The organism is Wenzhouxiangella sp. XN24, assembly GCF_011064545.1.
Taxonomy (GTDB): domain Bacteria; phylum Pseudomonadota; class Gammaproteobacteria; order Steroidobacterales; family XN24; genus XN24.
Window position 1 is genome coordinate 1 of sequence record NZ_JAAMFG010000030.1, and the last position, 222,290, is coordinate 222,290.

224 protein-coding genes, 7 tRNA genes, 3 rRNA genes, 2 pseudogenes and 2 riboswitches (1 of these 238 running past the window's edge) are annotated in these 222,290 nt (G+C 66.0%); of the genes and pseudogenes, 92 read left to right on the plus strand and 144 right to left on the minus strand.

The features are described 5' to 3' along the window. The 10 genes from tuf to G6032_RS06130 form a co-directional block, all read right to left on the minus strand. Complete coding sequence (gene tuf / locus G6032_RS06085; RefSeq protein ID WP_165281250.1) at positions 1-1,191, minus strand: elongation factor Tu; 1,191 nt, start codon at positions 1,189-1,191, stop codon at positions 1-3. Between the two features lie 88 nt (positions 1,192-1,279). Next, a tRNA-Thr gene (locus tag G6032_RS06090) sits at positions 1,280-1,355 on the minus strand. A 48-nt stretch (positions 1,356-1,403) separates the two neighbouring features. After that, positions 1,404-1,477: transfer RNA gene (locus G6032_RS06095), tRNA-Gly, on the minus strand. Between the two features lie 73 nt (positions 1,478-1,550). Continuing rightward, a tRNA-Tyr gene (locus G6032_RS06100) sits at positions 1,551-1,635 on the minus strand. Between the two features lie 155 nt (positions 1,636-1,790). After that, positions 1,791-2,069, minus strand: a complete 279-nt coding sequence (locus tag G6032_RS06105) for a hypothetical protein (protein ID WP_165281263.1) — start codon at positions 2,067-2,069, stop codon at positions 1,791-1,793. 47 nt (positions 2,070-2,116) lie between these two features. Continuing rightward, positions 2,117-2,192: transfer RNA gene (locus G6032_RS06110), tRNA-Thr, on the minus strand. 120 nt (positions 2,193-2,312) lie between these two features. Then, positions 2,313-2,597: a hypothetical protein gene (locus tag G6032_RS06115; RefSeq protein ID WP_165281264.1), complete on the minus strand. Its 285-nt coding sequence runs from the start codon at positions 2,595-2,597 to the stop codon at positions 2,313-2,315. A gap of 116 nt (positions 2,598-2,713) precedes the next feature. Beyond that, positions 2,714-3,475 (minus strand): type III pantothenate kinase, encoded by a 762-nt coding sequence (locus G6032_RS06120; protein WP_165281265.1) that lies wholly within the window; start codon positions 3,473-3,475, stop codon positions 2,714-2,716. Continuing rightward, on the minus strand, positions 3,472-4,458 hold the full coding sequence (locus tag G6032_RS06125; protein WP_165281266.1) for a biotin--[acetyl-CoA-carboxylase] ligase: 987 nt from the start codon (positions 4,456-4,458) through the stop codon (positions 3,472-3,474). Before G6032_RS06125 ends, G6032_RS06120 begins: the two co-directional genes overlap by 4 nt. After that, a complete protein-coding gene (locus tag G6032_RS06130) occupies positions 4,455-5,102 on the minus strand; it encodes a glycerol-3-phosphate acyltransferase (protein WP_165281267.1) in 648 nt (215 codons plus the stop codon). Before G6032_RS06130 ends, G6032_RS06125 begins: the two co-directional genes overlap by 4 nt. 118 nt (positions 5,103-5,220) lie before the next feature. On the opposite strand from G6032_RS06130, the gene G6032_RS06135 reads away from it, so the two are divergent. After that, positions 5,221-6,114 (plus strand): YegS/Rv2252/BmrU family lipid kinase, encoded by an 894-nt coding sequence (locus G6032_RS06135; RefSeq protein ID WP_165281268.1) that lies wholly within the window; start codon positions 5,221-5,223, stop codon positions 6,112-6,114. Between the two features lie 19 nt (positions 6,115-6,133). Here G6032_RS06135 and G6032_RS06140 read toward each other — a convergent pair whose 3' ends face one another. The 5 genes from G6032_RS06140 to G6032_RS06160 all read right to left on the minus strand — a co-directional run bounded on the left by G6032_RS06140 (position 6,134) and on the right by G6032_RS06160 (position 11,205). Beyond that, positions 6,134-7,006 (minus strand): DMT family transporter, encoded by an 873-nt coding sequence (locus tag G6032_RS06140; RefSeq protein WP_165281269.1) that lies wholly within the window; start codon positions 7,004-7,006, stop codon positions 6,134-6,136. Next, positions 7,006-7,899 carry an alpha/beta hydrolase fold domain-containing protein gene (locus G6032_RS06145; RefSeq protein ID WP_165281270.1) on the minus strand — a complete coding sequence of 298 codons (894 nt, stop codon included), beginning with the start codon at positions 7,897-7,899 and terminating at the stop codon, positions 7,006-7,008. The genes G6032_RS06140 and G6032_RS06145 overlap by 1 nt, the downstream gene beginning before the upstream one ends. Before the next feature lie 3 nt (positions 7,900-7,902). After that, complete coding sequence (locus G6032_RS06150) at positions 7,903-9,276, minus strand: NAD(P)-binding domain-containing protein (RefSeq protein ID WP_206211847.1); 1,374 nt, start codon at positions 9,274-9,276, stop codon at positions 7,903-7,905. A 68-nt stretch (positions 9,277-9,344) separates the two neighbouring features. Then, complete coding sequence (locus G6032_RS06155; protein ID WP_165281272.1) at positions 9,345-10,175, minus strand: arginine deiminase-related protein; 831 nt, start codon at positions 10,173-10,175, stop codon at positions 9,345-9,347. An 82-nt stretch (positions 10,176-10,257) separates the two neighbouring features. After that, entirely contained in the window at positions 10,258-11,205 is a 948-nt protein-coding gene (locus G6032_RS06160) for an arginine deiminase-related protein (RefSeq protein ID WP_165281273.1), read from the minus strand. A gap of 63 nt (positions 11,206-11,268) precedes the next feature. Here G6032_RS06160 and G6032_RS06165 point away from each other — a divergent pair, with 63 nt between their 5' ends. Then, the gene (locus G6032_RS06165; protein WP_165281274.1) at positions 11,269-11,943 is read left to right on the plus strand and encodes a glutathione S-transferase; all 675 of its coding nucleotides are present in this window, start codon (positions 11,269-11,271) and stop codon (positions 11,941-11,943) included. Between the two features lie 55 nt (positions 11,944-11,998). Here the strand turns inward: G6032_RS06165 and G6032_RS06170 are convergent, their stop codons facing one another. From G6032_RS06170 to G6032_RS06180, 3 genes are all read right to left on the minus strand, one after another. After that, positions 11,999-13,459: a DUF4397 domain-containing protein gene (locus G6032_RS06170; RefSeq protein WP_165281275.1), complete on the minus strand. Its 1,461-nt coding sequence runs from the start codon at positions 13,457-13,459 to the stop codon at positions 11,999-12,001. Between the two features lie 84 nt (positions 13,460-13,543). Next, positions 13,544-14,455, minus strand: a complete 912-nt coding sequence (locus G6032_RS06175; RefSeq protein ID WP_165281276.1) for an anti-sigma factor — start codon at positions 14,453-14,455, stop codon at positions 13,544-13,546. Beyond that, positions 14,455-15,012, minus strand: a complete 558-nt coding sequence (locus G6032_RS06180; protein WP_165281277.1) for a sigma-70 family RNA polymerase sigma factor — start codon at positions 15,010-15,012, stop codon at positions 14,455-14,457. The genes G6032_RS06175 and G6032_RS06180 overlap by 1 nt, the downstream gene beginning before the upstream one ends. Positions 15,013-15,152: 140 nt before the next feature. Between G6032_RS06180 and dacB the strand changes: the two genes are divergently transcribed. The 3 genes from dacB to G6032_RS06195 are packed head-to-tail and all read left to right on the plus strand — an operon-like array spanning position 15,153 to position 17,758. Then, positions 15,153-16,586, plus strand: a complete 1,434-nt coding sequence (gene dacB, locus G6032_RS06185; RefSeq protein ID WP_165281278.1) for a D-alanyl-D-alanine carboxypeptidase/D-alanyl-D-alanine-endopeptidase — start codon at positions 15,153-15,155, stop codon at positions 16,584-16,586. Positions 16,587-16,610: 24 nt separating this feature from the next. Beyond that, complete coding sequence (locus G6032_RS06190; RefSeq protein ID WP_165281279.1) at positions 16,611-17,171, plus strand: hypothetical protein; 561 nt, start codon at positions 16,611-16,613, stop codon at positions 17,169-17,171. After that, positions 17,168-17,758, plus strand: coding sequence for a hypothetical protein (locus tag G6032_RS06195; RefSeq protein ID WP_165281280.1), 591 nt, complete (start codon positions 17,168-17,170; stop codon positions 17,756-17,758). Before G6032_RS06190 ends, G6032_RS06195 begins: the two co-directional genes overlap by 4 nt. A gap of 68 nt (positions 17,759-17,826) precedes the next feature. Here G6032_RS06195 and rrf read toward each other — a convergent pair. The 5 genes from rrf to G6032_RS06220 form a co-directional block, all read right to left on the minus strand. Then, positions 17,827-17,943 (minus strand): 5S ribosomal RNA (gene rrf / locus G6032_RS06200). Positions 17,944-18,077: 134 nt separating this feature from the next. Continuing rightward, positions 18,078-20,982, minus strand: a 23S ribosomal RNA gene (locus tag G6032_RS06205). A gap of 231 nt (positions 20,983-21,213) precedes the next feature. Beyond that, positions 21,214-21,289, minus strand: a tRNA-Ala gene (locus G6032_RS06210). A gap of 37 nt (positions 21,290-21,326) precedes the next feature. Continuing rightward, positions 21,327-21,403 (minus strand) — tRNA-Ile (locus tag G6032_RS06215). A gap of 113 nt (positions 21,404-21,516) precedes the next feature. Further along, positions 21,517-23,054: ribosomal RNA gene (locus G6032_RS06220) — 16S ribosomal RNA — on the minus strand. The 16S, 23S and 5S rRNA genes sit together here with 2 tRNA genes alongside, the layout of an rRNA operon. A gap of 403 nt (positions 23,055-23,457) precedes the next feature. On the opposite strand from G6032_RS06220, the gene G6032_RS06225 reads away from it, so the two are divergent. After that, complete coding sequence (locus G6032_RS06225) at positions 23,458-24,135, plus strand: cytochrome b/b6 domain-containing protein (protein ID WP_165281281.1); 678 nt, start codon at positions 23,458-23,460, stop codon at positions 24,133-24,135. A gap of 31 nt (positions 24,136-24,166) precedes the next feature. On the opposite strand, the gene G6032_RS06230 is transcribed toward G6032_RS06225, so the two are convergent. After that, on the minus strand, positions 24,167-24,628 hold the full coding sequence (locus tag G6032_RS06230; protein WP_165281282.1) for a cytochrome c: 462 nt from the start codon (positions 24,626-24,628) through the stop codon (positions 24,167-24,169). A gap of 61 nt (positions 24,629-24,689) precedes the next feature. Beyond that, on the minus strand, positions 24,690-25,895 hold the full coding sequence (gene tyrS / locus G6032_RS06235) for a tyrosine--tRNA ligase (protein WP_165281283.1): 1,206 nt from the start codon (positions 25,893-25,895) through the stop codon (positions 24,690-24,692). Positions 25,896-26,009: 114 nt separating this feature from the next. Between tyrS and G6032_RS06240 the strand changes: the two genes are divergently transcribed. Genes G6032_RS06240 through ppk1 form a run of 3 tightly spaced genes read left to right on the plus strand, consistent with a single transcriptional unit; the run spans position 26,010 to position 30,755 of the window. Next, positions 26,010-27,500, plus strand: coding sequence for a peptidoglycan DD-metalloendopeptidase family protein (locus G6032_RS06240; protein ID WP_165281284.1), 1,491 nt, complete (start codon positions 26,010-26,012; stop codon positions 27,498-27,500). A 22-nt stretch (positions 27,501-27,522) separates the two neighbouring features. After that, a complete protein-coding gene (locus tag G6032_RS06245; RefSeq protein ID WP_346763768.1) occupies positions 27,523-28,680 on the plus strand; it encodes an anhydro-N-acetylmuramic acid kinase in 1,158 nt (385 codons plus the stop codon). A gap of 2 nt (positions 28,681-28,682) precedes the next feature. Then, the gene (ppk1, locus tag G6032_RS06250; RefSeq protein WP_165281478.1) at positions 28,683-30,755 is read left to right on the plus strand and encodes a polyphosphate kinase 1; all 2,073 of its coding nucleotides are present in this window, start codon (positions 28,683-28,685) and stop codon (positions 30,753-30,755) included. Positions 30,756-30,758: 3 nt separating this feature from the next. Here the strand turns inward: ppk1 and ppx are convergent, their stop codons facing one another. The 5 genes from ppx to G6032_RS06275 are packed head-to-tail and all read right to left on the minus strand — an operon-like array spanning position 30,759 to position 34,417. Then, a complete protein-coding gene (gene ppx / locus G6032_RS06255) occupies positions 30,759-32,258 on the minus strand; it encodes an exopolyphosphatase (protein WP_165281285.1) in 1,500 nt (499 codons plus the stop codon). Positions 32,259-32,294: 36 nt separating this feature from the next. Continuing rightward, complete coding sequence (gene erpA / locus G6032_RS06260) at positions 32,295-32,645, minus strand: iron-sulfur cluster insertion protein ErpA (protein ID WP_240902039.1); 351 nt, start codon at positions 32,643-32,645, stop codon at positions 32,295-32,297. 48 nt (positions 32,646-32,693) lie between these two features. Further along, a complete protein-coding gene (locus G6032_RS06265; RefSeq protein ID WP_165281287.1) occupies positions 32,694-33,140 on the minus strand; it encodes a polymer-forming cytoskeletal protein in 447 nt (148 codons plus the stop codon). Between the two features lie 14 nt (positions 33,141-33,154). After that, positions 33,155-33,865: a DUF6776 family protein gene (locus tag G6032_RS06270; protein ID WP_165281288.1), complete on the minus strand. Its 711-nt coding sequence runs from the start codon at positions 33,863-33,865 to the stop codon at positions 33,155-33,157. A 21-nt stretch (positions 33,866-33,886) separates the two neighbouring features. Beyond that, entirely contained in the window at positions 33,887-34,417 is a 531-nt protein-coding gene (locus G6032_RS06275; protein ID WP_165281289.1) for an RNA pyrophosphohydrolase, read from the minus strand. Between the two features lie 208 nt (positions 34,418-34,625). Here G6032_RS06275 and G6032_RS06280 point away from each other — a divergent pair, with 208 nt between their 5' ends. Beyond that, a complete protein-coding gene (locus G6032_RS06280; RefSeq protein WP_165281479.1) occupies positions 34,626-35,585 on the plus strand; it encodes an iron ABC transporter permease in 960 nt (319 codons plus the stop codon). On the opposite strand, the gene G6032_RS06285 is transcribed toward G6032_RS06280, so the two are convergent. From G6032_RS06285 to G6032_RS06295, 3 genes are read right to left on the minus strand one after another with little or no spacing between them, the layout of a single operon-like run. Continuing rightward, positions 35,582-36,619: an ABC transporter ATP-binding protein gene (locus tag G6032_RS06285; RefSeq protein WP_165281290.1), complete on the minus strand. Its 1,038-nt coding sequence runs from the start codon at positions 36,617-36,619 to the stop codon at positions 35,582-35,584. The two genes, G6032_RS06280 and G6032_RS06285, sit on opposite strands and share 4 nt — an antisense overlap. Positions 36,620-36,629: 10 nt before the next feature. Further along, on the minus strand, positions 36,630-37,721 hold the full coding sequence (locus G6032_RS06290) for a sensor domain-containing diguanylate cyclase (protein ID WP_165281291.1): 1,092 nt from the start codon (positions 37,719-37,721) through the stop codon (positions 36,630-36,632). A 15-nt stretch (positions 37,722-37,736) separates the two neighbouring features. Next, positions 37,737-39,176 carry a coniferyl aldehyde dehydrogenase gene (locus tag G6032_RS06295; RefSeq protein WP_165281292.1) on the minus strand — a complete coding sequence of 480 codons (1,440 nt, stop codon included), beginning with the start codon at positions 39,174-39,176 and terminating at the stop codon, positions 37,737-37,739. A gap of 121 nt (positions 39,177-39,297) precedes the next feature. On the opposite strand from G6032_RS06295, the gene G6032_RS06300 reads away from it, so the two are divergent. Together G6032_RS06300 and G6032_RS06305 are read left to right on the plus strand one after the other, a co-directional pair. Then, positions 39,298-40,353, plus strand: a complete 1,056-nt coding sequence (locus G6032_RS06300; RefSeq protein WP_165281293.1) for an MBL fold metallo-hydrolase — start codon at positions 39,298-39,300, stop codon at positions 40,351-40,353. Next, positions 40,344-41,141, plus strand: coding sequence for an ABC transporter ATP-binding protein (locus tag G6032_RS06305; protein WP_165281294.1), 798 nt, complete (start codon positions 40,344-40,346; stop codon positions 41,139-41,141). The genes G6032_RS06300 and G6032_RS06305 overlap by 10 nt, the downstream gene beginning before the upstream one ends. Here the strand turns inward: G6032_RS06305 and G6032_RS06310 are convergent. Further along, positions 41,138-41,911, minus strand: a complete 774-nt coding sequence (locus tag G6032_RS06310) for an inositol monophosphatase family protein (protein WP_165281295.1) — start codon at positions 41,909-41,911, stop codon at positions 41,138-41,140. The two genes, G6032_RS06305 and G6032_RS06310, sit on opposite strands and share 4 nt — an antisense overlap. A gap of 33 nt (positions 41,912-41,944) precedes the next feature. Beyond that, positions 41,945-42,202, plus strand: a riboswitch (cobalamin riboswitch). A gap of 107 nt (positions 42,203-42,309) precedes the next feature. Between G6032_RS06310 and G6032_RS15810 the strand changes: the two genes are divergently transcribed. Together G6032_RS15810 and G6032_RS06320 are read left to right on the plus strand one after the other, a co-directional pair. Continuing rightward, on the plus strand, positions 42,310-44,154 hold the full coding sequence (locus G6032_RS15810; RefSeq protein WP_165281296.1) for a TonB-dependent receptor: 1,845 nt from the start codon (positions 42,310-42,312) through the stop codon (positions 44,152-44,154). 17 nt (positions 44,155-44,171) lie between these two features. Then, positions 44,172-44,729, plus strand: coding sequence for a cob(I)yrinic acid a,c-diamide adenosyltransferase (locus G6032_RS06320; protein WP_165281297.1), 558 nt, complete (start codon positions 44,172-44,174; stop codon positions 44,727-44,729). A gap of 12 nt (positions 44,730-44,741) precedes the next feature. Here the strand turns inward: G6032_RS06320 and G6032_RS06325 are convergent, their stop codons facing one another. Genes G6032_RS06325 through ampD form a run of 3 tightly spaced genes read right to left on the minus strand, consistent with a single transcriptional unit; the run spans position 44,742 to position 47,184 of the window. Further along, positions 44,742-45,683, minus strand: a complete 942-nt coding sequence (locus tag G6032_RS06325; RefSeq protein WP_165281298.1) for a cobalamin-binding protein — start codon at positions 45,681-45,683, stop codon at positions 44,742-44,744. A 20-nt stretch (positions 45,684-45,703) separates the two neighbouring features. Next, positions 45,704-46,576: a regulatory signaling modulator protein AmpE gene (gene ampE, locus G6032_RS06330; RefSeq protein WP_165281299.1), complete on the minus strand. Its 873-nt coding sequence runs from the start codon at positions 46,574-46,576 to the stop codon at positions 45,704-45,706. After that, positions 46,573-47,184 carry a 1,6-anhydro-N-acetylmuramyl-L-alanine amidase AmpD gene (gene ampD / locus G6032_RS06335; RefSeq protein WP_165281300.1) on the minus strand — a complete coding sequence of 204 codons (612 nt, stop codon included), beginning with the start codon at positions 47,182-47,184 and terminating at the stop codon, positions 46,573-46,575. The genes ampE and ampD overlap by 4 nt, the downstream gene beginning before the upstream one ends. Before the next feature lie 66 nt (positions 47,185-47,250). Between ampD and argE the strand changes: the two genes are divergently transcribed. The 3 genes from argE to G6032_RS06350 are packed head-to-tail and all read left to right on the plus strand — an operon-like array spanning position 47,251 to position 50,546. After that, positions 47,251-48,411, plus strand: coding sequence for an acetylornithine deacetylase (gene argE / locus G6032_RS06340; protein WP_165281301.1), 1,161 nt, complete (start codon positions 47,251-47,253; stop codon positions 48,409-48,411). Positions 48,412-48,435: 24 nt separating this feature from the next. Next, positions 48,436-49,812: an adenosylmethionine--8-amino-7-oxononanoate transaminase gene (locus tag G6032_RS06345; protein WP_240902040.1), complete on the plus strand. Its 1,377-nt coding sequence runs from the start codon at positions 48,436-48,438 to the stop codon at positions 49,810-49,812. Next, a complete protein-coding gene (locus tag G6032_RS06350) occupies positions 49,812-50,546 on the plus strand; it encodes a 16S rRNA (uracil(1498)-N(3))-methyltransferase (RefSeq protein ID WP_165281302.1) in 735 nt (244 codons plus the stop codon). The genes G6032_RS06345 and G6032_RS06350 overlap by 1 nt, the downstream gene beginning before the upstream one ends. A 9-nt stretch (positions 50,547-50,555) precedes the next feature. Here the strand turns inward: G6032_RS06350 and G6032_RS06355 are convergent, their stop codons facing one another. Then, a complete protein-coding gene (locus G6032_RS06355; protein ID WP_165281303.1) occupies positions 50,556-51,131 on the minus strand; it encodes a YSC84-related protein in 576 nt (191 codons plus the stop codon). Between the two features lie 61 nt (positions 51,132-51,192). Continuing rightward, entirely contained in the window at positions 51,193-51,822 is a 630-nt protein-coding gene (locus G6032_RS06360; RefSeq protein WP_165281304.1) for an outer membrane beta-barrel protein, read from the minus strand. Between the two features lie 39 nt (positions 51,823-51,861). Here G6032_RS06360 and G6032_RS06365 point away from each other — a divergent pair, with 39 nt between their 5' ends. Next, positions 51,862-52,482, plus strand: coding sequence for a DNA-3-methyladenine glycosylase (locus tag G6032_RS06365; RefSeq protein ID WP_165281305.1), 621 nt, complete (start codon positions 51,862-51,864; stop codon positions 52,480-52,482). Positions 52,483-52,523: 41 nt separating this feature from the next. Here the strand turns inward: G6032_RS06365 and G6032_RS06370 are convergent, their stop codons facing one another. The 4 genes from G6032_RS06370 to G6032_RS06385 all read right to left on the minus strand — a co-directional run bounded on the left by G6032_RS06370 (position 52,524) and on the right by G6032_RS06385 (position 57,268). Continuing rightward, on the minus strand, positions 52,524-52,895 hold the full coding sequence (locus tag G6032_RS06370) for a hypothetical protein (RefSeq protein ID WP_165281306.1): 372 nt from the start codon (positions 52,893-52,895) through the stop codon (positions 52,524-52,526). A gap of 19 nt (positions 52,896-52,914) precedes the next feature. Then, complete coding sequence (locus tag G6032_RS06375) at positions 52,915-54,279, minus strand: FAD/NAD(P)-binding oxidoreductase (RefSeq protein ID WP_165281307.1); 1,365 nt, start codon at positions 54,277-54,279, stop codon at positions 52,915-52,917. A gap of 211 nt (positions 54,280-54,490) precedes the next feature. Next, positions 54,491-55,747, minus strand: a complete 1,257-nt coding sequence (locus G6032_RS06380) for an MgtC/SapB family protein (RefSeq protein ID WP_165281308.1) — start codon at positions 55,745-55,747, stop codon at positions 54,491-54,493. Between the two features lie 45 nt (positions 55,748-55,792). Continuing rightward, complete coding sequence (locus G6032_RS06385; RefSeq protein WP_165281309.1) at positions 55,793-57,268, minus strand: protein adenylyltransferase SelO; 1,476 nt, start codon at positions 57,266-57,268, stop codon at positions 55,793-55,795. Between the two features lie 256 nt (positions 57,269-57,524). Between G6032_RS06385 and G6032_RS06390 the strand changes: the two genes are divergently transcribed. From G6032_RS06390 to G6032_RS06400, 3 genes are read left to right on the plus strand one after another with little or no spacing between them, the layout of a single operon-like run. Beyond that, the gene (locus G6032_RS06390) at positions 57,525-58,691 is read left to right on the plus strand and encodes an ADP-ribosylglycohydrolase family protein (RefSeq protein WP_165281310.1); all 1,167 of its coding nucleotides are present in this window, start codon (positions 57,525-57,527) and stop codon (positions 58,689-58,691) included. Between the two features lie 51 nt (positions 58,692-58,742). Then, positions 58,743-59,054 (plus strand): hypothetical protein, encoded by a 312-nt coding sequence (locus tag G6032_RS06395; protein WP_165281311.1) that lies wholly within the window; start codon positions 58,743-58,745, stop codon positions 59,052-59,054. An 18-nt stretch (positions 59,055-59,072) separates the two neighbouring features. Beyond that, positions 59,073-59,552, plus strand: coding sequence for a DUF456 domain-containing protein (locus tag G6032_RS06400; RefSeq protein WP_165281312.1), 480 nt, complete (start codon positions 59,073-59,075; stop codon positions 59,550-59,552). Between the two features lie 11 nt (positions 59,553-59,563). Here the strand turns inward: G6032_RS06400 and G6032_RS06405 are convergent, their stop codons facing one another. From G6032_RS06405 to G6032_RS06445, 9 genes are all read right to left on the minus strand, one after another. Continuing rightward, positions 59,564-59,776, minus strand: a complete 213-nt coding sequence (locus G6032_RS06405; RefSeq protein WP_165281313.1) for an EF-hand domain-containing protein — start codon at positions 59,774-59,776, stop codon at positions 59,564-59,566. Further along, positions 59,773-60,243 carry an NYN domain-containing protein gene (locus G6032_RS06410; protein WP_165281314.1) on the minus strand — a complete coding sequence of 157 codons (471 nt, stop codon included), beginning with the start codon at positions 60,241-60,243 and terminating at the stop codon, positions 59,773-59,775. The genes G6032_RS06405 and G6032_RS06410 overlap by 4 nt, the downstream gene beginning before the upstream one ends. Beyond that, positions 60,240-60,584, minus strand: a complete 345-nt coding sequence (locus G6032_RS06415; RefSeq protein ID WP_165281315.1) for a helix-turn-helix domain-containing protein — start codon at positions 60,582-60,584, stop codon at positions 60,240-60,242. Before G6032_RS06415 ends, G6032_RS06410 begins: the two co-directional genes overlap by 4 nt. Next, the gene (locus tag G6032_RS06420) at positions 60,577-61,698 is read right to left on the minus strand and encodes a hypothetical protein (RefSeq protein ID WP_165281316.1); all 1,122 of its coding nucleotides are present in this window, start codon (positions 61,696-61,698) and stop codon (positions 60,577-60,579) included. Before G6032_RS06420 ends, G6032_RS06415 begins: the two co-directional genes overlap by 8 nt. Before the next feature lie 97 nt (positions 61,699-61,795). Continuing rightward, positions 61,796-62,290, minus strand: coding sequence for a TspO/MBR family protein (locus tag G6032_RS06425; protein WP_165281317.1), 495 nt, complete (start codon positions 62,288-62,290; stop codon positions 61,796-61,798). 45 nt (positions 62,291-62,335) lie between these two features. After that, on the minus strand, positions 62,336-62,833 hold the full coding sequence (locus G6032_RS06430) for a type II toxin-antitoxin system YhaV family toxin (RefSeq protein ID WP_165281318.1): 498 nt from the start codon (positions 62,831-62,833) through the stop codon (positions 62,336-62,338). Beyond that, positions 62,830-63,159: a type II toxin-antitoxin system PrlF family antitoxin gene (locus tag G6032_RS06435; RefSeq protein ID WP_165281319.1), complete on the minus strand. Its 330-nt coding sequence runs from the start codon at positions 63,157-63,159 to the stop codon at positions 62,830-62,832. Before G6032_RS06435 ends, G6032_RS06430 begins: the two co-directional genes overlap by 4 nt. A 146-nt stretch (positions 63,160-63,305) precedes the next feature. Further along, entirely contained in the window at positions 63,306-63,530 is a 225-nt protein-coding gene (locus G6032_RS06440; protein ID WP_346763769.1) for a DUF2788 domain-containing protein, read from the minus strand. Beyond that, positions 63,527-64,333 (minus strand): DUF2189 domain-containing protein, encoded by an 807-nt coding sequence (locus G6032_RS06445; RefSeq protein WP_165281320.1) that lies wholly within the window; start codon positions 64,331-64,333, stop codon positions 63,527-63,529. The genes G6032_RS06440 and G6032_RS06445 overlap by 4 nt, the downstream gene beginning before the upstream one ends. Positions 64,334-64,412: 79 nt before the next feature. Here G6032_RS06445 and G6032_RS06450 point away from each other — a divergent pair, with 79 nt between their 5' ends. Together G6032_RS06450 and G6032_RS06455 are read left to right on the plus strand one after the other, a co-directional pair. Next, positions 64,413-64,679: a hypothetical protein gene (locus G6032_RS06450; RefSeq protein ID WP_206211848.1), complete on the plus strand. Its 267-nt coding sequence runs from the start codon at positions 64,413-64,415 to the stop codon at positions 64,677-64,679. After that, positions 64,676-65,077 carry a type II toxin-antitoxin system VapC family toxin gene (locus tag G6032_RS06455; protein WP_165281321.1) on the plus strand — a complete coding sequence of 134 codons (402 nt, stop codon included), beginning with the start codon at positions 64,676-64,678 and terminating at the stop codon, positions 65,075-65,077. The genes G6032_RS06450 and G6032_RS06455 overlap by 4 nt, the downstream gene beginning before the upstream one ends. A gap of 11 nt (positions 65,078-65,088) precedes the next feature. On the opposite strand, the gene G6032_RS06460 is transcribed toward G6032_RS06455, so the two are convergent. After that, on the minus strand, positions 65,089-65,286 hold the full coding sequence (locus tag G6032_RS06460) for a hypothetical protein (protein ID WP_165281322.1): 198 nt from the start codon (positions 65,284-65,286) through the stop codon (positions 65,089-65,091). A gap of 188 nt (positions 65,287-65,474) precedes the next feature. On the opposite strand from G6032_RS06460, the gene G6032_RS15815 reads away from it, so the two are divergent. After that, positions 65,475-65,606, plus strand: a complete 132-nt coding sequence (locus G6032_RS15815; RefSeq protein ID WP_276610895.1) for a hypothetical protein — start codon at positions 65,475-65,477, stop codon at positions 65,604-65,606. A 21-nt stretch (positions 65,607-65,627) separates the two neighbouring features. Here the strand turns inward: G6032_RS15815 and G6032_RS06465 are convergent, their stop codons facing one another. Then, positions 65,628-66,290, minus strand: coding sequence for a HEPN domain-containing protein (locus tag G6032_RS06465; protein ID WP_165281323.1), 663 nt, complete (start codon positions 66,288-66,290; stop codon positions 65,628-65,630). A gap of 193 nt (positions 66,291-66,483) precedes the next feature. Here G6032_RS06465 and G6032_RS06470 point away from each other — a divergent pair, with 193 nt between their 5' ends. Beyond that, complete coding sequence (locus G6032_RS06470) at positions 66,484-66,966, plus strand: DUF2267 domain-containing protein (protein ID WP_165281324.1); 483 nt, start codon at positions 66,484-66,486, stop codon at positions 66,964-66,966. A 60-nt stretch (positions 66,967-67,026) separates the two neighbouring features. Here G6032_RS06470 and G6032_RS06475 read toward each other — a convergent pair whose 3' ends face one another. The 14 genes from G6032_RS06475 to G6032_RS06540 form a co-directional block, all read right to left on the minus strand. Continuing rightward, entirely contained in the window at positions 67,027-67,422 is a 396-nt protein-coding gene (locus tag G6032_RS06475; protein WP_206211849.1) for a cytochrome c3 family protein, read from the minus strand. 12 nt (positions 67,423-67,434) lie between these two features. Beyond that, positions 67,435-68,964, minus strand: coding sequence for a flavocytochrome c (locus G6032_RS06480; RefSeq protein WP_165281325.1), 1,530 nt, complete (start codon positions 68,962-68,964; stop codon positions 67,435-67,437). Between the two features lie 279 nt (positions 68,965-69,243). Further along, entirely contained in the window at positions 69,244-69,543 is a 300-nt protein-coding gene (locus tag G6032_RS06485; RefSeq protein ID WP_165281326.1) for a DUF2442 domain-containing protein, read from the minus strand. A gap of 512 nt (positions 69,544-70,055) precedes the next feature. Beyond that, positions 70,056-70,388 carry a hypothetical protein gene (locus G6032_RS06490; RefSeq protein WP_165281327.1) on the minus strand — a complete coding sequence of 111 codons (333 nt, stop codon included), beginning with the start codon at positions 70,386-70,388 and terminating at the stop codon, positions 70,056-70,058. 33 nt (positions 70,389-70,421) lie between these two features. Beyond that, positions 70,422-70,640 (minus strand): DUF2283 domain-containing protein, encoded by a 219-nt coding sequence (locus G6032_RS06495; protein ID WP_165281328.1) that lies wholly within the window; start codon positions 70,638-70,640, stop codon positions 70,422-70,424. A gap of 332 nt (positions 70,641-70,972) precedes the next feature. Next, on the minus strand, positions 70,973-72,187 hold the full coding sequence (locus tag G6032_RS06500) for an alpha-hydroxy acid oxidase (protein ID WP_206211850.1): 1,215 nt from the start codon (positions 72,185-72,187) through the stop codon (positions 70,973-70,975). 175 nt (positions 72,188-72,362) lie between these two features. Continuing rightward, a complete protein-coding gene (locus tag G6032_RS06505) occupies positions 72,363-72,662 on the minus strand; it encodes a DUF2442 domain-containing protein (RefSeq protein ID WP_165281329.1) in 300 nt (99 codons plus the stop codon). Then, complete coding sequence (locus G6032_RS06510; protein WP_165281330.1) at positions 72,637-72,879, minus strand: DUF4160 domain-containing protein; 243 nt, start codon at positions 72,877-72,879, stop codon at positions 72,637-72,639. Before G6032_RS06510 ends, G6032_RS06505 begins: the two co-directional genes overlap by 26 nt. A gap of 162 nt (positions 72,880-73,041) precedes the next feature. After that, positions 73,042-73,536, minus strand: a complete 495-nt coding sequence (locus tag G6032_RS06515) for an SRPBCC family protein (RefSeq protein ID WP_165281331.1) — start codon at positions 73,534-73,536, stop codon at positions 73,042-73,044. Positions 73,537-73,557: 21 nt separating this feature from the next. Further along, complete coding sequence (locus G6032_RS06520; RefSeq protein WP_346763770.1) at positions 73,558-73,845, minus strand: helix-turn-helix transcriptional regulator; 288 nt, start codon at positions 73,843-73,845, stop codon at positions 73,558-73,560. Positions 73,846-74,060: 215 nt separating this feature from the next. Beyond that, on the minus strand, positions 74,061-74,300 hold the full coding sequence (locus G6032_RS06525; RefSeq protein WP_165281333.1) for a hypothetical protein: 240 nt from the start codon (positions 74,298-74,300) through the stop codon (positions 74,061-74,063). 35 nt (positions 74,301-74,335) lie between these two features. After that, positions 74,336-74,956: a hypothetical protein gene (locus G6032_RS06530; RefSeq protein ID WP_165281334.1), complete on the minus strand. Its 621-nt coding sequence runs from the start codon at positions 74,954-74,956 to the stop codon at positions 74,336-74,338. Positions 74,957-75,010: 54 nt separating this feature from the next. Beyond that, a riboswitch (SAM-I-IV-variant riboswitch) is annotated at positions 75,011-75,116 on the minus strand. A gap of 96 nt (positions 75,117-75,212) precedes the next feature. Then, on the minus strand, positions 75,213-76,556 hold the full coding sequence (locus G6032_RS06535) for a VWA domain-containing protein (RefSeq protein WP_165281335.1): 1,344 nt from the start codon (positions 76,554-76,556) through the stop codon (positions 75,213-75,215). Next, complete coding sequence (locus tag G6032_RS06540) at positions 76,553-77,290, minus strand: MerR family transcriptional regulator (RefSeq protein ID WP_165281336.1); 738 nt, start codon at positions 77,288-77,290, stop codon at positions 76,553-76,555. The genes G6032_RS06535 and G6032_RS06540 overlap by 4 nt, the downstream gene beginning before the upstream one ends. A gap of 331 nt (positions 77,291-77,621) precedes the next feature. Here G6032_RS06540 and G6032_RS06545 point away from each other — a divergent pair, with 331 nt between their 5' ends. From G6032_RS06545 to dbpB (G6032_RS06560), 4 genes are all read left to right on the plus strand, one after another. Then, a complete protein-coding gene (locus G6032_RS06545) occupies positions 77,622-78,245 on the plus strand; it encodes a hypothetical protein (RefSeq protein ID WP_165281337.1) in 624 nt (207 codons plus the stop codon). 2,091 nt (positions 78,246-80,336) lie between these two features. Then, positions 80,337-81,464 carry a DGQHR domain-containing protein DpdB gene (gene dbpB / locus G6032_RS06550; protein WP_165281338.1) on the plus strand — a complete coding sequence of 376 codons (1,128 nt, stop codon included), beginning with the start codon at positions 80,337-80,339 and terminating at the stop codon, positions 81,462-81,464. Next, a complete protein-coding gene (dpdA, locus tag G6032_RS15670) occupies positions 81,461-82,747 on the plus strand; it encodes a tRNA-guanine transglycosylase DpdA (protein WP_165281339.1) in 1,287 nt (428 codons plus the stop codon). Before dbpB (G6032_RS06550) ends, dpdA begins: the two co-directional genes overlap by 4 nt. Continuing rightward, positions 82,748-83,818 (plus strand): DGQHR domain-containing protein DpdB, encoded by a 1,071-nt coding sequence (dbpB, locus tag G6032_RS06560; RefSeq protein ID WP_165281340.1) that lies wholly within the window; start codon positions 82,748-82,750, stop codon positions 83,816-83,818. A gap of 128 nt (positions 83,819-83,946) precedes the next feature. Here the strand turns inward: dbpB (G6032_RS06560) and dbpB (G6032_RS06565) are convergent, their stop codons facing one another. The 12 genes and pseudogenes from dbpB (G6032_RS06565) to G6032_RS06610 all read right to left on the minus strand — a co-directional run bounded on the left by dbpB (G6032_RS06565) (position 83,947) and on the right by G6032_RS06610 (position 96,190). Further along, the gene (dbpB, locus tag G6032_RS06565; protein ID WP_276610897.1) at positions 83,947-85,065 is read right to left on the minus strand and encodes a DGQHR domain-containing protein DpdB; all 1,119 of its coding nucleotides are present in this window, start codon (positions 85,063-85,065) and stop codon (positions 83,947-83,949) included. Between the two features lie 4 nt (positions 85,066-85,069). Continuing rightward, positions 85,070-86,227: a hypothetical protein gene (locus tag G6032_RS06570; RefSeq protein ID WP_165281342.1), complete on the minus strand. Its 1,158-nt coding sequence runs from the start codon at positions 86,225-86,227 to the stop codon at positions 85,070-85,072. Between the two features lie 129 nt (positions 86,228-86,356). Beyond that, positions 86,357-87,760, minus strand: a complete 1,404-nt coding sequence (locus tag G6032_RS06575; protein WP_165281343.1) for an ATP-binding protein — start codon at positions 87,758-87,760, stop codon at positions 86,357-86,359. Positions 87,761-87,764: 4 nt separating this feature from the next. Next, entirely contained in the window at positions 87,765-88,916 is a 1,152-nt protein-coding gene (locus G6032_RS06580) for a hypothetical protein (RefSeq protein WP_165281344.1), read from the minus strand. Positions 88,917-88,929: 13 nt separating this feature from the next. Beyond that, positions 88,930-90,177, minus strand: a complete 1,248-nt coding sequence (locus G6032_RS06585) for an RNA-binding domain-containing protein (protein WP_165281345.1) — start codon at positions 90,175-90,177, stop codon at positions 88,930-88,932. A 360-nt stretch (positions 90,178-90,537) separates the two neighbouring features. Beyond that, on the minus strand, positions 90,538-91,188 hold the full coding sequence (queE, locus tag G6032_RS06590; RefSeq protein ID WP_165281346.1) for a 7-carboxy-7-deazaguanine synthase: 651 nt from the start codon (positions 91,186-91,188) through the stop codon (positions 90,538-90,540). Then, positions 91,188-91,571 carry a 6-carboxytetrahydropterin synthase gene (locus G6032_RS15910; protein WP_346763776.1) on the minus strand — a complete coding sequence of 128 codons (384 nt, stop codon included), beginning with the start codon at positions 91,569-91,571 and terminating at the stop codon, positions 91,188-91,190. Before G6032_RS15910 ends, queE begins: the two co-directional genes overlap by 1 nt. Before the next feature lie 9 nt (positions 91,572-91,580). Further along, positions 91,581-91,925: pseudogene (locus G6032_RS15915) on the minus strand (6-carboxytetrahydropterin synthase); the annotation flags it as partial. Between the two features lie 90 nt (positions 91,926-92,015). Beyond that, positions 92,016-92,294: pseudogene (locus G6032_RS15920) on the minus strand (6-carboxytetrahydropterin synthase); the annotation flags it as partial. Beyond that, complete coding sequence (gene queC / locus G6032_RS06600; RefSeq protein WP_165281348.1) at positions 92,291-92,965, minus strand: 7-cyano-7-deazaguanine synthase QueC; 675 nt, start codon at positions 92,963-92,965, stop codon at positions 92,291-92,293. The gene queC and the pseudogene G6032_RS15920, both read right to left, overlap by 4 nt. Positions 92,966-93,118: 153 nt before the next feature. After that, positions 93,119-95,119: an ATP-binding protein gene (locus G6032_RS06605; RefSeq protein ID WP_165281349.1), complete on the minus strand. Its 2,001-nt coding sequence runs from the start codon at positions 95,117-95,119 to the stop codon at positions 93,119-93,121. A 522-nt stretch (positions 95,120-95,641) separates the two neighbouring features. Next, a complete protein-coding gene (locus tag G6032_RS06610) occupies positions 95,642-96,190 on the minus strand; it encodes an HD domain-containing protein (RefSeq protein ID WP_165281350.1) in 549 nt (182 codons plus the stop codon). A gap of 226 nt (positions 96,191-96,416) precedes the next feature. On the opposite strand from G6032_RS06610, the gene G6032_RS06615 reads away from it, so the two are divergent. Beyond that, complete coding sequence (locus G6032_RS06615) at positions 96,417-96,737, plus strand: helix-turn-helix transcriptional regulator (protein ID WP_165281351.1); 321 nt, start codon at positions 96,417-96,419, stop codon at positions 96,735-96,737. On the opposite strand, the gene G6032_RS15925 is transcribed toward G6032_RS06615, so the two are convergent. Next, on the minus strand, positions 96,734-97,273 hold the full coding sequence (locus G6032_RS15925) for a HigA family addiction module antitoxin (protein WP_346763771.1): 540 nt from the start codon (positions 97,271-97,273) through the stop codon (positions 96,734-96,736). The genes G6032_RS06615 and G6032_RS15925 overlap by 4 nt on opposite strands. On the opposite strand from G6032_RS15925, the gene G6032_RS06625 reads away from it, so the two are divergent. Together G6032_RS06625 and G6032_RS06630 are read left to right on the plus strand one after the other, a co-directional pair. Continuing rightward, positions 97,190-97,570, plus strand: coding sequence for a transcriptional regulator (locus G6032_RS06625; protein ID WP_165281352.1), 381 nt, complete (start codon positions 97,190-97,192; stop codon positions 97,568-97,570). The two genes, G6032_RS15925 and G6032_RS06625, sit on opposite strands and share 84 nt — an antisense overlap. Before the next feature lies 1 nt (position 97,571). Then, positions 97,572-98,045 (plus strand): YciI family protein, encoded by a 474-nt coding sequence (locus G6032_RS06630; protein ID WP_165281353.1) that lies wholly within the window; start codon positions 97,572-97,574, stop codon positions 98,043-98,045. Here the strand turns inward: G6032_RS06630 and G6032_RS06635 are convergent. From G6032_RS06635 to G6032_RS06645, 3 genes are all read right to left on the minus strand, one after another. Then, complete coding sequence (locus tag G6032_RS06635; RefSeq protein WP_165281354.1) at positions 98,042-98,272, minus strand: DUF2442 domain-containing protein; 231 nt, start codon at positions 98,270-98,272, stop codon at positions 98,042-98,044. The two genes, G6032_RS06630 and G6032_RS06635, sit on opposite strands and share 4 nt — an antisense overlap. Before the next feature lie 115 nt (positions 98,273-98,387). Then, positions 98,388-98,621, minus strand: coding sequence for an addiction module protein (locus tag G6032_RS06640; RefSeq protein ID WP_240902041.1), 234 nt, complete (start codon positions 98,619-98,621; stop codon positions 98,388-98,390). 192 nt (positions 98,622-98,813) lie between these two features. Next, positions 98,814-99,389, minus strand: coding sequence for a DUF6557 family protein (locus G6032_RS06645; RefSeq protein ID WP_165281356.1), 576 nt, complete (start codon positions 99,387-99,389; stop codon positions 98,814-98,816). A gap of 132 nt (positions 99,390-99,521) precedes the next feature. On the opposite strand from G6032_RS06645, the gene G6032_RS06650 reads away from it, so the two are divergent. From G6032_RS06650 to G6032_RS06665, 4 genes are all read left to right on the plus strand, one after another. Then, positions 99,522-99,767 (plus strand): Arc family DNA-binding protein, encoded by a 246-nt coding sequence (locus tag G6032_RS06650; protein ID WP_165281357.1) that lies wholly within the window; start codon positions 99,522-99,524, stop codon positions 99,765-99,767. Further along, positions 99,764-100,153, plus strand: a complete 390-nt coding sequence (locus tag G6032_RS06655; protein WP_165281358.1) for a type II toxin-antitoxin system VapC family toxin — start codon at positions 99,764-99,766, stop codon at positions 100,151-100,153. Before G6032_RS06650 ends, G6032_RS06655 begins: the two co-directional genes overlap by 4 nt. 113 nt (positions 100,154-100,266) lie before the next feature. After that, complete coding sequence (locus tag G6032_RS06660; protein ID WP_165281359.1) at positions 100,267-101,649, plus strand: HNH endonuclease signature motif containing protein; 1,383 nt, start codon at positions 100,267-100,269, stop codon at positions 101,647-101,649. Positions 101,650-101,690: 41 nt separating this feature from the next. Further along, a complete protein-coding gene (locus G6032_RS06665) occupies positions 101,691-101,927 on the plus strand; it encodes a type II toxin-antitoxin system prevent-host-death family antitoxin (protein ID WP_240902042.1) in 237 nt (78 codons plus the stop codon). A 104-nt stretch (positions 101,928-102,031) separates the two neighbouring features. Here the strand turns inward: G6032_RS06665 and G6032_RS06670 are convergent, their stop codons facing one another. Further along, positions 102,032-103,492 (minus strand): DUF2867 domain-containing protein, encoded by a 1,461-nt coding sequence (locus G6032_RS06670; RefSeq protein ID WP_165281360.1) that lies wholly within the window; start codon positions 103,490-103,492, stop codon positions 102,032-102,034. Positions 103,493-103,498: 6 nt separating this feature from the next. Then, positions 103,499-103,972 carry a DUF427 domain-containing protein gene (locus G6032_RS06675; protein WP_165281361.1) on the minus strand — a complete coding sequence of 158 codons (474 nt, stop codon included), beginning with the start codon at positions 103,970-103,972 and terminating at the stop codon, positions 103,499-103,501. Positions 103,973-104,116: 144 nt separating this feature from the next. Between G6032_RS06675 and G6032_RS06680 the strand changes: the two genes are divergently transcribed. The 9 genes from G6032_RS06680 to G6032_RS06720 all read left to right on the plus strand — a co-directional run bounded on the left by G6032_RS06680 (position 104,117) and on the right by G6032_RS06720 (position 114,026). Then, a complete protein-coding gene (locus tag G6032_RS06680) occupies positions 104,117-104,629 on the plus strand; it encodes a sigma-70 family RNA polymerase sigma factor (RefSeq protein ID WP_346763772.1) in 513 nt (170 codons plus the stop codon). Next, entirely contained in the window at positions 104,608-105,576 is a 969-nt protein-coding gene (locus G6032_RS06685) for a FecR domain-containing protein (RefSeq protein WP_165281363.1), read from the plus strand. The genes G6032_RS06680 and G6032_RS06685 overlap by 22 nt, the downstream gene beginning before the upstream one ends. A gap of 79 nt (positions 105,577-105,655) precedes the next feature. Then, positions 105,656-108,085, plus strand: coding sequence for a TonB-dependent receptor (locus G6032_RS06690; protein WP_165281364.1), 2,430 nt, complete (start codon positions 105,656-105,658; stop codon positions 108,083-108,085). 67 nt (positions 108,086-108,152) lie between these two features. Continuing rightward, positions 108,153-109,466 (plus strand): PepSY-associated TM helix domain-containing protein, encoded by a 1,314-nt coding sequence (locus G6032_RS06695; RefSeq protein ID WP_165281365.1) that lies wholly within the window; start codon positions 108,153-108,155, stop codon positions 109,464-109,466. Continuing rightward, the gene (locus G6032_RS06700; protein WP_165281366.1) at positions 109,463-111,592 is read left to right on the plus strand and encodes a carbohydrate binding family 9 domain-containing protein; all 2,130 of its coding nucleotides are present in this window, start codon (positions 109,463-109,465) and stop codon (positions 111,590-111,592) included. The genes G6032_RS06695 and G6032_RS06700 overlap by 4 nt, the downstream gene beginning before the upstream one ends. 185 nt (positions 111,593-111,777) lie before the next feature. Beyond that, a complete protein-coding gene (locus G6032_RS06705; RefSeq protein ID WP_240902067.1) occupies positions 111,778-112,437 on the plus strand; it encodes a MotA/TolQ/ExbB proton channel family protein in 660 nt (219 codons plus the stop codon). After that, positions 112,406-112,861 carry a biopolymer transporter ExbD gene (locus G6032_RS06710; protein WP_165281368.1) on the plus strand — a complete coding sequence of 152 codons (456 nt, stop codon included), beginning with the start codon at positions 112,406-112,408 and terminating at the stop codon, positions 112,859-112,861. Before G6032_RS06705 ends, G6032_RS06710 begins: the two co-directional genes overlap by 32 nt. Further along, entirely contained in the window at positions 112,861-113,268 is a 408-nt protein-coding gene (locus G6032_RS06715; RefSeq protein WP_165281369.1) for a biopolymer transporter ExbD, read from the plus strand. The genes G6032_RS06710 and G6032_RS06715 overlap by 1 nt, the downstream gene beginning before the upstream one ends. Next, positions 113,268-114,026 carry an energy transducer TonB gene (locus tag G6032_RS06720; RefSeq protein ID WP_165281370.1) on the plus strand — a complete coding sequence of 253 codons (759 nt, stop codon included), beginning with the start codon at positions 113,268-113,270 and terminating at the stop codon, positions 114,024-114,026. The genes G6032_RS06715 and G6032_RS06720 overlap by 1 nt, the downstream gene beginning before the upstream one ends. Before the next feature lie 29 nt (positions 114,027-114,055). Here G6032_RS06720 and G6032_RS06725 read toward each other — a convergent pair whose 3' ends face one another. From G6032_RS06725 to G6032_RS06735, 3 genes are read right to left on the minus strand one after another with little or no spacing between them, the layout of a single operon-like run. Then, positions 114,056-115,189, minus strand: coding sequence for an NAD(P)/FAD-dependent oxidoreductase (locus G6032_RS06725; RefSeq protein WP_165281371.1), 1,134 nt, complete (start codon positions 115,187-115,189; stop codon positions 114,056-114,058). Continuing rightward, positions 115,182-116,492 carry a cyclopropane-fatty-acyl-phospholipid synthase family protein gene (locus G6032_RS06730; protein ID WP_165281372.1) on the minus strand — a complete coding sequence of 437 codons (1,311 nt, stop codon included), beginning with the start codon at positions 116,490-116,492 and terminating at the stop codon, positions 115,182-115,184. Before G6032_RS06730 ends, G6032_RS06725 begins: the two co-directional genes overlap by 8 nt. Before the next feature lie 16 nt (positions 116,493-116,508). Further along, positions 116,509-117,906 (minus strand): MBL fold metallo-hydrolase, encoded by a 1,398-nt coding sequence (locus G6032_RS06735; protein ID WP_165281373.1) that lies wholly within the window; start codon positions 117,904-117,906, stop codon positions 116,509-116,511. A gap of 88 nt (positions 117,907-117,994) precedes the next feature. Between G6032_RS06735 and G6032_RS06740 the strand changes: the two genes are divergently transcribed. Continuing rightward, positions 117,995-118,897: a complex I NDUFA9 subunit family protein gene (locus tag G6032_RS06740; RefSeq protein WP_165281374.1), complete on the plus strand. Its 903-nt coding sequence runs from the start codon at positions 117,995-117,997 to the stop codon at positions 118,895-118,897. A 26-nt stretch (positions 118,898-118,923) separates the two neighbouring features. On the opposite strand, the gene G6032_RS06745 is transcribed toward G6032_RS06740, so the two are convergent. From G6032_RS06745 to pilG, 6 genes are read right to left on the minus strand one after another with little or no spacing between them, the layout of a single operon-like run. Further along, positions 118,924-119,400 carry a chemotaxis protein CheW gene (locus G6032_RS06745; RefSeq protein WP_165281375.1) on the minus strand — a complete coding sequence of 159 codons (477 nt, stop codon included), beginning with the start codon at positions 119,398-119,400 and terminating at the stop codon, positions 118,924-118,926. Next, the gene (locus G6032_RS06750) at positions 119,393-125,170 is read right to left on the minus strand and encodes an Hpt domain-containing protein (protein WP_165281376.1); all 5,778 of its coding nucleotides are present in this window, start codon (positions 125,168-125,170) and stop codon (positions 119,393-119,395) included. Before G6032_RS06750 ends, G6032_RS06745 begins: the two co-directional genes overlap by 8 nt. Further along, positions 125,167-126,417, minus strand: coding sequence for a methyl-accepting chemotaxis protein (locus G6032_RS06755; protein ID WP_346763773.1), 1,251 nt, complete (start codon positions 126,415-126,417; stop codon positions 125,167-125,169). The genes G6032_RS06750 and G6032_RS06755 overlap by 4 nt, the downstream gene beginning before the upstream one ends. A gap of 37 nt (positions 126,418-126,454) precedes the next feature. Further along, positions 126,455-127,018: a chemotaxis protein CheW gene (locus G6032_RS06760; RefSeq protein ID WP_165281378.1), complete on the minus strand. Its 564-nt coding sequence runs from the start codon at positions 127,016-127,018 to the stop codon at positions 126,455-126,457. Further along, the gene (locus tag G6032_RS06765) at positions 127,011-127,382 is read right to left on the minus strand and encodes a response regulator (protein ID WP_165281379.1); all 372 of its coding nucleotides are present in this window, start codon (positions 127,380-127,382) and stop codon (positions 127,011-127,013) included. The genes G6032_RS06760 and G6032_RS06765 overlap by 8 nt, the downstream gene beginning before the upstream one ends. A 29-nt stretch (positions 127,383-127,411) precedes the next feature. After that, positions 127,412-127,810: a twitching motility response regulator PilG gene (gene pilG / locus G6032_RS06770; RefSeq protein ID WP_165281380.1), complete on the minus strand. Its 399-nt coding sequence runs from the start codon at positions 127,808-127,810 to the stop codon at positions 127,412-127,414. Positions 127,811-128,022: 212 nt separating this feature from the next. On the opposite strand from pilG, the gene gshB reads away from it, so the two are divergent. From gshB to G6032_RS06825, 11 genes are all read left to right on the plus strand, one after another. Continuing rightward, positions 128,023-128,988 carry a glutathione synthase gene (gene gshB / locus G6032_RS06775; RefSeq protein ID WP_165281381.1) on the plus strand — a complete coding sequence of 322 codons (966 nt, stop codon included), beginning with the start codon at positions 128,023-128,025 and terminating at the stop codon, positions 128,986-128,988. Continuing rightward, positions 128,985-130,046, plus strand: coding sequence for an FAD:protein FMN transferase (locus G6032_RS06780; protein WP_165281382.1), 1,062 nt, complete (start codon positions 128,985-128,987; stop codon positions 130,044-130,046). Before gshB ends, G6032_RS06780 begins: the two co-directional genes overlap by 4 nt. Further along, positions 130,043-130,411, plus strand: coding sequence for a NusG domain II-containing protein (locus tag G6032_RS06785; protein WP_165281383.1), 369 nt, complete (start codon positions 130,043-130,045; stop codon positions 130,409-130,411). Before G6032_RS06780 ends, G6032_RS06785 begins: the two co-directional genes overlap by 4 nt. Next, on the plus strand, positions 130,395-130,928 hold the full coding sequence (locus G6032_RS06790) for a Gx transporter family protein (protein ID WP_165281384.1): 534 nt from the start codon (positions 130,395-130,397) through the stop codon (positions 130,926-130,928). Before G6032_RS06785 ends, G6032_RS06790 begins: the two co-directional genes overlap by 17 nt. After that, a complete protein-coding gene (locus G6032_RS06795; protein WP_165281385.1) occupies positions 130,925-131,785 on the plus strand; it encodes an energy transducer TonB in 861 nt (286 codons plus the stop codon). Before G6032_RS06790 ends, G6032_RS06795 begins: the two co-directional genes overlap by 4 nt. A gap of 43 nt (positions 131,786-131,828) precedes the next feature. Continuing rightward, a complete protein-coding gene (locus G6032_RS06800) occupies positions 131,829-132,395 on the plus strand; it encodes a YqgE/AlgH family protein (protein WP_165281386.1) in 567 nt (188 codons plus the stop codon). A 2-nt stretch (positions 132,396-132,397) separates the two neighbouring features. Further along, positions 132,398-132,832 carry a Holliday junction resolvase RuvX gene (gene ruvX / locus G6032_RS06805; RefSeq protein WP_165281387.1) on the plus strand — a complete coding sequence of 145 codons (435 nt, stop codon included), beginning with the start codon at positions 132,398-132,400 and terminating at the stop codon, positions 132,830-132,832. Between the two features lie 7 nt (positions 132,833-132,839). After that, positions 132,840-133,793, plus strand: a complete 954-nt coding sequence (locus tag G6032_RS06810) for an aspartate carbamoyltransferase catalytic subunit (protein WP_165281388.1) — start codon at positions 132,840-132,842, stop codon at positions 133,791-133,793. Further along, positions 133,786-134,700, plus strand: coding sequence for a dihydroorotate dehydrogenase electron transfer subunit (locus tag G6032_RS06815; protein WP_165281389.1), 915 nt, complete (start codon positions 133,786-133,788; stop codon positions 134,698-134,700). Before G6032_RS06810 ends, G6032_RS06815 begins: the two co-directional genes overlap by 8 nt. Continuing rightward, positions 134,700-135,356: a DUF6498-containing protein gene (locus tag G6032_RS06820; RefSeq protein ID WP_165281390.1), complete on the plus strand. Its 657-nt coding sequence runs from the start codon at positions 134,700-134,702 to the stop codon at positions 135,354-135,356. The genes G6032_RS06815 and G6032_RS06820 overlap by 1 nt, the downstream gene beginning before the upstream one ends. 97 nt (positions 135,357-135,453) lie before the next feature. Next, positions 135,454-136,173, plus strand: a complete 720-nt coding sequence (locus tag G6032_RS06825; protein WP_165281391.1) for a hypothetical protein — start codon at positions 135,454-135,456, stop codon at positions 136,171-136,173. A gap of 10 nt (positions 136,174-136,183) precedes the next feature. Here G6032_RS06825 and G6032_RS06830 read toward each other — a convergent pair whose 3' ends face one another. From G6032_RS06830 to G6032_RS06850, 5 genes are read right to left on the minus strand one after another with little or no spacing between them, the layout of a single operon-like run. Continuing rightward, complete coding sequence (locus tag G6032_RS06830; RefSeq protein ID WP_165281392.1) at positions 136,184-136,786, minus strand: response regulator transcription factor; 603 nt, start codon at positions 136,784-136,786, stop codon at positions 136,184-136,186. Further along, positions 136,783-137,955 (minus strand): histidine kinase, encoded by a 1,173-nt coding sequence (locus G6032_RS06835; RefSeq protein WP_165281393.1) that lies wholly within the window; start codon positions 137,953-137,955, stop codon positions 136,783-136,785. Before G6032_RS06835 ends, G6032_RS06830 begins: the two co-directional genes overlap by 4 nt. Next, positions 137,901-139,184, minus strand: coding sequence for an amidohydrolase family protein (locus G6032_RS06840; RefSeq protein WP_165281394.1), 1,284 nt, complete (start codon positions 139,182-139,184; stop codon positions 137,901-137,903). The genes G6032_RS06835 and G6032_RS06840 overlap by 55 nt, the downstream gene beginning before the upstream one ends. A gap of 19 nt (positions 139,185-139,203) precedes the next feature. After that, positions 139,204-139,938, minus strand: a complete 735-nt coding sequence (locus G6032_RS06845) for an ABC transporter permease (protein WP_165281395.1) — start codon at positions 139,936-139,938, stop codon at positions 139,204-139,206. Next, positions 139,938-140,645 (minus strand): ABC transporter ATP-binding protein, encoded by a 708-nt coding sequence (locus G6032_RS06850; protein WP_165281396.1) that lies wholly within the window; start codon positions 140,643-140,645, stop codon positions 139,938-139,940. Before G6032_RS06850 ends, G6032_RS06845 begins: the two co-directional genes overlap by 1 nt. 141 nt (positions 140,646-140,786) lie before the next feature. On the opposite strand from G6032_RS06850, the gene G6032_RS06855 reads away from it, so the two are divergent. Continuing rightward, positions 140,787-141,155, plus strand: a complete 369-nt coding sequence (locus G6032_RS06855) for a DUF423 domain-containing protein (RefSeq protein ID WP_165281397.1) — start codon at positions 140,787-140,789, stop codon at positions 141,153-141,155. Positions 141,156-141,177: 22 nt separating this feature from the next. Here the strand turns inward: G6032_RS06855 and G6032_RS06860 are convergent, their stop codons facing one another. The 3 genes from G6032_RS06860 to G6032_RS06870 are packed head-to-tail and all read right to left on the minus strand — an operon-like array spanning position 141,178 to position 144,513. Further along, positions 141,178-142,278, minus strand: coding sequence for a PilT/PilU family type 4a pilus ATPase (locus G6032_RS06860; protein ID WP_165281398.1), 1,101 nt, complete (start codon positions 142,276-142,278; stop codon positions 141,178-141,180). Continuing rightward, complete coding sequence (locus tag G6032_RS06865) at positions 142,262-143,431, minus strand: PilT/PilU family type 4a pilus ATPase (protein ID WP_165281399.1); 1,170 nt, start codon at positions 143,429-143,431, stop codon at positions 142,262-142,264. Before G6032_RS06865 ends, G6032_RS06860 begins: the two co-directional genes overlap by 17 nt. Before the next feature lie 41 nt (positions 143,432-143,472). Beyond that, entirely contained in the window at positions 143,473-144,513 is a 1,041-nt protein-coding gene (locus G6032_RS06870) for a type IV pilus twitching motility protein PilT (protein ID WP_165281400.1), read from the minus strand. 89 nt (positions 144,514-144,602) lie between these two features. Between G6032_RS06870 and G6032_RS06875 the strand changes: the two genes are divergently transcribed. From G6032_RS06875 to G6032_RS06895, 5 genes are all read left to right on the plus strand, one after another. Further along, positions 144,603-145,304 (plus strand): YggS family pyridoxal phosphate-dependent enzyme, encoded by a 702-nt coding sequence (locus tag G6032_RS06875; protein WP_165281401.1) that lies wholly within the window; start codon positions 144,603-144,605, stop codon positions 145,302-145,304. Between the two features lie 31 nt (positions 145,305-145,335). Continuing rightward, positions 145,336-146,163 carry a pyrroline-5-carboxylate reductase gene (gene proC, locus G6032_RS06880; RefSeq protein ID WP_165281402.1) on the plus strand — a complete coding sequence of 276 codons (828 nt, stop codon included), beginning with the start codon at positions 145,336-145,338 and terminating at the stop codon, positions 146,161-146,163. A 63-nt stretch (positions 146,164-146,226) separates the two neighbouring features. Then, positions 146,227-146,775: a YggT family protein gene (locus tag G6032_RS06885; RefSeq protein WP_165281403.1), complete on the plus strand. Its 549-nt coding sequence runs from the start codon at positions 146,227-146,229 to the stop codon at positions 146,773-146,775. 136 nt (positions 146,776-146,911) lie between these two features. Beyond that, positions 146,912-147,412: a DUF4426 domain-containing protein gene (locus G6032_RS06890; protein ID WP_165281404.1), complete on the plus strand. Its 501-nt coding sequence runs from the start codon at positions 146,912-146,914 to the stop codon at positions 147,410-147,412. Positions 147,413-147,538: 126 nt separating this feature from the next. Further along, positions 147,539-147,877 (plus strand): HU family DNA-binding protein, encoded by a 339-nt coding sequence (locus G6032_RS06895; protein WP_165281405.1) that lies wholly within the window; start codon positions 147,539-147,541, stop codon positions 147,875-147,877. 33 nt (positions 147,878-147,910) lie between these two features. Here the strand turns inward: G6032_RS06895 and G6032_RS06900 are convergent, their stop codons facing one another. Further along, a complete protein-coding gene (locus tag G6032_RS06900) occupies positions 147,911-148,375 on the minus strand; it encodes a TerB family tellurite resistance protein (RefSeq protein ID WP_165281406.1) in 465 nt (154 codons plus the stop codon). After that, positions 148,372-149,043, minus strand: a complete 672-nt coding sequence (locus tag G6032_RS06905; RefSeq protein ID WP_206211853.1) for an alpha/beta fold hydrolase — start codon at positions 149,041-149,043, stop codon at positions 148,372-148,374. Before G6032_RS06905 ends, G6032_RS06900 begins: the two co-directional genes overlap by 4 nt. A gap of 35 nt (positions 149,044-149,078) precedes the next feature. Here G6032_RS06905 and rocD point away from each other — a divergent pair, with 35 nt between their 5' ends. Further along, positions 149,079-150,305, plus strand: a complete 1,227-nt coding sequence (gene rocD / locus G6032_RS06910) for an ornithine--oxo-acid transaminase (RefSeq protein WP_165281407.1) — start codon at positions 149,079-149,081, stop codon at positions 150,303-150,305. Positions 150,306-150,339: 34 nt separating this feature from the next. Continuing rightward, positions 150,340-150,972 (plus strand): YbhB/YbcL family Raf kinase inhibitor-like protein, encoded by a 633-nt coding sequence (locus G6032_RS06915; protein WP_165281408.1) that lies wholly within the window; start codon positions 150,340-150,342, stop codon positions 150,970-150,972. Here G6032_RS06915 and G6032_RS06920 read toward each other — a convergent pair. From G6032_RS06920 to G6032_RS06960, 10 genes are all read right to left on the minus strand, one after another. Then, positions 150,969-151,439, minus strand: coding sequence for a TonB family protein (locus G6032_RS06920; protein WP_165281409.1), 471 nt, complete (start codon positions 151,437-151,439; stop codon positions 150,969-150,971). The two genes, G6032_RS06915 and G6032_RS06920, sit on opposite strands and share 4 nt — an antisense overlap. Before the next feature lie 43 nt (positions 151,440-151,482). Continuing rightward, positions 151,483-151,920: an FKBP-type peptidyl-prolyl cis-trans isomerase gene (locus G6032_RS06925; RefSeq protein WP_240902043.1), complete on the minus strand. Its 438-nt coding sequence runs from the start codon at positions 151,918-151,920 to the stop codon at positions 151,483-151,485. Positions 151,921-152,004: 84 nt separating this feature from the next. Beyond that, positions 152,005-152,280: a hypothetical protein gene (locus G6032_RS06930; RefSeq protein WP_165281410.1), complete on the minus strand. Its 276-nt coding sequence runs from the start codon at positions 152,278-152,280 to the stop codon at positions 152,005-152,007. Next, the gene (locus G6032_RS06935) at positions 152,277-152,453 is read right to left on the minus strand and encodes a hypothetical protein (protein WP_165281411.1); all 177 of its coding nucleotides are present in this window, start codon (positions 152,451-152,453) and stop codon (positions 152,277-152,279) included. The genes G6032_RS06930 and G6032_RS06935 overlap by 4 nt, the downstream gene beginning before the upstream one ends. Positions 152,454-152,544: 91 nt before the next feature. Next, the gene (locus tag G6032_RS06940) at positions 152,545-153,366 is read right to left on the minus strand and encodes a DUF6544 family protein (protein ID WP_165281412.1); all 822 of its coding nucleotides are present in this window, start codon (positions 153,364-153,366) and stop codon (positions 152,545-152,547) included. Between the two features lie 48 nt (positions 153,367-153,414). Next, the gene (locus G6032_RS06945) at positions 153,415-153,603 is read right to left on the minus strand and encodes a hypothetical protein (protein WP_165281413.1); all 189 of its coding nucleotides are present in this window, start codon (positions 153,601-153,603) and stop codon (positions 153,415-153,417) included. A 411-nt stretch (positions 153,604-154,014) separates the two neighbouring features. Further along, positions 154,015-155,382: a nucleotide 5'-monophosphate nucleosidase PpnN gene (ppnN, locus tag G6032_RS06950; RefSeq protein ID WP_346763774.1), complete on the minus strand. Its 1,368-nt coding sequence runs from the start codon at positions 155,380-155,382 to the stop codon at positions 154,015-154,017. After that, positions 155,379-155,936, minus strand: coding sequence for a L,D-transpeptidase family protein (locus G6032_RS15470; protein ID WP_240902045.1), 558 nt, complete (start codon positions 155,934-155,936; stop codon positions 155,379-155,381). Before G6032_RS15470 ends, ppnN begins: the two co-directional genes overlap by 4 nt. A gap of 57 nt (positions 155,937-155,993) precedes the next feature. Beyond that, a complete protein-coding gene (locus G6032_RS06955; RefSeq protein ID WP_165281415.1) occupies positions 155,994-157,472 on the minus strand; it encodes a Zn-dependent hydrolase in 1,479 nt (492 codons plus the stop codon). A gap of 13 nt (positions 157,473-157,485) precedes the next feature. After that, positions 157,486-157,989 (minus strand): hypothetical protein, encoded by a 504-nt coding sequence (locus G6032_RS06960; RefSeq protein WP_165281416.1) that lies wholly within the window; start codon positions 157,987-157,989, stop codon positions 157,486-157,488. A 182-nt stretch (positions 157,990-158,171) separates the two neighbouring features. On the opposite strand from G6032_RS06960, the gene G6032_RS06965 reads away from it, so the two are divergent. Beyond that, complete coding sequence (locus tag G6032_RS06965; protein ID WP_165281417.1) at positions 158,172-161,702, plus strand: adenylate/guanylate cyclase domain-containing protein; 3,531 nt, start codon at positions 158,172-158,174, stop codon at positions 161,700-161,702. 23 nt (positions 161,703-161,725) lie between these two features. Here G6032_RS06965 and G6032_RS06970 read toward each other — a convergent pair whose 3' ends face one another. After that, entirely contained in the window at positions 161,726-162,427 is a 702-nt protein-coding gene (locus tag G6032_RS06970) for an NrdJb (protein WP_165281418.1), read from the minus strand. Positions 162,428-162,440: 13 nt separating this feature from the next. After that, positions 162,441-164,597 carry an adenosylcobalamin-dependent ribonucleoside-diphosphate reductase gene (locus G6032_RS06975; protein WP_165281419.1) on the minus strand — a complete coding sequence of 719 codons (2,157 nt, stop codon included), beginning with the start codon at positions 164,595-164,597 and terminating at the stop codon, positions 162,441-162,443. 437 nt (positions 164,598-165,034) lie between these two features. Here G6032_RS06975 and G6032_RS06980 point away from each other — a divergent pair, with 437 nt between their 5' ends. Together G6032_RS06980 and G6032_RS06985 are read left to right on the plus strand one after the other, a co-directional pair. After that, positions 165,035-165,475, plus strand: coding sequence for an Hsp20/alpha crystallin family protein (locus tag G6032_RS06980; protein ID WP_165281420.1), 441 nt, complete (start codon positions 165,035-165,037; stop codon positions 165,473-165,475). A gap of 140 nt (positions 165,476-165,615) precedes the next feature. Continuing rightward, the gene (locus G6032_RS06985) at positions 165,616-166,989 is read left to right on the plus strand and encodes a DegQ family serine endoprotease (RefSeq protein WP_165281421.1); all 1,374 of its coding nucleotides are present in this window, start codon (positions 165,616-165,618) and stop codon (positions 166,987-166,989) included. Positions 166,990-167,036: 47 nt separating this feature from the next. On the opposite strand, the gene G6032_RS06990 is transcribed toward G6032_RS06985, so the two are convergent. Beyond that, complete coding sequence (locus G6032_RS06990) at positions 167,037-167,852, minus strand: sulfite exporter TauE/SafE family protein (RefSeq protein ID WP_165281422.1); 816 nt, start codon at positions 167,850-167,852, stop codon at positions 167,037-167,039. Between the two features lie 91 nt (positions 167,853-167,943). Here G6032_RS06990 and G6032_RS06995 point away from each other — a divergent pair, with 91 nt between their 5' ends. The 3 genes from G6032_RS06995 to G6032_RS07005 all read left to right on the plus strand — a co-directional run bounded on the left by G6032_RS06995 (position 167,944) and on the right by G6032_RS07005 (position 173,017). Further along, positions 167,944-169,899, plus strand: coding sequence for a transglycosylase SLT domain-containing protein (locus G6032_RS06995; protein WP_165281423.1), 1,956 nt, complete (start codon positions 167,944-167,946; stop codon positions 169,897-169,899). A gap of 188 nt (positions 169,900-170,087) precedes the next feature. After that, on the plus strand, positions 170,088-170,663 hold the full coding sequence (locus G6032_RS07000) for an ECF-type sigma factor (protein ID WP_165281424.1): 576 nt from the start codon (positions 170,088-170,090) through the stop codon (positions 170,661-170,663). Continuing rightward, positions 170,660-173,017 carry a serine/threonine-protein kinase gene (locus G6032_RS07005; protein ID WP_165281425.1) on the plus strand — a complete coding sequence of 786 codons (2,358 nt, stop codon included), beginning with the start codon at positions 170,660-170,662 and terminating at the stop codon, positions 173,015-173,017. Before G6032_RS07000 ends, G6032_RS07005 begins: the two co-directional genes overlap by 4 nt. A 66-nt stretch (positions 173,018-173,083) precedes the next feature. Here the strand turns inward: G6032_RS07005 and G6032_RS07010 are convergent, their stop codons facing one another. Beyond that, positions 173,084-174,163, minus strand: coding sequence for an aminopeptidase (locus G6032_RS07010; RefSeq protein WP_165281426.1), 1,080 nt, complete (start codon positions 174,161-174,163; stop codon positions 173,084-173,086). 54 nt (positions 174,164-174,217) lie between these two features. On the opposite strand from G6032_RS07010, the gene G6032_RS07015 reads away from it, so the two are divergent. Then, the gene (locus G6032_RS07015) at positions 174,218-175,462 is read left to right on the plus strand and encodes a multifunctional CCA addition/repair protein (RefSeq protein ID WP_165281427.1); all 1,245 of its coding nucleotides are present in this window, start codon (positions 174,218-174,220) and stop codon (positions 175,460-175,462) included. A gap of 47 nt (positions 175,463-175,509) precedes the next feature. Here G6032_RS07015 and G6032_RS07020 read toward each other — a convergent pair whose 3' ends face one another. Continuing rightward, complete coding sequence (locus tag G6032_RS07020) at positions 175,510-176,307, minus strand: undecaprenyl-diphosphate phosphatase (protein WP_165281428.1); 798 nt, start codon at positions 176,305-176,307, stop codon at positions 175,510-175,512. A gap of 13 nt (positions 176,308-176,320) precedes the next feature. Then, positions 176,321-177,478: an SAM-dependent methyltransferase gene (locus G6032_RS07025; RefSeq protein WP_240902047.1), complete on the minus strand. Its 1,158-nt coding sequence runs from the start codon at positions 177,476-177,478 to the stop codon at positions 176,321-176,323. Between the two features lie 42 nt (positions 177,479-177,520). Between G6032_RS07025 and G6032_RS07030 the strand changes: the two genes are divergently transcribed. Beyond that, positions 177,521-178,285 (plus strand): pteridine reductase, encoded by a 765-nt coding sequence (locus tag G6032_RS07030; protein ID WP_165281430.1) that lies wholly within the window; start codon positions 177,521-177,523, stop codon positions 178,283-178,285. A 2-nt stretch (positions 178,286-178,287) separates the two neighbouring features. On the opposite strand, the gene G6032_RS07035 is transcribed toward G6032_RS07030, so the two are convergent. Genes G6032_RS07035 through tsaD form a run of 4 tightly spaced genes read right to left on the minus strand, consistent with a single transcriptional unit; the run spans position 178,288 to position 181,511 of the window. Continuing rightward, entirely contained in the window at positions 178,288-179,595 is a 1,308-nt protein-coding gene (locus tag G6032_RS07035; protein WP_165281431.1) for a S41 family peptidase, read from the minus strand. Next, positions 179,592-180,098, minus strand: coding sequence for a 2-amino-4-hydroxy-6-hydroxymethyldihydropteridine diphosphokinase (gene folK / locus G6032_RS07040; protein ID WP_165281432.1), 507 nt, complete (start codon positions 180,096-180,098; stop codon positions 179,592-179,594). The genes G6032_RS07035 and folK overlap by 4 nt, the downstream gene beginning before the upstream one ends. After that, complete coding sequence (gene folB / locus G6032_RS07045; RefSeq protein WP_165281433.1) at positions 180,091-180,456, minus strand: dihydroneopterin aldolase; 366 nt, start codon at positions 180,454-180,456, stop codon at positions 180,091-180,093. Before folB ends, folK begins: the two co-directional genes overlap by 8 nt. An 8-nt stretch (positions 180,457-180,464) precedes the next feature. After that, positions 180,465-181,511 carry a tRNA (adenosine(37)-N6)-threonylcarbamoyltransferase complex transferase subunit TsaD gene (tsaD, locus tag G6032_RS07050; RefSeq protein ID WP_165281434.1) on the minus strand — a complete coding sequence of 349 codons (1,047 nt, stop codon included), beginning with the start codon at positions 181,509-181,511 and terminating at the stop codon, positions 180,465-180,467. Positions 181,512-181,625: 114 nt separating this feature from the next. Between tsaD and rpsU the strand changes: the two genes are divergently transcribed. The 5 genes from rpsU (at position 181,626) to G6032_RS07075 (ending at position 189,115) form a co-directional block, all read left to right on the plus strand. Beyond that, on the plus strand, positions 181,626-181,841 hold the full coding sequence (gene rpsU / locus G6032_RS07055; RefSeq protein WP_165281435.1) for a 30S ribosomal protein S21: 216 nt from the start codon (positions 181,626-181,628) through the stop codon (positions 181,839-181,841). Between the two features lie 33 nt (positions 181,842-181,874). Then, the gene (locus G6032_RS07060) at positions 181,875-182,321 is read left to right on the plus strand and encodes a GatB/YqeY domain-containing protein (RefSeq protein ID WP_165281436.1); all 447 of its coding nucleotides are present in this window, start codon (positions 181,875-181,877) and stop codon (positions 182,319-182,321) included. Between the two features lie 38 nt (positions 182,322-182,359). After that, on the plus strand, positions 182,360-184,117 hold the full coding sequence (dnaG, locus tag G6032_RS07065; protein ID WP_206211854.1) for a DNA primase: 1,758 nt from the start codon (positions 182,360-182,362) through the stop codon (positions 184,115-184,117). A gap of 77 nt (positions 184,118-184,194) precedes the next feature. Beyond that, positions 184,195-186,060, plus strand: coding sequence for an RNA polymerase sigma factor RpoD (rpoD, locus tag G6032_RS07070; RefSeq protein ID WP_346763775.1), 1,866 nt, complete (start codon positions 184,195-184,197; stop codon positions 186,058-186,060). 31 nt (positions 186,061-186,091) lie between these two features. Next, complete coding sequence (locus G6032_RS07075) at positions 186,092-189,115, plus strand: DUF748 domain-containing protein (protein WP_165281437.1); 3,024 nt, start codon at positions 186,092-186,094, stop codon at positions 189,113-189,115. 65 nt (positions 189,116-189,180) lie between these two features. Here G6032_RS07075 and G6032_RS07080 read toward each other — a convergent pair whose 3' ends face one another. From G6032_RS07080 to G6032_RS07090, 3 genes are all read right to left on the minus strand, one after another. Continuing rightward, a complete protein-coding gene (locus G6032_RS07080; protein ID WP_165281438.1) occupies positions 189,181-190,899 on the minus strand; it encodes an NAD-dependent malic enzyme in 1,719 nt (572 codons plus the stop codon). Between the two features lie 111 nt (positions 190,900-191,010). Continuing rightward, positions 191,011-192,009 carry a PA2778 family cysteine peptidase gene (locus G6032_RS07085; protein ID WP_165281439.1) on the minus strand — a complete coding sequence of 333 codons (999 nt, stop codon included), beginning with the start codon at positions 192,007-192,009 and terminating at the stop codon, positions 191,011-191,013. A 19-nt stretch (positions 192,010-192,028) separates the two neighbouring features. Further along, positions 192,029-192,412 carry a PA2779 family protein gene (locus G6032_RS07090; RefSeq protein WP_165281440.1) on the minus strand — a complete coding sequence of 128 codons (384 nt, stop codon included), beginning with the start codon at positions 192,410-192,412 and terminating at the stop codon, positions 192,029-192,031. A gap of 183 nt (positions 192,413-192,595) precedes the next feature. Between G6032_RS07090 and G6032_RS07095 the strand changes: the two genes are divergently transcribed. Then, positions 192,596-192,802: a dodecin family protein gene (locus tag G6032_RS07095; protein ID WP_165281441.1), complete on the plus strand. Its 207-nt coding sequence runs from the start codon at positions 192,596-192,598 to the stop codon at positions 192,800-192,802. 70 nt (positions 192,803-192,872) lie between these two features. On the opposite strand, the gene G6032_RS07100 is transcribed toward G6032_RS07095, so the two are convergent. The 3 genes from G6032_RS07100 to G6032_RS07110 all read right to left on the minus strand — a co-directional run bounded on the left by G6032_RS07100 (position 192,873) and on the right by G6032_RS07110 (position 195,993). Further along, positions 192,873-194,237 carry an NAD-dependent succinate-semialdehyde dehydrogenase gene (locus G6032_RS07100; protein ID WP_165281442.1) on the minus strand — a complete coding sequence of 455 codons (1,365 nt, stop codon included), beginning with the start codon at positions 194,235-194,237 and terminating at the stop codon, positions 192,873-192,875. Between the two features lie 98 nt (positions 194,238-194,335). Beyond that, positions 194,336-195,367 (minus strand): DUF2860 family protein, encoded by a 1,032-nt coding sequence (locus G6032_RS07105; protein WP_165281443.1) that lies wholly within the window; start codon positions 195,365-195,367, stop codon positions 194,336-194,338. A gap of 125 nt (positions 195,368-195,492) precedes the next feature. After that, positions 195,493-195,993, minus strand: a complete 501-nt coding sequence (locus G6032_RS07110) for a helix-turn-helix domain-containing protein (RefSeq protein WP_206211855.1) — start codon at positions 195,991-195,993, stop codon at positions 195,493-195,495. Positions 195,994-196,068: 75 nt separating this feature from the next. On the opposite strand from G6032_RS07110, the gene G6032_RS07115 reads away from it, so the two are divergent. The 3 genes from G6032_RS07115 to G6032_RS07125 are packed head-to-tail and all read left to right on the plus strand — an operon-like array spanning position 196,069 to position 201,350. Next, complete coding sequence (locus G6032_RS07115) at positions 196,069-197,130, plus strand: efflux RND transporter periplasmic adaptor subunit (RefSeq protein ID WP_206211856.1); 1,062 nt, start codon at positions 196,069-196,071, stop codon at positions 197,128-197,130. Between the two features lie 16 nt (positions 197,131-197,146). After that, a complete protein-coding gene (locus G6032_RS07120) occupies positions 197,147-200,191 on the plus strand; it encodes an efflux RND transporter permease subunit (protein ID WP_165281445.1) in 3,045 nt (1,014 codons plus the stop codon). Beyond that, a complete protein-coding gene (locus tag G6032_RS07125; RefSeq protein WP_165281446.1) occupies positions 200,172-201,350 on the plus strand; it encodes a patatin-like phospholipase family protein in 1,179 nt (392 codons plus the stop codon). Before G6032_RS07120 ends, G6032_RS07125 begins: the two co-directional genes overlap by 20 nt. A 13-nt stretch (positions 201,351-201,363) precedes the next feature. On the opposite strand, the gene G6032_RS07130 is transcribed toward G6032_RS07125, so the two are convergent. The 4 genes from G6032_RS07130 to G6032_RS07145 all read right to left on the minus strand — a co-directional run bounded on the left by G6032_RS07130 (position 201,364) and on the right by G6032_RS07145 (position 203,020). Continuing rightward, a complete protein-coding gene (locus G6032_RS07130) occupies positions 201,364-201,789 on the minus strand; it encodes a type II toxin-antitoxin system VapC family toxin (RefSeq protein WP_206211857.1) in 426 nt (141 codons plus the stop codon). Then, positions 201,777-202,043, minus strand: coding sequence for a type II toxin-antitoxin system Phd/YefM family antitoxin (locus tag G6032_RS07135; RefSeq protein WP_165281447.1), 267 nt, complete (start codon positions 202,041-202,043; stop codon positions 201,777-201,779). The genes G6032_RS07130 and G6032_RS07135 overlap by 13 nt, the downstream gene beginning before the upstream one ends. Positions 202,044-202,211: 168 nt before the next feature. Beyond that, entirely contained in the window at positions 202,212-202,781 is a 570-nt protein-coding gene (locus G6032_RS07140) for a nucleotidyl transferase AbiEii/AbiGii toxin family protein (protein ID WP_165281448.1), read from the minus strand. Then, positions 202,778-203,020 carry a hypothetical protein gene (locus G6032_RS07145; protein WP_165281449.1) on the minus strand — a complete coding sequence of 81 codons (243 nt, stop codon included), beginning with the start codon at positions 203,018-203,020 and terminating at the stop codon, positions 202,778-202,780. The genes G6032_RS07140 and G6032_RS07145 overlap by 4 nt, the downstream gene beginning before the upstream one ends. 210 nt (positions 203,021-203,230) lie before the next feature. Here G6032_RS07145 and G6032_RS07150 point away from each other — a divergent pair. After that, positions 203,231-203,306, plus strand: a tRNA-Ile gene (locus tag G6032_RS07150). A gap of 362 nt (positions 203,307-203,668) precedes the next feature. Continuing rightward, a complete protein-coding gene (locus G6032_RS07155; RefSeq protein WP_165281450.1) occupies positions 203,669-204,949 on the plus strand; it encodes an ATP-binding protein in 1,281 nt (426 codons plus the stop codon). A 715-nt stretch (positions 204,950-205,664) separates the two neighbouring features. Here G6032_RS07155 and G6032_RS07160 read toward each other — a convergent pair. The 7 genes from G6032_RS07160 to G6032_RS07190 all read right to left on the minus strand — a co-directional run bounded on the left by G6032_RS07160 (position 205,665) and on the right by G6032_RS07190 (position 216,772). Further along, a complete protein-coding gene (locus G6032_RS07160) occupies positions 205,665-208,067 on the minus strand; it encodes a DEAD/DEAH box helicase family protein (protein ID WP_165281451.1) in 2,403 nt (800 codons plus the stop codon). After that, positions 208,064-209,320: a restriction endonuclease subunit S gene (locus G6032_RS07165; RefSeq protein ID WP_165281452.1), complete on the minus strand. Its 1,257-nt coding sequence runs from the start codon at positions 209,318-209,320 to the stop codon at positions 208,064-208,066. The genes G6032_RS07160 and G6032_RS07165 overlap by 4 nt, the downstream gene beginning before the upstream one ends. Beyond that, positions 209,317-210,792, minus strand: a complete 1,476-nt coding sequence (locus G6032_RS07170) for an N-6 DNA methylase (protein ID WP_165281453.1) — start codon at positions 210,790-210,792, stop codon at positions 209,317-209,319. The genes G6032_RS07165 and G6032_RS07170 overlap by 4 nt, the downstream gene beginning before the upstream one ends. A 39-nt stretch (positions 210,793-210,831) precedes the next feature. After that, positions 210,832-212,667 carry an N-6 DNA methylase gene (locus G6032_RS07175; RefSeq protein WP_165281454.1) on the minus strand — a complete coding sequence of 612 codons (1,836 nt, stop codon included), beginning with the start codon at positions 212,665-212,667 and terminating at the stop codon, positions 210,832-210,834. Continuing rightward, on the minus strand, positions 212,660-212,923 hold the full coding sequence (locus G6032_RS07180; RefSeq protein ID WP_165281455.1) for a hypothetical protein: 264 nt from the start codon (positions 212,921-212,923) through the stop codon (positions 212,660-212,662). The genes G6032_RS07175 and G6032_RS07180 overlap by 8 nt, the downstream gene beginning before the upstream one ends. 1,436 nt (positions 212,924-214,359) lie before the next feature. Further along, entirely contained in the window at positions 214,360-216,132 is a 1,773-nt protein-coding gene (locus G6032_RS07185; RefSeq protein WP_165281456.1) for an NYN domain-containing protein, read from the minus strand. Between the two features lie 196 nt (positions 216,133-216,328). After that, positions 216,329-216,772 carry a hypothetical protein gene (locus G6032_RS07190; protein WP_165281457.1) on the minus strand — a complete coding sequence of 148 codons (444 nt, stop codon included), beginning with the start codon at positions 216,770-216,772 and terminating at the stop codon, positions 216,329-216,331. A gap of 200 nt (positions 216,773-216,972) precedes the next feature. Between G6032_RS07190 and G6032_RS07195 the strand changes: the two genes are divergently transcribed. The 6 genes from G6032_RS07195 to G6032_RS07220 all read left to right on the plus strand — a co-directional run bounded on the left by G6032_RS07195 (position 216,973) and on the right by G6032_RS07220 (position 219,439). Then, positions 216,973-217,317, plus strand: coding sequence for a hypothetical protein (locus tag G6032_RS07195; RefSeq protein WP_165281458.1), 345 nt, complete (start codon positions 216,973-216,975; stop codon positions 217,315-217,317). A 120-nt stretch (positions 217,318-217,437) separates the two neighbouring features. After that, positions 217,438-217,794: a hypothetical protein gene (locus G6032_RS07200; protein WP_165281459.1), complete on the plus strand. Its 357-nt coding sequence runs from the start codon at positions 217,438-217,440 to the stop codon at positions 217,792-217,794. A 9-nt stretch (positions 217,795-217,803) separates the two neighbouring features. Continuing rightward, the gene (locus tag G6032_RS15475) at positions 217,804-218,370 is read left to right on the plus strand and encodes a hypothetical protein (RefSeq protein WP_206211875.1); all 567 of its coding nucleotides are present in this window, start codon (positions 217,804-217,806) and stop codon (positions 218,368-218,370) included. Between the two features lie 144 nt (positions 218,371-218,514). Next, entirely contained in the window at positions 218,515-218,682 is a 168-nt protein-coding gene (locus G6032_RS07210; protein WP_165281460.1) for a hypothetical protein, read from the plus strand. Positions 218,683-218,694: 12 nt separating this feature from the next. Further along, positions 218,695-218,850: a hypothetical protein gene (locus G6032_RS07215; protein WP_165281461.1), complete on the plus strand. Its 156-nt coding sequence runs from the start codon at positions 218,695-218,697 to the stop codon at positions 218,848-218,850. A 175-nt stretch (positions 218,851-219,025) separates the two neighbouring features. After that, complete coding sequence (locus G6032_RS07220; RefSeq protein WP_165281462.1) at positions 219,026-219,439, plus strand: antirestriction protein; 414 nt, start codon at positions 219,026-219,028, stop codon at positions 219,437-219,439. Positions 219,440-219,626: 187 nt separating this feature from the next. On the opposite strand, the gene G6032_RS07225 is transcribed toward G6032_RS07220, so the two are convergent. Next, positions 219,627-220,274, minus strand: coding sequence for a helix-turn-helix domain-containing protein (locus G6032_RS07225; protein WP_165281463.1), 648 nt, complete (start codon positions 220,272-220,274; stop codon positions 219,627-219,629). 37 nt (positions 220,275-220,311) lie between these two features. Between G6032_RS07225 and G6032_RS07230 the strand changes: the two genes are divergently transcribed. Both G6032_RS07230 and G6032_RS07235 read left to right on the plus strand, forming a co-directional pair. Then, entirely contained in the window at positions 220,312-221,238 is a 927-nt protein-coding gene (locus G6032_RS07230; protein ID WP_165281464.1) for a hypothetical protein, read from the plus strand. A gap of 11 nt (positions 221,239-221,249) precedes the next feature. After that, positions 221,250-221,645, plus strand: a complete 396-nt coding sequence (locus tag G6032_RS07235) for a hypothetical protein (protein ID WP_165281465.1) — start codon at positions 221,250-221,252, stop codon at positions 221,643-221,645. Positions 221,646-221,735: 90 nt separating this feature from the next. On the opposite strand, the gene G6032_RS15480 is transcribed toward G6032_RS07235, so the two are convergent. Then, on the minus strand, positions 221,736-222,290 hold the 3' portion of the coding sequence (locus G6032_RS15480; RefSeq protein WP_206211858.1) for a hypothetical protein. The gene runs 240 nt beyond the window's last position; the window shows 555 of its 795 coding nt (coding positions 241-795); its start codon lies beyond the right edge, outside the window; its stop codon occupies positions 221,736-221,738.

Consider the following 222,290-nt stretch of genomic DNA (forward strand, 5'->3'; position numbering starts at 1 on the left):
TTATTCGTAAATCTTTGCGACCACGCCGGCGCCGACGGTGCGACCGCCTTCGCGGATGGCGAAGCGCAGGCCCTCTTCCATCGCGATCGGCGCAATCAGCTCCACCACCATCTGCACGTTGTCGCCCGGCATCACCATCTCCACACCCTCAGGCAACTCGCACATCCCCGTCACGTCCGTCGTGCGGAAATAAAACTGCGGCCGGTAGCCCTTGAAAAACGGCGTATGACGACCACCCTCGTCCTTCGCCAGGATGTACACCTCGGCCTGGAACTTCGTGTGCGGCGTGATCGAACCCGTCTTCGCCAGCACCTGGCCACGCTCTACGTCGTCACGCTTCGTACCGCGCAGCAGCACGCCCACGTTGTCCCCCGCCTGGCCCTGGTCCAGCAGCTTGCGGAACATCTCGACGCCCGTCACCGTCGTCTTCGTGGTATCACGGATGCCCACGATCGACACCTCGTCGCCCACCTTCACGATGCCGCGCTCGATACGTCCCGTCACCACCGTGCCACGTCCCGAAATCGAGAACACGTCCTCGATCGGCATCAGGAACGCACCATCAATCGCACGCTCCGGCTCCGGAATGTAACTGTCCATCGCGTCCACCAGCTTCAACACCGACGGCACGCCAATCTCGCTGTCATCACCCTCGAACGCCTTCAGCGCCGAACCCGTGATGATCGGCGTGTCGTCCCCGGGGAACTCGTAGGTGCTCAGCAAATCCCGAACCTCGAGCTCCACCAGCTCCAGAAGCTCGGCATCGTCCACCATGTCCGCCTTGTTCAGGTACACCACGATATAAGGCACACCCACCTGCCGCGCCAGCAGAATGTGCTCCCGCGTCTGCGGCATCGGACCATCCGCCGCCGACACCACCAGGATCGCACCGTCCATCTGCGCCGCACCCGTGATCATGTTCTTGATGTAGTCCGCATGACCCGGACAGTCCACGTGCGCGTAATGCCGGTTCTCCGACTGGTACTCCACGTGCGCCGTCGCAATCGTGATGCCGCGCGCCTTCTCCTCCGGCGCCTTGTCAATCTGGTCGTAGGCACTCACCTCACCACCAAACTTCTCCGCCATCACCTTCGTCAACGCCGCCGTCAAGGTCGTCTTGCCATGGTCAACATGGCCAATCGTCCCCACATTCACATGCGGCTTCGTACGCTCGAATTTCGACTTGGACATCGGTGCTCGACTCCGGACTAATCTGTTTGTTTGCCATGCCGGCGCCGTCTTTGAGACGGGTCGCCCGCTTCGTTCAATGCCTGCAACTTGGAGCCCACAACCGGATTTGAACCGGTGACCTCTTCCTTACCAAGGAAGTGCTCTACCGACTGAGCTATGTGGGCCTCGATCCTGTTGTCTACCGCCTGCTCCCCGGCAACGGCTCCCCTGTCTGGAGCGGGCGATGGGAATCGAACCCACATCATCAGCTTGGAAGGCTGAGGTTCTACCGTTGAACTACGCCCGCGCGTGCTCTTGCCTCCACCTTTCTGCCAGCTCGTCCCTGCCCAGTTCCTCACCAGAGTGGGCTGCAAGGCCCGTGGTGGAGGGGGGAGGATTCGAACCTCCGAAGGCTGAGCCAGCAGATTTACAGTCTGCCCCCGTTGACCGCTTGGGTACCCCTCCCCAAAAGCGCAAGCCGCGTATTATTAAACGCGGGCCCTGGGGTGTCAACAGACACAGGCGGGAATTGCGGCGGTCGCGGGACAACCGCCGCCGTGGCATGAGCTGCCGGAAACGGCGGCCGGGCGCTCACAGGCCGCCCGGCCGCGGGAATCGCCTTACTCGGCGCCCTCTTGAGCGAACCAGGCGGCGACATCCGGGACATCCTCTTCGGCCAGCACGCCGGAAATGTCCTCGGGGTGGGACGCCGGATCGCTGAGAATCGCGCGGATGGCCGCCTCGATCTCCGCGGCGCTCAGCCCGGAGAAATCGTCGGGCATGTGGCAGTCGAGACAGGCATCGGCCTTGGCCTCTCCGGCGGCCGGGTCGGCGGCAAGGGCGGCGCCGCTGGCTGCCGCGAGCGACAGGGAAAGCAGGGCGAGGGAGATTTTATTCATTTTATAGTTCCTCTGGGATGGGCGGACGGGCTGGGAGTATAACGAAATGGAGCCGGCGACAGGAGTCGAACCTGCGACCTGCTGATTACAAATCAGCCGCTCTGCCAACTGAGCTACACCGGCACCGGCCTGCATTCTAGGACCCGGCCACGCCCGCAGCAACGCGGCAACGGGCCCCGGACAAAAAAAAGCCGCCCCCGACGAATCGGGGGCGGCCCGGGTTTCCGCTCTGCGGACGGGGGCCTACTCGCCGCCCGCCGCCGCGTAGAAATAAGCAGCCAGGTCAGGAATGTCCTCGGCCGTCATGTCCTCGAGGCCCGGGGGATGCGGGAGCTCGCCCGACAGCGAGTCTTCCAGGGCCTTGGTGATCTCATCCTTGGACATGCCCTCGAAATCCTCGCCCGCATGGCAATCCATGCAATAGAGCGCTTCAGCCTTGGCTTCACCGGCGGCGGCATCACCCGCGAGCGCGGCGCCACTGAAGGCGAACAAGGGCATGGCCAGCATTGCGATTGTGAGCTTTCTCATATACATGGTCCTCCCGACCTTGACGATGACACGGATAGGCGCAGTATATCCCAGGAGCCTGCCTTGGGTATTCGTAGAGCCCACGACGGCTCCAACAGCCCGCGTTCAGCCCTCGTTCAGGAAAGCCTCGCCGTCGCGGCCCGTGCCAGTCCCTGCAATACCAGGTCAGGGACATGCCGCGCATCCGCCACCGCCTCGACCAGTGCAGCCGCGTCCCCGCCGGTCAGCAGCAGGCGCGCAGTCCGGCCGCAATGCCTCTCGAGCCGATCGCGTGCGCCGCGCACGGCGCCGACGGCGGCGAGTCGCGCCCCTGACTCCATGGCCGGGCCGGTATCGGCCGGAAACTCGCCGGCGCCGGCCACGCCGGAGGCCCGACGCAGCTTGCCGAGGTCGCCGGTGCGCGCTTCCAGCGCCGCCACCATCATCGAAAGGCCCGGCAGGATCCATCCGCCGAGGTGCCGCCCGCCGGGCGCCAGCGCATCGAGCGTGAGCGCCGAGCCGGCATCCACCACGAGGCAGGCCTCGTCGCTCAGCACCCGCGCCCCGAGCAATGCGGCCCAGCGATCCGCACCGAGATGCGACGGATCACGGTAACCGCAGGACACGCCCCCGAACTCGCGCTCGGCCCGCAGGAACGCCAGGCTCCCGCCGCCGGATTCCCGCAGCGCATCGGCCAGCGATTTTCCCGCAGCGGCCCCGGCGACGTTGGCGCACAGGGCGGGCCGGCCCTCGAGATCCGTCCCGTCGAGCAACCCGGCGAGCGCCTCGCGCATGCCCCGGTCCCGGTGCGACGCCTCGCCGAGCACGCGCACGCCGCCGCCGGGCAGCGGCCAGCCGGCTTTCAGCCGTGTATTGCCCAGGTCCAGCAGCAACATCATCCCGCGGCCCTCAGCGTGACTTCACCCGCGGTGATCCGCTGCCGCGAGCCGTCGGCCGTTTCGAGCAGCAGCGCCCCCGAGCGGTCGATCCCGCGGGCGATACCGCGCCGCTGGCTGCTCCCCGCGCTGACGCACACCGGGCGGCCATGCATCGCGTCGCGCGTCGCCCAATCGGCAAGCACCGCGTCGCTGAGCGCTGCCGGCGCCCGCACGATGCATGTCGTGAGCGCCTCGATGAGCGCCGCCGCGATCCTGTTGCGCCCGAGGCCCGGCGCCACGGCGGCGAGGTCGGCCGGCGGGAGGCCGCCCGCCGACACGATCGCCGCACGGGCCGCGGTCCCGAGCCGCAGGTTCAGTCCGAGTCCCACCGCCAGCGTTGCGGGACCCTGGGCTTCGCCGCGCAACTCGATCAGCACGCCGCCGAGCTTGGCGTCATCGAGCAACAGGTCGTTGGGCCACTTGAGCCGCACGCCGGCCACCCCGAGCGCCTCGAGAGCCGTCGCACACGCGACGCCGACCGCGGCCGGCAGCGCCGCGAAATCGGCCGGGGCCGCCGCCATGCGTCCCCCCACCGACAAGCAGATGCCCGAGGCCGGCGGCGCCAGCCAGCGTCGCCCGCGGCGCCCCCGGCCCGCCGACTGGTATTCCGCGAGGCAGGCGGCCAGCGTCCCGAGCGGCAGCCCGCCCGCCAGCACCCGGGCGTTGGTGGAATCGATCTCCGCCACCACCTCGAGAAGGCCGAGCTGGTCGCAGGCCGCTGGCTGCAGGGCAGCGCGAATCGCTGCCGGGTCCAGCAATTCCAGCGGCGCCGGCAGGCAATAGCCGCGGCCGCGGCGGGCCTCCACCGGCACGCCCAGCGCGACCAGCCGGCGCACGGCTTTCCAGACCGCGGCGCGACTCACGCCCAGCGCGCGGCCGAGCGCCTCGCCGGACACGGGATGGCCGGGCGCCAGGGCCTGCAACAGGGCCGGATTGAAATTCACCGCTGCGGTCCGGAGGGCCGCCTGCGGCCCGCGAACATGCGGCTCTCGGTGCCGGCGCGCATGCGCGCGATGTTGCCGCGGTGTGTCCAGGCGACGAAGCCGGCCATGAACAGGGCGAACCAGAACAGTGGACGACCCGCCTGGCCGGCCAGCGCGAGCCAGACCGGCGCCAGCGCCGTCGCGCAGATGGTGGCGAGTCCGACATAGCCGCGCAGCAGGAATACCGGCACCCAGCTCAACACCACCGCCAGGAGCAGCCAGGGCTCGATCGCGCCATAGGCGCCCAGCAGCGTGGCCATGCCCTTGCCGCCCCGCAGGCCGAAATACAGCGGCCAAACGTGCCCGAGCACCGCTCCCGCAGCGATGCCGGCGGCGATGGTCTCCCGCGATACGTCCGGATCGACGCCGATCCCGGGCAGCGCCGCGTCACTCAGCCAGAGGATCGGCGCCACCACCTTGGCGATGTCGATGATCATGACCCCCAGCGCAAAGCCCTTGCCCTGGGTGCGCAGCGCATTGGTGCCGCCGGCATTGCCGCTGCCGAGCTGACGGATGTCCGTGCCACGGATCCGTCCGAGCACCAGGCTGCCCACGAGAGAGCCCGCGAGATATCCGATGAGCAGCTTGGCGCAGAATTCGAGCATGAATGACCGTGGGGAGCCAGAGGCGGGATTCTAGCCCGGATCAGCGGCGCTGGCGCGGGGCCAGGCCCGGGTGCGCTGGGGTATGCTGCCCGCGGTCTACCGGGGAGTGCGGGCCGCCATGCGCGAAGCCGTCGTCGTATTCGTCAATCCCGCTGCAGGCGGAGGCCGCGGGCGCCGCCACGGCGCGCGGGCGGTCGCGTTGCTCGAGGCCGGCGGACTGCGGGTCGAGACCGTCATCAGCGCAGGGCCGGGACAGCTCGAGGAGCTGGCGTTCCGCGAAGCCGAACGGGGGCGCGAGCGGATCATCGCGATCGGCGGGGACGGCACGCTGTCCGAAGTGGCCCGCGGCGTACTGGCCGTGCCCGGCGCTCCGACCATCCTGGGCGTGGTCCCGCTGGGCACCGGCAACGACTTCATCAAGTCCGCGGGGCTGCCCCGCGCCTGGCGCGCGGCGTGCATGCGACTCGCGGCCGGTTGCACGCCGCGCGCCATCGATGCCGGCCAGGTCAACGGTCACTGGTTCGTCAACGGCGTCGGCTTCGGCTTCGACGCCGCGATCACCCGGGCCATGCTGCGGCGGCGATGGTTGCCCGGTCCGCTGGCCTACGGCGCCGGGCTCCTCGACGCCCTGCGCAACGGCGTCGCAGCGCCTGCATGCTCGCTGCGCTGGGACGGCGGCGAGGACCGGCGGCCGATGACGCTGGTCGCTGCCTGCAACGGCCAGTATGTCGGGGGCCTGTTCCGGCTCGCGCCCCGGGGCATGCTGGACGACGGCCAGCTGGACCTCGTCTGGGCGGACGCGCTCAGCGCGATGCAGGTGCTGCGGCACGCGCCGAGCGTGGTGCGCGGCACGCACGAACACCTGTCCGTCGCGCACTTCGCCCGCAGCCGTCGACTCGAGATCGACAGCGCCTTCGGCATGCCGGCCCAGGCTGACGGCGAGCTGCTCGGCGAGGACGTCTCGCATCTCTCGATCGAGCTGGCGGCAGGCGCATTGCGGCTGTGGACCTGAGACTCGACGCCCGGACCGCTCAGCGCCGCGGACGCGAACCGAGACCGATCGCCGCGATCGCCAGCGTGGCGCCCGCGATCTCCCTTGGTCCGAAAGCGCGGGAGAAGATCAGCACGTCCCAGAGGAACGCCAGGATCGGCTGCAGCAACAGGATCAGGCCGACGCGCGATGCAGGCACGTGCGGCAGGCTGCCGGAAATCAGCAGCCAGCCCACGACCTGCGCCACGAGGGCGTAGGCCGCCAGCAATCCCGCCGACCTGGCGTCAGGAATGGACACCGGCTCACCACCGAGCCCCGCGCCCGCGAACAGGAATGCCGCCGAGACCAGTGAAACGATCATCAGGTCGGACACGATCGACCCGGCCGGGCTCGCGGCACGGGCACGCCGTAACGCCAGGATGTAAGCCGCGTAGAACACGGCGGTCAGCAGGCCGAACACGATCCCCCAGCGGTAGTCGGCATCGAGGCTCTGCCATTCGAAGCCGACGATCAGGCCGAGGCCGAGGACGGCCATCGGGATCGCCACCATGAGCTCCCAGCGGGCCTTCTCACCGAAGAACACTATGCCGACGACGGCCAGCAGGAACACCTGGAAATTGCCGAGCAGGGTCGCGAGGCCGGGGCCCACGTACCAGATGCTTCGATGCCACACGGCGAGGTCGGCGGAGAACAGCACGCCGGCGGCGAGCAGGGCCAGGAGCGCCGCGCCGGAGCGGCGCTCGACCGGCGTGCGACGCAGGATCACCCAGGCGGCCAGCATCAGTCCGCCGAACAAGGTGCGGTAGAACGCGCTCTCGGTCGGACTGACCGGGGTGAGGCGGACGAACACGGGCGCAAAGCTGATCAGTGCTGCGCCACAGAGCAGCCGCAGCGTCGGACTGGCAGGGATCATCAGGCGTGATCCGGCTGCAGCCCGAGCATGGCGACGGCGGCGTGCAGGGTGGCGTCGGCTTCGGGCAGCACCCCGCCGAACAGCGGCCAGGCATGCCAGAGTCCGCTCGATTCCTCTATGCGCAGCCTGACGCCGGCCTCGCGCAACGCGGCGGCGAGGCGGCGCGCATCTTCAGCCAGCGCCTCGTCGCGATCGAAGGCGAGATACACGGGCGGCAGTCCCGCGAGCGACGCGTCCAGCAGGTCGAAGCGCGGATCGCTGGCCGGGATGTCGCCCCGCCACGCGGCGATGCCCTGCTGCACGAATCCGGGCGGCAAGAGCATATCGGCGGCCAGCGCTCGCTCGGCGCGCGCCAGCTCGACCAGGGGCGAAAAAAGCGCGAGGCCCGCCGGCCGCGGCAGCCCGGCGGCTGCGGCATAGCGCGCCACGGCAAGCGCCAGCCAGCCGCCCGCGGAATCACCCGCCAGTGCGATCGGCCGCGCGCCGTCCAGCGTCAGCGCCCGCCAGGTGGACTGCAAGTCCTCGAGCGCGGCCGGGAAAGGGTGTTCCGGCGCCAGCCGATAATGCGCGGCGAGCACAGGGCGGCCCGTCAGCTGGGCGCAGCGGGCCACGATCGCCCGATGGCTGGCGGGGGAACCCAGCACGAAGCCACCGCCGTGGACATAGAGCATCGCGCCGCGCGGATCGTCCGGCTGGACATCACCCGGCAGCAGCCATTCCCCGCCCGGGTTTTCTTCGGCGGCGGGCTGGATGCGGACGCCGCGCGGCAGGGGGAGCACCGCGGCAGCCCGCTCGATGCGCCAGCGCCGGTGCACCAGCGGCCGCCTCGGCACCAGCCCCGGACGCACCACGGTGCGGGCCAGCATGCGTGCGAAGGCGCGACGCATCGCCATGAGCTAGTGCGCCGCCGGCGAGGCGCCCGGAGAAAAGGGGCCTTCCGTTTTGCGCTCGCGCGCGAGGCGCGCGCCGCGGCGCGTGAGCTTGCGCAGGCGATACAGGTAATCTTCGAAATCCACCTGCATGGTATGGCGGGCCGAACGATCCCGGTAACGGCGAAACAGCGCCTCGCGCTCGCGCGTCATCTCGCGCGTCATCGTCGCGGCATCCGGCAGGGCGACGCGGCCGAGCAGGTGGTCGCCGATGAAGCGGCCCTGTGCTTCCGCGATCGGCATGATGGCGCCAAGCGGCTGCAACAGCCCGACGAAGAACAGGTTGTCGATGCCCGGCTTGACCATGCGCTCCCACAACGGCAGGTCGTTGCCGGGTGCGGCAATGAACGACGGCGCGAAAAACGGCAGGCTGAGCTTGTAGCCGGTGCACCAGACGATGATGTCGATCGCCTCGCTGCGGCCGTCGCTGAACTCCACCCGCTTGCCCTGCAGGCGGCGGATACCCGGGCGCGGCAGGATGTCGCCGCTGCCGAGGCGCATGTAGATCTCCTGGCTGATGGTCGGATGCGCCTCCAGCATGCGGTGGTCGGGGCGCGGCAGGCCGAAACGCCAGGGCGTACCCGCATTGAGGGTGACGACGATCCGGGTCAGGAGGCTGCCGAGCCGCCACGGGACCCAGTGCGGCAGCATGCCGAGGCGCGACATGGGGATGCCGAACAGGTACTTGGGCAGGATCCATACCCCTCGGCGCGCCGACAGGTACAGCCGTTCGGCGATTCCCGGGCGCGACAACTCGCAGGCGATGTCCATCGCGCTGTTGCCCATGCCCACCACCAGGACGCGCTTGCCATGGAAATCGACCGGGTCCGTCGGGTTCAGGTAGCTGTGCGAGTGCAACTGCTCGCCATCGAATTCCCCGGGATAAGGGGGCTCCGGCCAGCGCGGGTCCCAGTGGTGGCCATTGGCCACGACCAGGACGTCGAACAGCTCGGTCGCGCCGGAGTCGAGCGAGATTTCCCACCGGCCGTCATCGCGGCGATGTGCCCGCTTCACCTCCGTGTCGAAGCGGATATGCTCGCGCAGGCCGAAGTGCTCCACGTAATCGTCGAAGTAGCGCTTGATGACCCGATGGCCGGGATAGTCCGGGGTATCGGCGGGCATGGGGTAGTCCCGGTATTCCATCAGCTTCGCGTCGGTGTTGATGTGCAGCGACTCGTAGGCGGCCGACATGCCGTTGCGATTGCGGAAACACCAGTTGCCGCCGATATCGTCGCTCTTCTCGTAGCAGACCTGCGAGATGCCGCGGTCCCGCAATGCCTTGACGACTGCGATGCCGCTGGAGCCGGCGCCGATGACGCAGACGCGGGGCCCTTGTGCCATGCCTTCCCTCCGGGTGGACGCAGCGTCCATTCTAGCCGGGCCGGCGTCTTTCCGGGGAACGGGCTTCTTCAGGCCGGGCGCTGCGGCTCCGTCAGCTTGAGCGTCAGGCACTTCGCCGACCCGCCCGCCTTGAGGAATTCGGACAGCCCCAGTTGCGTCACCCTGAAGCCTCGCGACTCGAGGACGCCGACGAGTTCGCCGCCCGTGCGGTTCATGAAGATGCAATCGCCCACGTTCACGGCGTTGCAGGCGAAATGCCCGGCATTCTCGACGCTGACCGGAATGCGCTTGTGGCGCGGCACGCGCCGCTCGATCTCCTTGCGGGACTCGGCGGCGAAGGCCGGCGGATGGTAGAGGAGATAGCCGCCGTCCAGGGGACAGAGACAGGTGTCTATGTGATAGAAACGCGGATCGACGAGCCGGATCGAGACCAGCTCGAGGTCGAACCAGCGGCGCAGGTAGTCGTGCGCCTCGAGTTCGGTGCGAAAACCGTAGCCCGTCCAGAGCCACGGGCCACCACGATCGATCAACGCGTCGCCGGCGCCCTCGAAGGCGATGTTCTGCGGCAGGACACGCACTTCGAAGCCCTCGGCCTCGAACCAGGCGCGCAGGAAAGGCTCCTCCGGCCGCCGCTCGTGCGGCATGAAATGCGACGGCACGGCGAGATTCTGGTACACCAGCCCAGCATTCGCGGTGAACACCAGGTCGGGCAGGCCCGGACGGGGGTCGAGCAGCCTGACCTCGGCGCAGGTGGAGATGGCCTCCCGCAGCGCTTCCCACTGCTCGCGGGCCAGCGCCAGGTCGAGCGAGCCGGAGTGCCCGTCCATCCAGGGATTGATGACGTAATCCACCTCGAAATGGTCGGGCGGGCACATCAGTATGCGAGTGTCATGGGTCATGGGAAGTGCTCGGCGCAGCAGGCTCGGGCCGCGATTCTACTGCATATTATGTGCAAGGGGCCCTGCGGCGGTCCGCCCGGCCTCAAACTCGTCGCGGGAGATGGACCGCCGCGAGCATGCAACGGACGCTGCCGCCGCCGCCGTCCTCGATCGCGGCCACCGGGGCGGCGACCAGGCGACAGCGCGCGGCCAGGGTCGCGCGCTGGCCTGCATCGAGCGCATCGAGGGCGCGTGACGACAAGGCCAGGAGGCGCTCGCCATCGACACTCGCCAGCTCCAGCATGTTGCCGGCGAAGCTGCACATCTGCTCGAAACGAATCGGCACGACCTCGTGGCCGGTGTCTTCCAGGCGTTGCCTGACTGCCGCGCGCTGCCCTGCATCGCTGATAGCCTCCTCGCAGACCACGGCAAAATCCTGGCCGATGCACATCAGCACGTTGGTGTGGTAAATCGGCAAGCCTTCCTTGTCCAAAGCAGCGAAGGCCAGCGGTTCGTAATCCAGTTGCTGTGCGGCCTCCGCCAGCACCGCGGGGTCGGTGCGCGCGGAAAGACAGGCGTAGGCGACGCGATGAACCCGGTCCAGGACCATGCTGCCGGTGCTTTCGAGAAAGCGGTCGTCGGCCTCGTGACCCGACAGGTCCAGCACCCGCGCCACGTGAAAGCCGTGCTCCCGGCTGAGCATCTCGAGAATGTCCCGGCGCCGCTCGCCGCGGCGGCTGGGCGCCATCATCGGGTAGAGCACGGCCGTGCCGTCGGCGTGGAAGCTCACCCAGTTGTTGGGAAACACGGAATCCGGGGTGGGCGGCTGCGCCGTGTCGGACACGACGATGACGTTGACGCCGGCGGTACGCAGCGTATCCACGAGGCCGTCGAATTCCACGGCTGCCGCGGCCTGCTCGGCTTGGGGATCCGCCGCGGCGGGCGGGCGCTGGAAAGCGTTCGAATCCACCGTTTCGGGATTGCCGTGAAAAGCCACGGGGCGCACCAGCAGCACGGTGTCGGTCGCCTGGCGATCGCCTGGGTAACTCATGGGGCCATTCTATCCTCGGCCGGGAGCGGATAGCATCGGGCCTCTTTTCCTGCGGAGACGCCGATGATCATCGTCCACCACCTCGAAAACTCGCGATCGCAACGCATCCTGTGGCTGCTCGAGGAGCTCGGCGTCCAGTATCGCGTGAAGCGATACGCGCGCGATCCGGAGACGAAACTCGCGCCGGCGACATTGCGCAAGGTCCACCCCCTCGGCAAATCGCCCGTCATTACCGACGGCGACGTCACGGTGGCCGAATCCGGCGCGATCATCGAATACCTGGTCGATATGCACGGCCCGGACAGCGGCTTGCGGCCCTCGCACGGCACGGAAGAAGGACGGCAATATACTTACTGGCTGCATTATGCCGAGGGCTCGGCGATGCCGCCGCTGTTGCTCAGCCTCATTTTCCGCAAGATGCCCGATGCGCCCATGCCCTTCTTCGTTCGCCCGGTCGTGCGTGGCATCGCCGACAAGGTCCAGCAGAGCTTCGTGAAGCCGCAGCTCGCCCTGCATCTCGATTTCATGGAGGCGGAACTGGGGCAACGGACCTGGTTCACCGGCGAAGCGTTCACGGCCGCCGACATCCAGATGAGCTTCCCGCTCGAGGCGGCGGCGGCCGGTGGCCTGCTCGGCGCGGAACGGCCGAAGCTGCAGGACTTCGTCGAGCGCATCGCGGAACGCCCCGCTTACCAGCGCGCGCTCAAGAAGGGCGGCCCCTACACGCTGGGATTCTGAACAAGAACGGCGCCCGTGCCGGAACACGGGCGCCGTCATGCCGTAATGGCTCGCTTCAGGACGTCGGGTCCGTCAGCGCCACGTGATCGATCACGACCAGGCCGGGCGACGTCTCGCCGTCATCCGGGTCACTGGCGATCGCACTGATGACGTCGCCACCGTCGAAAGTCGCGCCCGCGAGCGAAATCGCCGGCGCAGTCTCGCCCGTCAGCGTCACGAAGACGTCGTAATCACCCGGCGACAGCGCCACGAAACCGGTCGAGGCACCGAACTCCACGCCGCTGAATGCAGGACTCACATCAGGCGAAGTGATGTCGGTCCCGGCCGGTACGACGTAGATGTCAACCGCCGGCGTTGCGGCCGAACCGTGTACGATGCGCACGCGTGCCTCGGTCGCGATCGGCCGCAACGAGTCGTCCAGCGCCAGCAACTCGAGCGAACCCGCGCCCAGCGAACCCGCCACGATGCCGGTCACGTCCGTACCCGCGGCAAGATCCACCGGGGTGTCGAAGGTCACGGCCGAAGTCCCTGCGCAGCCCGTCTGCTCGTCGAACACCTCGAGCCCCACCACGTAGCTGCCGGGGGGCACCTCGCCGAGATAACCGAAGCCGCGGAACGGCACGCCCGCGAACAGTTCGACGCGCTCCGTGTCCGCCGTGCCGGAATCGTCCGCGACGACGCACACCGTCGGCGCATCAGCCGCGTTGTGCACGGCCGTCAGGCCGGCCGGCGCGGCGTCCCCGCCGTCACGCAGTTCGGCAACGGTGCCGTCGGCAAACACCGCCAGCAGGGAGACCGGTGCACTCCCGGGTCCCACGTTGTCGACCGCGACGATGCTCAAGTCCGCCCCGTCGGGTAGCGTCACCGCCCCGGAATCGAAAACCACGGTGTCGCTACCCGGCGGTGTAACGCGGATCCGGTAGTCGGCCGCGGCCACGGTGCCCAGGTCGAGCACCTCGCCGAACGCGAACGTGGCGGGCGTCAGTCCAGCCAGCTCGGTGTCGGGCGCGGTGACATAAACGTCCACCTCGAGTACCGACGGCGCGCCGTGCAGCACCTGGATGCGGACCCCGTTGATCGTTTCCTCGACGGGACGCGGGAGTACGAACAGCTGGAGCGGATTGCCGTCCCCGGAGGCCAGCAACTCCGCCGTGCTGCCCGCGGCGATCACCGCGTAGGCGGTATCGGCCTCCAGTGCCAGCCCGGGCGCTGCGAGCACCTCGACTTCGCTGCCGTCCGGGAGGATCGCGTTGACGGCCGCATCGATCGTCCCCGCTTCGAGCTCGAGGAATGGCGAGGCCACGGCAAAAGGAACGCCGGCGAGTCCATCCGGGACTGCGCCGTTGACCGTGACATTCACTGCCGGGGCATCCGCCGAAGCATGCACTACCTGCAACTGGGCGGTCGATGCTGCGGGTGGCGGCTCGATGATGGTCCCGTTGTCGTTGCTGCCGCCGCAAGCCGCGAGCGTAAGCACCATCGCAGCCAGCAGGCCGCGGCCAAAAAGTCGATTCATGATGGCTCCTCCTCAGGAATCCGGCAAAACCCGGGGTCGGCCTTTAATTCGGCCGGGGAGGAGAAAGCAGATTCATCGAGAAGGTCAGGCGCCCGGCTGGGCCACGAGCGCGATGCGTTCACGCGAGGAAACGACCACCCCGCCGGCCTGTTCCACGGTGATGGCGAACAACACCGCCTCGCCCACCGGCAGTTTCGCGCGGATGGGTACGAGTGTTTCGCCGTCGGGCGCGACATCGAATACGCCCCCGTCCACCGGAAAGCGCTCATCACGCTCGGCATCGAAGATCCACAACTGGTACTGCCAGGCGGAGGGGTCGTTCGGCTGCAAGCCGCTGAAGCGCATCACCCCCGCCTGTTCGGCAGGGTTCCAGATCACCCGGCCGCCAGCGTCCGCGGCCGCCGGATCGTCCGTCGCGGACCAGGGCAACGCCAGCGTTTCCGGCCGGTTTTCGAGCTGCGCCAGCAGTTCCGCCGGGGTCGGCTCGACCAGTTCGGCGAGCACCTGCTCGCGCAGGTCGAGATCCTGTTCGAGACGGGTCACGGAGACTTCCAGGGCGGCCTGGCGCGCGGCGAGCGCCGCCCGATCGTCCGCCAGCTGCTCCACCTGCAGCCAGCCCACGACGGCCACCACGAGCGCCGCGGCCGCGGCCACCCAGCCACCCCAGGCGGTGCTGCGTGGACTGCGGGCAGGCATCGCCACGACGGTTCCCGGCGCAGGCAGGTCAGGTGTCCGGTCGGCCGTTGCGGTGCGTTCGGCAAACCACGCGGCGGCGTCGGCTTCGATTCGATCGCGCACCCCCGCGGGCATCGGCTCGACGGCCACGCCGACCAGCGCCAGCGCCGCGGCCGTGCGCTCGAAGGCTTCGGTATCGATTTCCGGATGAGCTGCCGCGTGCTCGGCAAACTCGGCTTCGTCCGCCGGCGGCAGGCCCTCCACGGCGCGGATCGCCATGAGTTCGAACAGGCGGTGGTCTTCCGGCAGCTGGGCAGCCATCAACTGTGCTCCCCGGCATCCGCCAGATCAGCCACCTGCATCAATTCCCGCACGCGAATCAGCCCCCGGCGCATCTGTGTCTTGACCGTCCCCAGCGGCATGCCCGTCATGTCCGCGATCTCGCTATGGCTGAGGCCCTGGAGCAGGCCCAGCTCGAGTACGCGCTGCTGTGCCGGCTTGAGGGTGGCGACAGCCTTCGCGGCCAGGGCCGCCTCGGCAAATGTCTCCCCCTCGTCCTGCGTGTTCGACGCCAGTTCGAATCCGGGTGCATCGATGTCGTCCATGCGCGGCTCGCGGCCCTGGCGCCGGATGCGATCGATGAGGCGGCGCCGCGCGATCATGGCGACAAACAGGGTCTCTGAGCCCTTGGACTCGTCGTAGCGGGAAGCGCTCTTCCAGATATCGAGGAAGATTTCCTGGGTCGCGTCCTCGGCATCCGTCGGGTTGTAACAGGAACGGCGCGCAAGCGACCAGACGAGACCACCGAACTGGTCCATCACTTCCTTGATGGCGTTGCCGTCGCCATTGGCTACTCTCTTCAAGAGAGGTTCCGCCATCGAGAGATTCCTTTCCGCAGTTAGGTCGCTGGATGGGTCACGGATGGGGGCTGACCCGGTTTCCGGAGGCTCCGGTTTATAGCAAATTCCCCGAATGCCGCCAATTGTAACCGTTTGCCAATCCGGAGATACTCGGTCACATGTCTCGCAGAGCATTCTTTTACCTCGGTTTCGCGCTCATTCTCTCCAGTCTCCTGCCGCCCGCGAGTGCCGCGCCCCGCGCAGAATCCCTGCCCTCGCCTGTCCTGGCCGCCCTGAAAAACCACAATCTCGATGGATCAGGCCTCAGCATTTTCGTCCAGGCGGTGGATGCGGATGCACCGCTGCTGGCATTCAATGAGAACGTCCCCCGGAATCCCGCATCGATCATCAAGCTCTTGACGACCTATGCTGCGCTGGACCGGCTGGGCCCCGCTTACCGGTGGGAAACCACCGTGTTCGTCACCGGCCCGGTGCGCGATGGTCGGCTGGACGGCGACCTGGTGCTGCGCGGCGGCGGCGATCCGGGACTGAGCACCGAGCGGTTCTGGACCTTGCTGCGCGAGATCCGCGCGCGCGGGATCGTCGAGATCGCCGGCGACCTCGTGATCGACGACACGTTGTTCGGCGTCAATGGTGAATCGCCCGGGGACTTCGACAGCCAGCCCTACCGGGCGTACAACGTCCTGCCCAACGCCATGCTGGTGAACAGCAATGCGGTGGAGTTCCGCGTCATGCGGAACACCGCGGGCGTGAAGGTATATGTCGATCCGCCGCTGGCCGGCTTCCGGGTCGAGAACCGGATCGGCACCCGCCATGGCGCCTGCTCAGGGTTCCAGCGCGGCGTGGCCTTCGACCTCCCGGCGGGGCCGCCGGGCCATCACGCGATCCTGTCCGGCAAGTTCCCGAGCGGCTGCACGGAGTACAGCCTGTGGCGCTCGGTCCTGGACGCGCCGGATTTCGTCAACGCGCTGTTTCGTGCGCTGTGGGCGCAGCTCGGCGGCGAGATCGAGGGCGGGTTGCGCCTTGCGCCCGTCCCGGAGGATGCCCAGGAACTGTTCGTGCATCACTCGCTGCCGCTCGCGGACCAGGTGCGGCAGATCAACAAGTGGAGCAACAACCCGATGACGCGGCACCTGTTCCTGACCCTGGGACTCGAGCACGCCGGTGCCCCAGCTACCGCGGAGAAAGGTCGGGCCGCGATCGAGGCGTGGGTCGCGGCTCGCGGCCTCCCACTGGCGGGGCTGTTCCTGGACAACGGCTCCGGCCTGTCGCGCCAGACGCGCGTGACCGCGGCCGGTTTCGGCGCCATGCTGCTGGATGCGTGGCAGCATCCCCAGATGGCCGACCTGATGTCCTCCATGCCGATCGCCGCGCTCGATGGCACGATGCGGCGCCGCTACCACGGGGAAATGTCCGGCCGTGCCTACCTCAAGAGCGGACGCCTCGACGAGGCCGCCTCGATCGCCGGGGTCGTGCAGAGCCGCAGCGGCCGACGGCATGTCGTCGTGGCGATCATGAATGGCCCCAACGCCCATCGCGGCACGGGGCAGACAGTGCTTGATGCGGTCGCCGAGTGGGTCTTCGACCGCTGACGCGGCCCGCAGGAGAGAAGGGACATGATGCCCGACGGTTCTTATTCGGTGGATACCCTGCTGGAGTTCCACAAACACGCCGGTGTAACGGGTTTGATCAATCCGGCCGTGGCACGCGCCCGTCGCAAAGCGGTCGAACAGTTAGCCGATGAGATGAGCCCGGCGGAGCGCGCCGACGTGCGCAAGCTCGATGTCGACACGCTCGCGTCGCGATTCCACAAGCTCGACGGTGCGAGCATTCGCAACGAGGCCTTGTCCCTGTATGCGGAAAGGGTAAGGATGGCGCAGGCCGATTTCCTGGCCTGGTCCGAGCACCCAGCTACGTTCCGGAGCGTCGGCGGAGAGGATAGCCGCGCCTTGCCACGAGGCTCGCTCACGGCCGAGCGCGAAGTGGCCGAACGTGTCACGCTGGAATCCACGGATAACCCGGGCAACATCATTCCAATCGCGCTGCGTACGGATGCAACGGTCTACATTGCCAACCTGCCGCTGGACCTGACCCCGCGGGAGGCCGAGCGCATCGCCCGCGTGGTACGGGCGTTCGCCAGCGACGATGGCGAAATCCCGCCCGACGCAGCGTCATGAGCCGCCTGTTCATCATCGTCCTGATGGTGGTCTTTGGACTCTCCGGCGTGGGCCTGTGGCTGTATTTCGTGCACGGCAGCGGCGGCGGTCAGTTCCGCGAAGAACTGGTTCCGGAGCTGGTCGTGTTGTGTCTCGAGGCGTTCGTGCTGGTCGGCCTGCTCGGCTTGATCCAGCGCCACCTCGAGCACCGGCGCCGACGGCAGATGTGGTTGAGCCTGCGAGGGTCTTTTCGCGATTTGCTATCGCTGCTCGACATCGCCTTTCTCGAGCCCAACACCGAGCCGACTTCCTCGAAGCAGCTGGAGCGCGATCCGCAGGTGATTGAACGGATGCTCAGCGAACTCGAGGACAAGCACCCGGATCTCGACAGCCTGGTCGCGCTCAAGCGCGAAGGCGAGGAGTCGCTTTCGATGACGCGCGACCTGGTTGCGGTGGCCGCCCAGCTTTCAGCCACTCACATGAACTGGTGGATCGCCATCGTCGACAGCATCCGGCGCCTGGCCGAGGCCCGCGAGCGGCGAGCCATGGAAAAGGCCATCCATGAAATGCTGATCAATATCAGGGAATTCGACCGGCTGGAACTCTAAGATCCCCCTGAACACGGACAAGAAAAAACCCCCGGCCTCTTTCGAGACCGGGGGTTCCTTATTTAAATGCCTGGCAGTGACCTACTCTCACACAGGGAGAACCCTGCACTACCATCGGCGCTGAGCGTTTTCACTTCCGAGTTCGGAAAGGGATCGGGTGGTTCCCGCTCGCTATGGCCGCCAGGCAAACTGGCTCACGTATCGCGCCCCGCCCGTAAGCGGAGCGCCGCGAAATCGAAAAGTTTTGACGTCGTCGCGTCGACCAAGGTGACGCAATCTATAAAAAGAGACCAGCACACCCTGAATGCTTGGGTGTTATATGGTCAAGCCTCACGGGCAATTAGTATCGGTTAGCTCAACACATTGCTGCGCTTACACACCCGACCTATCAACCTCGTAGTCTACGAGGGCCCTTCAGGGGGATCGAGTCCCCAGGGAAAACTTATCTCAGGGTGGGCTTCCCGCTTAGATGCCTTCAGCGGTTATCCCTTCCGTACATAGCTACCGGGCAATGCCACTGGCGTGACAACCCGAACACCAGAGGTACGTCCACTCCGGTCCTCTCGTACTAGGAGCAGCTCCCTTCAATTTTCCAACGCCCACGGCAGATAGGGACCGAACTGTCTCACGACGTTCTGAACCCAGCTCGCGTACCACTTTAAATGGCGAACAGCCATACCCTTGGGACCTGCTACAGCCCCAGGATGTGATGAGCCGACATCGAGGTGCCAAACTCCCCCGTCGATGTGGACTCTTGGGAGGAATCAGCCTGTTATCCCCGGAGTACCTTTTATTCGTTGAGCGATGGCCCTTCCATACAGAACCACCGGATCACTAGGACCTGCTTTCGCACCTGCTCGACGTGTCTGTCTCGCAGTCAAGCACCCTTATGCCCTTGCACGCAATGCGCGATGTCCGACCGCGCTGAGGGTACCTTTGTGCTCCTCCGTTACTCTTTAGGAGGAGACCGCCCCAGTCAAACTACCCACCATACACTGTGCCCGATCCGGATAACGGACCTAGGTTAGAACTCCGAGCAGGCCAGGCTGGTATTTCAAGGTTGGCTCCACCAGGACTAGCGTCCCAGCTTCAAAGCCTCCCAGCTATCCTACACAAGCATGCTCAAAATTCAGTGCAAAGCTGTAGTAAAGGTTCACGGGGTCTTTCCGTCTAGCCGCGGGAACGCTGCATCTTCACAGCGAATTCAATTTCACTGAGTCTCGGGTGGAGACAGTGTGGCCATCGTTACGCCATTCGTGCAGGTCGGAACTTACCCGACAAGGAATTTCGCTACCTTAGGACCGTTATAGTTACGGCCGCCGTTTACCGGGGCTTCGATCAAGAGCTTCGGTTTCCCTAACCCCATCAATTAACCTTCCGGCACCGGGCAGGCGTCACACCCTATACTTCCACTTTCGTGTTTGCAGAGTGCTGTGTTTTTGATAAACAGTCGCAGCCACCTGGTCACTGCGACCCCCACCAGCTCAGAGAGCAAGTCTCATCACCAGCAGGGGCGTACCTTCTCCCGAAGTTACGGTACCAATTTGCCTAGTTCCTTCACCCGAGTTCTCTCAAGCGCCTTAGGATTCTCTCCTCACCCACCTGTGTCGGTTTACGGTACGGTCAACTACTGCCTGAAGCTTAGAGGCTTTTCCTGGAAGCTTGGCATCAATCACTTCGCTCCACATGGGAACTCGTCATCACGCCTCAGGATAATGTGCAACCGGATTTTCCTAGCCACACTCCCTACACGCTTGAACCGGGACAACCAACGCCCGGATGACCTAGCCTACTCCGTCCCCCCATCGCAGCAATAGCTGGTGCAGGAATATTAACCTGCTTCCCATCGACTACGGCTTTCGCCCTCGCCTTAGGGGCCGACTCACCCTGCGCCGATTAACGTTGCGCAGGAATCCTTGGGTTTTCGGCGTGCGGGTTTTTCACCCGCATTATCGTTACTCATGTCAGCATTCGCACTTCTGATACCTCCAGCATGCCTCACGACACACCTTCACAGGCTTACAGAACGCTCCCCTACCATGCCCAGATAAATCTGAGCATCCGCAGCTTCGGTATACAACTTAGCCCCGTTGAATCTTCCGCGCAGGCCGACTAGACCAGTGAGCTATTACGCTTTCTTTAAAGGATGGCTGCTTCTAAGCCAACCTCCTGGCTGTCTGTGCCTTCCCACATCGTTTCCCACTTAGTTGTAATTTGGGGACCTTAGCTGGCGGTCTGGGTTGTTTCCCTCTTCACGACGGACGTTAGCACCCGCCGTGTGTCTCCCGTGATTGCACTTCCTGGTATTCGGAGTTTGCATCGGTTTGGTAAGCCGGGATGGCCCCCTAGCCGAAACAGTGCTCTACCCCCAGGAGTGATACACGAGGCACTACCTCAATAGTTTTCGGGGAGAACCAGCTATCTCCGGGCTTGATTAGCCTTTCACTCCGATCCACAGCTCATCCCCTAATTTTTCAACATTAGTGGGTTCGGGCCTCCAGCAAGTATTACCTTGCCTTCACCCTGGCCATGGATAGATCGCCCGGTTTCGGGTCTAATCCCAGCGACTGAATCGCCCATTTAGGACTCGGTTTCCCTACGCCTCCCCTATTCGGTTAAGCTCGCCACTGAAATTAACTCGCTGACCCATTATACAAAAGGTACGCAGTCACCCGGCCGTAGCCAGGCTCCCACTGCTTGTACGCACGCGGTTTCAGGTTCTATTTCACTCCCCTCTCCGGGGTTCTTTTCGCCTTTCCCTCACGGTACTGGTTCACTATCGGTCGGTAGGTAGTATTTAGCCTTGGAGGATGGTCCCCCCATATTCAACCAGGATGTCACGTGTCCCGGCCTACTCATCGTGCCTAACTGACGAAAGCATTTCGCATACAGGGCTATCACCTTCTATGGCCGGCCTTTCCATGCCGTTTTGCTATGCAGTCGCCCGATACGGGCACAGGGCTGTTCCCCGTTCGCTCGTCGCTACTAAGAGAATCTCGGTTGATTTCTTTTCCTCCAGGTACTTAGATATTTCAGTTCCCTGGGTTCGCTTCCACTGTCCTATGTATTCAGACAGGGATACTGCCGAAGCAGTGGGTTTCCCCATTCGGACATCTCCGGATCGAAGCTTGTTTGCCAGCTCCCCGAAGCTTTTCGCAGGCTACAACGTCCTTCATCGCCTCCTACCGCCTAGGCATCCACCACGTGCGCTTATTCGCTTGACCATATAACCCCAAACATTCGGGATCTATGGCGCTGGTATCTCTCTCTACGAATGCGACACCTTGGATTGCGTGTCCGCCGTTGGAACAACGGACACTAATCGCTAGACGTCAAAACTTTCCGAATTGTTAAAGAGCGGACCGACGGGCGGACCCGACGGCGAACGGAACCACTGCTATACATGACCCGCATGCATACTCGTGGTTCCGCTCGTGCACTGGACTGGCGGGGCTTGGTGGAGCCAGCCGGGATCGAACCGGCGACCTCCTGCTTGCAAAGCAGGCGCTCTCCCAGCTGAGCTATGGCCCCTACATAAAGGATGCCTGCTCCACGCACACCACAACCGTGGTGGGTCTGGGAAGATTTGAACTTCCGACCTCACCCTTATCAGGGGTGCGCTCTGACCAACTGAGCTACAGACCCGATGTCGGTTGCGTGTCGCCGGCGCCAGACCTCGAGCCTGGTGATCAAGCCCGAGGACCAAGTAACTTGTGTTGGGAGCTCGCGCCGCGACTGCGGACGCGTTTCTTTCTCTTAAAGGAGGTGATCCAGCCGCACGTTCCCGTACGGCTACCTTGTTACGACTTCACCCCAGTCATTAGCCACACCGTGGTAAGCGCTCTCCCGAAGGTTAAGCTACCTACTTCTGGTGCAACCAACTCCCATGGTGTGACGGGCGGTGTGTACAAGACCCGGGAACGTATTCACCGCGACAATGCTGATTCGCGATTACTAGCGATTCCGACTTCACGGAGTCGAGTTGCAGACTCCGATCCGGACTACGACCGGCTTTCTGGGATTGGCTCCCCCTTGCGGGTTGGCAACCCTCTGTACCGACCATTGTAGCACGTGTGTAGCCCTGGCCATAAGGGCCATGATGACTTGACGTCATCCCCACCTTCCTCCAGTTTGTCACTGGCGGTCTCCGTAGAGTTCCCGACTTTACTCGCTGGCAACTACGGACAAGGGTTGCGCTCGTTGCGGGACTTAACCCAACATCTCACGACACGAGCTGACGACAGCCATGCAGCACCTGTCTCCAGGTTCCCGAAGGCACCCCCTCATTTCTGAAGGGTTCCTGGGATGTCAAGGCCAGGTAAGGTTCTTCGCGTTGCATCGAATTAAACCACATGCTCCACCGCTTGTGCGGGTCCCCGTCAATTCCTTTGAGTTTCAACCTTGCGGCCGTACTCCCCAGGCGGAGAACTTAACGCGTTAGCTGCGACACTGAACGCCCGATGCGTCCAACATCTAGTTCTCATCGTTTACAGCGTGGACTACCAGGGTATCTAATCCTGTTTGCTCCCCACGCTTTCGTACCTCAGTGTCAGTAATGGGCCAGGAAGCCGCCTTCGCCACTGGTGTTCCTTCCGATATCTACGCATTTCACCGCTACACCGGAAATTCCGCTTCCCTCTCCCTTACTCTAGCCATGCAGTTTCGGATGCAGTTCCCAGGTTAAGCCCAGGGCTTTCACATCCGACTTACAAAGCCACCTACGTACGCTTTACGCCCAGTAATTCCGATTAACGCTCGCACCCTCCGTATTACCGCGGCTGCTGGCACGGAGTTAGCCGGTGCTTCTTCTTCAGGTGACGTCAGGACACGGGGGTATTAACCCCATGCTGTTCTTCCCTGCTGAAAGTGCTTTACAACCCGCAGGCCTTCTTCACACACGCGGCATTGCTGGATCAGGCTTTCGCCCATTGTCCAATATTCCCCACTGCTGCCTCCCGTAGGAGTCCGGACCGTGTCTCAGTTCCGGTGTGGCTGATCGTCCTCTCAGACCAGCTACGGATCGTCGCCTTGGTAGGCCATTACCCTACCAACTAGCTAATCCGACTTGGGCTCATCCAATAGCGCAAGGTCCGAAGATCCCCTGCTTTCTCCCGTAGGACGTATGCGGTATTAGCCCGGGTTTCCCCGGGTTATCCCCCACTACTAGGCAGATTCCCAAGCATTACTCACCCGTCCGCCACTCGTCAGCACCCCGAAGGGCCTGTTACCGTTCGACTTGCATGTGTTAGGCATGCCGCCAGCGTTCAATCTGAGCCAGGATCAAACTCTTCAGTTCAAAGTTATGAGCTGAAAATGCCGATCCACCATTCACTCAATCGGTTAACTGACTGATTTGGTGCTCGACCAATGTCTGCGACTGCAGGCATCGACACGAGCTCCCACACAAATTACTTGGTCCAAATTTTTAAAGAGCGGGCCAGGGCAACTAGGCCGAGGCAGACCGACAAGTATACCGGAGGACACAGGGCTGTCAACAATCTGAAGCATTAATTTTGCTTCCATGTGACCCCCCGAGTCCTCGCTCAACTCGTCGGTGGGGCGCGCATTATATGCGACATCACGGCGTCGTCAACCCCGTGGGGAAAATAGTTTTTCGCCGTGCGCGGGAGTTTCGCTGCCGGATGTGACGAGGGGGATTATAGTGGCGTCACGGACGCCGCGAGACGGGAGGATCTGGCATGGAGGGGAAGCTGGTATGGGACCTGCCGGTAAGGCTTTTTCACTGGTTGATCGTGCTCCTGGTGGGCGCGTCCTGGCTCACCGCCGAGTTCGAATGGATGACCCTGCATTTCTATTCCGGCTACGCGCTCGCGACGCTGCTGCTGTTCCGGCTTGCGTGGGGCCTGGCGGGTCCGCGTTACGCGCGCTTCGGCAGCTTCGTAGCCGGCCCGCGGCGGGTCTGGAGTTACCTGCGCGACTGGCTGCGCGGCGAGGCCCGCGAACCGGCCGGGCATACCCCGCCCGGCGGCTGGATGATCCTGCTGTTGCTGGGCCTCCTCGCCGTCCAGGTGGGCAGCGGCCTGCTGAACAGCCATGACGGGCTCGATGCGGGGCCGTGGTACTGGGCTGCCCCCGCGGACCTGCGGGAACTTGCCCACGAGGTGCACGAAACCGGCTTCGACCTGCTGCTGGTTTTCGCTGCGCTGCACGTCATCGCCGTGCTGCTGTACCTCTGGCGCCCCGGCGTCAACCTGGTCGCAGCGATGTTCTCGGGGCGCAAGCAGACCGGGGAACCCGCCATCGCCGGCTCGCGCCTCCCGCTGGCTGCGCTGCTGCTGGCCGTCGCGGCAGGCGCCGTCTGGCTGCTGGTGAGCATGGCGCCGGCACCGAGCCTGGCCGACCTGGGGATCTACTAGGCCTGCCGGGCCCGGCCCGCGCCGGCCGGTGCTAGTCGTCGAGCCGGAAATCGTCGTGGCAGGCGCGGCAGTCCTCGATGAGGGCGCCGACGGCCGCGCGGGCCGCCTCCCTGTCGTCTCCCTGCGCCACCTCGGCGAGCCGCTCCGCGCTGCGCTGCGCATTCGCCGCCAGCGTCTCGAAACGCGCGTAGTCCTCCCAGATCACGGGCAGCGACTCGGTGTCCAGCTCATGGGCACGGGTATCCGCGCGAAACGCGTCCGGAATCATGCTCGTCATCCACGCCAACCGCTGGGCGTTGCGCGCGAACAAGGCCTCGTCCCAGGGGATGCGGTCCTGCGCCATCGCGCCCAGCGGGGCGATATTCCAGCCGACGACCTTGAGGACGGCCTGGCGCGTCTCGTTGACCTTTTCCGCCTGCTCGGCGTCGAGCGCCAGGGCGGGACCCGCCAACAACATCGCGGCGACCGCGACGATCGATCTGGTGAAGTGCATGAGTGATCTCCTGCTGAATGACTGAAGCGATGAATTCCTGTCGACTCCGGCATCGCGCCGCTCAGGCGCGGCGCAATTCCACGGCCACGATGCGCCGTTTCCCCACGGCCAGCACGTGACGCTCCCCGGCGCGCAACACGTGGCGCGTATCCTCGACGCGCTCCCCGTCCACGCGCACCGCCCGCTGGCGGATCTCGCGGAACGCTTCCGAGTTGCTCGCTGTCAGGCCTGCGGCCGTCAATGCCGCCGCGAGCCCGATCTCCTCGTCCCCGATGACCAGCGTCCGGCTTTCCATCTCTTCGGGCATCGCGCCCGCGCGGATGCGCTGGTCGAAATCGCGGCGTCCCGCTGCCGCTCCGGCCTCGCCGTGGAAGCGGGCGGTGACCTCCCTGGCCAGCTCGAACTTTACCTCCATCGGGTTGCGCCCCTCCGCCACCGCCGCCCGCAGCCCCTCGATCTCGCCGAGGGGACGGAACGACAGCAATTCGAAATAGCGCCACATCAGTTCGTCGGAAATGGACATCAGCTTGCCGAACATGCTCGCGGGAGGCTCGTCGATACCGACATAGTTGTCGAGCGACTTCGACATCTTCTGTATGCCGTCGAGCCCCTCCAGCAAGGGCACGGTCATCACGACCTGCGGCGGCTGGCCCCATGCCTGCTGCAGCTGCCGGCCCACCAGGAGATTGAATTTCTGGTCGGTGCCGCCGAGCTCTACGTCCGCCTGCAGCGCGACCGAGTCGTAGCCCTGCACGAGCGGATACAGGAATTCGTGGATGGCGATGGCCCGGCCCTCCGCGTAGCGCCGGCTGAAATCGTCGCGCTCGAGCATGCGCGCGACCGTGTGGCGGGCGGCCAGCTGCACGAGGTCCGCGGCGCTCATCTCGCCCATCCAGCGCGAATTGAACTCCACCCGGGTCTGGTCCGGGTCGAGGATCTTGTAGATCTGGGCCTCGTAGGTGGCGGCGTTCGCCGTGATCTCCTCAGGCGTCAGCGGCGGCCGCGTGGCGTTTTTTCCCGTGGGGTCCCCGATCATCCCGGTGAAATCGCCGATGAGGAAAATCACGTCGTGGCCGAACACCTGGAACTGGCGCATCTTGTTGATGAGCACCGTGTGGCCGAGATGCAGGTCGGGGGCGGTCGGATCGAAGCCCGCCTTGATGCGCAGCGGGCGCGCGGCGGCCAGTCGTTCCTCGAGTTCCCGGTCGACGAGAACCTCTTCGGTGCCGCGCCGCAGTTCAGCGAGCTGGTCCTTCGCAGGCTTCATGAACACTCCGTGGTGAATCGCTGTTTTTAAAGTGAGAAATGGCGCATTGACCGGGACGGCCGGGGCCGCTAGGGTAACCGAAATTTTGCAGCTTGCGCCGCGATGGGTCGAGTAGTGAGCGGAGTCCGACACGATTACAAGCCCAAAGCCAGCGTCGCGGCCATGCCGCGTCGTCGGCTGTCCCGCGGCCTGGCGTTCGCCCGCGCGTGGCTGGAGCGTCTGCGGCCCGCCGGCCCGCTGTCGCGTCGTCACGTCGCGGCGGTCGTCAGCCTCGTCGTCTGTGCCGGCCTGGCGGGCCTGTGGCTGGACGAGCCTGCCATCGGCAAGACCGAGAACCCCGCGAGCGAGCGCGAGTCGAGCCGCGTCACCGCGCTGCCGTTGCCGCTGCCCGCGCGGAGCGATGTCCTGGCCCCCGGCCCTGGGCGCGACGTGGTGCTCCCGGCCCCGGCCGGCGACGCCGAGGCGCTGCCCGAGCCCGAGCCCGACCCGCCCGTCGTCCCGGATCCTGTCCAGCGGGTGTCGCTGGAAGTGAAATCCGGCGACAGCCTCGACCGCCTGTTCCGCCGCCACGAGCTCTCGGTCGGGGATCTCCATCGCCTCCTCGCGCTGGAAGAGGTCGCGCCGCACCTGAAGCGCATCCAGCCCGGCGACACCATCGAGGTGGCCCACGACGGCCCGGCGATCCTGTCGCTCACCCGCCGCATCACCGAGGACCGCAGCCTCCTGGTCGAGGCCGGCGAGGCCGGCTTCGTGGCCAGTTTCCTCGAGCATCCCGTCGAGATCCGCCGGGCCCGCGCCACCGGGCGCATCACGAGCTCGTTCTACGCCGCGGGTCTCGCCGCGGGGCTGTCCGACGGCACGATCATGCGGCTGGCGGGGATCTACGCCTGGGACATCGATTTCGCGCTGGATATCCGCGGCGAGGACTGGTTCGCCGTCGTCTACGAGGAGATCTGGCAGGACGGCGAGAAGCTGCGCGACGGCGAAATCGTCGCCGCCGAGTTCAACAACCGGGGGCGTTCCTACCGCGCGGTGCGCTTTCCCGACGAGGACGGCCGCGCCAGTTACTACACGCCGGAAGGCGACAACATGCGCAAGGCCTTCCTCCGCGCGCCGGTCGATTTCACCCGCGTCAGCTCCAACTTCAACCCGAACCGCCTCCATCCCATCCTCAAGACGCGCCGCCCCCACCAGGGCGTGGACTACGCTGCGCGCATCGGGACGCCGATCATGGCCGCGGGCGACGGGCGCGTGCTCTCCGCCGGCACCAAGGGCGGGTACGGGCGGACCGTGGTGTTGCAGCACGGCGACAACGTCACGACGCTCTATGCGCACATGTCGAGGATCGCGGTCCGCGGCGGCCAGCGGGTCAAGCAGGGCGACATCATCGGCTATGTCGGCATGACCGGGCTCGCCACCGCCCCGCACCTGCACTACGAATACCGTGTCAACGGCGTGCACAAGAACCCGCGCACCGTGGACCTGCCCAAGGCCGAGCCGGTGCCGGCTGCGCGTCGCGAAGCTTTCGCGGCCGCCACCAGGCCGCTGGTCGCCGAACTCGAGGTGCTCGGCCCCCGGCGCCTGGCCGCCGCCGACACGCCCTAGTGCCCTGCCCGGAAACGCGGCCGTGACGCCCGGCCTCTACATCGGCCTCATTTCCGGCACCTCGATGGATGCCGTCAACGCCGTTCTTGCCGAGATTTCCGCGGCGGGTTTCCGCGTGCTGGCCGCGCGCAGCGTGGCGTTCCCGGCGCCGCTGCTCGCGCGGGTGCGCCGGCTCTCGATCCCGGGCATCTCGCCGGCTTCCGCCGACGCCATCGACGCCATCGACGCCATCGATGAACTCGGTGAACTCGACCACCTCGTCGGCGAGCTGTTCGCCGGCGCGGCGATCGGCCTGCTCGCCGCCCGGGGCGTCTCGCCACAGGACGTCACGGCCATCGGCAGCCACGGGCAGACCGTGCGCCACCGGCCGCGCACGGCACGACCCTTCACCCTGCAGATCGGCGACCCGAACATCATCGCCGCACGCACCGGCATCACGGTGGTCGCCGACTTTCGCAGGCGCGACGTGGCGCTCGGCGGGGAGGGTGCGCCGCTGGTCCCCGCCTTTCATGCCGCGACCTTCAGCGATCCGGCCGAACGCCGCGCGGTGCTCAACCTCGGTGGCATCGCCAACCTGACACTGCTCGAGCCGGATCGCCCGGTCACCGGCTTCGACACCGGGCCCGCGAACGGCCTGATGGACGCCTGGACGCGCCGCCACCGGGACCAGCCCTTCGATGCCGGCGGCGCCTGGGCCGCCTCCGGCGAGGTCGTCCCGGCGCTGCTGGCTGCGCTGCTCGAACACCCCTTTCTCCGGCTTCCGCCGCCGAAGAGCACGGGACCGGAGGACTTCACGCCGGCGTGGCTCGATGCGCAGGTCGCCGCCGCCGGCCGGCCCGCGCCGGCCGACGTGCAGGCGACGCTGTGCGAATACACGGCGGCGACCGTCGCCGATGCGCTCGGCGCCGGACCGCCCGCGCGGCTGATCGTCTGCGGCGGCGGGGTCCACAACGATCACCTGGTGGCACGCCTCGCCGCGCGCCTTCCAGGCACGCGCATCGAAAGCAGTGCGGCGCACGGCGTGGATCCGGAACAGGTCGAGGCCGCGGCGTTCGCCTGGCTGGCCGCCCGCACGCTCGCGGGGCTGCCGGGCAACCTGCCGAGTGTCACGGGCGCCCGCCAGGCCGCGGTGCTGGGTGCGATCTGGCCCGGTGAAGCGACCGGCCGGACCGCCGGGTGACCATGCAAGACGCTGCCACGGACCTGCAGCGACCCGAGCTGTACATCAACCGGGAACTCGCGGCGCTCGAGTTCAATCGGCGTGTGCTCGAGCTCGCGAGCGACCCGGGCGTGCCGCCGCTGGAGCGGCTGCGCTTCCTGTGTTTGTCGTGCACCAGCCTCGACAAGTTCTTCGAGATTCGCGTCGGCGGGCTGAAAAGCCGGCTGGAGCGCGGCACGTCGTACCTGCGCCGCGACGGCCTGAGCCCCACGGAGACGCTCGCCGCAGTGTCGCAGGCGGCCCACGAGATCGTCGCGGAACAATACCGCGTGTTCAACGAGTCGCTCGCGCCCGCGCTCGCCGCAAGCAATGTCCGCTTCCTGGCGAGAAGCGAGTGGAACCGCGCCCAGAGCCGCTGGGCGCGCCGCTATTTTCGCGAGGAAGTGCTGCCGGTGCTCACGCCCATCGGCCTCGACCCGGCGCATCCCTTTCCGCGCATCCTCAACAAGTCGCTCAACTTCATCGTCGAGCTGGTCGGCCTGGATTCCTTCGGCCGCGAGGCACCCCTTGCAGTGGTGCAGGCGCCGCGCTCGTTGCCGCGCCTGATCCGCATCCCGCCGAGTGTCGCCGGCACGGGGCGCGACGACTTCGTGTTCCTTTCGTCGATCATCCATGCCTTCGTCGACCACCTGTTCCCCGGACTCGACGTGGCCGGTTGCTACCAGTTCCGCGTGACGCGCAACAGCGACCTGCTGGTGGACGACGAGGATGCCGAGGACCTGCTGCGCGCGGTGGAAGGCGAACTCGCCCTGCGTCGCTACGGCGACGAGGTCCGCCTCGAGGTGGCGCAGGGCTGCCCTGCCCACCTGCCACGTTTCCTGCTGAACCGTTTCGGTCTCGGGCCGGAGGATCTCTACGAGGTGAACGGCCCGGTCAACCTGAACCGCCTGTCGCAGGTGATCGCCCTGGTCGATCGGCCGGACCTGAAGTACCCGGAATTCACGCCCGGCCAGCCACGCGAGATCGCGCGTGCCGGCGGGGTCGTCGCGGCCATGCGACGCGGCGAAATGCTGTTGCATCACCCCTACCAGGGGTTCGCCCCCGTGCTCGGCCTGTTGCGCGAAGCGGCCGCCGACCCCCAGGTGCTGGCCATCAAGCAGACGCTCTACCGCACCGGTCCGGATTCACCGGTCGTGGATGCCCTGGTGGACGCCGCACGCGCAGGCAAGGAAGTCACGGTGGTGGTCGAGTTGATGGCGCGCTTCGACGAAGCCGAGAACATCGCGCTGGCCACCCGTCTGCAGGCGGCCGGCGCCCACGTCGTCTACGGCGTGGTCGGCTACAAGACGCACGCCAAGATGCTCATGGTGGTGCGGCGTGAAAAGAACCGCCTCCGGCGCTACGTGCATCTCGGCACCGGCAACTACCATCCGGAAACGGCTCGCAGCTACGCCGACTACGGCTTGTTGACCTGCAACAGCCGCATCGGGCGCGACGTGCACCGGGCCATGATGTTGCTGACGAGCCCCGGCGCGCGGCCCACGACCCGGGCGCTTACCGTCGCGCCGTTCGGCCTGCACGAGCGCATCCTCGAGCTGATCCGTCGCGAGGCCGCGCATGCGGCCGCCGGGCGACCGGCCCGGATCGTCGCCAAGCTCAATGCCCTCGTCGAACCGGAGGTGATCGAGGCGTTGTATGCCGCCTCCGGCGCCGGCGTGTCCATCGACCTGGTCGTGCGCGGCACCTGCTGCCTGCGACCCGGCGTGCCGGGCATCTCGGACAATATCCGCGTGCGCTCGATCATCGGGCGTTTCCTGGAACACGCGCGCGTGTTCTCGTTCGCCAACGACGGCGCCGAGGAGATCTACCTGTCCAGTGCAGACTGGATGGAGCGCAATTTCTTCAGCCGCATCGAAGCCTGCTTCCCCGTGACCCGCAAGGCGCTCCGGCGCCGCCTGGCGGCGGACCTGGCGCTCGACCTCAGCGACAACCAGCAGGCCTGGGAAATGGGCGCCCATGGTCGCTGGGAACGCGTGAAGGAACCCGGCCGGCCCGCCGTCTGCGCGCAGGCGATCCGCCTGGCGACGCTGTGCTGAGCTTCAGCTGAAACCCAGCTTCAGGTCGAGAGCGGCCAGGTAATGGGCCTCCTGCTCGAGGTCCGCACGGGTCAGGGGATGCGCATCCAGCCAGCCTTCCGGAAACCGCAGGCGCAGCTTGCGCTTGCCCGTTTCGATCTTCATCGGCGGCGGCAGCGCCGTGCTGCGGCTGCGATGCAGCAGGACGGCCAGCCGCAGGATCGCGAGCAGGTAACGAATGCGCTTCGACCACGGCTCCTGCACCACCTCGAGCAGTTCGTCGCGAATCTTCCTGCGGTGCCCGCCGACCAGCACGGCGAGGCGCCGCTGCTGGTCGAAGGAAAATCCGGCCAGGTCGGCGTTGCGGAGCAGGTATGCCGCATGCAGCTGGTGCTGGGCGTGGGCGATATCGAGGCCGACTTCGTGCAGGCGCGCCGCCCAGGACAGCAGCTCGGCGCACTCCTCGTCCTCGAGGGACCAGCCGGGGGCCAGTTCGCCGAGCAAGGCCAGCGCGGTCGCCTCGACCCGCTCGGCCTGGGCGAGTTCGACATGGAAGCGCAGCTGGAAGCTGCGCACGCTGCGGTCGCGTGCGTCCTCGTCAGTCAGCCGCCCGACCAGGTCCCACAGCAGGCCTTCGCGTAACGCGCCGTCGGCGGGAATCATCCGGTCGATCTCGAGCGCGTCGAACACTTCGCTGAGGACCGCCAGGCCGCCCGGATAGACCGGCGCGCGCTGCGCACTGAGCGAGGGCAGGTCGTGGCTGGCCATGTCCCCCGTTGCGAGGAGCCGGTCGCGCAGCAGCGCCAGCCCCTCGGGCGTGATTTCTCCCTCGGTGACGCCGAGCATGCGTAACTGGCGGCCCGTGGCGCGGATCGTGCCGGAGGTGCCGACCGCCTGCTGCCAGCCGGCCTCCCTGAACGGCCGGCGCACCGGTTGCAGCTCGCGCCGCGCGAACAGGCGCGCGTCGCGGAAACCGGCCTCGGTCACCACGCCGCCGGGGAAAAAGGCCTCGCTGCTGCTCACGCAGCCCATGTACAGGCTCTCGAGGCGTTCGGCCTCGTCACCCCGGCCGATGATCAGCTCGGTGCTGCCGCCGCCGATATCGACTACGAGCCGGGGACCCGGATGGGACGGCAGGCTGCGCGCCGCACCGAGATAGACCAGGCGCGCTTCCTCCACGCCGGAAATCACTTCGATCGGATGCCCGAGGGCGGCCTGGGCCCGCAGCAGGAAGGCGTTGCGACGCCGAGCCCGGCGCAGGGTGTTGGTCCCGACGGCGCGAACCTGCCCTGCCTCGAGCGCGGCGAGCCGCTCGCGAAAGCGTCCGAGGCACGCCAGCGCCAGCTCGGCGGCTTCCGGCGAAATGCGGCCGTGCGCGTCGAGTCCTGCGCCGAGCCGCACCATTTCCCGGATGCGATCCACGATCGTGAGCTGCCCGTCGACGCGGCGCGCCACGACCATGTGAAAACTGTTGGAACCGAGATCGACGGCGGCAATGACGTCCGGCTGGTCCTCCGCCGTCATTGCTTACCGGACCTCAGGGTAGCCGCGTGAAGCCGTTCAGACCCCGAAGGACGACCCGCACCCGCAGGTGGTGGATGCATTCGGATTGCGGATCACGAACTGCGCGCCGTTCAGGTCCTCGCGATAATCGATCTCCGCGCCCTGCAGGTACTGGATGCTCATCGGATCGACGAGCAGCGTCACGCCGCAGTTGTCGATGCGCGTATCGCCGTCGTCCTCGCTTTCATCGAAAGTGAAGCCGTACTGGAAGCCGGAACAGCCGCCGCCCTGGATGAAGACGCGCAGCTTCAGGTTGGGATTGCTCTCTTCCTTGATGAGTTCGCCGACCTTCGTCGCCGCGGCGTCCGTGAACAGCAGCGGCTGGCCCGGGGCCGTCGTGTCAGTCATGTTCGTTGCCATCGGTTTGCTCACCACAAGTCAATCAGGATCGCCATTCTACCGCAGGTCGGCGACCTCGTCGCCCTCCCGGTCGGCCGAGTCGGCCGGCGTCTCCCCTGGCTCGGGTGCCGGGAGCGCCTGCTGGCCGAGCGGCTGGTGGATCATGCGGCCGTTGACCCGGGCGCCTGCGTCCATCTGCAGCACGGTGTAGCTGACGTTTCCGTCCACCTGTGCAGTCGCGCCCAGCTCGACCCGCTCCCGCGCCGTGACGTCCCCGCGCACCGTGCCGTTCAGCACCAGTTCGTCCACGTGGACCGAGCCCTCGATGACGCCTTCCGCGCCGATGGTCAGCGACGACCCCGCCCCCGCTTCACCGTGCACGTCTCCGACGATTCGTCCGCCCAGGTGCAGCCCCCCGCGGAAGGAGAGATCCCCCGTCACGGTCGTGCCGCTGCCGATGAGGGTGGCGATGGCGGGATTGTCGCGTTTCTTCTTGCTGAACATGATATTCGTCCACCTCAACCTTTGGGCTGCCAGGGAAAACTTGCGGCTTCGACCCGCGCATTGCGCTGGCCGTGGCGCAGCTCGATCTCGGCCGATTCCGGCTCGAAGCCATCCGGCAAGACAATGTCGAGGTCCACGTCCTGGAAGTACAGGAATTCGAAGTCCTCGGGTGCGGCCGCCAGCGCCTCGAGGGGCAGGCTGGTGTCCGCGCCGTCCAGTTTACCGCGCAGGCTGAGGCGCACCTCGCCTACGGCCCGCCCGGAGCGCTGCGGCGACTGTACCAGCAGCAGCTTCAGGCGGTAGCCCTGCGCCACGCCGTCCACGGGCGTGACCTCGAACGACTGCACCCGCAGGCCGGTACGACCCTCGGAAGGCAGCACGATGCGCCGATAGAACTCGAGTTCCTCGTTGAGCTCCGCCACGCGCGCCGCGCTCTCGGTCAATGCGTCCTTGAGTCGCAGTTGCGCCTCCTGGTCCACCTCGAGACTCGTGCGAATGCGCGCCAGCTCGTCTTTCAGCTGCTGGTTCTCGCCGCGGAGTTCGCGCAGGTCGGCCTTGAGCACCTGGCGCCGCTCGTCCGCCCGGAACACGGAGTGCCCGCCGGCCCGCTGGCCGAGCTCGAACAGGCCGAAGGCCAGCAACAGCGCGAGGAGGACCCCGATCGCCACGCGGATCCGGTACCGGCGCGGGTCATGTTGCCTGACGACAAGGCGGTGCGCGTCCAAGGGATCTCCCGGGCCGTGAGGTTATTCGGCCACGCGGCCGGCGGCGGCGGACGGGCGCGGCGGCGGCCCGTCCGGAAACACCAGCCTGCCGAGTTCCCGCAGGGCGCGCAGGTAGACCCGCCGCTTGAAATAGATGACGTCATCGACCGGCCGCCACCAGTCCACCCAGCACCACCGGTCGAACTCGGGACGGGCACAGCAATCGAAACGCACCCGGTCCTCATCGGCCTCCAGCCGCAGCAGGAACCAGCGCTGTTTCTGGCCGATGCACAGCGGTTCCCTGTGCCGCCTTACGTAACGCGACGGCAGGCGGTAACGCAGCCAGCCGCGCGTCGTGCCGAGGACGCGCACATCTTTTCGGGTCAGGCCGATCTCTTCCTCGAGTTCGCGGAACATCGCGTCGCGGGGACTCTCGCCCGGCAGGATTCCGCCCTGCGGAAACTGCCAGCCGGGTCGCCCGGCACGCCCTGCCCAGAATACGTGGCCCGCTTCATTCGTCAGGATGATGCCGACGTTGGCCCGGAAGCCGTGTTCGTCAATGCAATCGGTCATCGGCTGCCGCGTCAATGCTTGTTGACCCGGATTCTTCCACATGGGGGCGCGGAAACCAAGCGCGCCGCGACGGGGCCGGCACCGCGTGCTAGCCTTTTCCGGACCCGCCGCCCGTCGAGCCGAATCCCCCGTGAACCCCCGCCCTGCCGTCTCCACGCAGAAGCCCGCGCGCCCGCGGCCGGCGTGGCTGTCCGGGCACGCGCTGGCCATGCTCGGTGGCCTTGCGGTACTCGCCGGCGGCGCCCTGTTGCTGGCGCTGGCAGCCGGGAGTGTCGCGCTGCCGCCCGGAGAGCTGTGGCGCGGCCTGGCCGACCCGGAAGCCGGGGTGGCCGGGACGCTGGTGCGCGAGCTGCGCCTGCCGCGCGCGCTCAGCGCCTTCGCCATCGGCGGACTGTTGGCGCTCGCCGGCGCCCTGATGCAGATCCTTTTGCGCAATCCCCTGGCCGATCCCTACGTGCTCGGGGTCTCGGGCGGCGCAGCGACCTTCGCGCTGCTGGTGCTCGCTGCGGGGCTGGGCGGCGCCTGGGTGCATGGCGGCGCGTTCGCGGGGGCACTCACCGCGACCCTGCTGGTCTTCGCGCTCGCGCATGGGAGCGGCGCCTGGACGCCGCTGCGCCTGCTGTTGACCGGCGTGGTCGTGGCCGCAGGATTCGGCGCCGCCATCAGCCTGATCCTCGCCCTCGGGCCGGACTCCAGCCTGCGCGGCATGCTGTTCTGGATGATGGGCGACCTGTCCTTCGCGCGCGATCCGGGCCCCCTGCTGGCGCTGCTCGCCGTCGCCACTGTCGCCGGCATCCTGACCGGGCGCCACCTCAACGTGCTGGCGCGCGGCGAGGCACGGGCCGAAACGCTCGGCGTCGCCGTGCGGCCCTTGCGCATCGGCATCTACATCGCCGGCTCGCTGCTCACCGCCATCGCCGTGGCCACGGCCGGCAGCATCGGCTTCGTCGGCCTTGTCGTGCCGCACCTCGTGCGCCGCCTGGTCGGCCCGGACCATCGCCTGCTGGTGCCGGCCGCGGTGCTGGGCGGCGGCACCCTCCTGCTGCTCGCCGACACGGCGGCGCGCACCATCGCGGCGCCGCGGCAGCTGCCCGTGGGCGCCCTCACGGCCGCGATCGGCGTGCCGCTGTTCCTCGTGCTGATGCGTCGCCAGCGCAGCGTCGGCTAGCGCGGGAACACGACGACGTGGTCGGCCTCCAGCCGGATGCCGATGCGCGCGCCGATGCAATGATCGTGATGGCTCGGCACCAGCGCGAACACGCGGCGCCCGCTCGGCAGTCCCAGCGAATAGAGGATCGCGGCGCCACGGAAGGCCTTGCGCAGCACCGTCGCCGTCAGCGTGCTCGCATCGTCGTGCACGATGTCGTCCGGGCGCAGCAGCACGTCCACCTCCCGGTCGGCGCCGACCTCCAGCGGCTCGGTCGGCGCGAGGCGCCCGAGCTCGATCTGGACCGTGCCGTCCGCGTTGGTCTCGCCCGGCAGGAAACATCCTTCGCCGACGAACTCGGCGACGAAGCGACTGGCGGGGCGGTGATAGAGGTTGTACGCGGTATCCCATTGCTCCAGGTGGCCCGCGCGCATCACGCCGATCTCGTCAGCCACCGCGAAGGCTTCTCCCTGGTCGTGCGTCACCAGCAATGCCGTGATGCCCAGCTGCTTGAGGATGTCGCGCACTTCCGAACCGAGGCGCACGCGCAGCCCGGTGTCGAGGCTGGAGAACGGTTCGTCCATCAACAGCAGCCCGGGGCGTGGCGCCAAGGCGCGGGCTAGGGCGACGCGTTGCTGCTGGCCGCCGGACAACTCGTCGGGAAACAGCTGGTCGCTGCCCGCGAGGCCGACCACCTCCAGCACCTCGGCGACCCGGCGGGACCGTTCCGTCGCATTCAGCTGGCGCAGGCCGAAGCCGACGTTGGCGGCGACGTCGAGGTGCGGAAACAAGGCGTATTGCTGGAACACCATGCCGAGGCCGCGCTTCTCCGGCGGCACGACGAAGCCGGGCTCCGAGAGCACCTGGCCGTTGACCGAGATGCGGCCCGCCCGCACGCCCTCGAAGCCGGCGATGCAACGCAACGCCGTCGTCTTGCCGCAGCCGCTCGGGCCGAGCAGGCAGCCGATGGTGCCGGCGGCGAGCCGGAAGGACAGCTTCGACAACACCCGGTTTTCACCATAGGCCTGCTCGACGCCTTCGACGGTCAACCACATCCCGGGGGCCTCAGTCCGTCGCGCCGGACACGCGGTTGCGACCCGCGGCCTTGGCGCGGTAGAGCTGTACGTCCGCCTCGGCGATCAACCGGTCGCCGCGCGACTTGAGATCGTTGTCCGCCCGGCTCGGCACCGCGCAGGCGACCCCTGCGGAAATCGTCAGCTGCAGTCCATGCCCGCCTGGCAGGACGAGCTCGCTGTCCTCGATCGCGCCGCGGATGCGTTCCGCGACCTGCAGTGCTTCCTCGATGGCGGCGCCGGGCAGCAGCACGGCGAACTCCTCGCCGCCGTAGCGGACGGGAATGTCGCTGTCGCGGCACTCCTCGCGGATGACGTGTGCGATCTGCGCCAGCACCTTGTCGCCGGCCGGGTGCCCCCAGCGATCGTTGATCGGCTTGAAATGATCCACGTCGAGCATCACGCAGGACACCGGCCTGCGCTCGCGACGCGCCCGGGCCAGCTCATCGACGAGGCGGTGCTGCAGGTAACGCCGGTTGTACAGGCCGGTGAGCACGTCGGTGATGCCGCTGCGCACCAGGCGGCTGCGATTCACCACGTTCTCCAGGCACACGGCCGCGATGTCGGCCAGGTGGCGCATGAAATCCACCGCATGACTGCGCATGAAGCGCTCCGGATCCCTGCTGCCGAAATTCAGGCAGCCGATCAGCTCGCCGTTGCGCCGCAGCGGCAGCAGGGCGCAGCTGCCGAGATCCGGATGCCCGGGAAACACCAGCGAGTGGTCGGCGGCCGTCCACGGCCCGAGCCAGGGCTGCCAGAGGTTGTTGTACTGCGGCGCCAGGCTCTCCAGCGCCTCGACGAACACGATGTTCGGCATGGGTTCCGCATAGGGGTCTTCGGCCTGGAGGAGCTGGCGCACTTCATGGCGCAGGTCGCGGATGACCACCGTGACGACGTCGAGCTCGTAGGCCTCGGCCAGGCCCCTGCTCATCGCGGTGAACAGCTCGCCCAGCGACGCGGCCTGCAGCAGGCTCATGTAGCGCTCGTGCGAGCGGCGGAAGATATCCTCGTTGCGCCGCGCCTGCCGGGTCAGCTCGGCGAGTTCCCTGCGCAGGCGCTCATTTTCAGCACGTTGCTCTTCCATCCGCAGCGCCGCGGTTCAGCGCAGGTAGAGGCGATACAGCAAGCGCTGCAGCCAGCCACCGTAGGGCGCGTACAACACCCGGCCGGTGTTCAGGCGCGGCCGCTGGAACACGGCTTTCTTGTGCGAGAAGGTGAGAAATCCCTCGTAGCCGTGGTAGTGCCCCATGCCCGACTCGCCGACCCCGCCGAACGGCAGGTCCTCGGCGATGAACTGGCTGACCGCATCGTTGATGCAGACCCCCCCGGCATGGGTCTGGGCGAGCACCCGGGCGCGCCGCTCTTCGTTCATGTCGAACAGGTTCAGCGCCAGCGGCCGCGGCCGCGCGTTGATGAAGTCGATCGCCTCCTGCAGGTGGTCGTAGGCCACGATCGGCAGCACCGGGCCAAAGACCTCTTCCTTCATGACGCGCATGGCGGACGTCGCGTTCTTCACCAGGTAGAGCGGCAGCTTGCGGCTGCCCGGCTCGGGGGAGAGCCCGCCCGGATTGAGCTCGATGACCTCGCCACCCTGCGCGCGCGCGTCCTCGAGATAGCCCTTGATGCGGCGGTAATGCCGCTCGTTCACCACGGCGCTGTAGTCGCTGCTGCGCGCCATGCCCGGATACATTTTCTCCAGCACGGCGCCGAACGCGGTCACGAACTCGTCCACGCGGCCCGCCGGGCACAGCAGGTAGTCGGGCGCCACGCAGGTCTGGCCCGCGTTCAGCGCCTTGCCGAAGGCGATACGTTCCGCCGCCAGCTCCATCGGCACGTCGTCCGAGATCAGCGTGGGCGACTTGCCGCCGAGTTCCAGCGTCACGGGCGTCAGGTTGGCCGCCGCCTCGCGCATCACCAGGCGGCCGATGTCGGAGCCGCCGGTGAACAGCAGGTGGTCAAAGGGCAGCCGCGTGAACTCGCGCGCCGTCTCGGACTCGCCGAGCACCACCGCGACCTGGCGTTCCTCGAAGGCTTCCGACAGCACGTGGCGCATCAGCTCCGCCGTGCGCGGCGTGGTCTCGGACATCTTCACCATCACCCGATTGCCGGCCGCGAGGGCGAACACCAGCGGGCCCGCCGACAGGGCGATCGAGTAGTTCCACGGCGAGACGATCCCTACCACGCCCAGCGGCTGGAAATACACCATCGCCCGGGTGGTCGCCATCAGCAGGCTGGTGCCGCGGCGCTGCGGCTTCATCCAGCGCCGCAGGCGGCGCAGGCAGTAGTTGATGTGGTGCACGACGACGAGGATCTCGGCCATCGTCTCCGGCCCGGCGCGCCCGCCGAAATCGGCGGAGACCGCGGCGACGAAGCGCTCGCGGTTGGCGATCAGGGCGCGCTTGAGGCGCTTGAGGTCCGCGCGGCGTCGCGCGAGATCCGGCATCGGCGCCGCCATGAACGCGGCGCGCTGCGCGTCGAACAGCCGGCGCATCCGCGCGACCTGCTGCTGCTCGGCGATGTCCATCGGTTGTGCGGCCATCAGTTTGGCCCTCCATTCCAATCTATCCCTGAAATGTACCTGTTGCGGTGCATCGTTGCCATGTCGGTGGCCCGGTTTCGCCGCCGCGGCGCGGCCGATCCGCGTTATTCTTGCGCCCCAGATGGCCACCCGGAACAAAACGCTACGCGCCCGCCTGGGAGGATTGCTGCTCGCCGCGCTCGCGCCGGCTGCGCTCAGCAGTTGTGCGGGGCCGGTGCCGACCCACGACGGCCCGCCGAGCGACCACTTCGACGGTGAGCGTTTTTTCAACGATCCACCGATGGACAAGGACTTTTTCGACTTCCTGCGCTGGCGTTTCAGCCGCGACCCGGGCACCTGGAACACCGACCTGGCGCCGCCGGAGGCGCCCCCGCCGCCGCCCCGCGTGGAGGGCGAGACGCTGCGCGTGACGTTCGTCAATCATGCCACCGTGCTGATCCAGGCGCGCGGCCTGAACCTGTTGACCGACCCGATCTGGTCCGACCGCGCCAGCCCTTTTGCGCGCATCGGTCCGCGGCGCCACCTGGCCCCGGGCGTGGCCTTCGAGGATTTGCCGCGCATCGACGCGGTGCTCATCAGCCACAACCATTTCGACCACATGGACCTGCAGACGTTGCGCCGCCTCGCAGAGCGTGACGACCCGCTGTTCCTCGTGCCGCTGGCGAACTGCGCCTACTTCGGCGACATCCCGACGCGCAAGTGCGTGGAACTGGACTGGTGGGACAGCACGGACGCCCTGGCGGGGCTGCGCATCCACGCGGTGCCGGCCGTGCACTGGTCGCGCCGGGGGCTGTTCGACACCAACCGCGCACTCTGGTCGGGCTGGGTGATCGACGGCCCGCAGCGCATCTATTTCGCCGGCGACACCGGCTGGGGCGAACACTTCGCGGAGATCCGCGCCCGCCTCGGCGCCCCGGACCTGGCCCTGCTGCCGATCGGCGCTTACCTGCCGCGCTGGTTCATGGCTGCCCAGCACATCGATCCGGCCGAGGCGATCCTCGCCACCGACGTGCTCGGCGCGACGACGGGAATGGCGATCCACCATGGCTGCTTCGAACTGGCCGACGACGGGCAATGGGAAGCGCAACGGACCCTGGAAACGCTCCTCGAAGCGCGCCCGGACGGCGCCGCGCTGTTCTGGAGCCCGGCGCACGGCGAGGCGCGGCAATGGGACTGAGCGCGCCCGTGCCCGGCGGCGCCACCCCGCTGCTCGAAACCCGCGGCCTCACCGTGTCCGCGGGCGGGCGATGCCTCGTCGCCGACCTGGACCTCGAGCTCTGGCCGGGGGAGGCGCTCGCCGTGCTGGGGCCGAACGGCGTGGGCAAGACGCTCACGCTGCAGACGCTCGCGGGGTTGCGCGCGCCCGCCGCCGGCGAGGTGCGCGTGGACGGGCAGCTCCTCGCGGCCTGGCCGCGGCGCACGCTCGCCCGGCGGCTCGGCCTGTTGCCCCAGGGCACGGAAGACCCCTTTCCCGCGACCGTGATGGAGGAGGCGCTGATCGGCCGCCACCCCCATCTCGGCTTCTGGCAATGGGAAAGCCCGGAGGACCAGGAGATCGCCCGCCGGGCGCTGGCGGAGGTCGATCTCGCCGGACTCGAGGCGCGCTCGCTGGATACCTTGTCGGGGGGTGAACGGCGGCGTCTCGCGGTGGCCACGCTGCTGGTGCAGGACCCGGGGGTGTGGCTGGTCGACGAGCCCACCAATCACCTCGATCCGCAGCACCGGCTGGCCGTCATGCGGCTGCTCGCGGCGCGCGCCGCCCAGGCCCGCGCGGTGGTCGTGACCCTGCATGACGTGAACCTCGCGGCGGGCTGGTGCTCGCGCTGCCTGCTGCTGTTCGGCGACGGCAGCTGGCAGCTCGGCCCGGCGTCGGAGGTGCTGTCGGAGACGGCCGTCTCCAAGCTGTACCACATGGACATCCGCCGCGTGGAGTTCGAGGGACGCGCGCTGTTCCTGCCGCTCTAGCCCGGCACCCGCATGAGCTCGGCGACCGCCGCGTAGATGCGTGGATTGCCGGCCAGCACGCTCGTGGTCTCGAGCGTCACGGGACCGCCGTCGAGGTCGGTGAACACGCCGCCGGCCTCCGTGACGATCAGCGACAGTGCGGCGATGTCGAGAATGTTCACGTCGGACTCGAGCACCGCGTCGATCCGTCCCGCAGCGAGCAGGTGGTAGTGATAAAAATCGCCGTAGCCGCGGATGCGCGCCACGCGTTGCACGACCTGCGCCCAGTCCGCCCAGCGCGGTCCGCCGGCGAGCGTGCGCAGGTTCCCCGAGGAGACGGCGGCATCCTCCAGGGCGTGCACCTGGCTGATGCGGCAGGCGTGCCCATCGAGCACCGCGCCCTGCCCCCGTTCGGCCCACGCGATCTGCTCGAAGGCCGGCGCGCTGGACACGCCCACGACGATCTCCCCCCGGTGCATCAGGGCGATCTGCGTCGAGAAGAAGGGGTAGCCCCGCACGAAACTGCGCGTGCCGTCGATCGGATCGACCAGCCAGAGGTACTCCGCATCCAGCGCGTGGCTGCCGGTCTCCTCGCCGTAGAAGCCATGGTCCGGAAAGGCCGTGCTGATCGCGCGGCGGATCACTTCCTCGGATTCCACGTCGGCCCGCGTCACGGGGGTCGCGTCGGCCTTGATGCTGACTTCGACGCCGTCGCGATAGTAATGGCGGATGACCTCCGCGGCCGCGTGCGCCGCTTCGAGAGCCACCTGCAGGTATCGCGAGCGTTCCATTGCCGCGCAATTTGACACTCCCGGGCCGCAGAGACAACATGCACGTCGTCAGGTGAGCCCGGCGCGCGAGCGCAGGGCTGGAAATGCCGCAAGGCGTTTCCCGGGAAGCCGGTGACCTGCGGAACTCATCCGCGACAGTCCGGCGCTGCCCCCGCAACGGTAAGCGAGTCAAGCGTCATCCCCCGTCCGCCCGGACGGGAGCCACTGCGCCACGAGGCGTGGGAAGGCGATGCCGCCGGGACCTGGTCCCGCTCGCGAGCCCGGAGACCGGCCTGGCGACGTTCCGGGTGCTCGGCGGGAGCATGCGCCGGCCGCTTGGCCCTGCGTTCCCTCCCCGGCGAGTCCCGGCTTTGCCGCCTGTTTGGCGCGTGCGGGCGTGCACGCGCGAGGGACTGTCGATGAAAACCATCCTGCCGGCCGCGACGGCGTTCGCCCTGGCACTTTCCGCCCCGCTTGTCGGGACCCCTGCCGTCGCCGCCGAAACGGCGCTGCTCGACGACGTGTTCGTCACTGCCACCCGCCGCCCGATCGACGCGGACCTCGCGCTGCCGCCGGTCGTCGTGATCGATCGCGCCGCACTGGAGCGCAGCGGCGCGCTGGATATCGCGGAGGTGTTGCGCTACCACGCAGGGATCGAGATCGCGCGCAATGGCGGGCCCGGCCAGGTGACCTCGGTGTTCATCCGGGGTGCCAACAGCAACCACACGCTGGTGCTGATCGACGGCGTCAAGGTCAACCCCGGCACGGCCGGCGGCGCGGCGCTGCAGAACATTCCCCCGGAGCTGGTGGAGCGCATCGAGATCGTCAAGGGCCCGCGCTCCTCGCTGTACGGCTCCGAGGCCATCGGGGGGGTGATCAACATCATCACCCGCCGCGCGGCGTCGGGCGCCACCCTCGGCGCGCGCGTCGAGGCGGGGCGCTACGATACCCGCGGCCTCGCCGGGCAGGCGGCGTGGCAGGGTGAGCGCATCGGCGCGGGGCTGTCCGTCGCCTCGCTGCGGACCGACGGCTTCCCGACCTACCGTGACGCCGACGAGGACCGGGGCTTCGAGAACGATGCGGCGAACTTCTGGCTGCGCGGCGACTTCGGCCGCTTCGACGCCGAGGCGAGCCACTGGGAGGCCAGCGGCAATGTCGAGTACGCCGATTTCTTCCGCGCCCCGCAGGACCAGGATTTCACCAACCGGCTGAGCCGCCTGCGTCTCGCCTGGGATGGCGGCGCCTGGCGCTCGGCGCTGACCGTGTCGCGCTTCCTCGACGTGATCGAACAGGGCCCCCTGGCGTTCGACCCGGACGATTTCGTCGAGACGGAACGCGACCTCTACGACTGGCAGAACGAGCTTGATTTCATCACCGGGCTGGAGCTGACCGCCGGCCTGACCGTCAGCCGGGAGCGCACCTCCGGGCAGAGCTTCGGCAGCCCGCTGGAATCCGTGACCGGCCGGGGCAACGCGGATCGCGATGAGGATGCCGTGTATCTGCAGGCCGGCATCGACCTCGGCCGGCATCGCGTGATCGCGGCGGGCCGGCGCACCGACCACGAGGTGTTCGGCACGGTGAACACCTGGAACCTCGAATGGGGCGTGCCGCTCGGCGCCGACTGGTCGATGGCCGCCGGACTCGGCCGCGGCTTCCGCGCCCCCAGCACCAGCGACCTGTATGCCTTCGGCGGCAACCCGGATCTCGACCCGGAGCTCTCGCGCAGCATCGACCTGGCGGTGAGATACCGCATCCATCCCGGCCACGCGCTGGAACTCGGGGTCTTCCGCACGGAGATCGACGACCTCATCGAGTTCTCGGATCCCGACGGCTTCGCGGGCCCGCTGCCGGGACGCAACGAGAACATCGGCGATGCCCGCATCGAGGGCGTGGAGCTGAGCTGGCGGGCCGAAATCGGCGCCTGGCGGGCCACGGCTACGCTGCTGGCGCAACGCCCCGAGGACGCCAGCAGCGGCGAGCGTCTCCTGCGGCGCGCGGAACGCACCGCCTCCGCCCAGGTGCTCCGGAGCATCGGCGCGCACGAATTCGGCATCCAGTTGCTCGCGTCCGGCGAACGCATCGACTTCGGCGATGTGCGCCTGGCCGGCTACGTGCTGGCCAACCTCACCGCCCGCCTGCAACTGGCGGACCATTGGACACTGCAGGCGCGCATCGACAATCTCCTCGACCAGGACTACGAACTGGTGGAGGGTTACAACACGGCGGGCCGCGGCCTCTATGCCGGCCTCGCCTTCAGCTACTGACGCCTCGGGGAACGACGATGGGAAACAGACTCAGCCGCATCTACACGCGCACCGGCGACGACGGCACGACCGGCCTCGGCGACGGCACGCGCATCCCCAAGGACGACATGCGGGTGGAGGCCTTCGGTACGGTGGACGAAGCCAACAGCGCGGTGGGGCTCATACTCGCCGCCCCCGGGCTGCCCGAGGACATCGCCGCCTGCCTGACGCGGGTCCAGCACGACCTGTTCGATCTCGGCGGCGAACTGTGCATCCCGGGTTATGCCGCGATCACCGCCGGCTACGTGGCGCGCCTGGAGCGGGAACTCGACGCATACAACGAGGCGCTGCCGCCGCTGAAGGATTTCATCCTGCCGGGCGGCGGGCCGGGTGCCGCTGCCTGCCACCTGGCGCGCACCATCACGCGGCGCGCGGAGCGTCGCGTCTGGACGCTCGGCGCGCGCGACCCGGTCAACCCGGAGGCAAGCCGCTACCTGAATCGTCTCTCTGACCTGCTGTTCGTCCTGTCGCGCGTCATCGCGCGCCACGAGCAGGGTTCGGAAGTCTTGTGGCAGAAGGGCCTCAACCGGGACTGAACCAAGACTGAGTCAGTCGCGCGGCGGCGCGGACCCGATCCCGGGTAACTCGGCCCGAGCGGTGTCGAGCGCGGCGCAGACCTGGCGGATCCCGCCGAGAATACGCGGCGAGGCACGCACGACCAGGTCGCCGTCCACGGCGTGGAGCTGGCCCTCGGCGACCGCCTCGATGGTCGGCCAGCGCCGCCACTGTTCCAGTTCGCTGCGTTGCGCGGCGCCGGCCAGGATCACTTCCGGGTCCCGCGCGATCACCGCCTCGATGCCCACGGCCGGCGCCAGTGCGCCGAGGTCCTCGAACACGTTGCGCCCGCCGCACAGCGCGATGACCTCGCTGATCAGCTGCCGCCCGCCGACCGTGTACAGCGGCCGCCAGGACACCTGGTAGAACACCCGCACTTCCCGCTTGCCGGCCTGGGCGGCGCGCAATGCCGCCAGTTCGTCCCGGTAGCGGGCCGCGGCCGCGGCCGCCGGTTCCGGGGTGCCCGCGAGACGCCCGATCGTTTCGAGATGGAGGGCGATGTCGTCGAGCCGCTCGGGCGCGAGCGCCACCACGCGGTAGCCGCGGTCCTCGAGCTGCTCCAGCAGATGGTCGGGATTGCCGCCCCGCCAGGCCAGCAGCAGGTCGGGGTCGAGGACGGCCAGCGACTCGAGGTCCACCCGGAAAGCGTCGCCGACCCGGGGGAGCCGCTTTGCCGCCGGCGGATAGTCGCTCCACTCGACCGTGCCGGCGAGCCGGGCGCCCGCGCCGGCGGCGTAGACGAGTTCCGCGAGATGCGGCGCGAGGGTGACGATGCGTTGGGCCGGCGCCGCATCGGTCGGCGCAGACGCATTGGCATCGTTGTTCGCGGCGGTGTTCGCGGCCAGCGCTCCTGCCGCCCTCGCGCCCACGGCCGTCGCGCTCGCCAGGCCCAGCGCAGCGATGCAGGCCAGCGCCACGTTGATGCGCGGCTTCACGGGAGCGCGCCCGGAACGGCTCACGCCGTCCAGCCGACCAGCGTCAGCACGGCGATGATCGTGACCCAGATATACAGCGTGCGCCGCAGCAGGTCGTAGGCGGCCTGCACCGAGGCGATCGAGCTGCCTTCCGGGCAACGCCGCCGGATCGCCCCGACGCCGGCCGCCGAGACGATGTTCTCGCTGGCGCGGAAGAAGCTCGCGGAGGTCCGCTGGTAATAGGCGCGCCAGTCTTCGAATGCATCGTCGAAACTGCCCGCCACCGCGTAGGACAGCGCGAGCACGCGCGCCGGGATCCAGGCCACCAGGCCGAACAGCATCTCGACCTGCTCGGTGGAGCGCCCGCCCTCGCCGGTGGCACGCATGTAGCGGCGGAACAGGTCGGTGACGCGGTAGGTCCACGCGCCTGCAGGACCCAGCAGCATGAACCAGAAAATGACGCCGAACACGCGGTGATTCGCCTGCACGAAGATCGCGCTTTCCAGCGTCCAGCGGGTCGGCACCGAATGGGCCTGGCCGTCGGTTTCGCGGATCGCGAGCCCGATGGCCTCCGCACTGGCCTCGTCGCCGCGCTCGCGGGCTTCGAGCCAGTCCTTGAGCTGCGCCAGCAGGTCCTGGGGCCCGAGGCTGAAAAACAGCACGGCCGCGGCGAACGCAAGATAAGCCAGGCCGGCCAGCGCGTCGCCGAAGGTCCAGGCGATCCAGGCCACGGGCACCGCCGGCAGCAGCATCACGACCAGCGCGATCACCGTGCCCGCCGCGCCCGGGGCGCCGCGGATCCAGCCCGCGCCGCGCCTGAACCAGTCGTCCAGCCAGTGCAGTTCGCGCAGGTGCAGGAGGCGCGAGAGGCCGCGTTCCAGCACCAGGCCGATGATGAGTGCGATGAGGTTCATGCGTCTCTCCCGGGCGCCCGAGTATAGCTGCGCGACTCGATCCAGCGCGCCAGCCGCGCGAAATCGAAGGCCGGGCCCGGATCGGTCTTGCGCCCGGGGGCGATCTCGCTGTGCGCGGCGAGTCGCTGCGGCGACAGCCCGGGATAGGCGCGACACAGCGCGCGGATCGCGACCGCGAGGCGCCGGTACTGCGCGGTGGTGTAGGGCTCGTCGTCGCTGCCCTCGAGTTCGATGCCGACGGAGAAATCGTTGCAGCGCGGCCGATCGCGCCACGCGGACGGGCCCGCATGCCAGGCGCGCCGGTGGAAGGGCACGAACTGCACCAGCTCGCCGTCGCGCCGCACCAGCAAGTGCGCCGACACTTTCAGTCCCTCGAGTCCGGCGAAATAAGGATGCGCGGCCGGATCGAGGCGGTTGGTGAACAGCCGCTCGATCCACGGCCCGCCGTATTCGCCCGGGGGGAGGCTGATGCCGTGCACCACCACCAATTCAGGTCGCATGCCCTCCGGGCGGGCGTCCTGGTTGGGGGAAGGCACATGCCGCGCCGCGGCCAGCAGCCCGCTGGCCGGGTCGATGCGGAAACTCGGTCTCTTTCGGCGCGCCGCCATGGCCGACAGTCTGCCCTGCCGCGCGCCGGCTTGCACCCGTCGCGGCGCACAAGGATCATGCGATGCATGGCGCACGCCCTCCCCCCGCTGGAAGACATGATCCGCACGCTGGTGGCGACGCCTTCGGTCAGCAGCCTGCAACCGGCCCTCGACCAGGGCAACGGCACGGTCTGCGAACGGCTCGCCGACTGGCTGGAACCGCTCGGTTTCAGCATCGACATCAAGCCGGTGCCCGGCCAGCCGGGCAAGGTCAACCTGGTCGCGCGCAGCGGCGGCGGCGAGGATGGCCTGGTGCTCGCCGGGCACACCGACACCGTACCCTTCGACGCTGCGCTGTGGCGCCACGATCCCTTCGGCGGCGAGTGCCGCGACGGCCGCCTGTACGGCCTCGGCAGCGCGGACATGAAATCCTTCCTGGCGGTCGTGGCGCACGCCGCGGCCCGCGTGGACCTCGGCAAGCTGGCGCGCCCGCTGGTGATCCTCGGCACGGCCGACGAGGAAAGCGGCATGGGCGGCGCCCGGGCGCTGGTGGACGAAGGCGCGCGGCTCGGCGCACGGGTGCTGGTCGGCGAGCCCACCAGCCTGCGACCCATCGACCGGCACAAGGGCGTGCTGATGGAGCGGATCAGGATCGACGGGCGCAGCGGCCACGCCAGCGATCCCGCGGCGGGACGCAACGCGATCGAGGGCATGATCGCGGCCATCGCGGCGCTGCAGGACTTTCGCGCGCGGCTCGCCGCCGAATTGCCGGATCTCGGCTTCCCCGTGCCGGGACCGACGCTCAACCTCGGCGCCATCCGCGGCGGGGACAACCCGAATCGGATCTGCGGCCATTGCGAGCTCGACGTGGACCTGCGCCTGGTGCCGGGCATGACCACCGCGAGCGCGCGCGAGGGGCTGCGCGCCGCGGTCCGCGCAGCGCTCGCGGGCGGCGGCTTCGAGGTCGGGTTCACGGCGCTGTTCGAGGGCGTGGACCCGCTGGCGCCGGGCGCGGCACGCGAACTGGCGACGGCCTGCGAGCACGCCGCGGGGCATGCCTGCGGGGCCGTGAATTTCGGCACCGAGGGTCCCCTGTTCCAGCAGCTCGACATGGAAGTCGTGATCTGCGGTCCCGGCGAGATCGCCGTCGCACACCAGCCGGACGAATCGGTGGATCTCGCCGAGGTGGCCCGCGCGGTGGACATGGTGGAAGGGCTCGTGCAGCGCTTCTGCGGGGCCGGGCGTTGAGCCGGCGCGGGATGGACTGACGTGATGGACCTGTCGATGAACGAACGTAATCCCAACGCGGAGATGGTGGCGCGCGATCTGGACTGCGTGTGGCATCCCTGCACCCAGATGAAGGACCACGAGTGGCTGCCGATGGTGCCCATCCGCCGGGGGGCGGGCGCGTGGCTGGAGGACTTCAACGGCCGGCGCTATCTCGATGCGATCAGCTCGTGGTGGGTGAACCTGTTCGGTCACGCCAACCCGGTGATCGGCAACGCGGTGCGCCGCCAGCTCGAGACGCTCGAGCACGTCATGCTGGCCGGCTTCACCCACGAACCGGTGGTGGAGTTGTCCGAGCGCCTCGTGGCCGCGACGCCCGCCGGGCTGGATCGCGTGTTCTACGCGGACAACGGCTCCTCGGCGGTCGAGGTGGCGCTGAAGATGAGCTTTCACTACTGGCTGAACCAGGGCGAGCCGGGGCGGCAACGCTTCGTCGCGCTGGAGAACAGCTACCACGGCGAGACGCTCGGCGCGCTCGCGGTGGGCGACGTGGGGCTTTACAAGGACACCTATCGCCCGCTGTTGATGGAGTGCCTGCTGGCGCCCTCCCCCGACGCCTACCTGCGGGAGGCCGGGGAATCGCCGGCGGATTTCGCGCGCCGTCGTGCCGCGGAGCTCGAGGCGCTGCTGGAGCGGCACGCCGGCGAGGTGTGCGCGGTGATCGTCGAGCCGCTGGTGCAATGCGCGGGGCACATGCGCATGTACGACCCGGCCTACCTCGTCGAGCTGCGCGCGATCTGCGACCGCCACCGGGTGCACCTGATCGCGGACGAGATCGCGGTGGGCTTCGGCCGCACCGGCACCATGTTCGCCTGCGAGCAGGCCGGCATCTCGCCGGACTTCATGTGCCTGTCCAAGGGGCTGACCGGCGGGTTCCTGCCGCTCTCCGCGGTGCTCACCTCCGAGGACGTGTACGCGGCCTTCTACGACGACTACACGACGCTGCGCGCCTTCCTGCACTCGCACAGCTACACGGGCAACCCGCTGGCCTGCGCGGCGGCGCTCGCCACGCTGGACCTGTTCGCCGCGAGTGACGTGCTGGAGAAGAATCGGGCGCGCGCCGCGGCCCTGCGCGCGGGCGTCGCGGCGCTCGAGGATCACCCGCACGTGGCGGAGATCCGCCAGGCCGGGATGATCCTTGCCATGGAGATGGTGCGGGATGCCCGGACGCGCGAGCCCTATCCGTGGCAGGAGCGGCGCGGCCTGAAGGTCTACCAGCATGCGCTGGAGAAAGGCGTGTTGCTGCGCCCCCTGGCGCACGTGGTCTATTTCATGCCGCCCTATGTCATCGACGAGGAAGAGATCGCGCTGCTGACGCGGACGGCGATCGAGGGCATCGACGTCGCGACGCGGGAGGCGTGATGTCGCGCACGCCCCGCGTCTTCGTGCATGCCCCGCTGGCGAACGGACAGCAGCTGCGGCTCGAGGGCGAGGCTGCCGCCCACCTGGGGCGCGTGTTGCGCGTGCGGGTCGGGGCCCCCGTCACGTTGTTCGACGGCAGCGGCGTGGAGTTCGAAAGCGAGGTGCTGGCCGCGACCCGGCGCACGGTGGAGCTGGCCGTCGGCGCGCGGCGCGAGGTGAATCGCGAATCGGCGCTGGCGCTGGTGCTGATGCAGGGCATCTGCCGACACGAGCGCATGGACTGGGTGGTGCGCAAGGCGACGGAGTTGGGCGTGACCGCGATCCGTCCCGTGATCACGGAACGTTCCGTCGTGAAACTCGATCCTGGGCGTATTCCGGCGCGCATCGAACACTGGCGCGCGATCGCCATCAGCGCCTGCGAGCAGAGCGGGCGCAACGTGCTCCCGGACATCCTTCCCCCGCTGCCGGTGCTCGGTGCGCTGGGAGCGCATGCGGATGCGACCGGTGTGCTGCTAGACCCGGAGGCCCGCGGGGGGCCGGACTCGCTGGCGGCCCCGGCGGGCACGCTCTGCCTGCTGGTCGGTCCGGAAGGCGGGCTGGACGCGCAGGAGCGGGCTGCGGCGTTGGCCGCCGGCTACACCGGGGTGCGCCTCGGGCCGCGCATCCTGCGCACGGAAACCGCGGCGCTCACCGGCGTGACGCTGCTGCAGGCGCGCTTCGGCGACCTCGGCTGAGCGGCGTTACTACTCGCCGACCGGCTCGTAGGAGAAGTTCTGGCCCGAGACCGAGGCTTCGTACATCAGTCCGCCCTTGGCGATGATGAAGGTCGCCATCCCGCGGTAGTACTCGCCGGCGGTGGTCGCGTCATTCTTGCCGCCGCTGGCGGTCGCGCCCGCGCCGGTGCTGCCCGCGCCCGCCGATGCGGAGGCGGTGATGACCACGGCCCCGGCCTGCGCGCCGAACTCGAAGTTCCCCGAGGTGAATTCCTCGAGCGCGCGCTGGTCCTTGAAGAAGATGATCTGGCTGTAGGCCTGGCCGCCGAGCTGGAAACCGATGCTGAGCTGCGTCATCGTGCTGTTGCCGATGTGCTCGCCCTGCGCGTAGACGCGGCCGCTGCCGCGCGCCCCGCCGATGCCGATGCCCGCCTTGGCGATGGTCGGGAACACCGCATAGCCGTAGCTGTTGCCGAAAAAGCTGGCGCTCTCGCCGGCGTTCTTGAACAGCTCGATGGTCTCCGGGTACTTGTCGTCGGCCAGCGCCGGAGCGGCTGCGAGAAGAAGCAGGACGCCGGCGAGCAGGCCGCGTGTCGATGTGTTCATGGGGCGAGGCTCCTGGGGTTTTCGGCAGTTTAACCTGCCGCGTCGAAGGCTGCGTGATGCGCTAGAAACGTACGGCGATCCCGGCGTTCGCCTCGGCCTGGAACATGGTGGTGCCGGTCGCGTTCAGCAGGCAGGCGCCCTGGCCGTCGATGCTGCTGCAGAAATAGCGGGTGTCCGCATCGACGAAAGTCAGGTAGCCGCGCACGCCCAGCGTCACGGCGATGCGTTCGCTGAGCGGCACGCGCAGGCCGGTGCCGAGACTGGCGGAGAAGTCGCTCTCGGCGCTGAAGCCGTCCGCGCTGAAGCGCGTCAACCCGACCGTGAGTGACAGCCAGGTGCTGAACGCGGGCTGCGGATCGAAAAGCAGCGTGCCGCCGAGCTGGTAGTACTCGGTGGTGACCTGGAGTGATCCGACCACCGGCGTGTTCCGGTCGATGCCGGTCTCCTGCCGGGAATAGAGCAGTTCGTAGTACGCCTCGGGGTCGCGATAGAGCGCGAGGCCGATGCCCCAGCCGCCGCCGTCCTCGAGTTCCGCGCTCTCCGGCACGCCCGCCGGTGCGTCGTCGATGTCGAACTCGCCGCCGACCCGGTAGGCCCCGAAGGCCGTGGCCTCGAATTGGGGTGCGGTCGCTTGCGCGGCGGTGGCGGTTAGCGAGGCGCAGAGAAACAGGAGACGGACGAGCGAAGCCATGGGGAAACCTTTTGCCCGGGACCGGTTTAGCATAACGCCGTGACCCGGCTGAGCCACAAGTTCTGCCAGCGCGACCCCGTCGCCCTCGCCCGCGCCTTGCTCGGGCAGGTGCTGGTGCGCGTGGATGCGGACGGGGCGCGCCTCGCGGGGCGGATCGTCGAGACCGAGGCGTACCTGGGCGTGGCGGATCGCGCCGCACACAGTTACGGCGGGCGGCGCACGGCGCGCAATGAGGCGATGTGGGGGCCGGCGGGTCATGCCTACGTGTACTTCGTCTATGGCATGCATTACTGCATGAATATCGTGGCCGAGGGACCGGGGCAGCCGAGCGCCGTGCTGCTGCGGGCGCTCGAGCCGCTCGAGGGGCTGGAGCAGATGCGGCGGCGGCGGGCCGCTGGGCGGGCGGTGGTATTGCCGGACACGGCGCTATGCTCGGGGCCCGCGAAGCTCGCCCAGGCGCTCGGGGTCGATCGTGCGCTCGATGGTGCGGACTTGGTTGACGGGGAAACGCTGTTTCTCGAGCGCGGCAGCCGGGTTCCCCCGACGCGTATCGTGGTGGCGCCGCGAATCGGTGTGGACTACGCGGGGGACTGGGCCGAGCGGCCGCTGCGCTTCTACGTGGCCGGCAACCCGCACGTTAGCCGCCATTTTTCCGGGTGATTTTCGCGATCTAAGGCCTTTTTTGGGGCCTTTCTCGGCGGTTATTCGATGGGAATCATGGGCTTCCTGCGGTCCGACCCCAGCGCGAGCTGCAAAAGGGGCCAGGCGAGCAGTGCAGCGGCGATGCCCACGCCGATCGACGCGCCGAAGAGGGCCAGCCAGTCGAGTGCGCCGCTGAGCGAGCCATGGCTCGCGCCGGTGAGCAACGGCAGGGCCAGCAGGGAAAACACGAAAGCAGCCACGCCGACCACGAGCGCGGCACGACGCGAAGCTGCGAATTGCATGTGCTCGCGACGCCGGATCACGAGCGCCAGCAAGGCCGCATCCACGACCAGCAGCAGGACCAGCAGCGGCAGCACGGGCCGAAACACCTCGAGCAACACGGCGAGGATGCCCATTATCGAAAAAGCCATAACCTGTTCCCCCCCGGCTTCAGACGCGGCCGCGCAGCATGGCGTTGTAAGCGCCGTGCAGCATCCGGTCTTTCATGACCCATGGCGCCCAGTGCTCCCGCAGCGGATCGATGAAGGGAAACGACGGGACCATCTTCAACTCGTAATCGAATTCGACGAGGATCGCCTTGCCCTTCTCCGTGATCAGCGGACACGAGGTATAGCCGTCGTAGCGTGCGTCTTCCTCACGCCCCTGGATGACCTGGGCGAGATTGTGCGCCACGACCGGGACCTGGGCCTTGACGCTGGCGGCGGTCTTGCCGATCGGCGTTCCGACACAGTCGCCTGCGCCGAACACGTTCGGGTAGCGAGGGTGGCGCATCGTGTGACGGTCCACCTCGAGCCAACGGCCATCGTCGGCGAAAGGCCCTGACTGCCAGGCGAGCGAGCTGTGGAAAAGAGGATCGGGTGCGCGCATCGGTGGCACGACATGGATGAAATCGTAGTCGAGTCGCACGTCGCCCTCGGGCGTGGCGAATGTCGCTCGACGTGCTTCCGGCTCGATGCCTGTCAGGCGGTGGTGCCAGTTCAGCGCGACATCGCGCTCTGGAAAATGCCGCTTCAGGAATTCGTTGATGTCCGGCTGCGAAAACAGCCCGGCGCTGGGCGAGTTGTAGATCATCTGTACGGCATCGCGCCGCCCGCTGCGCCGCAGGAGATCTTCTGTGAGCATCGTGACCTTGAGCGGCGCGCCGGCGCACTTGATGCCGCCCGGGCCGCGCGTGAACAGGCCGACCCCGCCATCGTTCACCAGTGACTCGATCATCGACCAGGTGCGGGTAGCGTGTTCCGGGTTGTCGTAGACGCACCCGATGCCCTCCCGGCCGATCAGCTCGGTGGACATGCCCTCGATGGCGGCGAAATCGAGCTGCAGGCCGGTGGCGATCAGCAAGTAATCGTAGGCGATTCGCTCGCCCGCATCCGTGACCACCGCGTTGGCATCGGGGTCATACTCGATGACTTGCGCCTTCACCCAGTTCACGCCCCGCGGCATGTAGTCGCTGTTGCGGTCGATGACCTTGGGGCTGTTCCAGATACCCGTTGCCACGAGCGTCAGCCCCGGCTGGTATACATGGCGCTCGCGCGGATCGATGATCGTGAGGCGGGCGCCCTCGAGGCTGCGCGACAGGCGATTCGCGAGTGCCAGGCCGGCCGCCCCGGCGCCGACGATGACGACATGTGCCGACGTTCGCACTGCCGCGGCTTCTCCGCCGAGTAACAGGCCCGAACCGAGCAAGCCGGCGCCGGTGATGCCCATGCCGGCATTGCGCAGGAACTGTCGGCGGGAGTGATCCGGCTCCGGGGAGGCGGCCCAAGGGAATCGATGCGTTGCGTGCTTCTTCATCACGGATCCTCGAACATCGGAGCTTCGGGTATAGATTCCTTCTAATCGACTCAGGCTACATTAGCGCTGATGCATTTAAAAGCCGTCAGGGACCTGCCGCATCTCCTTAGCGAGCGATTTTCCCGCTTTTTTCGCGTTCTAAGGCGCTTTCCGGGGCGTTTTTCAGCGTTTATTCGTTAAGGAACAACCCCTTGGCGCGGTCCGACCCGCGTCAGGCGGTCAGCGCCCAGGCGGCCAGGCCGGCGGGCAGCACCGCCGCGGTGGCGAGGCCGACGCGGAGGCCGAGGGCACGGCCCCCGATGCCGAGCGCCAGGAACACCTTGACGAGCGTGTTGACGAAGGCGGCGATCAACACGCCCAGCGTGCCCGCCGCCACGCTCAATGTGTCGGCGGTCATCGAGGCGATGGACAGCGTGATCGCGTCCACGTCGGCCAGCCCGGAGACCGCGGCCAGCAGGTAGATCCCGGCGTCGCCGAACTGCTCGGACAGCGCCCGCGACAGCAGCATGATGATGGCCAGCAACACCGCGAAGACGAGCGCGGGACGCAGCTCGAAGGGGTTGGGAATCTCGATGCCGTCGCCGGTCTTCCCCTGTCGGTCACGATGCCAGAACACGTAAGCCGCCCCGTAATTCACGACCGTCACGACGAGGATCGGCCACAGCAGGCCGAACGCCAGCTCGCGATTGAAAATGCCCGTGACGATGAGGATGCGCGGAAACACGGTCGCCCCGGCCACCAGGATCCCCGCCGCCAGCAGGTCCTGTGAGCTCGCCTTGTTGCGCGCGAGGCGGGAGAAGTTGACCGTCAAAGCCGTCGAAGAGGCCAGCCCGGCGAAAGCAGCCGTCGCCATGATCCCCTTGCGTTCGCCGAACAGCTTCATCGCGAAATAGCCGGTGTACGAGATAGCCGCGATCAACACCACCATCCACCAGATGCGATACGGGTTGAGCGCCTCCCACGGTCCATAGCCCTGGTCCGGCAACAACGGCAGCACCACGACCGAAATCAGCAGCAGCTTGAGCGTGGCGAACAGCTCCTTCTCCTGCATGCGCTCTACCCGGCGATGCAGCATCGGCTTGATCCCGAGCAGCGCCGCCGTCACCACGGCCCCGGCCAGCGCCAGGGCCGTCAGGTCGAGCACCGCCATGGCGCCGAACGAGAAGGTCAGCAACGCGGCGATCACGCCGGTGATACCGACATCAGGCACGGCACGCTGGCTCAAGACATGCGCTGCGATCATCACCGCGGCCAACGCAGCAAAGCTCGTCGCAAGCAGTACGTGCTGCGGGGGCTCGGACAACAAGCCCGCCACGCCGCCGAGCAGGCCGAGCAGGGCGAAGGTGCGAATGCCCGCGACCCGCTGGCCTTCTTCCCGGTCGCGGTCATGCCAGCCGCGCTCCAGGCCGACCAGCAAGCCCAGCGCGAGCGCCGCGCCGAGCCGGTAAAAAAGCTCGAAGCCGTCCATGATAAAAGTATGGCACAGCCCCGCGCGCCAGCCGGGACGCCGGGATCAGGTGCCGCAGAAGGTCCGGTAAGGCGTATCCGAAGGCGGCGGCGCGGCCGCGAGGTCGGCGGCGTCAGGCTGCGCGTCGAAGGGCCGCCCCAGCACCGTCAACAGTCGCTCGAAGGGCGCGAAATCCGACCGCTCGAGCGCGGCGGCCAGCGCGCCCTCGACCAGGTGGTTGCGCGGAATGAACAGCGGATTGACCGCCCGCATCGCGGTCGCCCGCCCCCGCCCCGAGCGCGGCTCCCCGTCGAGGCGCGCCCGCCACTGCTCCAGCCAGTCCGCATAACCCGGCGTGTCTCCCAACAACCGGTGCAACTCGCCCTCCGTGGCCGCCGCCGGCTCTTCCACCGCATCGCACAGCGCACGAAAAGACAGCGTGTAATCCGCCGCGGCCGCCTGCAGCAGGTCGAGAAACCCCTGCACGAGCGCCGCATCCTCCGCCCGCCCCGTCCCGAGCCCCAGCTTCGCGCGCATCCCCGCCAGCCAATGGTGCTCGAAACGCCCCGCGAAGCCGGACACGACCTCGGTGAGCCGCGCGACCGCGGCCTCGGGATCGGCGTCGACGAGCGGCAACAGCGTCTCCGCGAAACGCGCCAGGTTCCACGCCGCGATCGGCGGCTGGTTCATGTACGCATAGCGACCACGCCGATCGATCGAACTGAACACCGTGCCCGGCGCATAGGCGTCCATGAACGCGCAGGGCCCGTAGTCGATCGTCTCGCCCGCGACGGACATGTTGTCCGTGTTCATGACGCCGTGAATGAAGCCGACCTCGAGCCAGCGCGCGACGAGCCGGGCCTGCGCATCGACCACCGCCTCGACCAGCGCCACGCTCGGCGCCTCGGCCCGCGCCGCCGCCGGGTAATGCCGCGCGATGACGTGATCCGCGAGACGTTGCAACGCCTCGGTGTCGCGCCGCGCAGCGAAATACTGGAAGGTGCCCACGCGCACATGGCTCGCCGCCACGCGGGTCAGCACCGCGCCGGGCAACGCCGTGTCGCGCATCACCGGTTCCCCCGTCAGGACCGCCGCCAGCGCGCGGGTGGTGGGAATGCCCAGCGCATGCATCGCTTCGCTGAGCAGGTATTCGCGCAACACCGGCCCGAGCGCCGCGCGCCCGTCCCCGCCACGCGAGAACGGCGTGATGCCGGCGCCCTTCAACTGGATGTCGCGCCGCCGGCCGGCACGATCGACGACTTCTCCCAGCAGCAGCGCGCGGCCGTCGCCCAGCTGGGGCACGAAGCTGCCGAACTGGTGCCCGGCATACGCCATCGCGAGGGGCGTCGCGCCCGCAGGCATGGCGTTGCCCGAGAACATGGTCGCCAGCGCATCGGCCGACCAGTCATCGGGATCCACCCCCAGCTCGCGGGCAAGATCCAGGTTGAACGCGATGAGCTCGGGCCGGGCGACAGGGGTCGGTTCCAGTCGCGCATAGCAACGGTCCGGGAGGTCGAGATAGGTCGTGTCGAAATTGAACATGGTGGGGACATGATACCGGCCCCGAGCGACCCTGGCTGGCCGTCTGCAGGGGACGATACTGCGGTGCGTACCGATTGCGGGGCGGCACACCATGGTCCCTAATATGGTTGATCTGGACCATATAGCGCGAAGACATAAAATTTTTGCTCTTCCATGACCTGCCCGGCGGGGGCTCACGCCATGAGCCAGGCAGCAGCGAGACTGGTGCACGCCACGATTCGCGACGACGCCGGCACGAGGTTGAAAAACGAAGCGCATGACCATCTACAGAGACCGATTTCGCGGCTGCCTGCTGGGCGGCGCGACGGGAGATGCGCTGGGCGCGCCTGTCGAGAACATGAGCCGCGCCGGGATCCTCGAGCGCTTCGGCCCGAGTGGCATCACCCGCTACGCCGAAGCCCATGGCGGTCGCGGGCGGATCACGGCTGCCACGCAGATGTCGCTGTTCACTGCCGAGGGCCTGTTGCGCGCCTGGGTCCGCGGCTGCCTCGAGGGCCATGCCAGCGTACCGGAGGTCACCCTGCGGGCGTACCTTCGCTGGCTCCATACCCAGCGCGAGACAACCGCGAGACATTCGGCCGGGGCCGCGCAGCTCCCAGCCGGAGATGGCTGGCTGATCCAGCAGGCCGCGCTGCACAGCCGGCGCAGTCCGGGCAGCACCTGTCTCGCCGCGCTCGAGGAAATGAGACCCGGCATGCTCGATGACTCGCCCGATGAACACGGACCCCGCGGCACGCATGGGCTGCCCCCGGACCTCACCGCCCCCAATAACAGCAAGGGCCCCTGCGCCCTCGTCCGCAACGCCCCGATCGGCCTGTTCATGTGGTTGCCGCGCGTCCGGCAGACCCCGCAACATGCGTTCCAGCTCGGCGTCGATCTCGCCGCGCTGACCCACGGCCATCCGACGGGCCAGCTCGCCGCCGGCGCACTCGCGGCGCTCGTGCTTCTGCTTGCCGACGGGCGGCCCCCCGGCGAGGCACTGGCCGAAACGCGTCGGCTGGTGGAACGCTACCCGCGCCACACCGAAACCCTCCACGCCATCGAACAGGCCGAGATCCTCGCGGGCAGCGAACTGCCTCATGCGCGCGCGCTGGAGGAACTGGGCGGCGGGCAGGCGGCCGAAGAGGTGCTGGCCATCGCGATCTATTGCGTGCTGGCCGGCAAGTCGTTCGCCGAGGTCATCCTGCTGGCGGTGAACCACGACGGCAATTCACAGGCCACGGGCGCGGTCGCGGGCAATCTCGCCGGCGCCCGTTACGGCATGGCCGCGATTCCCGCGGACTGGCTGGCCCCGCTGGAATTGCGCGCAGTTATCTGCGAGATCGCCGACGATATCTACAATTACCGCACATGGGATCTCGGCGCCGACGCCCGAAAGCCCGAACTGGCCGCCATGGTGGTGAGCAAATACCCGGGACGGTGAGTGTCATTTGGCGTAGCATGACCGGTGTCGCCACCGCGCCGGGGATTCCAGATGAAAGCCTTCCTGATCGACGCCTACGAACAGACCATCGCCAGCATCGAATTCGACGGCTCGCTGGCCGGGGTGCGTGCCGCCATCGGCTACGACACCATCGAGTCGGACGAGATCAACGACCACGACCGGCTGTTCTTCGACGAAGAATGCTTCATTCGCAAACAGCCGCAGCCGGGGCGCTTCAAGCTCGGCAGCCTGCCGCCCGTCGCGGGCCGGGGCCTGGTGATCGGCGGCGGGCCGGATGAAGCCGGGCTGGCCGAACCGAGCCTGTCGCTGGACGAGCTGCGCACCCAGGTGCAATTCAGCTAGCAGCCGGCGGCGACGCCCGTGACCGCACTGCTCCTGGTCCTCGCCGGGCTCCTGGTCATCGCCGGCCTGGTGGGGATGGTGTCGCCGGCCCTCCCGGGCCCGTTGCTCCTGTTCGCCGGCCTGTGGATGGCGGCCTGGGCGGAAGGTTTCGCCCACGTGGGCGCCGGCACAGTGATCGCCCTCGGCGTCATGGCGGCGCTCGCGATGATCCTGGATTCGGTCGCCGGGGCTTTCGGCGCGCGCCGTTACGGCGCCTCGGGCCGCGCCATGCTCGGCGCCGCGCTCGGCGGCATCGTGGGCATCTTCTTCGGCCTGCCGGGACTCTTGCTCGGCCCCTTCATCGGCGCGCTGCTCGGCGAGCTGTCGCTGCGGCGCGACCTGCCGACGGCGAGTCGCGCCGGCTGGGGCGCCACGGTCGGAATGCTGCTCGGGATCGCCGCCAAGATGGCGCTGGGGATCGCGATGCTCGGCCTGTTCGTGATGATGCGACTGTTCTAGCGGGCGCAACGTCAGCGTTTCATCCACCACGTGGCGAACTCGTTGAACTCGATGGCGCCGTCATCGTCCGAATCGATGAAGTCGAAACCGACCTCCATCTCGTCATCCGGCATGTCGCCACCGAGCGCCTCCATGAGCCGCTTGAACTCGAGGCGGTCGATGCGCCCGTTGCCGTCGTCATCGAAGTACGCGAAAGTTTCCTGCAGCTCGTCCATGTCGCTCATGGCGGAATGCCCTCCTCGGTTGCGGCCGCGGCCGACAACCACGGCAAGACGTCTTCCGGCGCGATGATCGTGACGCCGCGCCGCTCGGCCAGGCGCGCCAGCTTCAGGTCGCTCGTCACCAGCCCCAGCGGATCCAAGATCCCGGCCCGCGACTCGCGCTTGATGTCGTCGAGAATCGCCTGGTCCGCGCGACCCTCCCCGACGCCGCCGGAGTAGATCACTTCCAACGTGTCCGAGCGACGCTCGGTACTCGCCTCGCTCCCGTCGAAGTATAGCCGCACCGCTGCGCCGGGCCGATCGAAGGCGGCCGACAGGCGCGTGGCGAGGGCCTCGCGCGCCTCCGAGCGCGGCCGGCCGTCCACCCAGTGCTCGACGAACACCCCCCGCAGCGCGTACAGCACGTTGTGGCCGTCCACGATCAAGAAGAAGCGCTCCGCTTGAAGGAATGCCTTCGACCGCGCGCTCACGCCAGCGGTCCACCGCGTGGTTGCCCCTTGTAACCCACGGCTTCGGTGCAGCACTCGCGCAACATGAACGCAACCGTGGCCTGCATCACCGCGTGATTGCACAGGCAGTACAGGGTGGCGCCGCTGCGTTCCTGGTAGACGAGCCCCACTTCGATGAGGCGCTTGAGATGAAAGGACAGCGTCGAGGCGGGCACGTCGAGCGCCGCCTGCAGCTCCCCCACGGTGCGGCCGTCGGGACCGGCCCGCACGAGCCGGCGGAAAATCGCCAGGCGGGTGGGCTGTCCGAGCGCCTCGAGGCGTCGCGCGATCAGCGCGTGGTACTGCGCGTCATCATCAGGCACTGCAGCTCACTCCCTGCGAACCCGGCGCGAGCCAGATGATCGGGGCGAAGCCCTCTCCCGGCTGGCGCATCCCGGAGACCTGCCCGCGGTAACGTCTCGCGGCGGCATACCAGGGGGTGAAACCGTGCGTCCACACGCGAATGTCGGCCTTGAAGCGCGTCGTCGCCTCCCCCTGCCCGGCCATGCGCGTGATGGGCGGCACATAGGATTGCGCGATGAAGCCCGCGTCGACCAGGGAATCGAAGCGCCGGCGGCTGATCTTTGCGCCCAGCACGACGCCGCGCGACGCAAAACCGTTGAAGGGCTTGAACACCAGCGACTTGCGCTCCCGCCACAGCTCGGGCGCCGCCCCCGCCGTCACCTCGACCGTGGGCAGGACAGCCTCCAGCCCCGGCCGTGAATTGCAACGCTCCGCCGCGAGGCGCAGCAACAGGCGCTTGTCGGCATAGGCCCGGTAGACGTCGGGGTTGGGCGCCACCACTGCCAGGCCCGCCTGCCAGGCTTCGCGCAGTGTCGTGGAACAGGGATCCGCCAGGAGGAAGTCCGTGGCGCGGTTATAGACGAAATCGATCGGGCCCTGGCCGTCCACCAGGCGCGCGCCTTCGATGCGCAGCGACTGGATATCGCTCACCCGCGCGTCGATCCCCATGGCGCGCAGCGCGTCGACCGCGCCTTGCATGTCCCGGTACAAGGGCTGCAACTCGGGCGCCTCGTCCACCACCGCGACGCTCGACAGCATCCGGCCCGGGCGCAGCGCCGCCCACGTCGCCAGCATCATACTGGCCGGCGGCGCCACCTCGCGCCGCTCGATCGAGCCGCAAAGCCGCGTGACCACGCCGCGCGCGTCCTCGAGAATCGCCTGTTGCAGGAAGGCGCCGCCGGCGTTGGTGTTGATCTCGATCAGCCGGGGACCGTCGGCGGCGAGATGGTAATCGAAGCTGTTGAACAGTCCCGCGGCGTGGACCTCGGGCGTGGCGCCGCTGAACTCCGCCAGCACCCGGCCGATGGACAGCGTCGTCTCCACCAGCCGATCGAGTTGCGCCCGCTCGAGAAACAGCGCCGTGCCTGATGTCAGCGGCAGGTCCGGCGACACGTCGAGTTCATGTAGCAGCATCGCGGACCCCTGATGGTGGCTGGCGATGGAGAGTTTCTATATTTCTGGAAATATAGTCAAGGCCGAGTTGCGGCCGGGGGTCGACCCGTCCGTCCCGCTAACCCAGCAGCCCCGGATTCTCCCGCCACAACCAGAAGTTCAGCACAGCGGCAAAGCTCACCCACGCAAGGTAGGGCACCAGCAGCAACCCGGCGATCCGGCTGAAGCGCCAGAACGCGACGATCGTCGCGAGGATCAGCGCCCACAGCACGAGCACCTCGGCGAAAGCCCAGCCGCCGAGATTCCAGGCGAAGAACAGCCAGCTCCACAGCGCATTGACCGCCAGGTGCACGACGAACAGCACGAGCGTCCCGCGCGTCGCCTCCAGCGGCGCCGCGCGCCAGACCAGCCACGCAGCCACACCCATCATCGTGAACAGCGTGGTCCAGACCGGGCCGAACACCCACGCCGGCGGACCCCAGGTCGGCTGGACCAGCTGGCCATAGAACTCCGGCGCGTTGACCGAGGCGATGGCGCCGATCGCGGCCGTGATGTACGCAAGGACGAGCCAGAAGACGAGGCCGAGGGCCTGGGTGATGGGGGTGCGAGACATGTTCGGATTCACCTGAAAATTTCAGTCATGAGATTTCTGTCCAGTCTATCGCGGCGCGAGGCGTCGCATCCTGTGGGCTTGCGCCTTCGCTTGAAGAAGTAGCTGGTCCCAGTTATCTGGCGGGTTCCCGCCCTGCAGCATCTTGCGGAACACCCGGTATGCGTCGTCGGCGCTACCGCATGCGCGTCGTGTGCCTTCGTCGTTGACCCATGCATAGACGATCACCCTGGCCTTGGCCTGGTAACGAAAGAATAGGCGATATTGCTGGTAGAACTTCGCGCGGAACCAGTGCTTGTGCTCGGCGCCCAGCGCCTGGCCCTGACGGTATTCGGACCGCGAGGGATCCTGGGGAATGATCTCGAACGCCAGACGGGCAATCGCCGCAAGTCGTTTGGCGGCGTTCCTCCGGGTATAGCCTGTCGGATCCCTATGCCTAAGATCGTCTACTTCGCGCGCGAGAGACTCCAGCTGGTCAAGAAACAGCGGATGCGCGAAAAGCGCCCAGCCGTTGACGGCCACGCCGGCCGCACGCGGCTTGCTCACTCATTCTCTTCCTGCAGTTCTGCATCGAGATCTATTTCAACGCCGCCCACCAGTGCCTCGATACGCGCGACCAGGCCTGCATCCACCACCCCGACACGGTCGGGATTTTCAGCCATGTCGTGCGCCAGGAAATCGAGGAACTTCCCCAGCACCGGATCGTCTTCATCAGCCTGCGATGCCCGACTTAGAACCACCTCGCCGCCCGATCGGACCGTGTAGTGAATCTTGTCGCGCTTTCCGAGCTTCAATGCGCGGCGAACGAGTTCCGGCACCGTCGTCTGGTAACGGTCTGTCAGCGTGGACTCTGCTTCGAATTGGGTTGCCATGATCGGCTCCGGACAAGCTGGATGACAGGAAGAAAAGGTAATGCAATTGCATTGCCTCGTCAACGATGCATCCTGTCTTTATATACTGGAACCTTGGGCAGGCGGAGACCAGATATCCGGCCAATTAACCCGGGAAAGCACCCCTATCAAATATCCAGCAACCACTGGATCAACAGCTTCACCGCGAAGCCCAGCATGCCGAGCGCCAGCACCAGGAACAGCACGAAGGTGCCGAACAGCCCGGCCTTCGACTGGTAGGCGATCTGGCCGATGATGAACAGCATGTAGAGCATGAACGCGGTCAGCCCGAAGGTCAGGCCGAACCAGGAGATCTGCTGCTCCGTGAAGCCGAACAACTCGGCCGCGTTCACGGCGCACCCCGCACCCGCTCCGGCAGCGCGCCCGCATCCACCGCGTCCGTATAGGCATGCCAGCTGGCGTGCCCCAACAACGGCACCACCACCAGGCTCCCGACCAGCGCCACCGCCAGCCCGGCCACCGACAGCCCGGCCAGCATCCCGGCCCACAGCGCCATGACCGCCGGGTTCCTGATCACCACCAGCCAGCTCGCCGTCACCGCCTCCAGCACCGTGACCTGGCGATCCAGCAGCAACGGCAAGGTGATCACGCTCGACGCGAACACCGGCGCGGCCAGCACCCCGCCGAGCATCATCCACAGCTCGAACAGGTAATGCTCCCGCGAGGCGACGACATGCCGCAGGAAGTCCACCGGGCTGTTGATCGGCTCGGGCGACAGCGCCGTGATCAGCGCCGCGGAGGTCATCACCCAGCCGGTGCCCGCCAGCGCCAGCAGGCAACCGAAGATCACCAGCCGCCAGTCGTGCCGCGGCCGCCCGCGCCAGCTCATCCAGGCGTCGTACACGGTACGAAAGCCGCCCGGCCGCCCCGCCTCGAGCTCGCGGCTGATGGCATAAAGACCGACCGCGATCACCGGCGCCACCAGCAGGAAGCCGCTGAACGCCCCGGCCAGCAACCAGAAATCATTGCCCGCGACGAGCAGCACGAGCAGCGCGAACGACACCACCGCCGCGCCATGCGCGAGGCCGACCGGCCAGGTGCACAGGAAGTCGGCCCAGCCGGCCCGCAGCCAGCGCACGGGATGCCCCAGGGTCAGGCGGCGGACGCCGAGCGCTTGTTGGAACTGTGGGTTCATCGGTGTCCTTGAGCCTGCTTTATGCAGCGATCCGCCTATTTTGTACCACTTGCTGTAGTCACTGGTGCCCGCTATGGTAATGACTATCCCTCATGACTATGGCGACACCATGCGCGAGAAACGTGTTTCGAAGTCCGAGTTCAAGGCGAAGGCCCTGGAGTATTTCCGCGCTGTAGAAGCGTCGGGAGACGCCGTGATCGTCACCGACAATGGCCAACCGAAGATCGAGATACGGCGCTACCGGGCGGATGAGCGCTCACCGCTGGAGCGCCTCCGCGGCAGCATCCTGGAGTTCGAGGACCCGACCCGGCCGGTGGCGGCGGACGAGTGGTCGGCGGCGAAATGATCGTCCTGGATACTCACGTCCTGCTCTGGTGGCTCAACGGAGATTCCTCGCTCTCATCCCGCGCGCGAAACGCTATCCGTCGTGAGCAAACAGGTGAACACGGCTCAATCCTGGTGTCCGCCATTTCCGCGTGGGAAATCGCCATGCTGGTGCAGAAGGAGCGACTGGCGCTGACGATGGACGTGGCGGACTGGCTGGATGTCGCCGCTGCAACCGAAGGACTTCGATTCGTGCCGCTGGACAGCGACTTGCTGCTGCAATCGACACGGTTACCTGGCGCGTTCCACAGCGATCCGGCCGATCGCATGATCGTCGCCCTGGCGCGACATCTCAATGTGGCGCTGGTGACGTCAGACCAGCAGATCCGCAGCTACAAGCACGTGCGCACGATCTGGTAACGACAGGACGGTCACTTTTTCCTGCGATCCATGAGTAAAAAAATGACGGCCGCCAGCAGGACGCCCAGCAGCACCGCGCCCCAGAAACCGTAGCCGCCGAACCAGCCCGTGTGCCGGCCGCCCTCCATCATGTGTTCCGTCTGCGCCCACACGACGCTGCCGGCCAGCAGGCACCAGGCGCCCACGACCATGGAAATCAATGTCTTCATAGGTACGCCCCGTTGTGTATTTCGGCATCCTCGTACCTGAAAGGTAGACGACCGACACCGCGTCCGCACGCGCCCGCAAGGCCGGTCGGGCCGCTAACGAGGTCGGTTCGCTGGCGCACGTTCGCTGGCAGACAGACGCAACGCTTCGGCGCGCCCAGACTGCGGCTATGGATTATTTCTCACCACGCATGCACCGTTGGGCTGTCGCCCGGCGAACCCCCGGGACGTCCACTGACGCACTGTCCCGGGCCCGCAACAGCGGGATGGCCTTGCTCGCGGGCGTACTGGCGGTCGTCTTCGCCAACCTCGTGTGCGGCTGACGCCGAGCCCGGCGCGCCCGGCTACTCCACCACCGGATAACAAGCCTCCCCCCAGACCCCCTGCGCGTTCTCCATCATCAGGTGGATCACGATCGGCACCACGTCGCCGAGGATGTTGGCGCCGTCGCGGATCTGGTCGCGGTTGATGCTGCTGTCCCACGTCGCCCCGCCGTGCAGCACCTGGTTGCGCAGCACGTAGAGCCGCTCGAAAGTCGCGGCGAACAGCTTCTTCGTGCGCCCCTCGCCCAGTGCCCGGCGCGCGGACGCCCGGCTGCGATCGAAGCGCCGCTGCCACTCCGCCTCGCCGAGGTAACCGTTCACATGATCCCAGTACGGCTGGTAGACGAAGCGGTTGTCGATCAGCAGCCGGATGGACGACGGATAGCGCTTCCACACCAGTTCATAGAGCAGGTTCTCCCGGTCCGCATCGATCAGCCGATCGAGAAACTTCAACAACAGCCGCGTCTCGGAAAAGTCGCGCCGCTGCGGGAACTCCTGCGCGTAAGCCGCGTTGAACGCGATCCACAAGAAGATGAACCGCGCGTCATGATCGTCCGACTCCTGCTCGGCCCGGTGCAGCCAGCTCAGCGCGCGATGCACGCGCAGGCCGAGGGACTCGGGGAAAGTGTGGCGGATGGCGCGTTGGCGGGTTTTGAGGGTGGTGTGGTCGAGTGCGTGGTTCAAGTCACCGTCCTTGTCCGAGGGATGCCATCCATGGCCCAGGCTCGCGGCCCGTCACGTCCCGGTGACGGGGCCAGTATCCGGGGGGCCGGGCTCATGGGGCGAGCCTGCCGGCCAGGTCACCGAGGCCTTTTGCCTGGCCGTGCCGGAGCCAGTATTTTACGGTCGAAACGCGTGGAGAGTAGAGGAACCCAAGATGCCCGTGCCGGCAGAGTACTACCATGCCTCGAAACAGTTCGAGGAATTCATGCTGGACGCCCGCGACGCGGCGGACCTGCAGACCACGCACATGGCCTGGAACATGGTGGTCGGCGTATTACAGGCGTTTCGGCGTCGCCTGGCGGTCCGCGATGCGCTCAAGTTCGCCGGACTACTCCCGCCTGGCATCCGGGCCCTGTTCGTCGCCGACTGGGATGCCGACGCACCGGCGCTTCCCTTTACCGATGAGGAATCCCTGCTGGCCGAGGTCCGGAGCGTTCGCGCCGCGCACAACTTCTCCCCCGCCAACGCCCGTGAAGCGGTGGCGATCGCCCTGCGGCACAACGTGGATACCGAGGCCCTGGATCGCTTCCTGCAAAGCATCAGTGAAGACGCTTACACCTTCTGGTTCGTGGAACCGGAGGTGATGCGCCGACTGCGCCGTGACCGCGACTTGTCGGTTGAGTCTCGGGCGGACTGAACATGGCGGATGGCGCTGGTGAAGGTGGGTGGGCGCCCGCCGGCGCCCACCCTGTCCGGGTCACTCCTTGAAGTTCGGATACTCGAAGGAGTGGCAGTCGGCACACATATGTTGCCTGGCCTGGTGTTCCCCATGACACTCCATGCACGGAACATCCCGGCCGTAATGCAGGTTGTCATGCGGGTTCTGGCCCTCTTCGCCGGCCGGTCGCGCGGTCGCCTCGACCAGGCTGTCCAGGTCGTGGCATGACTGGCACGCGTCATCCGCAGGGAGGCTGGTGGCGCGATTGGTCTCGTGACAGACGTCGCAAGACTCTCCGTCATAGAAGCTCGCGTGGTAGCTGCGCCCCTTGATCTTGTCGAATTGTTCGAGGGTGGAATCAGCAAGGCCGGCGCCGGCGACGAATGCGACCGTTACGGAAAGAAATACGAGTTTGCCAAGTTTTTTCATCATCATTGTCCCCGCCTCCTAAGCGCTCATCATGGTTTCAGCTGCAGTCATGCCCATGACCATGCAGTCGGGTATCGAGCAACTTCCCAAGCGGCTTTGACCATGCGTGCCGCCGGAGACCTCGCCGGCAGCGAAGAGCCCCGGGATGGGTTTCCAGGTGGAGGAATCAAGGACCCTGGCCTGTACGTCGATCTGAGCGCCACCGTGGCAATAATGAACCTTGGGCCAGTTGCGGACCGTAACGAACGGCGCCTCGATGAATTTGCCTTTCGCCTTCTCCATCGACTTGCCGAACTGCTCGTCCACACCGTTCTTGACGTAGGTGTTGTACTGGTCGACCTGCTTCTTGAGTTCCGCAAACGGTATGCCGTGGTGTTCGGCCAGTTCTTCGAGCGTGTCGAACTTCCAGCCCACGCCGTACTTCAGCACTTTCTTCACCGACGGGTGTGCCTTGGCATGCTCGTAGCTGGTGATGGTCACCGGCGGCATCGGATTGCCTTCGTCGTCGCGCCGGGCGAGTTGCGCATCGGCCCGCGTCTTGCGGTCCGCGATTTCATCCATGAAACGGCGGCCCGTCTTCACGTCGACCGAGATTGAGTGCGGGAAATTGAAGATCGAATAGTTGGAGACATAGCCGAACCCGCCCTCGTCGGGGGAGGCCCAGGGGCCTGTCTGGATGAACGCCATGTGGACCGGGACGGCCCCCACCCTGAACATCTCCAGCAAGGCCTCGCCGGTGGCGCCCGGGATATTGGTCGAGGGCACCTCCGCCGTCAGCGTCGGGTCCTGCGCCGAGCGCAAGCCGACATTGCTCGCGAAACCGCCCGCGGCGATCAACACGCCGCGCTGCGACCGCACCCTGACTGGCTTGCCCTTCCTGCCGCGGCCGAAATAGTAGCCCTCGTTGATCACCGCGCCGACGACAGCGCCCTTTTCATCAACGACGAATTTCTCGAACTTGGCGCGGTTGACGATCTTGACGCCGAGCCGCCGGCATTCCTTGATCAGCGGCTGGGTAATGCCGCCGCCGGAGGTCACCGTCGTCTGGTAGGTCCGCGGCACGGAATGTCCGCCGAGCTGCTGCAGGTACGGGAAGTATTCGGCGCCGGCATCGATGGTCAGCTGCAGCGCCTCGTTGGCCCGCGACGCAATGTGTTTCAGCAGGGCCTCGTCGGCGACGCCACGGCCGGCTTTCATCTGGTCGCCGGCCATGATGTCAGCGGAATCCGTCACGCCTTCTTTCTTCTGCAATGGCGTTCCCGGGGCCGCGAACAGGCCGCCATTGATGGCCGAGTTGCCGCCAAGCACCGGCATTTTTTCGTAGATGACGACGTCCTTTGCGCCGAGTTTCTTGGCCTGGATCGCGGCCGCCAGGCCGGCGAAACCAGAACCGATGATGACGATTTCGTGTTCGCGATCCCACTTGCTCTCCGGTTCGCTGCCCGAAGCCGCCAGCACCGGACCCGCGAACGCCGCGGACACGCCAGCAGCCCCCATGCCCAGCAAAAAAGCACGGCGGTCTTTCTGGTTTAAATCCTTATCTTTCATCATCAGCCTCCTGTGTTCTGTTCTGCGCAGCGGATTCCCCATAAGCATTTCGCCCGCCCGACCGCGCCCCTCGTTACCCCGCGGAGTGACAGGAGGGAAACGCCGGCGACGGACGTGCTTTCGTGACGCACGCCACCAAAACATAGGAGTGGGTATGGGGGGCGTATGTAGGTAATTGCCCCGGGCCCGGCACAAGGCCCGTCACGTCCGGGTGACGGGGGACGTATCCGCGGGTGGCGGGCTCAGGGGACGAGCCTGTTGGGTGTGACTTCTTGCAGGTCAGCCGCCGCGACCCGCGAGCCAACGACGCAGGGACGCCTGGGACTCATTAGACGGCAGGCCGCGCAGCAGCGAAAGGACGCTGATGTCCTCGTCGACGGCGGGCCAGTGGATGCCGGCACCGTCCCCGATTAGCTCCCAAACCTGCCGCTCTTCCCTCGTCGCGTGCTCCAGCCTTGGATACCAGGACAACGGAACAGAAATACTCCGGCCGTCAGTGAATTGCACCATCAGCTCGTCATCGGAGCTGCTGACTGATACGGCGCGCGGCATTTCAACCTGCTCTGCTGAAGAACTCATCCCAGGCCTCCAGAAGCTGTGGACGATTTGCGTCGATGATACTCCCGATGCGTCGCAGCGCCGAAGGTGAGTTATCACCGGAAAACGCGTAACGCCCCTACCGCACCTCGACATGCCGGCGGCTGATATCCGCGATCGAGCACGTCGACGAGAATCGTCGCCGGCAGGTCGAGGGCTGCAGAGATCAGGCCGCGGGCCATCAGGCGCTGAAACTCAAGCCCGTCGAAGTCCTCGAGGGGTCGCAAGTCGACCCACGTGCGAAGCGCGAGGCCTTGCCCGGGAATCCCTAGGAAATACCCCGGATAAGGGGCTCCATGGAAGCAGGGAGGGTCTTCGCGCCGGCCATATGCACGACTGGTGAGCAAGCGGGCGACGCAGTCACCGGAGGAATCCACTGCCAACCCCAGAAACTACTTGGGCTTGAGCAGGCTGGTTTCGCAGTCGAGGTAGAACTGCTCATGCCGGAAAACTCGTCCGGGGGCCACGGCGCAGTCTCGGCAGGCAAGCCTGGCTCAGTGACGCTGCGCGTCCGCCGCAGCGATGCTCTCAAACTCCGCGGCGGACGCAAGAATCTCTTCCCGGTCGGGTTGCTCGTCGGGGATGGCGAGCGAATACGGGATTCGCGCATTCTTGCCGCGACCGTTGTCCCAGATCTTCGACCACGGGCCCAGCTCATCGTGAGTGAAACTGACCAGCGGCCTGGTCAGCTCACCCTCGAACCGGGTCGCCAGCTCCGACAACAGGCGCAACTCCCGCTTCGTAAACGGACCCTCGTCGAACTCAACCTTCGGTACGCCCTTCTCTCGGACGTGGATCAGTTTTGTTCGGTTGGCCGATTTGAGCATCGTTTGGCACCGAAGCAACCGTGCGACACCATATCAGGCGACCGCAGTTTCCACCTTCCCGGGCAAACGGCTCAATACAAGCCTGCCCAGGTCGACTTTCGCCGAAGCATTGTCGATATCGATCCCAACCAGCTGCCCGTCTGAATCATAATCGAGCACCACGCCCTCGGAGATCTCACGACTCTCAGCGCTCGGCCGATCTGACAGGTCGATGTACAGTGAATCCGTCTCGGCGTGGTAGCTCAGCTTCATGGCCGGACCCCCCGGTCGGGGAAAGCGTTGTGGATAGTCACTCTATCCTCGAGGGTGACCACTCTCAAGTACCTGTTGCCAAGCTCAGGTATTGGCGCCCAGAAGCGAAACCTGTTCTGGCCCTGACGTTCCCAGCGAACCGGATTCTCGATCACACGGATGCACCAGCTCTTCTCAATATAGGGCCGCTTACGCAGCACTTCTCGCTCGAAGTAGCTTGTGAACATGTAAACGGCCACTACTCCAGCGTGCAGCGGCCATGCTCCAAGCTCCAGCGTCAGAATCCGAGGCGTTTAACCGGAAATGCGACCGCCTGAGCGGCGCTGACGCCCCTACCGCACCCCGACATGCCGGCGGCTGATGTCCTCGATCGAGACCGCGCCCACCTGCCCCATCACCATCGCCAGCTCCGCCTTCAGCATCTCCAGGACTTTCTCGACGCCCGCTTGGCCGAACGCCGCCAGGCCCCAGATATACGGCCGGCCGATACACACCGCATCCGCGCCCAGCGCCAGGGCCTTGAAGATGTCGGTGCCGCGGCGGAACCCGCTGTCGATCATGACCGGGACGCGGCCGTTCACGGTCTCCACGACCTCGGGCAGGCTCTCGAGCGCGCCCCAGCCGCTGGCCTCGGCGCGCCCGCCGTGGTTGGAGACGTAGACCGCGTCGGCCCCCGCCTCCACCGCGCTGGCCGCATCCTCGCGCGTGACGATGCCCTTCACCACGATCTTCATCGAGGTGGCCCCGCGAATCCGGTCGAGGTAGTCCCAGGTCATGTCGGCCATGGCGAAATTGGCGTACGTCGCTCGCGATCCCTGGTACATCGGGTTCATGCGCAGGAAGTCCTCGACGCTGCCCGTGCCGTGGCACGTCGTGCAGTCGCGATCGTCGGTGCGCACATGCTGGCCCAGCAACACCCGGTTGCTGCCGGAGTTGAGGTCCACGGTCAGCACCACCACCCGCGCCCCGGCTCGCTCGGCCCGTTCCAGCATCATCTGCGCCGTCGACCACTGGTTGGTCGGGTAGAACTGGAACCAGACCGGCTCGCCGCGCGCGGCCATCACGTCCTCGATCGGCGTGGTCGCCACGTTCGACAGGAGCTGCAGGTGGCCCTGCGCCCTGGCGGCCCGCGCCGTGGCGAGCTCCGCATCCGGATGAAAAGCGCCCTGGCTGCCGACCGGGGCCAGCACAATCGGTGACTGGAGCGACTCACCGAGCAGCGTGGTCTCGAGGCTGATCCTGCTGGTGTCCACCATGCGGCTCGGCCGGAGGTAAACCTGCTCGAAAGCGCGGCGGTTGGCTGTCAGGGTCTCGTTGCCGTCCGTGCCGGTGGCGAGGTAACCGTAGTGGGCCGGCGGCAGCGTGTGCTTCGCCACCGCGTGGAAATCGAACACATCCAGCGCATCGGCCGGCGACCCGATGAGGTAGTCGGGCAGCTCGATGGCGTCCAACGACTCCTCGGCCAGCAGCCGCCCTGCCGCTGTGCAGTACAGCAGGGGACTGGCCGCGAGAAATTTCAGCAACTGCCGGCGGGCTGGGTTGTCCAAGCTAGTGTCCTCGAGTCGGCGTGCTGCCGAGCCTCGGGAGAACCTAGCACCTGTCCCCGGCTGGCGGTAGTCTCCGATGATCGAAGGCGCGCAAGCGGGCGGCGGAGTGAGTTTGTCTCGGACAGACTCGCCACTGGCCCCACCAGGCTACGAAGCAGCGACTCGACGCGTCCGCTCAACGCTCACGTCCCGCCAGCCACCGGCGTAACGACGCCTGGGACTCGTTCGAAGGCAAGCCACGCAGCAGCGAATCGACGCTGATATCCTCATCGACCGCCGGCCAATGGATGCCGGTGCCGTGTGCGATCAGCTCCCAGTCCCGCCGCTCTTCACTCGTCGCGTGCTCCAGGCGTGGATACCACGACAGCGGAACAGAAATCGTCCGGCCGTCACTGAACTGGACGGTCAGCTCGTCATCGGAACTGGTTACTGACACGGCGCGCGGCGTTTCAACCTGCTCTGCTGAAGAATTCATCCCAGGCCTCCAGAAGCTGTGGACGATTTGCGTCGATGATACTCCCGATGCGCCGCAGCTCCGAGGGCCGGTAGCCGACGCTTCGCCCCAGCCGCAGCGGGTCAAGCCAGAACTTCGCCTCCGCCTGGCCGCGCTGCACGTGCACATGCGGCGGCTCCTCTCCATCGCTGGAATAGAAGAAAAACCGGTACGGGCCAGATCGGAGAACGGTTGGCATCCCTGCGTCCACACGGCATGAACGAAGGAGCGTCCGTCAGTTCAACAGGAATTCGAACCCCCAGTTTCGACACGAAGAGGATGCTTTCGAAAGCACCTCGGTCCGCCACCGGAAAATGCGTCACTTCCCTGGCAAAAGCGCGTTTCCGCGGAAACGCCGAGATCAAAGCAGTAGCTTGCGAATGGTCCGACCACGAAACACGAAGATCCGGTTCAGCTGACGACGCACCAGCGGCAACGCCAGCCCCGACACGGGATGCAGCGGCAGCCGGTAATCCACCCGGTCCGTCATGCGCGTGCTGTCCTCGACCGCCTCGAAGGTGTGGCGATGAATCCACGTGTGATACGGACCGCGCAGCTGCTCATCGACGAAGCACAGCGGCGGCTCCCACACGCTGATGCGCGACCGCCAGCCGAACGGAACGCCGAACAGCCCCAGGCGGTAATCGACCAGCGTATCCAGGCCGATCGCCACCGGCCCCGGCGTGAGCACGCGAAACGCCAACTCCGGCGGCGTGATGCGTTCCAGGTTCTGCACGTCGCAGAAGAACGGAAACACCTCCTCGACCGGCAGCGGAAAGTGCGTGACGGTCTCGAGGGCATGGCGACCGTTGCCGAGTTGGTGATGGTGGACGATGGGGGTGGGAGTGTTGGGCATCCTGTTACAGGACCTCGTCCTTCATTCTTCAGGCACAAGCCTCACTTCCAGCTTGCAGCCCACGGCATGCGCATAACGCTTGAGGGTGCTCAGGGACGGCGCGTGCTTGCCGGCCGCTTCGAGGCGGGAAATCGCACTCTTTGTGGTGCCCATGAGTTCTGCCACGGCGTCCTGGGTAAGGCCAGCACGCGCTCGAGCCCTGAGCAGCTGGTCTGCGACCTGGTATTCGATCTCCAGGTTCTCGTAGTCCTCGGAGAACCCTTTCCGCTTCCGCGCGCGCTCGATGAACGCCTTGTGATCGTGCTTCACGGGGTGGTACTTCACTCAGGCAACCCTCGATCGTGGCCAGGACCTTCGGATGGTAGTACTCGATCTCGAAGATCACGGTGGATATTAGCAATCTTGCTAACTTGCGGCAATCAATGGAAGCATGGCGCCGACGACCGGTGTCACGCATAAGAGCGGCATGGCTACTGACAATGCTTGCAGCTACAGATGAAGCTGAACAGGTCGCGATTCTCGCGCTAGTGCGACGATTCTCGCGCTGGCGGGGCTTCCATGGCCCGCCAGATGAACTTGGCACGCTCGATTCTGAAATGAAGCTTCAGCGCCGTTGAGAAGTAGTACATGAACGGATTCTCGACAATCCGCTGTGCCTCGGACTCCGTGATCGGGACGACGACACCCTTCGCCAGATAGAAAATCTCAACGTTCGTCCTGATGACCAGGGCTCGATAGTCGTCCTCGGGCCCGGCATCGTACACGCCCCTGGCCAACGTTTAAGACCGCGTCCAGGAATTCACTCCCCCTCCTCCTCCAACACCGGAAACGCCTCCACCACCCTCACCCGGCACAGCGCATCCAGCTCCGGATAAAAGTCCGACTCCGCCACGAAGAAGCCGAGCATGCTCTCGGTGTCGCCCTCGAAGTTCATGTCGAGAACCTCGTGGAACGGCCAGGCGCTCGTGAAGAAGTCATACAAATCGCCGAGCGTGAGCGGTCGGGTCGACTCGCAGGTCGTCTTGCCCTGGAGCGTATCGCCGCCGTACTCGTCCACCACCCGGTAGTGGATCTGCGGGCCGGCCATGCGGGCGTAGACGGCGGTCACGTCGCCCGTGGTCGAGTGGATGAAGATGCGCGCGATCTCGACCTCCCCGGAATCGGAGCCCGGGAGATAGTTGCCGCCCATCAGGAGCGGGTGCACGCCGCCGAGCGCCCGGCACTCCTCCTCGGGCACGCCGTGTTCCCGCAACAGCTGCGCCACCTCGTCATGCTCGTTGGACGCCAGCAGCTCGCGCAGGCGCGCCTTCACCACCGCGCCCTTCACCCGCGACAGGACATAGTCCTCCAGTGACTGCGGACGGAAGTAGCCGGCGGGACGGTAGTCGAGATCAATTGCCGGGAAGGTACGAGTAGTCATGGGTCCAGCCTCCAATGCGTTGTCGTTGCAAAGGAAACTGACGCGCGTTGTGGAATGGACCCGGTTCGTTGCCTGGGTCGGCCACATCCCCCTTTCGGGGCAGCCACCTTGCCCGGGTCGGGCAGGTTGGCGGAGCGTCAGCTCACTCTTGATGCGTGATCGAATTTAAATCTGCCTGCGGCGCTAAGCAAGCTGCAGGCTTGGAACCAGTGTGCCGCCCCGGTGGCTCAGGAGATGAGCCACCGGGGCATCACGTTTACCGCGGGTCCCGCCGCCGCGGCTCGGCCTTGCCCTGCGCACGCTTGCGGCGCAGGTAGTCGGGCGCATCCATGTCGCCCGGATCCCGACACTCGTTCACCGGCGCCAGCCGGCTGCTCACGCGGCGCGCGCTGTACATCGCCTCCTTGGCAAACATCATCTCGTCGCGCTGGCGGGCGAGCTCCTCGAGCTCCCCGACGACGCCCTGCAGCCACGGATTGTCGGCCGCCAACTGTCGCGCTTGCGCGAGGGCCAGGTTCACCGCGTTCCAGTCGTGCCGGCGTGCCGCCTCCCGCGCGGTCTGCTGCATGCCCGCCACCGTCAACTCGTCGACGCGCCGGCGCACCAGCGGATCCTCGGCCACCGCGGCATAAGCCGCCGCCGGCATCACGGGCAGCGCCAGCGATTCTCGACTCGTCTCGTGCTCGACCCCGTCGAGGTCACGCCAGGCCGCGCGCACCTTCACCAGGTCGCGCACCTCGCCCGCCGTCGCGGTACCCGTCTCGACGATGAGCTGCAGCACGGCCCAGGCCTCGCCCTCGTACGCCACGTCCGGCAGGCGCCAGCCGCCGCGCGCGCCGCGCCGGTAGCCGTTGAGCACCTTGGCCGAAACGCCCGCCGCGGTCTCCACCAGCAACTCCACCTCGCGGGCGCACAGCGCGCCCATCAGCGCCAGCTCCTCCTGGAACGGGTCGGCCAGGTCGTCCGCGCTCTGGCCGTAGTAGGCATTGCCGCGGCCGGCATCGGCCATCGCGGTCATGAGCTCCTCGTTGAAGTGATGCCCGAGGCCGTAGGTCGAGGTGGTCACGCCGGCGTCCGCGAGTTGCGCCACCTGCTCGGTGATCCTGCCGACATCGGTGATGCCCTTGTTGGCCCGGCCGTCCGACAGGAGGATCACGCGCGACAGGATGCCCGTGCCGGTGTGCGGCGCGAGGGTCTCGGCGCCGGCCAGCCAGCCGCCGTGCAGGTTGGTGCAGCCGCCTGAGCCGATCGAGTCGATCGCACGTCGCAGCGTGTCGCGCTCGTCCATGCCCAGCAGCTCGGTCAGGCGCTCGACCGAGTCGTCGTAGATCACGATGGCGGCCTTGTCCCCCGGGTTCAGTCCGTCCACCACCATGCGCGCACAGCGCTTGGCCTCGGCGAGCGGCTTGCCCGACATGCTGCCGGAGCGATCCACTACCAGCGCCACGTGCACCGGGCCGCGTGCGGGGCGGTCCTTCTCGGGCTGGGGCGGCGCCTGCACGCGGACCAGCACGTCCACCGTGCTGCGATGATCGGCCAGCACCGCAGCGCGCGCCGGCGTCATCACCAGATTCAGTTCGTTCTTCAGTTCCCTGTTCATTTCCGTTCTCCTCGGGTCATCCTTGCCTCGCGCAGCGCCTCAGCGAGCGCCTTCCCAAGCGCCTCCGCGTCCGCCGGCCCCAGCCGGCGCAGCTCGCGCGCGTCCACGTAAACCGTCGCCCACGGCGTCAGCCGCAGTTGCACCATCTCCTCCCGCTCCACGACCCCGGACTCGTTGCCGAGCTCCCGCAGGGTCTCCTCCAGGCCCATACGCCGCGCCGCGAGGCCGGCCGCCCGGGCCAGCGAGTCAGAGCGCGGCGGCTCACGATCCGAGATGGACCGCTTGCTCATGTGCATCGGTGGTTCCACCGGCGGCGCACTCCGGCGTCGCGAGACCTTGTCCGGAGCGGCCTGCGACGCCCTGATCCGGGCGATCGCCCGCTCGGCCTCGGTCGGCGACTCCGGCTCGCCCTCCTGCAATGCGGGGATGGGCAGGTCGTATGTCTGCATCAGTTCCCCGATCTTCGCCAGCGGCCAGCCGTCCTTGAGGAGCTTCCTGGCGATCACGAACTCGGCCGCCTGCCGCGCCCCGTAAACCGCCTCCCGGCCCTGCCGGACCGGCGGCGTCAGGACCTCGACGGAGACGTAGTGGCGGACCAGGCGCTCGTTGGCGACCTCGCCATCCTCGATCCCGTTGTCCTGCAGGAGCTGGTTGCAGAGCTCCGCGAGCTCGGTCGCCGAGCCTTTGAAATCAAGGGCTTCGTCGGGGATAGCGATCGGGAAGACCTGCGACATTGACAATCTCCGTTGACGATGACAGCAGATTAGTCTCGCCAACGGGCTTTGTCAACGTCAATCACTGTGTCGTGGAGATTATCTCAGGGGGGAGGCTCAGGGGGTGAGCCTGTGCGGCATTCCGGTAATTCGGTAGGCCCCATTAAGGGATTTGGGGTACGGCTCATTCTTTGGCATGTCCTCTATCACCCCAGCTTTTCGTATTGGTAGATGCCGAAACCTGTGAATCTGGTCACCGTAGTTCCGTTACCCGCTCACCCAAAATCTCAGCAATCCGTTTGGCGAACAGCTGGATGTTGTTGCCGTAGTCGAAGCGCTAAGGAGAGCCAACGTGAAGCATGCGGACCAGTACCTACCTGAATTACTAACGATAGAGCAAGCCGCCATCAAGGGGCTCCGTATCGATCGCGTTCACGGGACCGAGTTTCGTGTCAAACCGCGCCTATACCAAGTTCGTGATAACAACCTGAAAAGCCGCGGCCCGTGGTTCATTGAACTATTCCCCAAGCAGGTAACGAACAAAGACGGTGTGACCCACGAAGCACTCGTGATCTCGCCTTTCCTCGCGCCTTCGAATGCTAGCAATCGCACGGCGCAGCTCACCCGGCAATCAATCATGGTCCAACCAGCGACGGCGGGAGCCTACGCTGGACGTCCCTATGCCCACATAACTTTCAGAGAACCCGGTTCCTGGGGTGGAAAAAGAACTGCAGGCAAAGGCGAGAAGGAGAATCTCCCTGCCTGGTTCTTATCGTTATACAAGCGAAAGATCCGGCTTAGGAAGACGGTGCAGGGCAAGGTCCAATCTGATGATGAAATCGGACAACGGTTATCGAAATTCCATGACATTAAGCAAGTAGTGGTTTTCGACGAATGGAACGATCACGATTTCATCCGGTTTTTCATGGCCATGAGAGTTTTTTCGGCTGAACGGGGGTTCGCTTTCCGCCACTAGACGTCCGATCCGCCCTGTCCTGCACCCCGAGACGTAACGGCATGTCATGAACTGCTAAGAAAATGAAATGAAACTCGGAACCATCAGTATCGCGGAGCATGGACAGAAGGGCTTGAGCCTGGCGCCCGTCGTGGGACCACAGGAGCGCGCGACTGCGCACCTCTACCGCATCCAGGCACTCAGCGGATGGGATCTCTTGGTGGCCTACACGGCTTTCCGAAGTAGCACCGATGTCCGCTGCCTCGAGTACTCCAAATCAACGCCAGAAGTACTGCATCGACTTACGCACGGATTGAGAATGTCTGTATTGGGATCTATTAATCCGGTCGTTCAGTGGGCTGAACTGAGCCAGGCTCGACTGGACAAAACTGTTACGCCCCCTTGGTCAACCCTAAGAAAGGCCTCTGAACAAGAACTAAACGCCGCTGCTGGTATCTCTGTGCGCACTGTGCTCGACCAGATTGGCGGCACACTCGGCACGCGGACTGATCAAATTGACGACGACAGCCGGCGACGGTCCTATATGTGCACACTGTTTCCGAAACGAGATCGCTACGTGCCGGTTGCTGCCTACGTATTGACCAGGGTTTTACCACTTGCGAACGGGTGGAGTTAGAGTCAATGGCCAAACTCGATACCCTGAAGAATGCGAAACACGCAACGATAAAAAATTGGATCGTTCAAGCACTTCGGACCACAGAGAGTGGGCGGTCGAATCAAGACACCCTGGTCAAAAAGATCTGTTCTATGCGGAGTGTAAGCACCCTGCGCGGGACTCCAAGGACGGACTTTGCAGCAAAGGTCAACAAAGCTATAGGCGCGATGCTCAGGGAAAAGCCTCCGCGTATAGAACGATGCGGGGCAGGTCTTCGATCTATTAAACTGTCCTGACGTCCACGCAATTCGCATGCAAAACCCGGGGCAGGCCATCTTCATGGCTCCTCGCTCCCCCGGCAAGGGGCATCTTCTCTAGAATCAATTGGTCCGCCAATCGGCAGGCAGGTCACCTCCATTTAATGCGAGTCATTGTCTGGCCCATTCTTGGTGATTAATGCAACTTATGGTGGTAGAGTAGCGACCCGAATATAGCTAGCCTTGAAGAAAACCCAGCGGGAGCAATTGGGATGGGCGGGACGTACACCGCGGCTTACCTCTTTACCAACTGTACCGCCCGAAAGAGCAGACCCGCCACCTCGGCACTTTCTCTTCGCACTCTTCCCCGGCAGACACTCCGAGGTCTCGCCCGCGACTGGGTCCGCAGACTTGATAAAGCTCCGGATCGGCTTCCAGCTACTCAACTTTATCAAGGCCGAGCGATGCGAGAAGCCCAGGCGGCCGCAGAGCAATCATCGGCGCAATTGATGATTGTCTCTGCCGGTGTCGGACTTGTCGGCGCTAAAACCTTAATCCCTCCCTACGAGGCCACAATCACTCGTGGCCATGCTCAGAACCCCCAAAACCGAACGAAGGAGACTGCTACCTCTGCAGATTGGTGGTCCGAACTGACAAAAGCATTAGGTCGACCTTCGCCAGTTGCAGAGTTGATTCTTGGGACCAAACCAAACTCATTGGCCATTTTCGCTATTTCTCGGCCTTATTTAGAGATGCTCGCAGGTGAAATGTCGAACCTGGGTCCAGAGCAGGTGGGACGTATTAGAATCATCTCCCACGGCCCTCAATCATGGCTGCCTATTCATCTTCGTGGTCAGACGATCGTCTACTCGGCGAGTTTCGATGGCCCGCGTAGCCCAAACCCTGGAACGAAGTCGGATTTTGTTCAAAGAGCGGCGCGCCATTTCGTAACCGAGATACTGCCCAACTGTCCTGGCGGTAGTGCCTCAGATCAGCAACGCATGGTTAACCACACATTGGACGAACTGCCAATACCGCAGGTACACACGCGCAGACGGCTTACGGACGATGCAATCATAGAAATCATCAAGCGGGACCTTACGCTTGTCGGGGGACAGAGTTCTCGGATGCTTCGGCATCTCCGGGACAATCTCTATGTCAGTTGCGAACAGGGACGATTCCGGGATCTCTTCAAGAAAGCGGCGGCTCTAGATTAAGCCCAAGAGTGGAGTCTTGAACATGGCGACAAAGAAGCCTTTGGCGATTCGGGCAGTGCGAGCGTATCAAGGCGAGGGCCGAGAGCTCTTCGCTTTCTTCATGCCTGGCAACCTAATTACGAAGATAGCTGACATTAGCCGAGTGGGGAGGGACGAGTCCGAATCTCTCCAAGGCTTCCAGAGGAAGGCTATTAAGAATCACATTCGCCAGATCACGGCTTATCTCGACCAAGGAGGCGTCCTTTTCCCGAATGCGATCCTCCTAGCTTTTGGTCCTGAAGTTAAGTTTAGCCGCGCCAGGGGCCGTGACCCAAAGGGCGTTCACAATGTCGGGGAAGTTGGCACCTTGACCATTCCATGGCCAGGCAACCAAGGGCATATCGCTTGGATCGTCGACGGACAGCAGCGCTCACTGGCGCTTAGTGAGAGCACGAATGGAGATGTCCCCGTGCCGGTTATCGGATTCGTAGGTAACCTCAAGGTACAGCGCGAGCAGTTCATCTTGGTGAACAAAGCCAAACCACTCCCTACCCGGCTCATTAATGAGTTACTTCCCGAGGTAGACATTCACCTACCGAGGGACTTGGCCGCGCGAAAGATACCTAGTGAACTTTGCCGATTGCTCCACATCCACCCCGCCTCCCCCTTCAAAGGGTTGGTTCGATTCGAATCTGAGCCGAAATCAAAGACGGCGATAGTGAGTGATAGTGCTCTGATCGAGACCGTCCGCGCGAGCATCAGCAATCCGTTGGGCGCTCTCTCGCAGTACAAGGCCAGGGGAGACCAGCCCGCTGACGTGGAAGGGATGTTTTCTGCGCTAGTGCTTTACTGGACAGCTGTTGAGTCTGTATTCGCTGACGCCTGGGGTAAATCACCGACAAGAAGTCGTTTGATGCATGGAGCCGGCATTAAGGCCATGGGGACGCTCATGGATCACATCATGCCTCGGACCTATGGGGCACGAGATCCTGCATCAGTCATTAGTGAATCGCTCTCCCGGATTGCCCCTGCGTGTTGTTGGACTTCGGGAACCTGGGAAGACCTTGGCCTTCGCTGGAACCAAGTTCAAAACACGCGCGGCCACGTTAAGGAACTCGCGGGAGAACTCATACGCTTGGACTATGAGGCTACCCGAAGCGAGCGCGCGTGAAATTCATCTACGCCGATAGCCTTGATGTAGTCGATCCAGGCTACGATTTTCTTAAGGACACCCATACGCCAGGGCGTCAGCCCTATTGGGACGACCAGTATCCCCACGAAATCCTGAGCAGCCCCCCGTATGACGGCCTATTGGTGTCTCGTGCAATCGTAGGGGACAAAATTCCAGGCAAATATACACTCGATCAGCGAATGCGATTCCGACGCGAAGGCGCAAGACGATTTCTACGGTTAGAAGATCAGAAGTTCCGCGAAATGCTGCTTTTTGGAGACTGCGGCGCCTTTTCTTATCACAAGGAGGAGCGGCCACCGTACACCGTCGATGACACGCTGGCTTTCTATCACGACGGGGGCTTCACCCATGGCTTCTCCGTGGACCATGTAATTTTCGAGTTCGATGGCCGTCATCGCGATATGGAAGGAGGTTCGCATACGGCTCGGACCAGATTCGATATGACCTTGGCGCTAGCCGACGAGTTTCTACGCGCAAGCAAACACATGCCTTCTGAATTCACCCCAATAGGAGTAATACAGGGCTGGTCACCGGGAAGCATGGCAGCCGCAGCAAAGGCATTAAAAAAAATGGGCTATACGTACATGGCAGTCGGTGGAATCGTGCCGTTGAAACCGGTGCAGATCCATTGGGCGCTAGATGCAATTAGAAGTGCTGTACCAAAGCAAAGTGCCGCCATGCACCTGCTCGGATTTGCGAAGGCTGACCATATTGATGAGTTCGTCCGCTACGGAATTACAAGCTTTGACTCAACATCTCCACTTCTCCGTGCATTCAAGGATTCACGAAAGAACTACTACGCGCCCACCGAATCGGGGAATCTAGAGTACTTTTCTGCTATCCGAATACCACAGGCACTGGAGAACGCTAAGCTAAAGAGGCAGGTCCAAGAGGGTCGTCTTAGGCAAGAAGACCTACAGAATCTGGAGTTGAATGCCCTGGAGGCCGTGCGTGGTTACGCAGTGCATCGAAACGGACTCACCCACACGCTGCATTCGGTACTCGAATACAACAGCAAATTGCTTGAGTCAGATTGCACGGATCGGTCCACCAAAGATCGTAAACTGCAGAAACTAAAAATTGAGTATGAAAACACGCTGCAGAAACGCCCATGGGAGTCATGCGGGTGCGAGATTTGCAGGCATGCCGGGATCGAGGTTGTCATCTTCCGGGCGAGTAACAGAAACAAGCGTCGCGGTATACATAATCTTCATGTGTTCTATAACCATGTTCGAACGCTGCATTCGGCTGGGACCCCTTGAATGAAGTCTTTTACATATCAATGCCTTATCCCGCACCAGGCCACAGGTCGCGATATCTTCACATTTTGCGCATCGGTAGACGAGATTTTGCAATTCGCGACGGTGGAGAGAATAGGCCGGACTGCGAGTGGCCAATTAAAGGGTTTTCAAAGGCCTCACGTAGCAAAACACATCGCGGAGATCCGAGACTATCTAACTGAACCCGACGCCATCTTGCCCAACGCAGTCGTTATCGCCTTTCCTGGAAACGCGGCACTTTCAGCCTTGGGCAATCGTACTGGCAAACTGACCATTGACTGCAACTCAAACACATACGCTTACGTGGTAGATGGACAGCAACGACTTGCTGCGCTCAACTCTCTAAAAGGAAAGAGATTCGAGGTTCTCGTTGCCGGGTTCATGTGCGAGGACCTGGAAGAACTAAAGCGTCAGTTTATCCTCATAAACAATGCGCGCCCTCTTTCAAAGTCCCTAATTTACGAACTCCTACCCACTTCTGGGCAGATGCCCTCGCGCCTTTCGGTAAGGACAAAAGCCGCCCAAATCGTGGAACGCCTCAACTTCGATGAGTCATCAAGTCTGTTCCACGAAATTCGGATGCACACGAATCCCGCCGGCGTAATTCGCGATACAGCAATACAACGTGTAGCAATGTCGTCATTGAACGACGGCGCGTTGCGTCATCTCGCCGCGAACGACAATTCCCTAGACAAACCCTTTCAACTTCTCAGCAATTTTTATGGCGCTGTCAAGGAAGCCTTCAAAGACGATTGGCGTGAAAAGACCCCGAGAACATCACGACTGGTACACGGGGTCGGAGTAGTAAGCCTCGGTTATGTTGCGGAATTTCTACACTCGAAGAATCAAGCCTTCGAACAGAGCGATTTTTCCACCGGGTTGTACCCCCTGGTCGGAAGAACTCGATGGTCTTCAGGGTCATGGGAGTTTGGAATCGGGGACACGAGGCCCTGGGACTCGCTGCAAAATGTTGCTCGTGACTGGATCCAACTCGCAGACCACCTAATTGGCATTTTGGTCTCGACGACCGCCAAGAAGGCCAGTCCGAAATAAGTCCTTGATCCACCTTGAGATGGATCAAGGTAAACCGAGGGCATGTTAAGCATGTGGCATTCCGGCCAATGGCAATCATTTCTTCCAAGGCAAAAGTACTGGTCCTATTTGGAACACCCTTTGCTTTACTAACGCGCCAACTTGTCGTATTCGGAGACAAGGTAAGCCGCCAACCGCCGCTTGTCCTGACTCGTGTTCTGTATCTCGTTCCATGCACAATTTAGTCTGGGCCATTGCCCACTTGTCCATGCGCACCGACGTTGCACGATGAGAAGTCGGCCTTTTACTGACTCTACGGAACGCTCGCTTGTGAGGTTGACATCTCGCATAACCCGATCCATCAGGCACCCCATGGCATAGATACCCGCCCCGTGCACCAGACGGCTATTACGGGGACTTCCCAACCATGCTTCGGGCCAAACACTAGATACACCTTGAAAAAAAGTGCTGACAACATTTGCAGCCCCCTCAATATCTGTATCTTCATAGGAGTTGCCTGAACAGGTGGCCAACACGCCGCCGTGCTTTATGCTTCTCTCAATGAGACCCACGATTGCCGCCTGGCTGATGTTGCACCCGTCGCCGATGGATCCAAGCCCTCTAATCCGTCCACAAAAGGGGGAATTTTTATCGAACCTAAGAACCTCAAGGATTGCGGCGGCAACCCGACGTAGACGCAGGTTATCGGGAAGGTGAGCGTCTATGTGCGGCAATAACTCGTTCAACAGATCCTTAGGCAGCGGCTTAGTTCTGTTTACCAGCACAAACTGTTCTCTCTGAACGCTGGGCGCATCCGAACAAAACCCAACTACCACGACAGGAAACGGTCGAGATGGTTCTAATTCAGATAGGGCGGCGACCCGTTGTTGTCCATCGACGATGAACCCTGGCTTTGTCTCGCGCGGACCCGACAGTGGAATCGACAGGGTGCCGAAGGTTCCCCATTCACTTCGTAATTGGTTCGAGAGTGGAGTAAAGGCAACGGTCTTATTGAAAGCAATTACGATAGCGTTTGGCAGGAGTGCGCCCTCCTGCTGCAAGTACGCATGGATGGCGGCTATATGTCGCGAGACTCGCTCCCTTTGATATCCTGCAAGCTCACCGTCTTCGACCCTCTGCGCAAAATGGACAGATGCGAACTGGTGAATCATTCGCCCGTTGACCCCGAAGACGACCAACGGCACATCCTTCCGTTGCTCGATCCGCAAAGCGTTCACTCTCACGACTCGCGGGGCTTCCTTATCCATTGAATTACTGGGTCAATCCTAATTCTGTTTCTGCAATGTGGATATTCTGAGGATCACGGCTGTATCGACCACCAGAAAGGGATACACCGGGAGCTTTAGCTGCGTAGTCGATAATGTCTTTATGAACTTCGCCAAACGATACATCGTGCTCAGAGAGCAATGCCGTCAATAAGGTGACATCTCTTAGCGAACTCGGGCCAACTCGACGCCTCAGAAGTTTATAGGCTTTCAAAAGGGACTCTGGGAAGGGCATTGGACCAATCCGCTCGCGAAAATGGTTCCAGCTAGGATTGCTACGCCATTGACCGCTCGCCACAGAAGATTCCATCTCCTTCTCGCCGAATCTTGCGTCCAAATCAGAGAGCAACTGCACAGCCTCGGGCATGACTCGGTATTCAAAGGTATTCTTTCGTATACCGTCTTTACTTAAGTAACCCAAATCAACAAGCCACTCTAACCTTGGCGATACTCTGTGTTCCAAAACGCCAGGGGCACGGCGTGACGTGCTTGCCTTAGCGGCAGTTCTTTCAATCAGCTTTCTATGCTTAATGGCCTCTGCCAGTATTGCGCGCGGAATCCGGCTGCCGATTTCTTCCAGCGCACGCCTGACTATAACGGGATACTGATCGGCAACTTGATCACGAGAGACAGTCTGCCCAAGCTCAACAATGCACCGCAGGAGTTCGCGCGTCACTGGACCGTCGGTCTCAAGGAGCTGCCTAAGGAGTGCGACTCGCTCTATCCCTATAATGAAAGGATTTCGTTCTGTTAGTCCTTCGATGACCGATAACTGGCGCAGCGACTGAACTAGGTATCCGGCGCTAGATAGCGCATTCGTCGGCTTCGTAAGCAAACGAAGTTGCCGCGCAAGACCGAGGATCTCAGTCGCGACCTCGGGCGTCGGAACACCTACTGTAGAAGGGACCGCCGGATCAGACATCCAGATATCCGTCTCATGGACGGGAAGGGAGCCTATCTCTTTTCCATGTCTGTCTAACGCTACCCAGCGGTCACACGACTTCTTCAGCCCGTATCCACGATAGCGCCCTTCAACTCGCGGGCGCTCGCCTATAAGTCCCTTTTGAACCAAATAACGAAACGTACCGTCATTGCTGCCATCTTCAACGTCAAGTGACCTCGAACTGTCCAAGTCGTCTTTCAACCTGGAGATCAGCGTCTGTTCCCGCTGATTTGCAAGCGTACACCTATCAAGAACCAGATTTACGGAACCCAGTCTCGAGCGGAAGATGGTTAGGTATGTTAGGAACGGCTCATGCATTATCGAATGAGGCTAGAGCTCGATTCCACCATGCACCGTCGCACGGGGCCTAACGTTCACAACAAGTGCTCTGCGGACGGTAGTATCCATGTCGGCAGCCGAAACAAGACAATACCCTGGAGGCAGCTGACGAAGTAGATCAGACAGGCTCAGCTTATTGGCACCGGAGCTGATTGAGTCAGGTAGGCTGGATTTCAGATTGTCCTTTACCGCTCGGATATCCGGCTCCGTTACCAGTTGATGGGCCACAAAGGTCTCGACTTGGCTCAGGACTCGCTGGTCTAAGGCGGATGGCTGCTGAGTGGCTAATACGGCAGACAGGCCCATGTTGCGCCCCTCCTTAACCAAGCGAATAAATAGATCTCTTGCAGAATTACTTGGCCCAGGCGCGAGAAACGACTGCGCTTCGTCTAACATCACGACTGTCTTAGGGATGCCTGATTCCACAACACTGGTTAATGCGGCGCGAGTAGTGTCGTCCAACGTAGAGTCAAGAACCAGCCTTTTCTCAGCAAACGACGTGTCGTTGCGAACCGATATCAACATACGAGTGAGGACAGCAACTACCGCAGCTCGGTATCCCTCAGGCAGGCGTCCCAACATCACTATTGTTACGCGTCCTGGTGCCAGCAGTTCACGTATCCTGGTGCCCTCTGCCGAAAAGAGCCCTGTCGAATGCAAAGCTCCGAGGCGTTGCGAGAGTGCTCGGATCGTTTCAGGGTGGTAGATCCCAGCTAATTCCTCCGACCGGGCGGCCCGTGAAAGGTGGAGCAGATCAAAATCGGTCCTTGGATCAGTCACTTCCCCCTCGCTTGTGAATCCTCTATCTCGCGTGAAAACCAAAGCGTCGGCAAGCGCTTGCCCAATCGGTTGAGTCATAATGTTTACGTCAAGCAGGAGTTCCCATTCTTCAAGTCCCATCGCTGAAACAGGTAACTGGAGGGTTTTGAACCAATCGGGATCTGCCTGGCGGCGGTTCTGGCTACCCGGAACCCACGCCTCTACATTGAATCCCAGCCCGAGCAGATCAGCTGACTTAGCCATCTGGTAATGACGCGAAACTTCCTTGTTGCCGGTAGGCTGTACTGAGTACCGCGTTGTCCAATAAACATCCAGCGGATCAAAAAGGAGAACGGCGCGGGGCGCATCCTGACGTCCGAGTACAGCGCCCTCCATTACTCCTAAGCCTTCCGCTATCACGCCCAATGTGAAGGACTTTCCACTACCACGCTTCCCAACCACTGCAACCACTTGCTCCTTCGCAGTGGCGAGCCAGACCTTCGGCTGACTGCCAGTAGTGGCTTCCGCGAGAGTTCCAAGCCATAGCGCTCCGCCTTTTGAATCACCTGAACCGAGGTGAATAGCCTTTTGAGTTGGATCAAGCTGCGGCCGAATTTTATATTGTCTTGTAACCATGAACTTAGGCGTTCACAACTGAGGACACGTAGCCATGGGACAGAATTCGACGTTGCTCGTCTATTGCACGGTTCAACAAGTCATCAAGGGTTTGTTGTATATCTCTGGGAAGCGTCGACCCACCAGTGCGGCAGGCATACTGAACAGCAAGCTCTAAGCCTTCATTGGTGAAGGGGAAAGTGCCCTCATCGACTTCTTCGCCTTGTGTTTCGGAGCCAAACTGATTAATCAAGTCAACTCTCTTATCGCTATCTACCCATTCAGACAGCAGTGATCTAATGAACTCCCGCGTCTCATCTTCATTCATCCTATGAAGCATGATGTAGTGAGATTCACCAAATCTCGAAACGACCTGCTGGTCTTGAAGCGAATAAGCCATATTCTCTAGGTCTATCCATGACCCGGAAGCTACGAAGCCGATCTCCTTTGTCTGCTGATCGGCTATCAATTTGAGCGCATTGGTCCAGTGGTGAATCGAGTCTTGGTTGACCACCGCATCAAGCTTCGTAGCCTCATCAAGCATAAAGACAAGCATCTTGTCTTCTGCCTCCGAGCAAAGAAACCCGAGTAACTGAAGTACCCTAACAAATTCATTCGACTGACTAAGCGCGGGACCCAGGCCAGCGCTTCTGGCATCCGCGGCACTAAGCGTCACCCCCCGAAGCCAGTCCCACGCCGATCTACTGCTATCCCCGCGTCCAACCAAAATCAACCCGAAGGCTGCCGCGATATCTCCCGACTGCGTACGTTCCTTGATTATTTCCTCGAAGTCATCAGGATGCTTCGTCATGAACTTTTTCATCCAATCCCGCGCCAACTCAAACCCGAGCGCATCCAACAAAGCCGCGTGCGCGACCTGAAAGGTGGACTTCGACGTGATGTCCGGAAGTTCCCTGAAGACAACCCGGGCCGGAAACTCATCGGTGGTCTCGATGACATATTCGAGATGCCTCATGGTGTGTGTCTTGCCGACGCCCCAATCACCATAAAGGACCATCTTGGGTGGGTTACCCGTGCGAAAAGACCTTCTTAACAGGCCCATCAACTGTCTGTTGAGTTCATGACGAGCAAAGAAAAGCCTTGCGTCAGCGTCAGTCTCAATCGCAAAGTCATTGTGTTCATCCTTGAGGCCGAACCATGCTTGCATCGTTTCCATAACTCTTTCTCCACTAGCCAGCGACGTCGAATTTTGCTTTGTAGGCAAGAGTTCTTCCTGGAGTTCGGTAGATCCTCTCGGCTTCACGGTCTAACCGAGAAATGACCTGCTTCCCCTGCATAAAGGCGTTCACTAATACACCTATCTCTTCGGCCTCCAAAGACCGCTCAGTAAAATTTGCAGAACCAAGGAGCGCGAACCTCCCAGTATTTGTCAACGCGGTGTAGAGCTTCGCGTGCATATTCTCAACGTACACAATATTGGCTCTACCAGTATCAGCAAGCATCGAAACAGCCCTCTTGTGCCAGTCCAAGTTTGGCGGCCGAGTGACAACATATACCGTAGCCTTGTCTTCGTTGATTCGCTGCAGCAAGGCGCTGAACGATAGTGTTCTGGATGACGTGACTTCGGAAATCCACGGGCTCACCAGAAAGATCCGCTTCCACCCTACGGCGTCTGCCAACTGTTTGAGAAACGTGTCTATAACACGAACTGTGGCGACCTTGAGCCAAGCGGGATGTGCAGACTCGGGCCTTTCTAGCGCTGTGCTACCCGCCGACTCCGTTTTGATCGCCTTTGAGAGAATCCCAAGCTCTGCTGATAACTCCTGCAGCCGCGATTGGAGAATCGCACTGTTGGCTGTGCCGACCGACGGCGAATCACCACGCACAGGCATTCCTGGCTCTTGGTCATCGGGTGCGGCACCCGAAAGGCGAAGCACCACTGCTTCAGCAATCCTTTGTACATCTGGCTCTGGAATCCTGATCTCCGACCGAAATCTATGCTGAATATAGCTGTGCGACTCCTTCACATTCAGCGGTCTGCTAGCATTGCCATCGCGAATATAAAACTCTCGTTTCTCTCCATCCTGAAAATAAACTGGATCTCGACTAGGGCTGCAATCAATTCTTGCCACCAATTGCCCGTGTGACGGCACAAACTCAATCGAAGTCGCTGCTGACTGGGTCACCCCCAGGTGCTTTCCTATACAGTTCCTAATTGTCAACTCGTAATAGTCTGCAGTCTTCCTTGAAAGGGTGTTGATGTCGGCGCCAATACCCACTACATCACCATTGTCGTCTACGCCGATAAGCAGGGTTCCGCCACTTGAATTAAAGAAAGCAGCCAGTGTCTTCGGAACGACCTTGGCCAGATCTCGATTGACCTGTTGAGTAGCAAAGTCAAATCGCATAGACGACTTGAACTCAAGTTCCTGGCCCTCGCCGCGCAAAATAAATTCGTGTACCTCGTCCGTGCTCATCGTCGGAACCATCCCATTGCGTCGGGAGCTAGAGTCAGCCCATGCTATCGGTTGAAAGAACAAGCTGCCGATAAAAATGCAGCGAACTGAAACAAGATAGGTGACCAATAGGCGTCATCTGAGATAGGAGTCCGGTGACTTGGCTCAGCCGAGTGGAACCAAGACTCTTAATCAAGGCTTCATGTCGTGAATAAATACGCATTCCACATCGGTGGGCGTCGTGCGCGATCCGGCCGGTAGATTCTGCGGCAGTGGTCGACCTTATATCGCTGGGAAAATGCATGAAAGGCCCAGGTAGCCATCCGGAGAAAAATGCAACCATATGGCGCGGTTTCCGTGTACTGCGGCCCAAGAAGAGCATTACGGCATACCTATTAACTTGTGGATCTGGAGTGACAGACGCCACTTAGGATTTGACATGCAGTATGCGGCAGCCCTTTTTGTATTTAAAACGGCATCGGGGCCATCTAAGGGCTGCAGAAACAAATGGTCGAACCCCAATTTTTCAAATTGGGCTGGTTGCGCCTCGAGTTGCTCTTGCGGGAATACGAGCTTCAACTCATTCCCCGTCTGCTGCAGAAGCTCTGGCCCCGGCTTAGGGCTCACACATATCCAGTCGAGGCCAGGAGGAGCGAGAATCGTCCCATTGGTTTCAACACCAACCTCAAACCCCGCTTCATGTAACGCTTCTATTGCCGCCGCATCTAACTGAAGCAAGGGTTCACCCCCGGTACAAACCACATACGGCTTGCCCTGATCCAAATCAGGCCAGTGTCGCGCTACAGCCTTAGCTAACTCTTCTGCAGTAGCGAACTTGCCGCCACCAGGCCCATCAGTGCCCACGAAGTCCGTGTCACACCATCTAGAGCACCCCCCCGGTCCTTTGTGACGATCTTGCTCTCGCCCACTCCAAAGGTTGCAACCGGCAAAGCGCAGGAACACGGCTGGACGTCCCGCCTGGGCGCCCTCCCCCTGCAGCGTGTAATAGATCTCTTTTACGGAGTAAGCCATTAGCGAAGGTCCGCCGGCAGCGCCGGTCCGTTCTCACCCCATTGCAGAAAACCACCGCATCCTGGGCTCTCGTAAAGATCGATCCGGTCCAATTGCGGCAAAGTCTCGGCCATTTGACTCCGAATCCAACGAAGTACAGATGGGGTGTTGCCACTTTCCATTCCGGCAATTTCATCAAGGCGAAAGTGATCGAGCTGATCGTAGGCTGGTTTGAATAAGCTCTTGACGTCGCCGTAGTCCACGGTCCAACCCAAAAGCTCGTCCAGTGGCGCTGTCAGATGCAGTCGCACGATATAACTGTGGCCATGCAGCGATCTCCTCGGATCCCCCTCTGGAGCATGACTTAGCCGTGTCGCCGCTTCGAAGCGTCGCTCTTTCCAAATTCGATAGTGCTGTCCGTCGTAGTGGCAACCCGCTGTCACGGTCTCGTAGACAGTGACCCATGAAAGCTCCGGCATATCCGACTTTAGCTTGTCCCAGATCCAACGAGCGATGTGCTCGCTGGTCGGATTTTCGAGGCCTGGAATATCATTGAGGCATGCGAGGTGGAGCTGAGCGTGCAACGGCGCCCACTTCGCCTCAAGCTGATCGAAATCGATCCCCATATCTCGCACGCCAAGTGACTGGTTGGCGTGCAGGATTACCTCGAACCCATGACCATGCATCCGTCCACACTGATGCCCTTCCGGGACGTTCGGGAGTTGATGTGCAGCCTCAAACCGGAAGCGCCGCCAGATATGAGCCCGATTAAGCTCATCCAGATCGGCACCTTCGTTGGATGTACTCTGGACACCCACCAAATCAATGCCAGGGACGTCCCGAACGCGCGATCTAACCCAGCGAGCGATATTCTCATCCGTTGGAACATTGATGATCTCGTTCAATAGCCTGTAGTCCAGGTGTCCAACGCACTCGGCGAGTTGCCTCTCAAGAAATGACGCCTCATCGCCGGGGAAGTCCACCCAGTTCTCAGGCAACGCCGCCCGAAGCCGAGCCACGAAACTATGGCCATGCAAGCGGCGGGAGCGATGACCCTCGGGTAGGACATCCACGTGGCGGGCGGCTTCAAAAGGCGCAGCCGCGAGAATGAACAGCTGCTCGTTCACTGGGCGAATCTCTGAATCAATGGGTCAGGCATCCCAGCTTCTTCGAATCCTCGGGCACGGATGACACAGGCTGGGCAGGTCCCGCAAGGAGGACGCTGCCCGTTATAACATGTGTGCGTCAGGGCCATTGCCTCCAGGCCACCTAACTCGGAAACCATTCTTACAGTGTCAGCCTTGGACAGATGCATTAGCGGTGTATGGATGGAGATCTCGTACTCCATCCCAAGCCCAACGGCCTTCTCGAGAGCCTTGATCGTCTCTTCGCGACAGTCCGGATAACCGCTGTAGTCGGTCTGAGCAACACCCGTCACTAGGTGATGGATACCCCTTTGGTAAGCAAACGCGGCGGCGTAGGTCAGGAAAATCAGGTTTCTACCAGGCACAAACGTGTTCGGCAGATTGTTTTCCGGGTTGAGCTCCGAACGGACTGCGATCTCGTCTGCCGTCAGCGCACTGCCACCAAGCGCCCGCAACGTATCGATGGGAAGCACCGTGTTCGGGACGCCAGAGAACTGCGCCACGTCGCGCGCGGCTTCAAGTTCGGTCCGATGCCTCTGGCCATAGTCGAACGTCAATGTCTGAACGTTCTCACGACCCCAGCGGTCGATGGCCCAATAGAGGCAGGTGGTTGAATCCTGCCCGCCGGACAGAACGACTAACGCTCTACTCATTCCAGTTCCCACTACCAAACCCAAGCCGCACTATTCGTGCTACTAAGAGGTAAAAGCTGAGATTCCCGCAGCATTTCCGCCTCTTCCGAAATCAGTTGCCGATAAAAATCGCCTCTGACATCACCAGACTCTGCTGAATTAGCCCTCCTTCGATTACCATCCCGATAATTGACTCTCGAGGAAACGAAAATGGAGTCGCAATTGTGTAAAGTCGTCGCTGGTTACACCCTTTGCATGGCAATCCGGGCGACCACTTTCGTTAATATCTCGCAGAGCATTCATAACCTTGTCCTTTCTCCCTTCGAAAACCTTCTCAAACATCTCCCAATTTCTATTAATTAATTCGATGATGTCTAAAAGAAACAGAGGACTATGTTCCGCATCCAATAACGCCTCGGCGGTATAGCCTGATAACTTCTCCCTACGCGAACTGGGTATCGAAGAAAGCACCGCATCCTTTACTTTCGACTTGCCCAGACTCAAAACAAAAACTTTGTAAGCCAAGTCCCGCAAGCTTGTTTCGAGATCGTTACGACGCACTGAAATCTCGGTACGCATATCCTCTAAGGAGAGGTTGACCCGGTCATACTTATGCTTATTCGAGACATGCGCTTTGATCGACTCGATGTTAAAGGCGTAGCGACTTTGATCTTTCAGTATCACTCCATAGCCAATCAAATGCCTTACCGCACTCGGATTATTGTTAGCAAATTCATTGAAGCCTTCGAAATCATCGGCCGCCAATATTCGCAATAAGTCATATTCATCCGCGAAATTGTCGCGCAAGACCGCCAAAATCATCTCAAGATATTCCGCGATCTTAATTTGCGCATCCTTCTTAACCGCAAGATAGAGAGGCTTTCTTACAGTGATCGGCCTGTCACCCCTACATTGGCGATTCAATTCGCTACAGAACTGACGGATAAGGAATGGGTGACCGCCAAAATCGTCGCAAAGTGCCGTATAAATCTGTTCGTCAAACTTGAGTCCCATGTATCGACCGAGTTTACGAACCATCTCGCGAACTTTCGACACGTCAAACGGAGGCACATAAGAGTCGGGGACTGATGCAAAAAGGGGGTTCTCGTGGCCATTAAGAACTGGGCTTTCAACGCATTTTGGATTTGTGCCGACGAGCAAGTATGTAAATACTTGTGGATTCCGCTGATAAAACGCACGCATCGTTTGCCAGAAGTATACAAAGTCATCCCCATCGCGCCAGTGAACTGATGAGCCCGTACCGGGCGAGATACGCTCAATTTCGTCAAAAATAAACATCGTGGACGACGACTTTTTCGATTCGTAGATCCTATGCATATCCTTCCAGAATTGATCTGCGCAGTTCTTCTCGTCGTACTGTTCCACGCTAGGAGCCTTGATCTTGGACTCCCTAGCTCGGTGATACAGCAAAGCAACCCGATGCAGTAGTTCATTCCACCGCAACTGGTGCACGGATGGACTTTCGCAGTCCAAAGAGACGAAATAGGAGCCTATAGACTTCAATCGCCGCTCGATGGCATAAATAACTGATGTCTTTCCACTCTTCCTTAAGCCAAACAGACCGGAGTGCTCGCCGCTGGCGTGGCGATTTATTTGTTCCAGGATTAAATCGGAACGACCAAAAAAGTAGAGGTCTTTCTTCAGAGGGGATAGGAAGCCGAAAAGATCGCGAGTGTAGAAAAACTTCCGGAATCTGTTCTTTATGAAATCTTCATCGCATCCATCAAGTTCGTCGTAAGTAAACGGGATAACAATAGGGCTTTCGGGGTCATTTTTAAGAAGGTCCTTAATCTTCTCCTCGACGTCCGGATCACCACTCACAACTATTCGGCAAATCGATTCCACCCGTAAGTTCTGATATGTCCGAGCCGCACTATCCATTGCGTCCAAGGTTCTTGGTTCGAAATTCTCATAATCAGAAAAAACACAAATTATTTCTCGGTCCAGATTGAAGCCTTCGGCGAATGAGGTCGTGGGCTTCATCAAGAAAAAATTCATTCTGGCATTCGCCCCCAGTACTACCTCCTCCCCGCTGTTCGTAAGGTACCACCACCCGGATAGCCTTCTCAGGATGTGCCTTTCTCGCTCGCCGAAGCGCTCGATTAGAAAATTTTTGTGAATGCCTGCATTTGACTTCGTTTTGTCGAGGTCCATCCCGCCTCCAAATTGATCATCGCAACGACTTTACTGACCCGGACAATCGCTCCGGGCGTAATTTGAGTTCCTCAGCAAGGGAATCTTCTTTCACATTATTCGACGATTTATCACTCGACACCCATCATTCGGGCGATGCAAACGTACAGCGCTCCGGCGGAAGAGTCGCGGGCCCCGGTTGCGACTCCCCCGGGTCAGCAGCGCACGACCTTCGGAATCAGGCCTCGGCTCATACACTTAGCAAACAACGGCTTGGTCTTCTTAGCGGACCGGTGAGTGCTTAGCCCACCCATAGGCGGGCTTGGGTCCTTCTTGGGCTTTCTAGCCCAATAACGGCCTTGGACTCAATACGTACTGCCTCACTACGCCTATGCCCGAAGCTCACAATTCGCTTCCCGCAACTCCTACGATGTCCTCCGTAGCACTCTCCAACTCGCCCGCTAGTCTAGCGAGGCGCCGCTGCCTCACCTCACGCGCCTCGTCCGCCGCCTTGCGCGAAATCACGTCCGCCAGCGACTGGTATTACCAGAGGATCTCCGGCACGCGGCGCTCGAGATCCGCATCCGGCTTGTCGGCCACGAAGCGGAGCCAGAACTCCGCCTGCGGCCGGCCGTCGCGCTGGCAGGTCCTGAGGTCGGTGAGGATCGCGCGGGTGTTGTGCAGCTTGTCGGCGGCGGTGACCAGCAGCGCGCGATAGTCGTCCTTGTGCTCGAGCGTCGCGAGATAGGCCTGCTTGCGCTCGGCCCAGGGCGCCTTCTGCTCGCCCGGCTCCGGCATCGCGTCGGTGCAGTGCTCGACGATGTCGCCGACACGGTCGCCGAAGCGCGCCCGCACGTCGCGGAGTCGTGGCGGACCGCCGCAGTCCTCGACCACGTCGTGCAGCAGGCCGGCGATGACCAGGTCCTCGAAGTCCTCGGGGATCTCGCCGTCGCCGTCGGCCGCCGCCTCCATGACGAGGCTGGCCACGCCCATCAGGTGTGAGAGATAGGGAATCTGCGTGCCCTTGCGGCAGTGGCCGGCGTGGGCGTCGGCCGCGTAGGCGAACGCGGCCTGGATCTTGGTCGTCAGCATGGGAGTCCTCTCGGAGTCAGTCCGGGGTGGACGCTGCCAGTTTATGGGCGGGCGGGCTCAGGGGGTGAGCCTGGGGATTCCGCCGTGGCGGCCAAGCGGGTGATCGCGTTCCAGATCGCTGAGCTCGGCTGAGACAAGCGCAACACGGCGTGCCTTGCGTTCTATATCTGAACGGATATAGTTTATGCCCGAGAAACGAAAGCCGCTGTACTGGAAGGGGTCCTTCATGCCACGCAAATTCCGTCCGCAGGGCACCGACAACGTGCTTGCAGACCTCGGGTTCGAAGATGCGGAAGAGCTGTCGGCGAAGGCCGCGCTCGCGGTCAAGCTGAACGACCTGATCCAGCGGCGCGGCCTGAGCCAGACGGAGGCCGCCCGAATCACCGGCATGACGCAGCCGAAGATCTCCCAGGTCAGGCGCTACAAGCTGCAGAACATCTCGCTGGAACGCCTGATGCAGGCACTGGTGTCGCTCGACCAGGAGGTGGAGATCGTGGTGCGTCGGGCATCGCGCTCGCGTGCAGCGGGAATCACGGTTGCCGCTTAGCGGCGCACCCGCGAAACCTGCCGCAGGTCCGTCTCCCGGCGCGCCTTCCACAGGTCATGGGCGCACTGCATGGCCAGCCAGCTCTCAGGCGTGCGGCCCAGGCACTTGGACAGCCGCAACGCCATCTCGGGACTAATCCCGCTGGCACCGGTGAGCACCCGGCTCAGCGTCGAGGGCGCCACGCCCAGCCGCGCAGCCAGCGCTCTCCCGCTCATCCCGTGGGGAGCGAGGTAGACCTCGGAGATAAACTCGCCGGGGTGGGGAGGGTTGTGCATGGCCATCAGTGGTAGTCCCACGTGTCCGGAAGTTTGGCTCAACGCCGCGAGTGTAGGGTGTTGCGCATCACGCAACAAGCGGGCACGCCGGATATCTGCGGAACTCCGAGGCAAATACTTGGGACACCAGCTAACCAGTGATAGGCTGAGGTTATCTTTAGATGATAACTCTCTGCCATGAAGCCCAGCGTCATCAATGTCGGCATCATCTCGCGCGACGACTACGTCCGGCGCACGGTTGCGATCGCCCGCGGAGAGCACAAGCCCGGTTCGAGCGAGCCAAAGGTATGGTTCGAGTCCCTGCGGTCCATGGCAGAGGCCCTGAGCCCAGACAACCAGGAACTGCTGCGCCTGATCGCCGCAGAGAACCCGCAATCCCTTGCCGAGCTGGAGCAGCTCTCGGGTCGCAAAAAGAGCAATCTCTCCCGGACGCTCAAGATGCTCGAGGGTTACGGCATCGTCTCGCTCGACCGGAAGAACCATAGGCTCATCCCCAAGGTCCACGCCACGGACTTCAGGGTGGAGTTCGGGGTCAACGTAGGCAATTGGAGGCCATGACATGAAAGCAATCCGACCCGCGGCCCTCGCCGCATTGCTGCTGCTGGGCGGCGGTGCCCTCGCCCAGGATGCTGCCGCCCCGATGAGCCCGACCTTCGACGAGGCGCTCGCCGACGCGCTCGGCGCGGATGAGTACGGCATGCGCCAGTACGTGCTAGTGATCCTGAAGACCGGCCCAACGCCGGTGCCCGCCGGCGCGGCGCGCGACGAGATGTTCCGCGGCCACTTCGCCAACATGAAGCGGCTCGCGGCGGAAGGGAAGTTAGCTTTAGCAGGCCCGCTCGACGGCGTGGACGGCTGGCGCGGCCTGTTCATCCTGGCGGTCGACGACCTGGAAGAGGCCGCGACGCTCGTCGCCACCGACCCGGTCATCATCCACGGCGAGATGATCGCCGAGTACCACGCCTACTACGGCTCGGCGGCCCTGATGCTCGTCAACGAGACCCACGAGAAGGTGGCGCGGAAGGGGTTTTAGGCATCGCTCTTGAGCGGGAAGCGCTCGGGGTGCCGGATGGTCTCCAGGCCGAGATCGACATCCAGGTCCGGCCAGTAGAGGTGCCCCGCCACAGGCTCCTCGATACGTGACACCGCATCCGCCGACGCCCCCCGGAACCACGGAAAGTCATCGAAGGGCATGAACAGCTCTTCGCCGCGCACCAGCAGCCAGACGCCGTGCGGCGAGACCTGGGTCACCTCAACCATTGCTAATTACGATCACGCCAATAGCCTGGGCGTCGAGATTGGTGCGCCACCGCGACAACCAGAATCTCGTCGTATTGCTCTCGCACAACGACGTCATACGGAAAGCGCCTGAGAATCAGCCTCTTGGCCCCGCCGGAATACGCGCCTGCATTAGCCTGTTGAACTCACTGCGATCCAACAGCTTCGCCGTACCCGCGTCGATCTCGGCGAGGCGGCGTGCGATCTCCCGCTCCCAAGCCTCGCCTGCATCGGGATCGGCCGGCGAATCCAGGCTCTTGACCAAGGTGCGCGCAAGTTCAGCGCGATCCGCCTCAGGAAGCGAAAGCGCATCGGAACGTAACTTGCTCAAAGGATCAGTACTCATGGGCCGAAGTTTATAACGAACCGCGATCCTGGACGAATACCCCGAATCTATGGGTCTAAGCGAGAAATTAGGCTGCCGAATAAATTTGCCAAATTGGCTTACTCGCGGCGCTCCGGGCGCCGGATAGTCTCGAGGCCGAGATCGACGTCGAGATCGGGCCAGTAGAGGCAACCCGCCTCAGTCCTCCATCCCTTTTCGAAGTTCCGCCATGACCTGTTCGAACGGGATAAGTTTCTCGGCCTTCTCTTCCTCCGACATGGCGTCAACCTCCGCGACCCTGCGGAGCAACTCCTGGTGGGTGTCCTGGACGCTCGCCTCGCAGAAGCCGTGAAACGTCATGTCGTACAGGCAGTGCGCTACCACATGTGCCGGCGAATGAGCGTCGAGGGTGGCCGGCTCGATGGTCATGCCAAGCCACGCGTGCCAGGGGTGAAACGACAGGGACCATCTGGTCTGCTCGGCGCCGTGCTCGGCTCGGGCGCGCTCGTCCCAGTGGGCGAACTCCTCCAGGTCGCGGTTGCACGCGCCATTTCGCCCGATCACCTCGAGGGCCGGTTCCTCGTCAGGTTCCAGGCGTGGTGCGCACTCGATCGCGATCCGCATGGAACTTGCTTCAGGCCGCAACGTGCGAAGCTCCCGCAGGACACGACGATATTCATCCAGTCGCGGGCGTTCGTCGGGGTAAAGCCACGCCAGCGCGGCCTTGATTTCCGTCCACCTGGTGGCGGATGTCAGTTCTGCGAGTGTCGTCATTTCTGTGCGCCCTCACCAGTTTTTTTCCGCTGCGCCAGGCCCGGTGATCGTGCATTCTGCCGAGACTTGGGCAGCGGAATCGAAACGGATACCATATTGGCACCATTTCGGTTTTGCCCAGGACCGCCCCTCATGAGCACGTCCATCACTTTGAAGAATATCCCCGAACCCCTGTACCGGCGAATCCGGATGGCCGCCGACCGGCATCACCGCAGCCTCAACAGCGAGATCATTGCCCGGCTGGAGCAGGCGCTGGCGCCCCATCCCGTAGACGTCGAGGAATCGCTGCAACAGGCGCGTCGCCTGCGGGAGCGCTACACGGGCCCGCCGCTGACGCTCGATGACATCGAGGCGGCGATCGACCAGGGGCGGCGGTGATCGTCGTCGACACCAACGTGATTGCTTATCTCCTCTTGCCGGGTGACCGCACGAAGGCGGCGGAGGCTTTGCATCGCCGGGACGCGGAGTGGGCGGCGCCGCTGTTGTGGCGCAGCGAGTTTCGTAACGTGCTTGCGACGCTCATTCGCCTGGGGCGCATCGAACTGCCGATTGCCCAGGCCATCCAGGAACAAGCCGAACGGCTGCTGGCGCCACTGGAGTTCGCGGTGGATTCCGAATCGGTGCTCGCATTGGCCGCGAGCTCGGGTTGCTCGGCCTACGATTGCGAATTTGTCGCGCTGGCGGACTACCTGGATGTGCCTCTCGTCAGCGCCGACCGGAAGCTCAAGGCAAAGTTTGGCAAGCGGGTAAGACCGCTGTCGTGAGCATCTGAAAAAACCAGCACTTTCTCGCCGGCATCGATAGAAAAAACCGATTGCGATTCAATGGCTTCCGGGTAATAATACTGTATGTTTGAACAGTTACCTGGAGACCCGGAATGCTCCACGAGGACATCCGCAAACTGAACCCCGAGGGCTTCGCCCGCCAGTCCCGCGCGGCCGAGCTCGAGGGCGAGATCGCGTTGCTGGCCGCCCAGATCAACGCCGCCACTTTCCGGCTCATCGAGATGCTGCGGGAGTTCGACGAGCTCAGCGGCTGGAACGGCTGGCCGACGGCGGCGCACTGGCTGCACTGGCGCTGCGGCTATTCGCTCGGCGCCGCGCGGGAACGGTTCCGCGTCGCGCGCGCATTGCCCGAGCTGCCACTCATCCGCGAGGCCTTCCGCGCCGGGCATCTCTCCTTCGCCCAGGTGCGCGCGATCAGCCGCATCGCGACGCCGGAGAACGAGGCGACCCTGCTCATGTGGGCGCAGCATTCCACGGCCTCGCAGATGGAACGGTTCGCCCGCCTGTATCGCCGTTACGGCGAGAACGCCGCGGCCATGGGCCAGCACCGTGACCGCTCCTTCTCTTCGTGGGAGGAGGATGACGGCATGGTGTCGTTTCGCATTCGCCTGCCGGCCGAGCAGGCGGCGGTGGTGTTGCAGGCCGTCGAGGCGGCGAAGGCGTCGCTCGAGGGCCACGACCGGGAAGACGACATCACCCCGGAATCGCTGCCCTCGCCCTGGGAGGATCCACCCGCCCATCCCGACGAGAACGTTTCCGCGGAAACGCGGCACGCGCGCCGGGCCGACGCGCTGGTGCGTGTCGCGGAGTCGTACCTCGAGCCCGACGGCCGGCCGCGCTCGCTGGCGGAGAAGTACCAGGTGCATGTGCACCTCGATTTCAGGCGCGATGCGGACGGGCCGGTGGCGGATCCGGACGCACCGGCCCTGGCCGAGGAGACCATCCGCCGGCTGGGTTGCGAGGCCGGGCTGGTGCCGGTGCTGCACGACGGCGAGGAGATCCTGTCCGTGGGGCGCAAGACGCGGGCCGTGCCGCCGTCGATCCGGCGGGCGTTACGCCTGCGCGACCGCGGCTGCCGCTTCCCGGGCTGCACGCACACCCGCCACGTGGACGCGCATCACGTGCGCCACTGGGCCGACGGCGGCGAGACGAAGCTGTCCAACCTGGTGGAACTCTGCAGTGGGCATCACCGGCTGTTGCACGAGGGCGGCTACGGGCTGCGCGTCACCGACGACGGCGCGCTGGTGTTCACGCGTCCGGACGGCGAGCGCATTCCCGAGGTGCCGCGGCCGCTGGTGCTGACGGGCGATCCGCAGGCGGTGTGCGCCGCCGGCCAGCATCGCAACGACGTTTCCGCGGAAACGTCTGGACCCGGCGTTTCCGCGGAAACGTTTCGCCACCATTGGGACGGCAAGCCGCCGGATTACGGGGCCATGGTGCGGTTGCTGGACGAGCGTGCCGGGTCGGGCGGGTGAATGATTGCGGCGAATGTCTCACCGGCGATACATTCGTGGGCATGACCGAGGTGACCATAAGGGACTTGCGCGACCAAGGCGGCAAAGTGCTTGAACGAGTCGAGCGCGGCGAAGTGCTGACGGTGACGCGCGATGGCCGGCCCGTGGCGGAGCTGCGGCCGCTGCCGCGACGACCCGTACCGGTAGAGACCCTGCTGAGTCGTTGGCGCGGGCTGCCGGCGGTCGATCCGGAGCACCTGCGTGCGGACCTCGAAAGTCTCCTGGATTCCTCGCTGTAATGTCGGCCAACGAGATCCGTCTACACGTGTAATCCAGCCGACTTCGCAGGCATCGACGGGCTAGAGATCGTGCCGGTATCCGTCCCTGCCTGAAGCAGCACCGGCTAGTTCGTAGCCGCCGCTCGCTCGGCCTCCTCCAGCGCTTCCGCCCGCCGCGCGATCTCCGCCACGGCGCCGTTGACCAGCGGGCTGTACAGCGGCAGGTGGCCGTACCAGTACGACAGGCCCCAGAACCCGGCGGGGTGCCAGTAGGAACAGAGCTCCACCACGCGCCGGTCGCCTTTCTCGCGGATGTTGAACTCCTGCAGGCCCGAGCCGGGCGCGCGCATCAGCATCGACAGCGTCAACCGCTCGTTCGGCTTGATGCCGAGGACGCGCCAGCCGTCCACCACGTCGCCCATGCGCAGGGTCTCGGGATCGCGCCGCCCGGTGCGGAAGCTCGGGCCGCCGATCAGCCAGTCGAAGGCGCGGCGCAGCCACCACAGCGGGCGGTACGAAAAGAAATCGCCGTCGCGGCCGAATTGCTGCAGCACCTTGAACAGCGACTCGCGCGACGCGGTGGTTTCCTGCTGGCCGCAGAACTTCTTGGCATAGAAGGAGTACTGCGGGTTCCAGTCGCGGCAGGCGATGGAGCCCTCGACCCAGCGCGCGGGCGTCTGGCGGGTCTTCTCCGCCTCCAGCGTGACGGCGATGGATTCGCGCAGGGTGAGCAGGTGCTGCGGCACGAGCTTGCGCATCTCCGCGTCTTCGCCGACGTAGTCGTGCGCCATGCCCTCGACCAGCGACATGGCGGTGGTCGGCGGCACGGAGGTGACGAAATACAGCCAGTAGCTGGAGAGTCTCGGCGTGAGCACGGGCACGGGAAGCACGAGCGGCTTCTTGCCCACGAACTCGCCGTAGATGTCCATGATCTCCTGGTAGGTGAGGACTTCGGGCCCGGCGATCTCCAGGATGCGGTCGCCTTCGAAGGGCAGGTCCGCGGCCGCGATCGTGTAGGTGAGCACGTTCTCGAGCGCGATCGGCGTGGAGCGGCGGCGCACCCACTTCGGGGTGATCATGAAGGGCAGGTGGTTGACGAGGTCGCGGATGACTTCGAAGGCCGCCGAGCCGGGTCCGACGATCATCGCCGCCTGCAGCTCGATCACCTGGATCGGGCCTTCGCGAAGCGCATCGCCGACGACCATCCGGCCCTCCATGTGCCGCGACCGCTTTTCCTTCGGCATGATGCCGCCGAGGTAGACGATGCGGCGCACGCCTGCGGCCTCGCAGGCCTTGCGCGCGTTCTCGGCGGCGCGGCGCTCGACCGGGACGAAATCGCCGCCGGTCCACATCATGTGCACGAGGTAGTAGACGACGTCCGCGCCCTCGAGCACCGGCGCGAGCGTCTCGGGCTCGAGGACGTCCGCCGACCAGCATTCGACGCCCGGCCACTCGCGGGCTTCGAGCACGGCCTTGTTTCGCGCCACCGCGCGCACGTGCCAGCCGGCCTCGCTCAAGGCCGGCGCCAGGTTGGAGCCCATGTAGCCGCTCGCGCCGAGCACCACGGCGATCTTCGGCGTCGTCATCGCGCCCTACCAGCCACGGGTGCCGGGCCCGCCCTTGAACGGCCCCTTCACCCAGGAGGTGATCCAGCCGCCGTAGAAGTCGCCGTCCTGGGGCTGCACGCGTTCGCCGGCCACGTAGCAGGCCTCGACCCGGCCGGCGTAGAAGGACACGTGATCGCGGATGCGCTCGTCGGTCGGCTCCGGATACGCCCAGCAGACGTCTTCGACGAGCCCGGCCTCGGTGCGCAGGTGCCAGTAGCGCGCCCATCCTTTCCACTCGCAGAAGGTGCGCGTGGCGCTGGGCTCGAGCCGGGAAAAGTCGACGTCCCCCGGCGGGAAGTAATAGCACGGCGGATGGGAGGTCTCGAGCACCCGCAGTCCGTCAGTGGTGGCGGCCAGGATCATGCCTCCATCTTCGACCTTGAGCGGCCAGTCGATTCGCTCGATCCGCGGCGGACGCGGGTACTCCCAGGCGGATTCTTCGGCGGGCAGGGTTGTCATGGCGGAAGGGCTCGTTCACTGGCGACGCATGCACACTATAAACCGCCGCCCGACCCGCCGTTGACCTGTCGACAGCCGCCGGGAACCGCGATAAGATGCAAATGATTCTTGTTTGTGTTGACATCGCCTCCCATGAATACCCGCGTGGACTCCCTGCAAGACGGACATGCTGCCATCGAGCGGGCCTATGTCGATCACCATGGCTGGCTGAGCGGCTGGTTGCAGTCGCGTCTCGGCTGTCCGGACGTGGCCGCCGATCTCACCCAGGACACCTTCCTGCGCGTCATCGCGCGCCGCGAGGAGCTGCGCCGGGCGCCGCTGCGCCAGCCGCGGGCTTTCCTGCGGGTGATCGCCGGCGGGCTCCTGGTGGATCACCTGCGCCGGCGTGACCTGGAGCGTGCTTTTCTCGCCGCGCTCGCCACGCAGCCGGACGCCGAAGCGATGTCGGCCGAGGAGCGCGAGATCCTGCTCGAGACCCTGGACCGGATGGACCTGTTGCTCGACCGGCTGTCCACCCCGGTACGGAAAGCGTTCCTCATGTCACAGCTCGACGGGCTTCGCTATGCCTGCATCGCCCGGCAGATGGGCGTTTCGGAACGCACCGTCAAGCGCTACATGCAACAGGCTTACAGGCAATGCCTCGCGGCGCTGCTCTGAAGCTCGCGTCGGGATCCGACACGATCCTCGACGAGGCCGCGTCGTGGCTCGCGCTGGCGCAGCAGCGATCCCTGGACGACCGCGAGGCGGCCGAGCTGGAAGCCTGGCGCCGGCACAGCGAAGCGCACGAGAAAGCATGGCAGGCCGCCCTCGAGCTGCAGCGCATGTTCGACGGGGTGCCGGCCGAGATCGGCGCGGAGGTGCTCGGGCGCCATCGCAGGGATCGTCGCGCGGTGCTGAAGTCGCTCGCGGTCCTGGCCTTCGCGGCCCCGGCCGGTTATGCGGCCTGGCTGCACGCGCCCCGGTTGACGGCCGATTACCGGACGGCCACCGGCGAGCGCCACGACGTGACACTGCCCGACGGCAGCCGGCTGGCGTTGAACACGGCGTCGGCCGTGCGCCTCGAGTTTTCCGCCGGGGAGCGGCGGCTGGTGCTCGTCGAGGGCGAAATCATGGTCTCGACGAACCCGGACGGCGCCCGCGACGAGCGCGCGTTCATCGTCCAGACGCGACATGGCACGGTCCGCGCCCTGGGGACCCGCTTCACTGTCCGCGACCTCGACGACGGACGCACCCGGGTCGCCGTGTTCGAGCACGCCGTCGCGGTCCGGCCGCTCGGCGCCGCCCAGGCGCATCGCCTGGACGCGGGCGGGACGCTGGTCTTCGATGCGCAGCAGGTGTTCCCGTCCAGGGGCCACGACGAGACCGGGCCCGCCTGGTCTCGCGGGCAGCTCGTCAGCCGCAACCAGCGCCTGGAGGATTTTCTCGCGGAGCTGTCCCGTTACCGGCCCGGCCTCCTGCGCTGCGACCCGGCGGTGGCGGAGCTGCGCCTGTCGGGGGTGTTCCAGCTCGACGACACGGATCGCGTCCTCGAGCTGCTCGGCGAAACGCTGCCCGTGCGGATCGAACGCCGCACCCCGTTCTGGGTCACCGTCGCAGCCCGCTGACCCTTTTTTCGACTTCGTCCGGCATGGTCAATGAAAACGCCAATGATTGGCATTCAGAAACCTACTGGATACCGGAACCATGCAATCGAACGATTTTTTCTCGCTCCTCAAGTCCTCCGCCGCACTGGTGGCGGCCATGCTGCTCGGCGCGGTGACCACCCTGGCGTCGCCGGGATCGGCCCTCGCCCAGGAGGCCTCGGCCCAGGCGCCCGCGGGCGGCGCCCAGCAACTCTTCTCGATTCCGGCGGGTCCGCTGGGCGAGTCGCTGAACCGCCTGGCCAGCGAGGCGGGCTTCAGCCTGTCCTACGCACCTGAGCTGGTGGCCGGGAAACAGGCCCCCGCGCTGCAGGGCGAGTACACGCCCGAGAACGCCTTGCGCGTGCTGCTCGCCGGCAGCGGCGTGACGTACCGTTTCACCGGGCCTGGCAGCGTCGTGTTGTCGGCCGCACCCGCCGGGCCGATGATGGTGGATGCGATTCGCGTGGAAGGCTGGCGACCCTCGCGCAACGTCGGCTACCGGCCGGACTGGGTCAGCTCCGCGAGCAAGACCGATGCGCCCCTGATCGAAACGCCCGCCTCCGTCGCGGTGGTTCCCGAGGCGGTGATCCGCGACCAGAACGCGCGTACCGTCGAGGAAGCCCTGCGTAACGTCGCGGGTGTCGGCGCCGGCGCCAACGCCGCCAACGTGTCGGTGCAGGAATCGTTCTCCATCCGCGGCTTCAACTCCCTGCTGATCCGGGTCAACGGCGTGCAGCGGCGCTCCACCGGCCCGCTGAGCCTGGCCAACGTCGAGAGCGTCGAGGTTCTGAAGGGACCGTTCTCGGTGCTCTACGGCGACCTCGCGCCCGGCGGTTTCGTCAACATCCAGACCAAGCGCCCCCAGCAGGAGGCGGCGGCGTCCCTGTCGCTCGGCGGCAGCGCCGTGAGTTCCGGCAGCGAAGGCTTCGGCAGCATCGACTTCACCGGGCCGATCGGCGACGGCGGACAGCTGCTGTATCGCTTCATCGCCTCGGCCGAGGGCGGCGACACCTTCGTCGACACCGCGGAGCGCGAGCAGTACTTCATCGCGCCGTCGCTGTCGTATCTCGGCGCCGACGACCGGCTGCGGCTCGACCTCGACCTGAGCTACCTGAAGAACGACGAGAGCTTCCTGTTCGGCATCCCGACGCGGGACGGTCGCCCGGATGCGCGGATTCCGCTCGATGCGCAGCTCGGCAGCAGCGAGAACGCGAAGCTCACCGAGGATTACAGCGCGGAGCTGCGCGGCACCTACGAGGTCTCGGACAACACGCGCATCGACAGCGCGCTGACCTGGCACCTGACCGATCATTTCTCCTATGCCCTGCGTCCCTTCGGCAGCCTCGGACAGATCGTCGCCGACGACGATACCGTGCGGCGCAGCGTGAGCCTGCGCAGCTACGAGTCCACCGACCTGCAGTTCGAGACGAACCTGGTCCACGAGTTCGCCTGGGGCGACAGCGACTGGCGACTGTTGTTCGGCGCGGACATCCGCCGCACCGAGTTCGACCACGCCGGCCGCGGCTTCGCCAACATCGCCAATTTCGATTTCGTGAACGTCCTGGAGCCGAACACGGGCGTCTCGCTGCCGCCGACCGATGACCCGGCGTTCTCGTTCTTCGACCGGGCCACGCAAACCACCGACACCTTCGGCTTCTACACGCAGGCCGAAGTGTGGGTGACGGAGCAGCTCAAGCTGCTCGCCGGGCTGCGCTACACCGAGCTCGAGTACGTCTACGAGGATGCCTTCCCGTTCCGCTTCGAGGAGAACCCGGACAACGTCGATCCGCGCCTGGGCCTGCTGTACAAGCTCACCCCGGCCGCCTCCGTCTATCTCAGCTACAGCTCCTCCTTCGAGCAGTCCTTCAGTTTCGACGAGGCCAACAGCGACCCGCTGGAAGCCACGCAGTTCGAGGCGGGCTACAAGCACGACTTCCTCGATGGCGCCCTGTCGACGACGTTCTCCGTCTACGAGCTGGTGCAGAAGAACCTGGTCACGACGAATCCGGACACGCTGCTCGACGAGCAGATCGGCGAGGCCCGCTCGCGCGGTTTCGAGGCCGGGCTCGGCGGGCAGCTCTCGCCGCGGACAAGCATCACGGCCAGCTACGCCTTTCTCGACAACGAGATCACGCAAGACAACAACGGCTTCGAGGGCAATCGCCTGCCCAACACGCCGGAGCACGAGGCGAGCCTCTGGGTGAACCACGCGCTGTTCGATCGCGCCTCGGGGCGCCTCGAGGCGGGCGCGGGCGTCTTTTACGAGGGCGAGCGTTTCACCGGCAGCCGCAACACCGTGCCGCTGCCCAGCTACACGACGGTCGATGCCGCGCTGAGCTACAGCTTCAAGAGCGGCGGGCGACCGATGGCGCTGCAGGGCGGCGTGCGCAACCTGCTCAACGAGGACTATTTCGTCAGCGGCTTCGGCGAAGGGATCGCGTTCGCCGGCACGCCGCGCACCATCTACCTGCGACTGGACATGACGCTCTGATGGCAGGACCTTCGGGCGCCGTATACGCAGGCGCGGCTCTCGGGCCGCGCCTGCTTCATTACCGGCCGTGACGCGGGCGCGACTGTTTTTCCTGGTCCACAGCTGCACCGGCGTGGCGGCCGGCCTGGTGCTGTTCGTCATCTGCTGGAGCGGCACGTTCGCCGTGTTCGCGCACGAGTTCGACTGGCTGGTCACGCCGCAGGCGCGTGTGCAACCCGGCGCAGAACAGCGCAGCTGGGACGAATGGCTGCAGGCCGTGCGCGAGGCGCACCCGGAGGCCGAGATCTTCGGCATCGAAGCGCCCCGCTATGCGCGCAGCGCCGCGACGGCGCTCATCGTGGACGCGCGCGGCCAGTCGCGCTTCGTCTACGTCGACCCGTATCGCGCCACCGTCCTCGGGGACAGCAGCACGTACACCCTGCACCGCTTCCTGCGCAACCTGCACATGTCGTTCTTCATGGCTTCGGCGGGCATCTACGTCGTCTCCGTGTTCGCCCTGTTCCTGTTGCTGTCGATGGTCTCGGCGCTGTATTTCTACCGGCGCTGGTGGCGCCGCTTCCTGTTCATGCCGCGCGGCCGGGGACACGCTTACTGGAGCGGGCTGCACCGGACGACGGGCTTATGGTCACTGCTGTTCGTGCTGCTGATCGGCCTGACCAGCGTCTGGTACGCGGCCGAATTGCTGCGGGTCGACGTGATCGACGGCAAGTTCAGCCATGCCGGCGCCGGGGATTCCGCGGTCCTCCAGATCCCTGCGCCGGCCTCCGCATCGGCCCCGGCACTGCCGCTGTCGACGCTGCTCGAAAAGGCCCGCGCGGCGCGCCCGGACCTGGCGATCCGCCAGATCGGCTTCGGCTTCTACCACGAGGGCGCCCTGTACCTGGAAGGCCAGGCCGGCCACGTGCTGGTGCGCGACCGCGCCAACCAGCTGCACCTCGACATGCAGACCGGCGAGGTGCTCTACGACCAGTCGGCCGGCCGGCTGCCGTTGTACTGGCGGTGGTCGGAGACCGCCGACCCGCTGCACTTCGGCGACTTCGCCGGCCTGTGGAGCAAGTCGCTGTGGTTTTTGTTCGGCGTCATGCTGTGCGGGCTGATCCTCACCGGCGCGTGGCTGCACGCCGGGCGCCTCCACCGGGACGCCGACCAGCGCTACCGCTGGCGCGTCATGCCGGCGGCGCTGGCGGCCTCTGCCGGGCTGTTCGCGCTGGCCGCGTACGCCGGCGTCGACCAGGCGGCCATCTATGGCTACACCGAGGACGGCGTGCAGCGGCTTCCGGACCTGTTGCCGGGCGTGCGATGGGCGATGGTGAGCTGGCTGTCGCTCACGCTGGTTATCATCGGCGCCTGGCTGTGGTTGCTGGGCAGGATTCGTTCATGAAGATCCTCGCACGGTGTGTGGCGCTGCTGGCGGGGCTGCTGGCTGGAGCGGACGCGGCGGACGCGACGCCGGGCGCGCGCCTCGCCGCTGACGAGCGCCTGCGCCTCGACGGCGTGCTGGACGAGGCCGCGTGGCAGCGCGCCGCGGCGCTCGACGACCTGCGCCAGAGCCAACCCGTCCCCGGGGCGCCCGGCACCCAGCGCACGGTCGTGCGGCTGGCCTGGGACGATGCGAATCTCTTCGTTGCGGTCGAGGCCTTCGACACCGAGCCGGGCCGGATCGTGGCGCGACAGATGCAGCGCGACAGCGAGCTGTTCTTCGACGACCACGTCACCGTCGTGCTGGATCCCCACGGGCGCGGCCGCGAGGGCTACCTGTTTCGCGTCAACCCGCTCGGCGCGCGCAGCGACGCGATGATCTTCGAAGGCCAGGAGCAGGACGGCGACTGGGACGGCCGCTGGCGCGCCGCGACGCGCGTGCACGAGGCGGGCTGGACGGCGGAGATCGCCATCCCGTTCACCACGCTGTCGGTCGACACGAACACGGCGGCGTGGGGCGTCAACGTGGAACGGCGGGTCGCGCGCAGCAACGAGCGCGTGCGCCTGGCGGGCGACCTGCGGGAAACGCCGATCAGCTCGCTGGCCGAGCTGCTGACGCTGAGCGGCATCCAGGTTGCGTCGCCCGGCCTCGGGCTGCGGCTGGAGCCCTACCTCGTGCTGCGTGAGTCCTTCGACCATGCAGGCGACGACAGCCGGAGCGAGCTCTCGCCCGGGATCGACATGTTCTACCGGGTCACTCCGGCGATCACGGCCGCGTTGACCATCAACACGGATTTCGCCGAAGCCGAGGTCGACGAACAGCGCGTCAACCTGACCCGCTTTCCGCTGTTCTTTCCCGAGAAGCGCGAGTTCTTCCTGCAGGACACGGCCCTGTTCCGCTTCGCGGGGCTGGGACAATCGCCGCTGCCCTTCTTCTCCCGCCGCATCGGCCTGGACGAGGCCGGCAACCCGGTCGATATCGACGTGGGCGGCAAGCTCTCGGGCCGCCAGGGACGCCTCGCTTTCGGCACGCTGGGAGCCCGCGTGGCTGCAGGCCCGAACACGCCCGCGGCGACGCTGGGCGTGGCGCGCGCCGCCTACGAGCTCGCGCCGGGACTGTCGGCGGGCGTCATCGGCACGGCCGGCGATCCCCGCGCGGACCGTGACGCGCATACGCTCGGCGCGGACCTGCAGTACCGCAACAGCGATGTCGCCGGCACGGGCAGGTCGCTCTACACCGAGGCCTGGTGGCAGGACACCCACACCGAGGGATTGCCGGGGGGCGGCGCCTGGGGCTTCGCCGTCGACTACCCGAACACGGGCCCGACCGCCAACGCCCGTTTCAACCACATCGACGAGGACTACGATCCGGCCCTCGGTTTCGTCTTCCAGACCGGTATCCGCGAGGGCTTCGGCGAGCTTGGCTACTGGCTGCGCCCGGCCGGCTACGACGCCGTGATTCCGGAGTTCGACTGGGTGGTGCGAGAGCGCTTCGACGGCGGGCTGGAATACGTGCTGTACAACCCCGAGGTGTACGTCGAGAACCGCGCCGGCGATTACGTGTTCCCCGAGCTGCGCTTCGAACGGGAGCGGCTGTTCGAACCTTTCGAGATCCTGCCGGGCATCGTCATCCCGGCCGGCGACTATCGCTATAACCGCGCCGTGCTCAGCGCAGGCACCAGCCGCGATCGCGCTCTCTCGGTCGAAGCCTCGGTGCTCGCCGGGGACTATTTCACCGGGCAGCGGCGCGACTACGAGCTCGAGTTCCTCTGGCAGCCCACCCAGCGCTACAACATCGCCCTGGAGTACGAAGTCACCGACATCGACCTGCCGGAGGGGCGTTTCATCGTGCGCGTCACGGAGGCCGACCTGAACGTCAACTTCAGCACGCGCCTGGTGCTCAATCTCACCGCGCAGCATGACAACGTTTCCGAGCGGCTCGGGCTGAACGGCCGCCTGCGCTGGAGCTTCGCGGAACATCACGACCTGTTCCTGGTCGTGAATCATGATCTCAGCACGCTCGACGACGATTTCCGGCGGCTGAACACGGAGACCATCGCGAAAGTGGCGCTGAGCGTGGCGCTCTGATGATATGGCGACACTTGATGATTAACGACCCTGCGACGGCGGGGCCAACGACAGAAAGGCCTGGTGTGATGCGATCAGTTATTTTTACAGCCTGTTTTCTTGCCGCCCTCTCCCCGCGCGTGGCGAAGGCCGAGGGTCCCGTCGCGGACATCGCGTCGTTCTTCGACACCGGCGGGCCGGTCGTCATGATCCTGCTGGGCATGTCGGTGCTGGCGCTGACGCTGGTGCTGCTCAAGCTGATCCAGTTCCGGCGCTGCCGCGTCGGCGCGACGAGGCCGGCGCGGGAAGCGCTCGCCCTGTGTCGCGCCGGCCGGACGGAGGAAGCGATCGAGCGGGCGGCGGCCAGCCCCGACCCGACGTCGCAGGCGCTGGCGCGCGCCTTGCGCGGGCAGCAACGCGCCCTGGCCGAACCGGTGGTCCGCGAGGAAGTGCTCCGTTACGGGAGCAACGTGCTGTTCGAACTGCGTCGCGGCCTGCGGCCGCTGGAAGTCATCGGCTCGCTGGCGCCGCTGCTCGGGCTGCTGGGCACGGTGCTGGGCATGATCGAGGCCTTCCGCCAGCTCGAGGCGGCCGGCAACCAGGTGAACCCGGCGATCCTGTCGGGAGGCATCTGGGAGGCGCTCCTGACCACGGCCGTCGGCCTGTGCGTGGCCATTCCCGTGGTCGCCGTGCTGAACTGGCTGGAGCGGCGCGTGGATCACCTGGCGCACGAAATGGACGACGTGGTGACGCAGGCCTTCACCGTGGATCTCGGCGAAGGCGCGCCGGCCGCGCAGCCGGCGACGTTCCCGCACGACACCGGAAGGACGGTTCATGCAGCCTCCCTCGCGACTCGCCACGCCTAGGTTCGCCGCGGGCGCCGGGCGACGGCGCGCCGTGATCAGCCTGACGCCACTGGTGGACGTGGTGTTCATCCTGCTCGTGTTCTTCATGCTGGCGTCGAGCTTCCTCGACTGGCGCTACGTGACGATGGACACTCCGGCGGCGCGGGCCGCGGCGCCGCCGAGCGATGTGCCGGCCCTGGTCCTCGTCGTGAGCCGCGACGGCATACTGCTCGAGGATACGGCGGTGAGCGCGGCCGAGGCGATCGCTGCCGCGGACCGGCACCTGGCGCAACACCCGGATGTCGCGGTGCGGCTGCAGCCTGCGGGGGACACGCCGCTGCAGGCGGTGATGGACGTGCTCGATGCGCTCTCGGCCGCCGGGCTCGAACCGCTCAAGCTGGTGCGCGATCCCGCCTGGCAGGACGACCGGGAGGCGATGGACTGATGCATTTCCCCGAGCGCCGTCCCGACCCGACCGAGGAACGCATCCTGCCGCTGATCAACGTGGTGTTCCTGCTGCTGATCTTCTTCATGCTGGCGGGCACCCTCACGGTCCGCGAGCCTTTCGAAGTGGCCGCGCCGGCGTCCTCCAGCGAGACCCGTCCCGAGCCCGAGCCGCTGCGCCTGCTGCTCGGCGCCGACGGGCGGCTGGCCCTGGAAGGCGAAGTGCTGCGGGAGGCCGAGGCGCTGGAGGCCCTGGCGGCGGCGCTGGCCGAAGATCCGGCGCTGCGCGTCGAACTCAAGGCCGATGCCGGAACCCCGGGCAACCGGGTGGTGGCGTTGCTGGAAGCCCTGCACGCCGCCGGGCTGGAGAAAGTCTCCCTCATGACGCAGGCCCGGGGGGAAGACTGATGGGCCTGGGGCGCCGTCATTACCTGCTGGCCTGCCTGGTGGCGCTCGGCCTGCACCTGGCCGTGGCGGCGGTCATGCTCTGGCGCCCGGCCCCGCCGCCGGGCCAGGCGATGGCGGCCGGTACGGGCGGCATCGAGATCTCGCTCGGCCCGGCGGGGCGCGCGACGGGCAGCCCCGAGAGCCGGGAGGAAGAGGAGACGGAAAGCCCGGAGCCCGAACCCGAACCGGAGCCTGAGCCTGAGCCTGAGCCTGAGCCTGAGCCCGAGCCTGAGCCTGAGCCTGAGCCGGAGCCCCTGCCGGAACCCGACCCGGTGCCGCAGCCCGTGACCGAGCCGACGGCCGAAACGCCGGCCGAACGACCGCTGACCGCTCAGCCGGCGCCCGTGACCGGCGCTGCAGACCGGGACGGTACCCGCGATGCCGACGAGACCGGCAGCGGCGATGCCACGGCCGGTGGCGGGCTGCCGGGCTCGAGCCGCGACTACGCGGCGACGGTGCTGGCCTGGCTCGAACGGCACAAGGAGTACCCGCGTCGCGCGCGACTCCGTCGCCAGGAAGGCAGGGCGATGCTGTATTTCGTGGTCGATCGCAGCGGCGCGGTGCTCGAGTACCGGCTGCAGAGTTCCAGCAACCACCCGGCCCTCGACGACGAGGTCCTGGCGATGATCGAGCGCGCAAAGCCCTTGCCGCCCATGCCCGACGACATTGACCGTGATCGCCTTGAGATGATCGTGCCCGTGGAGTTCTTCCTGCGCTGATCTCGTGAGGCCGGATCAGGGAGTGGAACTCAAAGCCCGATCGCGGCCTGTCCCGGCACGGCGTGCAGGAACCATCGCTCGGTGACGACCCGACGGGTGAACCAGCGATTGCGCATCAATGCTGGCGCCAGCGCGTGCTTGAGCCACTCGGGCACGGCGCGTTGCGGCTGGTCGCCGCGCCGGCCGAAGTGCGCGCGCAAGGCCCGCTCGTAGTCGCCGGCCGCGCCTTCGTCGGCACCATTCGTCCTTGCGCCATGCCGCAGCAGCGCCCGCGCCGCGAGCAGCGCCGACTCGACCGCCGGGCGGATTCCCTCGCCGCTTTGGGTGTACGCGAGTCCCGCCGCGTCGCCGATCAGCAGGCAGCCCGGCCCCGCCAGCGGGCGGCGTGCGTGGCCGTACAGCAGGTAGGCATGTCCCTTGAATCGTGCCGGCAGGTCCGCCGGGATCCGTCCCGCCGACTGCATGGCCGCGACGAACTCGTCGAGGTGTTCGGCGAGGCGATGATGGTCTTCGCGCCCGAGCCCGATGTTGAGGTAGTCGCCCTTGCGGAACACCCAGCCGTAGCCCTTGAGATCGCGGCAGAACCAGAGCTCCGGGACTTCACCGCGCACCTTGCAGGCCGCAGCATCGGACGGGCTCATGCGGAACTCGATCTCCTTGGCCGTGACCGCGAGCTCGTGGCCGCCCGGCCCGTCGCCGAGGTGGGTCGCCACGGGGCAGAAATGACCGCCCGCACCCACCAGCCACGGCGCCCGGTAGCGCTCGTTGACATGCCACCGGCCGTCCTCGCGGACCATCTCGCGGGCCTGTTCGCCGAGCGCGGTCTCGACGCCGCTGTGCTGCAGGAGGTAATGATCGAACTCGCAGCGCCGGATGCCGTAGCTCACCGGCTCGTCGCCGTGCCGGTTCTCGCAGGCCGGCTCGCCCATCAGGCCGATGCGAAAGCCGTGGATCGGCTGCAACACGCGCCCCTGCGCGTAATCCGCGCGGTCCACCTGCAGGGCGTCGAACACCGCGGGCGTCACCCATCCGGCGCAGGTCTTGTCGCGGGGAAACTCGGCCTTGTCGAGCAGCAGCACGCGCCAGCCGCCGTCCCGCAACGCGCGGCCCATGGTCGAGCCGGCCGGCCCGCCGCCGACCACGATGGCGTCGTAGTCACGCATCCAGCGGGACCGCGGCCGAGGCATACAGGTCCCGCCGCGTGGCCGGCACCCGGTTGCTCTCGCCGGGCGCGAACACCACCTGGAACAGCTGCAGCGTGCCGGCGATGAAGGCCGCACGCGCGCCCGCCAGGTAGAGCGTCCAGGCGCGGGCGAACTCGTCGTCGTAGTCGGCACGCACGGCGTCGCGCGCAGCAAGGTAGCGCGCCTGCCAGTGCCGCAGGGTCTCGGCGTAGTGCAGCCGCAGGTTCTCGACGTCGAGCACGGAGAATCCGCCCTCTTCGAACAGGCGCATCAGCTCGGTGATCGACGGCACGTGGGTGCCGGGGAAGATGCGTTTCTCGATCCAGGCGTTGACGGGCGCGGGGCGATTGCGGCCGATCGTGTGAATCAGTCCCAGCCCGCCGGGCGCGAGGGTGCGCTCGATGGCCTCGGCCAATGCACCGTAGTTCGCCGGGCCGACATGTTCGAGCATGCCGACCGAGACGAAGGCGTCGCAGCGCCCTTCGATGTTGCGGTAGTCGTCCTCGACGTATTCGACGCGATCCTCGAGGCCTTCGCGCGCCGCCTGCTCGCGGGCCCAGGCGACCTGCTCGCGCGAGATGTTCCAGGCCCGCACATGCACGCCGTAATGCTTCGCCATGTAGCGCGCGAGGCCACCCCAGCCGCAGCCCGCCTCGATCACCTGCTGGCCCGGCTGGAGGCGCAGCTTGCGGCACACGTGCTCGAGCTTGGCGAGCTGGGCCTGCTCGAGACTGAGCTCGCGGGTCTCGAAATACGCGCAGGTGTATTGCATGGCCGCGGTGTCCAGCCACCGCCGGTAGAACGCGTTGCCGAGGTCGTAGTGGCGGTGGATGTTGTGACGGGCATCACCGAGTCCGGCACCGTTGCGCGGCGGGTCGCGCCACAGGGCGGTGAGCCAGCCGGGCCACGCGCCGCGCATCCGGCCGATGTGCCGGTAGAGTTCGACGAGCAACTCGGTCAGGTCGCCGTGCACCTCGAGCCGTCCGCGGCTGTACAGCTCGCCGAAGCCGATGTTCGGGTGGCGCAGCAATTCGTACAGCGCGCGGCGGTCGTTCAGCACCAGCGTGAAGCGCGCGGCCGGAGCGCCGACCGCGAATCCGTCCCAGAGGCGCAGCCGGACCGGCGGCCCGCCGGCAAGCTGGTGCAGGCGCTGCAGCAAGGCACGCTCCGCCAGCGTCGCGGGCCGGCTGCCCGATGCGGCCGGGGCGACCTTCGCTGCGGGTGATGTCTGCTGCAGATCTCGTGGCGGGGGCCGCCCGGGCCGGGTACTTTCGCGTCGCATGTCCACCTCCTGTGTCTCAGGCCGCCTCGGTCTCGAGGCCGGCGCTCTCCCATCCCGTCATGCCTCCCAGCACGTTGACCACGCTTTCGTAGCCGCGCCGTTGCAACAGGCTGGCGATGACCGAGGACCGATAGCCGCTGCCGCAGATGACGGCGATCTGCGGGCCTCGCGGGATCTCGTCGAGGCGGTCCGGCACCTCGCCGCCACTGATGTGCGTGGCCCCCGGCACGTGGCCGGCCGACCATTCCGCGGGCTGGCGCACGTCGAGCACGAACAGCTCGCCATCGCGGGCCATCACCCGGCACAATTCGAAGATCGTCCACTGGGGCAGCCCCGCGATGTCACGCCCGTGCGTGCGCCATGCCTTCATGCCGCCGGCCAGCCAGCCGCTGGGCATGTCGTAACCGATGCGCAGCAGTTGCCAGTAGAGTTCCGGCAATTCCTCCGGGTGCTCCACCACCAGGAGGGTGCGCGCCCCGTCGGGCAGCACGGTGCCGGCCCAAGTGGGGAAGGAGGAACCGGAGGACACGTTCAACGCGCGCGGAATGTGCGCGGAGAAGGCCTCGGGCGAGCGGCAGTCGAGGATGTAGTAGCCGTCCTCGCGACCCAGCCGCTCGAATGCTTCAGGCTGCAGCGCGGGCGGGGCCGCCAGCATGCCGAGCAGCGGCGGCCCCTCCATGTTCTGCCGGCGCATGCGGCGCCAGTAGGGCGGCACGGTGGGCAAATCGCCGAGGTCCAGGCAGTTGGCGACGAAGCCCTCGGCATCGGCCAGCTGCGCGAGCTGGCGGTTCATGCGCCGCTCGTAGCCGATGGTCGTGGAAAGCATGCTGCCGATGCTGCCGCCGCACAGGGAGCCGGCGACGTGCGTCGGGTAGACCTGCACGTGATCGGGAAGGCGCAGGATCTTCTCCTGCAGCGTGTGACAGAATTCCCGTGCCCCTTCGCGTGCAGCCGCCTCGCCGCCGAGCAGGTCCGGCCGCGCGATGTCGTCCACCAGCAATGCGCCGCCCGACAGCAACAGCGCCGGTTCGTGTCCGCGCGCGCGGTCGAACACCAGGAGTGAGATGTGCTCCGGCGTGTGGCCCGGCGTGTGCAGCACCTCGATCTCGACCTCGCCCATCTGCAGGCGCTCGCCGTCGTCCATGTAGCGCACCGGGTAGGCGAGCTCGGCGCGCCCGCCGGCGAGCAATTGCACCTCGCCCCGGGCGGGGAGTTCGCAGATCCCTGACAGGTAGTCGTTGTGCTGGTGGGTGTCGGCTGCATACGCGAGGCGCATGCCGTGGCGTTGCGCGGTATCGAAGTAGCCGTCGACGTCCCGGCGCACATCCAGCACCAGTGCCTCGCCGGTGTCCTCGGCGCCGATGAAGTACGAGGCATGACCCAGGCTCTCTTCGTAGAATTGCTTGAAAATCATTGCCCTCTTCCCTCCTCCGAGCGCGGCTGATGACACCCCCTGATCTGAGACTAGACTAAGAACGAGGGGCGTGAAGTAAGGGGCGACCATGAGCCAGGGAATCATCAGTGTCTTCGGCGGCACGGGCTTTCTGGGCGACAACATCGCCCGGGCGCTGGTGACGTCGGGCTACCCTGTCCGGATCGTGGCGCGGCACCCGGCACGCCCCGGCTGGGCGCGGGAAAACCACGAGATCGAGCTGGAAAAGGCCGATATCCGTGACGAAGCCGGTGTCGAGCGCGCCGTGGCGGGTGCTGCGGCCGTGGTCAACGCGGTCAGCCTGTACGTGGAGTCCGGCGGCCGGGACACTTTCGAGGCGATGCATGTCCAGGGCGCCCGGCAGCTGGCCCGTGCGGCCCGTGACGGCGGGGCCAGCCGTTTCGTGCTGGTCTCCGGGATCGGGTCCGACAAGCAGTCACCGTCGCACTACATCCGTGCCCGCGCCCAGGGCGAGGAGGTCGTGCGTGAAGCGTTCCCCGGTGCGACGATCGTCCGCCCGAGCGTCATTTTCGGGCGTGGCGACGCATTCCTGTCCGCGCTGGTGCGCGTCACCCGTGCTCCCGTCGTGCCGTTGTTCGGCCATGGGGAAACCCGCCTCCAGCCCGTGTGGGTGCGCGATGTGGCCAGGGCCGTGGCGGCGATCATCCGCGGGCGTGGCGGGGATGAAGAAGTGTTCGAGCTGGGCGGCACGATCTATCGCTACCGCAAGGTGGTGGAGATGGTGCTCGAGGCGCTGGGCCGGCGCCGCCTGCTGCTGCCCGTGCCCTTCGCCTTGTGGCGCGGCGGGGCGACTTTGCTGCAGCCGCTGCCCAACCCGCCGCTGACGCGCGACCAGGCGCTCATGATGCAGTGGGACAACGTGGTCAACGGCACGCGAGGCACATTCCAGGATCTCGGCCTGGCGCCCAGTTCGTTGCGCGAACGAATCGGGGAAATCCTCGCGCCCCGTTGAGCAGGCACGCCCGGGCCCGCGCGCCGTCAGCCGGCCTCGTGCTCCAGGATGTCCGCGACCCGGGTCTCCAGCTTCTCGAGATCCGGCACCAGCGGCGTCTCGTTCATCACCGTGACGCGACAGAGCACCGGCGAATCCTCGTCCTGCTCCGCGTCTTCCTCGAGGCGCAACACTTCCTCGCTGACCCGCACGAGCTGCGGCAGGCCCTGGCACAGCAACGCCAGGCCGCCGCGACCGAGCTTCCCGGTGAGGCTGCGCAGGATCAGCGCCCGGCTGCGCCCGCCGATGTCCGGCACCGCATCGCCGCAGGCCGCCTCGAACGACACCAGCGGCACCACGCGATCGGTCCACGCGACATCCCCCAGCAACCACTCGGGCTCCTGCTCCCGAAGGCGGAAACGGCCGAGACCGATGACTTCCGCGACGCAGGCCCGCGGCACGATGAGCCGCCGTCCCACCAGCGGCACCAGCAGGCAGTGCAAGAGTTCCTGTTCCTCAGCCATCGTCGTACTCGTCCTCGTCGTCGGCTGACTCGGGCGGCGCACTGTTGCGCTGCTTCGGCTGCACCAGGCTGCTGATCGCTGCCAGCAGGTCGCTTTCCTGGTACGGCTTGCCGAGATAATGATCCACGCCGATCTCCATGGCGCGATTGCGATGCTTGTCGCCGACGCGCGAGGTGATCATCACGATGGGGATGTCGCGCAGCCGCGGGTCGTTGCGCACGTGGCTGGCGACCTCGTAGCCGTCCATGCGCGGCATCTCGATATCGAGCAGCATGATGTCGGGCCGGTTGTCCTGCAGCAGCGAGACCGCGTCCACGCCGTCTTTCGCCGTGATGACGCGCATGCCGTTGCGCTCGAGCAGGCGCTCGGTGACACGCCGCACCGTGATGGAATCGTCCACCACCATGACGAAGACGCGCTCGTCGTCCTTGGGCGCCTTCGGGCCGGGCGCCACGAGCTCCGGCGCGCGCGCCCGCGCCCGGATCAGCGCCGCGATGTCGAGGATCAGCACGATCTTGCCGTCGCCCAGCACCGTGGCGCCGGCGATCCCCCGGATGCCCGCAAGCTGCGGCCCGAGGGGCTTCACGACGATTTCACGCGCCCCCAGCATCTCGTCGGTGAGCAAGGCCGTCGGCCGATCGCCGCTGCGCACCAGGATCGCGGGCACCGAGCCGGTTTCCGGCGGCGGCGAGGCGTAACCCTCGACCAGCGAGCCGATGTGCTCGAAGTGGTACTCGTCCTCGCCGTAACCGAAGGGGATCGAGTGCGGCCCGAGGTAACGCGGCAGTTCGCTGGCATGCACGCGCACCACGCCCTCGACGGCCGGCAGCGGCAGCGCATACCACTCCTCGCCGGCGCGCAGCACGAGCGCCTGGGTGATCGCGCGGGTGAACGGCAGCCGGATCTCGAACACGGCGCCCTGCCCCGGCTTGCTGTAGACCTCGAGCGAGCCGCCCAGCTGGCGCACCTCGCTGGCCACCACGTCGGTGCCGACGCCGCGCCCGGCGCCCTGGGTCAATTGCTGCGCGGTGCTGAAGCCCGGCTTGAGGATCACCTCGGCCGCCTCGGCCTCGCCGAACGCCTCGTCGTGGCGCACCAGGCCCATGGCCAGCGCCTTGCGATGGATCGCGGCGACGTCGAGCCCGCGCCCGTCGTCGGCCACCTCGACCACCACCTCGGCGCCTTCGCGGCGCACGCTGACGGTCACACGCCCGGATTCCGCCTTGCCGGCGGCGAGTCGTTCTTCCGGCGGCTCGAGGCCGTGGATGATGGCGTTGCGCAACAGGTGCTCCAGCGGCCCGAGCATCCGGTCCATGATCTGGCGATCGAGCTCGGCGGTCCCGCCGACCACCTGCAGCTCGGCGCGCCGACCGTACTCCGAAGCCACCTGCCTCACGAGGCGCGACAGGCGCTGGGCATGACGGTTGAACGGCACGAGGCGCGTGCGCATCAGGCCGTCCTGCAGCTCGCTCACCGCGCGCGACTGCTGCACGATCAGGCTCTCGGCGTCGCGGATGCGCTCGCCGATCAACTGCTGGATGCTGCCCACGTCACTGGCGGTTTCGCCGAGCGCGCGCGACAGCTGCTGGATCATGGAGTAGCGGTCGAGTTCGAGCGGATCGAAGTCGCCGCGCCCGTCCATGTCGCCCTGGTGGCGATGGATGATCTGCGTCTCGGTCTCGATGTCCATCTTGCGCAGCTGGTCGCGCAACCGGATCACCGTGGCCGAGAGCTCCTCGAGGTTGAACTGGACCGCACCGAGCTGCTCCTCGAGGCGCGAGCGGTAGATGCCGACCTCGCCCGCGTTGTTGAGTAACGACTCCAGCAGCTCGGCATCGACACGTGCAAGTTCCTGGCGCGCGACAGGTGCGGTCCCGAGCGCCGGCATCTCGGCGGGCATCGGCGGCAGCTCGGGAACGGGCGGCTGTGGCGCCGGCTCAGGTTCGAGTTCGGGTTCGGGCTCGGGCTCGGGCTCGGGCTCGGGCTCGGGCTCGGGTTCGGGCTCAGGCTCCGGCTCGGCCGCTGGCTCCGGCGGCTGGATCGAGACCTCTTCATGCGGGTACTCGGCCGGCGGAACATACAGGGTGATGGTCGGGGGCTCTTCCTCGACGGGCGCTTCCTCGACGGGCGCTTCCTCGACGGGTAATTCCTCGACGGGTAATTCCTCGACGGGTAATTCCTCGACGGGGGCCTCTTCGACGGGCATTTCCTCGACGGGCGGCACATGTTCCGGGATCGGTTCGCCGGCGAGCGCAGCTGCGAGGCGTGCGCGCAGCGCTTCGGGTGGATCCGGCATGCGGCCCTCGGCGGCGATGTCGCGCATGCTGTGGAGGCCGTCCAGGCATTGCTGCACGAGTTCCACCAGTCCCGGGGTCGTGCTGCGACTGCCTTCGGCCAGCGACTCGAACAGGTTCTCGAGGTCGTGGCTGAAATCGCCGATCGTGCGCACGCCGGCGAGGCGGGCGCTGCCCTTGATGGTGTGCAGGTAGCGCTGCAGCGCGCGCAGCGGTTCGGTGGCGGACGGGCGCGTGCGCCACTCCGACATGGCACCCTGGGCCTCGTCGAGCAGTTCGGTCGCTTCCTCGCAGAACAGCTCGAGAATCTCCGGATCGAAGGCGCCGGCCTCGTCGTATTCGGGCAAGGTGATCGTCGCGCCGGCATCGGCGCGCACCTGGTAGTCCTCGTGCAAGCCGCGAATCTCGGCGGCCAAGCCGTAGTCGGGCGCGCCCGGATCCCGGTCGCTCTCGACGGCGTCCACGACGGTGGCGATCGTATCGACGGCGCGTTGCACGAGCGCGAGGCCCGTCTCCGGAAGACCGACGTGATCGTCGTAGAGGCGCCGCAGGTATTCGTTCAGGGGACGCGCGACAACGACGGCGGGAGCGACACCCGCCATGTTGGCGCTGCCTGCGAGGGTATGCGAGGCGCGGTGCGCCGCCTCGGTCACGGCGTACGGGGCGGTGCGCAAGGCGCAGCCCGCGATGAACTCGCGCAGGTCCTCGAGGTGGCCGCTGGCTTCCCGCGTGAAAATATCGCGCAGCACCGGGTCCATGTCGGGCCCGGCGGGTACCGGCGGCTCGGGTTCGGGCGGGGGTTCTGCCGGCAGCTGCGGCGGTGCCGGCGCCGGCGTTGTCTCCTCCGGTTCGGCCGCGGCCTCTTCGGGCTCGGCCTCTTCGGGCTCCGGCTCTTCGGCCGCGGGCTCTTGCTCGTGCGCTTGTTCGTGCGCTTGCTCGGGTTCCGGCTCGGGCTCTTGCTCGGGCTGGGGCTCGAATTCCGGTTCGAGTTCCGGTGCCGCCTCCGGCTCGGCTTCAGTCTCCGCCTCGACTTCAGTCTCCGGCTCGGTCTCGGCCGCCGTCTCGGGCTCGACCTCGGGCGCAGTTCCGGCTTCTGCCTCGTGCTCCGGTTCCGGCGTCGGCTCCGCCTCGAGTTCCGGCTCCGGCTCGGCCGCGACGGCCTCGCGGCCCTCGAGCAGGGCCGCGGCGGTTTCGGCGGCGTCCGGACGGTTCTCGGCGAAGGCGTTGGCCTGCAGGATCCAGGGTTGCACATCGACGTCGGGCGGACGGCCGCTCTCGAGCTGCTCGATGAGCATCGGCACGAACGCGACGATGCGCTCCAGGAAGCGGACCAGCGGTTCGCTGCGCTCGACCCGCTGTTCGAGCATGGCGTTCATGAGCCGTTCGACCGACCAGGCGTATTCGCCGATCAGCTTCGCACCCACCATCCGGCCGCTGCCCTTGAGCGTGTGGAAATTCCGGCGCACCGTGCCGAGCTCGCCCGCACCGCCGTCGGCGACCCAGCGCGGGAAGTACATGTTGATCGACTCGTCGAGTTCGTGCGCCTCCTCGATGAACAGCTCGAGCAGTTCGGGGTCCGGGCGCTCCTCGCCTTCGTAGACAGGCGCCTCCGGCACGGCCGGCGGCACGGGCTGCGGGGGAGTCTCCGGCTGCGGCGGCAGCTCGGGCTCGTCCTCGGCGGCCGCTTCCTCCGGCGCCGGCGCAGGCCCTGCACCGGTTTCCTCCAGGGTGACGGTGTCGCCCGGCGGCGTGTCCACCGGCTCGTACTCCGGGATATGCCCCTCCAGCACGGGCAGCGCGTCGAGGCAGGCCTCGGCGTTCTCCAGCATGAACACGGGATCCTTGCGGCCCGCGCGGATGGTCTCCATGAAGTATTCGAGGCTGACGATCGCGTCGGCGAGCCGGTCGAGCGCTTCGCGCCGCATGTCCTCCGCGCCCGGCTGCAGCATTCTCCTGACGTAGGTCGTGATGCGCTCCACCACGTGGACCGCACGGGGGTGCTCGAGAATCAGCAATGCGGCCGTGACGGCCCTGAGCAGCCCGGGGACGGCATCGGCGGTCTGCGGATCGATCGGGCCCGCGAGGCGCTCGCTGATCGCGTCGCGCACCCGCGCCATGTTGAACAGGCATTCGCGCAGCAGCGCCTCCGTGACGCCCTGCAGTTCGTTGCGGTCGTCGTCCTCGGGGGGCGGTTCGCCCCCGCCGGGTTCCTCGATGACCAGGCGCATCAGCCGCTCGTCGAGGCGATCCTCGACGCGCAGCAACGCCGCGGCCACTGCGAGCAGCTCTTCCTCGGCCTCCTCGCGATCGCGGTCGAGCAGGCCATGCAGCCGGTTCGCTTCGGTCTGCACGTCGTCGCGCACGTCGCCGAGCCCCAGCACACCGAGCGTGTCGCCGATCTTGGCCAGCATCTCGAGCTGCGCGTCGAGCCCGTCGGCCGGCACCTTGCCGGTGCGGGCGAACAGGTCGAGCGAGTCCTTGACCTTGCCGAGGTCCTCGCGGATGGCGTCGGCCACGGTGCGCATCAGCTGCACGCTCGGGCCGCCGAGGCTGTCGCGCGCCTCGGCCAGGTCGTCCTGGTCGGGCAACAGGTCGCCGAGGCTGAAGGTGTTGCGGATGGCGTTGACGCGGCTGCCGCGGGTGGTCGAGCGCGCCACGTAGAACAGCAGGCTGTTGAGCAGCTCGACGGGCGGCGCCGACGCGAGGCCCGATTCGCCCTCGTCGACGAGGCGGCGGATCTGGCGATCCACCTGGCCGAGGAGGCGCTTGATCGCGGCGCTCGCGGTGAGCCCGCCCTGGCGCAGCCCCTCGATCACGCCCCCCAGCACCCACCACAGCTGGTAGACCGAGGTCTCGGCTGCGGCTTTCTCGAAGGCGGACGACACGTCGGCGATCACGGCGAGGCTGCTGTCGGGCCGTTCGCCGCGGATCCACGACAGCAATGCCGCCTGGTAACGGGGCCGCAGGCGGCGCGCGAGGGCGACGATATCCTCGCCGCTCGGCTGCGGGCGGGCGCCCCGCGCGAGCAACTGGCGGTCGGACGGCAGGTTCAGCAGCAGCAGCGTGTTTTCGGAGAGCAGCGGCGAGCCGCGCGCTGCACGCAGGTCGTTGAGCAACGGCAACAACACGAGCGGGATGTCGCGGCCGCCCGTGACGACGCGATCGAGGTACGGCGGCAGCTGCACGATGGCCCGCGACAACGCGTCGAGGCCCTCGTCGGGAGACTGGCCGGAACTGGCGGCGCGTTGCAGGTGCAGGGCCAGCTGTTCCATCTCGTCGGCCAGCAGCGAGGCGCCGTAGACCTCTGCGATGCGCAGCGCGCCATGCGCCTGGTGCAGCATCTCTGCGCAACGCTGCATGGCGTCCGACTGTTCGGGGTGCTCGGCGTACTCCTCCAGCGCGATGCGCGCATCGCGCAGCGTCCCGGCGAGTTCGCCGGTGACCCAGAGCAGCTGCGGGGACGCCTGGGAGGTCACTTCGGCGGCGGCTCCGGCAGCCGGAACCCGGCCACGGAATTACGCAGCTGCGTCGCGAGCCCGGCCAGCTTGCCGATCGACTGCGAGGTCGCCCCGGTGGCATCGGCGGTCTGCTCGCTGACTTCGCGCAGCACGTTCATGTTGCGCGTGATGTCGCCGGCGGCCGTCGCCTGGTCGCGGGCCGAGCGCGAGATGTTCTGCACCAGGTTGGCGATCTGGTTGGAGACGCTCTCGATCTCGTCGAGCGCCGCGCCGGCGTTCTCCGCCAGCAGCGCGCCGCCCACCACGTCGGTCGTGCTGCGCTCCATGGAGATGACCGCCTCGTTGGTGTCGGACTGGATGGTCTTCACCAGCACTTCGATCTGGCGCGTGGCGTTGGCTGCACGCTCGGAGAGGCGCTGCACCTCGTCGGCCACCACGGCGAAACCGCGGCCCGCCTCGCCGGCCATCGAGGCCTGGATCGAGGCGTTGAGGGCGAGGATGTTGGTCTGTTCGGCGATGTCGTTGATCAGCTCGATGATGTTGCCGATTTCCTGGGAGCTCTCGCCGAGGCGCTTGATGCGCTTCGAGGTGTCCTGGATGGTCTCGCGGATGGCGTTCATGCCCTCGATCGTGCGGCGCACGGCCGCGCCGCCCTTGTGCGCCACGTCCACCGAGTGGCGCGCCACGTCGGCCGCGCGCTCGGCGTCGCCGGACACGGCCTCGATGGAGGCCGCCATGCGCGCCGTGGACTCGGTGGCGTCGCCGGCCTGGCGCAGCTGCGTGTCGCTGGCATCGGCCATGTGGGTGGCGGTCGCCTGGGTCTGCTTGGCGGCGGCATCGAGCTTGATGGCGCTCTGGTTGATGGTGGTGACGAGGTCGCGCAAGGCCTCGATCGCGTAGTTGATCGAGTCGGCGATCGCGCCGGTGATGTCCTCGGTGACCGTGGCCTGCACCGTGAGGTCGCCGTCGGCGAGGCTGCCGAGCTCGTCGAGCAGCCTGAGGATCGCCTGCTGGTTGCGCGCGTTCTGGTCGGCGTGCTCCGTGGAGCGACGCCGCGCCGCTTCGCCGCGCCACACGGAGATCACCAGCACGACGGCCAGGAGCAGGGCTGCGACCGCGAGCCACAGCGGCGCCGCCGAGGCCGACAACAGCCCGCTGCCCGGCGGCAGCGCCCGCCAGAACAGCACCGCCGCGATGAGGATGACCAGCACCAGGAGGATCCCCAGTACCGGCAACAGGGTCATGCCCCGGGAGTTCTGTCTCATATGCGATCCCATGCTGGAAGCCTTTTGCAGACGTGCCTCAGCCATCGTTGGCGGCCCGCAGGAACGACGGGCTCTCGGTGAGCGCCGCTAGGTTGAACACCGGCCAGGTCTCGTCGACCTGGGTGAATGCGCCGCCGAGGTAGCGACGACAACGCAAACCGGTTTCGGCCGGCGCCGCGGTCCGCGCGGCCTCCGGGAAACGACGGAAGCCCAGGATCTCGTCCACCAGCAGGCCGGCCCCGAGCTCGCGGTGATTGATCACCAGGATGCGGCAGTCCCGCCCGAGATGCGTCTGCGCCCCGCCGAGATAGGCCTTGAGATCGATGACCGTCAAGAGCTGCCCCCGGATGCTGGTGAGCCCCGCCACCCAGTCCTTCGCCCCCGGCACGCGGGCCAGCACGGCCGGGCAGGCCGTAATCTCGCGCACTTCTTCACGCGCCACCAGGAAGCGCTCGTCGCCGAGCCGGAAGCCGATCCCGACCCACTCGCGCGCGCTCGGCGCGGCGCCCTGCTCCCCGGCCATCGACCAGGCGCGCCGCTCCATCTCGCGCAGCAGCGCGAAGGGACGGTCCCGCAAGCCGGCAAGACCCGCCTCAATCATGGCCGCCCAGCGCGGCGCGGACCTTCTCGACCAGCTGCGCTTCCGTGACCGGCTTGACGAGGTAATCCACGGCGCCCTGGCGCATGCCCCAGATCTTGTCGGTCTCGAGGCCCTTGGTGGTCACCATCACGATGGGAATCCCGGCCGTGTCGGGGTCGCGGGCCAGCTGGCGCGTCGCCTGGAAGCCGTTCATGCCCGGCATCACGACGTCCATCAGCACCAGGTCGGGCTTCAGGGCGCGGCATTTCTCGATACCCTCGGCGCCGTCCGCCGCGGTCTCCGTGCTGAAACCGTGTTTCTGCAGGTAGCCGCTCAGGACGTGCACTTCGGTGGGGGAATCGTCGACGATCAGTACCGTGGCCATGCCTTCTCCTTCAGCCGTGCCGCTCTCGATCAGGCCTTCACGTGCGTCTCGATGGCGGACAGCAGTTCGTCCCGCGTGAACGGCTTCGTCAGGTACTGCTCCGAGCCGACGATGCGCCCGCGGGCGCGATCGAACAGGCCGTCCTTGCTGGACAGCATGATGACCGGCGTGCCCTTGAAGACCTTGTTGTGCTTGATCAGCGCGCAGGTCTGGTAGCCGTCGAGGCGCGGCATCATGATGTCCACGAAAATGATGTCCGGGTGATGATCCGCCACCTTGGACAAGGCGTCGAACCCGTCAACGGCCGTGTAGACCTCGCAGCCTTCCTTGGTGAGCAGCGTTTCCGCCGTTCGCCGGATGGTCTTGCTGTCGTCCACGACGAGCACCTTGAGGCCGTTCATGCTGTGCGACTCGCCTCCATCCACCATTCGTTCTCCACTTGAAGTCCGCCTCGCACGGGCTTGTTTTGACTCCGATCACTGCCCGGCGTTTTAACATATCGGGCCGTGACCCGCCATGTGCCCGTTCACGCTCGGCGGGCCGCCCCGCCCACCACCCGGCCGACGCCCCTTGATATAGTGTCGTCCCACGAATCGGCCGGCGTCCCGTCCGGCCGTCGTTCCCTGCTGGAGCACGGCTGATGAGCAACCCGCGCATACGCCTCGGCGTCGTCATGGACCCCATCGAGCGCATCAAGCCGGTCAAGGACACGACCCTGGCGATGCTGCTGGAAGCGCAGCGGCGCGGTTACGCGCTGGAATACCTCGGCCAGGCCGACCTGGCGGTGCTGGAGGGCCGCCTCGGCCTCAGGCTGCGCGCGCTCACGGTGCGCGACGACAAGGCCGACTGGTTCGAGCTCGGCCCCGCGCGCCAGGCCGACGCGCAGGAACTCGACGTGATCCTGATGCGCAAGGATCCGCCCTTCGACATGGAGTACATCTACACGACGTTCCTGCTGGAGCGCGCCGAGGACGTCGGCGTGCTGGTGGTCAACAAGCCGGCGGCCTTGCGCGACGTCAGCGAGAAGGCCTACACGATGTGGTTTCCCCAGTTCACGCCCGAAACCATGGTGACGCGCTCGATGGCGGACATGCGGCGCTTCGTCGAACGCTACGGCGCGGCCGTGGTGAAACCGCTGGACGGCATGGGCGGGCGCTCGATCTTCGTCCTGCAGCCGGGCGACCCGAACACCGGGGTGATTCTCGAGACTCTCACGGACTATGACGGGCGTTACGCCATGATCCAGCGCTACGTGCCGGAGATCGTCGCCGGCGGCGACCGGCGCATCCTGCTGGTGGATGGCGAGCCGTACGAACATGCCCTGGCGCGGATCCCCGCCAAGGGGGAGAACCGCGGCAACCTGGCCGCGGGGGCGCAGGGCGAGGGCCGCGACCTGACGCCGCGCGAGCGCGAGATCTGTGCCGCGGTCGGTCCCGTGCTGCGCGACAAGGGCATCCTGTTCGCCGGCCTCGACGTCATCGGCGACAAGCTCACCGAGATCAACGTCACCAGCCCCACGGGCGTGCGCGAACTCGATGCACTGTATGGCGACAACATCTGCGCCGGGCTGTTCGACGCCATCGAGCGCCGCCTGGAGGCGCGTTGAGCCGCGCCGGCCGGCAACGCGCAGCCCGGCGCCTCGCGGTCCTGTGCGCCGCCGCGCTGCTATTGACGGCCTGCGGACAGCCGGCCGAAGAAGAAACCAGGCATCGCTTCACCGCGATGGGCACCCTGGTGGACGTCAGCATCTGGGGCGCACAGCCGCTGGAAGCCGAAGCGGCCGCGCGTGAGGTCGAGGCGTTGTTCGTCACCCTGCACGCGGCATGGGATCCGTGGGGCGACGGCGCGCTCGGCACGGTGAATCGTGCGCTGGCTGCCGGCGAGGCGATCCGGCCGGACCCGGATCTCGGGGTGCTGCTGGACGAGGCCGCGGCCCTCACCGAGACCACCGGAGGCCTGTTCGACCCGGCCATCGGCGCGCTGGTGCGGCTGTGGGGCTTCTCGGATGACGAGTCGCGCCCGGTGGCACCGCCGCCGGCCGGGGAGATCGCCGCGCGGCTCGCGGCCACGGCCCCCTTGCCCGAACTGCTCGTCGATGGGGTCGTGCAGGGTCCGCCCGGCGCCCAGCTCGACCTGGGCGGTTTTCTCAAGGGCGTGGCGGTACAACGCGGCATCGAGCTGCTGCAGGCCCGCGGCATCGAGCACGCCATCGTCAACGCCGGCGGCGACCTGCGCGCCATCGGGCGGCGCGGTGAGCGCGCCTGGCGCATCGGCATCCGCGCCGCGCGCGACAACACCATCGTCGCCGCGCTGGAAGTCGCCGACGGCGAGGCGGTGTTCACCTCCGGGGACTACGAGCGTTACTTCGATTACGAAGGCCGGCACTACCACCACATCCTCGATCCGCGCACCGGCTACCCGACACGCGGCATCGCATCCGTGACGGTCGTGCATGGCGACGCGGCCCTGGCGGACGCCGGGGCGACGGCATTGCTGGTCGCCGGCCCCGAGGACTGGCCGCGCATGGCCGAGACGCTGGGACTGGACCGCGTCCTGGTCGTGTTCGAGGACGGCGCGATCGAGCTGACCGGGGCGCTGGAGCCGCGGATCTGGTTCACCGACGAGGAGCAGGGGCGACGCGCGCGCGTGCGCCCGCTGCCATGACGCTCGTCCGCCCGGCGGATGCCCTGGTGGTGGCGCTGGCCGCGCTGCTGGTGGGCGCCGCGTGGGCGGCACTCTGGACCGGCGGCGGACCGGCGGAGGCCGTGCAGGTGATCACCCCCGGCGACGAGCCGCGACGCGTGGCGCTGTCGCGGGACGACGCACTGGAGGTGCGCGGCCGCCTCGGCGACAGCCGCATCGAGATTCGCGACGGACGGGTGCGCTTCGTCGATTCGCCCTGCGTGGGGCGCTACTGCGTGCATGCCGGCTGGCTGTCGCGCAGCGGCCAGGTCGCCGCCTGCCTGCCCAACGGCGTCGTCATCGAGGTCACCGGCGGCGACCGGGAATTCGATGCCGTCACCTTCTGAAGACCTGCGCCGCGACGACCGCCTGATCGCAGGCTTCGCCGCGCTCGCGATCGCCATCCACATCCTCGAGGCGGCCTTCCCGAGCCCGCTGCCGGGCGTGAAGCCCGGCCTCGCCAACGTGGTGACCGTCGTCGTGCTGCTGCGTTACGGCTGGTACACGGCGGCCTGGGTGGCGGGCCTGCGCGTGCTCGCCGGCAGCCTCCTGGTCGGCACCTTCCTCGGACCCACTTTCATCATGAGCGCGAGCGGGGCCGTCGCGGCCATGGCGGTGCTCTGGCTCGCCCAGGCACTGGCCGGGCGCTGGCTGGGCGCCCTCGGCTACAGCGTGTGCGCCGCCCTCGCCCACATGGCGACCCAGCTGCTGGTGGCCTGGCAGCTGTTCATCCCGCACCCCGCGCTGCTCACCCTCGCACCGTTCCTGCTGACCGCGGCGCTGGTCTTCGGTATCGTGAGCGGTGTGATTGCTGCAATCGTCCTGGCGAAGCTCGAAACCGGACCGGACACGGCGCGCGCATGACCCCCGTGACCCAAAGCGCCGCCGGCTCGGAACGCCTGGCGTGGGCCATTTTCATGGCCGCCGCCGCGCACGGTCTGCTCATTCTCGGGGTCGGCTTCACGCCACCCCTGCCCGATCCGTCGGCCGAGGCGCCGACGCTCGAAGTGACCCTGCTGGACGCGCCCGTGCCCGGCCAGGCCGCGCCGGAGGATGCGCGTTACCTGGCCCAGGCCAGCCAGGAGGGCGCGGGCAACGTCGAGGAACAGGTGCGGCCGGAGTTTTTCGACACGCCGCCGGCGCCCAGCGATCCGGATGCGGACCTCGCGCCGCTGCCGGACGAGCCCGTGGAAACCGTGCCGGGCGAGCCGGAGCAGCCCGCTCCCGACGTGATCGCTTCCTGGGACGGCGCCATGCTGGCGGCCGTCGCGCCGCCCTTCAGCGAACCGGAGATCGTCCCGGCGCCGCCGCCGCCGGAAGGCGGGATCACGCGCGTAACGGCCACCGGTCGCCTCGAGTACTTCGTCTCGGTGAGCGCCAGGGAAAGCGTGTTCGCCGAGTATCTCGCCGCCTGGAAGGCGCGCATGGAGCGCCTCGGGACGCTTAACTTCCCGGAGGTCCGGCGAGACCAGCGCAGCGGCAACCCGGTGCTGGAAGTCGCCGTGGCGGCGGACGGCAGCCTGGAGGACGTGCGCGTCACCCAGTCGTCGGGCCACAGTGCGCTGGACCAGGCCGCCGTCGAACTGGTGCGCCTGGCCAGTCCCTTCGATGCATTCCCCTTCCTGGTGCGCACGCGCTACGACGTGTTGCGCTTCGCCTACGAGTGGCGTTTCATTGACGGGCAGGCCAGCCCGGGCGAGTTACGCGCCGCGCCGCAATGAAATCCGACTTGCCGGACCCCGGGTCGCGGTCAATACTGTGCACATGACAGACAATCCATATCTCACCGGCCAGTTCCTGATCGCCATGCCCGCGATGGCCGACCCGAACTTCGATCGCACCGTGACCTACATCTGCGAGCACAACGAGGACGGGGCCCTCGGGATCATCGTCAACCGGCCGACGGACATGCTGCTGGGCGAGGTCCTCGAGCAGATGGACCTGAAGATCTCGGATCCGGAACTCGCCGAGCGTCCCGTGCTGCTGGGCGGCCCGGTGCAGCCGGACCGCGGCTTCGTCATCCACGACGACCAGGGCGCCGCGTTCAGCTCGACGATGGCCGTGCCCGACGGGCTGCGCATCACCACCTCGCGGGATATTCTCGTGGCGCTCGCCGACGGCCAGGGCCCGCCGCGCGTCGTGGTGGCGCTGGGTTATGCCGGCTGGGGCGCCGGCCAGCTGGAGGCCGAGATGGCCGCGAACTCCTGGCTGACCGTGCCCGCCTCGGCGGACATCATTTTTTCGGTGCCCTTCGAGAGACGCTGGGAATCCGCCGCGGCGCTGATTGGCGTGAACATGGCGGACCTTTCTCCCGAGGCGGGCCACGCCTGAGCATGGCGTCCGGCGGGGGCACCCTACTGGGTTTCGACTACGGTCGGCGCCGCATCGGTGTCGCCGTCGGCAACACCCTGACGCGCCGGGCCCGTCCCCTGCTGACGCTCGCCGCCACCGACGCCGGGCCCGACTGGACACGCATCGCCGCGCTGCTGGCGGAATGGCAGCCCGCCCGGCTCGTCGTCGGGGTCCCGTATAATGACGCCGCGCCGGGCGCGGAGATTGCCGCGGAGGCGCAGCGTTTCGCCCGCCGGCTGCACGGCCGCTTCCTGCTCCCCGTCGATACGCTCGACGAGCAGCTGAGCTCCGCGGCGGCGCACGACACGCTCAAGGCGGCGCGCCGCGCGGGGCGGCGCGGCACGATCGGCAAGGAAGACATCGACAGCGCGGCTGCGGCCGTGATCCTGCAAGACTGGTTCGACAACCACAGCTGAGGACACCATGGCATCCCAGTTCGACGCGCGCGGCCGACTGCGCCATCTCGTCACCCTGAAAGACCTCTCCCGCGCGCAGCTCGTCGAGCTGCTGGACCTCGCCGACCGCTTCATCACCCCCTACGGCGAGTTCCCGGCGCGCGACCCGGCGCTGGCCGGACGCACGGTGGCGAACCTGTTCTTCGAACCCAGCACGCGCACCCGCGCCTCCTTCGAGCTGGCCGCCAGGCGGCTCGGCGCCGACGTGCTCAGCCTCGATGTCAGCACCTCCTCGCGCGCCAAGGGCGAATCGCTGCTCGACACGATCTACACCCTGCAGGCCATGCAGGTGGACGTGTTCGTGATCCGCGACGCGCAATCCGGCGTGCCGGCCTTCATCTGCGATCACGTAGCGCCGCACGTCGCGGTGCTCAACGCGGGCGAATCGCATCTCAACCACCCGACCCAGGGGCTGCTCGACGTGCTCACCATGCGACGCCACAAGGGCGGCTTCGAGAACCTGGTGGTGACCATCGCCGGCGACATCCAGCACTCCCGCGTGGCCCGCTCCGCCCACCATGCGCTCAAGACGCTCGGCATCGGCGAGCTGCGGCTCGTCGCCCCGGCGGCCCTGGCGCCCGACCCGGACGAATTCGCCGGCGCGACGCTGCTCGACAATATCGAGGCCGGGGTGCGCGACGCCGACGTCGTGATGTGCCTGCGCATCCAGCGCGAACGCATGGAAGTGAGCCGCAACCCCGATCCCGCCGATTTCCACCGCGAGTTCGGCCTGACGCCGGAACGCCTGGCGCTCGCCCGGCCGGACGCCATCGTCATGCATCCCGGCCCGATGAACCGGGACGTCGAGATCGCCGGGAGTGTCGCCGACAGCAGGCAGTCGGTGATCACCGAGCAGGTCAGAAACGGCGTGGCGGTGCGCATGGCGGTCATGCAGACGGTGATGGAGACGCTCCATGGCTGAGCAAACCGCAGCGCCCCACGCGGATCGGCCGCACCGCGGCACCATCTTCGTCGAGGACGCCGAGCTGCTCAGCGTGGAACAGTGGCCGGGCGAGCAGTACGTGATGCGCCTGCATGCGCCGCGCTGCGCCGCCCACGCGCGGCCGGGCAGCTTCGCGCACGTCACCTGCGACCCGTCGCTGCCGATGCGCCGGCCGCTATCCCTGCAACGGGCCGATCCGGATACCGGGGTGATCGAGTTCCTCTTCAAGATCGTCGGCGAGGGCCTCGCGCTGCTGGCGCGGCGGCGCATCGGTGATCTCGTCAGCGTGCTCGGCCCGATCGGCCGGCCATTCGCACCCTCGCCCGGCAAGCGCCGGCCGCTGTTGATCGGCGGCGGCGTGGGCATTCCGCCGATGGTGTTCCTCGCCGAGTCGCTGGCGGCCGCGGGGGCGACCGAACCGCTGGTGCTGATGGGCTCGGAGATCCCGTTTCCTTTCGCACTCGGGCCGGCGCAGCGCGCCTTTGCCGGGCTGCCGGCCGAGGTCACGGCGACCATGCCGGCGCTGGACGCGCTGGGCGTCACCTGCAGGCTGAGCAGCGGCGGGGGGTTCGCCGGCTGTTACCCGGGTTTCGTCACGGAGCTGGCGCGGGAATGGCTGCGCTCGCTGTCGGCGCAGGACCTGGCCCAGGTGGAGATCTTCGCCTGCGGCCCGACGCCCATGCTGGCCGCGACGGCGCGCCTCGCGGCCGAGTTCGAGCTGCCCTGCCAAGTGTCGCTGGAAGAGTACATGGCGTGTGCCGTGGGCGGCTGTGCGGGCTGCACGGTGCGGGTGAACCTCCCGTCCGGCCCGGCGATGAAGCGCGTCTGCGTGGACGGCCCGGTGTTCGAGGCGACCGCGGTCGACTGGGCGGCGATCCAGCACTGATGCCGGTCCAGGCGGCGCTGGTTCTCGCCAACCTCGTGCCGCTGGCCGGTGTGCTTTTTTTCGGCTGGGACGCGCTCGCGCTGCTCTTGCTGTACTGGCTGGAGAACCTGGTGATCGGCGGCTATACGCTGCTGCGCATGCTGCGTGCCGAGGGCGCGAAGGCGCTCGGGATGGGCGCATTCTTCACTTTTCACTACGGTTTCTTCTGTGCCATCCACGGCGTCTTCGTGCTGTCGATCGCATCCATCGGCACTGAGACGGATCTCGCGGACGGCCTGTTTCCGGACGACGCGCCCTTTCCCGTATTGCCCTTCCTGATGCTGGCCAATCTTCTCGAATGGATCGGCCGCGAGATGCCGGGGCTGCTGTTCCTGCCGCTGCTCGGCTTCGTCGTCAGCCACGGCCTGTCGTTCTTCGAGCACGTGATCAGCCAGGGGGAGGACGAGGGCCGCAGCGCACAGAAGATCATGGGCGATCCCTACCGGCGCATCGCGCTGATGCACGTCGCGATCCTCGCGGGTTCGGCCGTGATCATCGGTCTGGGCGGCGGCACGGCCGTGCCCATGCTGCTCGTGCTGGTGGCGCTGAAGACCTGGATCGACCTGGTCCAGCACCGCAAGGCGCACCAGCGCCGCGCCGCAGAAGCTGCGGCCTGAAGCGCCGGGTCGCGCCGGCCGATCATCTCCCGTTCAGGTTTCTCCCTGCACACTCTTCTCCCATAGGGACTGCCCCGACGTGAACCGGGAGGACGACATGGCTCAATACCTGAGAATCGGCGCCGTATTGCTGGCACTGGTGGCGCTGGCCGGCTGCGACAGCGAGACGGAAGTGATCGTGGTCGACTGCGTGGGCCCCGATCTCGGCTTCGACGGCCACTGGTTCGGCGCCATGGAGGACGACACCGGTGCGCTGTTCACCCTGGAATGGCAGGTGTGCGGCGATCGCATCACGCGCGAGGCCGTGAACGGCTTCGCCTCGAGCGTCTCCGGCCAGATCTGGCCAACCGGCACCGGCACCTGGGAGGGCAGGCTCAGCGACGGCACCTGGCTCCGGTTGCTCTCGGATCCCGCGCGGCGTCACCTGCTGGTGGTGAACGACCTGTTCGAGTTCGCCGTGCTCGAGCGCGGGGCGACAGGCCTGCCCGGCTGGTTCCTCAGTGACCTCGATGGACAGTGGCGTGGACTCGAAGCGTACGACGACTGGCGTCCGGCGTTCGTGCAGGGCAGCGCGGCGTTGTGCGGCGGCGGACGGTGCGACACCGTGGCGGATGACGGCTTCGCCGCGACGCTGTATTTCGACGTCCTGGACGCGGCCTTCGGCATGTATCGCGGCGACTTCGTCGACTCCGCCGGCAATGCCGGTCTGGCCGGCGCGCTGATGAGTCCCGACCTGCTGTTCCTCGGCACTTACACCTGCCCGGACGGCTTCAACGGCCCGTGGGACTGCACCTTCGGCGCGCTGAGTTTCGACTGAGGCCGCGCGGCTACAGCCAGCCCTGGTCGCGCGCGATGCGGAATGCCTCGATGCGATTGTCCGCATTGAGCTTGCCGATCGCCTCCGACAGGTAGTTGCGCACGGTGCCGTCGGCGAGGTGCAGCCGCTTGCCGATCTCGGCGTTGCCAAGGCCTTCGCCGGCGAGGCGCAGGATCTGCCGCTCGCGATCGGTCAGCGGATCCTTGTTGTCGAAGGCGGTCAGAGCGAGTTCGGGGTCGATCACCCGCTCCCCCCGGTGCACGCGCCGGACCGCGTCGGCGAGGCGCTCCGCCGGCGTGTCCTTCAGCAGGTAGCCGCGCACGCCCGCCTCCAGCGCCCGGCGAAGATAGCCGGGCCGCGCAAAGGTGGTCAGCACCAGCACGCCGGCCTGCGGCCGCGTCGCGCGCACCCATTCGGCCAACTCCAGGCCGGTGGCCCCGGGCATTTCGATGTCGGTGATCAGCACGTCGGGCGCATGCTCGAGAAACAGCGCCCGGGCCGCATTGCCATCGCACGCGCGCCCCACCACCTCGAGGTCGGGCTCGAGGTCCAGCAGCGCGGCAAGGGCGCCGAGCAGCAGTGCCTGGTCCTCGGCCAGCAACAGGCGGATCATTCTTCACCCACCGGCAGGCGGGCGACCAGGTGGCCGCCGTGGCCCGCGACGACGTCCAGCGCGCCGCCGATCGATTCGAGGCGCGCGCGCATCCCTTCCACGCCGCTGCCGCCCCCACGGATGCCGCCGCGGCCGTCGTCGCGGATCTCGATGACGACCTCTCCCCCGGGTTCGCCGGCGCGACTGCGTCGCAGCGACAGGGTGCAGGTACGGGCGCGCGCGTGGCGGATGATGTTGGTCACCGCCTCACGGATGACCAGTCCCAGCATCGCCTCGCTGCAGCGGGGCAACGCGATCCCGGGATCACGCTCCAGCACCAGCTCGACATCGGCGGCACGCAGCGCAAGGCGCGCCTGCTCCAGCGCCTCGTCGAGCGATTGCTCGTGGAAACCGCTGATGGTCTCGCGCACTTCGGCGAGCGAGCGCCGGGCCGTGACGCCGATCGAGGCGATCTCCTCCCGCGCGCGTGCCGGATCCCGCGCCACCAGCCGTTCGGCCAGCTCGCTCTTCACCGCGATCAGCGACAGCGTGTGGCCGAGCACGTCGTGCAGGTCGCGTGCGATGCGCTCGCGCTCCGCCACGCGCGCCAGGCGCCGCACCTCGGACTGGCTGAGCCGCAACTCGGCATTGCGCCGCCCCTGTTCGCCAAAAAAAATGTTGGCGGCGCCGATGATCACGCTGACGAACACCCCGGGCAGCCAGAAGGCGAGCATCGGCTGGAACACCCAGGCAGTGACGGCGGCCAGCCCCACAACCGCCGCGACCACGACGGCCGCGGTGCGCGGCGGGCCGACACGGTAAGCGAAGCTGGCGGCGAAGATAAACCACACACTGGCGCCGGGGTTGACCGGGCTCCATGCCACCGCCAGGGCGGCGATCGCCGCAACGTGCCACAGGGCCGCGCTGCCGCGGCGGCGAAAGGCGCTGAAATAAAGCGCCAGGAACAAGACGATACTCGCCGCACCGAGGATTATCTCCAGCGGACCGACGGGGCGCAAAAACCACGCGACGAAAAAGAAGCCGAGGTAGACGAGCCAGAGGTACGCCGTCCACCCCTGGTCCGATTCAGGCGGCACGAGGCGCTGGTGCAGCGCCCGCAGAGTCGCCCGGGCACTCAACGCAGGCGCGCCGCGGACGATTTCAGCATCACGGGATGGCCGTTCTTCCATATCCTCTCGATACGCGCCGTGTTGTCGATATCCTCGCGCGGATCGCCTTCCAGCAGCAACAGGTCGGCCCGGCAGCCTGGTTGCAGGCATCCCCGGTCCGGCAGGCCGAAGGCGCGCGCAGGATTCGAGGTGGCTGCGCGCAGGGCCGCGATCGGCGCCAGGCCTGCTTCGACCAGCAGCGCCAGCTCATGGTGCAGGCTCGCCCCGTGCGCCGTGCCGGGGTTGGGTGCATCGCTCCCCGCAAGGAGCGGCACGCCGGCCTCGTGCAGGGCCCGCACCCCCGCCAGGACCATCGGCCAGCGGTCCCGGCGCGCCGCGGTTCCGGGAAACGCCTGGCCGAGCGTCTGCGCCTGCATCGGCGACAGCCGCGCGCCCAACACCGGGTGCTCGCTGAGCTCGGCAGCCCCCGAGTGCCCGTGGCTCGCGGCCAGCACCGTCGCGGTCGGCATGATCCAGGCCCCGGCCGACTGCGCCGCGGCGATAAATTGCGCATCCACCGGCGCATCCACGAACAGGTGGACCAGCCCGTCCACCCCCGCATCGAGCGCCATACGGGCCGCCGCGTAGGTCGAGACGTGGGCGACTGCGAGCACGCCGCGCGCATGCGCCGCGGCCACCAGCGCGCGCACGGTATCCGGCGCGAGCGTCGGCAGCTCGCGGCCCCAGTTCGAGCCGTCCTCGATGACGATCTTGATGTAATCGGAGCCCTCCTCCAGCCGCGCCGCAACCCACTCCGCGGGATCCGTGTCGTTCAGCGTCGGCACCGGGAAACCGAACTGCGTGCCATGCCCGCCCGGCACCGTCGCCAGGTAGCCGGCCGAAAACAGGTCGGCGCGCTTGGTGGCGGAGAGCGACTCGCGCTCCGCGCGGACCTGCACCGAATCCATCGGCATGCGAAACATGTCGAGCAGGGTGGTCACACCGAAACGCAGTGCGTCCTCCCGCGCCGCGCCGAACACGTGCGCATGAGCGTCTATCAGCCCGGGCAGCGCCGTCCTGCCGCGCCCGTCGATCACCGTGGCGCCGGTGGGCACCTCGATGTCATGACCGGCGGCCAGCACCCGGCCATCCGCGAGGATGACGGTGGCATCCTCGAGAAAGTCCGTGCCGTCGAACAGGCGCACGTCGATGATGGCGGTCACCGGCGACCCTGCGCCGCTCGGGGCGGGACCGGGCAGCGACAACACCACCAGTACCAGCAGGCCGAGCAACACGCCGATTGCGGTCATGTTTTTCATGGATCTGCCGCTAGCGTCCCGCGCCGTCCAGCCGTCGCCAGCCCAGCACGGTGGCCGCGCCGCACAGCACCGTGAACGCCCCAAGGTTGGCCAGCGCCACGCCCCAGTCGGCGGGTTTTGCGCCCGTGACGTCGAGCGCCAGGGCCGCGAGGTGATACGGCGGCAGCCATACGGCGAGCGCCTGCAAGCCGGCCGGCAGCTGCGTGGCGGGAATCCACAGCCCGGAGAGGAAACCGAGCGGCAGGTAAACGAGATTGACGGCCGGCGGGGCGGCACTCGGTTTCAGCCAGAGACCCATGGCAAGCCCCATCAGGCAGAACGGCAGGGCGCCGGCCACCAGCACCGCCGCCAGCGCGAACCACTGGTGGGTGTGCAGGCGCACGCCGCCGAAGCCGGCCGCCAGCGCACTTATCATCACTACGATCAGCAGGCTGAACAGCAGGGCGCCGAACACCTTGCCGGCGATCACCGCGTAGATCGGCGCGGGCGACGCGCGCAGCAACAACAACCAGCCCTGCGCGCGCTCCATGGCGATGCCCACGCCGAAGGCGAACAGCGCCGCCCCCATCACGCCGAAGGTCGCGAAGGTGCACAGCAGCCACAGCGACTGTCCCGGCAGCATCAGCAGGCCGAAGAAACTGTAGAACATCACGGGGAACAACAGCGTAGGCAGGGTATAGGCGGGCGTGCGCACCAGGTTGAGCCATTGCGCCTCCATCAGCCGCATGGCGGGATTCGCCGCCATCACGACACCTCCTCCATCGTCAGCGAGAAATACATTGCCTCGAGATCGTCTCCGACCGAGTCCACGGGGCCCTGGTGCAGGATCCGTCCGCGGTCCAGCACGACCACGCGGTCCGCCAGGCGCCGGGCCTCGTCCATGAAATGGGTGCACAGGAGAATCGATGCGCCGGCGGCGCGGCGCGCCTCGATGGCCCGCCACACCTGGCGCCGGGCCGCCGGATCCAGGCCGGTGGTCGGCTCGTCTAGAATCATCCAGTCGGGGCCGCCGACGGCGGCGAGGGCGTACAGCACGCGCTGCTGCTGGCCGCCGGACAGGCGGTCATAGCGGCGCCGCTCGAGCCCCTGCAGGCGGGCTTCCTCGACCAAGGCATCGAAGGGGTCCGTGGCGCCGTAGAAACTGGCGAACAGCTGCAACAGCTCGCCCACTTCCAGGTTGCCCTGCACGCCACTGGATTGCAGCATCGTGCCGATGCGCGTCCGGCAGGCCGGGTCGGACGGCGAACGGTCGTCGAACAGCCGTACCGTGCCCGCCTGCACCGGCAACAGCCCGAGCAACAGGTGAATCAATGTCGTCTTGCCGGCCCCGTTCGGCCCCAGCAGGGCGGTTACCTCGCCCGCCGCCAGCACCAGGTCGATGCCGTCGAGGGCTTGAGTGTTCCCGTAAGTGTGGCGCACGCCGCGACATACGGCGACCGGTGACTTGGACATGAGCTGCTCCCCGTATGGTCCAGCCTCATTCTGCGCAGCGGTCCTGCGGCCGCCCAGTGACGCGCCTCAGGGATCACGAGTGACAAATGTCATATGCTGTGTGCCTCGCACCACGCACTACGCGATCGAGGGAACACACCGATGAAAGCCTATGTCATCCTCGGCGCCCTGCTCGGCGGCCTCAGCGTCGCGGCCGGCGCATTCGGCGCGCATGCGCTGCGGGCCCAGCTGGAGCCGCGCATGCTCGAGGTCTTCGAGACCGCCGCGCGCTACCAGATGTTTCATGCCCTCGCGCTGTTCGCGGTGGCGTGGATGATCCAGCAGACGGGCGCCGTCGCGGCGCACGTGGCCGGTTGGGCCTTTCTCGCGGGGATCGTGCTGTTTTCCGGCTCGCTCTACGTGATGGCGCTGACCGGCGTGCGCGGGATCGGTGCGATCACGCCCATCGGCGGGGTCGCCTTCATGGTTGGCTGGGCGGCGCTGGCCGTCGCGGCGTTGAAACTGAAATAGCGGATACGACCCCGCGGCGGCGCTAGCCGAAGTTGATGCGCGCCTCGAGGTCCACGCTCGAGTCGGCGTAGGCCAGCGCCCGCTCGAGGTCGATGCGGCCTTCCTTGAAGAGCTTGAACAGCGAGTGGTCGAAGCTCTGCATGTCGCCCTGGCTGGTCTCGCGGATGGCCTGCTTGATACCGCCGATGTCGCCCTGGGAAATCAGCTCCGCGATATGCGGCGTGTTGAGCAGCACTTCGACCGCCGCGACGCGCTTGTTGTCGGTGCCGATGATCAGCCGCTGCGCGATGATCGCCGACAGGTAGTGCGACATGTCCATCAGCACCTGGCGGTGCTGGCCCTGCGGGAACATGTTGATGATCCGGTCGAGCGTCTCGGAGGCGTTGTTGGCGTGCAGCGTCGCGATGGCCAGATGCCCGGTGCCGGCCAGGGTGATGGCGGCCTCCATGGTCTCCTGGTCGCGAATCTCGCCGATCAGCACCACGTCGGGGGCGGCGCGCATCGCGCTCTTGAGCGCGCGCGCATAGGAATGCGTGTCCCAGCCGAGCTCGCGCTGGTTGATGATCGATTTCTTGTTCGGATGGAGGAACTCGATCGGGTCCTCGATGGTGATGATGTGGTCGCTGTAGGTCTCGTTGCGATGATTCAGCATCGCGGCGAGGGTGGTGGACTTGCCCGAACCCGTCGCGCCGACCATCAGCAACAGGCCGCGCTTTTTCAGCGACAGCTCCTTCAGCACCCGCGGCAGGCCGAGTTCGTCGAGGCGCGGCATTTCGAGCGTGATGTAGCGCAGCACGATGGCGAGGTTGCCCCGCTGGCGGAACACGTTGGCGCGGAAGCGGCCGAGGCCCTGCTCGGAGATCGCGAAATCCAGTTCGTGCTCGCGCTCCAGGGTGCGCTTCTGGGCGTCCGTCATGATCGACATGGCGATTTCGTTGATCACCTCGACCGACATGATGTCCTTGCCCACCGCCACGATCTGGCCCTCGATCTTGATCTTGATCGGCGCCATGGGCGTGAAAAACAGGTCGGAGGCCGACTTGTCGGCCATGAGCTTCAGGTAGGGCCTGAGCTTGAACACCGCCGGGGGTGGCGGCACCAGGTTGTCAGATGTCTCGGCCATAGTTTTGTGTCTTCGATTCTTCTGCGAGGCGCAAGCTTTCGGAACCGTCGTCGCCGGACTTGAATTCGCGCTTGCTCTCGAGCTTGATGCGGAGGCGCAGCTCGTTGCGCGAATCCGCGTTGCGCAGGGCATCCTCGTAAGAGATCTTGCCGTCCTCGAACAGGTCGAACAGCGCCTGGTCGAAAGTCTTCATGCCGAGACGGGTGGAGCGGGCCATGACTTCCTTGAGCTGGTGGACCTCGCCCTTGAAGATCAGGTCCGAGATCAGCGGCGAGGCCAGCATGACCTCCATGGCGGCGATCCGCCCGGCGCCGCCCGAGCGCGGCAGCAGCCGCTGCGCGATGATGCCCTTGATGTTCAGCGACATGTCCATGAGGAGCTGGTCGCGCTTGTCTTCCGGGAAGAAGTTGATGACGCGGTCGAGCGCCTGGTTGGCGCTGTTGGCGTGCAGGGTGGCGAGGCACAGGTGGCCGGTCTCGGCGAACTGGATGCCGTACTCCATCGTCTCCCGGTCGCGGATCTCGCCGATGAGGATGACGTCGGGCGCCTGGCGCAGGGTGTTCTTCAGCGCCACCTCCCAGGACTCGGTGTCGATCCCGACCTCGCGCTGCGTCACCACGCAGTTCTTGTGCGTGTGGACGTACTCGACGGGGTCCTCGATGGTGATGATGTGGCCCTTCGAATTGTCGTTGCGGTAGCCGAGCATCGCGGCAAGGGTCGTGGACTTGCCGCTGCCGGTGCCGCCGACGATCAGCACCAGGCCGCGCTTGGTCATCGCCACGTCCTTCAGCACGGGCGGCAGCTCGAGTTCCTCGATGGTCGGGATCTTGGTGTTGATGGTGCGCATCACGGCGCCGCTGGCGCCCTGCTGGATGAACGCGCTGACGCGGAAGCGCCCGATGCGCGGCGGCGCGATCGCGAAGTTGCATTCCTTGGTCGCGTCGTACTGCTTGGTCTGGCGATCGTTCATGATCGAGCGCACCAGCGTGGCGCTCTGCTGCGGCGTCAGGGGCTGGTCGGTGACCGGCTTGACGCGTCCGTCGATCTTGATCGCCGGCGGGAAACCCGCCGTGAGGAACAGGTCGGAACCATCGACCTCGACCATCTTCCGCAGCAGTTCATGGATGAACCTGATCGCCTGATCGCGTTCCATATCAGCAGACCCCGGTGCGAGTGATTGTTATGGGGGACACCTCAGAAGGTTTCCTTGTTCTGGGCCCGGTAGCGCGCTTCCTCGCGGCTGACGAGGCCCTTGCGCAGCAGGTCCTGCAGGCACTGGTCCAGCGTCTGCATGCCGAGCGCCTGGCCCGTCTGGATCGCGGAGTACATCTGCGCGATCTTGCCTTCGCGAATCAGGTTCCGGATCGCCGCCGAGCCGATCATGATCTCGTGCGCCGCGACCCGCCCGCCGCCGATCTTCTTCAGCAGCGTCTGGCTGATGACGGCGCGCAATGACTCGGAGAGCATCGAGCGCACCATTTCCTTCTCGCCGGCCGGGAACACGTCCACCACGCGATCGATCGTCTTGGCCGCGGAACTCGTGTGCAGCGTGCCGAACACCAGGTGCCCGGTCTCGGCCGCCGTCAGCGCCAGGCGGATGGTCTCGAGATCGCGCATTTCGCCGACCAGCACCACGTCCGGGTCCTCGCGCAGGGCGGAGCGCAACGCCTCGGCGAAACCCAGCGTGTCGCGGTGGACCTCGCGCTGGTTGATGAGCGACTTCTTGCTCTCGTGCACGAACTCGATCGGGTCCTCGATGGTGAGGATGTGATCCGGCCGGTTGTCGTTGACGTGGTCGATCATCGCCGCCAGCGTGGTCGATTTACCGGAGCCCGTGGGCCCGGTCACCAGCACGATGCCGCGCGGGTACATCGAGATGTCCTTGAAGATCTTCGGCGCATTCAGGTCGTCGAGCGTCATGATCTTCGACGGAATGGTGCGGAACACCGCCCCCGCCCCGCGATGCTGGTTGAACGCGTTCACGCGAAAGCGCGCCAGCTCGGGGATCTCGAAGGAGAAATCGGTCTCGAAGAACTCCTCGTAGTCCTTGCGCTGCTTGTCGTTCATGATGTCGTAGACCATGCTGTGCACTTCCTTGTGCGTCAGCGAGGGCATGTTGATGCGCTTGACGTCGCCGTCGATGCGGATCATGGGCGGCACCCCGGAAGAGAGGTGCAGGTCCGAGGCGCCGTTCTTGACGGAAAAACGGAGCAGCTGCTCGATGTCTACGGCCATCGTCGATCCCTTGAATTGCTGCCCTGTCAGGCGCTTGCCGCCCGGCGGCGACTGTTTTCCGAAGTATACATAACATGGTTCCGGGGAATATGACGGGGTTCTCAGAAAGCAGTATCGCGACACGGCTCGAGGCGGTGCACGAACGCATCGCCCGGGCGGCCACGGCCGCCGGCCGGGCGCCCGCCGAAGTGCGTCTCATTGGCGTCAGCAAGCGGCAATCCCTCGAGGCGGTGCGCGCAGCACGGGCGGCGGGACTGGAGGACTTCGGCGAGAACTTCCTGCAGGAAGCCCTGGCCAAGATGGACGGCCTCGGCCCCGCGACGGCACGTTGGCACTTCATCGGCGCCCTGCAATCCAACAAGACCGCCGCGGTCGCAGAGCGCTTCGACTGGGTGCACAGCGTGGACCGGCTGAAACTCGCCCAGCGACTCTCGCGGCAGCGCCCGGAGAGCCTCGCCCCCCTGAACGTGTGCATCCAGGTGCACATCGGCGACGAGGCCTCGAAGTCGGGCGTCTCCCCGGCGGCCACCGCGGAGCTTGCCCACGGCATCGCCGCCCTGCCGCGACTGCGGCTGCGCGGGCTGATGGCCGTGCCCCCGCCCGAACATGACCCGGCGCGACAGCGCGCCTGGTTCCGGCAGCTCGCCGAACTCCAGGCCGGCCTCTGTGCCGCGGGGCTCGCGCTCGACACGCTGTCGATGGGCATGTCCGGCGATCTCGAGGCGGCGATCGCCGAGGGCGCGACGCTGGTGCGCGTCGGCACCGCCATCTTCGGCCCACGTCCCACGTAACGGCGCGATCCGCTATTCTTTGCCCAGGATCATGAAAGACACCCTGATCGCATTCATCGGCGGCGGCAACATGACGCGCAGCATCGTCGGCGGGCTGCTCGCCGACGGCGTGCCTGCAAGACGGCTGCGCATCGCGGAGCCCGATGCGGAACGTCGCGCGGCACTGCAACGGGACTTCGGGGTCGCCGTCTCCGCGGACAACGCCGCCACGGCGGCCGGCGCCGACGTCGTCCTGCTGGCCGTCAAGCCGCAAGTCCTGCAAGCCGTCGCGCGTGACCTGGCGCCGGCCCTGTCGGGCACCGGGGCGCTGGCCGTCTCCATCGCCGCAGGGATCCGCAGCGCCGACCTCGCGCGCTGGCTCGGCGATACGGTCCCGGTCGTCCGTGCGATGCCGAACACGCCGGCGCTGCTCGGCTGCGGCGCGACCGTGCTATGCGCGGGCCCGGGCGCGAACGCGAATCACCGCGAACTGGCCGAGAGCATCCTGCGCGCGGTCGGCTCGGTGAGCTGGATCACCGACGAAATGCAGATGGACACCGTCACGGCGCTGTCGGGCAGCGGGCCTGCGTATTTCTTCCTGCTCACCGAAGCGATGGCCGACGCGGCGGCAGCCGCAGGCCTCGATCCGGAGCTCGCGCGCCTGCTGGCGGTCGAGACCGCGCTCGGCGCGGCCCGCATGGCGATCGAGAGCGGCGAGGACATCGCCGTCCTGCGCCGGCGCGTCACTTCACCCGGCGGCACGACCGAGGCCGCGGTCGGCACATTGGAGCAAGGCGGCTTGCGTGAACTCGTGCGCGCCGCGCTGACACAGGCGGCGACACGCTCCCGCGAACTTGCAGAACGACTGGGCGACGATTAAAAAGGGAGCCGGCCCGACACAGGGTTCCGCCGGCCCCGCCCACCACCGGAGACTTCCCGCGACATGAACGCCGCGCTGTTTTTCGTCATCAAGACACTGCTGGACCTTTACCTGATCGCGTATATCCTCAGGTTTCTCCTGCAGTGGGTGCGGGCGGATTTCCATAATCCACTGTCGCAGTTCATCCTGCGGATCACCGACCCGGTGGTGCGGCCCCTGCGACGCGTCGTGCCCGGCTGGCGGGGAGTGGACCTGTCGCCGCTGGTCGCGCTGCTGATATTGCAACTGCTCGTCACGACCATGCTCCAGTTCATGGCGGTCGGCACCGTGACCGACCCCCTGACGCTGACTTACTACGCGGTCCTGCGCATCATCATCGGCACGATCAGGCTGTATTTCTTCGCCATCCTCGTGCACGTCATCATCAGCTGGGTCAGTCCCGGGCACTGGAATCCGCTCATCAACGTAATCCAGAGCCTGGTGCAGCCGGTGCTTCGCCCGATCCGCCGCATCATCCCGCCGATCGGCGGCCTCGACCTGACGCCGCTGTTCGTGCTGATCGGCCTGCAGGCGCTGTTGATCATGATCCGTGTGCCGGGATACCTGCTCTGAAACATCCCGGCAGCGGAGTGACCGCGAAAAAACACTGTAAAAACCCTGCTCAAACGCCTTGCCGATATCCGCAAGGCGGTCGACTTGAGCTATAGTTCCCTGCTGGAGCGTAACTGAAACCCCGGAGGTGAAACGGATGAGCCGAACAAGAGCCCTGTTCGCCGTCGCCGTCGCCTGCCTGGCGGCCCTGGCTACAGCCTGCGGAAGGGACGCGTCACGCGATTCGCAGGGCGCGCCGCCGGCCCGGGAGATCACCCGGCCGAGCTCCGAGACTTTCGGCGACTACATAGTGCACTTCAACGCGCAGTCGACCACCATGCTACCTGCACAGGTTGCGCGCGCTTTCGGCATCCAGCGGGGGGAGAACCGCGCCATGCTGAACATCGCGGTGTTGCGCCGTGACGCAGGAAGCGAGGAAATGGCCGTCGAAGCCGACGTGAACGTCGCGGCGAGCAACCTGCTCGGGCAGGTCAAGAATGTCCGCCTGCGAGAGCTGCGCGAGGGTGAGGCGATCTACTACATCGGCGAGATCACGGTGGCGAACGAGGAAATCGTCAAGTTCGACATCTCGGTCCAGCCCGAGGGGCTGGAACGGCCGTACGAATTCAGTTTCAAGCAGCAGTTCTACACGAACTGAGGCAAAAACCGGGCAAACCGGGGCGGACACGCCGGCAGGACATGCGGTCGATGAGGACCGACCGATTGTCCAGGCACCCGCAGCGGCGAACCCTTCACCAGCAAGACGACAAGGCAGGAGTACCAGATGGCCGTTAAGAAGAAGGCAGCCCCGGCGCCGAAAAAAGTAGCGAAAGCGCCAACCAAGGCCGAGATCATTACGCAGATCTCGGAGAAGACGGATCTCACCAAGAAAGACGTGGGCGCCGTATTCGACGAACTCAACGCGATCATCAAGAAGTCGCTGAAGTCGGCAAGCGAGTTCTCGATGCCCGGCCTGATGAAGGTCCGCGTGGTCAAGAAGCCCGCCACCAAGGCCCGCCTTGGCAAGAACCCCTTCACCGGCGAAGAGATCATGATCAAGGCCAAGCCGGCGCGGAAGACCGTCAAGGTCACCGCCCTCAAGGGCCTCAAGGATATGGTCTGACGGCGCGGGCCCGGCGGATGACGCCGGGCCCCGTCACCTCGGGGCGACCCCGCCCCGTTGCAAGGCATTCGCGCGGATGCTGGCGTACTCCGCACGCCGCAGGTGCAACAGGTCGGCGAGCTTGGACAGCAGGTGCTGCTCGTGCTTGTCGAAATGCCCGTCGCTGGCCGCCACCTCCGCCACCATTTCCACCACCTTGCGGCGTTCAGCCGCCGACAGCGTGGCATTCAGCACGCGGGTGAACTCGAACAGCGAGACCGAGTGCTCGAGACTGTCCGCAGCGCGCGCCAGCAACCCTTCCGCCGCATCCCGCTCGATGGCGAAGTGCCGCGCCAGCATCGTCTCCGCTTCACGCCGCTCCTCGGGCGTCTCGTCGTCGCCCGCCCGCGCCATTTCCAGCAGCAGCGCGGCAGTGGCGAGGCGCAGGTCGTGCCCGCCGCCCTGTCCGTCGTCTTCACCGAGTGTCTCCACCAGCAGTTTTTTCAGCTTTCCGATCACGCGATATCCTCTCCGGCCTCGCCCAGGAAATCCTGCACGACGCCTTGCAGTTCAGCCAGCCGGCCATGAAAAAAATGGCTCGTCTCAGGCAGTAATTCCAGTCGCGGCGGGTTCTGCAGGGCTGCTGCCCAGGCCGCCACTTCGCGGTAATCCAGCAACTCGTCGGCCTCGCCCTGCACCACCAGCCACGGACACCCGGGCGCGGGCGTCTCCCCGACCGGGAAGCGGCCCACCGGCGGCGCCACCGTGACCAGCGCCGCCGGGCGCGCCGTGGCCGCGGCCCGCAAGGCGACATGGGCGCCGAACGAGAACCCTGCCAGCCACAAGGGGCACCCGGGCCATCGGTCGCGAGCCCACGCCACGACCGCGAGGGCGTCGTCCGTCTCGCCGCGACCTTCGTCCCAGGTGCCGGCGCTCCGGCCCACGCCGCGAAAATTGAAGCGCACCGCCGGCGCGCCCAGCCGATTCGCCGCGCGGGCCACCGTGTGCACCACCTTGTTGCGCATCGTGCCCTGGTGCAGGGGATGTGGATGACAGACCACGGCGATCGCCGCGGGTTCCCCTTCGGGCGCCTCGACGATGGCCTCGAGCGGGCCGGAGGGACCGGGGATTTCCAGCATTTCCGGCCGTGGCGGCCGCCACGGCTGATCACGGTACACTATGTTCATCTGCATAGAATGCCGCAAGGCGAGGAACGCGCGCCATGCATCCGCTGATCGAACTCGAGGATCGTTACTGCGCCCACAACTACCATCCGCTCCCCGTGGTGCTGGTGCGGGGCGAGGGGCCCTACGTCTGGGACGACCAGGGCCGGCGCTACGTGGACATGATGAGCGCCTACTCCGCCGTCAGTCACGGCCACGCCCACCCGCGCATCGTCGCGGCCCTCATCGAGCAGGCCAGGAACCTCAACATTGTTTCGCGCGCGTTTCACAGCGACCGGCTCGGCGCGTTCCTCGAGCTGGCGTGCACGCTGACAGGGCAGGACATGGCGCTGCCGATGAACACCGGGGCGGAGGCCGTGGAGACCGCGCTCAAGGCGGTGCGCAAGTGGGCCTGGAAAACCAAGGGCGTGCCGGACGGGCAGGCCGAGATCATCGCCTGCGAGGGTAATTTCCACGGCCGCACCATCGCCGTGTGCGGGCTGTCCACCGAAAGCCAGTACCGCGAAGGCTTCGGCCCCTTTCCGCCCGGCCTGCGCACCGTGCCCTACGGCGATGCCGCGGCGCTCGAGGCCGCGATCACCCCGCATACCGCCGCGTTCCTGGTCGAGCCGATCCAGGGCGAAGGCGGGATCGTCATCCCGCCGGCAGGCTACCTCTCGGCCTGCGCCGAGATCTGCCGGCGCCACAACGTGATGCTGATCGCGGACGAGATCCAGACCGGCCTCGGGCGCACCGGCAAGCTGCTGGCCTGCGAGCACGAGGGCGTGAAGCCGGACGGGCTGGTGCTCGGCAAGGCGCTGGGCGGGGGGATCCTCCCGGTGTCGATGTTCCTCGCGCGGCGCGATCTCATGGCGGTGTTCTCTCCGGGCGATCACGGCAGCACCTTCGGCGGGAATCCGCTCGCCGCGGCCGTCGGGCTCGAGGCGCTGCGCGTATTGCAGGACGAGGACCTGGTGGCGCAGAGCGCCGCCAAGGGCGCCTGGCTGCTGGGGGAGTTGCGCCAGCTGGACAGCCCGATGCTGCGGGAAGCCCGCGGGCGCGGCCTGTTCATCGGTCTCGACATCGATCCGGCGCACGCCCGGGCGCGGAGCATCGTCGAGCGGCTCATGAGCCGGGGCCTGCTCAGCAAGGAAACCCACGAGACGGTCGTGCGTCTCGCGCCGCCGCTCGGCATTCCGCAGGCGCTGCTCGAGTGGTCGCTCGAACAGATCCGCGAGGTATTCGCCGAGATGGACGCCGAGGCGGGAGCCACGGCGTCGGCCTGACCCGAACCATGACCCAGCAGAGGAGCGAAGCACGATGAAACTGATCGTCGAAGGCATCGACAACGACGCAGAAATTCCCGAGAAGTTCGCATTCGGCGTGCAGGATCCGGACGCGCATGTGCGGCTCGGCGAGAATCTCAACCCCGCCATCCGCTGGGAGGGGCTGCCCGAGGGCACGCGCACCGTGGTGCTGATCTGCGTGGACACCGACGTGCCGACGCGCCCGGACGACGTGAACCAGGAAGGCCGCAGCGTGCCGGCGTCACTGCCCCGCGGGCGCTTCTACCACTGGGTGATGGTGGATGTGCCGCCCGACCTGGAAGGCATCGCCGAGGGCGAGTGCAGCCGGGGCGTCACGGCGCGCGGCAAGTCGTCGCCGGCCGGGCCGGAAGGCGCGCGACAGGGACGCAACGATTACACCGCCTGGTTCGAGGGCGACGAGAACATGGCCGGGATCTACCTGGGCTACGACGGCCCCTGCCCGCCGTGGAACGATTCGATCCCGCACCACTACCGTTTCGTCGCCTATGCCACCGACCTGGAACGCTGCCCCGTAGAAGGCGCATTCGGCGGCGAGGAGGTGGAGAAGTTGCTGGTGGGCCACGTGCTCGCGAGCGCCGAGGTCACCGGGCTGTATTCGCTCAACCCGGACGTGCCGGCGACCTAGTCCCGGTTCGGCGGGATCGCGTCGGGATCGACCTTGAACGGCACCACCTCGACGTAGGTCTCGCCGCCGGCGCGGGCCGGGTAACGACGCTGGCGCACCTGCCGCAGGGCCTGGTCCTCGTAGACGCCGGCCGGCAGCGCGTTGACGACCTGTGCCTCGCGCACCCGGCCCTCGGCATCCACCTCGACCTCGATCTGCACGAAGCCCGACACCTCGCGCCGCGGGATCTCGAGCGGCTCGACCGGCGGCGCGACGCGGCGCTCGGGCAGGCGGCGATCCTGGTCCGCGCCGATCAGTTCGGCCACGTCCACCCGGTCGCTCTGCGAGAGCACCTCCACCGGATGGACGTAGAGTGTCTCCTCGGGCTGGTCGAACAGGCCGAAGGCCGCCAGCGAGGCGACCAGCAGGCCCAGCACCACCACCGAGGCGATGACCGCCGAGAACAGGAAACGCAGCGGCTTGATCATGACTGCGGACCGGGCCTCGCGGCGTCGCGTGTGCCGGCCGTCATCACTCGATACCCAGCAACTCGACGTCGAACACCAGGGTCGCATTCGGCGGAATCACGCCGCCGGCGCCGCGGCTGCCGTAGCCGAGCTCGGGCGGAATGATCAGCCGGCGACGTTCGCCGACCTGCATGCCGGGCACGCCCTGGTCCCAGCCCTGGATGACGCGTCCGGCCCCCAGCGGGAAGCGGAACGGCTGGCCGCGGTCGAGCGAGCTGTCGAACTTCTTGCCCTTGCCCTCCTCCGCGGCCGGATCGAACAGCCAGCCGGTGTAGTGCATCACCGCCGTGCTGCCGGTCGTGATGGTCTCGCCCTCGCCGGGGGCGAGATCGACGATCACCAGCTCGGTCGGCGGCGTCGCGGGCGTGTCCACGGGCGGCGAGCAACCGTACAGCGTCGGCGCGGAAAACGAGGCGATCAACAGGGCGAATCGGCGCATCATGAAGCTCCAGGAAATCGGAGCGAGCACCATAGTTCAGGGTCGGCGCGCGGCGCAAGCCATGCGCGCGCTCCGGACCAGCGGCGCCTAGGTCGCGGCGGAATCGTGGGGCTTGCGCGCCAGGCCGGCGAGGTAGGGATCCTGGTCGGCCGAATCGGAGCCCCCCGCGTGATCGGGCGCCTGCGCCGGTGCAGCCTCCCGGGCCCCGCCGTCACTCGCCTCCCTGCGCGACGCGGCGTGGAACGGCCGACGACCCTGGCGGGCCAGCGCGCCGAGATAGGGATCGTAATCCCCCTGCCAGGTGCGATCGTCATCGAGCATGCTGGCGGGCCAGTCGGCGGGACGGGGCGTCTTTTCGCTCACGGCAGGACCGGGCCGATGAGCAGGGTGATGCCGAGCCCTATCGAAACGCCGCCGAAGCCCGCGACCGCCACGCCGGCGAGTCCAGGCAGCAAATCGCTCATGCCGATCAGCACCTGCCCGGCCGCAGCCAGCAGGTCATCGAGGTCGTCCGCCCATTGCAACATCACTTCCACGATCGGCTCCCGCCGTTTGGATTCTCGGCGTCCAAGTTGCCACGACCTTTTTGCCGATACCGTGACAGGCCTCCCGAAAACGAAGGCGGCCTCAGAACCAGCGAATGTCGTCCACGGAGACCTGCATGAAATCCTCGCGATCATCCGTCCCGATGCCCCAGGCCGCCACGAGCCGCGAAGGCACGCAGAAATCGCCCCACCGCTCCTCGGCCTCCACGCTGACGCCATAGGGCGCGATCGAGGTCTCGCCGCTGGCCGACACGCGCCGCCGCACGAGGCTGATTTCACGCAGGCGGCCGTCGTCCGCCACGGCCACGGTCATGGCGGTCTTGCCGCCGGCCGGCGTGACCACGGCGCGATCCGGGTCGCCGCTCGCCCACACCGCCCCCCGTTGCGGCGTCAGCGCGGACGGCAGCCAGATGAGTTCGACCATCAGGCGCCCTGCGGCGGAGCGCGCCATTTCCGGCCGGCGCTCATCGATCGCCGGCCACCAGTCCGCGAGGTGGTATTCGACGCCGGCGTCGTCGCCGAACAACCAGTCGGAGCCATGCAGGCCGAGGCGTCGCAGGACGCCGACGCGCGCCTCCCAGAGGAAACCGCGCTCTGCGCAGATGCGCTGCCGCGCCTCGAACGGCACCCAGTCGTCGGCGGCCACGCGCAGGCGACCGCTCATGCGCACGTCCACCGAACGGGCGAGCGGGGCATCGGGCGCGAGTGCGCGACGCAGGTAACTGGCCGCGGGGCCAGGCAATGCATCGACGGTGGCGACGTGGAAACGGTCGCCGCCGACATTGGACTGCAACAGGATGTCGCGCAGCCGTGCGCGACGCTCGCGACGCAGGCGCCGGGCCCGGGCCAGCCAGCCGATGCCGGTCAGCGCGACCAGCAAAGCCAGCAGGACGATCAGCGGCATGGTGACCCGCCTCGCCCGGCCAGGCGACGGCGCGGGCGCGAGATCGCCTCAGGCGGCGGGTGAATCCCGCTCGGTGGACGGATGATCGCGGGCGGCCTCGGGGCCGTCTGCGGCGGGTGGCGTCGGTTCGACGGCACGCGCGGCCGCTTCGCGGGCGCGCGCGATCCAGGACCAGGCGTCCAGCGTTCGTCCCCGGTGCCCCCGGGCCGCCTGTTCCTCGGCAGGTTCATTGATCAACTCTCTGGCTCCTTCGCGAAACCGTGATGCACCCCAAAGGCGCGCCTGCAAGATCCGGCTCTTTCAGGACTCGGCATCCCACGCCGCCTTGACGCGCGCGGCCCAGGCCTTGTACCCCCGGAGCGTGTAGATCGAATCTTCCTCGCCGACGCCCGCTCTCATGCCCACCGCCGCGCTCCCTGCGGAGCGGTCCGGCGGAGGTGGCGGCAGGATCGGCAAACGGGACCGCGGCGGTCTCCGCTTCCGTTCTGGTCCGGCCATGAGGGGGCGTCCTTCTGATACGAATGGCGGCCAGAATAGGGGCCCCGGCGGCGGACGCACCGTGACCCGCATCACAGCGTCGCTGCACTGCGACCGCCGGACTGCGTTAATGTGAGGGAAGTCACGGGAATGTAACGTAGCGCGGCTCGTTCAGGCCACGAGGCGGTAGCACGGGCGGTATTCGAAGCCCGGCAGCCGCATGCGGTGCTGGGCCACGAAGGCCTGGAGCAGGGCATCCATCAGGTCCATGATCTCCCGATCGCCGCGCAGCTCGAAAGGACCGTGTTCCTCGATGCGCCGGATGCCCTCGTCCTTGACATTGCCGGCGACGATGCCGGAAAACGCGCGGCGCAGGTTCGCGGCGAGCTGGTGCGGTGGCTGCTCGCGGCTGAGATCGAGAGCGGCCATGGCCTCGTGCGTCGGCAGGAAGGGCTGCTGGAAATCCGCCTCCACCCGCAGCCGCCAGTTGAAGAACCAGGCATCGCCCTTGTCCCGACGGTATTCCTTGACCTCCGCCAGGCCCCGGCGCATCACCCGGGCGACCCGTTCCGCGTCATCGAGAATGACCTGGTAACGTTGCGTCGCCTCTGGCCCGATGGTGCCGCGCAGGAAGCGGTCGACCTGCTCGAAATAAGGCGCTGCGGAGCCGGGCCCGGCGAGCACCAGCGGGAAGGGCAGCTCCCTGTTGGCGGGGTTCAGCAGGATGCCGAGCACGTAGAACAGCTCCTCGGTCGTGCCCGCCCCGCCCGGGAACACGATGATGCCGTGGCCGAAGCGCGTGAAGGCCTCGAGGCGTTTCTCGATGTCCGGCATGATCACCAGCTCGTTCACCAGCGGGTTCGGCGGCTCGGCGGCGATGATCCCCGGCTCCGTGACGCCGACGTAGCGCCCGTCCCGGATGCGCTGCTTGGCGTGTGCCACCGCCGCGCCTTTCATGGGGCCCTTCATGGCGCCCGGGCCGCAGCCGGTGCAGATGTTCAGGCCCCTGAGGCCGAGGTGGTAGCCGACGCTCTTGGAGAAGTCGTATTCCTCGCGGCCGATCGAGTGGCCGCCCCAGCAGACCACGAGGTCCGGGGGGGTGCGGGTCTTCAACACCCGCGCGTTGCGCAGGATCTGGAACACCGCATCGGTCATCGCCGCAGGCGTGTCGAGCCCGTTGCGTCCCTCGATCTCGTTGCTGACGTACACCACGTCGCGCAACACCGCGAACAGGTGCTCGCGGATGCCGTGGATCAGTTCACCGTCGACGAAGGCCTGCGCAGGCGCGTTCTGCAGGCGCAGGCGGATGCCGCGCTCCACCTGCAGAAGCTCGATGCGGAAATCGGCGTAGCGCTCGAACACCGCGCGCGCATCGTCGAGCTGGCTGCCGGTGTTCAAGACCGCGAGGGCGCAGCGGCGCAACCGCTCGCGCAGGTCGCCGCGCCCCACGTCGCGCAACTTGGCGACTTCGAGTTGCGACAGCAGGTCCATGCTGCCGACCGGCGAGACGGTGACGGTGTCGGGAAACTTCTCCGTCACGGCAGGATCGTGATGGGCGTGTCGTCGGGCACCGACAACCAGATGTCGATCATGGCCGAGTTGCTCACGGCGATGCAGCCGTCCGTCCAGTCGGCATAGAGGTAATGGTCCGAGGGATGCTCCGGCTCGTTCGGCAGGCCGTGGATCATGATGTTGTTGCCGGGCGGGACGCCGCGCTCGCGGGCGCGCCGGATGTCGTCGCCGTTCGGATAGGACACGCGCATGGCGAGAAAGAAGGCGCTGTCGGGATTGCGCCAGTCGAGACGGTAGGTGCCCTCGGGCGTGCGCTGGTCGCCTTCGCGCTGCTTGTGGCCTTCCGGGTTCGCGCCGAGCGCGATCGGGAAAGTGCGGAACACCTGGCCCTCGCTGTGCAGTTCGAGCCGCCGCTCTGCCTTGTGCACCACGACGTGGTCCGCCATCGGGTGCTCCGTGGCGGTGCCCGGTCGCGTCGCCATGTCGCCCAGGGCCACCGCGGGCAGCCCGCAGCAGGCGATGAAGAGCGCGGCCAGGGGCCCGGCGAGGCGGATCCGTCGCGATGCGGAGTCGTGCTTCATGGGGATCCATTCTAGTGGGCGGCGTCCGGCCGGGAAACACCGGGCGCGAGGACGGGTTCACAGTCCCAGCAGATTCTCTCCCTGGCGAAACACCAGCCCGGTCGGCACGCCGGCGCCGGCGAGACGCGCCAGGTCCTCGCGAAGCTCCGGACGCAAGCCGGCCAGGTCCGCCACCAGCGCGGCCGCCCCGGCCTCGTCGCCGGCCCCCTGCAGGGTCAGCAGTTGCGCCGCCAGCGTCTCCGTCGCCGCGCGCATGGCGACCGGATCGATGCGGTATGTGCCGCTCGCCATGTCGCGCCGGAAGGCGCCCCAGTCGCGAAAGTAATTGAATACCAGCAGCCGGGCGCGCCCGGTGGCGCTGGTGGCGTCGAAGCGGATTGCGTGCAGCAGCCCGGCGAGAAACCCCGCCTGGTGCTCCAGCGGCTTGGTGTCGGGCAGTTCGCCATGCGCCTGCAGCCAGTCCACCAGCCAGAGCGACAACACCGCCCCCTTGGCGGCCTCGATGGTGGCCGCCTGCGCGCCGAGGGCCTCGTGGACCGTCTGCCGGTCGTCGATGGTCCGCTGCACGCCCAGCGCATGCGCCATTTCCTCGAGCATCGTGTTCAGGAAGAAGGGCTCGAAGCGCACCGCGTCGCGCAACTCCGGCGCCAGCAGTTCCGCAGCGACCGGGGCGACCAGCGCATCGAAGCGCGCGCGCATGATGTTGCGCAGCTGCAGCGCGCGCGGCCCCTGCTGCAGTCGCACGCGCCGGTCGGCCGCCACCTCGGCACGCCCTTCCCCGGCACGCGCTGCGCCGTGGCCAGCCTGGTACAGGAGGTCGTAGACGGCGAGCTTCATGTCCACCTGCGGCACCGTCGCCTTGAACGCCTCCGACACGGGCAAGGTGCGCTGCACGCGTGGCAGGAACACGGTGAAACCCGCGAGGCGTGCACCCCAGGCCCAGTCACGCAGCAGCAAGTGGGTACTGAAGGCGGCCTTCAGCCCGAAACGCGTGTCGGCGGCCGTGTCGAAGGGCCCGATGAGCACGTCCACGTCGCTGTCGCGCAACGCCAGCCAGGCCGCGTCGGCCCGCGCGTGGTCATCGGTGAGAAGAGCGCGGGCGCGCAATACCAGGTAATGGCGCAGCGGCTCGTGGCGCGTGACCTCGGCCGCGCGCGCCAGCAGTCGGGCGACCTGCCCCAGCTCAGGCGCCCAGGCTTCGTGGTAAGGCACCGCCTCGAGCGCGCCGTCCGCGTGGCGCACGATGCGGGTGTAAGGGTCCGTGGCCGCGGGATCCTCCCAGGCCGCGAACTCGGCGTCGCTCATGTCCTCCGGATAGAAGCCGCCGGGCGCCATCTGCCGGCGATACAGGCCGTCGATGATGTCCGCGGCGCGAATCAGCAGGCGGATGATTTCCACCTGGCGCAGGCTCGCCCCGCTGAGGTCGGCCACCAGGTCTACCGTCTGCACGGCGCCGCGCTCGGGCGGCGGCGCGATCTGCGCGACGCTCATGGGCGTCACGGCAAACAGCAGCAGCAGGACGGCGGAACGAAGCACGGCGCCGAACTGCCTATTGGCCAGGGTCCGGCACGAAGCGTCCGCGGGCGTCGTAGAACCAGTCCGGCTCGCCCAGCATCGCCAACTCGAAATCCAGCGCCTCGACCGGGACGGCGTGGAGCAGGCGTTCGCCCTCCAGGTACAACAGGAACACGCGCCCCGCCTCGGGCTCGATATCGCAGGGCACCCAGTAGCCGCTGAGAGAGATCCGGCGTGGCGTGGGCGCCTGCCACCCTTCCAGCGCCTCGAAGACGTAGGTCGCCGAGAGTGGTGCATCCCGGACCGCGTCGCCAGGCGCGTCGTCGGGCGACGGCAGCTCCACGTCTACGCGCAGCTCCAGCCTGGCAGCCACCACCGACTTCGCGTCCCTGAGCAGCTGCGCCGCCGCCACCTCGTCGTAGTCGTAGCCGCGCAGCACCGGTGGTTGCGGCGGATCGGGATTGCAGGCGGCCGTCGCGGCCCAGCCGGCGTGGGCCAGCAGCAGGGCGACGACGGGGGCGATGCACAGTGGTCTCATAGGCGAATTCTAGCGACGAATGCGCGCCGGAGCATGCCTACGCTGCCGAAGCGCTTTATGCGCCCTATACTCGGATGCCAGAATCCAGCATCTGGATTCCTGGCGTCGACGGCTTTGGCCGATGCGCGCCCAACCTCACCCAATAGACGGGAGGCGGCGATGAGGACAGCTGGCAAACGCCGATGACGTGCCATTCCTGCGGCGTCGAGCTGCCGCACAACGCGAAGTTCTGCCCCGAATGCGGCACGGCCGTTGCCGTGCGGGCCTGTCCCGCATGCGGTATTCCGGCCGAGCGCGGCCGGTTCTGCATGGCGTGCGGCACGCCCATCGACGCGACGCACGCGCGGGCCACGCCCGCCACCGCGCAGCCCGTCACCGAGCGCAAGGTGACCTCGGTGCTGTTCGGCGACCTGGTGGGTTTCACCACCCTTTCGGAATCAAGGGACGCCGAGGATGTCCGTGAACTGCTGTCGGCCTACTTCGAACGTTGCCGCACGGTGATCGGTCGCTACGGGGGCACCGTCGAGAAGTTCATCGGCGATGCCGTGATGGCCGTGTGGGGGGTCCCCATCGCGCACGAGGACGATGCCGAGCGGGCGGTGCGCGCCGGCCTGGAGATCGTGACCGCAATCGCAGACATGGGCGCCGACCTGCAGGCTCCCGACCTGGCGATGCGCGTGGGCATCGTCACCGGGGAAGTGGCGGTCACGCTCGGCGCGACCGGCCAGGGGATGGTGGCCGGGGATGCGGTCAACACTGCCGCCCGGGTGCAATCAGCGGCGACGCCGGGACGGGTATGGGTGGACGACACGACCCGCTCGCTCAGCTCGGCCGCGATCTCTTTCGCCGATGCCGGAGCACAGATATTCAAGGGCAAAACGGAGCCGGTCCAGCTCTGGGAGGCCGGCACAGTGGTCGCCGACGTCGGCGGCCGGCACCGGATGGACGGCCTGGAAGCCCCGCTTATAGCGCGCGAGCGCGAGTTGCGCCTCGTGAAGGAGCTGTTCCACGCCGCCGACGAATCGGGTCGCCCGCGCCTGGTCGTGATCGACGGCGAGCCCGGCGTGGGCAAGTCACGACTCGCCTGGGAATTCGAAAAGTACACCGACGGGTTGACGGCCAGCACGTGGTGGCACCGCGGCCGGTGCCTCGCCTACGGTGACGGCGTCGCCTTCTGGGCCCTGGCCGAGACGGTGCAGGGCCGCCTGGGAGTGGCCGAGGGCGACGACCGGGCTGTCATCGCCCAGAAGCTCGACCAGGCCCTGGAGCGGTTCGTGCCCGATCGGACCGAGCGGGACTGGCTGCGCCCCCGCCTGGCGGTGCTGGTCGGGGTTGGCGGGAGCGGGTTCGCCCGCGAGGACCTGTTCGCCGCCTGGACCGCCTTCTTCGAATACCTGGCCGCCGACACGGCCGGTGACGGCGCCGCACCGGTCGTGCTGGTCATCGACGACGCCCAGCACGCCGACGAGGGACTGCTGGACTTCCTGGAGCACCTGCTCAACAACGCCACGGGCGCGGTGTTCGTACTTGCGCTGGCCCGCCCCGAACTCCTGGCGCGTCGCCCCGACCTCGGCGGCCGGCGGACCATCGTGATCCGGCTGGACCCGCTCGACGACGCCGCGATGGGGCGGCTGGTGGAAGGCCTCGTCGAGGGTCTCCCGCCCGCGACCCGGACCGCCCTGGTCGGACGGGCCGAGGGTATCCCGCTGTTCGCCGTGGAGACCATCCGGACCCTTGTAGACCGCGAAGCGGTGATCCGTCGTAACGGCCGCTACGTTCCTGCGGACGGCGTCGAGGTCGACCTCGATGCCATCGGCGCGCCCGCCTCGCTGCAGGCCCTGATCGCTGCCCGGCTCGACGCCCTGGACCCGACCGAGCGCCGGGTGGTCACCGACGCCAGCGTCCTCGGCGCGGCCTTCACGGGCGGCGGGCTGGCCAGCCTCGCAGCCGATGTGGACGACCTCGACAGCGTGCTGGAATCGCTGCGGCGCAAGGAGATCATCGTCCTGACCACGGACCGATTCTCCGCCGAGGCCGGGCAATACCGCTTCGTCCAGTCCATGGTCCGCCAGGTGGCCTACGGCACCCAGTCCCGCCGGGACCGCAAGCGGCGCCACCTGCTGGCGGCAGACTATCTCAGCGGTGAGCAGGAGGCGGCCGATCTCGCGGTGGTGATCGCCCAGCACCTGCTGGATGCGATCGATGCTTCCGGGGAAAAGGACTCCGATCGCGACGAACTGGCCCGGCGGGCCCTCGCCCTGCTGGAGGCCGGGGCCGCGCGGGCGCGCGCGCTCGGTTCGCATATCGAGGCACAACGCCACCTGGAGAAGGCCCTGGACCGTGCCGCCTCCATGGACCCGGCGGTCCTCGCAAGGATCCACCACGCGGCTGCTGGGGCGGCGCTGGATGCCGGGGACTACGCCGGCACGATCGATCACGCAAAGATGGCGACAAAGCTCTTCGACCAGCTCGAACAGCCGGTGGAGGCGGGGCGTGCAGCGGCGACCCACGCCATGGCCCTCTCGTGGCTGGGTGACAACGGCGGCGCGATCGGTATTGCGCAACCACGCTGGGAGGTCCTGCAGGCCAGGGGCGACGCCGATACCGCACTCCTTGCGCTGGCCAACTGCCTCGCTTTCGCCCACGCCGGGCTCGGGCGCTACCACGACATGGCGCCTTACGCGGATCGCGCCATGCTCATCGCCGAGGCGGCGAACGACCTGCATTCCCTGAGCCGTGCCATGCGCCAGATGGCCCGGTGCTACAGCGTCCGGGGCGCCCAGCTCTCGGCCCTGGCGCTCACCCAGGCAGCGGCACAGATCGCGCGGGACCAGGGGCTCTGGGACGCGCTGGCGATGGCGCTGGGCATCCAGGTCAGCATCCAGCTCACCCGGGACCTGGCCGGCGCGCTGGCCAACAGCGAGCAAGGGATGGCGGCAGCGCGGCGCGGCGGGGTGCGCGCGACCATCGACACCAGCCTCACCAACCAACTGCTCGCGCACTGGGTGGCCGGACGCCTGGCCGAAGCCCGCAACCTGCTCTCGTCATCCGCCGATGAGCCGAGGGACCCCACGTTACGCCTTGCCCTGCGCGGCATCTCCCGGTGGATCAACGTGGCGGCGGGTTCTCAGCAGGACGATCCCGCCAGCGCGGAACTGGAGGACGTCGAGAGCTTCGACGACGCGTATTCGCTCGCCTGGGCGGGCCACACGCGGATGCTGCAGGCCCTGGACAGTGGCAATACCGCCGCGGCCGCCCGGATCGCCGAGCGCACACTGCCCCACGTGCTGGCCGCCTTCGACCTGGCGGACGAGTTCGTGTTTCACTGGCCGGCCCTGGTCCTGGCCGCGCTGGCTGACGGCGATGCGGACCTGGCCGAGCGACTGATGGGGCCCGTCAGCATGGCGCGCGCCGCCCTTCCGCCTTACCTCGATGCCCAGCGGCTGCGGCTCCGAGGCCTTGTCCGCGCGGCTCGCGGCGACGACCCGGCTGAGATCGAAGCCGACCTGAGCGCCGGGGTACGCGGGCTGGCGAGCTTCGGCGCGGCAGGGGACGCCGCGCGGGCCGAAGAGGACCTCGCCTTCTGGCTGGCCTCGCAAAGGCGAACTGAGGAGGCCGAGCTGCTGCTCGCCCACGTTCGCGCCAGCTACGAAGAAATGGACGCTCGCGGCTGGCTGGCCCAGTTGGACAACCGGAGCCGGCTCGAGCACTGACAGGATTCAGGCCAGGCTGTCGCTCAGCCGCACTTCGAGTCGCCGCAGTTCAGGCAGGTCATGCAGCCGTCCATCATCACGACGGCCGTGGTGTTGCACTTGGCGCAGAGCTGCGCGCCCTCCGGGAACGGATTCTCGGCGAACGCGTCCTGCTGCGCGGCGCGGGCCTCGAACTCGGCGCGCTTCTGCTCGATCAGCGCGCGCTGGTGCTCGTCGAGCCCCGGCGAGGTCATCATGCCGATGCTGACGAGGTGCTTCTCGACCACTTCGCCGAGCTCGGCGATCAGCGAGGGCATGTACTTGCCGCCAGGCTTCCAGTAGCCGCCGCGCGGATCGAACACCGCCTTGAGCTCTTCCACCAGGAAGGTCACGTCACCGCCCTTGCGGAACACCGCGGACATGATCCGCGTCAGCGCGACGATCCACTGGTAGTGATCGAGGTTCTTCGAATTGATGAAGATCTCGAAGGGCCGCCGCGCCTCGTGCTTCGTGCCGTGGTTGAGCACGATGTCGTTGATGGTCACGTACATGGCGTGCTCGGCCACCGGCGGCTTGATCTTGTAGGTCGCGCCGACCAGCATTTCCGGACGCTCGAGCTTCTCGTGCATCCGGATGACCTTGCCCTCGGTGCCCTCCTCGACGCGCGGTTTCGCCGCCGCCGGCTTTTCCTCCGGCTTGGCGACGTGATACCCGACGATCTTCTTGCCTATCTTCTGTGCTGCCATTGCTGTGCGGTCCTCAAAACTTGCCGTAGTAACCTTCTTTCAGAGCGTCGAAGAGATTCGCGGCGGTGTGCATCTCGCCGTCGTATTCGACTTGCTCGTCACCCTTGAGTTCAACGGTCGAACCGTCCTCGAGCTCAAAGACGTAGGTCGTGTTTTTCAGGTCCTGCTCCTTCACGAGCACGCCCTGGAAAGCGGCCGGGTTGAAGCGGAAGGTCGTGCAGCCCTTGAGCCCCTGCTCGTAGGCGTACATGTAGATGTCCTTGAAATCCTCGTAGGGATAGTCCGTCGGCACGTTCGCCGTCTTGGAGATCGAGGAATCGACCCACATCTGCGCGGCGGCCTGGATATCGACATGCTGCCGCGGCGTGATGTCGTCCGCAGTGAGGAAATACTCCGGCAGCTTCTCTTCCGGGCGGTCCGAACCCGGCATCGCCCGCTCGTTGATGAGCGAGCGGTAGGCCAAAAGCTCGAAGGAGAACACGTCCACCTTCTCCTTGCTCTTGCGGCCCTCGCGGATCACGTTGCGGAAATAGTGATGGGCGAATGACGGCTCGATGCCGTTCGACGCATTGTTCGCCAGCGACAGCGAGATCGTGCCGGTGGGCGCGATCGAGCTGTGGTGGGTGAAGCGCGCGCCGACCTCTGCCAGTTCGTCCACGAGTTCCGGGTTCACGTCGGCGATGCGCTGCATGTAACGGCTGTAGCGGGCGTGCAGCACCCGGCCCTTGATCCGCGCGCCGACGCGCCAGCCGTCCGCGATCATTTCCGGGCGCTTGCGCAGCATCTCCTCGTTGACCTCGAACTCCTCTTCCATGATGGGCGCCGGTCCCTTTTCGCGGGCCAGTTCCAGCGCGCTCTCCCAGCCGGCCATCGCCAGCTCGCGCGCCACGTCCTGGGTGAAGGCGACGGACGCCTTGCTGCCGTACTTCATGCCGAGCATGGTGATGGTGGAGCCGAGCCCCAAAAAGCCCATGCCGTGGCGACGCTTGCGATAGATCTCGTCGCGCTGCGGGCCGAGCGGCAGGCCGTTGATCTCGACGACGTTGTCGAGGATCCGCGTGAACACCTTCACCACTTCGCGGAACTTGTCCCAGTCGAAGGACGCGTCCGGCTTGAAGGCGTCCACGATGAAGCGCGTCAGGTTCACCGAGCCCAGCAGGCAGGAACCATAGGGCGGCAGGGGCTGCTCGCCGCAGGGGTTGGTGGCGCGGATGTTCTCGCACCACCAGTTGTTGTTCATCTCGTTGACCCGGTCGATCAGCACGAAGCCGGGCTCCGCGAAATCGTAGGTGGAGGTCATGATGACGTCCCACACCCGCCGCGCCGGCAGGGTCTTGTAGACGCGACACGCCACCAGGCCGGCCTCGTTGCGCACCAGGTCGCCGTCGCCCGGCCACTCGCGCCAGACGATGGTCTCGGGGTCGTCGAGATCGATGCTGTCGTCCTTGAGTTCCTTGACGCTGATCGGGAAGGCGAGCCGCCACGGCTCGTCGTTGCTGACGGCGCGCACGAACTCGTCGGTGACCAGCAGCGAGAGATTGAACTGGCGGAGCCGCCCGTCCTCGCGCTTGGCGCGGATGAACTCCAGGGCGTCGGGGTGGCCGACGTCGAAGGTGCCCATCTGGGCGCCGCGCCGGCCGCCGGCGGACGACACCGTGAAGCACATCTTGTCGTAGATATCCATGAAGGACAGCGGGCCGGAGGTGTAGGCGCCGGCGCCGGACACGTAGGCGCCGCGGGGGCGCAGCGTCGAGAACTCGTAGCCGATGCCACAGCCGGCCTTCAGCGTGAGGCCCGCCTCGTGCACCTTGTCGAGAATGTCGTCCATCGAGTCGCGGATGGTGCCGGAGACGGTGCAGTTGATCGTCGAGGTGGCGGGCTTGTGGGCCAGCGCGCCGGCATTCGAGACGATCCGGCCGGCGGGGATGGCACCGTGGCGCAGTGCCCAGAGGAAACGCTCGTACCAGTGTTCACGGCGATCTTCGGGCTCGACGTCAGCGAGTGCACGGGCGATCCGCTGGTAGGTGTCGTCCATCGTCTGGTCAAGAACCGTTCCGTCCTTGGCCACCAGCCGGTACTTCTTCTCCCAGATGTCGAGGGATGCGGGCTGGAAAGGAATATCGTTGACCGACTCCACTGTAACCGCCTGTTCTTGCAACGCTGTATTCATTATGGCTCGTCCCCCCGGGCGCTCCTCGTGACCTGTTTTCAAATCCCTTTAGCGCCGCCCAAAAGGGGACGGCGTCCGCCACGCCGGACACAGCCGGGTGCCTGGCGGGCAAACACAATATGTTGTGTTACGGAGCCGTTAAGGTAAGGGCCTGAAGAGGTCATGTCAAGCACCGCTTGAATGGCGCCTGAAGGGCCTCGAATCATTAAATTACAGAGACTTAGATATGTTTTATAGAAATTTTCTATGAATGTTCGGCTATGGCGGGGGAAAAAACTTGTTCTGCGGTGCAACACAATATCTTGTGTTCCGTATTGCGTTGACATAATCGCAAAAAAGCCCTAGGCGAGACGCCCCGCGGCTCTTGAAAAAGCCATTTCGCCCCCAAATTGAGTGCTCATGAGACAACCCACAACCCCATACCAAGGAGGTGGACAATGAGCCTTGTTCGTTACCAACCCTGGGGGCTGATGCGCTCCCTGCACGAGGACCTGGATCGCCTGTTCGAGCAGCGGATGGGCATGGACGAGACCGCCGGCAGCGTCGCCAACTGGGTCCCGCCCGTGGACATCAGGGAAGAGGAGAACCGCTTCCTGCTGCATGCCGACATCCCCGGCGTGAAACCCGAGGACATCGAGGTCACGATGGAGAACGGCGTGCTGACGATCAGCGGGACCCGTGCGTCCGAGAAGAGCGAGGACGAGAACGGCTACCGCCGCGTGGAACGCATCACGGGACGCTTCTTCCGGCGCTTCACGCTGCCCGACACGGCCGACGCCGAGGGCATCAACGCCAAGAGCCACGACGGCGTGCTCGAGGTGATCATCCCGAAACACGAGCGGGTGATGCCGCGGCGGATCAGCGTGGAGGTCAACTGAGACCCTCGCGGGCCTGCCGCAGGCCGGCGGCGATGACGGGCGGGTGACGCCGCCCGTCATCGCCTATTCTTGGCAGGAAGGAACCTATGCCCGTTACTGGCCTCCAACCCCAGGTCATGCCCCAGGAGATACTGAGTCCCATGAAGTCACGCCCCCTCGCCGCGGTCGCGGCCGTACTCGCTCTCGCCGTCGCCACGCCGTTGCAGGCGCAGCTGCCTGCCATGGTCGACGGTTCCCCCCTGCCCTCGCTGGCGCCGATGGTGAAAAAGACGGCCCCGGCCGTCGTGAACATCGCGACCCGGGGCAGCGTCGAGGTGGGCGGCGGCCCCAACCCTTTTCTCGACGATCCTTTTTTCCGCCGCTTTTTCGACATGCCGGACCAGCCCCGCCAGCGTCGCCAGACCCGGAGCGCCGGTTCGGGCGTGATCGTCGATGCCCGCGAGGGCCTGGTGATCACCAACGCGCACGTCATCGACGGCGCGGAGGAAATCACGGTCACGCTGCAGGATGACCGCAGCTTCGAGGCCGAGGTGATCGGCGCCGACGCGGCCACCGACATCGCGCTGTTGCGAATCCCCGCCGAACGCCTCACACAGCTCGAGATCGCGGATTCCTCGCGCGCCGAAGTGGGCGATTTCGTGGTTGCGATCGGCAACCCCTTCGGCCTGGGGCACACCGTCACCTCGGGCATCGTCAGCGCGCTGGGTCGCTCCGGCATCAACCCGGAGGGCTACGAGGACTTCATCCAGACCGACGCGTCCATCAATCCCGGCAACTCGGGCGGCGCGCTGGTCAACCTGCGCGGCGAACTGGTCGGCGTGAACTCGGCCATCATCTCGCGCGGCGGCGGCAACATCGGCATCGGCTTCGCCATCCCGTCGAACATGGCGCGCTCGATCATGTCGCAGCTGCTCGAGTTCGGCGAAGTGCGCCGCGGCCTGCTCGGCGTGAACATCTACACCATCACCCCCGACATCGCCGAGGCCTACGGCGTGGAAGCCACGCAGGGCGCGCTGGTCTCGCAGGTGCTGCCTGACTCCGCCGCCGAAAAGGCCAAGATCGAGGTCGGCGACATCATCCGCAGCGTGGACGGCAAGGCCATCGACAGCGCCAACGAGCTGCGCAACGCCATCGGCCTCAAGCGCAGCGGCGAGTCGGTCGAACTGGAGGTCCTGCGCAACGGCAAGGAACGCAAGATCCGCGTCAAGCTGGGCGAGCAGGCGCGCCAGGAACAGGTGGCGGCCGAGGAGATCCACCCGGGCCTGCAGGGCGCGGAGCTGGAGACCCTCACGCCCGGGTCGGACAACTATGACGGGCGGCCCGGCGTGCTGGTGGCGGCCGTCGAGCCGAACAGTCCGGCCGCGCAGCGCGGCTTGCGGCCCGGTGACGTGATCGTGGGGGTGAATCGTCGGGCGGTGAGTAACCTGGAAGAGTTGCGCGATGCCGCCAGCGGCCAGTCGCTGCTGCTCAACCTGCGCCGCGGCAACACCAGCCTCATCCTGCCGATCCGCTGAGCGACGGCAGCGCCCCGGCCAGCACCGGCCGGGGCGCCATTCCAGGTCTAGTGGCCGCCGACCAGCATGTCGGCGGCCACGACCAGCAGCAGCACGGCGAACAGCCGGCGCAACTGCAACACCGGGAGCCGGTGCGCGAGCCGCGCGCCGAGTGGCGCGGTCACCATGCTCGCCAGCGCGATCACCGCGATCGCCGGCCAGTACAGGTAACCGGTGGCGAGCGCCGGCGAGGCCGCGGACTGGCCCGCAAGCCCGTAACCGAGCGCACCCGAGAGCGCCACCGGCAAGGTGCAGGCGGCCGCCGTGCCCACCGCCATGCGCATCGGTACCGAATGGAACACCAGGTACGGCACGGTGAGCACGCCGCCGCCGATCCCGCCGAGCGCCGAAACGGTGCCGATCACCGTGCCGGCCGCCAGGTTGCGCGGCCAGCGCGGCAACGGCCCGTGCGCCACCGGCTCGATCTTCGGCGCGAAGCCGATCTGCAGCGCCATGACGATGGCGAACAGGCCGAACACGATCTCCAGCGAGCGGGTCGCCAGCGCATCGGCCAGCCATGCGCCGCACAACGCACCGATCACGACGCCCGGCGCGAGGCTGCGCACCGCGGGCCACAGCACCGCCCCGTAACCATGGTGAGCGCGCAGGGAGGACAACGCCGTGAACACGATCACCGCCAGCGAACTGCCGAGGGCGACGTGCATGCGCGCCGCGGGTTCCACCGCCACCAGGCCCGCCGCGAACACGGCGCTCAGGGCGGGAACGATCACGAGCCCCCCGCCGATGCCGAACATTCCCGCCAGCAACCCGGACAGCGCGCCGATGGCAGGAAAAACAAGCAGGATCGCGAACAGCGAAGGCATGGCGCGGACCGGTTGTCTATAACTGAGCGGCGAGCATAATGCTTACATCCCGGAGCCGCGAGGCCCGTCACCCGAGTAACGTACCACCACCATGCCATTGATCGCCCTGTGCACCGCCCTGCTGCTCTCGCTGGCCACCCCGGCGACGGCCGCCGCAACCCTCGACAGCCAGCGTGATGCCTTTCGCGCAGGGCTGGCCCATGCCGAGGCCGGCCGCTGGGATCGCGTCGAGCCCGAGCTGGCGGCGCTGCAGGGCTACCCGCTGCTGCCGGACCTGCGCGCCGCCTTCCTGCGCAGCCGGCTCGGCCGGGTGGATGACGCCGAGGTCCGGGCATTCCTGGCCGCGCATCCCGAGCTCGGCTTCAGCGATGGCCTGCGGCGGCAATGGGCCCATTCCCTGGCCCGGCGCGGCGCCTGGGGCGACTACCTCGAGGTGTACGAGCAGCACTACGCCACACGCAACGACACGACCCTGGATTGTCACGCGTTCACCGCGCGGCTGCGCCGCGGCGCGACCGCGGGGCTGGCCGAGGCGGCGCTGGCGCGCTGGTTGTCCCCCGTGAGCCAGCCTGAGGCCTGCGATCCCGCCTTCGAGTGGCTGGCGGCACAGCGTGAACTGACCGACGAGCGACGGCGGCAACGCATGACCCTGGCGCTCGAGGTGGGCGAGTTCCGCCTCGCACGCTGGCTGGCGCGGCCTTTGGGCGACGCCGCGGTGGCGGAAGTCGATCGCTGGTCGCGAATCCATGCCGATCCGGTGACCCGCCTGGGGGCCCCGGACGACTGGCGCGACACGCCGCGCGAGCGGGCGTTGCTGCTGTACGGTTTCCAGCGACTGGCGAGCGCCGAGCCCGAACTGGCGGCGCGCCGCTGGCCGGCGTTTCGTGCGACCTTCGCCTTCGAGGACGCCGAGCGCGCCCTGGTCGATCGGCGCATCGCGCTGGTCCACGCGTGGCGTCACCTGCCGGGCGCCGCGGACTTGCTGGCCACATTGCCGGCGGACAGCCACGACGCCGATACGCGTACCTGGGCGGTGCGCCTCGCGATTCGTGCGCAGGACTGGCAAGCCGTCGAGGCGGGACTGGCGCGACTCGACGCCGGCACGGCCGCAGAGCCGGTGTGGCGCTACTGGCAGGCCCGCATGCTGGAGGCCACGGGCCGCGCACCGGCGGCCCGGCCGGTCTACGCGGCGCTCGCGACGGAGCGCGGCTACTACAGCTTCATGGCGGCGGACCGGCTGGACGCGGACTACAACTGGCAGCACGCCGACACGGCGCCCGACGAAGCGATGCTGGCCGCGCTGGCGCGCCGACCCGACCTGGTGCGTGCCAGGGAACTGTTCCACGTCGGCCTGGAGAATCACGGCCGCATCGAGTGGCAGCGCGCCGTGGCGCGTCTCGCCCCGCCGGAGCGGGCCCAGGCGGGGATTCTCGCCAAGCGCTGGGGCTGGTACTCGCGTGCCATCACGGCCGCCACGGGCGCCGGGCTGGTCAATGATCTCGACCTGCGTTTCCCGCTGCCCTGGCGTCCGCTGATCGAGGCGCAGAGCGCGCGCGCGGGCATCAGCAGCGCGTGGGTCTACGGTGTCACGCGCAGCGAGAGCCTGTTCATGCCCGACGCCAGCTCCGGCGCCGGCGCCATCGGCCTTATGCAGCTCTTGCCGGCCACGGGACGCCAGACCGCGCCGCAGGCGGGCGTGAGTTTCCGCGGCTACCAGACACTGCTCGACCCCGAGACCAACGTCGCGCTCGGCACGACCTACCTCGCCGAGATGCTGGCGCGCTTCGGCAATCACCGGGTGCTCGCCACCGCCGCCTACAACGCCGGCCCGAACCGCGTGGACCGCTGGCTGCCGGACGACGCGTCGCTGCCGGCCGACGCCTGGGTGGACTCGATGCCTTATCGCGAGACGCGCGGCTATGTGCAGCGCGTCCTTGCCAGCGAGGCGGTCTTCCAGTGGCGCATGTCGGGCCAGACGGTGCGCATCACCGAGGCCATGCAGCCGGTACCGCCGCGGGCCGGATCAGCTGCGGGAGTTGCACCCTAGCGGCCTCCCGCTATGGCTCGCGTCATCGTGTCCGGACCAGGCTATAGCGCGACGCATGCCGCGTGCGGGCCGCGTCGTCGTCCAGAGAATTGAGACACAGGCCGAGGGTCTGTAACCGTGGGTCTGCTAGTCTCTCGCTGGGCGAAAGTCCCGCGGGACTGATCGCCGACGGACCGGGGAATTGCTCGATGGGCGACGTGACCGTACTGCTGCGCAAGTTGAACGCCGGCGATCTCGCGGCGCGCGAGACGCTGTTGGCGCTGATCTACAGCGAATTGACGGCGATCGCCGCACGCCACCTCGCCGGGGAACGCCATGAGCGTGAACTCGAGCCGCAGGCACTGGTGCACGAGGGCTGGCTGCGCATGGTGGAGCTGAAGCGGATCACCTGGCAGGACCGGGAACACTTCCTCGCCATGGCCGCGCGCGTGATGCGCCAGGTGCTCGTGGACGCGGCGCGCAAGCGCAACGCCGCCAAGCGCGATGGCGGGCTGCAGGTGACGCTGAGCGGGCTGGCGGCATTCGAACCCGACTCGAACACCGACGTGTTGCAGCTGCACGAGGCGCTCGAACGGCTCGCCGAGATCGACCCGCGGCGCGCCGAACTCGTCGAGCTGCGCTACTTTGGTGGCCTCACCATCGAGGAAATCGCCGAGTTCGTCGGCAGCTCGCCCGCCACCGTGAAGCGAAACTGGGACGTGGCGCGCGGCTGGCTGTTTCGCGCCATGACCACCGACGCCGATGAAGGCGCGGATCCACGATGAGCGAGGACGGGCGTGCGCAACGCGTGCTCGCGCTTTGCGACGAGGCCCTTGCGCTGGCTCCGTCCGAGCGCGGCGCGTTCCTCGACGACGCCTGTGCGGGTGACGAGCTGCTGCGCGCCGCGGTGGACTCGCTCATCCAGGCTGTCACGGAGGCCGGCAGTTTTCTCGATCCCGAGCCGGCAGCGGTCGATGCACGGCAACGACTCGGTACGCGCGTCGGCGCATTCACGATCATCGAGCCCCTGGGTGAGGGCGGGATGGGCACGGTCTACCTCGCCGAGCGCCAGGCCGAAAACTACACCCAGCGCGTCGCCATCAAGATCATCCGCGGCCAGCTCGCCAGCCGTGATGTGCTGGAGCGATTCGATGAAGAGCGACGCATCCTCGCGGGCCTCAACCATCCCTACATCGCCGGGCTGATCGACGCCGGAACGACCGACGACGGCGCGCCGTATCTCGTCATGGAATACGTCGAGGGCGTACCGATCGACCAGTTCTGCGACGAGCGGCGCCTCGACATCCCGGCGCGGCTGCGGCTCCTGATCAAGGTCATGCTGGCCGTGCAGGCCGCGCACCAGAATCTCGTCGTGCACCGCGATCTTAAGCCTTCCAACGTGCTGGTCACCCGCGACGGGCTCCCCAAGCTGCTGGACTTCGGCATCGCCAAGCTCACCGCCACCACCGACCAGCAGGCGACGGCCAACCTGACGATGCTCTGGGGCCAGGCGATGACACCGAATTACGCCAGCCCGGAACAAATCCTCGAGGCGCGCGCCACCACGGTGAGCGACGTCTACTCGCTGGGCGTGCTCGCTTACCAGCTGCTCACCGGGCAGCTGCCCTACCGCGTCGATGGGCGCAGCCAGCGCGACCTTGTTCGCGCGGTGGAAACGCTGACCATTCCTCGCCCAAGCAGCCGGCTGTCGCCTCCCTGCGAACCCGCGATCGCGCGCGACGTCGCTGCGCGTCGCGGTCTTGCGCCGGCACGACTCGCGGCGACTTTGGCCGGCGACCTGGACAACATCCTGCTGATGGCGTTGCGTGCAGAACCCGAAAGACGCTACGGCTCGGTGGCCCAGTTCGCCGAAGATCTCGGCCGTTACCTGGACGGCCGGCCGGTCGCGGCGCGCGCCGATGCCTTTGGCTACCAGGCCGGCAAATTCCTGCGCCGCCACTGGCTGTCGCTGGGTGCAGTGAGTGCCCTCGTGCTGTCACTGGCGGCCGGCCTGCTGAGCTTCGCCTGGCAGGCGGAACAGGCACGTGCGGAGCGCGACCGCACGCTGAAGGTCAACGAGTTCCTGCAGGATATCCTGCTGGAGGCCGACCCCTACTCGGCCGGCGCCGATGTCACCGTTCGCGACGTGCTGCGCAAGGCGGACGAGATGATCACCGCCCGCTTCACTGGCCTGCCGGACCTCGAGGCCCCACTGCGCCGGACCATCGGCTACACGCAGCTCGGGCTGCACGAGCTCGACGCGGCAGAGGCGAACCTCGAGCGAGCCTACGCCTTGAACCTGGAACTCTATGGGGCGGACGACACGCGGAGCCGGCAAACCCTTTCGGACCTGGGCTGGCTGGCCTCGCAGCGCGGGGATTTCGAGCTCGCTCGCGAGCGCTATGGCCAAGCGCTGGCCGCACGCGCCGACGCCACGCCAACAGAGTTCGACCTCCAGCTGGCCAACGATTTCTCGGTGGTGCTGAACGATTTCGGCGCCTCGGCGGAAAGCCTTGCCCTGCTGCAAACCGCAGAGGCCGCATTGACGCACCTCGCTGTCGAGCAGGGGTTGCGCCAGAGCCTTTTGATCAACCTCGGATTGACGCATCACGACCTCGGTCAACTCGAGACCGCGGAACAGTACTATCGGCGCGCCATCGAGGCCGATCCCGAGCCGGACGGCGACGGGAACCAGATACAACGGGCGACGCTACTGAACAACCTCGGTTCGCTCCTCGGCGCCCAAGGGCGGCATGAAGAAGCGCTCGCGCTGTTCCGTGAATCCCTCGGCGTGCGCCAGCGAGTGGTGGGCGACCTGCATGGCTCCACCGCGATCGCTCACCTCCAGCTTGGTCGGATGTTGCTCGACCTCGGCAGGACCGCAGATGCTCGCCCACATGTCATGGCCGCAGTCGAAATCTCGCGCGCGGTGCTCCCCGGGGAAAGCCGGCAAGTGATCTACGCGGAAGCACTGCGCGCCCGACTCGCCCACGAGGAAGGCGATTCCGCGAGCGCTGCTGCAGGACTTGCAGAGGCCTTGGACCGCTTGCACGCCACGAACTCGAATCCTGACACGATCGAACTGGTGGCCCGGTGGCTGGATGTCGTTACGGATGAAAATACGGGTGCAGCCGACTGAGCGGCTGCACCCTTGTCTCCTCAGGCCGCCGGGCATCCCTCATCCGCGTGTCCCCGGCGGGCAGACCTACCTCGTAGGGTCGCCGCCGGGTTCCGCGGCGATCGCCAGCAGACGCCTGAACTCGGCATCACGCGATTCACGCGGCATCGCCGCCAGCGCCCCGCAGGCGGCGTAGAAATCCGCCAGCTCGCCGTCGGCCTGGTGCAGCAGCAGGCGGAAGGCCGGCACGAGGCCGCGATAGGTCGCCGAGGGGATCAGGCGCGCATTGTTGAGCGGCGCCGCGAACCAGCGGTCGTAGCCGGGCCAGCCGTCCCAGCCGGCTTTCAGCGCCGCGTACTCGGCTTCCAGCTGGGCGAAGGCCGCTTCCTTGTCGGCGCGCATCTCCGCCGGCGGCGACTCGGTCTCGTAGATCGCCTGCAGGCGCGCCCGTGTCCGCGCGAGCAGCAGTTCGAACGCGGCCGCGCGTTCGCGCCGCGTCTCCCACTCGGCGAGCGCCGCGTCGCGTCCGTCCTGGCCCAGCCAGCGTCGCACGCCCACCTCCTCGACCGTGGTGGCGAAGGCCTCGTTGAAGGCCGAATCGTCGTCGACGTAGAGCTGCTGGTGCGCGAGCTCGTGGAACAGCACGCCCGCAAGGCGCGCGTCGTCCGGATACAGCATGGTGGAGAGCACCGGGTCCGCGAAGCGGCCCAGCGTCGAGTAAGCGGCCGCGCCGCCGACCCACGTGTCATAGCCCTCCGCGGCATACTGCGCCGCCGTCCGCTCGGCGTCTTCGCGGTCGAAGTAGCCGCGATAGACGACGCAACCCGCCACCGGGAAACACCAGGTCTTCGGCTGCAGGGAGAACTCGGGCGCCGCGAACACATTGAACACGACGGCGGAACGCTCCAGCTGGACGTAGGAGGTGTAACTCCCGTTGTCGGGCAGGCCGAGCTCCGTGATCGCAAACTCGCGGGCGTCCTGCACCACTGCGAGCCGCTCGCGCACCCATTCGGGGGTTGCCGGATCGGCCATGACCGTGTCGATCGGTTCGCGCGCCGCCATCAGGCCGAGATGGCCCGACACGGCCTGGCCGTAATAGGCCAGGGTGCCGCAGCCGGCCAGCGGCAGGCAGCCGATGAGCAACAGGATTCCAGCCAGGCGACGCACGCGACAACGATAACAGTCCGCGGTGCGCCGCGGCAGTGACGCTACAATGCGCCCATGGACAAGTACCTGGTCGGTGGCGCCGTGCGCGACGAACTGCTCGGACTCCCCGTCGCGGAACGCGACTGGGTGGTGGTCGGCGCCACGCAGGAACAGATGGAGGCGGCCGGCTACCGGCCCGTCGGGCGGGACTTCCCCGTGTTCCTGGACCCGGAGAGTCATGACGAAGTGGCGCTCGCGCGCACCGAGCGCAAGACCGCCCCGGGCTACCGGGGGTTCGCGGTGAACGCCTCGCCGGAGGTCACGCTCGAGGAGGACCTGCAGCGCCGCGACCTGACCGTCAACGCGATGGCCCGCGCACCGGACGGCGAGCTCATCGATCCGTGGGGCGGGAGAAGCGATCTCGAGGCGCGCCAGCTGCGCCACGTCTCGCCGGCGTTCTCAGAGGACCCGGTGCGGATCCTGCGCACCGCCCGCTTCGCCGCACGCTTTCGCGAGCTCGGCTTCACCGTCGCGCCGGACACCCTGCAACTGATGCGCGACATGGTCGCGGCGGGCGAGGCGGATGCGCTGGTGCCCGAGCGGGTCTGGCAGGAGACGCGCCGCGCGCTGGAGACGGCGCGCCCCGACGTATACCTCGAGGTGTTGCGCGACTGCGGTGCGCTGGCCGCCGTGTTCCCGGAGATCGACGCCCTGTTCGGCGTGCCGCAGCCGGCGCGCTGGCACCCGGAAATCGACACCGGGATCCACATGCTGCTGTGCATGCGCGCCGCCGTCCGCCTGGGACTGGACACCGAGACGCGCTTCGCGGTGCTGCTGCACGATCTCGGCAAGGGCACCACGCCGGCCGCCAGCTGGCCCGCGCATCACGGCCACGAGGAACGCAGCGTGACGCTTGCACGGCGCCTGTGCGAGCGGCTGCGCGTGCCGGGCAGCTATCGCGAGCTGGCGGAGATCGTGGCGCGCTATCACGGCCTGTGTCATCGCGCGGCCGAATTGCGCCCCGCCACGGTGCTGAAGCTCCTGGAAGGCACCGACGCCCTGCGGCGCCCGGAGCGCTTCGAGAAATTCCTGCTCGCCTGCGAGGCCGACCTGAAGGGCCGCACGGGTCTCGAGGACGCGCCCTATCCGCAGGCAGCGCTGTTGCGCCGCGCGCTGGCGGCCGCCGGGGGCGTGGATGTCCGGCCGCTGGTGGCCGAGGGACTCGCCGGCGAGCAGTTGCGCAACCGGCTGCGCGCCCTGCGCAGCGAGGCGATCGCCGCGGCCTGCCCGCGCGCCGCACCGCCGGCGGCCGAGGCGTAGATCCGGGGCTCACGCGTAGATCCGGGGCTCACGCGAACATCCGCGGCTCAGGCGTAGATCCAGACGAGCACCGCCGCCAGCAACAGCCGATAGACCGCGAACGGCGCCAGGCCGATGCGCCCCAGCAGGGCGATGAAACCGCGGATGGTCAGGTAGGCGACCACCCCCGAGACCAGCGTCCCCAGCGACAGCGCCAGCCAGTCGGCGGGCACCGGCGAGCGCACCAGCTTGAGCGACTCGTAGCAGGTCGCGGCGAGGATCACGGGAATCGACAGCAGGAAGGAGAAGCGCGCGGCCGCCTGGCGCTCCAGGCCGAGAAACAGCGCGGCGGTGATGGTGATGCCGGAGCGTGAAGTGCCGGGCACCAGCGCCAGCGCCTGGGCGAGGCCGACGATCAGCGCGTCGCGCCAGCCGATGCTGCTCTCGGGACGCTGGTTGCTGCCGCGCGCGTCCGCCACCCACAGCAGCACGCCGAAGCCCGCGGTCGTCGCCGCGATGACCAGCGGCGAGCGCAGCGCGGTGCTGATGTAGCCGCCGAACAGCCCCCCGGCGACGACCGCCGGGATCGTGCCCAGCACCACGAACCAGGCGAGATCGGATTCCCGCGTGCGCGTCCCGCCGCGCAGCGTGCCGAGCGCATCGCGGATCATCGGCCACAGCTCGTGGCGAAAATAGAACACCACCGCGCCGAGCGTGCCGACATGCGTGGCGACGTCGAAGGCCAGGCCCTGGTCCTCCCAGCCCAGCAACACCGGCACCAGAACGAGATGGCCGGAGCTCGAGATCGGCAGGAACTCCGTCAGCCCCTGGATGAAGGCGAGTGCTATCGCGTGCAGCGGATCCATGCGTCGTCGTCTCCTAGAGCCGGTTCGCCAGGTCGAGCAGGCCGAACCCCGCCAGCGGCGGACCGAGGTCCCGGCTCAGGCCGATGACCCGGAAACGCTCGCCGAGTTCGCCCGGCAACAGCAGCCGCTTGGCCTGCTGCACCTCGGCGATCCCCGCCGCATCATGCCCGGTCGCCTGCAGCATGGCGTCGATGCCGTTGCCCGACAGGAAAGCGGCCTGCGTCGTGTAACCCTCGAGCTCCAGGCCCGCCGCGACCCCAGCTTCGGCGATCGCGGTGAAATCCACCCACGCGCTGAGGTCCTGCAGGCCCGGCCAGAAGAACGGGTCGCCATGCGCGCGATGCCGGTAGTGGCAGATCAGCGTGCCGTCCGGCCGCTCGGGGCCGTAGAGCTCGCGGCGCGGCAGGCCGTAGTCGATGACCAGCAGCAGGCCGGCGGCCAGGCTGTCGGCGAGGCTGCGCACCCAGGCATGCAGCATCGGCGAGAACTCGGCCCGGTGGCCTTCCGGAAATGCCTCGCCCAGCTCGATTTCGAGCGCATGGATCACACCCGCGAATTCCGGCTCCGGCGGCAGCAGGGTCCAGGCGAAACCCGCGCCCTCGCTCTGCACGCCGAGGCGGCGCGGCTCGCCCTGGTGGATCGTGAAGCGTTCCACCGGCAGCGCGTCGGCCACCTCGTTGGCGAGGATCACGCCGCGAAACTCCCGCGGCAGGGCATCCAGCCAGCGGACGCGCTCGCCCAGCCGCGATCGCTGCCGGTCACGCAACTCGGCGCTCGGCTCGAGCATGCGCCAGTCGAGCTCCGCCTCCGCCAGTGCCGCCTCGGCGAGGGCGCCGCTGCCGCCGCCGAGCTCGAGCACCGCGCCGCCGCCAATGGCCTCCAGCACCGCCTCGACCTGGCGCGCGATGCAGCGGCCGAACAGCGGCGAGATCTCCGGCGCGGTGGTGAAGTCACCGGTCGGGCCCAGCTTGGACGCCCCCCCGCTGTAGTAGCCCAGCTCCGGCGTGTACAGGACCCGCTCCATGTAGCGGCTGAAGCTGATCGCCCCGCCGGCGCGAATGATCTCCTCGTGCAGGCTGTCCGCGAGCGCGGCGCTGCAGGCCCGGGCCTCGGGCCCGGGGTCGGGGATCGATGGAGATGGGGAATACAGTGGCGGCAAAGTTCGCGACAATGGCGTCGCGCGGGCGGCGACGGGAAAGCGGGGGAATCGTACATGAGCAATGACAACACCGGCTACCGGGCGCTGGCGGGCCGCACGGCACTGGTCACCGGCGGCGCGCGGCGTCTCGGCGCGGCGATCGCCACCGCCTTCCATGCCGCCGGGGCGAACGTCGTGGTGCATTACCGCGCCTCGGACGCCGACGCGAGGGCGCTGGCCGCCGGCCTCGATGCCGTCCGGCCCGGCGCCACGGCCCTGCTGCAGGGCGACCTGCTGGACGCGGCCGCCCTGCCGGAGCTCGCGGCGCGCGCGGCCGCCGCCTTCGACGGGCTCGACATCCTGGTGAACAACGCGTCCAGCTTCTATCCGACGCCCGTCGGCACCATCAGCCTCGAGCAATGGGACGACCTGGTCGGCAGCAACCTGCGTGCGCCGCTGTTTTTGTCCCAGGCGGCCGCGCCGTGGCTGCGGCGCGACGGCGGGCTGATCATCAACATGCTCGACGTGCACGCGCGCCGGCCCTTGCCCGGCCATCCGGTGTACTGCGCCGCGAAGGCGGGGCTCGAGATGCTGACCTACGCGCTGGCCGGCGAGCTCGGCCCGGAGATCCGCGTCAACGGCATCGCGCCGGGGGCGATCCTGTGGCCGGAAAGCGGCGTCCCGGACGAGGAGAAGGCCGCCACCGTCGCCGGCATCGCGCTCGGACGCACCGGTTCACCGGCGGACATCGCCGCCTGTGCGCTGTACCTCGCCGCCGAGGGCCGCTACGTCAACGGCCAGGTCATCGCCGTGGACGGCGGGCGGCACCTCGGCTTTTGACACTAGAACGCATTGTTCGGCCGGTAGCGCGGCGGGTCGCTGCGGAATTCGCGCTGGCGCTCGAATTCGACGGCGATATCGGCCTGCGGACAGAAACCGAATTGCAGCCAGTGCACTGAGGCGTCGAACGAGGCCTCACCCGGCGTGCCGAAGGGCACGTCCAGCGTGTCACCGGCGGCACAAAGCGGCTCGATGCCATCGAAATAGCCGCCCACGTTCAGGCTGTTGACCGTCTCGAAAGACACCGGGCGCAGCACCTGTTCGCAGAACAGGAACCCGAGCTGGCCGACCGGCTTGCCGAAAGTCGCGCTGCCTACGGTGGCGGCGGTGATGTAGGGCGGCAGGCTGTTGACCAGGATTTCCGAGGCCGAGGCAGTGGACTCGGTCGTGATGAGCACCACCTTGTCGAGCAGCAGCGCGCGGTCGGGCGGGTCGCTGGTGAAGAAGAACGTCTGGTTGCGGTTGCTGTTCTGGTCGTTGTAGATGTAGCGCGCGAACGCCTGGCCCGGCGCGGTGCGGCTGGCGAGCAGGTCGGCGAAATGCTCCGTCACGCTGATGAGCCCGCCGCCGTTGTAGCGCAGGTCAACGATCAGTTGCGTGACGCCTGCCGCGGAGAAGGTATCGAAGGCCGTGTTCAGCGCCGGCACACCCGGTTCCGTGAAATTGCGGAACACGAGGTAGCCGGTGGTGACGCCATCCACCTCGAAGACGCGCGTCCCGGTGACCGGCGGAATGGTGACGACGGCCTTGGTCAGGATGGGATTCAGCACCTCGCCGTCCGGGTTCTCGAAGGTCAGTTCGAACTGGTAGCCGATCTCGCTGGGCCCCAGCGAGCCCGAGAAGCCCTCCGGGCTCGCCAGCACCTCCTCGATCGGCACGCCGTCCACGGCGAGGATGCGACTGCCGCGCACCAGCCCGGCGTCGTCGGCCGGTCCCCCCTCGAACACGTCCACCGCGACCTGCACGCCGTCGTCCTCGACCGAGCGGAAACCCACGCCGACGAACTGGCTCTCGCCGAACAGGGCCTCTTCCTCCGCCTGGGTGGTGATGTAGCTGAATCGATCGAGCGGTTCGAAGCGCAAGGCGTCGAGCAGCGCCTCGGGCGACTCGAAGCTCGCCGGATCGACCTCCGGGAGTTCCTCGTACCAGAAATACCACTGCTGCATGGTCTCGTAGACCGCCTGGTTCTGGGCGGCGATGCTGCACTCGCTGGTGATCGGTTCAGGGTCGCTCGAACCGCCGCCACAGGCGGCCAGGGCAAGACCCAGCAATACGGCGGGCAGACGGCGCACCGGACGTGAAATCTTCATAACGCAACCTCCGCGGCGAAATCGCCCTCCACCCGGGTGAGTGGATGGCGCGCGCCGTCATAAGTTCCCCACAGCTCGGAGAAGCTCCGGCCGAGCACCGGGTGGATGCGATCCCCGGCGAGGTCCGCCAGCGGTCGCAGGACAAAGGGATAACGGGTGATCTCGTCGCGCGGCAGCTGCACGCCGTGCTCGTCGATCACGAGGTCGCCGTACAGCAACAGGTCGAGATCCAGCGTGCGCGGCGCGAATTTCTCCTCGCCCCGGACCCGGCCATGGGCCGCCTCGATGGCGCCCAGCGCCGCGACCACCTCGTGCACGTCGTCCTCGGTCTCGAAGGCGATCACCAGGTTGAGGAAATCCTCGCCGCTGAACCCGACCGGACTGTTGCGATAGACCGGCGAAAGGCGGAGCACCCCGAAGCGCTCGGCCAGCGCCCGCAGCCCCAGCCCGAGGTGGCGACGGGGTTCCACGTTGCTGCCGGCGCCGATGTAGACCTCAGGCATGGAAATCCGCCGAGGTCCGCTCGATGCACACGCCCACGTCGCGCGCGCCGCGGATCGCCCCGGGCTTGTTGAGCGTCACCTTGACGCGGGGCACGTCGAACTCGGTGCAGACGATCGCGGCGATGCGTTCGGCGAGGGTCTCGACCAGCTGGAAGCTGGAGCCCTCGACGAACTCGATGAGGCGCTTGGCGACCGCCTTGTAGTTCAGCGTGTCCTCGATGCTGTCGGAGGCGGCGGCGCGCCGGATGTCCGCTGCGATCTCGAGGTTGATGCTGACGGTCTGGCGGATGCGCCGCTCCCACTCGTAGATGCCGATGACGGTCTCCACGCGCAGGTCATTGAGAAATATCGTGTCCACCGTTGTCCTCAGTTGGCCGGCGATGCGCCGGATGTTGCCGCGCCGGGCGGGCGCAGGGTTTCCAGGTCCCAGCGGGCCCGCGCCTCGATGGCCGGCGATTCCGCTTCGCCGGCTGCCAGGCGCAGCATACCGGCGTAGGCGATCATCGCGCCATTGTCGGTGCAGAACTCGAGCCGCGGATAAAACACCTCCGCGCCGATCTCCTGCGCCGCCGCCGCGAGGCGCTCGCGCAGCCGCCGGTTGGCGCCCACGCCGCCGGCGATCACCAGCCGCTGGATCCCGGTCTGTTCCGCGGCGCGCAGGCTCTTGCCGACGAGCGTGTCTACGATCGCCTCCTGGAACTCCCAGGCCACGTCCGCCCGGGCGTTTTCGTCCATGTCGAGATCGCGGATTCCGGTGATGACCGCGGTCTTCAGGCCGCTGAAGCTGAAATCCAGCCCGGGCCGGTTGAGCATCGGGCGCGGCAGCCGCAGGCGCCCGGGAGAGCCGCCCTCGGCGAGGCGGGCCAGCTCAGGCCCACCCGGATAGCCGAGCCCCAGCACCTTGGCGGTCTTGTCGAAGGCTTCGCCGGCGGCATCGTCGAGCGTCTCGCCGAGCACCCGGTAGCGCCCGAGGCCCGTGACCTCGACGAGCATGCTGTGGCCGCCGGAAACCAGCAGGGCGATGAAGGGGAACGACGGGGCCGGGTCCTCGAGCATCGGCGCCAGCAGGTGGCCCTCCATGTGGTGCACGCCGACGGCCGGCACACCCCAGGCCCAGGCAAGACTGCGCCCGAGACAGGCGCCGACCAGCAGGGCGCCGATCAGTCCGGGACCGGCGGTATACGCCACCCCGTCGATCTCTTCCGGCGCGCTGCCGGCCTCCGCAAGCACCTGTTTTATCATGGGTAAAAGCTTGCGGACGTGGTCGCGCGAGGCCAGTTCCGGCACCACGCCGCCGAACTCGGCATGCAGCTGCACCTGGCTGTAGAGCCCGTGCGCCAGCAGGCCGCGCTCCCCGTCCATGACGGCCACGCCGGTCTCGTCACAGGACGTTTCGATGCCCAGAATCCGCATGATCTTTTCCTGTTCTCCTACTGGCTTTCACCCGCGAGGCCCGCTAGAATGGTCGGTCTTTACCCGGCCAGACCAGTCGCCGGGCCCAGCCAAACGTGACGGTGGTGAGCTTTAATGCCTGGTGTACGCGTACGCGAAAATGAATACTTCGATGCCGCCCTGCGGCGCTTCAAGCGGGCCTGTGAAAAGGCCGGCGTCCTGACCGAACTGCGTCGCAGGGAGTTCTACGAGAAGCCGACCCAGGAACGCAAGCGGAAGAAGGCCGCGGCCGTGAAGCGTCACGCCAAGCGGATCCAGCGCGAGCAGTCCCGCCGCAAGCGTCTATTCTGACCCCCACGCCCGCCCCGGGGCAATCTCGCCGCCATGTCCGTCAAAAACCGCCTCAGGGAAGACATGAAGCAGGCCATGCGCTCCGGCGACAAGGCCAGGCTCGGCGTGATCCGCATGGCGCTCGCCGCCATCCAGCAGCGCGAGGTCGATGAGCGGGTGGAGCTCGACGACACCGCCGTGCTCGGCGTCATCGAGAAGATGATCAAGCAGCGGCGCGAGTCCATCGAACAGTACCGCGCCGGCCGGCGCGACGACCTCGCCGACCGCGAGGCCGCCGAGATCGACGTGCTCTCCGGCTACCTCCCCGAGCCCCTGTCGGCCGCCGAGCTCGATGCACTCATCCGCAGCACGATCGAGAAGACCGGCGCCACGTCCATGAAAGACATGGGCCGCGTCATGGCCGAGTTGCGCACCGAGGCCCAGGGCCGCGCCGACATGGCCGTGCTGAGCGCCCGCGTGAAGGCCATCCTCGCGGGCTGACCGCATGACACGATTCGCACGCTGATGGCCGCACGCTGATGGGATTGATTCCGGCCAGCTTCATCGACGAGTTGATGAGCCGCACGGATATCGTTGAAGTGATCAATGCACGCGTGCCGCTGAAAAAAGCCGGGCGCGAGTACAAGGCCTGCTGCCCCTTCCACGGCGAGAAGACCCCCTCCTTCACCGTCAGCCCGACGAAGCAGTTCTATCATTGCTTCGGGTGCGGCGCGCACGGCACCGCGCTCGGCTTTTTGATGGACTACGAGCACCTCGGCTTCCCCGAGGCCGTCGAGGAGCTGGCCTCGCTCGCCGGGCTCGAGGTGCCGCGCGACGAAAGCCCCGGCACGGACCGGCGCCCGGATCTCTACAGCGTGCTCGCGGCGGCCGCCGGACATTACCAGGCCCAGCTCAAGCGCCAGCCCGACGCGGTGCGCTACCTGAAGGGCCGGGGCATCAGCGGCAAGACCGCCGCCACCTTCGGCATCGGTTATGCCCCGGACGCCTGGGACGGACTGCTCAGGCAGTTCGGCACGGACGATGCCGCCACGGCGCGCCTGGCCGCGGCCGGACTGGTCATCGAGCGCGACCAGGGTGGATTCTACGACCGCTTCCGGGGACGCCTGATGTTCCCGATCCGCGACGCACGCGGGCGGGTGATCGCCTTCGGCGGGCGGGTGCTGGGCGCGGACGAGCCGAAGTACCTGAACTCGCCCGAGACCGCGCTGTTCCACAAGGGCCGCGAACTCTACGGCCTCTACGAGGCGCGCCAGGCGCTCAGGCAGATTCCCCGCCTGCTGGTGGTCGAGGGCTACATGGACGTGGTCGGACTGCACGAGGCCGGGATCCCCTGGGCGGTGGCGACGCTCGGCACGGCGACCACGCCGGAGCATCTCGAGCGGCTGTTCCGGGTCACCGAGGAAGTCGTGTTCTGCTTTGACGGCGACCGCGCCGGACGCCAGGCCGCCTGGCGCGCCCTCGAGAACGCGCTGCCCACGCTGCGCGAAGGACGCCAGATCCGCTTCCTGTTCCTGCCCGAGGGCGAGGACCCGGATTCGCTGGTGCGCGCCGAGGGGGCCGCGGCGTTCACCGCCCGCCTCGACGACGCCCTCCCGCTGTCCGAGTACCTGCACGACGAGCTCGCCTCGCGCGTGGACATGAGCAGCATCGACGGCCGGGCGCGCCTCGCGGAACTGGCCAAGCCGCTACTTGCGCGGGTGCCGGACGGCGTGTTTCGCGCCCTGCTGGTAGGGCGAATCGCCCGGGCCGTCGGCATGGACGAGGCCGGCTATGCGCGCTTCGTCGATTCTGCCGCGTCGGCGGCGCCGCCGCGCCCCCCGCCCCCGCCTGCCCGCCCACGCAGCCAGCCGCCGGGCCGCACCAGCCTGGTGCGCCGCGCCATCACGCTGGTGGTGCACTTCCCCGCCCGGGCCGCCGAGGCGAGGCTGTCGCCGGATCTCGCCGGGCTGGACCGTCCCGGCATGGACCTCTTGGCCGCCCTCCTTGAAGACGTGGCGCAGAGCCCCAATCTCACCACGGGTGGGCTCCTGGAACGCTGGCGCGACCACGAGGCCTGGCCGCACCTGCAGAAGCTCGCCGCCGCCGAATTGGTGACGGCGGAAGACGTGGCCTCACGCGAGTTGCAGGACTGCCTGGACCACCTCGAATACGAGGAGGTGCGAAACCGCCACGAGGCCCTGTTCGAAGCCTCTCGAACCGCCCCGCTGAATGCCGGGCAGCGGGAAGAACTCAAGGCCCTGACCGCTCGCCTCGCGCGCCGGCCAGTGAACGGTTGAACATTATTCTTGTCCAAACAGGGCGTGGCAATGCTATGCTGTGCGATTCGATTTTTAACCCGTATGAGGGCCGCTGAGTGACTGATCGACGTAATGCTCTGCCTGATGAGAAGCAGTCCCAGATCAAGCTGCTGATCGCCCGCGGCAAGGAACAGGGCTACCTCACTTACGCGGAAGTGAACGATCACCTCCCGGACGACATCGTCGACCCGGAGCAGATCGAGGATATTGTCAACACCATCAATGACATGGGCATCACCGTCTACGAGAAGGCGCCGGATGCCGAAGAGCTCTTGATGGCCGACACGGCGGTGGCCGCGGACGACGACGATACCGAGGAAGCGGCGGCCGCGCTGGCCAGCGTGGACAGCGAATTCGGCCGCACGACGGACCCGGTGCGCATGTACATGCGCGAAATGGGCACGGTCGAGCTGCTGACCCGCGAAGGCGAAATCCGTATCGCGAAACGCATCGAGGAAGGTCTCGAGCAGGTCCGCCACGCCCTGTCGGAGTTCCCCGGCACCATCGAGCTGCTGCTCAAGCAGTACGCGGCGCACGAGGCCGGCGAAGTGCGCCTGGCCGACCTCATCGTGGGCTTCATCGACCCCGACCAGAGCGACGAGGTCGCCCAGCCGGGCAACCGCGCGGACGACAAGGCCAAGGCGAAAGCCAAGGCCAAGGACAGCGAAGACGATGACGACGACGAGGACGCCGAACCCGCCGACACCGGGCCGGACCCCGCCGAGGTCAGCAGGCGGCTGAAGAAGATCGGCCGGCTGCACAAGCAGGTCAAGACGCTGCTCGCGAAAGAAGGCATCGACGACCCGAAGACGCGCAAGGCGCGCGCCCAGCTGACCGACGAGTTCATGCAGCTGAAGATGTCGCCGAAGCTGTTCGAGGAGCTGAGCAACAACCTGCGCGGCACGGTGGCCCACATCCGCAGCCAGGAACGCCAGATCATGGCGCTGGCCGTGCGCCAGGCCGGCATGCCGAAGCGCGACTTCCTCGCCAGCTTCCCGCAGAACGAGACCAGCTCCGACTGGATCGAGAAGCAGATCCGCGCCAAGCGCAAGCACTCCTCCGCGCTCGGCAAGCTGCGCCCGGAAATCGAGCGCGCGCAGAAGAAGCTGATCGCCCTCGAGCAGGAGAGCGGCCTCACCGTCGGCGACATCAAGGAAATCAGCCGCCAGATGTCCATCGGCGAGGCCAAGGCTCGCCGTGCGAAAAAGGAGATGGTCGAGGCCAACCTGCGCCTGGTGATCTCCATCGCGAAGAAGTACACCAACCGGGGCCTGCAGTTCCTCGACCTCATCCAGGAAGGCAACATCGGCCTGATGAAGGCGGTGGACAAGTTCGAATACCGCCGCGGTTACAAGTTCTCGACCTACGCCACCTGGTGGATCCGCCAGGCCATCACGCGCTCGATCGCCGACCAGGCGCGGACCATCCGCATCCCGGTGCACATGATCGAGACCATCAACAAGCTGAACCGCATCTCGCGGCAGATGCTGCAGGAGATGGGCCGCGAGCCGACGCCGGACGAGCTGGCCGTGCGCATGGAGATGCCCGAGGACAAGGTGCGCAAGGTGCTGAAGATCGCCAAGGAGCCGATCTCCATGGAGACGCCCATCGGCGACGACGAGGATTCGCATCTCGGCGATTTCATCGAGGACGGCTCGGTGCTGTCCCCGATCGACTCCGCGACCGGCGAAGGCCTCAAGGAAACCACGCACGCCGTGCTCGCGGGACTCACGCCGCGCGAAGCCAAGGTGCTGCGCATGCGTTTCGGCATCGACATGAACACCGACCACACCCTCGAGGAAGTCGGCAAGCAGTTCGACGTGACGCGCGAGCGCATCCGCCAGATAGAGGCCAAGGCGCTGCGCAAGCTGCGGCACCCGACGCGCTCCGAACAGCTGCGCAGCTTCATCGTCGAAGACTGAAGACCGGTCCGTTTCGGACTATCCTGAGCGTATGACCGAGGGAAGCGGCTCAAGGGAGGGCCGCGTCGCCGAATGGCGGCGGCGGCTCCGACTCCAGGGATGGCGCCTGTGGGCGCTGCTGGCGGTGCTGGTCTACACGCTCGTCGGATTCCTGCTGCTGCCGTGGGTGGCCCGCAACCAGGCGCCGAAGCTGGCCGAGGAACATCTCGGGGTGGACCTTGCGGTCGAGAAGATCCGCTTCAACCCCTACCTGTTCCGGCTCACGGTGGAAGGGCTGTCGATCGACGACCCGGTGTCCGGGCCGATGCTCGCCTTCCAGCGCCTGGTCATGGATTTCTCCGTCTCCAGCGTCTGGCGGCGCGCCTGGACCTTCAGCGAATTGTCCCTCGAGCAACCGGCGCTACGGCTGCATCGCGGCGCGGACGGCATCGGCAATTTCGAGCGCATGCTCGACCGCCTGCCGCCACCGGAGACTCCCGCGGAACCCGAGACCGAACCCGGCGACGCACCGACTCGGCTGGTGCTGCACAACGTCTCGCTGGTGGAGGGCCGGCTCGCCATCGAGGACGAGGCTCATCCCGATGACTGGTCGATGTCGCTCGGCCCGCTCAGTTTCACCATGCAGGACTTCGCCACGCTCCCCGAGCGCGAGGGGCTCTACAGCCTCGAGGCCACCGGGCCGGGTGGCGGCACGACGCGCTGGAGCGGCAGCTTCGCAGTGGCCCCGCTGGCGTCGTCCGGCACGATCGAGATGGAAGGGCTCGCGGTGGCGCCCCTGTGGGAATACGTGCGGCATGACTTCGACGCCGAACTGACCGGCGACGCGCGCCTGGGGCTCGGCTTCGAGTACGTGCTCGATGGCGGCGGCGAGGCGCTCGACTTTCGCGTGCGGGAGGGCCGCGCCGTGCTGACCGGTCTCGAGGTCGCGCAACGCAGCTCCGGCGAGGCGCTGCTCGGACTGCCCGAGACCCGTGCGGAAGCCATCGAGTTCGACCTCGCCGGCGCAACACTCGACATCGGTTCGGTAGACCTGGCGCAGCCGGACGTCGAATTGCGCAGGCTGAACGATGGAACGATCGACCTGGTGGCCGCGCTCATGCCGCCGGGCGATGCTGCGGATCGCGATGCCGATGCGGATGCCGATGCCGACGCAGGCGAGCCGGACGAGACGGGGCCGGGCCTCGCCATCGAGGTCGGCGCGTTCAGGATCGACGGCGGGCGCGTGGCTTTCGAGGACCGCGCGGCACCGCGCCCCGTGCGCGTCGCGCTCGAGGACATCGGGCTGGCCCTGACCGACTACCGGAGCACGGAGGGCCACCGCGCCGACCTGTCACTCGAGGCCACGGCCGCCTCGGGTGGCACGCTGTCCCTGTCCGGCGCCGTGCGCGCCGCACCGCTGGACGTCGGGCTGGACCTCGGCGTCGAGGCCTTGTCCCTGCTCCCGGGACTGCCGTACACGGACGAGGCGATGAATCTCGAGGTGAAGAGCCTGCTCACCGCCGCCGAGGGTCGCATCACGATCACCGACGCCGAGCCCTTCGCCTATGCCGGCAAGGCGTCGCTGCGCGCGCTCGACAGCCGGCTCCCCGGCAAGGACGAACAGCTCATCGGCTGGCAGACACTGGATGCGGAAGCCATCGACCTGTCGCTGGCGGAGCAGAGCCTGCGCATCGGGAACGTGGCGCTGTCCGAGCCGTTCCTCCGGGTGCTGGTCAACGAGGACGGCGAGCTGAATCTCACCGCCATCGTGCGCGACGCCGAAAACGGGGAGACGGCCCAGGCAGAAACCGGGGCGGACACCGAGGCCGAGACCGAGGCCGAGACCGAGGCCGAGACCGAGCCTTTCGCCATCGGTGTCGGGCGGGTCGAGATCGCCGCGGGCACGATGGATTTCACCGACCTGAACCTGCCCATCCCCTTCACTGCGCTGGTGAAGCCAATGGAGGGGTCCATCTCCGCCATCACGTCCGGCAGCCCGACACCGGCCCGCGTGGAGCTCGACGGCGACGTGAACGAGGACGGCGCCGCCACCGTCCGCGGGCAGGTCAACGCATTCGCGCCCAAGGAACTGATGGACCTCGAGCTCGACTTCCGCAACATCGAGATGCCGAACCTGACGCCCTATACGGTGAAATTCGCCGGGCGCGAGATTGCCGACGGGAGCCTGGACGTGGATCTCAGCTGGTCGATCCGCGACGGCCGGCTCGAGGCCAACAACCGCATGGTCATCAACAACCTCGAGCTGGGCGAGAAGGTGGATGAGCCCGGTGCGCTGGATCTGCCGCTGGACCTGGCCGTGGCGCTGTTGACCGATGCACAGGGGCGGATCGATCTCGAAGTGCCCGTGAGCGGAGACATCGATGATCCGCAGTTCCGCTATGCGCCCCTCGTATTCAAGGCGCTGGGCAACGTGCTGGGCAAGATCATCACTGCGCCATTCCGTTTTCTCGCCTCGCTACTGGGTGGCGACGCCGCGGAGGTCGATCTCGAGTTCGTCGGCTTCGTGGCGGGGGATCCCGACCTGCAGGGACCCGAGGCCGAGGAACTCGCGCAACTCGCCGAGGCGCTGGCGCAGCGACCCGAACTGGCGCTGCAGGTCGGCGCCGCCTACGACGAACAGCGCGACGGCCGGGTCATGCGCCAGCGGCAGCTGGACGCGGCAATCTCCGCGCGCTTCGAGGCCGGCGAAGGCAGCGGCAAGGACGGCGACCCGCTGCGGCTGATCATGGAGAGCATGTACACCGAGGTCCAGGACGCCGAGGCGCTGGACGCGCTGCAGGCGGAGCACACGACGACGCCCGAGGACAGCGACGAACCGGTGCTCGACGAGACGGACTATATCGAGGCGTTGCGCGCGGCGTTGCTCGAACAACAGCAGGTCGACCCCCAGGAACTCCGGTTGCTCGCCATGGAACGCGCCGCGGCGGTGCGCAACAACCTGGTGGAGGACGGCGGCCTGGACCCGGAGCGCATCTCGGTGGCGGAACCGGGCGAAGCGCCGCGCGCCGACGACAACCTGGTGTTCCTCCGGCTGGAGCTCGGCGTCGGCGAGTGAGGCCTCTGGCATCCCGCGCGGCCCGAGCACTCGGGCCGGATCGATTCGGCCCGCCCCAGTCCGACTCAGCCCGCCTCGTAGTCCGGGTAGTTCGGCGCCCAGCGCGCGGCCGCGAGCCTTGCCTCCACGTCCGCCTCCGTCAACGCCGGGCACAACGCCTCCTCGCTGGCGGTCCGCATCACGGCCGCAGCCACCTGGCGTGCGCACTCCCCGAGTTGCGACACGGACGGGTACAGCCGGCTCTCGCCGATCGATTGCTGGCGGGCCAGTTCGGCGAGGGTGCGCGCGGCAGCCGCGATCATGCCGTCGGAGACGAACCGTGCTTCGCTCAGCAGGGCGCCGAGGCCGAGGCCCGGGAAGATGAACACGTTGTTGCCCTGGCCGATCACGTGACGGCGCCCGTCCAGCACCACGTCGGCGAAGGGGCTGCCGGTGGCGACGAGTGCGCGGCCCTCGCTCCAGCGCAGGATTTCCTCGGGGCGCGCTTCCGCATAATCGGTCGGGTTGGACAACGGCATGACGATGGGCCTTGACGCATGGCTCGCCATGCTGCGGATCACGCGCTCGTTGAAGGCGCCGGACTGGCCCGACACGCCGACCAGGATCGTGGGGCGGAACTTCTCCACCACCTCCTCGAGCTCGGCCCCGCCCTCGCTGCCGAGGCCGTGCCGTTCCGCCACCTCGACGGGCCAGGCGAGCTCCGCCTTGTAGCCGTCCCGGAAGTTGTCGCCGACCAGCAGGCCCCGGCTGTCGAGTACCGCGACCGGATACTCGTCTCCGCCCGCCGCGCGAATCGCGTTGGTCAGTTGACGGGTGATGCCGAGCCCCGCGGCGCCCGCGCCGTGTACCACTGCGCGTTGCTTCGCCAGCTCGCCGCCGGTGCTCATCAACCCGGTCAGCACCCCGGCGAGGCACACCGCGCCCGTGCCCTGGATATCGTCGTTGAAGGATGGCAGCCGGTCGCGGTAGCGATCCAGCAGGTTCGATGCATTGTCCTTGCGGAAGTCTTCCCACTGCAGCAAAACGCCGGGGAACACCTCCGTCACGGCCTCGATGAACTCCTCGAGCAGGGCATCGTAGGCCTCGCCGCGCAGGCGCCGCCCCGGCCAGCCGAGGTACAACTCGTCCTCCAGCAGGGAAGCGCTGTCGGTGCCGACGTCGAGGCTGATCGGCAGGGTGTAAGCCGGGTGGATGCACCCCGCCGCGCAATACAGCGACAGCTTGCCGATGGCGATCGCCATGCCGCCCGCACCCTGGTCGCCGATGCCGAGGATCGACTCGTTGTCCGTGGCGACGATGAGCTTCACGGGACGCCCGACGGTCGCAGCCCGCAGCGTCTCGGCGATGCGCCCGCGGTGATCCGGCGTGATCCAGATGCCGCGCGCCCGGCGGAACACGTGGCTGAACTCGCGCGTCGCCCTGCCGACCGTGGGGGTGTAGACGATCGGCATCAGCGCCTCGAGCTGGTCGCAGAGCACACGGTAGAAGAGCTGCTCGTTGCGATCCTGGAGACCGGATAATTCGAGGTACTTGTCGAAGGGGTCGCGCAGCCGGTCCAGCGTCATGTGGATGCGGCGCACCTGTTGCGCCATGGTGTTCACACGGCTCGGCAGCAGGCCGTCGAGGCCGAGCGTGACGCGCTCCTGCGGACTGAAGGCGGAGCCCTTGTTAAGCAGCGGCTCGTGATAAAGATCGGCGCCGCGGCGCGTGATGCGCAGCGGCACGTCCTCGCGCGGGGCCTGCAGCGGCAATCCGCCGGGCGTGACCCAGTCCAGGTCAGTCATCGCTCAACTCCAGAATTAACGTCCCAGGTGCGAGCGGAGTATACGAGCCCACCCGCCCGGCGACGTCCGGGAAAGTCGCAGCATTCGCGTGCATGGCGGACCGCGCAGCCTTCACGGCGGGCCGCGCAGGACGGGGCTGTCGCAGTGCGCACCGCCCTCGCCCACCGGCAGGCCCTCGAGCGTCGCTTTCGTGTCCAGCACGGCGGCCTCGATGGCGCTGCCCGGCGGCGCGGCGCGGTGCGCCCTGGAGGCGAGTTCCAACGCCGTGGACCGGCAACCGAGATCGCCCAGCAGTCCGGCGAGGTTGTTCAGTGCCGCGGCATGTTGCGGCTCGTCTGCGAGCAGCGCCTCGTAAGCGGCGCGCGCGGCGTCCAGTTCACCCCCGAGTTGCCAGGCCGTCGCTTGGCCGAAACGTGCCACCGGATCGCCTGGCCACGCGCGCAACGCCGCCGACCAGGCGCTTGCGGCCGCGACGTAGCGACCGCTCTCCTCCAGGCCCGCGACGGCGCCGAAATAGTTCGCCCGCTGCGGCTTCGCCGGCAACGTGCCCGGCTCGAGCAACACCAGGCCCCAGCGATCCGCCCGGTCCCAGCTTTGCAGGAAACGTCCCGCGGGCATCCTCAGGCGCCGCTCGGCGCCCGAGCGCAGCAATACCCGTTCCGTGAGCGGATCGGCGCCCACGAGCACGGCGTAATGCCAGGCCGGCCAGCTGCGCAGGCGGAGGTTCTGCAGCACCAGCACCGGGCGACCGGCGACCAGCTCCGCCAGCAGGGCGTCGGGCTCCGGCGCCACGACATAGGGGAGGTAACCGCGGCTGCGCGCCGCCGCCGCGAGCTCCAGCTGCAGGCTGCCGCCGAGGCCGGGGGTGTAGACCTCGTCGGCCAGGACGCCGGGATCGGCGGCGGTCCCCGCCGCGCCCAGCACCGTGGCCAGCGCGGCGGGCCCGCAATGCAGATCCTGCTGCGGAAAGAAGGGCGTGGCGGCCAGCTCCACCGGGGCATCGATTCCCTGCAGCGCCGGCGAGGCGGACAGCCACGGCCGCGGGCCGGCGCACCCCGACCCGGCCAGCAGAGCGAGGGCTGCCAGCGGTGCCAGGGCGCGCGCGCTCACCGCCACGCGGCCGTGCGAATCAGATCGACGTGAAGATGTTGGTGATACCGACCAGTTCGAGAATCAACAGCACGATGAACACGATGCCGACGACCTCGACCGCCCCCGCTCCTGCGGGCAGTTCCGAGAGGCGACCGTCGAGCTGGCGCAGCTCCTCGTCCGTCAATGCCGCGACACGCTCGAGAGCCATCGAAGGATCCACCCCGAGCGCCACCAGTTGCGCCTGCACGCCCTCGCGATCGAGCACGGCCTGGACCCGCGCCACGGTGTCGGCCCGCTCGGCCTGCTCCACGACCACGCGGCTGCCGATCACCCCCGCCGACGCGGTCGAGACCATGCCCGCCATGCCGAGGGACACCGCCACGCACAGGGCGACCATGTGAACGAATTGCTGTCTGAACATCGGGATCACTCCTTGGTTGACTCAGCCGAAAGTTAGCCCACCGCTTGGTCACCGTCCAGTTGCGGCCGGCTGGTGGCGACAGTCGCGACTGCGCTGGCGTAAAGCGCAGCCCCTTCTACACTTCAGGTACATCGACAGAAAAACGCGGCCCGTCGCACGCGGGTCCTGCAAGGAGGAACGAGCATGAGCATTGCGAAAATCACCGAAATCAGCGCCGCTTCGACGAAGAGCTTCGAGGACGCCATCCGCGAAGGCGTGAAGCGCGCCAGCAAGACGATCAAGCACCTGAAGAGCGTCTGGGTGAAAGAACAGGAAGCGGTCATCGGCGACAACGGCGAGCTGACCGAATTCCGCGTCATCATGAAACTGACGTTCGTGGTGGAGGACTGACAGTCCGCGGCGCGTCCGCGCGAGGCCAACGGATCGGCCTCGCGTGAAGACGCGCACTTCAACTAGCTCTTCAAGCGATCCACAACGTCTTCGCGTTGACGAACTCCATCAGGCCGTGGCGCGACAACTCCCGGCCATAACCGGATTGCTTCACGCCGCCGAAAGGAAGGCGCGGATCGCTCTTCACCATCCCGTTCACGAAAGCCGAGCCGCAGGCCAGGCGCCGCGCGAGAGACTCGCCGCGCTCCTTGTCGCGCGTGAACACCGTGCCGCCGAGCCCCAGTGGGCTGGAATTGGCCACCTCGATCGCCGCGTCCGCGTCGCTGACCGTGATCGCCAGCGCCACGGGACCGAACAGCTCCTCCTCCCAGGCGCGCATGCCCGGCGCGATCCCGCGCAACACCGATGCGGCATAGAACGCCCCCGGACCATCCAGGGGGTGGCACCCCGTCACCACCTTCGCGCCTTTCTCGATGGCATCGGTCACCTGCGCGTGCAGCTCGTCGCGCAGGTCCGCGCGCGCCATGGGCGCGAGCGTCGTGTCCGCTGCACGCGGATCGCCCGGCACGAGTTCGGCCGCGACCGCAGCGAAGCGCTCGAGGAACTCGTCGGCGATGGTGTCCTCGAGAATGAAACGCTTGGCCGCGATGCAGCTCTGCCCGGCGTTCTGGAAACGCGACTTCACCCCGTGCGCCACCGCCTCCTCCAAGTCGGCGTCCGCGAGCACGATGAAGGCGTCGGAGCCACCGAGTTCCAGCACCGACTTCTTGAGATGTGCGCCCGCCGCCTTGCCGATCGCGCGCCCCGCCGCGTCGCTGCCGGTGAGCGAGACCGCGTGGACCCGGTCGTCGGCGACCAGCGCGTCCACCGCGTCGCTGCCCACCAGCAAGGTGCGGAACACCCCGTCGGGGAAGCCGGCCTCCTCGAACACCCGCTCGATCGCGACCGCGCACTGCGGCACGTTGGACGCGTGCTTCAAGAGCACCGTGTTGCCGGCCGCCATGGCCGGGGCGGCGCAACGGATCGCCTGCCAGAACGGGAAGTTCCACGGCATCACCGCGAGGATGGTGCCGAGCGGCTGGTAGGTCACGAGACTGCGGCTCGCGTCGGTCCCGATCTGTTCGTCGGCGAGAAAGCCCGGCGCATGCTCCGCGTAGTAGCGGCAGGCCTTGGCGCATTTCTCGATCTCGGCCTTCGCCTCGCCGATGAGCTTGCCCATTTCCAGCGACATGAGCTCAGCGAGTTCGTCGCGCTTCGAGTCGAGCTGCTTTGCAGCCTGTTCGAGGAGCTTGCAGCGCGCCTCGACGCCGAGATCCCGCCATGCGGGCGCGGCGTTGGCGGCGTCGGCGAGAATCGCCTCGACCTGCTGCGGGCGATGCCCCGCGGCACGGAAAATCTCTTCGCCGGTGGCGGGATTGACGGAAGTCATCGGCATGACGGGAGCCTCCTGGCAATGCATTCAGACCCCAAGTCTAGACCGCCGGGCGAGATCGGACCCTGTCCCGTTAATTCAGCTGGGCCGGCAGCGCCTCCCTATCGTCCGAAGAAATACGCGAGGCCCACGCTGGCAGCCAGGGCCGAAGCGTCGTGGAAGTCGACGTCGGAATCGTGTTCGGCATGGATGATGCTGGCGAAGGCACGCCAGTCGCCCACGCCAAGGTCCAGCTTCCGGAAAGCCGACAGCGAAACCGCGTATCCGTCTGCATCGGTCTTCAGGCCATACACCGGATTGGCTTCGTCGTACTCCCGTTGGAAGACGGATGCCGAAGCCGCCAGCGTCCATGTGTCGCCGCGGTAACGGTAGGACAACTGCAGCATGTTTGCGTCGGCCGCAATCGCATCGCCGTCCCGGTCCGCCGTCGTGAGGGTGAACTCCGGCTGCCACGTGTGGCGCCCGCTCTCCAGGCGATAGCCGAGCGTCATGCGGCTGTCGGTGCCGTCGCGCCGCAGCAGGAGGATCTCGTCGGCGCCCAGGCCGAGCGCCGGATCCGTACCGCTCGCTTCGGTGTCGAGCTCGATCTCGCGGCTCTGGAGGCGGGCGAAGAAGTTCGTGCCGAAAATATGCCACCAGTCGAGCCGCGCACCGCTGGCGTCGCGCTCAGTCGCGATGCGGGGCGCGCCCACGAGGTAGGGATCCGCCCAGGCCTCGGTCGGCAAGGCGGCCGTCGTCACGAAGCTCGCGCCCAGCACCCCCACGCCGTCCCACTGCTTGCGGACGCCCAGCCGCGTGGAGAAATCCAGCGTCACGTAGTCCTCGATACTGACGCCGAAAAACGCTTCCCACCGGTCGCCGAACACGTAGGACAACTCGCCGCTGACGATGGCATAGGTCGTGTCATTCGATGGCGGCGCCTGCGTGACCGACGTGATCACGCTGGTGTTGGCGTCGATCAGGTCGTTGCCTGCCACGAGGTTGCTCTCGAGGTCGAAGAAGCCCGCGCCGAGCAGCAGGTTGCCGTGGAAGCCCTGCGTCTCCGGCACCCGGTCGTCAGCCGCAAACACCGGAGCCACAGCCAGCACGATCGCGGCCACACTTGGAAGCCGCGCAACACTCAAAGTCTTCATGCGTCTACTCCTGCGAAACAGGCTGCGAATATTCCGTGACGCATCCGCGGAACCGCAATGGAGTGACGCCCCAAAATGGGGAAAGGGACTTCGTGCGAGCGATCGGCCGATCGGCGACCCGAACGCTACGTGTTCACCTGGCCGGAGGCGGAGTCCGTGGCCGCCACGCAGGCGGCGCCGACGGCCACCAGGTAGCGCATGGTCGCCTGCGTCGCGGGCGCAAGGACTTCGCGTGCTCGCGGGGTCACGACGAGGTGGCCGCCGTTCTCCCGTTCGACCAGGCCGGCGGCCTCGAGCTCCGCGACCTTGCGCCGCACCGTCTCGCGCGGGATGCCGGTGGTGTCGGCGATCGACTGCACGTTGATGGGCATCGCCTGCGCGGCGAACTGCCCGGCCTGGAACTCGGTATAGGAGCGGCCCTCGACCCGGCGCCGCGGCAGCGTCCTGAGGCCGATCACGCCCATGACGAGCATGCGATCCAGGTCGCCGCCGAACTCCCGGCGCAGGGCGATCAGCAGTTCGGTGAAATGCTCGACATGCACCGGCCAGATCTGGCCGAAGCTCCCGGTCAACTCGTCGTAGCCGAAGCGCATCGGGGCACCCGCCGGTTGCTTGGTCGTACCCATTCTGGGCGGCCAGGTCATTGTCGGCAAGCGGCAGGGTTGCGGAAGATTGGCGGTCCTACCAAGAGGAGAGCGCCGGTGCGCCGAAGCATCAGTTTCAGCAGGGTATCCGCCGTTCTCATCGCGCTGGCCGGGACGGCAGCCCTGGCCGGCTGCGAGGAGCCGCCCCCGCCGCCGCCGGCCGAGGTGTCGCGCCCCGCCGTGATCCTCGAGATCAGCAGCGTCGCGGGTGATTCCGGGCTGCGCTTCCCGGGCCGCGTGCGGGCGGTGCAGCGGGCGGAACTCGCCTTCAACGTGCCCGGCCAGGTGGTCGAGTTCGGCGCGCGCGAAGGCAGCCGCCTCGCCGCCGGGCAACTGATCGCACGCCTCGATCCGGCCAACTTCGAAACCCGCTTCGCCGCCGCCCGCGCCGAATTCAACAAGGCACAGACCGACTACGAACGCGTGCGGCGCATCTGGGAAGAGACCCAGGCGGTGGCGCGCGCCGAGGTGGACCAGAAGCGCACGGCCCTGGAAGTGGCCCGCTCCAGCTTCGCAGCCGCACGCAAGGAACTCGAGGACACGCGCCTGGTGGCGCCGTTCGCCGGCGTCATCGCGCGCCGCCATGTCGAGAACTTCCAGAACGTGCAGGCCAAGGAACCCGTGGTCAGCTTGCAGAACCTGGCCGAGGTCGAGATCGTGATCCACGTGCCGGAGCGCATCGTGCGGGCCGAACCCCGGCGCGCGGCGGGCTACGCGATCCTCGAGGGCCTGCCGGAGCGGCCCATCCCGGTCACGCTCAAGAGCTTCGCGACCGAGACCGATCCGCAGACGCAGACCTACGAGGTCGTGCTCGGCTTCACGCCGCCCGAGGGCGTGACCGTGCTGCCGGGCATGCCGGCCGAGGTGCTGCCCGACACGGACGCCGCTGGTCCCGACGAGATCGCAGTCCCGCTGGCGGCCGTGCTCGGCGCGGCCGACGGCACGCCGACGGTCTGGGTGGTGGATCCGGAGACCTCGCGGGTGAGCAGCCGGCCGGTCGCGGTCGGCGCGGTGCGCGGCACTGATATCGTCGTGCTGGAAGGCCTCGCCCCCGGCGAGCGGATCGTGGTCGCCGGCGTGCATCACCTGCGCGACGGCATGCCGGTCCGGCCGCTCTGAGCCGCAGGAGGCGCCCGTGAACTTTGCCGGATGGACGCTCGCCAGGCGGACGATCGCGTGGGTGGCCTGCGCCCTGGTATTGGTCGGCGGCTATCTCGCCTACGAGCGTCTCGGACGCTACGAGGACCCCGAGTTCCTGATCCGCCAGGCCGTGATCGCGACGCCTTATCCGGGCGCCCTGCCCGCGCAGGTCGCGGAAGAGGTCACCGACGTGATCGAAGGCGCGGTGCAGCAGCTGCAGGAGCTCAAGGAAGTCACCTCGGTGTCGCGCATGGGCAGCTCGCAGGTCAAGGTCGAGATCGACCTGCGCTTTGCCGCCGACCGGGCGGCACTCGAACAGGTCTGGGACAAGCTGCGACGCAAGATCGCCGACGTCCAGCGAGGGTTGCCCCCGGGCGCCGGACCCTCCGTCGTCAACGACGACTTCGGCGCGGTGTATGCGCTGTTCTTTGCCGTCACCGGGGACGGCTACAGCCTGGAGCAGGTCCACGACTACGTGGACCGACTGCAGCGCGAGCTGATGCTGGTGCCCGGCGTGGCGAGCGTGGCGACACTGGGCGCGCCCCGGGAAGCGATCTTCGTCGAGATCGCCGCCGCCCGGGCCGCCCAGCTGGGCATCCCGCTGGAACGGATCTACCAGGCGCTGCAGCAACAGAACGTGATCACGCCGGCCGGCAACCTCGAGATCGGCGCGCAGCGCATCGAGATCGCGCCCACCGGGCAGGTCGACTCGGTCGCCGCCATCGGCAACATCGCCCTGGCCGCCGGCACGGCCGGCCAGGTGATCTTCCTCAAGGACATCGCGGACATCGACCGCGGCCTGGTCGAGCCGCCGCGGGCGCTGGTCCGCCATGACGGCCGGCCCGCCATCGGGCTCGGCGTCTCCCAGGTGGCCGGCGGCAACGTCGTGACGATGGGCGACGCCGTGCGCCAGCGCCTGGCGGAGCTGGAGTCGCAGCGCCCGGTCGGGATGGAACTCAACATCATTTCCTACCAGTCCGACTCGGTGCGCGCGGCCGTGGACGGCTTCGTGGCCAACCTGGTCGCCGCGGTGGCGATCGTGGTGGCCGTGCTGGTCGTGTTCATGGGGCTGCGCAGCGGGCTGATCGTCGGCTTCGTACTGCTGCTGACGGTCGCCGGCACGCTGGTGGCGATGCAGCTCGACGGCATCGCCATGCAGCGCATCTCCCTGGGCGCCCTGATCATCGCGCTGGGCATGCTGGTGGACAACGCCATCGTAGTCGCAGACGGCATCCTGGTGCGGCTGCAGCAGGGCGAGGAGCCGGAGCCGGCCGCGGTGGCGGTGGTCGAGGCGACCAAGTGGCCACTGCTGGGCGGCACCGCGGTGGGCATCCTCGCCTTCAGCGCCATCGGCCTGTCGCCCAGCGACATGGGCGAGTACGCCGGCTCCCTGTTCTGGGTGATCCTCTACTCGATGCTGCTGAGCTGGGTGTTCGCGGTCACCGTCACGCCCCTGCTGTGCGTGCAGTTCCTCAAGGTGAAGCAGAACCTCGGTGCCGGCCGGCATCCGGTGCTGGAGCGCTACCGCGGACTGCTGCGGGCGGCGCTGCGCCACCGCCTCGCCACCGTGACCGCGCTGCTCGCCCTGCTGGCCGGCGCGGTCTACGGCTTCGGCTTCGTCCCGCCGGGTTTCGTGCCCGAGTCGGCGCGCCCGCAGTTCGTGGTGGACATGTCCCTGCCGCAGGGCACCGACATCGAGCGCACCTCCGCCGAACTCGCCGCGGCCGAAGCCTACGTGCGCAGCCGGCCTGGCGTCAGCCACGTCACGACCTTCGTCGGCCAGGGCGGGCTGCGTTTCATGCTGACTTACAGCCCCGAGGACCCGAACAGCGCCTACGGCCAGCTGCTGGTGGACGTGGAGGACCCGGCGCTGATCGCCGGCCTCGTCACCGAGCTGCAGGAAACCCTGGCGCAGCGCCATCCCGACGCCGCGGTGAAGGCCTGGAAGTTCATGCTGGGTCGCGGCGGCGGCAAGAAGATCGAGGCCGCGTTCCGGGGCCCGGACACCGAGGTGTTGCGCACCCTCGCCGCTCGCGCCAAGGCGGTGATGGCCGAAGACCCGGGCGCGATCGCCATCCAGGACGACTGGCGCGAAAAGGTGCCGGTGCTGCGGCCCGCCGTGGACCCGATCGCCGCGCAGCGCGCGGGCGTGGACATCACCGCCGTCAGCGCGGCGCTGAACCGCGCCTTCACCGGCCAGGACGTAGGTGTGTATCGCGAGGGCGACACGCTGGTGCCGATCATTTCCCGGGCGCCCCGGGCGGAGCGGCTCACCGCCGGGCAGCTCGACAACGTGCTGGTCTACAGCCCCGGCGCGCAGCGCTACATCCCGGTCGCGCAACTGGTGACGGGCGTCGAGGTGGTGTGGGTGGACGCCATCATCCGCCGGGTGAACCGCTTCCCCGTGATCAAGGCCCAGGCCGACCCGTTGCCGGGCGAGCTGTCCGCGCCGCTGCTGGAGCGCCTGCAGCCCGCGGTCGAGGGCATCGAGCTGCCGCCGGGCTACGAGCTCGAGTGGCATGGCGAATACAAGGCCTCGCGCGAGGCCAACGCCGGGCTCGCGGGCTCCGCGCCCTACGGCTTCACAGCGATGATCCTGGCCGTCGTGCTGATGTTCAACGCCTTCCGCCAGCCGCTCGTGATCTGGCTGACCGCGCCGCTGGCCCTGATCGGCGTGACCATCGGGCTGTTGCTGTTCCGGGTGCCGTTCGAGTTCATGGCGATCCTCGGTTTCCTCAGCCTCATCGGCATGCTGGTGAAGAACTCCATCGTGCTGGTGGACCAGGCCGACGCGCAGATCAACGCGGGGGAGCCGCCTTACGACGCCGTCATCGGCGCCGCGGTGAGTCGCGCGCGGCCGGTTTTCCTCGGGGCCCTGACCACCATCCTCGGCGTAGCGCCGCTGCTGCTCGATCCTTTCTTCAAGAGCATGGCCGTGACTATCATGTTCGGGTTGGCCTTCGCCACCCTGTTGACGCTGCTCGTGGTGCCGCTGCTATATGCGATGTTGTTCCGGATCCGTGAGCCGGCTGTGTCCTAGCCGGACCCTTGCACTCCTGCTGCTCGCGGCAGCGGCCGGCTGCGCCGCGCCGCCCGAGCGGCTCGAGCCGCCGCCGGGGCAGGCAGAGATCGCCCAGCTGCCCACGATCCCGGCAGCCCGCCAGTGGGGCGACGAGCCGCCGCGCGAGCTCCAGGCCTGGCTGAGCCTGCCGCAGGAGACACTGCGCCAGACGCACAGCGGCGTGATGGGCCGCGAGCACGACTACCTCGTCCTGTCCGGCGGCGGCGGCAACGGGGCCTTCGGCGCCGGGCTGCTCGCGGGCTGGACCGCACACGGCTCGCGACCCGAGTTCCAGATTGTCTCCGGCACCAGCACTGGCGCCCTGATCGCACCCTTCGCCTTCCTCGGCCCGGCCTACGACGCAACACTGCGCGAGGTCTACACGCGTTACTCGACCGGGGACCTGGTGGAGCCCCGCGGCCTGGTGCGCATCCTGCGCGGCGACGCCGCCCTCAGCACCGGCCGCCTGCGCGCGCTCATCGCCCGCTACCTCGACGAGGAGGTGATCGCCGCCATCGCCGCCGAGGGTGCGCGCGGCCGCTCACTGTTCGTCGGCACCACCAACCTCGACGCCGGACGACCGGTCGTGTGGGACCTCACCCGCATCGCCGCCCTCGGCACGCCGGAGGCGCGGGAACTCATGTACGACGTCATCCTTGCCTCCACCGCCATCCCCGGCGCCTTTCCACCGGTGATGATCGAAGTCGAAGTGGATGGCCAGCGCTATGACGAGATGCACGTGGACGGGGGGGTCACCTCGCAATTGTTCCTCGCCTCGCTCGGCATCGACTGGACCGAGGTTCTTACGCATCTCGAAGTGCAGGGCGCGCCCGACCTGTACGTGATCCGCAACGCGCGCATCCGCCAGGACGCGAAGGCCGTACCCCGCCGGCTGGTCCCGGTGCTGACGCGCACCGTCTCGACGCTCATCAGGGCCCAGGGCATCGGCGACCTGGCCAAGCTCTACGCCGTGTCGGGCGAACACGGCTTCAACTATCACGTCGCCTACATCCCGGACAGCTTCGAGGGCGAGCCGGCCGAGACCTTCGACCGCGAGTACATGACCCGGCTGTTCGAGTTCGGCTACGAGCTCGCCCGCAGCGGGCAGCAATGGACGATGGTGCCGACGGGGGAGTGAGGGCGAGCGCCCGTCAACGCGCAGGTGTGCCCTTCACCTCGACCACGTCGAGCCCCGGGATTCCGGCGAAGTCCGCGGGATTGCGCGTCACCAGGCCGAGGCCATGCTGGATGGCCTGGCTGGCCAGCCACAGGTCCTGCACTCGTGTGCGATGGGAGCGTGCGCCGGTCCGGGCGAGGATGCCTGCGATCTCGCCGAACACGTCCGCTGTGTCGGCGTCGATCGGCAGCAAGGGCTTGCGCTTCATCCGCCGGTAGGTCGCCAGTCGCTTCTGGCGCACGCCGGCATCGGCCGCCTTCTCGATGCCGAGGCGCAGCTCGGCGAGCGTGATCGGGGACAGGTAGACCGGCGCATCGCCGGTGAAGACCGCCACGTCCGCCGGGCCGAGCCGGCCCTGCTCTACGTCGATCCAGATGCAGGTGTCGATCAGGAAACCCACGGATCGCGCAGCTCGTCGTCGAGCGCCTCGCCACCACGGCGGGCGTCTTCCAGCCAGTCCTGCGCCGCCTCGGGCGCTAACGTGCGGTAGAGGTCGGCCAGTGCCTGCTGCGCATCCTGCCGACCGGGCGTCGGTGACACCTGGACCACGGGCTGCCCGCCCCGCTCCACGACGTACGACTCGCCCGACTCTCGCACCCGGTCGAGCACGGCGCGAAGGTTGCGCGCCAGTTCCGTAGCGGTGATCTTTCGCATGCCTGCAGCCTCGAATCAGATGGTATCTGATTTTACGTATCGGTGCGCACGGCTGCAACGGCCGCCGGTGAGCTACCAGGCGTAAGCGGCCGGGCGGATGGCCGAGGCGGCACTGGTCATTGATCCGGATCGTCAATCGGCTTCCAACATTGACCCGGTATTCGTACGCTAGAGGTGACGCTTGATACGCTTCTCGAGTTCGGCCAGGAGGTCCGGCTCGCCCTTCGCCTCCAGCAGCGGCACCAGCTCCTGCCGGATCAAGTCGAGGTCGAGCTTCTTCCCCTGCCTTTCCAGGATGCTGGTGACGTCGGCCCAATCCTTGTCGCGTGCCGCAAATACCTTCATGACCACGAGGTCTTCGGCGCCGCAAGTCCGCAGCGAATGGCCATTACCAAGAGACCAGGGAGTGGCTCGAGCAATCACCCTGGCCTCGAACGGCAAACTGGCCAATACGATGTCGATGCCGACGTTGTGCACAGAGCGTGCCAGGACAACGCGTGTTCTCGTTGCGAAGCCGATGGCATCGTCGATTCTTGCGGGCAGTTCGCCGAGCAAGGCCTCGGCGATCCGCCGCTCTTGTCCCGCCTCAATGAGCACCGAAATGTCGGCGTCGGCAGTAAAGCGAGGCTCTCCCCAGCGCTGCAGCGCGACCCCGCCAATCACGCAGAATGCCAATCCAAGCTTCTTGCATGCCTCCTGTGCAGTGACGGCAGCCAGCAGGACCGACCCGACGGTCATCGGTCCTGCTCGCGCATCCTGGCGAGAAGTCGCTGCTGCTCGACCAGGCCACTGCTGGAGCGCATAGGCACTTCTCCGATCGCAGCCAGCAATGCCGCGAAACGTCGAGCGGCCTCTTCCTCGGAAAGACTCCGGAGCTCTTGCAGGCGTTTCGAGTCCAGCTCCGGCCCAGCGCGGCGCCAGGCAGCAGCATAGCTCTCCGCCTCGGAACGCGTCGTTATGGCGGGTACCTTGGACATGAAATCAGTGTACCGCAGTCAGAGACCGGCGATGGCTTGCTCTGAAACATGGTCTTTGACGTGACACGATCGCATTCAGCAGGTCGTCTCTAATCCGTTCGTGCAACCGCAGCAGTTGGCTTACGTCTTTGTCACTCATGGTGGTCGCAGCGGTGTCCGCCCCGCCTCTGACGCATGCGCCTGAAGGTATAATCCAGGTCCCCGGCACGCGGGCCCGTAGCTCAATGGTTAGAGCAGGGGACTCATAATCCCTTGGTTCCAGGTTCGAGTCCTGGCGGGCCCACCATGAAAATCATGGGCTTAGGCGGGTTATGGCGGGAGGTGAAGGGATTGGAATCCCTTGGTGTGGGGCATAGGTGGGACGTCGGCCGGGCTGGCCCCTGGGCGGGTGGGACGCTGGGACGCTGGAATCCTGGGAGGGTGGGAAGGTGGGAAGGTGGGAGGCCGGGAGGTCCCCCGGGGGGCGGTTAGCCGTCGCCGTCCTCGACGCACGCTGAGAGTGAGCCTTCAGACAGCAATAGATGAGTCTCAGAAAATCCGACGAAGAACTCCGCCTAAACGTGTCTTCGCATCATCCACTGGTCACGATGAGCCGCATGAGATAGGTTACCGAGCGAATAGCTACCCTGTTTGAGCTCTGGTGACGTTGTGCGAATCTTTTCCAAACGACTCAGCGATGTAACGCCAGAAGATGTAGCTACGATAGTTGACACCAACTATCCGGAGGGCGAAACGGTTGAGTATAAAGAGACTCTTCCGGCACGACAGGGCCAGGATCCGTGGATTGGTGGCGGCAGCACGGTGAGCGACTACGCCCGCAACAAAATTCTCGCTGAAGCCGTCGCTTTCGCAAACGCCCAAGGCGGAACGATCATACTCGGCATTCGGGAATCCGAGGATCATCCGAGACGTGCCGTGGCGATCACTCCGATCCCAAGATGCGCAGAACTCGCGGAACGCATTCGGTTGCAGATCCGTGACTGCATTGAGCCGCAGCTTGGCGCAACACAGGTTAAGGAGGTGAGTCTCGATGCTCAAGGAAACGGAGTAGTAGTTATAGAAATAGAGAAATCCGTCGGCGCCCCTCATAGACTAGTTACTACAAAGGAATGTTACATCCGAAGGGCAGATCGCACTGAAAGAATGACTATGCGCGAAATCCAAGAATCAGTGCTTTTGGTTTCCGCTGCGACCGAGCGCTTTGAAGAAAGATTCAGACGGGTAAAGGAACGTTGCGCGGAGCATCTTAGTTCTTGGGACCAAGACCTCCGGCGTTCGTCTGATGATGCTGTTGTGCCCTCGGTTGGCCGACTAATAGCCGTAGCGGTGCCGGTCACATCGGGTCTTATTGTTCCAGACGTTCATACCTCCGACGGAATCGTACCGGCTCCGCGTGATGTTCGTCTTACGATCGGGCAAGGCCAATGCGATTGTCATATGTTTAAGCCATATGTTCGCCGACGCCCAATCGTCAGGGGATGCTCATGGATATCTGATTCCCAACCAATGAGAGCCGCCATCGAAGTCCACGACAATGGTGCCGTAGCCTGGATCGTGCAGTGGCAGAATCGTGGTCAAGATGAAGTACTGCTGTTCGGAGCTTGGACTGCAGCTTTCGCTGTTAATTTTTTGACGCAGGTACAGCGAGTGCGCGAAAGCATGGGCGCACCAGATGCCGAGTACGGAATGGACTATTCGCTGCTATTTTCTGAGCCACCGACCCTGATCCGATATGGCGGACGCTCGGTTTTCAATTCTGCTGGAGAGTTTGAGAATTCAGTACTTCATTTGCCGCGTTACAGTTGTCGGGATTCAGATCATTTCAATCAATTGCTGAAAGATATTTCTCGTGACGTCTTCGCATTTGCCGGGTGCGTATCCGGTGATGAAGCATTTCAGGTGGTGGACCCGCCATGGGTTTCTGATTGAGACAGTCGGTCTTTCCCTCCGCGCCGTTAAATTCCTCGCCGGGCGGAGCCCACCGTTCCCATTTTATTTGGGGGCCTCAGACGTCCTGGACTGCGGAGATTGGCGCCAGAGATCTTCGCCAATTCGTCGAGAGCCAAAAGCGAACTTGTCGCGCGTTCACTTGCCTAGGAAAATCTCAACCACGTACATGCGTAGTGGGTTCTCCCAGAATCCCAAGTCACCACGTTATCAGACTTGCCTAACCTGGCTCCTTTGTATAGCGGCGTCATTTGCGATACATCTGAATAATTACCGAATGTCACTACATATCCTCTACAAGGACAGATACGTTCGTTATATGAACGCAGTTTCTCGACATCATTCGTTATGTTCGGTCGCTGGCTCTTGATCCACTTAAGCTCAATCGCAATAGTGTCGGTAGTGGACTGCAGTACGAAATCGATACGTTTGTGGTCCCCGCGACGCCGAACGCCGTCGTACACTGGCACCTCTGCGCGCACGCTATAACCTTGCGCTGTAGCAATGCGATAGAACGGCTCGTAGAGCAAGTATTCGGTGTATACCGTGGACGCCGTACAAGGTGCTAGAAAAGAAATATAGCCGACGAGGCCTCTGCATATCGGATTGAGAACTGTTCCGGGCATACCGTACACTCACAGCTCATAGGGCAATCTCTCAATGCCCGTTTGGTTACAAAATTCTGCGCCGTAGCGCATCAATATAAGTACTGCTGAAACCCTTCAAAGACCTCTCGAATCTGCCCGACAGGCCCCAACTCCCGCACGGCGTCCACCAGGCTCTGATACTTGAGTTCGATCAGCTGCGGTAGCTTATCGGTGTCCAGTTCACTAACACCCTGCGCCACGTAATGGCCCAACACGAAGCTGAGGAACTCCTGTTGCCGGTAGTCACGCCCCTGGAAGATTCGATTCTTGTGCGCGTCTACTCTCTCCGCCCGCGTCACCGGCGCCATGTTGAAAGCGATGTAGGCCAGCACGTCATATAGGTCGCTGTTCTCCGCCTCGATCAACTTGCCCACCTCTTTCAGCTGCTCGATGCCGTAGCCCTTTTCTTCCAGCCCTTCCAGCAACTTCTTGCGGGTGTCGGGCCGGCCCCACAAGGCGCGTAATTCGTCCTCGTCCCTGAATAGTTCAGGCAGGTCACCAAACAGCCGCTGGATGAATTGGGCCGCCGAGATGGGTGTCCCGTCCGGGCTCCAGAAGCTCGACGCGCTCATGTGCTGGATGGTGCGTTCCTTGCCATCGGCCAGCTTGATCTTCACCTTGCGGCGCTTCTCACAGATGCAGGGCCACTCGCCACAGACTTCACACGGCTTTGGCGGCTCCTTCTCGCAGACACAAGGCAGCTGATCACATACGGAGCACGGCTGAGGATCTCCCTTGGGACAAGTGCAAGGCTGGTTGCCGCATGTCTCACAAGGCTCGGGCGGCAGGGGCTCGCCGTCCCATTCTTCGTCGTTGAAGTGCTCGTAGGCCTTCACGAAGTCGTAGATCGTGAAGTAGTCCTTGCCATCAAAGAGACGGGTACCCCGGCCGATGATCTGCTTGAACTCGATCATGGTTTTCACGGGACGCATCAGGACGATGTTCCGGACATTACGCGCGTCCACACCTGTGGACAGCTTCTGCGAGGTGGTGAGGATCGTCGGGATGGTCTTTTCGTTGTCCTGGAACTGCTTCAGGAAACGCTCGCCTTCCTTGCCATCGTTCGCGGTGACCCGCTCACAGTAATGCGGGTCGGTGCTGGTCTTGAGCTGATTGATGAGGTCACGGACTGCTAATGCGTGTTCCTGGGTGGCGCAGAACACGAGCGTCTTCTCGCGCTGGTCGATCTGCTCCATGAACAGCTTCACTCGGTAGTGCTCGCGCTCCTTGATCTCGATGACGCGATTGAAGTCATCTTCCGTGTAGCGCCGGCCCTCTTCGATCTCGCCCTCGATGATCTGGTCATCAGCCGTGTAGACGTAGTCATCCAGGGTCGTGGCGACTTGGCGGACCTTGAACGGTGTCAGGTAGCCGTCGTTGATGCCTTCCTTCAAGGAGTAGATGTAGACCGGCTCACCGAAGTAGCCGTAGGTGTCGGCATTGTGCTTCCGCTTGGGGGTGGCGGTCAGGCCCAGCTGAACGGCGGGCTGGAAGTACTCCATGATGCCACGCCAGTTGCTTTCATCGTTGGCTCCACCCCGGTGGCATTCATCAATGATGATGAAATCGAAGAAGTCCGGCGGATAGTCACCGAAGTTTGGCGCTGGGTTGCCCTCTGCGTCCCGTCCGGTCATGAAGGTCTGGAAGATCGTAAAGAAGATATTGCCGTTCTTTGGCACGCGTCCCTTCTTGCGGATGGTCTCCGGGTCGATCCGTACTAGGGCATCCTCGGGGAAGGCCGAGAAGTCATTGAAGGCCTGGTTGGCGAGGATATTCCGGTCAGCCAAGAACAGGATTCGAGGCTGACGTCCAGGCTGTCCCAATGCTCGTGCCGCCAGGCTCCAGCGGGAATGGAACAGCTTCCATGAGATCTGGAAAGCGATTGCCGTCTTGCCGGTGCCGGTGGCCAACGTCAGGAGGATGCGATCTCGCCCTGCGGCGATGGCCTCCAGGGCTTGATTGATGGCGTTGTGCTGGTAATAGCGCGCCTGCCAGAACCCGCCCTTGTCCTCGAAGGGAACGACGCCGAAGCGCTCGCGCCAGGTGTTGTGCTCGTCATCCCTCTCGCCGAAGGTCTCGGCCCACAGGACCTCAGGCGATGGATAAGCTTCGACGGGACCCTCTGAGCCGGTCTGCATATCCACCCGGTAGATGCCATCACCATTGGTGGCGTAGGCGAACCGGGCCTGCAGGCGCTCGGCATACCGCTTGGCCTGGGCCAGTCCTTCGGTCACGGGCAGGCTGCGCTTCTTGGCCTCGATCACGGCGAGCTTCTGGCCGCGATACATCAGCACGTAATCGGCGATGTCCTGCTTGGCTCGTTTGCCGGCGCCCTGCAGCCGGCCCAGAGTAATCAGCTCCTCGCGCCGTACCCGGCTGGCCTCCACTACGCCCCAACCCGCGCCCCTCAGGGCCGGATCGATGAGTTCAGCGCGGGTTTCGGCTTCGTTCATGCTAAGGCCGTCTCGATCTCTTGATGAGGTCTAGCGGTTAGCTCACCAGAAAAGGCCTTCGTTAGGATGGATTGCTTCAGTTCGTCGAGGGCATTCAGCTTTTGGTGTTGAACACTTTCAAACCTGCGGACCTCCGACAGCAAATCGTCGAGTTTTGTAACCAATTGTTCTTGAAACTCTATAGCCGGGACCGGCAGCTCTATGGTCTTAAGTCTTTCTAGAGCGAGCTTAGGCTGTGCCGCGACTCTTGTATTTTTTAGAGCCTGATCCGAGAAGGATGCTGTCTTGGTGAAAAAGTATACGAAACGGCTAAGAATGTCGGGCTCAAGAACGAGTTTGCAGGCGTTCTCGGTGAGATTCGCACCATCTAGTTCATCTGGAACTATGCCTGTCTTCCCGATTGTGCCGGCAATGCTGATGTAAACATCCGCGCTATTAATTGTGTACCGACGTATCTGTTTGTAGACGTCTTCGTCGATGTATTTGACGCCATCGGGGTCGATTCCACCTTCGTCAGTAAATGCGGAAACCGTAATGTAGGGGTAGTCTGTCGGCGCCGTCCTCAATCTATATCCTTTAGGCACGCGCTTGCCGCCTTTCACCGATGCGACCTGGCTTAGTGCCTTAATCTGGCATGTCTCGCACAGCCGGATGAAGGCCGCATTCAGATTGCTGTCAAACAACTCCCTGGCGCTGGCGAGATTCTTTCCGGCGTTGGCGACGACGGTGGCGATTCCCGCGAAGGCTTCGTCGAGGATGGCGACGATACGCTTTTGTTCGGAGAGCGTTGGGAGGGGAATCTGCACCTTGCCGAGATTCTTACGGCTGATGCGCTTGCGAGTCGCTCCAGTGCAGTACGTCTCGACCTCATTGAGGTATTCCACGGATTGCGAGAAGTAATTGAAGAATTCCGGAATCAGACTATCTTCGTCAAAGCGCATGATGGTGCAATCAACCGCCGTGATCATTTTGTCCTCAGATTCCGGGACAATGCACGACCTGCCGACGGGATCAGGCAGCCTCGACACCAAGCAATCGCCTGCCTTAACCTCCTGGCAATTGAGCCTTTTGAAGGTCGCCTCAGAAATGAATCTGGCCTTTCTTCTCCGGTCTTTGAACTCGCCTAGCCCTACGTTTCCCGTCTGAATAAGCCTTATACCGTTAGGTGACTGGTCTTTCGTTTCAATCCAGTCACCATCCGTAAACAAGCTACAGACCTTTGCCAAGGGAACCACCCTCCAATCCTCCCTCATAACATCCCCCGAATCCCTTCCAGGATCTCCTCGCTCTCCTTATCCAGCGTCTCGATCTCGTTGATGATCACCTCGGGATCACGCAGGGGCGCCGCCTCGGCCTTGTTGGGGTTCTTCACCGACAAATCGACGCTGTCCGGATCGATGTCCTTGACGTCCACCGTCCAGGAATTCTCCGAGTCCTCGAAGTTTGCCTGGCGGGCGACGAAGTCCTTCAGGTCGTTGTCATTGAGCGGATTGGTCTTGCCCAGGCTGCGGCCCGGATCCAGCTGGTAGTACCAGATCTTCCGGGTCGGGGCGCCCTTCTCGAAGAACAGCACGACGGTCTTCACGCCGGCACCCAGGAACGTACCGCCCGGACAGTCGAGGATGGTGTGCAGGTTGCAACTCTGCAGCAGATCCTTCCTCAGGGCACGGGCGGCATTGTCGCTGTTGGACAGAAACGTGTTCTTAATGACCACGGCGCCACGGCCGCCCGCCTTCAGGTACTTGATGAAGTGCTGCAGGAACAGGAAAGCCGTCTCGCCGGTCTTGATCGGGAAGTTCTGCTGGACTTCCTTGCGTTCCTTGCCGCCAAAGGGCGGATTGGCAAGGATCACGTCGAAGCGGTCCTTCTCCTGAATGTCGCTCAGGTTCTCGGTGAGGCTATTGGTGTGGACGACATTGGGTGCCTCGATGCCATGCAGAATCATATTCATGATCCCGATCACATACGGCAGGCTCTTCTTCTCCTTGGCGTAAAAGGTCCGGGTCTGGAGGATGTCCAGGTCGCTGGTGGACAGGTGGCTGCCATCTCCCTTCCCGTCTGGGCCATAGCGAAGATAGTCATGCGCCTCGCACAGGAAGCCTGCGGAACCGGCCGCGGCGTCGTAAATGCGCTCGCCGATGCGGGGGTTGGTCACCTGGATCATGGCGCGGATCAGTGGGCGCGGCGTGTAGTACTCACCGCCATTACGCCCGGCGTTGCCCATGTTGCGGATCTTCGCCTCGTACAGGTGCGAGAGCTCGTGCTTCTGCTTCTGCGACCGGAAGGTCAGACCATCGAGCAGCTCAAGCGCATCTCTCAGGCTGTAGCCACTTTGGAACTTGTTGCGGATCTCGCTGAAGATCTCGCCGATCTTGTATTCGATGGTATCCGGCCCGGTAGCTCGCTCCCGGAACCCCTGCAGGTAGGGGAACAGCTCACCATTGACGAAGGCAATCAGGTCGGCGCCGGTGAGTGCGGTGTCGTGGTCGAACTCGCCTGCCGCGTTCTTGGGTGCGGCCCAGGCGGACCAGCGATAAGGATCATCGATGATAAACCGGTAAGACTTGCCGACCAGCTCGGTCTCTTGGGCACGCTCGTACTCCAGGTCATCCAGGTACTTGAGGAACAGCATCCACGAAGTCTGCTCGGTGTAGTCCAGCTCGGAGGCACAGCCGTCCTCCTTCCAAAGGACGTCGTCGATGTTGCGGAAGGTTTGTTCGAACATGGTTATCCGTTACCCAGTTTCTACTAAATGGCTAGCAATCTAATTAACCCGTGGCTCACCAGCCGAGCCCGACAGCCCAAGTTCACGCCACAGCCGATTCGTAATCTCCCTCTGCTCAGCCGCGAGTTCCGCGATGCGGTGCTCAATGTCCGCCTGCCGGTCAAACGCTTCCACCAAGCGTTCCTGCTCCTCCATCGAAGGCACCCAGACGGGGATCGCGCGAAGGTCGGCCAGGGAAATATTGGGAATTGTGCCACCAGTAGACAGTGCTTCCAGGATCTTCTGGACTGCGGGGGATCGTAAATACATTGCCAAGAACCGAGGATTCTTGATGCCCGCACCACTACGAATTCTAAGAATAACTGACGCCTGGGATGGGAGCAGCGGCATAGCCTGATCGGGGGTCGGGTCTGCGATAGCAACCGTCCCGATAGTGCCCTTAGTGGAAAGAAGCACGTCGCCGCGCTGGAGCACCTGACTGGATTTGGCATCCAACAGTTCAGGGTCCACCCGACGCACGCGCTCTACTCTCGTCAGGAACCCGAACTCTGGCATCTCACCCGGCGTTGCTTCTTGAATCGCCACACCTGCCTCGCCTTCATTGGCGGGAAGGAATTGGGGTTTCACGATAACCACTAAATCGCCGAGCGGAGTGACTCTGCCCTCGAGATGCTGAAGCAAATCGTCGGGCGGAGAGAGATACCGGTCTGGGGTAAGCAGGCAATCCTGCTCTTGAACCCGGTCCAACTCAACGGTAACGGCGGTTACTCCGTCCGGCCGCTCGATCAACTGCAGCAGGTGGTCAGCGCCGACGAAGCGTTGATCGTGTACCCGGAGTTTGCCTCGCCCGGATAGATGCTCCTTTTCGTCAACTTTACAAAAGACTGCGGTGGACGCAGGCGCTTTAGGCGTAAGCAGGAGCACACTAAAAGAGATGCTGGTGCCGCTAAGCAGACCACCTGGGAAAGCGATCACGCTTGCAACCAATCCCTTTTCGACGAGATATCGTCTTAGAGCCTGGTCTGGACCCGATGTGAAAAGGAAGCCATTTGGGACCAATACCGCAACTCGCTCCGCACCCTGCCGTAGAGCAAGCTCAATTCCGAGGGCTTCCAACGTGCGTACTCCAAATTGACTGAAATAAAGACCTGATTTGTCCCCCAGTTTGCCGAATCTCGGACAGATTGTGGCTATTCGCTCAGCGGATGCCCCGTCCTTAGCGAGTGCTTCGGGGCGATAAGGGTCTTCGATAACAACATCGAGCTCTGCACCTGTAACCGCAGCATAGATGCATGCGGGGACTGGCGGGTTCGAAGTCACGATTCGAGGGCGCGCACCACGCTGCATCGCAGCGACGGCAAGCGCATTAGGCATGGGCCCTGGACAGAAGAGCCCTTCACCCTTCTTTGGCGCAACCAACCGAACCATAAACTCTGCGATCTCTTGGGGGATATCGCGTTGGGCTCTCAGGAACTCATTGAGGCAGGCGCTAGCAATCGTGCGCGCCAATTCTTCCCTTTGACGGGCATCAAAAAGGATAAGGCCCCAAAGGAAATCGTTGAGCTTCGAGAGGGTGCTCTTGGACAAGTGCTGATGGACATCCTTAGGGTCGGTCGCAAAGGCGTAGCGGGCATCGCCAAGAGCATCGCAGGCCATCAATTCCTGCCAAGCTCGATCGATTTGGTCACCGGTTACTTCGCCCCCGGCCTTCGGCGCGTGCAGGTGCTCGGGAAAATCCGTGAAAGTTACTGGCAGCAGATGCCACGCTACGTACTGTCCCAGAAATCTCGCCAAACGTCCCTCATCGACGGGTGTGCCCCGGCATGCGTCCAGCGTCTGCCTCCAAACCGATTGGACCAGATCGGAATTAGTCATGACGGCGCCTCTTGTTAACGTTATAGGTTGTGATGACCGTATCGCCTTTTGTAACGACGCCTATGCCGCCCTTGTCGAGAACCTTCAATAGGCCGGCCCTGAAGCGATCGACATCGGCTAGCAGCCCCATGATCTCCCTACGTCCCATGACGGCATGATCACCGTCAATTTTTCCGCGATCCTGGGCAAGCTCGACCATCCAGTCCTGAATGCCTCTCTGTCCCTTTCGCTTCCGAGCATGCTTGCTGTATTTCATGGTGGTCTTTTCCCGCCTGGCTGCTGTTCGACTGTGGGCAAAGACTAGGGCCAGTAATATCTATTGTCAAGCGGTAATAGCTAGATTTTTTCTTTTTAGTCGAGATAAATTTGGCTGCTGAAAGCGATCTTCTTATAACTCTATGAAACAGTTGGGATTTTCTTTAGATCCCGTGGGAGCATGGAGAGGACCCCTCTAGTGGGAGCAGGACGGCCGCATCGCAAAGCCGCCTCTACTTCAGGGGTGCAGTCTCATCCTTTCGTATGGGCGATATGAATCAAGGTATGCCGTGTTCATGCGCAATTCGCCCAATTATTGCCCAAGGCATTGGGGACCCCGCCAAGGCGGTAGTCTCCGTTGCCCATGTCCTCCGATCCCCTCCTCGCCGCCCTCGACTTCGCCCTGGACTGCCCTCAGGCGCGGCACCTCTCCCGGGCCGACCGCTTGACCCTCGCGCTGTGGCGGCTGATCGAGGGCGCTGCGGATGAATTCGAGATGCCATTCTAGCGAGCGGCTGACGAGGTGGCGATGCTGTGTGAGCTCGCGAGGGAGATGATGGGAGACCCTGTGCGCGACTCCCATCGAGAGCGGATTCGCGGGCAGTAAGGGTTTTCCGTGGGATGAATCTCCTGTGTGATCTAGGTCACAGCTCGCTACGTGCCACTGGGTTTTCCTTCATAACGTTAAGGATTGCCCTGTATCGAAGGCACGTCGCGGTAGGGATAGGCGTAACCGAATGTGCAACGCATGGAACCATTCAGCTAGCTGCACCTGCGGCTGGGGCGGCGACGGGCATCTCGGCCGACGAGGGCCAGGTCACTCGGTCACGGCGCAGCCCACGAGGTCGATCGCCCAATCCAGACCCAATAGCTGGATCTTCTCCTATGTGAATCCCCATGCGCGTTGCCCCGTCTGTGGCGCGCCGGTGTTCTACTACGTGTCGCCGGAAGGAGGCAGAGTGTTCTTCGATGAGCTCGGCCCGCCATGGCCGAAGCACGCTTGCACGGACAACCGCCGATCGAGTTCGCCGCGCTTCTCGTCGCAGGTCCGGCCGAATCATTGGGAATGGGATTGGCAGGTGGCTGGATGGTCACCGATGCTAGTAAATAACGTACTCGAGATCGCCGCCGACTTGATTCTGTTGTCGGGGACCTGGCAGGGGTCGTCCCTAGACATCTACATCCCGAATGCGATTATTCCGCGCGGCACTAAAGCCAAGGCACGTCTTTTCTATTCCATGTTTCAGATTAGAGAGCACCGCTCGGCAAAAGGGCGATTCGACGTTTCTATATATCCTCGGCCTGGAGGTTCGAGGAACATCGTTGGATACCTATCCCAAATTGATGCCCGCAGGGACATGCGGAGCCAAGGTATCGGATCAGGGCGCCGCCGTCGCTGACCTACGATAAAGTGCGGCTTGGCGTGGCTATGAGGTGCTACCGTTCACGAAGCGCCAGCACCATGTCATGGAAGCTACTAGAAGAAACGACGTCGGCGCCCGTTTCCATGGCGCGTGTCGCGAGGTCAAGATCACTCGTAATGACAATGTATCTAGTCTGCGACCGTCGCTGTTTGTGTTCCTCAAGCGCCTCCAGCATTGCGTTGTCCGCCCGATTTCGACCTTTCCCGCCCGAGTAAATCACTCTCATTGTGGGCGACAGGACTTCCGTTGACTGGTGAGGCCCATCGAAATACAAAAGCACTTCTGCCCGAGTAGAGGCGAAATACCGCCGCACGATCTCGGTCAGTTTTTCCCTGGCTTCTCCGGCTCTCTCTCCATCTACGACATTGCCTATCAAATCGCCGACCTTACGGATCAAATTATGTCCGTCAACGAGAATCAACCAGGGGCATTTGGTCTTCTCTAGCCTGTAAAGGAGCGTTTTCTTGACCGGTTGGTCTAGACCCTTATCGGACGGTGGCACGCCATATGCATCGATCAGGGTGTCGACTTTCCTATTGAGTGCCCTTAGAACCGATGCCTTATCACCCGATGACAGTAGCTGCAGATGGCCCGCCTGCTCAATGAATGAGCGAACCGGGCTCAACGCATCCAGTGATACTGCACCATTTATTCTGAGAGATAGCTCTCGCACCAGGGGGTTTGCGTTCCGAGAGTTCCACCCAATCAAGTCCTGTAGCTTTTCCGTCTCATCACGCAATTGAGCGATCGTCGGACCAAGTTGTGGCAACGGCCTTAATGCGGTGGCTTGTGCGTGCTCTAGCTCCTGGATCAAATCGAGCCGCTGCGCGATCTGGTCTCGTATCTCCTCAACGTTCCCATAATTGCGATCGTCGCTTTTCTGGCGCGCCAAGAGATCCCTTGCAAATCCGACCAAATCTCGCGCTTGTGTCTCATGCTTTGCGGTCTCAATTTCACGAGCGTGCGACAGCCATTCTCTGGTTTCACTGGCTAGCGCCTCGGCAATAGCCAGGTTCTTCTCTTTTTCTAACTTCGCCTCCATAGCCTCGAGACGCTGAGTTAACTCGTCCTTTTCAGCATCCAGCTGCTTGCTTCTTTCTCTAACCGCCTCCGCTGTCTGCCGGTGGTGGATAGTGTCCGCCTCTTGCTTATCTATCCGTCCCTGGAGCTTCTCGACCAGTTTCTGAAGCTTGCGCTTCTGAGCTTCGAGGGTCTTTACTTCAGCGATCATCTTCTGATGCTGTCTTGATGGGCCTTCCTCGTCGGACTGTTTAGTCGGCCCCACGGGCTTGCTTATTGCAACCTCGGGTTCTGGCCGCATCTGGAAGCCAGACCACATAACGGAGAGTTCCTTTGCAGCTAACTCCCTCAATTCCTCTGAGAACGGAGCGGCCAACCAATCATCGTTCGTGCTGTAAGCGAGCTCATGGATCGCCTCGCGCTCATCAAGCCAGCATGCAGCCAAGAACTGTCCCCGTCCGAACCAATTTCCCAGGAGGTCGAAATTCTGGCTGATGAATCCGGTCGACAAGATCGGCACACCGCGAACTTCCGGGGTGCGGGCCAACTTCAATATGAGTCTGATTGAATCATCGACCCCGTTGGAACTACGGATCAGGGACTGCAAGTTCCGTTTGAAGACTGGAAGGTTCTTAGGGATTGGGCGGTGTCCCTTTATACATTCGTATGGAACCACCCTCAGCAGAACATTCTGGTCGATTTGATCGACCAGATCACACAGCGCGCTTATGACGCCTTCCGGGGCAATTCTTGGGTCTGAATCCATGACAAGGTGCTAGTAGCTCAAGTGAAGAAGGCGGACTAGACGTAATCAGGCAAATTCTCTGATTTCCGTGGGAGCAATAACCGGAATCAACTGGGCTGACATCCGGAATATACGAAACTCTCCACCCGAATAGTCCTTGAGCGAAGCCGTTCTGTGAACTACGACAAGTTTGCGGTAATTCTGCAGACCCTGGTCTTCACCATTCGCACCCACAGGCCTTGCAGCACCGGTAACCCGGCCCATTACCGTCCTCATCGTGCATGATGATGCACCCGCCCAGCTTGGCCCTTCCCATGGACGCCGCGAGCATGGCCGTATTCGTGGGATACCCTCGAATGATAGGGATGGTGTCCTCGCTGCCGCACTTCGGGCATGGTCCCTGGGACTTGAAGTCTTCCAGCGGGAAATCATCGGGGATCGGCTTGCCCGGATCGCCCACCAGGTAGGCCGCGTGCTTGCGGCACTCGGGACAATCCCCGACCCGATACAACCTCCGCGGCGTAAACCCCCGGACATCCTCGAGCTCCAGGATCTCAGAGCCATATAGAGGCGACGTACCTATCCAGGAGCACGAATGGCAGCGCCACTTGCCGTGGTCTCGTTCGAGCTCTCCTGCGAGCTCCGCCTCAAGTTCCTTCATGCCGGCGACTGCCTGGCGGACGACCTTGCGTGCGCGCCTACCCCTCAACCACGATCGAATCTTGGACATCATTCGGTTGGCCCTCCCTGACCAATCGAGGTTACCGGAGTATTGGCTCATGAGGTGAGCCCGCCTTCTACGTACACCCAATCAACCCGCCCCCGAGCGGGTTTTCTTTTGCCCGCAACAAGGAGAACCCCATGAAAATCTTCTCTTCCCTCGCCTCCCTGGACGCCATCCGGGGATCCCTGCTGAGTCCCGCCCTGAAGGGAATCGTCGTCCGCATGCTGGGGCACTTCGAGTACGACCCCCAGGAGGACGGCTATGTCGTGTTGATCGAGGAAGGCGATCTCTACCGTGACTTGGCGGATCTATGCCTCCCCTATCGATTGTGCGAGGTGCCCTTCGAGGCCGTGCACATGACCGAGGGTCATTACTGCGCCATCTACCTCGCCAACAACCAGTTCGCGATCACGTTCCTGATCCCCGATGCGGACTGGGTCCAGGGCGAGCTCAGGAAGCATCTGGAGAGCCTCGTGGACTGAATCATCTGCGGGATTTTCGCCATCTTATATGAAGGGCCTTCACGCCCACAGACGCCAGCGATCGAGCTGGATACATGCCGACCCAAGCGTCGGTTTTTTTATGCCCGGAGGAAAAGCAATGTGATCATCTTCAAATCCCAAGCAGACCTCGGGCAGTTGCCTCAGGGTCACCCCGCCTATCCCGTCATCAAGGAGCTCATCGCGCTGCTGATCGATGACTTCCCCGTTCAGCCCTATAACGCCGACGACTACGGCTACCTCGTACTGGTGGAGCCCGGGGACACCGACCGCGAGCTGCTGGAGCTCGACATGCCGTGGACGCTCAGCGAAATTCCCTGGGAAGGCGCCTCGCTACGCCAGGGCTACATCTACGCCGTCTATCTAGGCACCGACGACTACGGCATGGGGTTCGTGATCCCGGATGCGCCGTGGGTCAACGGCGAGCTCAGGACGGTCCTCGAAGAAATACTCGATTAGGAGAACATCATGGCTAAATCAAAAGATCCGCTTGAAGGCATCGTGAAAGTCGCCCATTCGGCCACGTGCCAGTCGCTGTCGGGCAAGTCCAATATCACCTACCAGATCGGCGTGCATCCCGAGGGCGCCATGTACCTGCGTATCTACGGGAACACCGGGGGCGGTTTCTTCAGCCCGGAGTGGGTCGCACTGGCAGAGGTGCAGCAATTCATCGCCGCGGCACCGAAGGACAAGCCGCTGTCGTCGTGGTCGCTGCACCAATTGTTCCGGGGCAAATCGGTCAACACGCCGGCGTTCCTCATGGCCGCGCTGGTGCATGAAAAGTGGTTGCGCATATTGAAAGGTAAGAAGCGCGGACTGGAGGTCCTGGATGAAGCACCGTTTATGGCGAAGCTGGAGACGCTCACTGCTGGAAAGACATCGGCCACGAAACCCGCAGCAAAACCCGCAGCTGCGAAACCGCAGAAGCCGTCGACGGCATCAGCAAAACCGCAGAAGCCGGCACCGGCATCAGCCAAGAAAACGCCCGTGAAGAAGCCCACCGCCAATAAGCCAACGAAGCGTGCAGCGGTGTAAGTGGTACACCCAGTCCCTTGGTTTCCACTCGTAACTCACAGAAAAACAACAAGAAAAAATCTCAGGTGTAGGGCCGTCCGACCTTATACCGACCTTCCTCTTTTCCGTTTCTCTTCAAGCACTTAACCGAAAACGAGGCAATACATGCTGTTTCTCTCTCTTGCCGGCATCACGGCTGTGTGCCTGGTGTTCGCCGAGTTGCGCCTGCTCGCCGTCGTCGGGCTGGCCGCGCTCTTGTTCCTTAACCCCCTGCTGACTCTAGCGCTGTTCGTGGCAGCGGCGGTGGCGGCGTTCTTTCTCATTCACCCCTAAAGGAAATCAACCATGGATTACGAAGACTACATTTCCGAAGCGCTCGACCTGGTCTTGGCCTGGGACCTGCCAGAAGACACGCTAGCCCAAGCCGTGAACGAGCAAGCCAAGCTCATGGCCGGCATGTATCCCGATGACCGCGGCGTGTTCATCGCCCAGGAAATCTGACGGCATACCGTTCCGCCTTCCAGTCCTCCCCTCCTCTCTCCCCCGAAGCACACCACCGTATGTATCTGCCCATCAGCAGAGGGACGCGCTTGTCCGCAGCAAATGCATAGGCCGATTCACGTCAGCCGGGGAGAGGAGCGGGAGGCATAGGTCCGCCCAACTTTGGAGAAATCAAATGGAAAATATCGTTACGCGAGAACTCGTTCCTGAAGCCCGGCGATCAGATCATGTCGGCGAGCTCTTCGGCGTACACTTCCCGATGCAGCTCGAGCCGTTCATCTACACCATTGCCGGCCAGATGGCGCCGGAATACAAAGGCGGCTATTGGCAGTTCTATAGCCTCGGCAATGGCGGGTTCTACATGGCACCGGAGACGGAAAAGTCATTCGCGGTGTCATGCGAGAACTACTATCGGGGCACGCTCTCGGCGGACGCCCTGGGGATCGTCGCCTGCCTGTACGCCTATAGCCATTTGTCGTTCAGCCGGAACGAGAAGATCGGCCGGATGTATGCCCGGCATTACCACCTGCTGCGGCAGTACATGTTCGAGCATCCCGAGGTGGCCGAGATCCTGGGGGCGATTGATTGAGTGGCCTGGAAGGGACTGGGGACCGGGAGCCCGGAACTCTGGAAAGCTGGGGACCTGACTCCGCCCCGACCCCGCCAGGATTTCAGTTTTTCACATTTCGTCCCTGCAGCGGACCAGTGCCAACCCGCGCTTGAGGATGCTTACCCACAGCTTCTTTCGCTATCGGCTATCCGATATTAGGTTGCCCCTAATCCATGGCAAGCACTTGCCCGATCAGCTTGGCAATGGTCTCCAGTTGATCACGTTGATCTGGAGTAATCTCACCTCGCACACGAATTTCTCCTCGCCGCCCCGCCCTCACGCAATGTTCAGACTCGGACAGCACAACAACCTCCTGGCCCAAGTCAGAAATTATGTTCATATCCGAGGACGCAGACAGCGACCGGATATGCAGCTGATCGTCACCGGCTAGGACGCGCTGCATAGAAACGGTTGTTACTTTTTCTAACGCTTCTTTGATCTGATGATCTTGAAGTCCTTCATTCTCCAACAGAGAAGCGAAACGGTCCCTGATCTCCTGCTCTACGGATTGCCGCATCTTCGACAATCCAGCCGCTGCCAAGAGGCGCTCGCGAACCGCCTCCTTGGCATAGCCCTCTTGACCGGAACATTTTGCCAAAGCATCAGATATCAGGATTACGTTCTTCTTTCGAGGCTGTACGCCTCCAGACTCGAGCTTGCTCAGATAGCCATGATTTAGGCCAGTGGCTTTGCCTAGCGCACGGAAGGTCAATCCGGCGACTTCGCGCTCCTTCTTAAGAACATCGCCAAAAGTAGCCAAAATGCCTCCCGTGATGTCGTACAAAGTGTTGTCTTCTGGTTCATTGTGGTGCACAGTGGTTCCAGGCTAGCTCATATTGGAGGGCGCCACAATGCCTTTCTCCCCACATGATGACGTCGAAGAACTGATCGGCCGCCTGGAAGATGTTCTCGATACTCTATTCGAGTTACAAAAAGGAGGAGATGCCACAGTTGACGCACTGAGCGATCTCATCAAGAGCATCGTCGCGACCATTAGCCTCTCCGTCTCCCCCGAAAACCATCGAACCCAAGTCGAAAGAATCTGGCTCCGAGTAGCTCAGGGGGCGTCCAATCCGTTGAACAAGGAGATCACTGAGGCCATTCTTTCATCTGGCCTCCACCCCGGCCCAACCGAAGACACCGCGAAAAAGTTAATGGTGGCGTTCAGTCTGGGACATCCTATGGCGATCCGATGGATCGTCGATCGATACTCGCTCACAGACGAATTAATGGACGTGGTCGCAACCGTATTACCTGAGACAATCCGAAGAAAACCTACGGTCGCGCGTTGGATCCTACGTGTCGCCTCCGAAGCCCGCGGTTCCCAATTCGTCGCGAGCCTATTTTCAAAGAGAGTTACCGATTCGTTCGGTCGAGGCTGTAGCTCACAGCTGTTTTCAGAAATTCTTTCGCATCACCCAGGATGGCTCAACCTTCCTCCAGATGCTCGTATCGCTATTGAGGCGGCGGAGGAGAAAGCTCTGGTTCACGAGAACAAATGGAGAGGGCGAGATGCCGCCAAGGCTCGGCGCCATGATCGTATCCGTGCGCTGGTCGAACAGCTGCGTCCACTTAATGAGGTAGACCGATTAACTCGAATTGCCGAACTCGACTACCCTCACACCGGTTCCCTGCCGTCGGACTGGGCAGAAGTCGACGACGATTCGCTAGAGGCCTTGAGCCCCGCCTCACGAGCGCGACTTGCTGACCAGCTTGGCGGCGTCTCAAGACAGAGAGCCTGGCGCCAGCTGCGACGACGCATCCTTTCTATCCAATAGAGAGACTCGGCATGAACATCGCCTTGCCTCAAATGTGCGAAAGTTACTTGCCCATCGAAGGCCTCTGGATTGTCACTTTCATTCGAGGCAGCGGTGGCGGATCGATTACCGGCACTGCCGTCTTTCGAGATGAACTCGTCCTCGGAGGCGACAACGAGCGCTGTTACATCGGAGAGTATCGGACAACTGACGCGGCCATTGAGGGCAAGATCGATCTCCCGTTGCACACCCAGATCAAGGAGCCGTCGTGCTTTTTCGGCAACGTACAGGAACCGGTGGTTTCCTTTTCGCTGAAAAGGGAGCGCGAGGGGATTTTTGGCTATATCGGAGACGCGGAGATTCAGAATGCGGTGGATGTTTGCCGCAGCTTCACGATTGCCTTACAACGCGCCTACCGCCTCGATTAAGCTGGATCTGCAACCCGCGGCGTATTGCGGACACCGTCCGAAACGGCCCCAAACATCTGCACCCGTGTTAATTCGGAGTGGCAGGAAAACCTAAAATATTTTTGTCCCCCTTCGCATGTCATCAGGGGTCAACTTCATCTGGTGTTCAAATGCCTGTCGGTAGTCGGCAACGTGCCAAGACCATGCTTCACAAACCCTCCACTCCTTATCGTAAAGAATCCAGACTAAGACGTCCCAGTAGAAATTGTTGGCCTTACCGACCATAGTGACAAAACTACCTTTCTTTCCGCTGGGACGATTCGCCTTAACCTGATATCTCAGTCCGTTCCATTTAAAGTCGTACCCTTTCGTGACCGCTGTCATCCCCTCGAACGCTTTCGGAATGAGCCCTGATTCAATACCGACCAGACATGCAGCATCGTATTCGCTAAGTTCCGATGTGATTCTTGGCGCGACCTGAGTGCGATGCTCCCATGCTAATGCGGTGGCAACGAGCGCCTGCCTTAACGGGTCATTCTTAAAAACCGGCCTCACTTCCGCTGGATCAGGTTTTCGCTCCGCTAGACGCTCCAGCACCTTTGCGGCAGCGACAGCATAGGGCGTGCCGGCTCCTCCCTCGTAAGCCCAATGGCTCCATCTGTTCAA

Excerpts from the sequence above, each read along its gene's own strand:
- tuf (WP_165281250.1), bottom strand. The coding sequence starts at position 1,191 with ATGTCCAAGTCGAAATTCGAGCGTACGAAGCCGCATGTGAATGTGGGG.
- G6032_RS06105 (WP_165281263.1), bottom strand. The coding sequence starts at position 2,069 with ATGAATAAAATCTCCCTCGCCCTGCTTTCCCTGTCGCTCGCGGCAGCC.
- G6032_RS06115 (WP_165281264.1), bottom strand. The coding sequence starts at position 2,597 with ATGAGAAAGCTCACAATCGCAATGCTGGCCATGCCCTTGTTCGCCTTC.
- G6032_RS06120 (WP_165281265.1), bottom strand. The coding sequence starts at position 3,475 with ATGATGTTGCTGCTGGACCTGGGCAATACACGGCTGAAAGCCGGCTGG.
- G6032_RS06130 (WP_165281267.1), bottom strand. The coding sequence starts at position 5,102 with ATGCTCGAATTCTGCGCCAAGCTGCTCATCGGATATCTCGCGGGCTCT.
- G6032_RS06135 (WP_165281268.1), top strand. The coding sequence starts at position 5,221 with ATGCGCGAAGCCGTCGTCGTATTCGTCAATCCCGCTGCAGGCGGAGGC.
- G6032_RS06140 (WP_165281269.1), bottom strand. The coding sequence starts at position 7,006 with ATGATCCCTGCCAGTCCGACGCTGCGGCTGCTCTGTGGCGCAGCACTG.
- G6032_RS06145 (WP_165281270.1), bottom strand. The coding sequence starts at position 7,899 with ATGGCGATGCGTCGCGCCTTCGCACGCATGCTGGCCCGCACCGTGGTG.
- G6032_RS06150 (WP_206211847.1), bottom strand. The coding sequence starts at position 9,276 with ATGGCACAAGGGCCCCGCGTCTGCGTCATCGGCGCCGGCTCCAGCGGC.
- G6032_RS06155 (WP_165281272.1), bottom strand. The coding sequence starts at position 10,175 with ATGACCCATGACACTCGCATACTGATGTGCCCGCCCGACCATTTCGAG.
- G6032_RS06160 (WP_165281273.1), bottom strand. The coding sequence starts at position 11,205 with ATGAGTTACCCAGGCGATCGCCAGGCGACCGACACCGTGCTGCTGGTG.
- G6032_RS06165 (WP_165281274.1), top strand. The coding sequence starts at position 11,269 with ATGATCATCGTCCACCACCTCGAAAACTCGCGATCGCAACGCATCCTG.
- G6032_RS06170 (WP_165281275.1), bottom strand. The coding sequence starts at position 13,459 with ATGAATCGACTTTTTGGCCGCGGCCTGCTGGCTGCGATGGTGCTTACG.
- G6032_RS06175 (WP_165281276.1), bottom strand. The coding sequence starts at position 14,455 with ATGGCTGCCCAGCTGCCGGAAGACCACCGCCTGTTCGAACTCATGGCG.
- G6032_RS06180 (WP_165281277.1), bottom strand. The coding sequence starts at position 15,012 with ATGGCGGAACCTCTCTTGAAGAGAGTAGCCAATGGCGACGGCAACGCC.
- dacB (WP_165281278.1), top strand. The coding sequence starts at position 15,153 with ATGTCTCGCAGAGCATTCTTTTACCTCGGTTTCGCGCTCATTCTCTCC.
- G6032_RS06190 (WP_165281279.1), top strand. The coding sequence starts at position 16,611 with ATGATGCCCGACGGTTCTTATTCGGTGGATACCCTGCTGGAGTTCCAC.
- G6032_RS06195 (WP_165281280.1), top strand. The coding sequence starts at position 17,168 with ATGAGCCGCCTGTTCATCATCGTCCTGATGGTGGTCTTTGGACTCTCC.
- G6032_RS06225 (WP_165281281.1), top strand. The coding sequence starts at position 23,458 with ATGGAGGGGAAGCTGGTATGGGACCTGCCGGTAAGGCTTTTTCACTGG.
- G6032_RS06230 (WP_165281282.1), bottom strand. The coding sequence starts at position 24,628 with ATGCACTTCACCAGATCGATCGTCGCGGTCGCCGCGATGTTGTTGGCG.
- tyrS (WP_165281283.1), bottom strand. The coding sequence starts at position 25,895 with ATGAAGCCTGCGAAGGACCAGCTCGCTGAACTGCGGCGCGGCACCGAA.
- ppk1 (WP_165281478.1), top strand. The coding sequence starts at position 28,683 with ATGCAAGACGCTGCCACGGACCTGCAGCGACCCGAGCTGTACATCAAC.
- ppx (WP_165281285.1), bottom strand. The coding sequence starts at position 32,258 with ATGACGGCGGAGGACCAGCCGGACGTCATTGCCGCCGTCGATCTCGGT.
- erpA (WP_240902039.1), bottom strand. The coding sequence starts at position 32,645 with ATGACTGACACGACGGCCCCGGGCCAGCCGCTGCTGTTCACGGACGCC.
- G6032_RS06265 (WP_165281287.1), bottom strand. The coding sequence starts at position 33,140 with ATGTTCAGCAAGAAGAAACGCGACAATCCCGCCATCGCCACCCTCATC.
- G6032_RS06275 (WP_165281289.1), bottom strand. The coding sequence starts at position 34,417 with ATGACCGATTGCATTGACGAACACGGCTTCCGGGCCAACGTCGGCATC.
- G6032_RS06280 (WP_165281479.1), top strand. The coding sequence starts at position 34,626 with ATGCTCGGTGGCCTTGCGGTACTCGCCGGCGGCGCCCTGTTGCTGGCG.
- G6032_RS06285 (WP_165281290.1), bottom strand. The coding sequence starts at position 36,619 with ATGTGGTTGACCGTCGAAGGCGTCGAGCAGGCCTATGGTGAAAACCGG.
- G6032_RS06290 (WP_165281291.1), bottom strand. The coding sequence starts at position 37,721 with ATGGAAGAGCAACGTGCTGAAAATGAGCGCCTGCGCAGGGAACTCGCC.
- G6032_RS06295 (WP_165281292.1), bottom strand. The coding sequence starts at position 39,176 with ATGGCCGCACAACCGATGGACATCGCCGAGCAGCAGCAGGTCGCGCGG.
- G6032_RS06300 (WP_165281293.1), top strand. The coding sequence starts at position 39,298 with ATGGCCACCCGGAACAAAACGCTACGCGCCCGCCTGGGAGGATTGCTG.
- G6032_RS06305 (WP_165281294.1), top strand. The coding sequence starts at position 40,344 with ATGGGACTGAGCGCGCCCGTGCCCGGCGGCGCCACCCCGCTGCTCGAA.
- G6032_RS06310 (WP_165281295.1), bottom strand. The coding sequence starts at position 41,911 with ATGGAACGCTCGCGATACCTGCAGGTGGCTCTCGAAGCGGCGCACGCG.
- G6032_RS15810 (WP_165281296.1), top strand. The coding sequence starts at position 42,310 with ATGAAAACCATCCTGCCGGCCGCGACGGCGTTCGCCCTGGCACTTTCC.
- G6032_RS06320 (WP_165281297.1), top strand. The coding sequence starts at position 44,172 with ATGGGAAACAGACTCAGCCGCATCTACACGCGCACCGGCGACGACGGC.
- ampE (WP_165281299.1), bottom strand. The coding sequence starts at position 46,576 with ATGAACCTCATCGCACTCATCATCGGCCTGGTGCTGGAACGCGGCCTC.
- ampD (WP_165281300.1), bottom strand. The coding sequence starts at position 47,184 with ATGGCGGCGCGCCGAAAGAGACCGAGTTTCCGCATCGACCCGGCCAGC.
- argE (WP_165281301.1), top strand. The coding sequence starts at position 47,251 with ATGGCGCACGCCCTCCCCCCGCTGGAAGACATGATCCGCACGCTGGTG.
- G6032_RS06345 (WP_240902040.1), top strand. The coding sequence starts at position 48,436 with ATGGACCTGTCGATGAACGAACGTAATCCCAACGCGGAGATGGTGGCG.
- G6032_RS06350 (WP_165281302.1), top strand. The coding sequence starts at position 49,812 with ATGTCGCGCACGCCCCGCGTCTTCGTGCATGCCCCGCTGGCGAACGGA.
- G6032_RS06355 (WP_165281303.1), bottom strand. The coding sequence starts at position 51,131 with ATGAACACATCGACACGCGGCCTGCTCGCCGGCGTCCTGCTTCTTCTC.
- G6032_RS06360 (WP_165281304.1), bottom strand. The coding sequence starts at position 51,822 with ATGGCTTCGCTCGTCCGTCTCCTGTTTCTCTGCGCCTCGCTAACCGCC.
- G6032_RS06370 (WP_165281306.1), bottom strand. The coding sequence starts at position 52,895 with ATGGCTTTTTCGATAATGGGCATCCTCGCCGTGTTGCTCGAGGTGTTT.
- G6032_RS06375 (WP_165281307.1), bottom strand. The coding sequence starts at position 54,279 with ATGAAGAAGCACGCAACGCATCGATTCCCTTGGGCCGCCTCCCCGGAG.
- G6032_RS06380 (WP_165281308.1), bottom strand. The coding sequence starts at position 55,747 with ATGGACGGCTTCGAGCTTTTTTACCGGCTCGGCGCGGCGCTCGCGCTG.
- G6032_RS06385 (WP_165281309.1), bottom strand. The coding sequence starts at position 57,268 with ATGTTCAATTTCGACACGACCTATCTCGACCTCCCGGACCGTTGCTAT.
- G6032_RS06390 (WP_165281310.1), top strand. The coding sequence starts at position 57,525 with ATGACCATCTACAGAGACCGATTTCGCGGCTGCCTGCTGGGCGGCGCG.
- G6032_RS06395 (WP_165281311.1), top strand. The coding sequence starts at position 58,743 with ATGAAAGCCTTCCTGATCGACGCCTACGAACAGACCATCGCCAGCATC.
- G6032_RS06405 (WP_165281313.1), bottom strand. The coding sequence starts at position 59,776 with ATGAGCGACATGGACGAGCTGCAGGAAACTTTCGCGTACTTCGATGAC.
- G6032_RS06420 (WP_165281316.1), bottom strand. The coding sequence starts at position 61,698 with ATGCTGCTACATGAACTCGACGTGTCGCCGGACCTGCCGCTGACATCA.
- G6032_RS06425 (WP_165281317.1), bottom strand. The coding sequence starts at position 62,290 with ATGTCTCGCACCCCCATCACCCAGGCCCTCGGCCTCGTCTTCTGGCTC.
- G6032_RS06435 (WP_165281319.1), bottom strand. The coding sequence starts at position 63,159 with ATGGCAACCCAATTCGAAGCAGAGTCCACGCTGACAGACCGTTACCAG.
- G6032_RS06445 (WP_165281320.1), bottom strand. The coding sequence starts at position 64,333 with ATGAACCCACAGTTCCAACAAGCGCTCGGCGTCCGCCGCCTGACCCTG.
- G6032_RS06450 (WP_206211848.1), top strand. The coding sequence starts at position 64,413 with ATGACTATCCCTCATGACTATGGCGACACCATGCGCGAGAAACGTGTT.
- G6032_RS06455 (WP_165281321.1), top strand. The coding sequence starts at position 64,676 with ATGATCGTCCTGGATACTCACGTCCTGCTCTGGTGGCTCAACGGAGAT.
- G6032_RS06460 (WP_165281322.1), bottom strand. The coding sequence starts at position 65,286 with ATGAAGACATTGATTTCCATGGTCGTGGGCGCCTGGTGCCTGCTGGCC.
- G6032_RS15815 (WP_276610895.1), top strand. The coding sequence starts at position 65,475 with ATGCACCGTTGGGCTGTCGCCCGGCGAACCCCCGGGACGTCCACTGAC.
- G6032_RS06470 (WP_165281324.1), top strand. The coding sequence starts at position 66,484 with ATGCCCGTGCCGGCAGAGTACTACCATGCCTCGAAACAGTTCGAGGAA.
- G6032_RS06475 (WP_206211849.1), bottom strand. The coding sequence starts at position 67,422 with ATGATGATGAAAAAACTTGGCAAACTCGTATTTCTTTCCGTAACGGTC.
- G6032_RS06480 (WP_165281325.1), bottom strand. The coding sequence starts at position 68,964 with ATGAAAGATAAGGATTTAAACCAGAAAGACCGCCGTGCTTTTTTGCTG.
- G6032_RS06485 (WP_165281326.1), bottom strand. The coding sequence starts at position 69,543 with ATGAGTTCTTCAGCAGAGCAGGTTGAAATGCCGCGCGCCGTATCAGTC.
- G6032_RS06490 (WP_165281327.1), bottom strand. The coding sequence starts at position 70,388 with ATGCTCAAATCGGCCAACCGAACAAAACTGATCCACGTCCGAGAGAAG.
- G6032_RS06495 (WP_165281328.1), bottom strand. The coding sequence starts at position 70,640 with ATGAAGCTGAGCTACCACGCCGAGACGGATTCACTGTACATCGACCTG.
- G6032_RS06505 (WP_165281329.1), bottom strand. The coding sequence starts at position 72,662 with ATGAATTCTTCAGCAGAGCAGGTTGAAACGCCGCGCGCCGTGTCAGTA.
- G6032_RS06510 (WP_165281330.1), bottom strand. The coding sequence starts at position 72,879 with ATGCCAACCGTTCTCCGATCTGGCCCGTACCGGTTTTTCTTCTATTCC.
- G6032_RS06515 (WP_165281331.1), bottom strand. The coding sequence starts at position 73,536 with ATGCCCAACACTCCCACCCCCATCGTCCACCATCACCAACTCGGCAAC.
- G6032_RS06530 (WP_165281334.1), bottom strand. The coding sequence starts at position 74,956 with ATGACTACTCGTACCTTCCCGGCAATTGATCTCGACTACCGTCCCGCC.
- G6032_RS06535 (WP_165281335.1), bottom strand. The coding sequence starts at position 76,556 with ATGAACAGGGAACTGAAGAACGAACTGAATCTGGTGATGACGCCGGCG.
- G6032_RS06540 (WP_165281336.1), bottom strand. The coding sequence starts at position 77,290 with ATGTCGCAGGTCTTCCCGATCGCTATCCCCGACGAAGCCCTTGATTTC.
- dbpB (WP_165281338.1), top strand. The coding sequence starts at position 80,337 with ATGGCGACAAAGAAGCCTTTGGCGATTCGGGCAGTGCGAGCGTATCAA.
- dbpB (WP_165281340.1), top strand. The coding sequence starts at position 82,748 with ATGAAGTCTTTTACATATCAATGCCTTATCCCGCACCAGGCCACAGGT.
- dbpB (WP_276610897.1), bottom strand. The coding sequence starts at position 85,065 with ATGGATAAGGAAGCCCCGCGAGTCGTGAGAGTGAACGCTTTGCGGATC.
- G6032_RS06575 (WP_165281343.1), bottom strand. The coding sequence starts at position 87,760 with ATGGTTACAAGACAATATAAAATTCGGCCGCAGCTTGATCCAACTCAA.
- G6032_RS06580 (WP_165281344.1), bottom strand. The coding sequence starts at position 88,916 with ATGGAAACGATGCAAGCATGGTTCGGCCTCAAGGATGAACACAATGAC.
- G6032_RS06585 (WP_165281345.1), bottom strand. The coding sequence starts at position 90,177 with ATGAGCACGGACGAGGTACACGAATTTATTTTGCGCGGCGAGGGCCAG.
- queE (WP_165281346.1), bottom strand. The coding sequence starts at position 91,188 with ATGGCTTACTCCGTAAAAGAGATCTATTACACGCTGCAGGGGGAGGGC.
- queC (WP_165281348.1), bottom strand. The coding sequence starts at position 92,965 with ATGAGTAGAGCGTTAGTCGTTCTGTCCGGCGGGCAGGATTCAACCACC.
- G6032_RS06605 (WP_165281349.1), bottom strand. The coding sequence starts at position 95,119 with ATGGACCTCGACAAAACGAAGTCAAATGCAGGCATTCACAAAAATTTT.
- G6032_RS06610 (WP_165281350.1), bottom strand. The coding sequence starts at position 96,190 with ATGCTGACGACCAAGATCCAGGCCGCGTTCGCCTACGCGGCCGACGCC.
- G6032_RS06615 (WP_165281351.1), top strand. The coding sequence starts at position 96,417 with ATGCCACGCAAATTCCGTCCGCAGGGCACCGACAACGTGCTTGCAGAC.
- G6032_RS06625 (WP_165281352.1), top strand. The coding sequence starts at position 97,190 with ATGAAGCCCAGCGTCATCAATGTCGGCATCATCTCGCGCGACGACTAC.
- G6032_RS06630 (WP_165281353.1), top strand. The coding sequence starts at position 97,572 with ATGAAAGCAATCCGACCCGCGGCCCTCGCCGCATTGCTGCTGCTGGGC.
- G6032_RS06635 (WP_165281354.1), bottom strand. The coding sequence starts at position 98,272 with ATGGTTGAGGTGACCCAGGTCTCGCCGCACGGCGTCTGGCTGCTGGTG.
- G6032_RS06645 (WP_165281356.1), bottom strand. The coding sequence starts at position 99,389 with ATGACGACACTCGCAGAACTGACATCCGCCACCAGGTGGACGGAAATC.
- G6032_RS06650 (WP_165281357.1), top strand. The coding sequence starts at position 99,522 with ATGAGCACGTCCATCACTTTGAAGAATATCCCCGAACCCCTGTACCGG.
- G6032_RS06660 (WP_165281359.1), top strand. The coding sequence starts at position 100,267 with ATGCTCCACGAGGACATCCGCAAACTGAACCCCGAGGGCTTCGCCCGC.
- G6032_RS06665 (WP_240902042.1), top strand. The coding sequence starts at position 101,691 with ATGACCGAGGTGACCATAAGGGACTTGCGCGACCAAGGCGGCAAAGTG.
- G6032_RS06670 (WP_165281360.1), bottom strand. The coding sequence starts at position 103,492 with ATGACGACGCCGAAGATCGCCGTGGTGCTCGGCGCGAGCGGCTACATG.
- G6032_RS06675 (WP_165281361.1), bottom strand. The coding sequence starts at position 103,972 with ATGACAACCCTGCCCGCCGAAGAATCCGCCTGGGAGTACCCGCGTCCG.
- G6032_RS06685 (WP_165281363.1), top strand. The coding sequence starts at position 104,608 with ATGCCTCGCGGCGCTGCTCTGAAGCTCGCGTCGGGATCCGACACGATC.
- G6032_RS06690 (WP_165281364.1), top strand. The coding sequence starts at position 105,656 with ATGCAATCGAACGATTTTTTCTCGCTCCTCAAGTCCTCCGCCGCACTG.
- G6032_RS06700 (WP_165281366.1), top strand. The coding sequence starts at position 109,463 with ATGAAGATCCTCGCACGGTGTGTGGCGCTGCTGGCGGGGCTGCTGGCT.
- G6032_RS06705 (WP_240902067.1), top strand. The coding sequence starts at position 111,778 with ATGATCCTGCTGGGCATGTCGGTGCTGGCGCTGACGCTGGTGCTGCTC.
- G6032_RS06710 (WP_165281368.1), top strand. The coding sequence starts at position 112,406 with ATGCAGCCTCCCTCGCGACTCGCCACGCCTAGGTTCGCCGCGGGCGCC.
- G6032_RS06715 (WP_165281369.1), top strand. The coding sequence starts at position 112,861 with ATGCATTTCCCCGAGCGCCGTCCCGACCCGACCGAGGAACGCATCCTG.
- G6032_RS06720 (WP_165281370.1), top strand. The coding sequence starts at position 113,268 with ATGGGCCTGGGGCGCCGTCATTACCTGCTGGCCTGCCTGGTGGCGCTC.
- G6032_RS06725 (WP_165281371.1), bottom strand. The coding sequence starts at position 115,189 with ATGCGTGACTACGACGCCATCGTGGTCGGCGGCGGGCCGGCCGGCTCG.
- G6032_RS06730 (WP_165281372.1), bottom strand. The coding sequence starts at position 116,492 with ATGCGACGCGAAAGTACCCGGCCCGGGCGGCCCCCGCCACGAGATCTG.
- G6032_RS06735 (WP_165281373.1), bottom strand. The coding sequence starts at position 117,906 with ATGATTTTCAAGCAATTCTACGAAGAGAGCCTGGGTCATGCCTCGTAC.
- G6032_RS06740 (WP_165281374.1), top strand. The coding sequence starts at position 117,995 with ATGAGCCAGGGAATCATCAGTGTCTTCGGCGGCACGGGCTTTCTGGGC.
- G6032_RS06745 (WP_165281375.1), bottom strand. The coding sequence starts at position 119,400 with ATGGCTGAGGAACAGGAACTCTTGCACTGCCTGCTGGTGCCGCTGGTG.
- G6032_RS06755 (WP_346763773.1), bottom strand. The coding sequence starts at position 126,417 with ATGAGACAGAACTCCCGGGGCATGACCCTGTTGCCGGTACTGGGGATC.
- G6032_RS06760 (WP_165281378.1), bottom strand. The coding sequence starts at position 127,018 with ATGATTGAGGCGGGTCTTGCCGGCTTGCGGGACCGTCCCTTCGCGCTG.
- G6032_RS06765 (WP_165281379.1), bottom strand. The coding sequence starts at position 127,382 with ATGGCCACGGTACTGATCGTCGACGATTCCCCCACCGAAGTGCACGTC.
- pilG (WP_165281380.1), bottom strand. The coding sequence starts at position 127,810 with ATGGTGGATGGAGGCGAGTCGCACAGCATGAACGGCCTCAAGGTGCTC.
- gshB (WP_165281381.1), top strand. The coding sequence starts at position 128,023 with ATGAGCAACCCGCGCATACGCCTCGGCGTCGTCATGGACCCCATCGAG.
- G6032_RS06785 (WP_165281383.1), top strand. The coding sequence starts at position 130,043 with ATGACGCTCGTCCGCCCGGCGGATGCCCTGGTGGTGGCGCTGGCCGCG.
- G6032_RS06790 (WP_165281384.1), top strand. The coding sequence starts at position 130,395 with ATGCCGTCACCTTCTGAAGACCTGCGCCGCGACGACCGCCTGATCGCA.
- G6032_RS06795 (WP_165281385.1), top strand. The coding sequence starts at position 130,925 with ATGACCCCCGTGACCCAAAGCGCCGCCGGCTCGGAACGCCTGGCGTGG.
- G6032_RS06800 (WP_165281386.1), top strand. The coding sequence starts at position 131,829 with ATGACAGACAATCCATATCTCACCGGCCAGTTCCTGATCGCCATGCCC.
- ruvX (WP_165281387.1), top strand. The coding sequence starts at position 132,398 with ATGGCGTCCGGCGGGGGCACCCTACTGGGTTTCGACTACGGTCGGCGC.
- G6032_RS06810 (WP_165281388.1), top strand. The coding sequence starts at position 132,840 with ATGGCATCCCAGTTCGACGCGCGCGGCCGACTGCGCCATCTCGTCACC.
- G6032_RS06815 (WP_165281389.1), top strand. The coding sequence starts at position 133,786 with ATGGCTGAGCAAACCGCAGCGCCCCACGCGGATCGGCCGCACCGCGGC.
- G6032_RS06820 (WP_165281390.1), top strand. The coding sequence starts at position 134,700 with ATGCCGGTCCAGGCGGCGCTGGTTCTCGCCAACCTCGTGCCGCTGGCC.
- G6032_RS06825 (WP_165281391.1), top strand. The coding sequence starts at position 135,454 with ATGGCTCAATACCTGAGAATCGGCGCCGTATTGCTGGCACTGGTGGCG.
- G6032_RS06830 (WP_165281392.1), bottom strand. The coding sequence starts at position 136,786 with ATGATCCGCCTGTTGCTGGCCGAGGACCAGGCACTGCTGCTCGGCGCC.
- G6032_RS06835 (WP_165281393.1), bottom strand. The coding sequence starts at position 137,955 with ATGGAAGAACGGCCATCCCGTGATGCTGAAATCGTCCGCGGCGCGCCT.
- G6032_RS06840 (WP_165281394.1), bottom strand. The coding sequence starts at position 139,184 with ATGACCGCAATCGGCGTGTTGCTCGGCCTGCTGGTACTGGTGGTGTTG.
- G6032_RS06845 (WP_165281395.1), bottom strand. The coding sequence starts at position 139,938 with ATGGCGGCGAATCCCGCCATGCGGCTGATGGAGGCGCAATGGCTCAAC.
- G6032_RS06850 (WP_165281396.1), bottom strand. The coding sequence starts at position 140,645 with ATGTCCAAGTCACCGGTCGCCGTATGTCGCGGCGTGCGCCACACTTAC.
- G6032_RS06855 (WP_165281397.1), top strand. The coding sequence starts at position 140,787 with ATGAAAGCCTATGTCATCCTCGGCGCCCTGCTCGGCGGCCTCAGCGTC.
- G6032_RS06860 (WP_165281398.1), bottom strand. The coding sequence starts at position 142,278 with ATGGCCGAGACATCTGACAACCTGGTGCCGCCACCCCCGGCGGTGTTC.
- G6032_RS06865 (WP_165281399.1), bottom strand. The coding sequence starts at position 143,431 with ATGGAACGCGATCAGGCGATCAGGTTCATCCATGAACTGCTGCGGAAG.
- G6032_RS06870 (WP_165281400.1), bottom strand. The coding sequence starts at position 144,513 with ATGGCCGTAGACATCGAGCAGCTGCTCCGTTTTTCCGTCAAGAACGGC.
- G6032_RS06875 (WP_165281401.1), top strand. The coding sequence starts at position 144,603 with ATGACGGGGTTCTCAGAAAGCAGTATCGCGACACGGCTCGAGGCGGTG.
- proC (WP_165281402.1), top strand. The coding sequence starts at position 145,336 with ATGAAAGACACCCTGATCGCATTCATCGGCGGCGGCAACATGACGCGC.
- G6032_RS06885 (WP_165281403.1), top strand. The coding sequence starts at position 146,227 with ATGAACGCCGCGCTGTTTTTCGTCATCAAGACACTGCTGGACCTTTAC.
- G6032_RS06890 (WP_165281404.1), top strand. The coding sequence starts at position 146,912 with ATGAGCCGAACAAGAGCCCTGTTCGCCGTCGCCGTCGCCTGCCTGGCG.
- G6032_RS06895 (WP_165281405.1), top strand. The coding sequence starts at position 147,539 with ATGGCCGTTAAGAAGAAGGCAGCCCCGGCGCCGAAAAAAGTAGCGAAA.
- G6032_RS06905 (WP_206211853.1), bottom strand. The coding sequence starts at position 149,043 with ATGAACATAGTGTACCGTGATCAGCCGTGGCGGCCGCCACGGCCGGAA.
- rocD (WP_165281407.1), top strand. The coding sequence starts at position 149,079 with ATGCATCCGCTGATCGAACTCGAGGATCGTTACTGCGCCCACAACTAC.
- G6032_RS06915 (WP_165281408.1), top strand. The coding sequence starts at position 150,340 with ATGAAACTGATCGTCGAAGGCATCGACAACGACGCAGAAATTCCCGAG.
- G6032_RS06920 (WP_165281409.1), bottom strand. The coding sequence starts at position 151,439 with ATGATCAAGCCGCTGCGTTTCCTGTTCTCGGCGGTCATCGCCTCGGTG.
- G6032_RS06925 (WP_240902043.1), bottom strand. The coding sequence starts at position 151,920 with ATGATGCGCCGATTCGCCCTGTTGATCGCCTCGTTTTCCGCGCCGACG.
- G6032_RS06940 (WP_165281412.1), bottom strand. The coding sequence starts at position 153,366 with ATGCCGCTGATCGTCCTGCTGGCTTTGCTGGTCGCGCTGACCGGCATC.
- G6032_RS15470 (WP_240902045.1), bottom strand. The coding sequence starts at position 155,936 with ATGAAGCACGACTCCGCATCGCGACGGATCCGCCTCGCCGGGCCCCTG.
- G6032_RS06960 (WP_165281416.1), bottom strand. The coding sequence starts at position 157,989 with ATGAGACCACTGTGCATCGCCCCCGTCGTCGCCCTGCTGCTGGCCCAC.
- G6032_RS06965 (WP_165281417.1), top strand. The coding sequence starts at position 158,172 with ATGACGTGCCATTCCTGCGGCGTCGAGCTGCCGCACAACGCGAAGTTC.
- G6032_RS06970 (WP_165281418.1), bottom strand. The coding sequence starts at position 162,427 with ATGGCAGCACAGAAGATAGGCAAGAAGATCGTCGGGTATCACGTCGCC.
- G6032_RS06975 (WP_165281419.1), bottom strand. The coding sequence starts at position 164,597 with ATGAATACAGCGTTGCAAGAACAGGCGGTTACAGTGGAGTCGGTCAAC.
- G6032_RS06980 (WP_165281420.1), top strand. The coding sequence starts at position 165,035 with ATGAGCCTTGTTCGTTACCAACCCTGGGGGCTGATGCGCTCCCTGCAC.
- G6032_RS06985 (WP_165281421.1), top strand. The coding sequence starts at position 165,616 with ATGAAGTCACGCCCCCTCGCCGCGGTCGCGGCCGTACTCGCTCTCGCC.
- G6032_RS06990 (WP_165281422.1), bottom strand. The coding sequence starts at position 167,852 with ATGCCTTCGCTGTTCGCGATCCTGCTTGTTTTTCCTGCCATCGGCGCG.
- G6032_RS06995 (WP_165281423.1), top strand. The coding sequence starts at position 167,944 with ATGCCATTGATCGCCCTGTGCACCGCCCTGCTGCTCTCGCTGGCCACC.
- G6032_RS07000 (WP_165281424.1), top strand. The coding sequence starts at position 170,088 with ATGGGCGACGTGACCGTACTGCTGCGCAAGTTGAACGCCGGCGATCTC.
- G6032_RS07005 (WP_165281425.1), top strand. The coding sequence starts at position 170,660 with ATGAGCGAGGACGGGCGTGCGCAACGCGTGCTCGCGCTTTGCGACGAG.
- G6032_RS07015 (WP_165281427.1), top strand. The coding sequence starts at position 174,218 with ATGGACAAGTACCTGGTCGGTGGCGCCGTGCGCGACGAACTGCTCGGA.
- G6032_RS07020 (WP_165281428.1), bottom strand. The coding sequence starts at position 176,307 with ATGGATCCGCTGCACGCGATAGCACTCGCCTTCATCCAGGGGCTGACG.
- G6032_RS07030 (WP_165281430.1), top strand. The coding sequence starts at position 177,521 with ATGAGCAATGACAACACCGGCTACCGGGCGCTGGCGGGCCGCACGGCA.
- G6032_RS07035 (WP_165281431.1), bottom strand. The coding sequence starts at position 179,595 with ATGAAGATTTCACGTCCGGTGCGCCGTCTGCCCGCCGTATTGCTGGGT.
- folK (WP_165281432.1), bottom strand. The coding sequence starts at position 180,098 with ATGCCTGAGGTCTACATCGGCGCCGGCAGCAACGTGGAACCCCGTCGC.
- tsaD (WP_165281434.1), bottom strand. The coding sequence starts at position 181,511 with ATGCGGATTCTGGGCATCGAAACGTCCTGTGACGAGACCGGCGTGGCC.
- rpsU (WP_165281435.1), top strand. The coding sequence starts at position 181,626 with ATGCCTGGTGTACGCGTACGCGAAAATGAATACTTCGATGCCGCCCTG.
- G6032_RS07060 (WP_165281436.1), top strand. The coding sequence starts at position 181,875 with ATGTCCGTCAAAAACCGCCTCAGGGAAGACATGAAGCAGGCCATGCGC.
- dnaG (WP_206211854.1), top strand. The coding sequence starts at position 182,360 with ATGGGATTGATTCCGGCCAGCTTCATCGACGAGTTGATGAGCCGCACG.
- G6032_RS07075 (WP_165281437.1), top strand. The coding sequence starts at position 186,092 with ATGACCGAGGGAAGCGGCTCAAGGGAGGGCCGCGTCGCCGAATGGCGG.
- G6032_RS07080 (WP_165281438.1), bottom strand. The coding sequence starts at position 190,899 with ATGACTGACCTGGACTGGGTCACGCCCGGCGGATTGCCGCTGCAGGCC.
- G6032_RS07090 (WP_165281440.1), bottom strand. The coding sequence starts at position 192,412 with ATGTTCAGACAGCAATTCGTTCACATGGTCGCCCTGTGCGTGGCGGTG.
- G6032_RS07095 (WP_165281441.1), top strand. The coding sequence starts at position 192,596 with ATGAGCATTGCGAAAATCACCGAAATCAGCGCCGCTTCGACGAAGAGC.
- G6032_RS07100 (WP_165281442.1), bottom strand. The coding sequence starts at position 194,237 with ATGCCGATGACTTCCGTCAATCCCGCCACCGGCGAAGAGATTTTCCGT.
- G6032_RS07105 (WP_165281443.1), bottom strand. The coding sequence starts at position 195,367 with ATGAAGACTTTGAGTGTTGCGCGGCTTCCAAGTGTGGCCGCGATCGTG.
- G6032_RS07110 (WP_206211855.1), bottom strand. The coding sequence starts at position 195,993 with ATGGGTACGACCAAGCAACCGGCGGGTGCCCCGATGCGCTTCGGCTAC.
- G6032_RS07135 (WP_165281447.1), bottom strand. The coding sequence starts at position 202,043 with ATGCGAAAGATCACCGCTACGGAACTGGCGCGCAACCTTCGCGCCGTG.
- G6032_RS07140 (WP_165281448.1), bottom strand. The coding sequence starts at position 202,781 with ATGACCGTCGGGTCGGTCCTGCTGGCTGCCGTCACTGCACAGGAGGCA.
- G6032_RS07145 (WP_165281449.1), bottom strand. The coding sequence starts at position 203,020 with ATGTCCAAGGTACCCGCCATAACGACGCGTTCCGAGGCGGAGAGCTAT.
- G6032_RS07160 (WP_165281451.1), bottom strand. The coding sequence starts at position 208,067 with ATGAACGAAGCCGAAACCCGCGCTGAACTCATCGATCCGGCCCTGAGG.
- G6032_RS07165 (WP_165281452.1), bottom strand. The coding sequence starts at position 209,320 with ATGAGGGAGGATTGGAGGGTGGTTCCCTTGGCAAAGGTCTGTAGCTTG.
- G6032_RS07170 (WP_165281453.1), bottom strand. The coding sequence starts at position 210,792 with ATGTTCGAACAAACCTTCCGCAACATCGACGACGTCCTTTGGAAGGAG.
- G6032_RS07175 (WP_165281454.1), bottom strand. The coding sequence starts at position 212,667 with ATGACTAATTCCGATCTGGTCCAATCGGTTTGGAGGCAGACGCTGGAC.
- G6032_RS07180 (WP_165281455.1), bottom strand. The coding sequence starts at position 212,923 with ATGAAATACAGCAAGCATGCTCGGAAGCGAAAGGGACAGAGAGGCATT.
- G6032_RS07185 (WP_165281456.1), bottom strand. The coding sequence starts at position 216,132 with ATGGATTCAGACCCAAGAATTGCCCCGGAAGGCGTCATAAGCGCGCTG.
- G6032_RS07190 (WP_165281457.1), bottom strand. The coding sequence starts at position 216,772 with ATGAAGGAACTTGAGGCGGAGCTCGCAGGAGAGCTCGAACGAGACCAC.
- G6032_RS07195 (WP_165281458.1), top strand. The coding sequence starts at position 216,973 with ATGAAAATCTTCTCTTCCCTCGCCTCCCTGGACGCCATCCGGGGATCC.
- G6032_RS15475 (WP_206211875.1), top strand. The coding sequence starts at position 217,804 with ATGGCTAAATCAAAAGATCCGCTTGAAGGCATCGTGAAAGTCGCCCAT.
- G6032_RS07210 (WP_165281460.1), top strand. The coding sequence starts at position 218,515 with ATGCTGTTTCTCTCTCTTGCCGGCATCACGGCTGTGTGCCTGGTGTTC.
- G6032_RS07215 (WP_165281461.1), top strand. The coding sequence starts at position 218,695 with ATGGATTACGAAGACTACATTTCCGAAGCGCTCGACCTGGTCTTGGCC.
- G6032_RS07220 (WP_165281462.1), top strand. The coding sequence starts at position 219,026 with ATGGAAAATATCGTTACGCGAGAACTCGTTCCTGAAGCCCGGCGATCA.
- G6032_RS07230 (WP_165281464.1), top strand. The coding sequence starts at position 220,312 with ATGCCTTTCTCCCCACATGATGACGTCGAAGAACTGATCGGCCGCCTG.
- G6032_RS07235 (WP_165281465.1), top strand. The coding sequence starts at position 221,250 with ATGAACATCGCCTTGCCTCAAATGTGCGAAAGTTACTTGCCCATCGAA.